Source organism: Paenibacillus naphthalenovorans, assembly GCF_900099895.1.
Lineage (GTDB): Bacteria > Bacillota > Bacilli > Paenibacillales > NBRC-103111 > Paenibacillus_G > Paenibacillus_G naphthalenovorans.
The window spans coordinates 170,311-400,996 of the sequence record NZ_FNDY01000001.1 but is presented as its reverse complement, the minus strand read 5'-3'; the positions used below and the strand labels follow the sequence as shown (position 1 = coordinate 400,996).

Genomic DNA, 230,686 nt, shown 5'->3' with positions numbered 1-230,686 from the left:
GCCATAGCATACAATACAAGGGTCGCGCCAACAAGCGATCCCAATGCGGCAAACAGCTTTACATCACCGGCAGCTACTGCACGTATCGCATATAAGGCCAGCATCGGAACAAAGCCGCATAGAAATCCAAGACCAGCGAACCACAAACCGTTCCAACCGTCGGCAGCGGCATGGCAAACCACCCCCGCCCCGGTTCCGGAAACCGTAAGCCAATTCGGAATTTTATGCTTCGTAATGTCCGTTACAAAAGCAATGGAAAGCAACAAGCCCGAAAGCCACAGCGCCATCATGATTCCCCTCCCACCCATGCACGCTCCAGCGCTTTTTTTCGCAGCATGATCGTTTTCTTGAAAAACGGAACGGCAAACGTGTATTCATACTGTGCCTCAATGGTGACATAGACCTCCTCATGGTGATCGAAATCGGGAAACGAAAGCCTCGTAACCAGCAGCTTCTCCCTCTCCAGCCGGTCCGTCGCGGCCAATGATGCAATGATAGGCGTTGCCGCTTCCGCCAGCCGACGCTCGAGCTCCTGCTTGGCTTCCGCCGCAGCAGAGCCCCCTAATGCCTCAAGCTGCTCCCTCCGCTCTTTCTCCCATTGAGCCAAGCGGACAAGCGGCTCCGGAATCCATCGCCCGTATTGCTCCACAAATTGTTCGGCATCCAACACCTTCTGTCTTGCCGCATCCGCCTGGGCCGCAGCATGGCCGAGCCATACGCTCGCACGGCTGTTTGACCACCGGGATTTCGCTTCTCTGTACAATTGTTCTACTGGATACATATTCGCAGCAACGACCTTAGCCGATTCCGAAACGGCCGACTGCAATGCCATCTCCGTAAGAGACAGCCGTATGAAAGCAGTGAGCAGCGTAACAAAGGCGATAAAGAAAGGCAGCGTCAACGCCGCTTCCAGCACAATGCTTCCCTGCTGCTCTTTCATAATACGCAAGCTCTTCCGCCCCCCTAATATGTATAATCCGCCGTCTTGGTGATTCGGCACCTGTTCCCTTCGATGACGCAGCCGGAAAACTCCGATTTCCCTATCGCTTTCATTACCCGCGGAAGAAACCAAAGCTGAAACGAGGTCGAAGCCGTGCCCGTGACATAGGTCGAAGCTTCCCGCAAATCGAGGCCCGTATTCAACTGCAAAAGTCCCTGCATACGGGATAACAGCGTCTCTTCCCGGCTGTGCAGAAGCAGAAACACACGCAAATAATCTTTATATCCCATCGTCAAAAGGTTCCCGAGTTTGCTGGAAACGGGAAGCTGTTCGCCCTGGATCAGCCTAGCCATGTCCTGCTGCGCCTGCTGCGCTCCTTCTGCAATGGCTGCGAGCAAAACCAGCAGCGGCGAGCCCGCGGTTAATACTTTGCTCTGCGGTTCGAGAAGCGATTCCAGTACGCCAACCGCCAGCCGGAACGCAAACATCTCCGCGTATGCCATGGAATAATTACCGGCGCATGACCCCGCCCCATAAAGCAAGTATTCCACCTCCTGGTTTGTGAGCGGATGCTGTTGAGGAGCCGAAAGCTCTTTGGAGGCTTTGACTTGACCGAAGGCATCTTTTTCAAGCCCTAATGTACGATAACTGAATTTGCTTACCGCAAATTCGTTGATATAAAAGTCATCCCTGATCTCCATAAGGGCCTGCTCAAGCTCAGTGACAAGCCTTAAAGCCGACAAACCGGCTTCATCGGGTGTTCGCAGATTGACGTCGGGAACCGGTGCGGCCGCGTTCGCGGCTTGATTCCATTCCAAATAGGATTGAACATACCCCGATCTTTCGCGCTCGGCCGGATTTCCTTGCAGCTCCTTGTAATATCCTTCATATGGATCCGTTCCGCTGATCAGACTGCAGCTTCCAAGGCCTCGCTGAATCTGATCCAGCACAGCTTGTGTTTTTGACCGCTGTTCCCGCTTGGCCGTCCGGTTTGCGCCGCTTATCCGTTGACGCTCCTCATGCCCCGGATTGTATCTGGAAAATACTTCATCCGCCTTCTGACGGAAACCATCCAGAGAAGACATGGTGGCGGCATATTTTTGCTGCGTGAACATCAACCCGTCCTGGATTTGGGCATGAACTCCGTAAAATTTGGAGACCGAGGCGCTAACGCCGGCTTCCTGTTCGTCCAAATCCTGCCGGTCGACAAGATGCACGTGTCCAAAGACCTTTTCGGCTTCCAATGCACCGCTGTCCTCCGCTTGAGAAGAAGCAAGCCGGGAGATTTCGGCGTTGAGCTCGTCGTTTGCCTTCTTGGCCAGACTCATCGCTTGGCCGTAAGCTTCATGCAATGAGCTTAATGCTTTCATATCTGCCGTGGATTTCAGTTTCAGCATAGCGAGTACTTCTGCATATCGGATAAGATCTTGCAGAAGCTGTTCGTACTCCATGACCTTTTGCACGGCCTCATCCAATTGCCGCTCAAGATTCACACGGGCTTGATTCAGCTGGGCTAAAGCCTCGGCAGTCACAGCTCCGGCCGAGACCATTGCAGCGATCGATGCATTCAAGCTTCGGATCTGCTCTTGAATGGTCTCCACCTGGGCTTTGGCGTTTTGGAGCGTAGACCGGACATTCTCGATCGTATGAATTCCGATACGCCCGCTGAGTTCGTTCAAATCACGCAAGTGCGTTTGATAGAACGGATGCATCTCCGTCGCCTTTTGACGGATATCGAGAAAGGCCTCCCAAGCCTCGTCCAGACGCAGGTCCCGTTCCTCCAACAGCTTCTCCACCCTAGCGGCATGCTCACCGAATCGGGAGGCTTGGCCCAATCCGGCGGCCACCCCGGTTTTCTTGAACTTGTCGGCCAGCTCCAGCCCATATATCATCGGAGCCCGGTATTTCATCTCCTCCAGTATTTGCTGTTTAAATATGCCGTGGTTGGAGAGAGCATACATGGGTGTGATCCGGGCGGAACCCGCTTCATACCGCTGATCGATAAACCGAAAGCGATCCGGCTCTGCTGCCTCGGACACATTGCCGGCAACGGTCCGTTCAAAGATCCGGTTTGCCCCATCGCCTCCGGAATGAAGCGAATAAAGCCCGTAAGTCTGCAGCGATTTGGAATATGCGGAGAGCGTAGAGCGGACTCCGGCCTTTACCGCATTCTCCGCTTCTTTATCCGCGCTTTTCCACCTCATCACATCGATCAACAGCCCGCACAATAAAAATATGGGAACAAGGACCGCAATCAAATAGATCGAGACGGCACCGCTCTGCTCCTTCCAAAGTCGGTTCCGGCTTCTCAGTTCACCCACCTCCCGATTCGTTTTATTCATGAATGACCACGACGATCCCGTTTCGCTCCAGTTCACGCAGCAAGCCAGGCGATAATTTTACCTTGTCTTGTTTGGATGGCTTAAAAAAATGCCAGACGACCCCCTTCACTTCCGTCCCTTTCTTGAGCAGCTCGGCATCTTTGACCATTTGAACCTCGCGTAAATTTTTTTCATTAAAGGTATAGTAGGCTTGATGGGCCACCCCTCCGGCATCCAACGCGTCAATCTTTCGCATGGTTCCCGGATTAACCTCTATCTCCTTTTCTGTGCCGCTGACGAGCAGACGCAAATATTGAGCTGCCTTCTTTTCATTATCGATCAGGGGCTTTTCCTTAACGGAGGTTTTAGGTTCAACCATCGCCGCGAGCGCATCTTTAGGCTTGATTCTGCCTTGAATTTCTCCAATAAACGTTCGTGTCAGATCGGTTAGGCGGATCGTCTCCGCCGGATCGACCACATAGGATTTAGAGGCTCCGCTGACGTTAGCCCTGCCCCACAGCCTTTGCGCAAAGTCCGGAAGGTGCATTGGCTTATGAAGCGCCGCCCGGACAAAACGCAGCACGCCAAAATTTTCGTACCCCAGCTCTCCCTGAGCTTCATCAGCTGCAATGGTACTCGCTGCTCTTACCAGTTTCGCTTGTGGTCCGCTATCTGCGGAAGCGTTGTTTGGAGTCAGAGGAAGTTTGACGGATGCCGACGGCATCGGCAGCAAAAAACTGAACATATGAGAAACGTTATCGTTCGTAAGCCGCCAATACAAACCGTCGTTGTCTCCCGCCTTCACCGCGCCTGTGAGCGGATCCTTTTTGCTGTTATCCCAAATATAGGCCGCACGTTCGGATGCCATGGCTGTCGTATACTGCAGCGAAGCCTGGTGATAGCTAAAGAGCGCCAGAAATAAGAGCAGCACCGTGGCCAGGAAAACGGCCGGCAGCGCAAGCGACGCCTCCAACATGATTTGACCTGCCGGGTCCCTGAGAAAGCGATGGATTCGTTTCATCATCAGAGCACCTAATTTTGTGAAGCAGGAGGATTGATTCTGACTTTATCCGATTCATAATTGTTTTGGTTATCGATAATTTCTTGGTTTGCTGATTTAAATAAACCATCGATCCATTCAATAATCCACTTCCGAAACGCAATCGCAATGATAATCAATACGGCGACAATCAACAAAATTTCCAGTGTGCCGAGACCGTCCTCCTCTTCCCACAATGGTTTCCAACCTATCGGCCAATTGTTCATCCTTCACCCTCCTCTTCTCGTCTATACACGTTTTGTTATTTATCAGTTCATCATCAGCATGGCCGGAGCCGCCACAATGACCATGACGACAAAGAAAATCAACACCATCGGAAATACCAGTTTCGACGAACCCTCCTCTCCCAGCGTACGGGCCAGCGCTTTCCGCTTATCCCATAAAGTGATGGACAGCTCTTGAAGCGACATCACAAGTTCATCGCCGCCCCTCTTGTGATTCATAAGCAGCGCAGTCGTAAACAGGGAGGTTTCCTGCATGGCGCAGCGTTTGCTGAACTCTTCCATCACCTTGGAAAAAGAACCGTTCATTTTCAAAGCTTGGACGGCCGCCGCAAGTTCCGTCAGCAGTGGACTTCCCCTGTGTTCCTTGCCTTCCACCGAACGGATTAAGGCTTGAGGCACCGTTTCACCGGCACTGACCAGCAGCAAGATACGGTTGAGCACCTCGGGCAGTTCGATCAGCATCTGCCGCTTTCGCTTCTGACATTGATTTGAAATTTGCTTGTACATTACAAATGGAATAAAAGCGGCCAACAGCAAACCGTACAGAAGCATTTCGGCTTGGCCGCCTGCGGCCCATCCCAGGAGTGTACTCAAGCACAGCGCACCATAGGAATACACGATGGCCTGAGCTGCAAACCGTTTGGTTTCGATCAATGCCTTTTTGGCTCCGTGCAATTGAATCATGATCAAATGCACTTGCCCGAGCGGCTCGGTTAACCGGTCGGCCAGTCTTGTCCGGTCCATGACCCAAAGACCTGCGGGCAAGATTCGGCTGAGCGCATCCAACGGTTTCGTCCCCCGATGCCCATGCACCCACGAACTGTACTGCGGACGGGCCATATATAACGCAGCGAAAGCAGCGGTCAGCTCCAGCACAAACAGGACAGCTATCCACACCTCAACTCACACCTTTATGTCCATTATTTTTTGCGCCAGCACATAACAGCCAAAAAGCACCGCGAGCGCACAGCTCATGATCAGCAGTCCTCCACCCTGGTAGAGCGGCTCCATGTAATCCGGAGTCGTCCAGGCCAGCGTTGCGATAATAGCTACTGGAGCAACGGAGAGTACTTTGGATTCGAATTTTTTTTGTGCCAGCATGACTTGAATATCCTGTTCGATATCCAGCTTTTCCTGAATCAATACGGATGTGCGGCGAACGACTTGAACCAAGCTTCCTCCGGTTCTTTTACAGGTGACGAACACTTCCGCAAACCTGTCGATTTCCTCAATATGAGCCCGTCCGCTAAACCCTGTTAAGCAGCTTTCAACCGTTTCCCCGTTTTCCATGCGCCTTTGCATGATCTCCAGCTCTTGGATGATCATGGCTTTGGAATCGGGATAAAGCAGCCTTAAGTCGCTTAACGCTTCCATCAATGCCGATTCCACCGACCGGCCTGCGCTTAATGCCGATGCGAGCGCCGACAGCATTTGTTTGAACTGCAGCTTTAACTGCGCTTTTCTTTTGACGATCAACTGCTTTCGGCGAATCGACGGATAGCCCAGACCGACAGCTCCGAATAATGCGGCTGCGACCGGATGCTTATAGAAAATGTAAGCAATGGCTGCCATCACCGCAGCCCCCCATAAGGCGGCGATCGTTATCTGACCTGGACTCATAACGTATTCGTCATAATCTTGAAGTGTTGAATTCGCCGGGGGCCGATGCCCCCGAACAAAAGGAATCGGCACTTGAAGCTTGGGACGCCCTGGCGTTGCCTTGAACATGGCCATCGATTCTCCTTTTCTGAAGCTCATCTTTTTTTTAACCCAAGCCTGCCATCCGAAGCTTCCATGTTCGCATCAGCGGATTTCCCGTCGGCTTGAGTTCACCCAGCACCATCCCCTCCGGCGTTTCTCCTGTTTCCTCGAACAGATACAATGGATTCAGCATCACCTCCCCATCATCCATTCCCACCACTTCACTGATTTCGGTCACCCGCCGGGAACGGTCCCGCAGCCTCTGCAAATGCACCATCACATCAATCGCCGAGGAGATTTGCTTTCGTACCACGCCCACGGGCAAGCTCGCCCCGCTAAGCACCATCGTCTCCAGCCTGCTGAGCATGTCCTTGACCGAGTTGGCGTGACCGGTAGACAAGCTCCCATCATGACCGGTGTTCATCGCCGACAGCATATCCAGCGCCTCCGCTCCCCGCACCTCTCCGACAATGATGCGATTGGGCCTCATCCGCAGCGATGTACGGATCAAATCGCGGATAGTAATCTCTCCTTTTCCGTCCGTATTGGCATTGCGCGTTTCCAGTCTGACCAAATTCGGTATACCGAGAATCTGCAGCTCCGCCGAATCCTCAATGGTGATGATCCGTTCGTCCGCCGGGATAAACTGCGCCAGCGCATTCAAAAATGTGGTCTTTCCCGACCCGGTCCCGCCGCCGATAAACAGGTTATATTTAGCCTTCACGAGCCGGATTAAGTCCTCGGCAGCTTCCTGGGATACCGCTTGTCGTGCGGTTAAATCCCGGATCGTCATCGGACGCTCCGGAAATTTGCGGATTGTCATGGCCGGGCCCTGAAGCGCAATCGGCGGAAGCACAATATTGACGCGGGAGCCGTCCCGCAGCCGGGCATCTACCATCGGGCTCGATTCGTTCACTAACCGGTTCACCCGGCCGACGATCGCCTGGATGGTATCCTCCAGCTTCTCACGGCTGTCGAAACGGATATCCGTCGCGATCACTTGCCCGTCTTTTTCAATAAAGATTTGATCATGGGAATTGACCATAATTTCCGATATGGTTCTGTCATCCACCAGCGGCTGCAGCACATCCAAGCCCCGAAAAGAGTAAAACAGCTCCGAAACGAGCTGCCGTTTCTGCCCAGCGGTCAGAAACGATTCTTTTGAATCCGCAAACACATGCTGTTCGATCGTTTCAACCAACTGCTCATCCGATAATGTGTTTCCGTAATCCATGCTCTCTTGAATTTTTTTGAGTAATTTCTGTTTCCTTTCCGCTGCGTTCATCCGGCCCGGCTTCTCCTTTCTCGCGCAATAATTCCTGGACCATAGAAGCTGTGAAGGCGGCTGAAACCATCCGCTCTACATGAGCCACCGCTTTCCACTCCGGCACATAAGGAAGCTCTCCCTGAAGGGTTATTCCGTACTTTGAAAAATCATTGAGCGCATGTCCGGTACTTTTATTGAGCCAAAAGGCGATTTTATCTATCGAGAGCATATCCTTATGATTGTCCTCCCCCTTCCAGCTTGCAAAAAGCTCCGCCGTCTTTTGCAAATGAATGCAGTCGTCAAGCACCAGCCAAAAAATATGATCCGCTTCTTGCAAGCCCTTGAGCGTGACCGGACTGGGGAAGGAATCCAAATCCAGAATGATCCAGTCGTATATACCCGATGCCGCCGCCCCTTGCAGAATGCGCTGCAGATCGGCGCTTTCCATCTCTACCATTTCTTTAGGGTGTGATGATGGCGGTACATAGTCGAACTTCAACTCCGGATGCCTGCGCTTTAACTGCTCCATTTTGGCTGCGAGGATGTCCGGATTCGTTTTGGCATAATATAGCATCTGCGAGAAAGTCTCCGACTCCCCGTCGCGATCTTCCGCAAACCAGGCTTTGGACGGAAGCCGTTCCAGCGGTAAGCACAATACCTTCTCCCCATGGAAGGCGAGTTGACGGGCCAGATGGACAGCCGTAACGGTCTTCCCGCTCCCGCCGACAGCGGAGTATACCGCTAAGGTCCTTGCGCCCCTTCTGCCGCGCAGCGGAGCGTCCTTGCGATATTCGTTATAATGAACGGCAACCCCCGACAGCAGATGATTCAGCGGCTGAAATTTAAACAGCACCGGATATTCAAGCAGCCCGCCCGCTCTCATTGAATCGCTGATCAGGACGATGCATCCCGTTTTGACGCGATAAGCCGAATCCGGCAAAGGCATCCAGGATTCATGGACCATCATAATAAACGGCTCTCTGGTTTCTTCCACAAAGCGAAAGCCCTCTTCCGCAGCGGTAAATACGCGTAGGCTGAAGCGTTCCGCATATTCCGAGGAACGAATATAGGCCGACAGCATATCGGCAAAATACGCGTCGTCATCGAGCAGCACCAGCAGCATTTTTGCCAAGCAGCATCACTCCCTTTCCTGTTTAGCGCCGAAAAAAGGCAACAAAAAAAGCACACGCCGCCAAGGTTCCCATCAACCTTGAAACAGCGGTGCTTCCGCTTGATATCATGAAATTAATCGTATTATATCCCTAATATTTGGAAAATGCAAGAGGAAATTGAGATAAAATATCGCTATTGGCCATGTTTATGAAATGGGCTCATCCTCACGTCTCCCAATTCCCTCCCCGACCGTCGGCTGCTAAGCTGAAATTCAAAAAAGCACACGCCGCCAAGGTTCCCTCGAACCTTGAAACAGCGGTGCTTCCGCTTAAATAATGAATTTGATATATCATCAATCTAATATCCCGCGAACCATCAGCGGGTTTTCACCAAAAACAAGGTAAGCTCTTCGCGGTTATGAAAAAGCTGCTTCGCTTTTTGCAGCTCCAGCTCGGGAGACAGATCTTGAATGACCTCGCGGATCGATTGAAATGCTTTTTTGTTCATCAGCTTCACGGTAATAATGGCCGTTCCGCCCGTCTTCAAAGCGTAAAGCAACCCGCGGACCAGCTTGGCCATCTGCCGGTGACTCCAGCTCATATCGCAAACCAGCAGATCGAAGGCGTCTGCCGCAAACACCACTTCATCCGCTTTTTTGGCATGATACGTAAGGTTCGGATGACTCAAAAGCCCGGCATCCAGCTTGGCCGGATCTACCGCCGTCACCTTCAGCCCCAGCTCCAGCAGCAAGGAAGTCCACCCGCCCGGCGCCGCCCCGATATCAAGCGCGGACCGGTACTGCGTAAAATCAAGGCCAAACGCCTGCTCCGCTTCCAGCAGCTTGAATTTGGCCCGGGATACCTGCCCATCTTCCCTGCGGAAGCGAACGGCTCCGCCGGACCAATCCGATAAGTTCTCTTCCGGACGCGACATGCCGTAATAAACGGTATCTTTTGTCAAAAAGAGCGACAAAATGAAGTCCGCTCCTTTGACCACGGGCTCCGCGGTATAATCAGATGAAAGCCTCTCATCCACTGCGGTCTTGACAACGGAAGAGGAAATGTCCGGTGCGGCATCCTCCGTTTTGCGGACCTGCACCGCAATCTTACTGCCGGTGTACGGAGGAGATGCAGACAGCCGTTCGACAACAAAGCCCATGAGCGAGTCCATGGAACCGTTCCATGACGTTCGTGCGTCAACAGGCTGCATATGCCTTAAAAAAACCGGTTCATTGCCCGTGATCCTGCGAATCGCTTCTTCCCTATCCGTTTCGGCTGCGAACAGAAAGACTTCCCCGGGAACGATCCATTCGGACTTTACCGATCCCAGCAGCCGACGCAGCTCTTCCTGCGCCTGCTGAGCAAATCCCCTGTTGGCAGTTCCGATAAAAACGCCTGCGTTCATCATAGTACCCGAATCCAGGGCCGGTCCCCGGACCAATCGATGCGGATCGGAACCTGAAACGCCTTATATAAATTGTCTTCCGTAAGCACCTCTCGCTTTAAGCCGGAAGCAATCAGCTGCCCTTGCTCAATCAGCGCCACATGAGTGAACATCGGAACAATTTCCTCAATATGGTGCGTCACGTAAATGACCGTCATCTGCTGCTCACCAAGCTCATTGATGTTTTCCAGCAGCCTTTCACGCTCAAAAAGATCAAGCCCGGAACAAGGCTCATCCATAATGAGGATCGATGGCCGTGTCATCAGCGATCTGGCTAGCATCACTTTTTTGCGCTCTCCCTGCGAAAGCGTACCCAGCGGTTGATCCGCAAGGTGGCGCAGCTTGACGTCACTCAGCATGTGGAGCGCCTTTTCTTTGGCCTGCACAGGTATTTCCTCATAGAACCGCAGGAATCCGAATTCTCCGGTGGCGACCACCTCCCAAACGGAATCTGCAGGGTTCAGCTTTTCATAAAGCGATTGGCTGATGTACCCGATTTGTTTCCGTACCTCGCGCACGTCGCATTGTCCATATGTATTTCCGAGAACCTGTACTTTGCCTCTGCTCGGAAATTCATATCCGTTCATCATCTCCAGCAGCGTCGTTTTTCCCGAACCGTTCCTTCCGAGAATGACCCAATGCTCTCCGGCTTGGATCTCCAGCTGAACTCCCGATAAAATATACCTGTCTTCCCGGATAAAATGAATTTGCTGTAACGATAAGACCTGTGACACCAGTGACCACAACCTATTCTTTGACGTTTTGGGCAATCTCCTCAAGCAGCGCATGCGGCATGGGGCCATTCACCACAAGGACATGCTCGGGCTTGTTCGCATATAAAGCTTGAAACATATGTTGCCTTCCCGAATCGCTGGATGTGTGTAAATAAATGCGTTTCGGGTAACGGTTTGAAGCAACGATGCCTCTGACGACATCCATCCCGTTAGGCTTGCCCCATCCAAGGTCGTAATCGAGCGAAAGCACATCCACCTCGCATTCCTGCAACAGAAGAAGGCATTCTTCCGCACTGCGTGCATGCAGGAATCCCTTCGGACAAGTCCGATAATCGTCCAAATAAACATGAATCACCCTTCGCTCAGCTCCTTGACATAACGGATTTCCCCGGCATGCGTCGTCCCTCGCATCAAAGGCGTTTCCAGGACAACCGGAAGATTCATGCTCTTGAGGCGTTGGGAACGCAGCAGCGGAAGAAAAAGCGCTTCACCCATTTGGCCTTTGCCGATCATGGCATGCCTGTCTTTGCATGCGCCGCGCGCATATACGGAATCGTTCAGATGGATGGCGCGAAGATGCGGCAAATAGCCAACGGCCTCGGCATGTCGTTCCCACTCCGGCCAACCCGCCGGGAGCGCCGGGAACAATTTGGAGGCAAAGGCATGGCACGTATCGAAGCAAAAACCGATCAGTTCGGGCCTCCGGCATAATCCCCGAATCTGTACAAGCTCTTCCAGGGTTGTCCCCATCAACGAACCTTCCCCCGCTTGATTCTCGATCAGCAGCAAGGCGCGACCCGGATATCCCGCAAGCACCTCATTAATACATTCTATAATATTTTTATAGCCTTGTAACGGGTCCTTGCCTTTGTATTTGCCAAAATGAACAACGACGCCTACCGAACCGCATGCATCCGCAATTTCGAGATCGTTGCGAAGAGAAGCGATCGTCGCCTGCCGCAGCTCGCCCTCGTCTACTGCAAGGTTGGTTGGATAGGGCGTATGAGCGATGGTGAGAATGCCATGCTCGCGGCAGTACCGCTCGCAGCTCTCCGCGTCACTGCGATTGTATGCCTTCACCATCAGGCTGCGCGGGTTTTTGGGGAAATATTGAAATGACTGCGCGCCCAACAGGACCGCCGTCCTGGCCGCTTCCAGGTAACCCTTCCGAATACTGATATGGCAGCCGAACCTCATGTCCTCTCCCCCTTACCGCTGGCAGCCCAGGCAGCAAAAGGATTTCTTCGAGGAGACATCCTGCCTCACGATAGGACGTCCGCAGCGTACGCACGGCTCCCCCTCACGGTCATATACGCGGCATCGGCTGTCGAAGCCTCCAGTTAACGTATCTCCCGTAAAAAGCGGCATTTCCATATACCCGCCATAATGCGTCGCCTCGATCAGCACTTCTCTCATGGACCGGTACAGCCGGCCAAACTCCAGAGAGGTTAAATCGAACGGACGTCTTGAAGGCAGCAGTCCGGCATGAAAGCAAATTTCATCACTGTAGCAGTTTCCGATACCCGCCAACAAGCTTTGATCCGCCAGATTGCTTTTGAGTGTGCCTCTCTTCACTCGCAGCCGTTCTTCAAACCTCTCCGCGGTAAAGCCGGGATCGAGCGGTTCCGGCCCGAGCTTTTCCATAAGGGCGGAAGCTTCCTCGGCCTCATAAAGATGCAAATATCCCAGGCGGAGTCCTATGCAAAACAAATGCCGGTCTCCAAAATCGATCCGCACCTGAACGGTTCGCTCAGGCGCTTCTTCCATCGTGCCATAAAATATCATGCCCCCCAGCATCAAATGGAGCACCAGGACTTTGCCTGAGGTCAAAGGAAACAGCAGATGCTTGGCTCTGCGATCCACCGTCCGGACCGCTTGGCCTGTCAGTTCGCGTTCAAACCGCAGCGGAGATACGTTGATCGACTTTTCGCGTCCAATCTCCGTGCCGGTAATCGTCCGTCCTGCGATTCGTCCGTTCAGCAGGATGCGGTAATTTTCCATTTCAGGCAGCTCCGGCAACGACTTCACCTTCCTCAACTTTTCGATCTTTCACTAGATTTCCAAGAGGAAGGGAAATTATACCTTAAAGAGGCATCGACAACTGCTCGAATCCGGGGGCGGGCTGCCGTTTTCTTGATGGCTTCGTCACGGAAGGAGACCAAACGGAAGTGGTGGATGAAGCCGACTTTCTTTTCAGCCGTTCAATCCTTTTTTCCAGTTCTGCCGCTTCGTTCCCCGCCTCCTTCGACCCAGCTTCCCGTCTCACGGCTCCCGTCCGGTTTCCGCTGCGCTTTAGCGCGCCTTGGCGCCATACGAGATCGAGTGCCAGCTGAGCGTACTCCAAAGCCGGCTTCCACTCCTTGGCTTTATGTTCGTAATACATAGACAGCTCTATATAAGGCTCCAAGGATGCGGTTCGGCTTCCGCCCTTGCAGGCGATATAATGCTTCCAAAGCAGGCATGCCTCAGACAGCATACGCCGCCGCTTGAAAAATTGAGCCAGAGGCAGCAGGCAAGCATCCACTTCGCCTGTTTCTCTTTGGGCAATGTCTGATAGAAGTTCCTCCGCTAACGCGCTCAAAGCCTCGTCGGCCTGCGCCCTCATCCCGATTTTATCCAGCCACAGCCCGAGCCGGAACCACTCTTCCCTGCCGAATTCACGGGCATGCATCCAATCCAGCTTTCCGCTCAGCAAGGCGGCAAAATGCACGGCCAACCCGGCCAACGATAGAACGTCCAGCTCGTTGTGAACAAATACGCCCTTTAAAATCTCAGGGTCCCGCTCTGCCAAATATTTAAAATAAAGCGCCGGCGCCAGCGATCCCGGGACATCGTTGTCCCGGTACACGCCCAGCCGCTCCTCCTCGATATGGCCTAATCGGCAGGACGGCAGCGTATGCTTCCATAAGCTTCGGGACGGATACAAAAAATCGATATGCCCTGCGGGCTCCGCCTGCAGCGGCATCCGGTTCATAATGTACCGGTTCTTGACGATGGGCCAGTCAAACGATTTGCCGTTATAAGAAATAAGCACCGGACGGCTTTTCAGCTTGTTTTGAAGGTAACCAAGCATGGCCGCTTCTTCCCCGGGATGCCGGATCAGCATTTGCTCGACCGTGAAACGGTCCCCTTCATAGAACCCGATCCCGATCATGAAAGGGACATTGCCGGCGCCATGGCCCAGACCGGTCGTTTCCGTATCCATGAAAAGAAGGCGTTCGTGCGGCATGCCCGACGTTTCGGCAGAACCGGTCCCCGGTTCTTTGGCAGCCAGCAAACGCCAAAGCTCATCCCCGCTGTTTGCCAAATCTCCCAGCCGGCTCCCGCCGTGCCGGTATTCGGCCTCATAGGTATTCCGGCGCAGCACGAAATCGCCCCATTCGCTTTGTTCCATGACCGCGCCAACCGCACTCCACTCGTCCGTAGAAGGATTTTCGCTTGGAGTGACCGGCACGGCCGTCTCCTCAGGCCGCTTATGCCGCAACAGCCTTTCCCTGAGCGAGCTCATCCCGCTCCCTCCAGTCGACGCAGCAAGCCAAGCGACAGCTGCTTCCCGGTCATCCCCACTTCCTCGATCGGACCGACACAAGCCGGGCAGCCGCTAAGGCAGCCGCATGAAGAAATAAGCCGCTGCGCTTCGGCAAGCAGCTTACCATGCACTTCGTAGAGCCGTTCACTGAGACCTACACCGCCCGGATACCGATCATAGAAGAAGATCGTCGGCTGCTTGTTATGCACGGCTTTTACCTGCGGGACGACGCGGATATCCTGCGGGTCGCACATCAAATACAGCGGAGCGATATGCACCAGGACGTTGGACAGCCCGAGAAGCGCAAACTGCATATCGTTCGCCGTCATCCCGGAAGCCGCTTCTTCATCAAATGTGAACCAGTAGGAGCTGGTGTGCAGTTCTTCCTCAGGCAGATGAATCGGTCCAGATCCAATGTTTTCATGAGTCCCCAGCTTGATTTTTTTGAAAATCGTCGCTTTTGCGTTTACCGTCACTTCTCCATACTGCCTCAGCAGTCCCCTCTCGGCCGCTTCCCGATGAACGTGCAGCACCTTCAACTGAACCGCCAGATTGGCGTCCGTAAAGTAATCGACGTTCACTTCGCGGACATACGCTTTCTTCTCTTCATAATCCAGCTTCTCCACTTGAAACTGCACGCCCTCGTGAATATAGATCGCTTCTTCATGGATCAGCGTTGGCGCGCTGAACCTGTCTACCTCGCCGAGAACACGCGCACCGTTGGTCATATCGATGATAATAAAATTTTCCTGCGCGGCGGAGCGCAAGCTGATATCGTGCGCCGGAAACGACTGCTCCATCCAATGCCAACGGTTCTTTACCCGGTGCAGTATCCGCTCCTCCGTCAAAAACTCCAAAATGTCCTTAAGCGATTCGTCCCCGAACTTCTCATTCTCCTCGAAGGGAAGCTCATATGCGGCGCACTTCACATGATCCACCAGGATGATAAGGTTGTCCGGACTGATCCGCGCCTGCTCCGGCGGGCGTTCAAAGAAATACTGGGGGTTTTGGATCATGTATTGATCCAGCGGATTGCTGCTCGCCACAAGAAACGTAATCGAGCTCTCCTGTCTGCGGCCGGCGCGGCCCGACTGCTGCCATGTGCTGGCGATCGTTCCCGGATATCCGTTTAATACGCACGCCTGAAGCTGCCCGATATCGATGCCGAGCTCGAGCGCGTTCGTGCTCACAACACCGCGGATTTCCCCGCTGCGCAGCCCCCGCTCGATCTCGCGCCTCAGCTTGGGCAAATAGCCGCCGCGGTAGCCGCGTATCGATTTGGCGCCCAACTCGTGGGCGACAAGCTCCTGCAGATATGTAAGAAGGATCTCCACCCGCACGCGGCTGCGCGCAAACACAATCGTCTGAATACCCTGCTTCAGCAGCAGGCCGGCAAGCTTTCGCGTCTCCAGCACGCTGCTCTTGCGGATGCCCAGCTGCTCGTTGACGACGGGCGGGTTATAAAACACAAAGTGCTTTTCTCCCGATGGCGCCCCATTGTCATCCACCAGCGCCACTGGTTCGCCAATCAGGCGTTCCGCATGCTCCTTCGGGTTATCGACCGTTGCGGAAGCACAGATAAACTGCGGATTGGAGCCATAAAAACGGCAGATTCGCTTCAATCTCCGGATGACATTGGCGACATGGCTGCCGAATACTCCCCGGTAGGAGTGAACTTCGTCAATCACGATAAATCGGATATTTTCAAACAGCTTCACCCATTTGGTATGGTGAGGAAGTATTGCGGAATGGAGCATATCCGGATTCGTCACTACGATATGTCCGGCGTTGCGGATCGCCTGGCGCACGGCGGGCGGCGTATCCCCATCGTACGTGTGCGTCTTAATATCCGCTCCCATAACATTCGCAAGCTCCTGCAGCTCGGCAACCTGGTCCTGGGCCAGCGCTTTGGTCGGAAACAAATAGAGCGCCCGCGCGCTCTCATCCTTCAATATTTCCTGCAGCACAGGAAGGTTGTAGCAAAGCGTCTTCCCGGATGCCGTAGGCGTCACCGTAACGACGTTCCGTCCGGCGCTCACTTCACGGAAGGAGTAGGCTTGGTGTGTATACAGCTTTTCGATTCCTCTTGTCTCAAGCGCTTCTCGCAGAAGCGGATTTAACTCGTCAGGGAACGGCTCGTACCGCCCTTCCCGAGGCGGAATCGTATGCCAGTGCGTCACCTGAGACATCAGCTCAGGCGTCGCCTTGATCAAATCTATCAATTCATTTATGGAAGCAACCTTTCCGGTCAATGGGTTCATCTTTTCGACTCCTTTTGACGGCAGCGTTACTACCATTATATAGAATACATGTTCGTATTACAATTCCTTTTTGCATTTGATCTGCCAAAAGACCTTTTAGCAATGACATATGCCGGCGGATTTCACAGCCTTAATAATATTTAACATCATAAAATATTTATATGATAAGATTTTTGAAAGGATTAGCCCAGACGTCACCCTATGGCAGTCTTTATCGTGATCCTTGCCGCACGGCCTATTTTTCCCTGAAATAAAAATATAACCCGAGCCGATGGGTTTCGGCTCAGGTCTTTTTTACTTAAACGCGAAAGATGTTGAATATTACCCTTGCCGGCACCCATGGCCGCGCAGGATTGTGTCACTTCCTGCGCTTTCCCGGGCAATTAGGAAAACCCTTAGAGCAAATCAGAGGAATCATCGTAATCGTAACGAAGCCTGTCTTGAGAAGCCGTCGTCTGTAAAGGGGGCGATACCATAGCTGCTGCCGCATTCGTTTTGAGCTTGTCCAGCACTTCATGAAATTTCCATGCCTCTGATTCTTCGCCCTGCGAACGAATTGCGATTTGCAGAGCCTGTTCTATGACGGCGATATCCTGACTTGTGAAAGCCATACCGCAATCCCTCCTCCACATTTTTACTGCAACTATTCTTGCCCAATCCCCTGTTCTTCATACTTTTTTGTGAATCTAAACCTCTTCTTCTCCCTTGGTTCCGGAACGCATTCGTCTATTTGAACCAAATATATATCGGGACGAAAAGTACGCTGGTGATAATCGCCGTTACTCCCATGGCAAACCCACTAATGCTTCCTGCCAGCTCCGAGTCCCGGATCATCCGGGCTGTACCGATGCCGTGGGCGGCGGTACCGATGGCCGTGCCGAGTGAAATATCCTCTCTTACCCCGGCCAAACGCAGCAAAGCCGGTCCGAGCAAACTTCCGATCAGTCCCGTCAACACCGTCATTGCCGCCGCGAGCTCGGGTATGCCCCCTGCTTGTCGTGCAATTTCCATAGCTACCGGGGAAGTCACGGACTTGGGCATCATCGTGATCAGCAGCTCGCGGCTGCCTCCCAAGCTCCAGACTAGCCCGGCCGACATCATCAGCGCACTTACTGAGCCTACGGTAACGCCAGTGATGATAGGCAAAAAGTTCCGTCCAATTCGCTGGGCGTTCTTGTAAAGAGGGACACCCAGCGCGACTGTAGCCGGACCGAGCAGGAAAACGATGTAGTCCCCGCCCTTTTTATAGGCTTCATAAGGGATCCGCATCAACATCAGCACCGCAATGATCAGGATAGACGAGATAAGAAGCGGATGCAGCCCTTTCCACTTTTGCTGGCACTTTAAAGCGACGGCATAAGCGATCACCGTTAACGAAATGCCGAATAACGGCTCGGCGCTAAGCTCTTGAACGGTCATAACGGCGTTCTCCTTCTTTCATCTTCCTGCCGCTCATCAGCTTCACCGTCCAACCGGTGAAAAGCAGCACGCCGAACGTACTCATGAACAGACTGATCACGATCGTCAGCGCCTGCTTCCCGATCAAGGAGAAAAACACCATCGTTCCAGCCACAATCGGCGCAAATAACAGGAGCATATGCCGAATCAGGAACTGGCTTGCCTCTTCCACCCATGACACCTTAACGATTTTCAGAAATAAGCTGAGCGTAAATAGAATCAAGCCAATAACATTGGCGGGTAAAGGCACTCCGAACCCTTCATGAAGTACCGTTCCCAGCATATAAAAAACAAGTAATATGGCAAATCCCATCATAATTTTCGTACTCCTTCCAATGATGGCCGTATACCGGACTCGCCGTATGCATAATTTGCCCTTTCGGGTGGTATCGTAAAATTGGCGCAATGCCACTAACGTATTGACACTAACCAAAACGGGAGTTGAATCATCATGGCCAAGCCGGACAATCGTGCGGACAACGTAGAACACCTGCAAAAAAACATTAATCACACCATCGAAAACATTGAAGAGACTGAAGCCTATTTGGACGAGCATGCCGAGGAAATCAGCCCGGAGGAACAGCAACAGATCGAATCCAAAAATGACCGCCGCCGTGAAAGCTTAGCCGCGTTCCGTTCCGAAATCAAAGACGAAGCAAACGAACAGAACGAAGAGTAAACCGCATAAATACCTCCTCCCCCTTCAAAGGGGAGGAGGTTATTAGCTTTGCGGCTATGCATTCGTTGATCTCCGCGATACAGGGATTTCAAAACGAAAATGATCATAGGCCAGGTACGTCTCCTCATGGACAGTACGAGCCTCCGCCGTTAATTGTTCCGCCAGCTCACCTTGATAACGCGAACTAATGTGCGTCAAAATTAACGTTTTCGCACCGGCCTCCCGGGCTGTACGTGCGGCGTCGATCGCCGTCGAATGATCATATTTTACAGCCATCTCTTTTCTCTGCTCCGCAAATGTCGCTTCATGGACAAGCACATCCGCAGCCTCTGCAAGCTTCACCGCATGAGTGCACGGCTGGGTATCGCCCAATATCGTCACCGTGCGGCCGGGAATGGATGGACCGATAAACTCCTGTGCATACAGCACCTTGCCATCCGGCAGTTCGATGTTTTCTCCGTTCTTGATTTTGCCGAACAGTGGTCCCGAGGAAAGTCCAAGCTCCTTCAAACGGGCTGCATCCAGCTTTCCTTTTTGCGGTTTTTCGGTTATGCGATAACCATAGCTGTCAATGCGGTGCACCAGAGGGGCCGCCGTAACGGTCAGCTGCTCGTCTTCAAATACAAGGAACGGCTCCGATTCTTTAAATTCTACGATGTCGATCTCATAACTCAGATGGGAATCGCTCACACGAAGCGCCGTTTCAATGAATTCTTTAATTCCCTTTGGACCGTAAATGGTAAAGGGACTCTCTCCCCCTTGGTAGGATCGGCTTGACATCAAACCGGGAATACCATAGATGTGATCTCCGTGCAGATGGGTAATAAACAGCTTTTCCAGCTTGCTGATTTTGACCGGAGCCCTGAGCACCTGATGCTGCGTTCCTTCCCCGCAATCGAACATCCAATAGACGTTTCTCTCCGCCAGCAGATTCAGCATCACGGAGGTAACATTACGTTCCTTGGAAGGCATTCCGGCACCCGTTCCCAGAAAATAAAGTTCCAATATCCATCGACTCCCGTTTCGTTAAAGTCCAATCAGTGAAAAGAGTGGAGCGTTCACGCTCCACCCTGTATAGCATACCCCAAATCGGCTTTAGGCGTTAAAATATCTGGCATCGGGATGTGCAAATACGATGGCGGATACGGAAGCCTCTGGCTCCATCATGCTGCCTTCCGTCAGATGAACGCCGATATCCTCAGGGTGCATCAATGCGAAAAGCTGCTGCTGATCATCCAGGTTCGGACATGCGGGGTAACCGAACGAAAACCGCTGCCCGCGGTATTTGGCTCCGAACCTCTCCTGCATGGTCATCTCCGCCGGATCCGGGAAGCCCCATACGTCGCGCATCATTTGATGGATGCGCTCGGCGAATGCTTCCGCCGTTTCAAGAGCGGCCGCCTGCAATGCGTGAGAACGCAGATAATCGCCTTTCTCACGCCATTCAGCCGCCAATTCGCTGATCCCATGGCCGGCTGTGACGACAAGGAAACCGACATAATCCATCTCGCCGCTTTCTACCGGCTTTAAGAAATCGGCCAGACAGAGATAAGGCTCTTTTTGCTGCCGCGGAAAACTAAATTTCTGCAGCACCTTGGTATGATCTTCCGGGTCGTAAACCAGCACATCGTCGCCATCGGCCTGAGCCGGGAAGAAGCGATACATACCGTGGGCTTTAATAATGCCTTCACGCTGCGCTTCGAATAAAATCTGATCTACCGTTTCCTTCAACTGAACAGCTTTCGGGTCCTTCTCGGCCAGCAATCGATCGACTTTACCTTTCAGCCCCAAATGGTGTCCAAGCAGCATCTGCATGTTGATATAAGGCATCAAATGACTGATCGGATAATCGCGCAGCACGCGGCGTTCCAAATCCGGCGGCTGCTGTACCGGCACCGTCCGGTCTAACGTAGATACCTTCACCCGTGTCAGCTCAGGCATTTGCTCTTCCTTACGCCCGGATTCCTTCACATCCGACTCCATGCTTTCTCTCAGCTCACGAATCAATTGCTGCTTTTGTTCCGGGTCGCTGAGCTTGTTCGCGATTTCCAAGCCATCCATCGCGTCTTTGGCATAAAGGACAAGGCCGTCATATTCCGGAGCAATCCGTGTCTTGGTAAACTTCCGTGTTAATGCGGCTCCGCCTACAAGAATAGGAACATCAATTCCCGCATTCTTCAAGTCTTGAGCGGTAACGATCATTTGCTGTGCCGATTTGACAAGCAGTCCCGACAGACCGATCGCATCCGCCTTCTCTTTGCGGTACGCTTCAATCAACTGCTCGGGCGGAACTTTGATGCCCAAGTTGATAATTTTATATCCGTTATTGGACAAAATGATTTCGACGAGGTTTTTACCAATGTCATGTACATCGCCCTTCACCGTTGCCAAGATGATTTTTCCTTTGACGGCGCTCTCCGTCTTTTCCATGAACTGCTCCAAATGCGAAACCGATGCCTTCATCACTTCAGCACTCTGCAGTACCTCGGCTACGATGAGCTCGTTGTTATTGAAAAGCCGTCCGACTTCCTCCATCCCTTTCATCAGAGGACCGTTAATGATCTCAAGCGGCGAATATTTTTGCAGCGCGTCGTTCAAATCCGGAATCAGGCCTTCTTTGGTGCCTTCTACCACATAAGAAGCCAGACGCTCCTCCAAGGTCAGATTGGAAATCTTCTCTTTCTTCTCGACCTTCTTGCTGCGGAAATGCGCAACAAACGCGGCCAGCGTATCATCATTGGTATCATAGATGAGGTTTTCCGCCAATCTCCGCTCTTCTTCAGGAATGGACGCATAACGTTCCAGCTTCTCCGTATTGACAATAGCGTAATCCAGTCCTGCCTTCGTACAGTGGTACAAAAAGACGGCGTTAAGCACTTCACGCCCAGCCTCCGGGAGACCGAACGAGACGTTGCTGAGACCGAGGATCGTTTCCGTATCCGGCATCGCTTCCTTGATCATGCGAATGCCGTCAATCGTTTCTTTCGCCGATCCGATATACTGCTGATCACCCGTACCTACAGGAAAAACGAGAGGGTCAAAAATGATATCGTTCGGGTTCATTCCATATTTGTTCACAAGCAGATCATAGGAGCGCCGGGCAACCTCCAGTTTGTCTTTCGCTGTAATAGCTTGTCCCCGTTCGTCAATAGTACCTACGACAGCAGCTGCGCCATATTTATGAATGAGCGGTACGACTTTCTCGAACTTCTCTTCGCCATCCTCCAGGTTGATCGAGTTAATGATCGCCTTGCCCTGAGAATACTTTAGGCCCAGCTCAATGACCCGGTGGTCCGTGGAGTCGAGCATCAGCGGTACCTTTACTTTCTTGACGACAAGCTCCAGAAACTTCTGCATATCCGCCATCTCGTCGCGATCCGGATCCTGCAGGCAGACGTCGATCACGTGGGCTCCGCCCTTCACTTGAGCGCGGGCAATTTCCGACGCTTCCTCATACTTGCCTTCAGCAATCAGGCGCTTAAATTTACGCGAACCTAGAACGTTTGTTCTCTCTCCAACCATGTACGGACGATTCGCGTCTTCAATATATACCGTCTCTATCCCGGAAACGGCCGGCGGGTGAGTCCCTCTATGCACCCGAGGCTTGTATGAGCTGAGCGTCTCCGCCAAGGCTCGAATATGGTCAGGCGTTGTACCGCAGCAGCCTCCGGCAATGTTCAGCCAACCCTGCTCGGCGAATCCCGCCATCTTCATCGCTAACGTCTCCGGAGATTCATGGTAATTTCCGTTCTCATCCGGCAGTCCTGCATTCGGGTAACAGCTGACGGCCGTACCGGCGATATCAGCCAGCGTCCGAATATGATCCCGCATAAATTCCGGTCCCGTCGCGCAGTTCAAACCGATCGAAATCGGCTCCAAATGCTCGAGGGAAATATAGAACGACTCGATGTTTTGACCGGCAAGCGTCGTCCCCATCGGTTCGATCGTACCGGAAATCATCAGAGGAAGCTTTCTGCCCATCTGATCGAACGCCTTGCGAATGCCGATGCTTCCGGCTTTCACGTTAAGCGTATCTTGGGAAGTCTCCAGCAGCAGCGCATCTACGCCGGCTTCGATTAACGCCAGCGCTTGTTCATAATAGCTGTCGATCAATTCATCGAATGTGACGCCGCCTGTGACCGAAAGCGTCTTGGTTGTCGGACCCATGGCGCCTGCCACATAACGCGGCCATTCCGGTGTACTGTATTTATTAGCTGCCTCGATAGCCAGCTTGGCTGCAGCCAGATTGATTTCCCGGGCACGATCCTGCAGACCATATTCCGCGAGCACCACGCTGGTAGCTCCGAAGGTATTGGTCTCAACGATATCCGCGCCTGCGGCAAAATAAGCTTCATGAATTTTACGGATAATATCCGGTCTGGTAAGAACAAGGATTTCATTACACCCGTCCAGCTCTTCCCCGCCGAAATCTTCCGCAGTGAGATTTTCCTGCTGGATCATGGTACCCATGGCACCATCCAATATCATAATTTTCTTTTGTAATTGCTCTTGCAAGGATGACTTATCCATCAATAATCCCCTTTCAAACTGCCGCCATACCTGTCGTCTCTTTTTCTCAACCAGCATCTCTTTCGTCGCTGTCGAATAAACACGAAATTCAGCAAATCGTTTATCCCTAAAGTGTACCAGAAACATGCCATGATGAAAAGGAACTTCCATCATGTTCAACAGCTCACGATGCAAAAAGATTGAAATCTTTCTCCAATACTCATCGACAGATGTGGCACCTTTCACTATAATATATATAGAAACGAACAATTCTTATAGGAGAAGAGGGATTTACCATGGCAGAAATCAGAATTCGCAATACCAACGAACGAATCACCGGCGAGCAAAATGTCAAGGCATTTTTGGATAAGCAAGAGGTGCTGTATGAACACTGGAACGCTGCGAAGCTGCCGGCTGAGCTTCAAGAAAAATTTGTACTGACCGATGATGAAAAAGCGCAAATTTTATCCACTTTCGATGCGGAAATCCGCGATCTTGCAAACCGCCGCGGGTACCGGACATGGGACGTCATCGCTCTTTCCGATGCGACGCCCAACCTGGATGAACTGCTTAAAAAATTCGAGCAGGTGCATACGCATACGGAAGATGAAGTGCGCGCCATTACAGCAGGTAAAGGCATATTCATTATTAAAGGCAGCGACGATGTAGGCTATTTTGACGTCGAACTGGAAGCAGGTGATGTCATTTCCGTACCGGAGAACAAGCCTCACTTCTTCACTTTAATGGAAAACCGCCAAATCGTGGCCGTTCGCCTCTTTATTGAAACGGAAGGCTGGATTGCACATCCGTTCGAGGATCCGACGTTCCAGAAGGCATAATTAAATAACAATGAACCCCGCCATATAAGGAGGCCACGGAAGAACTTACACTTTTCTCGGGGCAGCCAAAGCAGGACGACGAAAAAGGGACCGTCCCAAAAGTAGCTTTTAGCTACGCAGGGACGGCCCTGTTTTCTTAACTTCTCGTTTCCATACAGAAAAAAAGGTCGAGTAGAGGGCTATACTTGCTCTCTTACTCGACCTTTTTGGTTCATCGCCGCCCACTTTAATAAATTATGGGCAAGGGAAAGCCACCCGACCTCCAGGCTCACTTTGGGCAAGCCGCGAAGCAGGAAACGCCGGAAGTTCCGGTTGTTTTTCATTTGTCCGAACACACTCTCCGGTTCAATCATGCGTCGAACCGACAACGCGTAGCCTTCCTCACTTCGCAGCTTTTCCCGCCTCTGCTGCTTGTAGCGAAGGTACTGAGACTCCCCCGGATTTCCCGGTTCCCTTTGGCTTTCGTGCAGGCATCCTTCAAAGGACAGCCTGTGCACCCCCGACTCCGGAATAGTGCTCCAGCTTGACGTACTTCTCCTCGACAAGCAAACCCAAAATGGCTGTAAAAACCGTTTCGAGAACATCTTTCATCCGCTCGGAGCGGAAGCGGTTAATGGTGCGGAAATCCGGCCGCTGTCTGGCCGCAAGCCACATGAACATGATATTTTCGCGGACGGCTTTGCGATCTGACGAGAGGAATAGATTCGCTGGGTGTAGGCGTACACGATGACTTTCGTAAGCATTTTCGGTTGGCAGCTATCCCGCCCCCCACCCGGGTAAGCAGCCGCAAAGATGTTGTCGTCTAACCGATTAACCGCATCATTGACAATGCGGACCAGATGCCCCGCGGGAATATCTTCTTCTAAATCCATTTGAATGGTTGATCGTCACTTCCATTTTACCAAGGTTTGGCTTCTTTTTGTTTTACAAAATTGAAAAGGGGGTATCCCCGTCACCTCAGTGACCTCCATCCGATTCAAGATTCCGAACAATATGGTCAATAAGCGGCATCGAGTACTATTAGGGACTATAAAGACTATGAATGGCCGGAACCAGTACTTCCTAAATTCAGAGAGCATTAAAACGAAGTAACCGACTTCAATCAAGTAGGTTATTTTTTTCATATATTGAACTTTTTACTAGCCAGTTGCTCTAAGACTGAGTCAAACCGTACGGGGGACGGTTTATATCCAAAGGCTATTGGGTGGAATGACTCATTGTATGGGGTATCAGGCCAAACGATTTCTAAAGAGAAAATAGGGGAACAATTAGGTGTGATCACAAGCATTAATCTTCCCATGCCAATAAAATCAGGTGAATCGAATAGCTTAATTATACAGGAAAAAAGGTACAGCCTTCTCATTTATTTTAGGGACTGTACCTTTTTTTAATTCAAAGGGACTTTTTCAGTGGCCTCCCCTAACAGAGGGGTTTTCTTTTACCTACAATATGATGAAGTATTAGGACCAATTTACAACGAATCGATGACCGATTGAATCTCACGCAAGCTTTTGATTTCGTGCGACGGTACGATGTCATCCGTACGCTTTAGACCGTGGCGGTTGATCCACATATTGCGCATACCGACGGTATTGGAGCCGAGAATATCCGTCGTCAGCTTATCCCCGATCATCACACCTTCATCCGCTTGAATCCCTAACAAACCCATTGCGTGTTCAAAGATCGCAGCCGCCGGCTTCCCTTGACCAAAATCTCCGGAGATGACGATATGATCAAAATACGGAGCAAGCTCAGGAACGCCTGCCAGCTTTTCCTGTTGCAAATCGGGCGAACCGTTCGTCAAAAGGAGCAGCTGGTACCGGCCCTTCAGCTGGTCCAGCACCTCGAATGTTTCCTCATAGACGATGGGGCGATTTCTTCGTTCTACGGGAAACAGCTCTCCAAGTTTATAGCCAAGCTCCTTGTCTTCAATGCCTACCGCTTTCAACCCGCGTGTCCAAGACTCGGTACGGTATTGGGGAGCCAGCGCTTGAAGCTTGCGAAATTCTTCTTGTTTCCCTTGGGTAAAATGCGCCCAGAGTCCTTCAAACGGGTTAATTCCGATCATTTTTGTGAACGGGAACGTCTCGTACGATTCATATAAAGCGCGGGCTTCACGTCGTACGGCTTCCTCCAACTGATCCGGATCCACTTGATAATGTTTAGCCGCTTCAGCACAGGTTGCTTGAAAAGCTTCTTTCACACTGCGGTCATCCCACAGCAGCGTATCATCCAAATCAAAAAGTACTGCTTTGATCGCCATAAAAAGTGTTCCTCTTTCCAGATGTTAATCTTGTATTAACGTCACGTTGTATTTTTCAGCATACTCCTGAAGCTTGATTCTAGCGGAATCGATCGGAAACATATGATAGATCTTGGTGAAAACCCACCGTTTTCCTTTTGCCTTAAAGTTAATGACTATCGCGTCTTTGCTTATGGTAATATCCTTGATTTGGTCCGCGTCATAAAAACGGTCCCCTCCAAATCGGCGGGAAGATAAGGTTTTTTTATCGATTTTCAAAAAAGGGCGCCGAATCCAATAAATCAGTAACGCCAGAAATATATAGCTTGCTCCTGTAATCCAATACAGCTGTTCTTGCCCGGGTTGATTCCGAAACACGATAAAGCAAAAAACACCGGTAGCCACGAGCAGCATCGGCAAAAACCAGCTCCGGCCTTTGAATATGACCGAACCGTCGGCATTTACTCCCGATATCTCACCTTTTCCGCTCTTCCTCCGCTGCATATTAGAAATTTTCGTATTTTTACGAACCATACGTTCCCACTTACGTGACATGATGAGTGCCCCTTATATCGTCATTTACACCTTGCGCGAAAATTTATCAATAAATCGGGTTGGATATTCGTATTCCAGAGCGCTTACATCATCCAGACGCTGCCACAAGGAGTCGTCCAGCTTCCAATCCACCGCTCCCATGTTTTCCTCGAATTGTTCCAATGTCCTCGCGCCAAAAATAGGAGAAGTGATGCCCGGTTTATGAATCAACCAGTTCAATGCCACCTGAGCCGGGGTCTTGTCCGTCTCATGGGCAACCGAAATCAATTCATCCAGAATGCGGAAGTTTTTCTCCGTATTGCGAATTTCCCAACGGCTTTCTCCCGTTTTAGACGCCAAACGCCCTTCCGTCGGTTCCTGTCCACGAACATATCTTCCTGTCAAGAAGCCGCCGCCAAGAGGAGCCCAAGGGATCACACCAACGTTTTCCTCCAAACAAAGAGGCAGAACCTCACGATCCATCGTACGGCATACTAAACTGTACTGCGGTTGAATGGAGATAAAACGGGCATAACGATTAAAGTCACTGATGCTTAATGATTTCATCAGCTGATAGGCCAAAAAGTTGGAGCAGCCGATATACCGTACTTTGCCTGAAGTAACCAGATCATCCAAAGTTCTCAATGTTTCTTCTATGGGCGTAATTTGATCCCATACATGCATTTGATATAAATCGATATAATCAGTGCCTAATCGACGAAGACTGGCTTCCACACCGTCGAGAATATGTTTTCGGGATAAACCGACGTGATTGACATTATTACCTGTAGGAAAGCGTACCTTGGTCGCCAAGATCACATCGGAACGACGCTCCCGAATCGCTTTTCCCACGATCTCTTCGGAAACACCGGAGACATACACATCCGCCGTATCAATAAAGTTTCCTCCGCGATCCAAAAAACGATGAACCATTTCAATCGAGTCTTGTTCGTTTGTCGTATTTCCGAATGTCATTGTTCCTAAACAAAGCTCGGAAACGGCAATTCCGCTTTTGCCCAAAACACGATAATTCATCCCTTAACCCCCCTTCTTACTTCTTCTCTTCCTGATCAACAAACTTGATGTTATCCAGTTGACCACGCAAGGAGGTTTTAAAAGAATCGATATACTTCCTTCTTAATCCATTGCGTTCATCCAGTTCGGCATCGGTTAGCCCTTCCGATTTCGCTTTGCGGGCCAATTCGTTAATTCGCCGCACCAATGCATCATGATTCGATTCACTCATGCCGATCCTCCCGGTAATGTCATTTCAAATTATACTTTGACATTACCGAATCTGATTGTCAAGAGAAGCAATACGGCACATGCGCAGCGATTAGGGAAGCAACAATTTTTGTCCTACTTGCAAATGGGAATTCTTAAGATGGTTGATCCCTTTGATCTGATGTATATATTCCCTTATATCCTGTCCTTGGTCCGCATACTGAGAGGCAATGCTCCAAAGCGTGTCCCCCGATTCAACCTCCACGTAAGAATACATCTGAGGCTGCGAGGATGCCGCATGAACATCTTGGTCAAAAAAGAAGCTGAACATCGTAGAGATAAAGAACACTGCACAAAAAAGCAAGGCACCCAAAACGGTAGCACGAACATATGTTCCCTTATTATTATTATCATTATGCTTGGTTAGCATTACCTGGCGGGAATGATAGTTATGTATAAGCCGAGAATTTTGAATCATCATGATCGACCTCCAAACATTTGTTCTGTTTTTAATCTATCAGGAACATTTGTTTGTGTCAACCGTTTATTCGAACTTATGTTTGTACGAACTCCGGTTCTATGTTATACTTCTAAGTAATGATTACCAAAAATGGAGTGATGATCTTGAGCAAAATTTCCAATCGGCAGCAGGCGATTCTAGACTTTATCAAGAATGAGGTCAGAGAAAAAGGCTATCCCCCTTCAGTAAGAGAGATCGGAGAGGCTGTGGGACTGGCCTCCAGTTCCACAGTTCACGGGCACTTGGAACGATTGGAAAAGAAAGGAATGATTCGCAGAGACCCGACGAAGCCGAGAGCTATTGAAATATTGGACGGAAGCTCGGCGGACGGCGCATTCTCCGTATCGGTCGCCAGAGTGCCTTTGATCGGGCGCGTTACCGCCGGCGTACCTATTACCGCGACGGAGAACATCGAGGATTACTTCCCGCTGCCCAGCCATTATGTAAAAAATGATAACGTCTTTATGCTAAGCGTAATCGGAGAAAGTATGATCGAGGCCGGTATTCATAACGGGGATTATGTTATCGTACGCCAGCAGCAAACCGCCAATAACGGAGATATTGTCGTTGCCATGACCGAAGACGATGAAGCGACAGTGAAAACCTTTTATAAGGAAAAGGATCATATTCGACTGCAGCCTGAGAACCCGACGATGGAGCCGCTGAGACTCAAGAACGTCACGATCTTGGGCAAAGTCATTGGTGTATTCAGAAATATTCAATAATTTTTTCCCTTTCACCGCCGATTCCGCCGGTTGAAAGGGATTTTTTATATCAACGCATTTATGGCGAGTCTTTGGAAAGCGAAGAAGGATTTTACCGCTGAAATCCACTTTTTATGAGCCCAGTGCAACGCAGGAAATCTTGTTGAGCGTTTGCAAGCATATGATCTGCGTAAAATAAGCCTGTTCCGGCGTTATGCGGATAAGCGGCTTATTTAGGCTTGTTTATATATGATCCTCAATTAGAAAAACCAAAAATCTACGTCGTCACCATAGCTCCACCGTTGACATGGACAACCTCACCGGTCACATAGCTGGAATCATCTGATGCCAGAAACACGTAAGCCGGAGCCAGCTCGAACGGCTGCCCTGCACGCTTCATCGGAGTATCCAGGCCGAAGCGCGATACCTCATACGCCGAATAGCTGGAGACGATCAGCGGAGTCCAGATTGGCCCCGGAGCGACGGCATTGACCCGAATTCCCCGTTTCACCAAGGATAGCGCCAGCGAACGCGTGAACGAGACGACGGCTCCTTTTGTGGAAGAATAATCGATCAGCTCGGGTGCACCTCTATATGCGGTGATCGAGGCCGTATTCACAATCGCGCTTCCCGGCTTCAGATAGGGAAGCGCGGCTTTCGTCATATAGAACATCGGGTAAATGTTCGTGCTGTACGTATTGTGCAGCTGTTCGGCGGAAATGTCGGACACGCTTTCCTGCGGAAACTGAACGGCCTGATTCAAAATCAAGATATCGATTTTTCCAAAGGTGCGGAGCGTTTGATATACCGCTTCCCGGCACACCGATTCCACCCTCAGGTCGCCGGGTATGAGCAAGCATGCTCTGCCGAGCTGCTCGATGCGCTGTTTTGTTTCGTATGCGTCCCGATGCTCATATAAATACGGGATGGCTATATCAGCTCCTTCCTTGGCAAAGGCGACGGCGACCGCCCGACCGATGCCGCTGTCACCGCCGGTAACGATTGCAACCTTGCCGCGCAGCTTGCCGCTGCCGACGTAGTGCGGGTTTTCAAAAATCGGACGGGGCGTCATTTTGTACTCCAGTCCGGGCTGCACCGGCTGATGTTGAGGCGGGAATGCAACCGGCTCCTCGGTACATTTCGTTTCTTTTCCATAATAGGGATAAACGGGTATCATATTGACCTCCTGAACTTCTTATTCAGATGGCCTATTGTATTCCAGCAGGATCGTAACTGTGCAGCCTAGCTGGAACTTGCGTCCACTCCGCTAAGGGAAAAAGCGATGGCCGCGCCTATGGAGCCTCATTCTACTTACAGAGGTCAGCCAAAATAACAAATAATGCCCACAAAAAGAAAAATCCCTTAACGCTTAAAGCGCCAAGGGATTCCCCGATTAATACAGCGTCAAATATTGATCCCGCTCCCATTGATGAACCTGAGTGCGGTAAATGTCCCACTCGATCTCTTTCAGCTCTATGAAGTGTGCAAGTGCGTGATCGCCGAGCGCGTCGCAAATGACATCGTCGCGGAGCAGCTCGTCCAACGCCTGCTTCAAATCAAGCGGAAGACTTGGAATGCCTTGCTCTTCCCGCTCTTCTTCACTCATCACATAAATGTTGCGGTCCGTTGGAGGCGGCAGTTGCATTTTGTTCCGGATGCCATCGAGACCGGCCTTCAGCATGACCGCCAGAGCCAGGTAAGGATTCGCCGCCGGATCCGGATTCCGCACTTCCACGCGTGTGCTGACGCCGCGGGATGCAGGAATACGAATCATCGGGCTGCGGTTGCTTGCAGACCAAGCCACATAACAAGGCGCCTCATAACCTGGTACAAGCCGCTTGTAGGAGTTGACCGTCGGATTGGTTATTGCGGCAAAAGCGCGGGCATGCCGCAGTATGCCGGCCATGTATTGTCTGGCTGTCTCGCTTAAGCCCAGCTTATCGCTCTCATCATAGAACACATTCTCTTTGCCGTTGAACAATGATTGATGGCAATGCATTCCGGACCCGTTCACTCCGACCAAAGGCTTCGGCATAAACGTGGCGTGCAGACCGTGCTGTCTGGCAATGGTTTTGACGACCAGCTTGAAGGTCTGAATTTGATCCGCGGCTTTAATCGCGTCCGCATATTTAAAATCGATCTCATGCTGACCCGGAGCCACTTCGTGGTGAGATGCTTCGATTTCGAATCCCATTTCTTCCAGCGTAAGTACAATTTCACGACGGCAGTTCTCGCCAAGGTCGGTTGGTGCCAAGTCAAAGTAGCCGCCCTGGTCGTTTAATTCTGTCGTCGGATTGCCCTTCTCGTCGGTTTTGAACAAGAAAAACTCAGGCTCAGGCCCGACGTTCATTGCGGTGAAGCCCATTTCTTCGGCTTCTCTCAATACGGATTTCAGAATACCGCGCGGGTCGCCCGGGAACGGACGGCCATCCGGCAAATACACGTCGCATATTAAGCGGGCAACACGGTCTTCCGTTACCCAAGGGAACACGACCCAAGTATTCAGATCGGGGTATAAGTACATATCCGATTCTTCAATGCGCACATAACCTTCAATCGAGGAACCGTCGAACATCATTTTGTTATCGAGGGCTTTCTCCAGTTGACTTACAGGAATTTCCACATTTTTGATGGTTCCAAGCAAATCTGTGAACTGAAGTCGAATGAACCTTACGTTTTGTTCCTTGGCGATGCGCAGAATATCTTCTTTGGTGAAATTCTTATCTGTCACTGTGAAATCTCCTCCTTAAACTAAGTGGCAAAATTAACGGAGCATGCCCGGTACGCTTGAAAACGGTACCGGACATGCTCCGGTCAAAGCCTACTTTCTGAAAAAACGGGATAATTCTCCCTGGATCAAGGACACTTGATTAGGACGCCGGCCTCCACCCAAGAGCTGTTGTTTCAGTATCCGGTGAAGCTGCGTGTCGCTCAGCTCTCTACGCTTGACTTCCGTCTGCTCATTGAGTATGGTAGCATCCTCGGAATCCTTATCAACCGGCAGCAGCACCTGCTTGATCCCGGCGATGTTAACGCCTTTCTCGATCAAATCCTTGATCTCGAGGAGACGTTCTACATCATTAAACGAATACAACCTTTGGTTTCCTCCGGTCCGGGCCGGGATGACGAGCTCATGCTGCTCGTAGTACCGGATTTGTCTGGCGGTCAAATCGGTCAGCTTCATTACGATGCCGATCGGAAAGAGCGCCATATTTCTGCGGATTTCATCAGTCATGACCATCACTCCTAAGCTACTCTGGAACCTTACCTCTATTGTAACCTTACCGGAAAACATATGTCAAGCTGTGTTAGGTTTATGCCATATGTTATTTTTGATTACAGCGGCTAACTTCCTATAGCAATAAGTCCTGCTCCTGAGCAGCAGCCGTCAGAGCTTGTCCGCGGCTTTGGCAAGTGAAATAGCTGGCCGAGCTGCGGGAATTAAGCGAGCAGTCCCCGGTCGATCATGTTTTGAATGGCCGTCAGCACACCCATCTTGCAATGGGAGTAGGTTAATCCTCCCTGCATATAAGCGATATAGGGCTCCCTGATCGGAGCGTCGGCAGACAGCTCCAGGCTTCCGCCCTGGATAAAGGTACCTGCAGCCATAATGACGGGATGCTCGTAGCCGGGCATGTCCCATGGTTCCGGCACGACGTGAGCGTCAACCGCGGCGGCTTGCTGAATCCCTTGTACAAAAGCGATTAAATGCTCGGCGCCCGTGAATTGAATCGCTTGGATAAGATCGGTGCGAGGGTCGCTCCAATGCGGGCTTGTCGTAAATCCGAGCAGCTCGAACACCGCGGCGGCGAACACCGAGCCTTTCACGGCTTGTCCAACCAGATGAGGAGCCAGAAACAAGCCTTGATAGATGGATCTTGTCGTACCGAGCATAGCCCCGACTTCCCCGCCGATCCCCGGAGCCGTTAATCGATACGAAGCCAGCTCTACATACTTGGCTTTGCCCGCGATATATCCCCCGGTCTCCGCCAAGGCTCCTCCCGGATTTTTAATCAGCGAGCCCGCCATCAGATCGGCACCGACCTCGGTCGGCTCGGTCAGCTCTGTGAACTCACCGTAGCAGTTATCGACAAAGACGATGATATCGGGACGGATTTCCTTGACAAAACGAACCATCTCGGCAATCCGGGAAACGGTGAAAGACGGCCGCCAGGCATAGCCGCGCGACCGCTGGATTCCGATGACCTTGGTGCTCGGGCCGATCCGGCGGGCAATTTCGGCATAATCGGGCGATCCGTCCTCGAGCAATCCCACCTCGCCATACGAAATTCCCCAATCCTGCAAAGATCCGTTTCCGTCACCCGGTTTCCCAATGACCTTATGCAGCGTATCATAAGGTCTTCCGGTGATCATGAGCAGCTCGTCACCCGGCCGGAGCACGCCGAACAACGCCGTGCCGATCGTATGGGTTCCCGATACGAAATGGGGACGGACCAGGGCCGCTTCCGCCCCGAACACATCGGCATATACGAGATCCAGCACTTCACGGCCGCGGTCGTTATACCCATAGCCCGTAGAAGCGGCAAAATGATAATCGCTCACTTTGTGCTTTTGAAAAGCGCGAATGACCTTCCATTGATTCCGGTCGACCACACGGTCAATATCTTTCAGCTTCTCCTCGATTTTTTGCTCAGCTTGCTCCATCAAACGGAGCACTCGATCCGTAAACATACCCTAGACGTCTCTCCCTTGTTCTCCCTCAGCAGGCCGGACTGCATCGTAGGCAGCCAGCATATAACCGATTTTATCGAATGCCTTGTGATTTACTCTTACCTTAAACAGCATATCGCTGCCGTCAACCTCATTCTCAAGCACCTCGCCAATGCGGTAGACCAGCGAGATCATATCCCCTTTGTCCGCCGGAATCCGGAAGGAACGGCTGCCGCCCGTCATACGGGCTTCAATCCGCTCTTTGAGCCGAAGTAAATCTTCCTCCCGAAAAGCGGATATTTTCAGGAATTCCCCTTCCGTCGTCAGCATATCGGCCTGCTCCGGCGGGCAAAGATCGATTTTGTTGAATACCGTTATCCGATCTTTCCCGTGGGCGCCCAGTTCTTCAAGCACTTGGTCGACCACCTGCATCTGGGCTGCCATCATCTTGGAAGAGCTGTCCACAATATGCAAAATCAAATCGGCTTCGCAGACTTCTTCCAATGTGGCCCGAAAAGCAGCGACCAAATCATGCGGCAGGTTCTGAATGAAGCCTACCGTATCCGTAACCACGATCTCCAATCCGTTTGGCAGCTTCAGCGAACGCGACGTCGGATCAAGCGTGGCAAACAGCTGGTTCTCGACATATACATCCGCATGGGTCAGCTGCCTCAATAATGTCGATTTACCCGCGTTCGTATAGCCTACCAGCGCGGCTTGATACACACCGGACTTCTTGCGTCTTTCCCGGTGCAGACTCCGATGCCGGACAACCTCCTGCAGCTGCCGCTTCAGCTCGCTGATCCGGTTGCGGATATGACGGCGGTCTGTCTCGAGCTTCGTTTCCCCGGGACCGCGCGTTCCGATACCTCCACCGAGCCGGGACAGATTTTTGCCCTGACCGTACAGCCGCGGCAGCAGATAGGTCAGCTGGGCCAGCTCCACCTGAATAATCCCCTCCCGCGTTTTTGCGCGCTGCGCGAAAATATCCAATATGAGCTGTGTCCGGTCGATGATTTTGACATCCAGAAATTGCTCCAGATTCCGCACCTGAGCTCCCGAGAGCTCCTGATCGAAAATGGCGGTATTCGCCCCGGTTTCCTCGATCATGGCTTTGAGCTCCTCGGCCTTGCCCCTGCCGATAAACCATTTGGAATCGGCATATTCCTTATTTTGCGTAAGCGAGCCGAGCACTTGTACCTTTGCCGTCTCCGCCAGACTGGCGAGCTCGGAAAGCGAAAATTCCGGATCATAGGCTTCCCGCATTTTTTGCTCAGCGGTGACGAGACTGACCAGGATGGCCTTTTCCTGTGCGTTCGGCATCACTTCGTAAGATGTTTTTTTCATATATGTTTGTTTTTCTCCTTTTTATAATCTCCACTGCTTCGTACTGAAGCAAGAAACAGGAATAAGGAACGTTCACGTTCATTGTAAACGTCCCATCGCCGAATTACAATTCAATGATGAATTTATAATGATTCTTTCCGGACTGAAAGCGTTACAAACCCTCTTGATGACTCCTAACCGTATTTTTATAAGCCGATTTGTTTTTTTCTAAACGGATTCGTCAGCTGATCTTCATAGAGATTAAAATCCTGCGGGAGCAAATTCATTAAATCCTGTTTGTTCGGCTTCTGGGCTTTGCTTAACAACCGGACCGCCTGATACCGTATGGCTTTCTCAATCAGATTTCTGACATATCTCGCGTTGCTGAAATGCAGCTCTGTCAGCTTTTGAATATAAAGATGCTCTTTTATTTTTTTTATCGTCTCGGGCATTAACACATATTCGCGTTCGGAAGCCATTTTCTCCGATATCTTGATCAGCTGATCCACTTGATAATCAGGAAAATCAACTTGAATGGGAAATCGTGATGGCAGCCCGGGGTTCGTTTGCAGGAAATGATCGATCTCATCAGGGTACCCGGCCAGGATCAGGATAAAGTCGTTCTTGTGATCCTCCATGGCCTTGACGAGGCAGTCAATGCTTTCCTTGCCAAAATCCTTCTCTCCGCCCCGCGCCAGGCTGTAGGCCTCATCAATAAACAGAATCCCGCCCAGCGCCTTTTTGACCATTTCACGGGTTTTTAGCGCCGTATGGCCTATGTACTCTCCAACAAGGTCTGCACGCTCCACCTCGATCAGATGCCCTTTGGACAAGACGCCCATCGATTTAAACAGCTTGGCAACGATTCGGGCCACTGTCGTTTTGCCTGTCCCCGGGTTTCCTTTGAAAATCATGTGGTACACATGAGACCCCGCATGCAGGCCGGCTTCCGTTCGAAATTGCTTGATTTGAAGCACCGCATATATTTGGAAAATCAGTTCCTTAACATCTTCAAGACCAATCATGCCGTCAAGCTCTTTAAAAATGTCCGAAAATGTTTCGAGATGCGCAGGTATGGTTTTCCCGTTAATTTCGATCATCTGCGCTGCAGGCGGTTCCTGGTTGTTGAAGACAACATTAATTTGACGGTCCCTTTTGGTTATTTTACGCGTGTCCTCCTCCATCGCTCTCACCTCTTCACTCATTTTATGCATCAAGCCGCTGTGATCATGTTTTAAACTTTTGGCGCTTGTACTAAGGCTTCCTATTTTTGAATAGGGGATGAGACAATAATCGACACATCCTTCTGTTTACTCACGTGACTTTTGTATAATAAAATTGAACTGACGAACTTATGGGCGGGGACGATCACGATGGACCGAAAAGAGCTGGAGATTGAAGACATTGTTGAACAGCGGGGTATCAGTTTGGGAATGTTCAAGGAATGGAATAAGGAAAGCATCAATAACGAACCAGAAAGCTTATTTATAAACGCGAGCTGATAATCAATGAGGCGGCCCCTAGGGACCGCCCTTTTTTTCGTAAGGCATCAACCTCACTTTGAGATGATGATGGAGAACAGTTTATAATATACCAAGTTTGGCTGCAGCCTTTTGTCATATTCGGATCTGATTCAGTTTACGGTCCAGCACATAAATGTTTCCGTTCAGATCAGAGTAAAGCCTGCCGTTCAGGTCGCTCTATTTCTCGACTTTGCCGTCCGTTTCAATGCGGTATATACCGTGAGCCCCATTTTCTTGATCCCGAGAAAACCGGTTATACGTTCCGATCACCAAGCTCCCATCCTTTTCAGCACTGACCACCTGAATATCGTGAGTATTCAATTGATCATTGATGACGTGACAGTACCCTTGGCTTTGGTCAAAGTCAATTCGCCCGCAAGATCCGCGTTTCTTACAGTGACCTCTTCCGGTGCGGTATGGATCACCCAAGAGGCCCCATCCTGATTTTTTTAGCGCTTCACCGGATCGTATCCACCGGCTCATCGATACGCCATCCTTTGCCTTCGACATAGCGCAATTTAATTGTTTTTTCTTCAAATTCATCAAAGAGCGGTACTTGGAAACGGAAGGATCTCGTTCCTTTGCCGTCTTGGATTAATGTCGCCTTGGCATCTGCCCAGCCCGTCATACTTCCGCCGTCAGCCTCAGGTTGGGCCAATTTCCCTTCAATTTCCACAATAGAGCCGTTCTCCGTCTGCTTTTTCCAATAAGCCTCCGCCTGTTCAGGCGTATAGATCTCTTCGATATAGGAGATGAATTTGTCCTTCGTATCTAAATCGCTGCCCATCCAACGGTAAGGATGTTCTTTCCCCGGAACGGAAAAGGACTCGCTGATGTGTTGTCCGTCGCCGCCCAGCAGAACAGCTGCAATACTTAGAATAAACCCGGTGGCCATGAAAGCAGCGAAGACATCCAGCTTCTTCTTGTGTTTAAGCAGATGAACCAGGGTATCGATCAGTGGAATTAATGTAGCGATGGACAGAGCCGCTACTTCCGACATATGATTCTCCAGGACTTTGAAGACCCATACCGGCAACCCGACATTGATGAATAAAGAAATGAATATCCCTCGTATCACCCTTTTCCGATCCATCTATTACAACCCTCTCTCATTCGTATACAAGCCGTGTAAACCAAAAGGAATGTGATGAGGAACCTCAGCCCGTCCTACCTCCTCCAAGTTGCGGGCATTACATACTAACAAATAGGACCTTCCTTTCAAGCCGTCCAAAACTACGGAAGCAAGAGGCCGTCATCCTCCGCTGTTGCTCCGGGAGAAGGAACAAATCCCGGTTCACCCGGATAACTGCCTTCTTTATGCCAAATCCAGGATTCACCTGTATGCGTATCGATTTTGATCAATTGGTTGCTTACGTTTTCCGGACGAAGCTGACTTGTGCTGATTCCATAGGCATAACGATATTCCCGTCCGTTAAAGCGTTGATAAGGAATAGCCGGAAGCTCTATCGTTTCGGGAGACAATATCTCAATCCGCGCATTAGATGTACCAGGAAGCAGAGTGAATCGTTTGAACTTGGGATGGGACTGCGCCGATTTCTCTCCCATCATTTGATCAATAAACAAATTGTTCACTGCAGCGGCGTTTTCCGACATACAAACATCCACAATAATATCGGAACCCTTCTCATATGCATTAATCTCGTGGTAACCAAAACCCGCATCGCCTTCCACCATTTCTTGCTCCAATGTTGTTAGGCCCATGTGAAATGTTTGCATAACTTCCTCCTATTGCTCGCTTTTTTTAAGCGTACCAACCATGAAACGGAACATATCCTGCAGCTTCGCAGCCTGACGATCCGGATTTTTGTCCAGCAGCTGGTTTATGCGTAATCCATAGGACAAGGTGACAAACATGGAAGCAAAGGATTTGGCATCTACATCAGCCGGTATGGCGCCGTGCTCTTGCCCAACCTTGATCCATGCTCAGACAACAACAAAGAATTTTGATGTACTTCTTCCAAAATCGCTACCGTTTTCATATTATGTCTTTGGCTTAATAAATAAATAAATAAAAATGAGATTACTTACTTCTCTCTCAGCAAACGAGGATACAAGAGCTTGAACAGGCTTCCGGACATCCTTGTCCTTTGATTGATTAACCTTCATGGAAGCTATGATTTAATTCCTCCATATAGCCTAATAGAATTTTCCCGAACAGCTCATCCTTGCTTTACACATAATGGTATATTGCTCCTTTAGACAAGCCGGTTCTTTCCATAATGTCCTGCAGAGTCGTTTGTTGACATCCCTTTTCTTTAATCAGCTGCTCGGTCGTCGATAAAATAAATTGAAATGTATTTTGATCCATTTTTTCACTTTTTTGAAGAGCCCTCTTCATCGGATTTGCATTACGCCAGGCTAACGATTAGTTCACGCAGGGGAAGTTCTTCCATGGAACTCAAACGCTGATCATACTCCCCGAACTGAAGTTTGGCGGTAACGCTGTTCGGTACAATCACGCACCACATGCCAGCACGCTTGGCCGCAAGCGCTCCGTTAGGCGAATCCTCGAACGCTACGGCCGCCTCAGGACGTACGCCAAGCCCCTCCAACGTCTTCCTGTACAGCTCAGGGTCCGGTTTGACCTTGGTCACATCATCGGACGTACGAATGCAATCAAACCACGGAAGGAGACCGAAACGCTCCAAATAACCGGTAACCCATGCTCGCGATGAGCTTGAGGCCAGGCCGACGCGCAGACCCAGTTCTTTCGCTTCCTGCAAATAGGCGCGAACGCCCGGACGTACGTCCGCATGCCGCATTTTCTCCTCATAGGTCATCTTGTGCCTTTGACGTGCTGCCTCCCTATCCCATGCCCGGCCTATTCGCGCTTCTAAATCATCATAAGGATTAAAGGCTTCCGGTCCGGTTCCGATGCATTGCCCCCAAATGTCAAGAGTCAGTTCACAGCCGTGCTGCCGGTACATCTCTTGAAACGATTCAAACTCCGGCGTCTCCGTATCCACAATCAGCCCGTCGAAATCAAACACCACCGCTTGGATCACGTTCGTCATCTCCCTTCATTCCTTGTAAACTATCGTACTATGTCCGGAGTTCCTTGGATAGCATATTTTTTCTTCTAACAAAAAAGCGCCTGCCTTCCGGGGCAAGCGCAGCACGCAGCCATCAGGACTCCGCCGCCAGCGTCAGCTTCTTCTTATACACCCATTTGGATAACGAAATGCTGAATTCATAAAGCAGCAGCAGCGGGATAATTACCAGAATATCGGATATGAAATCCGGCGGCGTGACCGTAATGGAAACGACAACCAAAACAAAATAGGCAACTTTTCTCGCTTTCGCCAGCTTAACAGGATTAATCAGCCCGATTTTCGTCAAAAACATCACAATCGCCGGCATTTCAAACAGCAGCCCAAACGGTAAAGTAAGGTTCAGCATAAAACGGAAATATTTGTCCGCCGTATACATCATCAGTACTTGATCCTGGGCCATTTCCTTCATAAAGGAGAGCACCATCGGAAATAAAACAAAATAACCGAAAGAGATCCCTGCAGCAAACAGAACGGCAAGAGCGGGAATGAAAGCGAGCGCCGCCCTTCTCTCATCGGGCTTTAACGCCGGTTTGACAAAGCCCCATGTCTGGATGCCTGCAACAGGTATGGTCACCGCAATCGCAAACACGCCGGAGATCATCAGATACACCCACAGCAAATCGGTCGGACCCAGTACGGTAAGCCTGCCTTCCATGTCGCGAACCAGCCAGGCATATATCGGTTTGGCATATAAAAAGGCGGCGGCAAGCGCAACCAGGAAGGAGCACAAAGTCACGATCAAACGCCTTCTCATTTCTTCCAAATGAGTGATTACTTGCAATTCCTGATCTTGTTGTGCCATGAGATTTCCTCCGTAATCAAAAGATCGCTTCCGGTATGAAACAAGCGGAGGGGGTTCGCTTGTCCACCGGAAGCGCGCATATTGGCTTGCATTAAGACTGTGTTTTCTCGACAGCAATCAAGTGAGGCTTGGTTTCAGCCGGCGAAGCGTTGGCAACGGCAGCGGAGGCGGGTTTCTCCTGTGTCTTGTCGTTATCGGTCTTCTCTTCGTCTCCACCGATCAATCCCTTCGTGGCGCTTTTAAATTCACTCAAGGTACGGCCAAAAGCTCTTCCGAGCTCGGGAAGCTTGGACGGTCCGAAAATGATTAAGGCAATGATTAAGATTAAGATCAATCCGGGAATCCCGATATTACCAAACGGCATGTAAAGTCAGCTCCTTATTAAAATTGAAAACCGGTAATCGCGATCACGGCCGGACGAGGCATCGTATCTCCCGGACGGCGCGGCCAAGTGCTGGTCGGTTTGCTTGGATCTGTCGTGTTTTCACCCGGATGCTGCACGGCGAGGAACAAGGTGCTTTCATCGGGTGTAAACCAGGGGCCTGTCATCTCGGCTTCGACCGGAGCGGAAGCAAACTGCATCGCAACTCCCATATTCGGACCCGTTGTCGGGATCACAAACATGCCGTTGTTGGCAAACGAAGTGAATACTCCCTTGTTCAAGCTGCCTGAAGATATATCGGTTACTGTCCACAGATTGCCGTTGCTGTCGAAGGTAAGGTTGTCCGGCGCGCTGAAGCCGCTTTGGCGTCCGCCTGCGGCAAAAATCTCAAAGTCAAATTCCATCGCGCCAAGGTCACTGTCTTTCTCAAAGAAGCGGGTGATGTGCCCGTGAATGTTCCCGTGATTGTCATTGTTGGTGTGAGCTACGAAGAAGGTATTGTCAAAAAGACAAATTTCGATGTCCTCAGGACGATCCGTCGGCGTTGCGCCAAGAATCAAGGCCGCTTCGTGCGTATTCACACAAACATCCGCCTGCGTCTGGAATTTGGCCGCGAGCTCTTCTTTTGTCGCTTTAATCAGGCTAGGCACCTTGAATTTTTCATCCTTCAATGCTTTCTGGACGGCTTCGATAGTAAGAGCAATCCACTTGCCTTTCTTCAAATCCGCAGCGTAGAGCGTTCCTTCCGTCAGCAGAGCCGTATTGGCGCGACCCATTTCGGGTACATAATTGTTCTTGGAAACGAATTTGTACACACAGGCATCCTTCTTGTCGTCTCCCATGTATACAACGACACGGCCGTCTTTGCTAAGGCCCATCGCCGTATTCTCATGGTTAAAGCGGCCGAGCGCGGTGTGCTTGCGGATTTCAAATGTCGGATCAAACGGATCGACTTCCACAACCCACCCGTAGTGCGTAGCATCCAGCCCCGCTTGTCCGGACGTCTCTTCAAAGTTTTCCTCACAGGTCAGCAGCGTGTTCCACAGCGTCATGCCGCCGGAACAGTTCGCGAATGTTCCCTGAACATTCACCGCCCCATTCACCGCCTTCGTTCCTGCAGCAGGACCCACTAATTTCGTTGGCGTCAAACCGGTCACGCGGCGTGCGTATTTCGATTGGGTGTCGAGCTTCCAGACCCCTTTTTCGTCGCGGCGCACTTCGATGACCGACCCGCCCTGAACATACAGCATTTTCTTGATCTGCTCCGCCGTATAATTCCCGTCGGCGCCCGGCTGGCCATGGACGAACACATCGCTGGAGTATTCATGGTTTACCCACAGCAAGCCGTGCGTATTGGAGCCGTCGATCGGAAAATAGACGGTAAAATCATTGTTAAAACCAAACGTATCTCCTGCTTCGTTAATGACGTCTCCGTACGCAGCCACCACATCGTATTTAAATCCTTTTGGAAGAATCACATCGTCTACCTTACTGTGCGCAATCGGCTCAAAAAAACCGGACACTTTGTTGCTTTTGTAACCAAACAAGTGGTCAGCCGTCCTGGCGGCATAGGCTTTATCGCCGCCGGTCAGGGACCCTAGTCCGGCAGATGCGGCGGCCAGCGCAGCCGTACCTGTACCCAAATAAGCAAGAAACTTTCTTCTGTTCATCTCCATACCATTACACCGTCCGTTTCTCCGTATTGGTAATGATTGTTTTCAAAGCTATCATACGGGTCAAACGTAAAAGGAAGATTAAGGCGGTATGGATTTTTTGTAAATGAGCGTATGAAAATGCATTGTATATTCATCTATTTTATCGTATATTTATTCATGAATTGTCGGATATAACCTATAAACGAGGAGTCGAACGAGACATTGAGCACGGCCTTTTTTTCATATATCGAGTCATTGGCCCTGAGGACATGGCCCGCGGAGACGGAAGAATACCACAACGGTTGGTTTTTTCGGGCCTCCGGCGGGATCACCAGACGGGCGAACAGCATCTGGACATCCGACGGCACAGGGCCTTGGCAGCTGGATGACGCCAGGCCCAAGATGGCCGAGGCATTCTACCGGAAGCACCTTCTTCCCTTGCGATATCATATCAGCGACGCATCGCCCGCGGGCTTGGACGCTTGGCTGGAGCGGCAAGGATATGCAAAGGAAACCCCATGCTCCGTAATGATCGCCGATACGGACGAGGTTTGCGAAAGGACCGAAGCATCCCGTAACACCAAAATCAAAACGGTCGTCCAGCATCGGCATGACCCGGCGTGGGTGGAGCATTTTATACATATGGAAGGGTTTAAATCCGAGGCTGCCGGTTTTTATGACGGCTTATTCCATCGGGTGAAGCCCGACAAAGGGTTTGTGAGCCTGATTGACGGAGAGCGGTGCGTTGGGGCAGGTATGGCCGTTGCCGAGGATGGTTGGGCAGGTTTCGTCAATGTTGTGATTCATCCTCAGGAACGCGGCCGCGGACTGGGAAAGCTGCTTCTGCACGAATTGGCCCAGTGGAGCCGCGACCATGGAGCCTCCCGATTGTACTTGCAGGTCATGAACGACAATGCCCCCGCGATTCGGCTGTATAGCAGTACAGGCTACAAAAGACTCTACGGGTTTCATTATCGTACACAGACTTCATCATAACTTTATGCATAAAAAACTCCCTGTTCCGTAAGCTTTCAGCAGCATACGCAGCAGGGAGTTTCAGTAAATACACTTATGATTTTTTCTCATCCTGAGGCTTGCTGTTATCTTCTTTATCCCCGGATACGAGGCCGCGAGTGGATTCCTTAAATTCGCTCAGCGTTCTGCCGAAGGCTCTCCCCAGCTCGGGAAGCTTGGACGGTCCGAACAGCAGCAATACTACGATCACGATCAATACGAGACCGCCGATACCGATATTACCAGGCAAGTCATTCCTCTCCTTTACGTTCAAACAGGTGTAGCTTTATTATATCAGCTTGTTTATGGAAAAGAAACCGTTCCCGCATTGTGCCTCGCCAACCTGCCATTCTATTCCGCTATTCAGATTTCCGTCTGCTGTCCGAATACCATCCTGACCTTGTCCCACTGCCATTTGGTTAAGGCTAATGTCTCCCTGCCTTTATGCCAGGCCATCATGAGCACCCTGGAATCCATTGGCGAGACCGCGGGGTCTTCATATCCCAGAAACCGGGCGATATCGAGCGCCCTTACGGCGTGATAACGGTGAGTTATAATGACGGACGAGGTCCAGCCGTTACTGCGCATGATTTTTTGGCTGAACAGCATATTTTCGTAAGTGTTCGTTGCTTCATTTTCCAGGTAGATGTCGCTCTGGCGGACCCCCTTATCCACCAGATAATTGCGCATGCCTTCCGCTTCCGTAAGCTCGGCGTTCGCATGATCGTATCCGCCGGATACAATAATATGTTTAATGGTACCCGATTCATACAATTGAACCGCACGGTTCAAGCGCTCCTGTAATGCCGGACTCGGTTCCGTTTGCCACAGTGCGGCGCCTAGCACGATCCCTACCTCTTTGGGCGGGAGCTTGCCTTCCGGCAAGCTGGCCATCTTCCATTGAATGAATAGCACCCACAGGAGAGCGATGGCCGTAACCATCAGCATCACTTTGACCGGAAACCTTAAAGCTTTCGCCAACCGGGGCGCAGAATTTCCTCTTCTTACCTTCACTTTCAAACCGAACACTCCCATACCCCAATCATTTCAAAAAACGCTCCACCGCTGCAAATAATTGCGGCGCTTCCGGCTCCATGCAAATCAGATGACGGGAATGAGGAAAGTAAATCAATTCCCTTTCCCCCTTCAGCTTGCGGTAAATATACTCCGCGCTTCGGGGGTGTACAATTGGATCCCGTTTTCCTTGAGCAATCAGCGTCGGTACCGTAATCCGCGGCAGCTCACGCAGCTTCGTATAACGAGCCAGCTTCGTAAATTGAAGGGCTGCAGGAAGAGGCGTATGTTTAATACGGTACAATGGCTCCAAGTCCCTGCAGCGGAGGCGGCCGGCCAAATCGCGAATAAACAAGTACGGGCTGAAGTAAATCGCCGCGGCATTAAGCAGCACCAGCCTGCGTACTGGGAAGCGGTTGGCCAGATAAGCGGAGAGGAGTCCGCCCATGGAAAAGCCTACTACCTCAATCTCCCCAAACTGCCGCGCAAGCCGATCGGCCTCCCGCGCAGCCGCTCTCAGCCAATCCCGCCATGTGACGTCACCGAGTCCCTTCAAGCCTTGATCATGACCAGGCAGCGTAGGCACATGACAATGAAAGCCTTGCTCGCGCAAATGCTCGGCCAGGGGCATGACCTCGTAAGGTCCGCCGGTAAATCCGTGCAGCAGCAAACAGCAGCGGCCATCTAATGACGGCGTGCCGGGAGCGGATGCCGAAGCATCCGGTTCAGGGCAGCCGCTAATATGAAGCGTCATAAGTACTTCTCCCCTTTAATGACGATGGAAGTTGTCGTTTCGTTCCGTTCTCCATAAAAATATTTAACCACAGCCGGATACATACGACTCTTTCTCCCCGGGTTTGATGTCAAAAAAGCAGCGTGGCGAACCACGCTGCTTTCTATTTTTCAGTTATCTCTATCGATTGGATCGTGACTTTCTCCGTCGGTACGCTCGGCGTCGGCTCATTCCCTTGCTTCACCGGTGTAGCGGCGATGTTCAGCACAACATCCATGCCCTCCACGACTTTGCCGAAAATGGTATATTTCTTGGGCAGGCCTTTGCTGTCCTCGCCCGTACAAATGAAAAACTGGCTGCCGTTCGTGTTTTTGCCCGAGTTCGCCATAGCGACAATGCCCGGCTCATATTGATGAGGCGAATTCAGTTCATCCTCGAACTTATAGCCGGGACCTCCCGTTCCATTGCCGAGCGGGTCGCCGGTTTGGATCATAAACGACTGGATGATCCGGTGGAACGTGATGTCGTTATAGAAGCCTTCTCTCGATAGGAAGACAAAATTGTTAACCGTCTTCGGAGCGTCTTTGGCGAACAGCTCGATCGTGAATGTGCCTTTGGAAGTCGTCACCTTCGCATGATACGTTTTGTTCGGATCAATCTTCATCTCTGGAGGAGATGACCAGGATTTCTTCCCGGCCGGCTCTTGGGCCGATGCATTTTGCCCGGCAGGCTGGCCGCCGCTTTGAGGAGCGTTCCCCGTATTCGAAGGCGCTGTTTTCGTACCGCAGCCCGTCATCATCAGGGCCAGGAGCGCCGCAGTGCAGAACCAAATGGCTATTTTTCGTAATCGCAAAGCTTTCATCCTTAGCAATTCACTCCAATGCTGTTATGTCGAAATGCGGTTAGTATCCGGTGTTCATTATACTACGGATGTACGCAAAATTAAAAAACCAAACGAAGTGCCTCATTACTGCCTTTGAGCGTTCGAAGCTCAGCGTACCCATCCTGGTATCGGCTCCTCAGGTATGACGGCCCCAGGCTCGGAGGCCGGCGGGAACTGGATACCGGGTCCGCCGGAGCCGTCTGCCGGAGGAGCCGGCCCTGTGCCGCCGGTACCATTATCGGAGTCTGTGCGGGGTTCATCGGTGCCGGCGCCGCTACCGTTTTGGCCGCTATCCGGTGTACGTTTGCCGCCATTCTGACGGCCTGGCCCCGTCTGCCCTCCCGGACCATACCCGTTCCCCGGTCGATCGGTTCCCGGCAGGCCTGTTCCCGGTCTCTCTCCCGGCCTTGTTCCAGACTCTCCAGTGTCTGGGTATTCCGTTCCAGGATCATTCGGATCCGCTTGCTCTTCATTCGGATCCGTACCCGGCAGCTCCGGATGCAAAGGATTCGAATCGTCGCCTTGCTCCGGAACCGTGACGGATACTACGTTGGAACGCGGGCCTGCCGTATTGTTTTCCCCATTCAGCGGCACAACAACATATTGATAAGTATCCGGCTGTATGGCGGAAATATCGTTTACTTCCGTTGCTGTCGTGGTGATGAGAGGTTCTGCCGGGAAATCCTGCATGTTGCTGTCCTTGCGGAATAATTGATACGATACCCCGGAGCCCACGCCGCTCCAACGGAGATGGACCGATCGTTTATCCTGTTGATATTCCGCCGTCAAGTCACCGATTGCTTTTGGAGGCGCAGCAGGCTCCTCCACGCCGGCCGGCCTCTTAAATGACCTGACCGGACGATTCATCAGCGATTTCTGCATCACTTCTTTGAAGATCGCCGCGGCGCTGCCGCTGCTCATCGATACATAATGCTTCGAATCGGTCTTGTCGAATCCCATCCAGACCGCAGCTGTCCATTCCGGGGTATAGCCGACAAACCACAAGTCCCGCATGTATCGTTCCAACCCTTTGATATCCAGCTGCGTCGAGCCGGTTTTACCTGCAACCGGACGTTCGAATTTTGCCGCCGTACCGGTTCCCCCGGGTTCAACCACCGTTCGAAGCATCTGGGTCATATACCAAGCCGTTTTGGCGCTCATCACAGGCGACTTCCGCTCTTCTTTAAACGAAGCCACCTCACCCTTGTCATTCGTAATTTTGATAATCGCATGAGGTTTGTTCATATACCCATTGTTGGCAAATGCGCTGTAAGCTCCGGCCATTTGAAGCGTGGTTACACCTTTGTGCAATCCCCCCAGCGCAATGGCCAGGTTGTTATCCTCGGGCGTCAGCTCAATTCCCAATTTGCGGACGAAATCCCTGCCGGTCCTGACCCCGATCTCATTCAACAGATCGACGGCAGGCATGTTGATCGATCTTCTGATCGCTTCCTGCATGGTGACCTCGCCGCGATAAACGCCATCGTAGTTTCTGGGCGAATACCCGTTGTACGATCTCTGTTCGTCTCTAAGCCGCGAGTATGGCGTATACCCTTTTTCTTCAATTGCAGGCGCGAAGACCACAAGCGGTTTAAACGCCGAACCCGGCTGTCTAGGTTGAGACACGGCACGGTTCAACCCGCGCGTCACATAGTCCCTTCCTCCGATCATGGCGACGATGCCGCCATCCTCATTATTCAGAATGACCATGCTGCTTTGCATTTTTTGCTGCGGACCGTCTTTTTGGAAAAATTTATTATTCGCATACGTTTGTTCCATGATTCTCTGAGCTACAGGGTCTAAGGTCGTGTAAATCTTATACCCTCCCCGCAGCAAATCATCTTCCTCAAAGCCGTACATATCCTGCGCTTCCTTGAGCACATAGTCGATATACGTTTGGTAATTGCTTTCCGCCACACCCTTCGGAGGCGTATACTCTACGGCGGCCGCTTCCGCCCGCTGCGCTTCGGTAATATAGCCTTGCTCCTGCATCAGTTTAAGCACAACCGCCCGGCGCTCCATAGATTTTTCAGGATCGTTCAACGGATTATATGCATTCGGCGCCTTGGGCATAGCGGCGAGCGTTGCCATTTGCCATAATTTCAGTTGATTTAAATCCGACACGCCGAAGTATACTTTGGACGCCGCTTTCACACCGTAAGCTCGCTTGCCAAAATAAATACGATTTAAATAATAGCTTAAAATTTCATCTTTCGTATATCTTTGCTCGAGCGCTACCGCAATAGACATCTCCGTCGCTTTGCGGAAAAACGTTTTGTCCGAGCTCAAGAACACGTTTTTGGCCAACTGCTGCGTGATCGTACTGCCGCCCTCCACCATGCTGCGAGCGACGATATCCTTGACCAAAGCGCGGCCGATGCCCAAAAAGTCAACGCCTGCGTGTTCCTCGAACCGTTTGTCCTCCGTGGCAACAAAAGCTTTTTTCAGCAGGTCCGGAATTTCGGACGAATCTACATTCTCCCGGTTTTCCACTTTCAACGAACCCGCTTCCTGCCCATGCACATCATAAATGTGGGACGCTTCGCTAAACTCTAATTTATCCAAATTTTCGGTCAAGATCCGGTTGCCGTTGACGATAATAAAGATATACACTCCCATGGCACAGATCGCCGCCACTGCTCCTGCAACGAAGGTCCACCAAAACACTTTTCCTATCGAAACTTTCTTTGCCTTCTTTTTGACCTTGCCCGACGCCGGTTTTTTCTCCATGGATGCTTTTCTCGGTGTCTTGCTGTTTCTTTCCGTCATGCCCCGACTCCCTTTCTTTATCTGTCTCTTGCGTTTTACAGGATCTGAACCTGCAGCACTGCCTCTTAAAGAAAGAACAACCCAAGGAATCAGGGTTGCTCAGGGAAATGTATTCTAATAGACGTACCGGATGACCAAAATGTTGCTTCCAAAAATTTGTGCTCTTGGCGCAGTCAAACGTGATTACTCGCCGCTTTCCGGCTGCTGCATCAAAGAAACCGCACGCTGCGGGGTAAAGGTCGAGATGGCATGTTTGTATACCATTTGCTGACGGCCTTCACTATCAATGATAATGGTAAAATTATCGAATGCGCGAATCACGCCGCGAATTTGAAACCCATTGGTCAGATAGACGGTGACTGGAATGTTCTCCTTGCGTAGTTGGTTTAAAAACGTGTCTTGAATGTTGATCGTCTTATTCATCCATGGGCCCCCTCCAAAATAATTAACGGTCAAGCTTAAGCTTTTGTGCTATTATAGCATGAATCTGTTCCAGGTGTGTAGGAAATTCTGCCAATTCACTCACATCAACCCATTCGATATCCTTCATGCGGCGAAACCATGACAACTGCCGCTTGGCAAAATGACGGGTGTCCCGCTTAAGCAGCACAACCGCTTCCTCAAGCGAATAATGGCCCAAGAGATAACCTGCAATCTGTTTGTAGCCAAGCCCCTGCATCGCAACCGACGACGGACTGCAGCCTTGTGCCAGCAAGCCTCTTACCTCCTCCACCAAGCCTTGCTGCATCATGGAATCGATTCGCTCTTCAATACGTTTATATAGTAAAGCTCTATCCATTGTCAACCCGACGATACACAATTCGTACGGCGACTGTTTTTTTTGACGTTTCAACTGATCCGACAACCGCTCTCCGGAGACATGAAAAATTTCGAGCGCCCGGATAATCCGCCGCTGATCGTTGGGATGCAAACGCTCCGCGCTTTCCGGGTCTACCTGCTTAAGCCGTTCATGAAGAGCTTCCGCGCCTTGCGCTTGGGCAAAAGCCTTCTGTTCTTCGCGGAAAGCGTCGTCCGAGCCGGCATCGCTGAATTGAAAGTTATAGCACACCGACTCGATATACAATCCAGTGCCCCCGACGATAAAAGGCAGCTTGCCGCGTCCATGGATCTCACGGATCAGTTCTGTGCATCTTTCTTGAAATTCCGCTACGGAAAACGGCTCATCCGGATCGCGGATATCGATCATATGATGCCTGATTCTGGCCCGTTCTTCGGGAGTAGCTTTGGCTGTGCCGATGTCCATCCCGCGATATACCTGCATCGAGTCTCCGGAAATGATTTCCGCGTTGTATTGTTCAGCCAGCGTAAGGCTCAGCTTCGTCTTGCCGACGGCGGTAGGGCCGACCAGCACAAGGAGCCTTGGCCGCTGCCGGTCCGTTTCTGTCAGCATCTGATCACTCCATAAGCAATTTTGTTCCCGGAGAGGTGCACTTCGGCAAAACCGAGGCGGGCAAATTGATCGCTGTCGCGGTGCTCCTTCATGACGACGGCCCTGCGGGAAGCCCGTATCGCTTCCTGCACGCTCTCTTCCGACAGCGGCCGGTCGTCGGCTAATCCGCGAATCGCCCCTATGGAAGCCGACTCTGTGATCGGCTTGCGGAACATCGGATCGAAATAAACGACATCGACGCTGCTGTCCGGCAGGTCGCGCAAATAGTCCAAATGGTCCATTTGGATCACCTCAATACGGCGCATGGCGTCATTCAAACCGGCCACATCGGAATGATAGGTCTTCAGACCTTGCTGCAGTAAAAAACAAGGAATGCCCGCATTCTCAATCGCCGTCACCTTGCCGTCCGCCCCTACAGCAAAGGAGAAAACGAGCGCATCGGAGCCGAGTCCGGCCGTACAATCGACAATCCGGTCACCGGGTCTGACGCCTGCGATCTCCAGGAGGGGATCGCTTTCGCCTTTGAGCAGCCGCTTGATGCGAATAACCGCCGTACTGGGATGAAAAAACAAGGGTGCCCGCCGGACATGATGATACTCGAGCCTTTCCTTGGACACCAGAAGGATCTCCTCGTCCCCGTATCGCCGCCTCAACTGCGACAAAGACATCTGCCGGCGTTCAATATAGCGGCCGTTCAGCAGATGCGCGAGCCGCCGGGCTTCTTCCAGCTGCGCGGGACAGGGATCATAGGAGGTAGTAACGAACAACGATGATCACCCTTTACGGTTATGCTTCAATATTCACTACCATTATAATGCAATTGCGCGGGAACGCAAATTCCGCGTCCCGCTTTTATTGTACCCGTTTGAACATTTTTTCCAGCTCATAGGTGGAGAAGCTGACGACGATCGGCCTTCCGTGCGGGCACGTGTACGGATTGCGGCAGGCCGCAAGCCGGTCGAGCAGCGTTTCGATCTCCAGCGTTCCGATGCTTTGATTCGCTTTGATCGATGCTTTGCAGGAGCACATGATCGCCGCTTTTTCCCGCAGCTTGCCGATATCCACCTGCTTCTTCTCGCTTAACAGCCATTCGATCATTTCTTCTACAATCGCCTGCTCATCGCCTTTCGGCAGCCAATGCGGATAGGCGCGGACAAGAAAGGACGTTCCTCCGAACGGCTCCAAATACACCCCTGCCTGCTCGAGCTGCGGAAGCTTGTCCGCCAGTCTTTCGGCCTCTACTGCCGTAAACTCCAGGGTAATGGGAACGAGCAGCTCCTGGCTTGCCTCTTCAGGCCTGCCGAACATGTCAAAGAAACGCTCGTAATTGATCCTCTCATGCGCCGCGTGCTGGTCGATCAGGAACAAGCCTTCCTCGTTCTGGGCTACGATATAAGTGCCGTGAAGCTGCCCGATGGGCTGAAGCTTCGGGAAACCCGGCAGCGCCGGCGGGGTCTCCGGCTCCGGTGCCAGCGTGCGCAGCAGCGCGCCGGAAGCGGCGGCCGCTTCGCGCGGCTGCAGCCGCTCGCGCGGGGCCTCCGCCCGCACAGGTGCCGGCGGCTCACCGCGCGGCGCCGGCTCCGCCGCGAATGCGGGGCGCTCCGGACGCGGCGCATCGCCTGCAGGCGGCTGTGCCCACGGTGCCCGGGGCGCCTGGCCGACCGTGCCCGTCAGGCGCTCCGCGGCTGCGGGGGCCTGCGGCCGATACAGCTCGAGCTGCTCCTGCACGAGCGGCTCGCGCAGCCGCTTTCCCGCACCTCCCGGCTGTCCGGCCGAGGGGATCAACCGCTGCCGGCCGAGCGTTTCGCGCGTTTCGCTCTCGATCAGCTGCATCAGCTCGGGCTCCTTGCTGAAGCGCACCTCCAGCTTGGCCGGGTGGACGTTCACGTCGATCAGTGTCGGATCCATCTGCACGTGCAACACCGCCACCGGGAAGCGGCCGATCGGCAGCAGTGTGTGATAACCCTGCAATAGAGCCTGTACCATCGGATAATTGCGGATATAGCGCCCGTTGATCACGGTCGTCATGCCGCCGCGGTTGGCCCGCGTAACCTCCGGCTTCGCGATAAAGCCTTCCAGCCGGTAATCCAGCGTTTCGCCGTAAACCGGAAGCATACTCTTGGCCACAGCGGTACCATAGATCGACGCAATGGTCTGAAGCAGATCCCCTCCCCCGGGCGTCTGCGCCAGCACATGCCCGTTATGCTTCAGCGTGATGGCAATGTTCGGATGCGCTAGCGCCAGACGGTAAATATAATCCGTCACGTGCCCGAGCTCCGTTTGGATCGTCTTCATATATTTCAGCCTGGCCGGGGTGTTGTAAAACAGCTCCCGTACCGTAATATCCGTTCCTTGGGGTGCCGTGGCATCGGAACGCTCCAGCACGCTGCCGCCTTCCAGCACAAGGCGCGTCCCGAGACCGCTTGAATCCGGGGAAGTCAGCAGCTCCACCTTCGATACCGCCGCAATACTGGGCAAAGCTTCCCCGCGAAAGCCGAGCGTACGGATTTGGAACAAATCGTGAGAGCTTGCGATTTTGCTTGTGGCATGGCGGTAAAATGCCGTTTCGCAATCCTCGCGATCCATCCCCGACCCGTTGTCGGTCACCCGAATGAGCTGCAGACCGCCTTCTTCAATGGTGACATCGATCCGGGAGCTTCCGGCATCGATGGCATTTTCCACAAGCTCCTTCACGACCGAGGAAGGCCGTTCGACCACTTCGCCCGCGGCGATCTGGTTGGCGATATGTTCATCTAAAATGGTGATTTTTCCCATATGCCCGGACTCCTTTACGCGGTTGGTTTCTTCACTTGCTCAAACCCGATCGTGATATTCCTGCCGTCATCGCTCCATTTCAGGGCACTCCATACGGAAGCCGCCTGACGAAGGCTCACAAAGCCTGTACCGTCTTTCAGCAGAAGCTCTCCGCCGGCAGAACCAAATTCGAATTGGCCGTCTGCGGAACCGATCCGTACCGTCCGGTTCGCCTCGTTCCACTCCACGGTACCGCCGATCAGAGCCGCCAGCACACGAGAGGGAACATAGGTTTGACCTTGTTCACGAATAACCCGGAAGGTGTTGTTCACGGCTAAACCGTTCACGGTCAAGTTCAGCCGCATCAGCGACAGGTCGATGCGGTTCGCACCGGCCAACCGGAGAGCCGTCAGCAGCTGCGGAACGTCTCCGCCCTCTACTTTAATGTCCGGCTCGATCCCCACTCCGTTCACTTTTCTGAACTTGGGAGTCAAATACTCTTGGATGGTAAGCTTCAAGGCACCGCCCGATTTCAGCGGAACCACCTGCTGCACACTGCCCTTTCCGTACGTTTTCGTTCCGATGACCTTAATCGCGCCATAATCCTGCAAAGCCCCTGTCAGCACTTCCGACGCGCTTGCGCTGTTTTCGTTGACCAGGAAATAAACCGGAAAAGGCTGCGTTGTCCCGTTCGTTATTTTCACCGGGTCGTCCACGTTATCGCGGTCCTTGGTATGCATCAGCGTACCCTCTTTCACGAAAAGCCTTGCCATTTGCTGAGCCGTCTCCAGAATGCCGCCGGGATTATCACGCAGATCCACGATCAGGCTTTGGATTCCTTGCTCCTTGAGCGCCGCCAGCTCTTGACTCATCTTCTCATCTGCGTCGCTGGAAAATCCGATCACCTTCAAATACCCGATGCCCGGCTGAAAACGCCCGGCCGTTACACTGGGAACCTGCACTTTTTGACGCTCGATCGTCAGGTCCTTCGGTTCGCCGTCTCGCGTGATTTGGAGGTTCACCTTCGTTCCGGGCAAACCGATAATCCTGGAGGTAACTTCCTCCAACGTCTTCCCGATTGCGGATTCTCCCTCCACCCTGACAATCAGGTCGCCTGCCTTCAGTCCCGCTTGGCTGGCCGGAGAACTGCCAAACACTTCGGTGATGTAGAGCCCGTCCTCTTCCATGGTTACCCTGACGCCGATTCCGACGTATTGATTCTCGACCGAGGCTTCAAAAGACTTCAATTCTTCCGGCGTAAAGTATACCGTATACGGATCGTTCAACGCATCGATCATCGCTTGAATGGCCGCATCGGACAATTTGCTTCCGTTCGGGGAGCTCACATGGTTTTGCTCCAGCAGCTCCAGCACTTCCGTCACGCTCCCCGCGCCCGCAGCCCAAGCCGGGGCTGCGGCCGGAAACAGAAGCGACAGCGATAGTACGGCAGGAATCGCCTTGCGTAAGAGCAAGTTTTTCATTGTTCGTTTCATGATTAGTCCCTTCTCCCCACAGCCTCTTCGCCTTGCGAATCTTGATTTAGGAGGACAGTTGTTTTTTTAATTCATATAAAAAGTTCATGGCCGCCATCGGCGTCATATTCACCAAATCGGCCGAACGCAGCTGTTCAAGCACCTTGTCCGCTTTGGCCTCCTTTCGGGAAGGCTTGTCCGCCTTCTCCTCGGGTATAGGGAAGAGGCTCAGCTGCACGACCTCTTGCTGCCCGGACTGAACCGGCTCGGACTCCTTTACCTGCGGAGGCGGCATAGGTTCATTGCGTTCTCCGCTTTCGCCGGCAGATGCCTGAAGCTGTCCCTGCAGCAGCTCTCCCCGCGCTTCAAACGCATGAAGCAGCTCGTAAGAGCGGTCGATGATCCTGGACGGCAGACCGGCGATTTGCGCGCAATAAATGCCGTAGCTAGTGCTTGCCGCCCCGCGGATCAGCTTCCGCAGGAACGTGACCTGCTGTCCGCTTTCTTTCACCGCCATGCAGTAATTGCGGAGTTCCCGCAGGCTTTCTTCCAGGTGCGCCAACTCGTGAAAATGAGTCGAAACCAGCGTTTTGCACCCGATCTGGTCGTGCAGATATTCGATCACCGCCTGTGCGATCGCCATGCCCTCGCCCGTGGACGTCCCCCGTCCCAGCTCGTCAATGATGACAAGACTTTTGGCGGTCGCCTTCTCGGTCATCACTTGAATATCCATCATCTCGACCATGAAGGTGCTCTGCCCGCCGATCAGATCGTCGGCCGCGCCGATGCGCGTGAAAATACGGTCAACGATCGGTATCCTTGCGCTCTTCGCCGGAACAAAACAGCCGATTTGCGCCATCAGGACAATCATCGCCACCTGGCGCATATAGGTGCTTTTACCCGCCATATTCGGACCGGTAATCAGCAGGATGCTGCCATCCTCTTTAGACAGCCTGGTTTCGTTGGCAATGAACACGCCGTTTTCCAGCACCGCTTCCACGACGGGATGACGCCCTTGCTCAATGAGCAGCTCATATTCGTCACTGATTTCAGGCTTTGTAAAGCGATTCGCGCTGCTCACGTGTGCCAGCGACTGGTACACATCCACCGTCGCAATCAGCTCGGCCAGCTGCTGCAGCCTTGGGATGTGTGCAGCGAGCTTGTCCCTCAGCTGGATAAACAGCTCGTATTCGAGATCGACCATGCCTTCCTGGGCTTCAAGAATGAGGGCTTCCTTTTCTTTTAGCTCGGGCGTAACGAACCGCTCGGCGCCGGCCAGCGTCTGCTTCCGTTCATAACGGCCTTCCTCCAGAGAGGCCAGATTCGACTTCGTCACCTCGATGTAGTAGCCGAACACTTTGTTAAATCCGATTTTGAGCGATTTGATCCCTGTTCTCTCCCGCTCATGCTTCTCCAGCTCGGCGATCCACTGCTTGCCGTTCGTGCTCGCCTCGCGAAGCTGATCCAGACGGGCGTTCAGCCCCGCCCGGATCATCCCCCCGTCCCGAATGGAGACGGGAGGGTCATCCACGATGGCCTCTTCGATGGAGGCCATCAGATCCTGGCACGGATCGATCCGTGCCGCAAGCGCCGCCAGCGTGGCGGAGCCGCTGGTTTCACAAAGCTGCCGGAGCTTGGGCACCTGCGCGAGCGATGCCTTGAGCGCGACCAGATCGCGCGCGTTGGCGCTGCCGTAGGCAATGCGGGCCGTCAGCCGCTCCAGATCGTAAACCTCCTTCAGCGACTGCTTGAGCTCGTCGCGGACGATCAGTTGGCGGTACAGAAGATCCACCGCTTCCAGCCTTTCCTCGATATGCGTCCGGTTCATGAGCGGCTTCTCGATCCAACGGCGCAACAGCCGCCCGCCCATCGCCGTCACCGTCTTGTCGAGCAGCCACAAAAGCGTCCCTTTCTTCGACCGGTCGCGCACCGTCTCGACGAGCTCCAGATTACGGCGTGTGAACGGGTCCATCACCATATACTGGCTGGGCTCATAGACCCGGATATGCTTGATGTGCGTCAACGAACGCTTCTGCGTCTCCTGCAGATATTCCATCAAGAGCGCCAGCGTATCGCGGCCGCCCTCCGGAAGCGAGCGAAGCTGCGCCTCCGAGAAATGGCCTTCCGGAGACAAGCCTCCTCCTGCCGACGACCCGTCGCGCTCCCGCGGTGTCATCACCGCCGATTTCATCCAAGCCGCCGCCCCGCTGCGGATTCGCTCCAGCAGCGCGGCACTGCCCAGCACCTCGGACGGGCTGTACACATTCAGCTCGTCAAGCAGCAGCTCAAATGAGCCCTCCAGACGCGTCACGTAAAGCTCTCCGGTAGAAATGTCGCAAGCGGCAAAGCCGTAGCCTTCTCCGGAACGGACGACGGCAACGATATAGTTATTACTCGTCTCGCCGAGCAAACGCGCGTCCATCACCGTGCCCGGCGTCACAATGCGGACGATTTCCCTCCGGACAGGCCCCTTCGCCTCAGCCGGATTCTCCACCTGTTCGCAGATGGCGACCTTATATCCTTTTTCTACCAAGCGGGCAATATAGCTTTCCGCCGAATGATACGGAACGCCGCACATCGGTATGCGCTCTTCCGCGCCGCCGTCCCTGCCGGTCAGCGTGATTTCAAGCTCGCGGGAAGCCAGCACCGCGTCATCAAAAAACATTTCATAGAAATCGCCTAAACGGAAAAACAAAAAAGCGTCCTGCACCTCCGCCTTGATGGCGAGGTACTGTTCGATCATGGGTGTATATTTGGCCATGCTTCATCCTCCAGATGCCTGCTGCGAAATCGCCCGCAAACATGCGTTTAACGATCCGTCGTGTTCTTATGTACAGCCGCGTTCTGCGGGCAGCAAGAGTTTCCGAAAGTCCGCCAAGCTTTGCAAACCTTCGTTACTCTATCTTTTAATTCTATCATGCCAATCATTATATCACGAAAAGATAGAGAACACTCGCGTTCTCTTCTATGCAAAGGGAGAGATTTTCCATTTGGGGCGGATGTCCTCCCGTTCATTCCAGGACCTCATCTGCAGCATCATGCGGCGAAGCGGAAGGAGATAGGATTCATGGCGCGCGTAACCGGGCAGCTTCTCTACATCACGCCAAAGCGCCGAAAGCAGCGGCCGGATGCGTGCTTTGTCCCCTTGATAATAGGCTCTCGTTACCTCGGGCTCCGCAAGCGGCCGCTGTTTCAGTTCAAGGTAATGTTCGGCCACCAGCTTCGCGAGGGCCAGCACCCCCTTGGCTACCGTCGGAGAAACCATCCAGCTCGGCAGGACGCGGTATTCGAATCCACCGTGCCTGGCCTTGCGAAAATCGCCCAGAAATCCGTATTGCGGCTTGCGCCAGCCGGTCGTCGTGTCCTCAAGCAGGGTCAGCGGGAGTGCAATATAGTTATCCAGCGCCCGCAGCAGCCTGCCGTCCAGCGGAGTCCCGCTGAAGTGAATATGTCCTCCCAGCGGAAGCCCGCGAACGGGCATTCCGCCCGCCACCCAGAGCAGATCCGAATCCGTGATCCGCTTTGCGGCAAGCTGCATCGTCCTGTGAAGATGAATGAGGAGCTCCCGCACCTCGGTGCTCGGCTTCGGCCGCAGCTCGGCCAGGGGGAATATTTTCCTTCGGCTCCGGAGCACGATGGCATCGCAGCCGAAGGGACCATCCTTATCGACATAACGGGAGGCGAATTTGACTTTCCCCCCCGGGGTAAGCAGCAGAAATTCAGGGTCCGCGCCCAGCATCACTTCTTTGTGCCGGCTGAAAACGCCGGAAGCCAACTGCTCGTCAAAGCGGTTCATCGCTTCGGCGAACAGCTCGGCCAGCCGGGGCGTCAATTGGGGAATCGCCTCCAGGCGAAGCACGGCCATCGTGCCGTCCGGCCTGACACCAACGCGGACAACGCCGTAGTCGAGTCCAAGCGCATAGATCGTTTTCACGGCTTCGCGCATCGCATGCGCGGCGTAATATGTAGGCCGGTCGGTGCCGAGCTCCGTCCATTCGGCCGCCGCCCCATCACGAATCCGCACCCCCGAAGGCGCGCCCGAACTGTAGTATACGCCAAAAGATTGATGAAACAAGGATAGCGCCTGCAGATGAAAAACGGGCACCGCATAGATATGGGTCCAGCGCCTCCCTTTCCCGGGAGCGGCGGCTGCGGCGGTCAGGTTCGTCCGCGCAGCTGACGACGGGTTCCCCTTTGCGGACGGGTTCTCTTCCAAAGCACAGTCTATTCCATGCATTTTCAACAGCTCTGCCACTCTTGCAGGCTGTAAAGAAAGAAGCAGGCTTTTGACCGGTTGAAGCGCCTCGGCATGGCCTCTTTCCGGATGGTAAGCGCCCCAGTGGATGATAAACCATGCTTCTTGTTCAGAAGGCAATCGGCTCCCGTGAGCAATGGTCAGCTTGTCTAACAACAGTTCCAGCGCAGGTTCGTTGGAATGCAGCAAAAATGCGCGCATAAGGAGGTCCTCCTTCTTCAAGTTTGCGGTAATGCCCAGGCGATGGCCAAGCCGGCAGGACTTCTGACAAGCAGTCTTGGCACATACCCGCCCTGCCCAACCAGCCCATTTTTAAGCGGACAACCGCCGGGAACAAAAAAGAGGGCTGACGCCCTCTGCCGAAATGCCTTGTTCCGGCATATGATGTTAAGGAAAGATCGGATCAGTCCAGTTCCTCGTCTAACAGATCGGGATCCAGGTCCTCATAATCGCCGTCCTCGGTGCTGTCGAAATCCACATGCTTGTCGTCGAAATCATCGCAGCCGTTAGGGCATACCACCACGCATACCTTCGTCTCTGCGATCATTTCCACCTTAAATTCCCGTTCCACGCGAATAAGCACAGTATCTCCATGAGAGGAGATGCTTGCTTCCACGCAGTTCGGTTCCTGGGTAGCGATAGCCGACACTTCCGCTGTAGACGGCTTATGCTTTTTATCAAGATAGTGAAGCGACACCAACTCCGAATAAGATACGGTTTCTTTCGCAACATCGGTTTTGGTATTCCGGTCGTAGGAATACCATATGTTGACGTCGTAAGTACCTACCACTTCCACATGTTCACCCGACTTTACCGCATCGTATTGGTTGTTGATGATCCAAGCACCCAAAATACTTGTCGGAGCATGAGGCGGAGTGATCGAATTGGTTACTTGTGAGAATTTGCGTCCTTTGCCACAGACAGCCTTCGTATAGATCTCTCTGCACTGCAAATCTTTATCTATTGACATCCTTCTAACCTCCTCCATACAATCATTCATTACATTTGTATGCAGGACATTCGTCTAGTGTGCCATTTTCTTTGTCATTTTTAATGAATTTCAAAAGTTTCTCAGAAACGTGCCGTTGATAAGCGTCCTGCCCCACAGGACGTTTTTCCCGTTTGGCTACGCTAAAATAGACCTTCCTCTCTTCCGTGATCTGCAGCAGCTCGGCGCGAATCTCGAACTCTTCTCGCGTTGACGGCAGCGGCATGGATTTGAACTGCTTTTCCAGCTCCGCCAGCCGGTTCTCCGCTCTTCCCGTACAGCGCGGCATCTTCACGTCCTCTGCGAGTTCCTCAAACACGCCGGCCGGCAGTTCTCCGTGCGGCAGCATTTGATAGACCCTGGCGACAAGCTGTACCCTCCGCCGAATCGCTTCCAATTGCCGCTCGCGCATATAGAAATAGGCGGGCCGCGGCGCCCGGATCGCCTGCTCCAGCATATCTTCAGCCTCCAGCAGTCCACCGCCTCCGCTCCAGATATGCTCTGTATCTCTCAAATGGCGCGCTAGCTCGTTAAAAATCTGCGAGAACAGCAGCACCACCCTCACTTTGTATTCGAGCAGATTCAAGCTCGACACCATGTACCCCGCATATTGCCTTTTTCAGATGTTATCCTCAATGAGCCTTGAGCACAAAAAAAGGAACCGCCCGCTGAGCCGATTCCCGTATACTCTTTACCGCCTTCTCCCTACCAGCTTGCCTTCGAGGTAAGCTACGCCTTGATACATCACCGTCGCCGCGATAGCAATGATAAACAAGCTGCCGATCACCAGCGTGAAGTTGAAGACCTGAAAGCCATAGATGATCAAGTAACCCAGCCCTTGTTTGGATACGAGGTATTCGCCCACGATAACCCCGACCCAAGACAATCCAACATTCACCTTAAGCGTAGAAACGATGGTGGGATAGGAGGCGGGTAAAATGACTTTACGGAAAACCGTACGCCGGCTCCCGCCGAAGATCTGCACGACCTTGATCAAATTCGGGTCCACCTCACGGAAGCTGTTATAGATGACCAATATCGTGATAATCACGGTGATGGAAAGCGTGGTGGCGATGATCGACATCATTCCGGGCCCGAGCGCCACGATAAAAAGCGGCCCGAGCGCTACTTTGGGCAAACTGTTCAAGACGACAATGTACGGATCCAGCACCCGTGAAAGAAACGGGGAGAACCAGATGAGTGCTGCAATGGAGGCGCCCATGACCGTGCCCAGCAGGAAGCCGACCACCGTCTCCCATACCGTTACCCAAGTGTGAACCAGCATAGTTCCGTCAGCCGTCTTCTCCAGCAGCAGCCCTGCGACCCGGCTGGGCGAGCTGAACAGCAGCCCGTCAATCCATTGAAGCCGGCTGGCCGCTTCCCATAACCCGATAAACAAAATCAGCATGGTCCACTGTGTCAAACGAACATAGAAGGCAAGCTTTCGCTCCCTGCTGCGATACTGCTCGAAGACTCGCTCGGCCAACGGATCCATGGAGACTCCGGTCTCATTCCGAAGTCCGATTCGTTCACTCCGCTCCACTTTTGTTCCCTCCCCTCTTGTCCATCTGCTCAAAAAGCCCCCACAAATAATGAAACAATTCATGAAATCCGTGCTCCTCCCGTGCTTTGAGCGGCAGCGCCCTGCGGATCGCTTCGGGCACTTCCACCTCCGCCAGCACGCGCCCCGGATTCGGACGCAGCACGATAATACGGTCGCTCATGGCAATCGCTTCAGAAATATCATGCGTCACGAGCACCGCGGTTTTTTTCCGCGCCTTCAGCGTTTGGGCTACCAGGTCCTCAAGCTGCAGCTTGGTTTGGTAATCGAGTGCGGAGAACGGCTCATCCAGCAGTAAAATATCCGGTTCGGGAGCAAGTGTCCGCACAAGCGCCACCCTTTGCCGCATTCCTCCGGAAAGCTGGTGGGGATAACGGTCAACTTGATCGCTCAGGCCCATTTCATCCAGCAGCGCCAGTACGGACGAACGGGTATGCTCATTCAGCCGGCCGAGCAGTTCCAAACCGATCGACGCGTTCTCATCAATGGTGCGCCACGGGAATAAGTAGTCCTGCTGCAGCATATACCCCACCTTGGCCGTCGGCTTCCGAATCTCCTCCCCCAGAATGCGAATGGTCCCGGAAGTCGGGGGTAGCAGTCCGCTGATCAGTGAAAGCAAGGTCGTCTTGCCGCAGCCGCTTGGACCGATCAGGGTCACGAATTCACCCGGACGGATGGTAAGATCAATATCTTTAAGCGCTGTGAAAGTGCCTTTCCTATTGACATACACCTGCGACACGCCGTTCAATTCCACGGCGGATATCATGCTCATCCCTCCCTTGCCTTGTCTTGATGAAGATAGCGAAGAGGCGCCCGGCTTTGATTTCCATGACCGCCCCTATCGCTGCTTGATCCTCCGTCTTTCCTCATTCTTTTACGGTTTGCTTAGCCTGTTCGGCAAAGCGGGTATCGACAAGCGTTTGGTGATCCACCCGCTGCTTCAGCTCTCCGGCTGCCTGCATGATGTCCTGAAGATGGTTCCACTCCTGCTCATCGACAATCCCGTCGGTTGCGAAGGAGCCCTGACTTTTATAGCGCTCTACGACGCTTTTTATAATTTCCTTATCCGTATCCTGGAAAAACGGCGCTATCGCCTCCGTTATTTCGTCGGAACCGTTTTTCTGCACCCAATTCTGGGCCTGCTGCACCGCATTCGCAAACTTTTGAATCGTTTCATGATTTTGGTCGATGTAGCTTTTTTTGGCCATAAAGACCGTGTAAGGCAGCTTCCCGCTTTCTGCCCCGAACGAGGCGATCACATACCCTTTTCCTTCCTTCTCGAACATCGTCGCCTGCGGTTCGAACAGCTGCACATAATCACCTGTTCCGGAGGCGAACGCCGTAGGAATGTTGGCAAAATCGACGTTCTGGAGAAGGTTCAAATCCTTATGCGGATCGATACCGTGTTTTTTCAGCGTATACTCTCCGGCCATCTGCGGCATTCCGCCTTTTCTTTGACCAAGGAAGGTGCTCCCCTTCAGTGTATTCCAATCGAAGTCGCCCGCCGGTTTGCTGCGGGAAACCAGAAACGTACCGTCTGTTTGCGTCAATTGAGCGAAGTTAATCACCGGATCGGCACTGCCCTGCTGATGCACATAAATGGAAGTTTCCGATCCGACCAGCGCGACATCGATGCCTCCTGACAGCAGTGTCGTCATCGTTTTATCGCCTCCGAACGTTGTCGTCAGCTCGATATCCAATCCCTGATCCTTAAAAAATCCCTTGCTGATCGCCACATACTCCGGGGCATAGAAGATCGAGCGCGTGACCTCGCCCACCCGCACCTTCTGAATGTCTCCCGCCTTTTCCGGGCTGCAGCCTGCAAGCACCGCACCCACAGTCAGTATGAGCGCAAGCACAAAAGCATACCCTTTTACCCGCCGCATCGTTTTCATAGGCCAGTCCCTCCCTGTCTGCTTCTACAATTCTTGATGCCATCATATGCACCCGCCCAAGGAAAGGTTCAGGATGGACCGCCGGAAAAAGTCGTCAACATGGAATAAGGCATTCCCCGGATGCCCAAGGAATGCCTTGTTAATGAATGAATGTTTAGAGCCTGTAAATATCCGAATATTTCTCGCGCAAGTAATCCACCAAATAGTCGGGATTCAACTCCTCTCCGGTGACCTGCGTAATGATTTCCGTTGGCGTCAGGCTTTTGCCGTGACGGTAAATTTTGTCCGTTAGCCAGTCCTTGATCGGATGCAGATTTCCTTCCCGAATCAGGGCGTCCAGGTCCAAATCCTGCCGAAGCGTACGCATGATCTGCGCCGCGTACATATTGCCGAGCGCATAAGAAGGGAAATAACCGAAAGCGCCTCCGGACCAGTGCACGTCCTGAAGCACCCCTTCCCCATTGTGGGCCGGTACGACTCCAAGGTAGTCGCGGTATTTTTCGTTCCAGATCTCCGGCAGGTCAGCCACCTTCACGCTGCCGCTGAACAATGCCTTTTCAATTTCATAGCGAACCATAATATGCAGATTATATGTAAGCTCATCGGCCTCGATGCGGATCAGCGAAGGCTTCACTTCATTGGTAGCCCGGTAAAAGTCCTCCATAGCGACATGATCGAACTGTCCGGGGTAATTGTTCTGCAGCTTCCCGTAGTATTGGGTCCAGAAAGGACGGCTCCGGCCGATCATATTTTCCCAGAAGCGGGACTGCGACTCATGTATGCCCATCGATGTGCCGGTGCACAGAGGCGTGCCGATCAGATCCGGCGAAATGTTCTGTTCGTACAGTGCATGCCCGCCCTCATGGATCGTACCGAACAATGCACTGTTCACATCGTCGGGCAAATACCGGGTCGTAATCCGCACATCGCCCGGATTCAGACCGGTAGCAAACGGATGGACGGTTTCGTCCAGTCTTCCGGCCTCAAAATCATAGCCCATTTGCTCAAGGATATACAGGCTGAACCGCTTTTGCTTTTCCTTATCAAACTCCTGTTTTAAAAAGGACGTATCCGGTTTATGCGGCGAAGACTGAATGGCGGTAAGCAGCGGCACAACCTTCTCACGGAGCGCGCCGAATACCTGATCGAGCTTCTCCACCGTCATGCCCGGCTCATACATATCCAGCAGCGTGTTATACTTATGTCCCTTGTAACCCCATAAATCGATAAACTCCAGATTCATATCCACAATTTTTTCCAGATAAGGCTGGAAGCCCGCAAAGTCCGCCTGTTCTTTAGCTGCTTCCCATGCCGCTTCCGACTGGGAAGTGAGCACAACGTATTCCTGATAGCGTTTGGGAGGAATTTTTTTACTGCGGTCGTACTCCTTCCGGCATTCGCTGACGATCTTCCTATATAAGGGATCCAGCCGGTCGTTCACCTCAGGGGAAGCAAAATAGTCCAGAAACGCTCCCATTTCATCCGACACCGACATTTTGAACAGCTCGCCGGAAAGCTCGCCTACCACCTCGGAGCGCGTCGCAATCCCTTTTCTCGGCGCTCCCGTGCGCATATCCCAATAGATGAGTCCTACGGCTTCCTCGTAGCTTTTCATCTTTTTTAAATAGTGCTTGAAGTCGTTCAACTTTGTTTCAAAGCTTGATGTCGTCACTCGGCATGCCCCTTTCCTTTATCGGTATATCTTGATCATACTTCCTCTTGAAAACAGAAGCAAATTTCTCCAAAATGGGGTATGATAGATAGAGGAGGAGAGTGAACACCATGCATATTACTTTTACCGAAGAGGCCGCTAGGGAGATTGATTCAAAGTTGAGCGCCGCTGCCGGCGGCAAGCTGAAGCTGGTCTATGACGCGGAAGGCTGCGGCTGCGCGGTCAGCGGCGTGCCGACGTTATGGATTACGGACAAGCCCGACAGCAACGATTTCACGGTTCAGGACGAGCCTTACCCTCTGCTGATGGATCGCAAGCATGAAGTCTTTTTCGAGGAGCGCATGACCATAGATTACAAAAAGAGCGGTCATTGCTTCGTATTGACAAGCGGCGGCCAAATTTACAATGCCCACATGCGGCTTTTGGACAAAAGATAATATAAAGAGCAAAGAAAACTGGATCATAGATTTGACCTATTGGGGAGGACTAGAGATGTCTATATTATCCGATATTATCGAACACAATCAGGCATTCGTGGAGGCCAAAGCGTACGAGCAGTTTAAAACCACCAAATTTCCCGATAAAAAAATGGTCATCCTGACCTGTATGGATACACGTCTTACCGAGCTGCTGCCCAAAGCGATGAACCTGCGCAACGGAGATGCCAAAATTATCAAGAATGCCGGGGCGATCGTCTCCCATCCGTTCGGAAGTATTATGCGGAGCATCATTGTGGCGGTTTATGAGCTCAATGCCAAGGAGGTCTTTGTTGTCGGCCACTACGAGTGCGGCATGACCGGACTGAATGCGAAAGATGTACTGAACAAAGCCCGCAGCCGCGGCGTAACGAGCGAGCTGATCGATACGCTGCAGAATGCGGGTATCAATCTTGACGGTTTTCTGACCGGCTTCGATTACGTGCACGACGGTGTCGTCAACAGCGTAAAGCTGATCAGAAACCATCCGCTGCTGCCCAAAGATTTGCCCGTGCACGGCTTAATCATCCATCCGGAAACGGGCCGCCTGGACATCATCTCCAACGGATATGAGGCCATCGGCTGAACGTATCCATGGACTAAACGAAATCATCGCGGAGCTGCCGATATGCGTTATCGGCCTTCACTGCGATGATTTTTTTATTTCAGCTTCTCCATCATCCGTCTCCCGCTTCAACCGCTGCTTCCGCTTGAGCTGTTTCTGAAGCTCCCGCTCCGCCACGACCGTGCTGCGGTCACGCAAGGTATGCTTATGAATCAGAAACGCATCGTTCATATCCGTTGGCTGTCCCCATACTTTGCCGGTGCGGGCGCAAGCCTGACCGCATAAGGTTATCAGTGTCTCGTCCTTCAAGGGGATGTCCGGATCCGAGTAGATGAAGCTCTCCGGATCCATGCATTCCTGCAAACGAGCCTGAAGGCGCTCCCTGAACTTCTCTCCATCGATGCCAAGTCGTTCCAGCCGTTCCTTGTCTAGCCGCTGGATGGCGCTGGTTAGCATTTTGACCGCTCCGGACAGATTGCCCCGTCTTTGATGGTAAAGCGAAACAGCCACCTGAATCAGGCCGACATACGCTTCGCTGTTCGGGTCTTCCGGATGCTCCTTCCAATATTCTTCCAGCACTTCGTGACATTCGAAAAAATCCCGCTCGGCATGAAAATGAAACAAATAGTCGATATAAGCTTTCGGGTATAAGTTCATCGGCATTCATCCTTTGGACGTTCATCAGATTTTAATTTTATTTTAACCTTTTCGTTTAAAATGTGAAACCATCGTCAACATTGATCGTAGTACATCTTGAAAATACTATATATACTGGAGGATGCTCATGATGTGGAAGAAAAAATTGTCTATGATTCTGTTGGCTAGCGTGGTCGCTTTATCGTTTACAACGGTCACCCTGCCTGATCAGGCGGACGCCAAAAGATCATACAGCTCTTCGAAGAAAAGCTTCAGCCCAAGCTCGGGATCGACAACTCAAACGCCAAACAATAATATCAATCGAAACCAATCGACGACGTCCAACCAACAGGCTGGTACTGCGGCAACGCAAAAACCCGGATTTTTCGGCGGCGGTTTGATGAAAGGCTTGATGATCGGCGGTCTGGCAGGCATGCTGTTCGGCGGCTTGTTCGGCGGTATGGGCTTCCTTGGCGAAATGCTCGGCATGATGGTCAACCTGCTTGCGATCGCGGCACTGGTTCTCATCGTGTTCCGTCTTATCGCATTCTTTAAGGACCGCAAAAAAGAAAAACTCAACGAAGAACCGAAGCGTTTGTAATGTACAAAACTCTGTTCAAAAGAGGTTAGCGCGCTAATGAGACTTTCGGAACAAGATATCATCAATGCCATTTGCCTGAATATTGCTGAACGCAAGCAAATTCAGCCCACGCAGGTTGAAGTGGAGCTCATGTGGGATGAGGATTTGGGCTTCTCGGCGGAAGTGCATGCGGAAGGACGCAGCCAAATTCTGATTGCCGCCAATATGCTGGAAGCGATCGAACGGTATCTGCTGAAGGAGTACAACATGCGGGTGTTCCGCGATCAAATCCAGCTTAACCTGGAAGACGAAATCGTTGCAGACATCGTACAATAACGGCAGCAGCCCCAGCCCCCTGTCAAGAAAATCTTGGCAGGGGGCTTTCGTTTATTTCACAATCTATTTTATCTATGAAAATACCCTATTCATTTCCAACGCAACTTATCACCCTCTTTTTACGTTTAATAGAGTAGACTTACTAGAAAGAGGTTGATCTATGTTGAAGCGCAAGGCATTGTTGTCCTTGTCGGTCTTGACCCTGTTCTTTTCTTCCACTGGCTCCGTAATGGCCGCAGACAAAACGACCAAGTATCGTGTCTATCAGGATAACCGCATCATACTGGAGACATCGGATTATAAATCTGCTGAAAATTACGCCAAAAACTATCATCGGAGCCATGTCGAGGACATCGCCACACGTCAATGGCTTTGGGATAGTTATCCCCGCTACAAGGTTTACCAGCACGGCTACAGCTCAACCGCCTGGGAATTTGCCACGCGGGATGCGGCGATAAGGGAAGCCGCCAAATGGGGATTCTCCAGTGTGCGCGATTTGCAATCGGGCGGTTGGATTTGGAATAACTATCCGAAGTACCGTGTGTACCAAGGCGAAATCACGCTGGACCATTGGAAGTTTCAAACCTTGGCCGAAGCCATGGCCGAAGCCAAGAAATGGGCCAATTCCTACATCGTCGATTTGGATACAAACCGCTGGGTATGGGATAACGTAACGGAAAGCAGAAAATCGGAGCTTCGCCGTTCCGGAAAGAAGATATATCAGGTCTACCAAGGTACATACACCACAGATAGCTGGAAGTTTGCATACCTTGGCGATGCGGTGAACGAATCGCTGAAATGGTCTAATTCTATCATTCGCAATGCGGAAAACGGTAAAGTCGTCTATTCCAACGTGAAACCTTACAAAGTATATCAGTACGATAACTTTCTTCAATCGTTTCTCAGCTTGAATGATGCGATCAATTATGCCAAGCTTTACGATCACACCAAAATCATGAACGACAATGCGCCGGCCGTGGGCGGCAAATCCGGTCCTATTTGGAATAATTATCCTTATTATCAAGTGTACCAAAACGATAAATGGATTGCCGATTTCTCTACGATACCTGCCGCTTTACGGTATGCCAAAGGCTATGCCAATGCTTCGATCCGCACTTACAGCGACGGAATAAGCATTTGGGATAACCTGCGCAAGCTGCAGTTCTGGGGTTGGAACGGCACCTCCAGCGATGCGACGATTCGCGCTCATGTCAACAACACTTCAGGGCTTGATGTCGTTTCGCCGACCTATTTCCAACTCGCGGACCCTACGGGGAACATCACGGATTCCTCGAACAAAGAAACCGTAGCTTGGCTCAAACGGCAGGGATATACCGTATATCCCCTTGTCGCAAACCAGTTCGATTCGGCGCTGACGACTCAGTTTTTGGCTAAGCCGGAGGCCCGCACCAAATTTATCAACGACCTGGTCAGCAAAGCGGTTGCTCTTGGCGCAGACGGGCTTAATATCGACTTTGAGAATCTGGCTGGTTCCGACAGAGACCGCTTCACCGCGTTTATGCAGGAACTGACGCAAAAAGCACGTGCACAGAAGCTCATCATCTCGGTCGACCTGCCGCGCGGCAGCCTCAGCTGGAATGATAAAACGGCTTTCGATCACGAGAAGCTCGCAGGCATCGTTGATTACATCATTACGATGACCTACGATCATCATTGGAAGGGCAGCACCGAGCCAGGTTCGGTCGCAGGTCTTTCTTGGGTGGAGGAAGGCGTGAAGGAGTTTTTGTCCTACGGAATTCCAAGGGACAAGCTGATTATGGGGATTCCCTTCTACGTTCGGGAATGGCAGGTGGATTCCTCGGGCAAGCTGGTCAGCAACCGGGCCTTGTTCATGAAGGACCTGTCCAAGCTGATTGCCGAGAAGAAGGCGTCGATGACTTGGGACAGCCGGTTTAACCAATACAAGGTGGAGTACAAGCAGGACGGCTTCACCAACGTATTTTGGCTTGAAAATGAAGAATCGGTCAAAGCCCGTCTTGCCATTGCCAAGAAGTATGATCTGGGCGGTGTAGCTGCATGGCGATTAGGCTACGAGCCTCGTGAACTCTGGAATGCCATGATACAAGAAAAATAAAATGATAAAAACGGACAACGTTTCCTCGTAAGGAACGGTTGTCCGTTTTTTCGATGTGCCGAAATCCGGTGACCGCCTGCTCAACTAATTCCGGTAGGAGCTTATGTAACGATAGCCGGAGATTGCGGTGCGCTTATCTCTGATGATCAGAAAAGCCGTCGAGATGCAGAAAAGCCCCGCCAAATATCCCGCGGCAATATCGGTTATGTAATGAACGCCAAAATAGACCCGGCTGTATCCGACTCCGAGAATCATCAGTGCTCCGGCACTAAGCCATATCGAAGGCCCGGACGAAGCATCGGCCGCCATATTCGCTTGGCCCCAAGCGTTCCAATCGGTTTACATCGTCTCGTAGTACCGACATCATGATCAAGGCAAATCCCATTGCGCTAACCAATGCAACCGCCACTGCCCATCTTTTTTTCTAATCAAGCCTATGACCTCTCCTTTGGTTTAGATTGCCATTTCTCTTAGAAATCGTACCGGAATCTATCAGGTTCGGTCAACCCCTGGTTACAGGATTTCCCGCATTCAGGGGCCTGAACATAAATAAGGCCGAGGAAATTTGATCCCTCGGCCTTGCAAGAACTCTTTATAAATTTAGCAGCTCCCGCAGCTCTTCAAGATCGCTTACCGGAGACCGGCATGCGTAATTTTCACACACATAGACCGTTGCCCGTCCACCTAGCGGCAGTTTATCCTGCACGAGCGGGATCAAACGTCCGGTCTCTTCAGCAACGGCCGGATCGGACGTTCGAAGAATTGTCAGCGCGTTCGGGAGGAATGACTGCCGCACCTCCCGGATCATCGCTTGGGTATCGTCCTTTACCGGATCTCCGGCGATCACGATTTCCGTCGGCGCTCCATACGCAAAGTCTACTGCCATCAGAAACAACGCATGACCTGAAGGATAGCGCTCCACCGATCCGGCGAAGGCTTTCAACTGCTGCTCTGCTTTTTGCGCCAATGCCGCATTGTAGGTGTAGCGCGACAGCTTCTGCAGGTTTAGCGCGGCAGCCGAATTTCCCGACGGCATAGCGCCGTCGTAGATTTCCTTCGGTCGCGTGAAGAGCTGTTCCCCGTCTTCTCCGTAAAAGAACAAGCCGCCCTTGGCTTCATCCCAGAACAACCGCAGCATCTCGTCATTCAGCTCTACCGCCTGACGGAGATAGTCTGGCTCAAACGTAGCCTCATAAAGCTCAATCAATCCCCATACCAGGAAGGCGTAATCGTCGGCATAGCCGAGATAAGCCGATTCTCCGTCACGGTAACGAGCTAAGAGCCTTCCATCCTCCCTGCGCAGCTTCGTCGATATGAAAGCGGCCGCTTTCTTTGCCGCATCGGCATACTCCGGGTTATCCAGCGCCTTGGCCGCTTTGGCCAAAGCCATGATCATCAGACCGTTCCAGGAGGTCAGAATCTTGTCGTCTTTATGCGGATGGATGCGCTGCTCACGGTGGGCAAAAAGCTTTTGACGGGAAGCCTCCAGCCGCTCTTTCAGCTCTGATTCGTCCAATTGCTTCAGGCGGGCCATGGTTTCTACCGTAGCGTGAATCAGGTTCGGGATGCTGTGCCCCTCGAAATTGCCGTCTTCCGTAATATCATAGACTTCGCAGTACAGCTCTCCCTCTTCCTCTCCGAGCACCTGCTTCACTTCTTGAGGAGACCAGACATAAAATTTCCCTTCCTCCCCTTCCGAATCCGCATCCTCCGCCGAGTAGAACCCGCCTTGGGGATCGGTCATATCCCTTAGCACATAAGCAATAATCTGCTCCGCCACGTCAGCGTACCACCGCTTTCCCGTCGCCTGATACGCTTCCACATACGTCATCGTCAGCAAAGCGTTATCGTACAGCATCTTTTCAAAATGCGGCACCAGCCACTTCTCGTCCGTAGAATACCGTGCAAAGCCATATCCGATATGATCGTACATGCCTCCGCGGAACATCGCATCAAGCGATTTCTCCACCATATGCAGCGCTTTCTCATTGCCCGTCCGTTTCCAATATCTTAGCAAAAATGATAAATTATGGCTCGTAGGGAACTTCGGCGCATCCCCAAACCCGCCGTAGCTTGCATCAAACATACGTTCATACATCTCGAACGCGCGATCCAGCAGCTTCTCCGATAAATCCCCCTCCAGATTGGCGATCAGCCGCTTCTGCGTCTCCTCCACAACCTGCTCGCCGATCTCGATCACCTTGTCCTGATTCTCCTTCCACTTCCCGGCGATTTGCGGTAAAATATCCATCAACCCATGACGCCCATATCTGCGGGCCTTGGGGAAATACGTTCCGGCAAAAAACGGCTTCTTCTCCGGAGTCATGATGATCGTCAGCGGCCATCCCCCCTGTCCGGTCATCGCTTGACAAACGGACATGTACAGATGATCGACATCCGGACGCTCTTCCCGGTCCACCTTGATCGAAACATAGTCGCGGTTCAGCAGCTCCGCCACTTCTTCATCCTCGAACGATTCTCTTTCCATAACGTGACACCAATGACAGGTGGAATAGCCGATGCTCAGAAACACCGGCTTGTTTTCTTTTTTCGCCCGGTCGAAAGCTTCTTTTCCCCACGGATACCAGTCTACGGGGTTGTAAGCGTGCTGCAGCAAATAGGGAGATTTTTCGTTGGCCAGTCGGTTGGGTTTATGCTTTGTTGTCAAGAAGCATCGCCTCCTTGTTCCATTGGTTATTTTTGTTATTTGAAGCTTAGCATATTCTGCAGTAAAAAGAAAAACCCATGTTTAAAAAGCAAACAATCGCACAAAACGGAGCATTGTCGCATAATAAGGACGTGAATAATAGTCTTCTGCCGACTGGAATGATTCCAGCATGAGATGAGGCACAATGAAAACCGTTGTGCTTCCACCAATGAAAATAGCCGCTCTTCCTTCGAGCAAACGTGCGGCAACCACATCAGGCCTTTCGGTATTGGAGATTGTCGGGAAAATGGAGAACGGAGCATCCTCAATAAATTCTTCGATATATCCGGTTTCCAATATGCCATCGGTATGAATGCGCTGCAATCGTTGCTTGACTTCCCGTACAAGTCCCGGCGAGGCAATCCCGTCAATATAAGTAAGCGATAGCTACTTCCGTTTGCGACATTTCTCCCAAGGTCATTTGCTGAATGTGCAGCTTGGGGTGATGGATTTTACGACGCAGCATCGACGTATTTGTACGGAGTGTTTCCACAAATCCTTCTCTGGGGCCTCGCACGGTGGTTTCGGTAACCGGTTCATCAATGCTCCGCATTTCCCATGCCCGGGCACCCGGAACATAAACGTAGTCTAAACCGTCAACAAACAAAATAGGATCCCCCTGCATCAGCAAGGCGATACCTTTTTTCATCGATCTCTCTTTTTTTATACTGCTCATGTTAAGGACGTTTTTTTCAACATAAGTCAGCAGTTCTGTTCCTTTGATTTCTTGAAAATCAAGATTCATCAAGGGTTTAAGAACATTTTCGTTTACCGTGGTTTTTTCGTATAAGCCGTCAATAGCGACTAAAATAGCTTGGATCTTCTTGCTTCTTGCCGATCGAAAAAGAACGAAACACGATGTCCGAGCTTTCTTGAAATAATTCTTGCATCTAGGAAACAAGTGAAAATGATTGCTCGGGGAATGAAGCCCAATGAATAGGATACACAAAGGGGGCAGGCGGATTGTTCATCCGCCTCTTTCATCAAAATAGACTTAAAACGTCCATTAAGGCCATTATTCCGAATTTTACCCTTCGTGCTTTGTTATTCTCCTATTCGTTACCGTTAATTTATATATTTTACTGATCACAGGCAAGCAAAGAATAAGAATGGTCAAGATCATAAAAGTTAAAGATAACGGTCTTGTAAAGAAAATCGTCATATCGTTTTTGGAGATTAAAAGAGATTGCCTTAAGTTTGTTTCGATCATCTTGCCAAGGACAACAGCCAGAACGAAAGGCGTTAGCGGAAAGTCAAACTTTTTCATGAAATAGCCCAAGAGCCCGAATATCATCATTAAACCTATATCAAAAAAGCTGTTTGACAACGTATAAACACCGATAAAGCAAAGAGCGGCGATCAAAGGAATCAGGTACGGCTGCGCTTTCTTTATAAGAATAGCAAAAGCAGGTACGAAAGCTGTGTTTAAAATGAATAACAATACGTTCGCAAACACTAAACCCGCAATGACTGCCCAAACAAGATCTCCTGATTTTTGAAGCATTAACGGTCCCGGTTGTAAACCGAACATGACCAATGCGCCTAACAAAACAGCGGTTGTACCCGAACCCGGAATTCCCAAGCTGAACAGCGGGATTAGCGCCCCCCCAACGGAAGCATTATTTGCGGATTCCGGAGCACTTACGCCTTGTTCGGCACCTTTTCCAAATTCTTCAGGAGTTTTGGACAATTTCTTTTCTAAATTATAGCTTAAAAACGTCGCAATCGTAGCGCCGGCGCCAGGTAAAATCCCAACCAAAAAACCGATGATAGAGCCTCTCGCGATACTCCATTTGTTCCTTAATATTTGCTTCACGGTCGGAAACAGTTCTCTAAAAGGAATCTTCCCTTTGTATTCTTCCGATTTTTTCGCCTTCTCCTCGATTAAAATCAACACCTCTGAGAGACCAAAAATACCGATCGCCACAACAACAAAGTCGATACCGTCCATAAGCTCGAAAAATCCGAATGTCAAACGGTTAATACCTTGAATGGAATCGGAGCCGATCATGGAAATTAATAATCCTAATCCCATGGCGATCAGACCTTTGATTAATTTTTTGTCGCCCAGACCGCTTGTGGCAATTAATGCAAATAACATGAGCGCGAAATATTCAGGGGAGCCAAAAACATATGCCCATTTGGCCACATACGGCGTTAAAAATATCAATCCGATAAAACCGATCATCCCGCCGATAAATGATCCAATCGCACTTAATGCCAGCGCAATGCCGGGCTTGCCTTTTTTGGTCAATTGGTAACCGTCCAAAGTCGTTACTGCCGACGAGGCATCGCCCGGTACATTAATTAAAATGGAAGTAAGGCTTCCTCCATACATCGATCCCTGGTAAATGCTCATGAGGAGCGTTAGTGCGTTGAGCTCGCCGATGGTGAAGCTTAGAGGCAGAAGCAGGGCTACTCCAGCCGTTGGACCAAGCCCGGGGAGCGCGCCAACCAATGTTCCGATAATTACCCCGAGAACGCACCAAAAAATAACCTGTGGGTCCAATATATTCATAAAACCTTGCAGTAATAGTTGTAATTCCATTCACTTCACCTTCTACCCCAATATCCCTTTCGGCAGATTTAGTCCGAGCCAAACATCAAAAATGAAATAAATACATACCGTAGCTGCCGCACTGAAAATGGCCGCTCTTACCCATGACAGTTTTTCGACCATAACCAAAGTCACAAGCAGAAATAAACCTATGGTTAACTCCATTCCTAAATAATCACCGGCCCACAAAGAGACGGCCATCATTACCATTAAAAAACACTGCTGCCAAACGGTCGATTTTAAGACCGGCTCCTTTTGGGGATATCGTCTTCTTTTCAAAATCAACTTTACTAAATAATAAATAATCAAAGCGATCAAAATGATGATCAGGATTCTCGGAAAAAAACCGGCACCCATTAATCCGTTTTTTATTAAGAACGGGAGTTTCATAGATTGCACAAAAAAAACCAACATAAGTATTAACAGCGAAGCGCCAAATATAATTTCAACTAACATTTGTCCTCCCTTTTTCTTTTACGTCATGATGAATCAAGTGTAAACCCTATTACGCAGGTGTTAAATTCATGCAGAAATACAAAAAACGAAGTCACCCTCCTTCAGGATCACATCTCCGGTTGTCCGGTTGAATTATTTCAGATTATTCACATGTATTTAGTATGGATTAATGTTTGTTATGATAGCATCGCCAAAATCTTCTGTCAATACCGATGTTACCCTTTTCATCGACCTCCGGCGATTCCTCTCCTCACTTTATTACCTCTATTATAACAGGTGTCGTAATTAACATTATTAACATAAAGAAAGCTTTCGAGACTTTCTCGACAGCCTGACCTGTTCCGAAGAACAGGCCGGATTTGTTCATCAAATCCCTTTTTGGAGGATTCGATCTGTTGTAATTTTTCTTTTCCATCACGAACTTATTTGGGCATTCGTTCATATAAAAAGTCAACGATGTGCACGGCTTGTATTTTGTCCGTAAGATCGGCCCTTTCAATGCCAAGTTTCAATTGCAGCAAACAGCCGGGATTGCTGGTAAGCAGATATTGGGCGTCTGTTTTCCTCACATTTTCCATTTTATGGTCGAGAATTTGCGCTGCCATATCCGGATGAACCAGGTTGTATATTCCTGCTGAACCGCAGCATTGGTCAGACTGGGGCAACTCTACGAACTGAACGTTTTTGATGCGTTTCATGAGTTGGCGCGGCGCAGCGGATGACCGCATCACGTTGCGCAAATGGCAGGAATCCTGGTAAGTAATTTTTTCCCCAGGCCATGCCGCAAATTCAGGTACTCGTCCTTTTTCCAGCAAAATCAGGCTGACGTCCTTGACACGGGAGGCAAACCATTCGGATACTTCTGCCCATTGCGGATCGTCGTGCAGCAGGTGATCATATTCGCTCAATAGCGCGCCGCAGCCTCCGGCATTGGAAACGATGTAATCAACATTGGCTTCACGAAATGCGGCAATGTTGTTCACTGCCAGAATTCTGGCATGATCCATTTCGCCGCTGTGGGCATGCAGCGCGCCGCAGCAATTTTGTCCGGGCGGGATGACGACCTCGAATCCGGCTTCGGATAGCAGCCGGACAGTGTTCAGGTTCGTCTTGGTAAACAAAACGTCCATGACGCACCCTCGAAACATGCCGACGCGGGCAACCTTTTCCCCCTTTGCCGGAATAACGGTAGTGCCCAATTGTTCTATCACGCCTTTATAGGAAGCATCCGGTATAATCCGCTCCATCTGGCTCAAATTTTTGCCGAATAGCCGGGTGACCCGAAGTTTTTGCGCGAGCCGCCTGAACCCCGACTTTTGATAGATTTGCAAAGCCAAGCCGAGCATGCTCATCTTGTTCTGGCGGGGGAATAGATAATGGAACATCCACGTGTTATGACCAATTTGAATACTTGATTATTACTAAGGGTAAGGACTTTAAAGAAGTTGAAGATTCGTTGGTAATTGCTTATTCATTTCTGATATTTGGATTTATATATCGTTTATAAAGTAATTCGCAAGCGATAAATTCACAGAGCCAAAGAAAAAGAAAAGGCCGCACAAAGTGCAGCCTTTAGTCGTATAATGGTCTCCTTCTGGAAAATCCGTTTTGCAGCATTTCACACGGACCATAGAGAAAAATGTGAAAAAAAATTGACATCAAAAATTTTGCATAATATAATGTATCTGTAACAACTGTTGTTATAGCAACAAGGAGGTGGTTGTTTGAAGTTGTTAGATGAATATATCAGCATTTTTATTCACCAGACCGACTTAACCTTGACCAGTTACATTAAAAAGCAATTGGCTCCATACAACCTGGCGCCTGAACAAAATCTGGTTATGATGCTTCTTTGGGAGAAGGATGGCCTTACCCAAAATGAAATTGCGGAACTGCTGGTTAAGGATAAAACCAATGTTGCACGGATGTTGTTTAATCTTGAACAAAAAGGATTTATCCGAAGAGCATGTCCGAAAAACGACCGTCGATCATTGATCGTTTATTTGACGGAAGAAGGAAAACAACTGGGCAATCACATTATTCCTCTCACTGAGAAATTTAATGAGTTGGTAAAAAATGGGATTACAAATGAAGAATTAAAGGAACTAAAAAGAATCCTTACAAAGATAAGCCATAATGTCACATAAAATCCTGCATATCGCTGCCATCATGCAGCTCTTGTATATTCATATAGAGACTTTGCGAGCACTAAAGTTGCTATAACAACCATATACTCATTAGAGGGAGTGTCGAACGATGTACGATATTGCTGTTATCGGTGCAGGCCCTGCCGGAGCAACCGCTGCGCTCTTTGCCGCTAAAGCCGGAAAAAAAACGTTATTGATTGATAATGACAAAACCATGACGAAAAGAGCTTGGGTTGAAAACCATTATGGCGTACTCGAAATCTCAGGACCCGAGCTTGTAGAAACAGGAAAAAAACAGGCAAGCAAATTGGGGGCGGAACTGGTTACAGCTACAGTGGATAATATTACGGAAACAGAAACAGGTTTTAAAATTCATTTGGACAATCAAACCGTTGAATCGAATCAAGTGATTTTGGCTACGGGCGTCCTAACTGATCTGGCCGAAAAAATGGGCTTGGCCACAAAAGAAGGCACAGAACCGCGCATAAAGAAAGTGATCTCTGTCGACAGCCATGGTAAAACAAACAAAAAAGGCATTTGGGCGGCAGGAACTGCAGCAGGGGTAAGCGTTCATACCATTATCACAGCCGGCGATGGCGCGAAAGTGGCGATTAATGTCATAAGTGAGTTAAATGGCGAACGTTATGTTGACCATGATGTACTTAAGTCTTAATTTAATTTAGAAAGAGGGTTATTTTTATGGTGAATCAACCGGTTGCTGTTCATGCGATCATCAATGGCGAAAAAGTCGAAACAGATAAACAGTATTCCCGCGAGAATCCGACGAACCCCAACGAAATTGTCGGCTACGGCCCTGTGAACACACGCGAGGAGGCCATTGAAGCCATTGAATCTGCGGCAGCGGCTTTCCCCGATTGGAGCAAGACACCCATCGAGGAACGTATTGCACGGATGCAGCGCGCCATTGCAAAGCTAAAAGATGCTAGCCCGGAAATTTCGAAGCTTCTGTCCCGTGAGCATGGCAAACCTCTGTACGATGCAGAAGGTGAGCTTGCGATTTCCCTGATGTGGATGGAATATGCCTGCAACACGGCTAAGGAAGTGCTTAAAGATCAGGTACAGGAGCATGAGAACGGAAAAACCATTATTTCCAAAGATGCGATAGGTGTCGTTTCCGCCATAACACCATGGAATTATCCGCTCTCCCTTTCGACCATTAAAATCGCTCCGGCGCTGTTGGCGGGCAATACCATGGTGCTCAAGCCGAGCCCCCTTGCCCCGTTGGCTGTAAGCAAAGTCATTGAGATGATTGCAGCCGAGTTTCCGGCAGGCGTGCTTAACATGGTCCACGGCGAATCGGATGTGGGAGTGGAACTGACCTCTCATCCCAAGGTTTCCAAAATCGCATTCACCGGCGGAACCAAGACGGCAAAAGCCATCATGAAAGCCGCGGCAGATACTATTAAGGATATGACATTGGAATTAGGCGGAAATGATGCGGCGATTATTCTTTCTGATTTCGACGTGAACGATGAACGTGCGATGCGCCGCCTCGTGATCTCAAACTTCCTTACTGCCGGACAAATTTGTATGATTGCGAAAAGAATCTATGTCCATCGCTCAATTTATGACAAATTCGTGGAGAAATATATTGAGGCGGCGAACAAGTGGATTCGGGTGGGCGATCCCTTTAACCCGGACGTTACCGTTGGCCCGGTGAATAACGCCGGTCAGGTTAAGTTTGTACGGAGCTTAATCGACGATGCACAAAACCGGGGTGCCCAAGTGATCAAGTTGGGACGTATTCTTGATCCGGAACTGTTTGAAAAAGGTTACTTCCTGCAACCGACTGTCGTATTGGGAGCCGGATACCATGACCCTATCGTCGTGGAAGAACAGTTTGGTCCCACCGTCCCGATCCTGCCCTTCGATGATGATGACCAAGCCATCTCCTTAGTCAATGACAGTATTTATGGTCTGACGAGCTCCGTATGGGGCGAGGAAGAGCATGCCCTTAGGGTAGCACGGCGAATCGAAGCAGGTACAACCATGATTAACACCGCTGCCGTACAGGGGCTTGACGTTCGTTTTCCATTCGGCGGGGTTAAGCAGTCCGGCATAGGGCGTGAATATGGTCCGGAAGGCATTCTCTCCTATGTCGAAACTCACGTCATTAACATACCAAAGGTCGGCGAATTGCCTTATATTCCCGAATAACTATTTCCTTTTTATAAGCATGTCGTGGCTTCCTGCCTCGACATGCTTTTCTGTTTATGTTTCTCTCGGAAATGAAGGAATCGTGATTGCTTTCCGGATCGGCTGCCAGGTTTAGCCGGATTTAAAATGATTGGATTTACCAGCAAGATTTGGTACAATAATCTGAAGGTCTCCCTTATGGAGACCTATATTTACATGGGAGGGATTTCGATGGTAAGTGGCTTTAACTTCAGAGTATATGGTTTGCTTCGTAAAGGAGGGGAAATCTACTATGAACCATAGTCTTATGTATCAAGGTTCCCGGCTGCAACTGGTGAATCAGCTGGTTTATTTTGACGATGAAAAGCTGAATTTCCTCAACCAGTATTTCCCTGAGCCTAACCAAAAACGCCGCAATGTGGAGAAGACAATATCAGTATATTGTTCGACGCTTGAAAGGATTATCAAGGATCTAACCGAAGAAAATCTGAATTCCATGGCGCTCATAGGAAGCCAAGTAGATTTGCGATATCTGGACGATGGATCAACGGAATCTCTTACGATTGTATTCCCGCATCGGACGGATCCCAATAAAAACCTGATATCTTTCTTATCTCCTATAGGCTTTCAACTGCTGATGGCACAAACCAATGAAAACTATCAGCTTGTGATACCTTCCGGCGAAACCTTGGTAAGAGTGGAAAATATTAAGTTTGTTAATCACGGCGATGTACATTAACGGTTATGAGATTTAGAAGAGCAGACCTGGCAATTGGGCACGCTGCTTTTCATAAAAAAAGTCAGCTAGTGCAAAAACTGGCTGGCTTTTTGTGCATATTTTATTTATTGCGATTTCTATAAAGCAGATAGATAAAGAAGGGTGCACCCACACCCGCAGTAAACACGCCCGCGGGAATATCGAGTGGGAGAAAAGCCGTTCTGCCAAACGTGTCGGCAATCAGAAGCATCAGGCTGCCAATAAGAGCCGCTACCGGAATTAAGCCGCCAAACGAAGCGCCTACGAGCTTTCTGGCGATATGCGGAGCAATTAAGCCGATAAATCCAATCGCTCCGGCTACGGCCACGGCTGAACCCGCTAACGCCACGCTGATGAACAGCAGCATTAATCGGTGATGCTGAACAGGAGCCCCTAAAACCATCGCAATATCGTCCCCCAGCTCTTGAACATTGATGTGTCTGGAATAAATCAGGGCCAGCGGAATAAAAATAATCAACCAAGGCAGCAAAGCATACACATTATCCCACGATGCACCGTAAATACTTCCGGTTAACCAAATATAGGCCTGACCGGCTGCTTTAATAGGGCTGAGAACGATCATTAGCATGGTTAAAGAGCTTGTCGCCGCTGAAATCCCAATCCCAATCAGCACCAGCCTTGTTGGAGTAACTCCTTTATTCCATGCCAGCAAATAAATAACGATCGAGACCAAGCCGGCCCCCAAAAAAGCTGCTACCGGGAGCCACTGGATGCTTACCGTCCCCGCAAAATAGGTAATAAACGCCACTGCCGCAAATGTGGCCCCTCCTGTAATCCCGACAATATCCGGCGAGGCCAGCGGATTGCGGATAATGCCCTGAAGGATCGATCCGGAAACCCCCAGAGCCGCTCCGACCAATACAGCCAGAATAATACGGGGAAGCCTTAACGTCCCAATAATCAGCAAATTCACGGCCGTCCCTTGCCCAAGGATCGTTTTGTACACGTCCGCCAGAGAAGTACCCTTGTTGCCCAGCCCGATACTCATCATCAATACAAATAATAACAATAACGTTAACACGGAGAGCACAATCATCGTTTTCTTCTGTACAAGAAAAGAAAAGTGCCCCGTTTTGCTTCGAAAAACAACCAGCCGCTTCATTGCGAAACCCCTTTCGAGCGAAACCCCTTCCTGGCAATGTAGATAAAAAATGGCACTCCGATTAATGCCGTCATTACTCCGATCGGCAGCTCTCCAGGCATAATCACAAAACGAGCGACGATATCTGCAAGCAGCAACAAGATAGCCCCCAGTACTGCGCTGTAAGGAATAATCCAGCGATAATCAACACCCACCAGAAAGCGGGCAATGTGCGGAATAACGAGACCTACAAAGCCGATGGAACCGGCAACCGCAACAGAGCTGCCCGCCAATAAAATGACCGTAACAGCAATCGATATTTTTACAAGGCCTGTTCTTTGCCCCAATCCTTTGGCAATATCCTCTCCCGAAGAAAGAATGTTGACAGGCTGTGCCAGTACCAACGCGGCGATCCCGGCGAATATCATGTACGGCAAGACCGGAATTAACCCCTCGGCCGATTTGCCTGCGACAGAACCGGCTAACCAAAACAACACATTTTGCAAGCCCGTTTCATTGACGACCAGCATCCCTTGAGTAAAAGAAGTAAACAAGGCTGTCATCGCCGCGCCGGCTAGTACGATTTTAATCGGAGTCATGCCGTCCCGACCCAGAGAACCGAGGTAATAAACGGTCAGAGCGGCAATACCCGCTCCAAAAAAGGCGACCCATACCAATTGATCCAGGGAAGAGACCGGGAGAAAGGCTAACGCCATTACCACAAAAAAAACGGCACCCGAATTAATGCCGAAAATACTTGGAGAAGCCAAAGGATTCCGGGTCAACGCCTGCATCAGAGCGCCCGCAACGGCTAAATTCCCCCCTATCATAGCGGCAAATAAAGCGCGGGGTAACCGTGTCGTTTGGATAATCACATGTTCGTCCGATGACATATCATAATGGATAAACGACTCGATAGCCGTGAGAAAGCTGATTTTCGTTGTTCCCAGCACGATACTCAGTATAAAAGAAATCACAAGGATTAAAATACCAAACACCAAACCCGAAGCTTTTAAAGATGTCTGGTGTAATAATGGACTCACAAAGACCCTCCTCTTTGAGGTTTCATTCTCTCCACAGCCTTCATGAAACGAAGCGGAATGAAGGAAGAAACTTCTTAGAGGCTGTTGATCCCGTCGTTGTTCAACAGCCTCCTCATCAAAATATGCTATTTTAAACCATAGAATTCATAGAGATCATTTACCATCTCCATAGCCGCTAACGGGCCGGAACCGTTATTCCATACCGCCGTATCCACCTCGAATACTCTGTTGTTTTGAACGGCTTTTAATTTTTTCCACAGCGGATGCTCGCTCCATGCTTTTCTCAAATCCAGTCGGCCGTCATCTCTTGTCGTACTCGTCTGATCAAATATAATGTCTGCATCCATTTGCGGAATACTTTCCTTTGATGTGAGCTGGACTCCCCATTCCGTTCCCCTCTGGCTGGCTGGCCGGGCGATTCCCAACTCGTCCAAAACGAGAGCTGAAAATCCGGTATAAACAATTCGGGCATGATCTACCCGGAAGTCAACGATGCCGGCTTCCAATTTTAATTTATCGCCCATTTTCTCCTTAAAATCGGCTACCTTCCGATTCCACTCTTCCAGAAATTTTTTCTCTTCATCCTTTTTGTTTAAAGCTTCTGATGTCAGAGTCAACGTATCCTTCCACAAATGAACCTCTTCTGTCATGACTGTTGGCGCGATGGCCGATAATTGCTTATAAATCTTCTCATGGCGTGTCTTGGAAGCGATAATCAAGTCCGGCTGAATTGAAGCCAATTTTTCCAAGTCCGGCTGGTTTTCCGAACCCAGGTTAGTTACCCCTTCCATCTGGGCTCTGATGTAATTGTACCAGGGTTGTTCGATCCAGGATTCAACGGCTCCCACAGGCTTAACTTTCAGCGCCAAGGCAGCGTCCGTAGCCCCTTGAAACAGGGTGACCACGTTTTTAGGCGTGCCTTTAATTTCAGTCGTGCCCATGGCATGTTGAACGACTCTGGCGTCCTGATTTTCGGTTTCTGGTACTTGTGGCGGCTGAGAAGCCTCTCCCCCCTGCTGATTCCCCCCGCAGCCGGCGATCACGAGCATCAATACGAACATCGCCGCCAGCATCAATACTAATTTTTGGCGTCTAACCATTTGTGTACCTCTCCTTTTTCTCTTGGTGTACCTATTAATGATATTGATTCTTATTCTCATTATAAGGATGTACCACATAATGAACATGGAGATTTTTGATCACTTTTTGGACAATACAGATCTTTCTGCAGCGGCATCTGCCATCAGCAGCTGGTGCATTTTGTCCAGAAATAAATCATGTGACAGAGGATTATAGCTTGTATAAAGATGCTGGCTGTCATACATAAAATAAACTTTTTTGTTCCTGACCGCTTTTAGCGCATGCCATTGTTTGTTGGCATATAACGCGCATACTTCATTCCGGATGGCCTGATCCATATGTGCAGTACCATCGTGCCTGTAGCTGGTTAACAGGATACGATCCGCTTCAAACTCCAACAAATCCTCCAGCAATATCTCCTTATAGTGAGCAATCCCCGATACACCTTTGGGAGCGGCCAACCCTAAATCGCCATAAAGAACCGACCCCATGTTTCGCAGACCATACACGCACATTTTCCCTTCGCCAATGCCAACAATTAAGAAGGTTTCATCTCCTATTTTGCTTTTGATTTGTTTTCGGATCGTGTCCGCTTTCCAATCGTAACGCTCCAGCCAATCGTTTGCTTCCTTTTCTTTGCCGACGATCTTTGCTATCGTCTGAAAATGAACTCTCCAGTCTTTGGAAAAATGAAGCGTTATCGTCGGTGCGATTTGATTAAATATTCTCTCCTTCGGTGATTTTTCCACTTGGCGGGAACCGCTCGCCACAATTAAGTCCGGCTTGGCGGTCATCAGTCTTTCCAAATCGGGATTGAAGTGGCCGACGGCTATGGTATTGCGCAACCGGGTAGTGATGGGGTAAGCGTTATTGATGATAGCGGCATAAGGCTCGATGTCCAGCGCAATCAAATGACCTGTAGTTTGATGATTAAGCGAAGCAATTTTACCGGAATATTTAATTTTTTTCACATAATTCATCGGCGAGCAGCCTGTTTCTGCCTTAAACTTGCGGCTGAAATAAAATTCATCGCTAAAGCCAACGCTTTGGGCAATCGAACGAAACGATTCGCCGGACTGGACCAGCAATTGCTTGGCTTGATTAATCCGGATTTCAGTCAAAACTTTCATCGGACTTTTTTTAACCTGTTTTTTGAAGGCCCGCGAGAAATAATCCGCACTCAAACCTGTCATTTCAGCAAGCTTTTCCCGGGTTATGTTTAAAGGATAGTACTGTTCCATATAATCTAATGTAAGACGAATCGCTTGCTGCAAATCCGACTTCTCTTCCTGAATGGTATCCTTGAATAGCGTGATGATCATTTCTTGAAACATAATATTCGCTTTCATGGCATCCCAGCTATTGTCACCACGATGTTTTGTCTCCATCTTTTGAACCATGTCGATCAGAAACTGAAAATGCGAAGCAAACAGTTCATCCGGACATTTCAATTCCGCAAGAACGAAATGCCCCCGGCCCGCAGGCCGCAGCGCATAAAACCGTATGTAATAATAATCCGCCTGCTCATTTTGAATGAACAGTTTGACATAGGTGCCGGGAGATACGATAAAAATCTTCTGCCGCTGCAAGGAATAGCTCCGTCCGTCGATGACAATGCTTCCTTCGGCTTCCTTAAAAAGCAGCATGCCGTACAACGAATGATCATGTTGAAATATGGACTCATTCGAGTTTACGTGTTGAATATCTTCCAGTCTAAACTGGCAAGCAGCGAGCTGCATTGAAAGATGTGAGCCGTTGTCCATTTGTACTCGTCCTTTTTCGTGAATAATAATCATTCTCATTATATATGATTTCGACAAATCTTTCCCGATTTCCTTGTTCGGATCCGTTTTTTATTATTCCTTCAGAACGGCTGCATCGGCAACGATTTTTCTTGCAACCGTCTGGTTGATCAGCAAGAAAACGGCGGAAAAAATAAAAATCATCGGCAAACCAAAATAAGACGCGACCACTCCCATCCCCATGGACCCTACCATACCTCCCAGAAACAAGGCACAATGGGAATAGCTGAATGTACAGCTTTCCATGCCATTCGGCGCATAGCGACGAATCAGGACATGGATGGAAGGGGTCATGCCGCCAAGGAACACACCCGTACAGAATCGCAGCACAATGAGCTGCCATAATTCCTGAACAATGCTTGGCACGGATGAGCATTAATTTACGTCCATACCAGTCTCCAAGCTTTCCCCATACCAATGAAAAAAAAGTGGTCAGCAGGTTTGCCCCGAAAATAAGGCCCGACCATATACGGACTTCTTCAGTGTCAGTGAGTCCTAATTGCTACAAATGCTTCACCTTTGGACAGTTTGAACAGTAGCCTTCGTCAGGAGAAACTTTATAGTAGAAACAGCATGTCTTTCGCATACGAACCGGTTGAACTGCAGAAGAAATCGTACATGCAGGATAGTAATACCTTGCCATTGGATTATCCGTTTCCCCGAATAAGATCCCGGGCGCTGTACTAATCAGATATTTGAAATCCTCCTGTATGCGCTTGTTTTCCTGTAAGTCGGACCCTTCCCCCATTCGTTTCTCATAGAGCGAATATAAACGAACAGCCGTATTTTCCCATAAAATAGCCATTGGAATATCGGCGGCCTCCGAAATGGAACGCCACAGTTTTGCCAAATGCCCCGCGAACAGATTTCTTATCGTTTCATCGCGCCATTCATCCCGCTTCCCTGCCGCGGGTTCGTTCACCTGCAAATCTGGCGCGCATAGACGGGCAGACCACGATTTTTTGAGCGTTGCGGACGATTCAAGAAGGCTGCTTTCAATAGATAAATCCAATCCTTTATTATACATCGTCATAGCGTATAACCCGGGAGCAAGGGTTAAAAAAGCATACCTCTTGGCGAATTGCGAGGCGGTAATCATTCTTGACGGAGACTGGAGAACCATAGTTAATTCATCCAAGTAGGACGCACATTTTTCACCGTCAAGCAAATCGACGATTCGGATCGAACTCGTGGAATGGGGCGACTGCTCTATGGAAAAATAAAAATTTTTTATTACGTATTCCAATTCCCCCACTTCAAGCCGGGACTGCGTTTTCACCTGATTTCCTCCCTATGTCACGCTGCTTCGCATGGAGCGGATTCACAGCCGTGCCGTTGGTCATGATACTGATTATTATTATTAATGCAAAAAAAATGATTGAACATGGACATTTGCGCCCGATTTTTGGAATAATAGGACATTAGTACCCCGGCAGTTTCTTGATGGTTTCAGTTAAAGCATGCAAAAGCACCGGACGCGCCCTATAAAGGGCCGTCCGGTGCTTCAGTTCCCGGGTATTGAATGGGTGAATACTATGCAAAGCCCGCAAGGTTACGGAAGCAATTTCAGCTCCGCCCAGTGCGGATGTGCTTCAAGACGCCGTTCCATGTCACGGAATGCCTGGAGCGAGCGGCTCAGCTTCAAGTAGGCGTCGCCCCCTTCGCTCCAGCCCTGAAAGCCGATCATCCCATCATAACCAATCCTTTTCAGCTGTCCAAGCAGTGCGAAATTGTCCAGCTCGCCTTCATCCAACGGCTCGATCGTCGCAACGTTGCCAAAACCGTGCGGATTCCGGCGGCTGCCGGACAGGTTCACTTGCTTCAGATACGGCGCCACCTCATCCAGTATGCCCGCCAGGTTGCTCCCGTCGACGGCGTACCAGTGGTAGCCGCAGAACACGATACCCAAACGGGGATGGCTCAACCGTTTGCACAGCCGCACCGCATCTTCGTGGCGTTCGACCCAGAAGGAAAGGTGCGTATACAGCAGGATATCGATGTTTCTCCGCTCGCAAATCTCGAGCGCTTTTTCCAGCCACTTCACCACGGCGTCGTCACCCGCCGGATCCGAAGGGCGCAGATGGCTTCCTGCGGACTGGATCGCCAGCTCGACCGTCGAACATCCTTCAAGCGTCTCCAGCATCTTCAGAATGCCTTCGTTTCTCGGATGGCTCTCGCCTAAAGAGAGATCCAAGACGACGTACACACCGGCCACGTCCAGCCCGTATTTCCCTTTGACGCTGCCGAGCTTCGCCGCATCCCGCCACCGCTCTCCGTGCCAGATGGACAAATGCATCGCATCGTACCCGATCTCTTTGAGCATCTCGCATCGGGTTTCAAAGCTGTAAATTCCCATGGAGTTGTAAAAAGAAAAATCCATTGCATAAACACGGTAAGCCATTCGTTGCCTGCTCCTCCTTTTCGGTAAATCAATCCTGGGGATTGAATACGTCAGCCTTTTTGCTATTGCGTGACCGAATCGCTGTAGGTTTGCCCTAACTCATACGCGCGTTGTAACAAACTCTCGTAATGCTTGTTGATTTCATCCTCGCTTTCCATCTCTTCAGCCAGCGTGTTATAGAAAAACGCCACTTCCGACTGAGAGATGCCCGTATATCCTGCCAGACCGACATTCAAATATTGGGATATCATCGTATCGAAGCTTCGTTTTTTTAAGCTTGCTTCGGTCTCCCCGACAAGCGGAATCCACAATACTTTTTTGTGTGGCAGGCGTGCTCCTCCATAAGCAAAACCATAGTTCCATGTACGGTCTATATAGCCTTTCGTAATCGCCGGCAAGGAATACCACCAAACCGGAAAGATGAACGCGAGTCCTTCGTTTCTTTTCAGCCTTTCCATTTCAGCTTGCACACGAGCGGAATAGCTCTTTCGTGGGTTATCCCAATCAGGTTCATCTTTTTCAAAGACGAGCGGATGAAATTCTTCCCCGTACAGATCCGCCATCTCCACTTCATGTCCGGCATCGGTGAGTCCTTGAACAAAACGTTCGGCAACGGAAAATGTAAGAGATTCCCTTCTGGGATGCGAAACGATCGTCAGCACTTTCATATCAGTCACTCCCCGACAGATTTTGGTGAAACGGACCGGTCGCGCGGCTAACGGGACCGGGGCTTTCCTGTTCACGAATTTTCCTGCTGCTTACCGGTTATTGCGGGAAAATGCGGAAGGACTTCTTCTCCCAATTCTTCAATGACTTCTTCAACCGGCCGGTGCCCATATTTCAAGTTGATAATCACATGATTGACACCGACGCTTTTAAGAAACTGAATAAATTCAATCAGCGGATTGCGTCCGATACGGAATCCTAGATGGATGGGGACCGGTCTATGATTCGGATCCTCCATCAAATCGATATATAAGGACTGGCTGAACGGTTTAAACTGATCGGTGTAGGAACGCCAATTTTTGATCAGTTCCGCTTGGAACTGCACGTTTCGCGGATAATACATCCAGCCGTCGCCATTTTGGGCAATCCATTCGACGGACTGTGAGCTGTGGCCGGTTACCAGCACCGGGATATCCGAAAGACGCGGTTTGGGCAAAAGGTCTCCGAGCGACATTTCGACGCGCTGCGTCCGGATCGCCGGGAAGTTCTCCCCCCACACTTTTCTCATGACGGAAAGGGCTTCTTGAAACAACGGGCCCCGCTCTTCGAAATCAACGGAGAAGGCCGGGAATTCTATAGGACGATCCCCGGTCGCCACCCCGAGAACCAGGCGTTCGCCGGATATGTGATCAACGGAAGCGGCTGCTTTAGCCACATGCAAGGGGTGACGCAAGGTGAGAATAACGCTTGCGGTGCCCAAAGCGATGTTTTGGGTATGGGCGGCGATATACCCTAAATAAACCCAGGGATCATACATTTGGCCCACATCCCCAAAATGAGGGTCATACATCGGAACATCCCTGACGAACAGCGCGGCAAAATTGAGCTCCTCCGCTCTTTTGGCCAGTTTCATTTGCTTTTCTATGTTCATCTCCGGAATACTGCCTGCGTATGATTCCAAAGGAAAGAACAATCCGAGAGTCAAATGGTTTTCTTTAAACATGCGTGAAAATCCTTTATGATTTTCAAACTTGTTCATATTCGTACCTCCTAATCATTAATTATAGATATCTATAAATATCGATATAATAATAAAATAAAAATCCATATCCTGCAACCATAAAGAAAGTGGAAAACAAAAAATTTGATTACAATTCTTTGTTTATCCCTTCCAACACTTTTTTGATATTTTCCTCATCCCTTTTATAATAAGTAAATTGCCCAATACGCTTTGCTTTTATCAATCCGGCGTTCTGCAGCATGGACAAGTAAAGGGACACCGTGGATTGCGACAACCCCACTTTTTTGTGGATGTCGCTCACGCAAACCCCGTCTTCATGAATATCCCCGCTTTGCGGTTTGGGAAAATGAATCTCCGGATCTTTTAACCACTGCAAGATCAGCATTCTCGTTTCATTAGACAAGGCTTTAAATACTTCCAAAAGTTCCATGGCTTCCTCCAGATACATAAAATTTAAACGTATTATTCATATGACTCCAGTTTTCCACTGCATTTTAAGCGAAATCCTGCTGCGTTGACTGAGTTTTTGAATGCTAAAAAACCGGATGGACTCCGATGGATTGGAGAAATCCCGTTATACTCATTCTAACACTACATCCTGACCGAGTGGAATACCATGATTGAAGATTCTATCTTTAAAAAACAAAAAATCCTTGATAATTCAAGGATTTTTTGTTTTATTTATGAAGGTGCCTGAAGGATACGTAATATGATTCAAGGCTTCAAGACGAATTTAATGCTTTCGTCCATATGGTTGTAAAACGTGTTGTACGCGTTGTGCGCTTGATCCAGCGGCACTTTATGCGTGACGATCTCCGACGGATCGAACTCACCGGCTGTAATTTTTTGAAACAGCATCGGCATGTAATGAATCACGGGGGCCTGTCCCATGGTAAGCTTCACGTTTCGTTCCCAAAGGTTTCCGAACATGAACTGGTTATATTTAGAACCGTATACTCCCGTAATCTGAATCGTGCCGAATTTTCTCACCGCGTTCATTGCGATGTTGAGCGGGCTGAGCGTTCCGCCGACCAGCTTGGCCTTCTGCTCTTCCTCCTCCAATGGCGTCTTCTTGCCGTCCATGCCTACGCAATCGATGACGACATCCGCCCCACCGCTCGTGATTTCTTTGATATGCAGCCCCGTGTCATTAAACTGTTCGAAGTTAAAAATCTCGACGTTGTTTATTTTTTTGGCATAGTTCAGCCGGTATGGAAGATTGTCGACCGCGATGACCCGTTTGGCCCCTTTCATCCAGGCAAATTTTTGCGCCATCAAGCCGACGGGGCCGCAGCCGAGCACCACGACCGTATCCCCCTGCTTCACGCCGCCGTTGTCCACGCTCCAATAGGCTGTCGGCAGCACGTCGGATAGGAACAGCAGCTTCTCATCCTCCAATTCGCATGATTCCGGAATGACGAACGGCATGAAATTGCCATAGGGCACGTAAAGCAATTCGGCTTGTCCGCCCCAATAATTCCCGTAACGTTCGGTGAATCCGAAATAAGCTCCCGTATCCACTTGAGGATTGGGGTTGGAATTGTCGCATTGGCTCTCCATTTCATGCTGGCAGTAAAAACAGCTGCCGCACGAGATATTGAACGGCAGCACGACCCGGTCGCCTTTCTTGACCCTTGTCACATCAGGGCCTACTTCTTCGACGACGCCCATCGGTTCATGTCCGACCACGTATCCGGGTTGGGCCTGAATCGCCCCCTGGTAAATATGGAGATCGGAACCGCATATGGCAGTCGAGGTGATCCGGACGATGATCCCGTCTTTTTTCTGAATTGTCGGATCGGCAACCTGTTTCACCTGCATATTCTTTACGCCTTCATAAGTTACAGCCTTCATCGTCGCCCTCCTGTTTATGGCATCCTTTGTTTTTGCACACTGCACATATCTTGCACCCGGAGAAGACGGATTATACGCTGCAGGGTAACGGAACGCAATGACAACAAAGGATAACTGTCGACACGGTATTTGCATTTGATATAATAAAATATAAGTAATGGTGAGATGGTCAGAACATACAATCCATCATTCTCTGTTTATACCGGGAGACCGGCCAGTGCTCCCGCTCCCACTCATTCTTATTATTTAACGGCTAACGTTATGGAGGTATGGACTTGAATGAAAAAAATCCGCGCTTGATCCAATCGGTTAAGCGAGCCCTTGATATTATTAATTGTTTCGATTCTTTAAACGTTCAATTATCCCTGAGCGAAATCAGTGAAAAGCTTCATTTGAATATCAGCACGGTTTATGGCATCATTAACACCCTTTGCGCCTATTCCTACATTGATAAAAATCCCAACAACGGCAAATATAAATTGGGGCTGGAATTTCTGCTCAAGGCGAATCTGGTTTCGGAAAGCCTTGATCTTAAAGAAATCGGATATCCCTACTTGACCGAATTGACCAAAAAATATCATGAAACGACCCACTTGTATGTTTATCAGAATAAGCAAATTTTCTGTGTGGGCAAGGTAGAATCGCCAAGCAATTACTTTATTATCAGCTCAAGAGCCGGCAGCAAGCTTCCGATGCATGCTTCGGCGTCGGGTAAAGTCTTTCTCGCGAACATGTCCAGTGAGGAACTGGAGGAGTTTTTGGATAAATACAAGTTCACCAAGCTGACTGACAATACAATTACGAATAAGAAGCAGCTAATGAAATGCTTGCAGGAAATCAGGAATCAAGGGTACAGTATTGAAAACGAGGAAATTGAGGAAGGCGCATACAGTATAGCCGCCCCCATCAAAAATTCGACGGGACAGGTTGTCGGCACGATCAGTATTGTCGGTTCCTTAACCCGTATGAAGGAGAACGAAGAAAATATCCGAACTGATCTGCTGAAGGCGGCTTGCTCCATCTCCAGCCAGTTCGGATACCATCAGAAACTTGAATCTTAATTATTCTGCTCTACAGCCAGTTGAAGAAGCGTGTGGTACAGCACCTCCGCACCCGCACGGCAGTCCTCCGGGGAGCTCCATTCCTGCGGGGAATGGCTGATGCCGTCCCGGGAACGTACGAATATCATGCCGATGGGACATAATCCGCCGAATTGCATGCCGTCGTGACCGGCTCCGCTGACAAGTGTCAGCACAGGCAGCCCGGCCCGCTTGCACCCCTCTTCAATGATGGCCCTGATACCGGGAGAGCACGGCGAAGGCGCAACCCTTTGCAGCGTGCTGATCCGAAGCTCGATCCCGGACGCCTGGCAGACCTCATGGGCAAAGGTATGGATAGCTTGTTCGAGCCGGTCCCGCACGGCAAGCTCGATATCTCTCAAATCCAGCGTAAACTCCACCTGCTGGGGAATGACATTAATGCCGCCGGGAATAACGCGCGCTTTTCCGACCGTAGCTACGGCATTTGTGTATTTCTTTGTTTCCTGATAAATATATCCCATTATTTCGGCGGCCGCCTGCATCGGGTCCCTTCTTGCATTCATTGGCGTTGCCCCGGCATGGCCGGCTTCGCCGGTCAAAGTAAACTGCTGCCACAGCGGCCCGGCAATCCCCGATACGACGCCGACGGGTAAGCCTCTGCTTTCCAGAATCTTACCCTGTTCAATATGAAGCTCAACATAAGCCTTGACCTGCTCGGGGCTCCTCGCAGCTTCGGCAATTCGGGCGGGGTCCAGGCCCGCCTCCTGCATCGCTTGCCGAATGGTAATCTGCCGCTCATCGGCATGCTCTAAATGCTCTGCCTGAAGCGTTCCGGCCAAGGCCCGGCTCCCGATCATGCCGAAGCCGAATCTGGCGCCCTCTTCATCGGTAAAGGCAATGACCTCTATCGGATGGGTGGTCGTGATTCCCCGCTCGTTCATTTGCTGCAAGACTTCAATCGACGCCAGGACGCCAAGCGCTCCGTCAAACTTTCCTCCATCGGGAACCGTATCGATATGCGAACCGGTCAAAACAACGGGAGCCAGCGGATCGCGTCCTTCCTTGCGCCCGATGACATTGCCGGCGGCATCCTCACGTACGTCCAGGCCGGCTTCCTTCATATAAGCGATCACCTGATTTTTGGCCTGTCTTTCCGCCTCGGTAAACGAAAACCTTGTCACCCCTCCGCTGTGAGTCTGTCCGCCAATCGCGCTTAGTTCCATCAGCCTTGCCCACAATCGATCGCGAGTCATCCCATGTCATCCTTTCTTCGTATGGTTATGCTCCTCTTCTTTCTGCTTGCCGTCAACCTGATTGTCTTTCATTTGAAAACGGAAATGACAATGCCCTTCCTTTAGAAGATATTTATCGTGTTCCACTTCAAAGTTCGGGTTATACCCTTTGGCTATGGCCGGATCAATCATTTGACAATAAAGGATGCCGTATTCCTCCATGCCGTCCGCCTTCCATTGGTCGCCAAAAGCGCATCTCGTAAAGTTCTGTTCAATCTCCAACGGATGATAGTGTGTCTCATACTCGAATAAATCGCTGCGTCCCATGTCATAATGAGGCAGATAATTATGAATGTCATTCGGCTTTCCGTTCGCAGCCGCCCGGCGGGCGATATCCCGGCCGCGCTCTTCTCCGAAAGCGCGCACCCCTTCACGAACAGCCTCCTTGCCTTCTTCGCCAAAACGGTCGACCACCGCCTTCGAGACATGGGCGAACAGCTTGGCCATTATTGTATATGGGGATACAGGTTCAAGACTTTCATCCTGTTTGCGTTGATCCTTTTCTTTACTCATCGTTGCAGCACCTCATTTAAATTATTATAGAAATTGGGTATAAAAGATAGGGATCAGAGAACGAGATTTGTTCAAATTATCGCTCATTCATTCCTAGATAAACGGATTTAATCATATGATGATCCTTCAATTGATCCGAACTGCCTTCCAAGACGATGTTTCCCGTTTCCATTACATATCCTCTGTCGGCCAGCGCCAGCGCCATTTTGGTATTCTGCTCAACGAGCAGCACCGATACACCGTTCCGGTTAATCCTACGGATGGCCCGGAATATTTCCCGAACCAGCAAGGGAGCCAGGCCCATGGAAGGCTCGTCAAGCAGCAGCAGCCGCGGTCTGGCCATCAGCGCACGGGCAATCGAAAGCATCTGCTGTTCTCCGCCGCTCATCGTGCCGGCAAGCTGCTTCTTTCGTTCCGCAAGCCGTGGAAACAGCTGAAAAACCTCCGCCATATCCGCTTTAATTTCTTTGCTTCCTCTTCTGATATATGCCCCGATGCTCAAATTTTCCATTACCGTAAGATCGGCAAAAATCCCTCTTCCCTCAGGAACATGAGATATTCCCGCCTTCACGATAAGGTGCGGCTCCAGACGGGTAATGTCGGTGCCTGCAAACAAAATCCGTCCGCTTCCCGCTCGGACGATGCCCGAGATGCAGCGCAGAACGGATGTTTTCCCCGCTCCGTTAGCCCCGATCAGAGCGACAATTTCCCCTTCACGGACTTCCAGATCCAATTGTTTTACAGCTTGAACATGACCGTGGTTGACCGTTAGCTGCTGAATTTTCAATAATGCGTTATTCCCCGTCAAAGTCATCATCCTCCCCGCCCAAATAGGCGCTGATTACCTTGGGATTTTGTTGTATTTCCTCCGGGGGGCCCTCGGCGATTTTATGCCCGTGATCGAGCACGACGATTTTATCCGCAATATTCATAATAAGACCCATATCATGCTCGATCAGCACCATATCCAGGTTGAAATTTCGGGAGAGGTAGCCGATCTTGTCCGCCAGCTGCTTTTTCTCCGGCCCATTCATACCGGCGGCAGGCTCGTCAAGCAGCAGCACCTTGCAGCCTGTAGCCATGGCACGCGCAATTTCCAATAGTCTCTGCTCCCCGTAGGGCAAATTGCCGGCCCATTCGTCCAGCTTGCGATGAAGCCCCACCACCTCAAGCAGATCGATACACTCCCGGGCTATGGCGTCGCGCCGGCGTCTTCCCTTGCCGAACAGAAACAGGGAGCCCAGAATGCTTTCCGAATTGCAATCCGGATGAGCCACCAGCACATTTTCCAGCACGGTCATGTTTTTGATCAGCCGGGTGTTCTGAAAGGTGCGTGCGATTCCCAATCGAGCCCGGTCAAACGGCTCCAGCTTCGTAATATTTTGACCCATGTAATGTATCGTACCTGACGTAGGCTTATAAACTCCCGTCAGCAGATTGAAAAGTGTCGTTTTCCCCGCCCCGTTCGGACCGATCAGCGCAACAATCTCACCGCTGTTCACACTAAGGTCGATTTCGTTGAGTGCTACCAAACCGCCGAACTTAACGGATACTTTTTCGAGACTTAGCAATTTGGCCATGTGGCTGATCACCTTTCTGCGAACTGTAGAAATTGATTGTACGGTGCTTCTCGCCCCAGAAACCCGAAGGCTTGAAAATCATCATGAGAACAATGGCCAGGCCAAGCAGCATCATCCTGTAGTCATCGACATAACGAAGCAGCTCCGGCGCCAGCACCAGAATGACCGCACCCAGAATCGATCCGGGAATGCTTGCAGCGCCGCCCAGAATAACCATAGCCAAAATATTCACCGAATCCAGGTAACGGAATGTATCCGGGCTGATAAAGGTAATATACGAGGCCCAGAACGCGCCGGCCGCGCCGGCAAAAAATCCGCCCAGCGTAAAGGCAAGCAGCTTGTATTTCACGGGTCTGATCCCGATGGATTTCGCCAAAGTCTCATCTTCGCGAATCGTCAGAAGATTGAGTCCGATTCCCGAATGAACCACTCGATGAATCACATAGATTGTGATCATGAGCATGACTAAAATAAGATAATAATAATCGGTTTTATCGGTGAACGAGTAACCGAACAAACGGGGGGCGGGAATTCCTGGAATCCCCATCGGTCCCCTGGTCACTTCGACCCAGTTTACAAATATCAGACGGACAATTTCGCCGAATCCAAGGGTTACAATCGCGAGATAGTCTCCTCTGAGACGGATGACCGGCAATCCGAGCAGAAAGCCGAACAGTCCGGCTATGATCGCTGCGGCAGGAAGCGCCAGCCAGAACGAAAGCTGAAAGTGAATCATTAACAGCGCCGCTGAATAAGCGCCGATCCCATAGAATGCGGCATGTCCAAGCGCGAATTGCCCGGCATAACCGATAATCACGTTGAGACTGAGTGAAAGTATGCTAAAAATACCGATCGCGATCGCAATATGAACGAAATAACTGTTTATCTGTTCCAGCAATAAAGGCAGAATAATAAGAAGCGCGGTGACGATGATTTTCCGGTAATTTAATTTGCTCAAGCCATTCACCTACACCTTATTAATTTCTTTCTTTCCAAGGATTCCCGTAGGTCTGATCAGAAGTACAATGATCAGGATGGAAAATGAAATGACGCTCTGGTACGGGGTCGAAATATAAGCGCCGCCCAAATTTTCAATCACCCCAAACAGAATGCCCCCCAGCATCGCCCCGGGAATGCTGCCGATTCCTCCAAGCACCGCAGCGGTGAATGCATTGATTCCTGCCATATATCCCATCGTTGGATAGACCGCATTATAATAAATGCCCACCATGATTCCCGCACATGCAGCAAGCGCGGAACCGATGGCAAAGGCCAGTGTAATCATCCGATTCGTATTGATTCCCATCAGAGAAGCATGTGGAATGCTCATGGACGTGGCCCGCATGGCCGTTCCGGTCTTCGTCTTGGTGACGAACAGGTGCAGGCCTATCATCAAAATCAAAGATAATACAAGAATTAAAATCTGAATTTGAGAAAAGATAATATGGCCTACCGTATACGTTTTGCTGCCGAATGTCGTGGGAAAAGGATGGGTTCCCGTACCCCAGAGCTTCTGCGCCAGACTGATCAGGAAGGTGGAAACCCCGAGTGCGCTGATCAGCGGCACAATGCGATCCGACAAGCGGAGCGGACGATAGGCAACCCGCTCGATGATCATGCCCATTACCGCCGTCGATGCCGCGGAAATCACAAAACTGGGAAATAACGGCATGTTCAGCTGCTCTATCAAAAAAAGCCCCAAAAAGCTGCCGAACATGTAGATATCGCCATGAGCGAAATTCACGATTTTCAGTATGCCATAAACCATCGTATATCCAAGCGCAATCAGCGCATAAATCATTCCAATCGTCAGCCCGTTTACCAGTTGCTGAAGGAGCATGCTAACATCCCTTCCATGCGTTGGAGCAGGAAATATGTCTCAATTCCTGCTCCAAACGTGTTTATATCTTATTGATAAAGCACGAAATGTCCATTTTTAATCGTCAATTTCTCAGGAATGGTCTGGACATCGCCGTTTTCGTCAAACGTCAGTACTCCCGTCGTACCCGGGAAGTCTTTCAGCGTATCCAGATACGTTTTAATGCTCTCCCTGTCAGGGCCGCCTTGCTTAATGGCTTCAATGACTACGGAAGTGGCGTCAAAGGCATATGCGGCATACGTATCCGGCCGTTTGCCGTAAGCGTCCTGATAAGCTTTGTCGAACTTCGTTGCCTGTTCATTATTGCCGCCCGGATAGAAAAATCCGATGAGCTTGAAATTCTCTACTGCCGCCCCACCCAAGTCGAGCAGCGCCTGGGAGTACAAGCTGTCTACACCGATATAGTCTACGGACAGGTTGAGTTTTTGCGCCTGCGAGGCAATCAGGGCCGCTTCGTTATAAAAACCGCCGATAAAAATAGCGTCCGGCTTTTTCTCCTTGATTTTGGTAAGAATCGTGCTGAACTCTTTGGCCCCCGGAAGATAGGACTCGGCCGCAACGATTTCAATACCGTTCTCCCGTGCCGATTTCTGATAAACATCCAGCAGCCCCAAGCCAAAGTCGGACTGCTCATAGATGAGCGCTACCTTTTGGTATCCCAGTTCCTTCGACCATTTTGCCAAAAAGGATGCCTGGAAAGCGTCAGTCGTGATCACACGGAATGTGTAATCTCCCGCATTCGTTACGCCGGGAGCGCTCGAAGACGGCGAAATTTCCACGATTTTGTTCTGGTTGTAAACCGGCGCTGCAGCTAGCGTCGCCGAACTGTTAAAATGCCCTACGACTGCCAAAATGTCTTTATTTGATGAAAATTTGTTGGCCACGTTTACTGCTTCACTAGGATCGCCCTTGTCATCCTCGATCACAATCTTCACTTGCTTTCCGTCGATTCCGCCGGCCTCGTTAATTTGCTTGGCAGCCAGCTCGGCCCCGTTCTTAAACGCCTCCCCGTACTGCGCTTGCGTGCCGGAAATCGGAGCCGAGAGGCCGATTTGAATCGTTCCGCCCGCATTGGCACCCCCATCCTTGGCTGCGCAGCCCGCCGTAAAAACCATCATTGTTGCTAAAGCAGCGGTAATGAAAAAACGTCTCTTCATCCCAATGTCCTCCCAAACATGAATTATTCCTATAAGGTTAGTAGTATTTTCATTATAATTCGTTTTGCTGAAAAATCAACACATTTTTTTAATATTATCAAAATCATTTTGATATTGTCAAAGTAAGTTCAAAAATACGCAAAACATAAGAAGCGCCGGTGATGGTTATCTTCATCTCCTGACTTCCGCTTGTCTTGTGGAAGCGGTAGTATGCGAACGGAACAGTTTCCTTCGTTGGCACTTGCCAGGAGATCTCCGTTTTCCGGGGTTCCGTCTTAAAGCAAGTACGCGAGGCCCTCTTAATTCCGGTCGGTACCATACAAAAAAACTCAGAACTGGTTTTACTCAGCTCTGAGTTTATTGTCAGGCAAAATAGCTTTGTTCATGCGTGCTCCGCCCGCTGCCGGATGGACTTCCGTTTTTTTCAAAAGACGATAAGCGCTTGCACACATCCTTTATCTCCACATGTTCGTACATCGGCCGCACTCCACACAGGCATACAAGTCAAGCAGCTGCCCCTTGGTAAAGTGTTCAATCTTGCCCACCCCGAATTCCTCTGCGGTTTCATCGGAAAAATCCAGCTTACACGGCCTGCCGGGAGGGCCCGTGCCCGATAATACGATATCGAAGGGCACGAACAGCAAATGGGCGTGCTTCGACTGCGGCACATAGAGCAGAAAAGCAAGCAGAATCAGGAGATGCAGCCACCAGCAAACGTAAACCAGCCAATAGGCCGCTTGCCGGCCTGTCCCCGCCGACAAAAGCGACAGCAGCGAGGAAATCGGACTGAACCCCCGATGGCGGCTTTCCCCCTGCTTCAACCGGGGCAGCTTTTCGCCAAACCGTCTGTACGCCGCATACCCAACCGATAGTATGATCATCTATCGCCTGCATCCTGCGCCGCATAACGCATCAGCCTCCCGGATTACGGGATTTCTCAACGCTTCAAAGCCGTCGATCCGGCATTCCGCCACATCCCCTTCCCGGATCGCGACCGAGCCGGGAGTGCCGGTCATGATGACATCGCCCGGCAGCAGCGTCATCATCTTGGAGAAATAAGATACGATAAACCATGGAGAATAGATCATATTCGCAATGGTATTGCGGTGCACGACCTGTCCATTAAGCCCGGTTTCCACCGCCAGCTTCTCCAGCCCGGGCAGCTCATCGGGCGTGATCAGGAAAGGTCCGAAGCTGAAAAACGTATCGAAGTATTTTGACCTGCCGAGAAAACGGGGATTCCGGGCATGAATATCCTGGGCTGTCATATCGAGTGTTGTCGTAAACCCTGCCGTAACGAAAGGCGCTTCGGCCTCCCCGATGTTTTTGCACGTTTTCCCGATGACGATGCCAAGCTCCGCTTCAGCGGTGACCCGCTCCGACTGGCCGGGAAGCACGATCGCTTCGCCGGCTCCGATCAAGCTCGTATCCGGCTTGATAAAGCAAATCGGCTCTTGCTCCGGAGGCGTGGCGTTCAATTCCTCCGCTTTCGCGATATAATTCATTCCGATCCCGCAGATTTTACGCGGAAACCGGTAAAGCGGAGCATACTCGTCATACCTGCAGGACCGGGGCTCCCACCGGCTTAACAGCTCGCGGCCCTCCCGATCGTACCAGCGCTTCAGATCGCTAAACTGACCGCGCCGCAGCAGTTCATGCAATTCCGTACTCCATTCCGTGGACAGCGCGCGATTGATTGTGCGAAGCAGGACCGGTCCGGAATCGGCTACGATTGCCGCTTCTTCGACGGCACCTGTTTTTAACGAAACGAGCTTCACCGCTTCACCGCTTTCTCTGAGCTTTTCTTGACCTCGGATATTTCGAACGCGCATAATTCCGCCAGCGCCTGGGCTAATATATCGGTGATCCTCTCCTGAATAATCCGGCCTTTCTCCGCCGTTGCCTTCGTAGCGTCGCCGCAAATGCCGCTTGCGGAAATATCGGCCATTTTCCAGGCAAATCGAATTTTCCCTTCCAGCGTCAGGAACTCCAGGCAGGACAAATCGGGAAATTCCCTGACAGCAAACTGGTCCTGAACCCAGTTCGGTTTGATCGCCTTCACGATGGATGTTTCGTAATCGCCGCCATGAATGCCGTATTCCAGCTCTTCGGGTGAAATCAAACCCTCCGCGCCTCCCAGACTCCCGGGCGACAAATAAAATACGGTCATGCCGAACTTAATCCTGATTTCCCGGATGGCGACATTCAGCAAATCCACATTTCCGCCGTGCGTATTGAACAAAAGCAGCTTGCGGAACCCGCTGGCATTCAGGCTTTCGGCAATATCCATAATAACGCCCTGAAGCGTTGAGGCCGACAAGGAAATCGTGCCGGGAAGGCCGAAATGTTCGTTGCTTTTCCCGTAGGATACCGGGGGAAGCAGCCAAACCGCCGTTTCCTCGTTCAATTTCTCCAACGCCCGGGTCAATGTCGCTTCCCCGATCAGCGTATCCGTCATGACCGGCAAATGGGGTCCGTGCTGCTCCACAGCCCCGACCGGCAAAATGACCAGCGCCTGCTCTTTCGGCAGCTCCTTCACCTGCTTGCTCGTCAACCGCGGCAAAAACCGTTCTTCCCACGCCGCACCTTCATATCTCGTAAACATAAGGCATTCTTCCTTCATAATGGATTTTGTCAAAGGATCGCAGCCGTTTCCGGAAAAGCCTTCAATAACTTCTCATGAATCCATCTCAGCAGTTTCCGGTCCTGCCGGTACCCGGCAATGACAGACAATCCTATCGGCATACCTTCAGCTCCTGCAATCGGAATCGTCACCTGAGGCATGCCGGTCAATCCCGCCACACAGGACAGCTGCATGACGCGCGAACGCGTTCGTTCGATTTCTGTTCCCGCCAATCCCCGTTTGGGAGCTGGGCCGGGAGCTGTCGGTATGACCAGCAGCCCGTCGCTGCCCAGCAGCGTATCCATATATTCGCAAATTCGCTGCCGCACCGTCTTCTTGTTTTCAAATTCGGCTTTTCCGAGCGAGCTTGCCCAAGCAAAACGCTCGGCAATGTCCGGGCCAAACACCGGCTTTTCCCTCTGAATCCATTCGCCATGTGCGCTCCAGATTTCGTAGCCTTGAATGGTCCGGAACGTGTTCACCCACTCGTCAAGCCCTTGCGGCGCAATATCGATCCATGCGCTTTTGCCGGTCAACTGCTGAAAATAAGGCAACCATTTCATTAGAATCATCCGGCAATCTTCCTGAACAATATCCCATGCTTCCGTGCCGAAATGAACCTGCCGAAATTCACCCGATTCCGCTTCTGCGCTTTCGATTAACGCGCTTCCGACATCCCATAGCGTTTTGGAATCTCTGGCCATCCAACCGACCGTATCAAAGCTTTGGGCCAAAGGAATAACCCCTTCGACCGGAACCAGACCGTGTGTGGGCCGGATTCCATAAATGCCGCAGTAAGCGGAAGGAATGCGGACCGAACCGCCCGTATCGGTTCCCAGCGCAAAATCGGCCAGTCCGGCGGATACGGCTACTGCCGAGCCGCTCGACGAGCCGCCGGGAATCCGATCGGGATCTTTGGGATTCACCGGTGTGCCGTAATGGAAATTTTCCCCATTCAGACTGAACATCAGCTCATCCGTCTGGGTCGTTCCCCTCAGCCTGGCCCCTTGTTTCAACAAAAGCTCGATGGCGGCCGCATGTTTCAAAGCCGGCTTATGCGTCCGAAACCAATCCGGATTACCAGCCGTATTCGTGTTTCCTTTCACTTCAAAGACATCTTTCACAGAAAATGTCAAACCCTGCAATCGTCCTTCCCCAACCGGTTCGATCGTCAAATCTTCCCGAACGTAAGCGTTCCATTCGCGGTGCATCGGCTTTCCTCCATTCGTCCACATTTGACCGTACTTCCGACGATCCGCTTCTTTCTTAAAAAGGCAGATAAATTTTTGTCAACGGCTGCGCACCGCTTACGGTTTTTTCAAAAATTCGGTCGTAAATGCTTTCGAAACATCCTGTTTCTCCTTCAGGCCCTTAATCTCCAGCAGTTGATCCTGCACGGCGTTCCAGCGCTCCATCGTCATATAGCCGATGCCGTTCGCCTTCGTTTCCTCGTTCAAAATAAACTCTTTCTGCTGCTCAGCTTCATAATTCATCGCTTCGACCGTCATATCCTTGTTGTAGGTTTGGATAAACGGGTTCACGCTCTTGTAATTTTCCAAATAATGGCTCCAGCCCTTTTGGGTGGCTTGAACGACGGCTTTTACAATATCCGGGTGCCGCTTCAAATAATCCTCCGTCGTAAAGAGAACGTCGCAATAGTTGGCATAGCCGGAATCGGCTATTTTCAGGTATTTTACCTTTACCCCCTGCTGGGACAGCGCGTACGGCTCATTGGTGATGTATCCCTGATTCAGGGAGCCTTTGGTTTGGATAAAATTGACCAATTGCCCGGTGTAGGCCATCTCGTTCACGTTCTTCAAATTGTACTTGCTCTTGATGTATTCCCAGTACAGCACGCCGGGCTGCATAAACACCGTCCGGCCTTCCAGGTCCTCAAAGCCGTTCAGGTTGTCGTCTTCGTGATAAATCAGCACCTGGGGAGTATGCTGAAAGGAGGCCAACAATCCGACAACAGGGATTCCCTCTTCCCGCGCCCGCAAAATGTCATCGGCGTACGAAATGCCGAAATCGGCTTTTCCCGAAGCGACCAGCTGCATCCCGGATATTTGCGGACCGCCGGGCTGAATCGTCAGATCGACGCCCAACTCTTTGTAATATCCCTGCTGAAGAGCGGAAAAGTACCCTCCGTCCTCCCCTTTGGCATACCAACCCTCGATCAGCCGCGCCTTTTGAAGAACCGGTTCATTGCCTGCATCCGTCTGTTGGTTCGTCCCGTCCGGGGATGGGACGTTACCAGTGCTTGCCGGCGGACCGGAAGAACAACCGGAAATCAAAACGGTCACGGCTATAAGCGCCAGCAGCACCATCTTCGGCCTTATCATCATAAGCATCCTCCTGCTCCTGATCTATCTGCGATCGGCGCTGTTGATTATATTCCGCTTCCCTCGATGACGCGCAGATCCTCTTCGTCCAGACTGGCGGCCGGACCGGATTTGATCAAATTGGAAAATTGTTCGTCCGGAATCATCGTCGTTAATACATACAGCCGGCCTTTTCCCGTATTGTGGACTTCGTGATTGTTTCCGGGCGGAACGATGAAAAAAGACCCCGTCCGGACAGGTATTTTCGTATCGCCGACCACCGCTGTCCCTTCCCCGGCAAGCACGTAAAAATATTCGTGCGCCGCAGCATGTTCATTCGGCGGCGTCTTCCCGCCCTCATCGAATATTTCCAGAACCGACACGAACGGCGCCTGCTCCCCGTCGCACAGAAGCACAAATTTATTGGAATCTTTCTCCGAGATTTTGTGAACCGGGCATTCCGTATAGTTTCCGGCAACCCATCCTTTTAATGACATCGTACAAGTCCCTCCCAGACCGAATCATATTTTTGCAATCAAACGCATACTTCCCTCCAATGCGTTTTGGCACTTCCCTACCGCTGCAAAGCTTCCAAAACCGCAGCCGAGGTTGTCACAAACCCGTAGCACTGCTTGATGTTGTAAAGGGTCGCTTCGACGCAAAACGCAGGTGAATTGGTGGCGCAGCAATCTTCGAGCAGGATGCTGTCATAACCGGAGTTGACCGCATCCTGCAAGGTCGCCATCACGCATTGATCTAGATTTACACCGGCAAACAACACGGTGCGGATTTGCAGGTTGCGCAAAATGCTGTCCAACGGCGTATCCCAAAACCCGCTCATTCTGTATTTGTCCACGTAAATATCCGACGGTTCCGTCTGCAGCCCGGAAACGATCGCCGCTCCCCAGCTTCCCTTCTCCAGAACGCGGGATTGATTATTCGGCAGCGGCTCCCCGATGCCGATTCCTTCGCCGGTCATGTTATACACGTGCAGAATAGACGGGCTTAGATTGGCTTTGTCCGGCCTGTTTCCCCAATTCAGCCAAATGACGGGCACTCCCGCTTGGCGAAGTGCGGGCAGCGCGCGGTTTAAAGGTCCGATGGGCTGCTGCAGCGCCTTGTAATCCGATCCGATATAGTCCAGCCAACCATTTTCCGAACAAAAATCGTTCTGCATATCGACGACAATGATCGCCGTATGCTGCAAATCAAAGGTAATCCGCTGCGGCTGGGCCGGAATGGAAAGCGCAACCGGCTGCCTTTCTTCTCTTCGCAAATCCGCATGAGCGGTTGAAACCGACCAATGATTTCGTTGATTTCCAATGCAGTACATCAAATCACCCGGCTTTTTCATAAATTCGGAAGCGCGATAAATGAAGCCATTCCCGACTGGCTGCCAACAGCAACCGTAGCGATGCGCAGCGATTCCGCGCCTGCACGGTGCAGATCTGCATCAGCATGATTGGGATGTCTTGCAAATAAGGGAAATCCGCTGCCGGTCAGCTCCAGGCGGATCGAGCTGCCCCGGTCCAGGTGCAGCGCGCACGGCCGCAGCGAAATTTCCGCCTTCCCCCAGCCTTCTACCTGTTCGCGGGATAGTTCGGTGCGGCCTACCGCCAGGAAGCGCGCGGTTCCGTCCGGCAAAACGACGGAAAGCGTGGCGACCAGGTCGGTCGGGCCCCCCAATGTCTGGAAATATATTGTTGCTTTCGGCGATCCCAAAATATGCATCGGGCTTTCCAACGGCTCGCTGGTATATACGAGGATTTCATACCGGTCCTGCGCCGGACTGCGATCCAGGGGCAGGTAGGATTCCAGGCTCATCGGCAGGCGGGCGTCGTAAACGAAAACATCGGGAACGGACGGCGCGCCCCCGGGTTCCTCCGGCGACAAGCTGCCGCCGCCAAGAGCGCCGTTAGCCGGTTTCTCCCCTCCCTGCAGATACCAAAGGGAGCTTTCGGCGGCCGGCTGCATCAGCGAAGTCCGATCCGAATGGCGCCAAACGTTGCTTCCCCGTTCAAAATAGCGAATCGCAGGCTCATGAAACAGCTCGGCATCCCGCTTGTCTTTCAGCCAGTAATCAAACCATCTCACCTGCTCCAGGTGAATGTCCCCATCCGCCTGATCCCCATGGTCCACACCACCGGCTTTTCTTCCCCATGGAATATGCGTCCACGGGCCGACGATCAGACGATGAAAGAGCTCCGGACTTCCCGGTTCCTGCTGCAGCGCTTCGTAGCTTTGCATCGTGCCCATGAGGAAAACGTCGTACCATCCGCCGATTTGCAGAGAGGGAACGGGACGTTCCTTCACCTTCGGCAGCCAGTCGCGTTCAGCCCAGTACGCGTCGTACCCGGAATGCTCGCACCATTCGAAATAAGCGGGGAAATATTTGCGCAACACCGGATGATGTTCCCCGAGGACGGGAAGCTGCCAGATGAGCGCATCCGGGCTGCGCATCATTTGGGTACAATACCGCTCGGCTTCAGAATCGCCCAGTCTCCTGGCGGTATCCCGCGCAAGCTGGTAGGCCCAGGGAAGGTGCTCCCGAATCGCGAACCGCCCATGCGGATAAAACATCCCGTGGTACAAATCGGCAGCGCACATCGCGGGAGCGATCGCCTTCAGATGCGGAGGATGCGCGGACGCCGCCGCCCACTGCGTAGAGCCCTGATAGGAGAAGCCGTACATGCCTACCCGGCCGGTTGAGCCCGGCAGCTTCGCCGCCCACTCCACCGCATCGTAACCGTCCTGCGCTTCATGGATAAAAGGAATGAATTCTCCTTGCGAATCTCCCCTTCCGCGGACATCCTGAATTACAACGATGTATCCGTGCTGCGCGTACCAGAGCGGGTGCGCGTGGCTGACCGTGGAAGCGATCGCCCTTCCGTACGGCTGGCGCATCAGCAGTACGGGATATTCTTTCTCCGGCTCATCCGGCCGGTAAATATCGGCATATAAAACCGTGCCGTCCCGCATCGTGCAAGGCTGCTTTCGTTCAACGACGACCCCGCCAAAATAAACTGAAGATCGGCTCATTCTCAACACCCCTGAAATGAAAATTACAATGCTAGATCGTATGGTATCGTCCTGAAGCAAATAAGAAACCCTTAAGACGGAACCGCCAGCTTCTTCAGGTTTAACAGGCTTAAAGGATCGTTCGAGATCCCACAACCTATCATGCGAATATGACCTTCCTCCTTCTTGCATGTCCCAGATATGCGGATTGGCTACGCCGATTCCGATTTCCTCGCATCTTGCCATCAGCCGGTTTAACCGCTCTTCGTTCTTAAAAAGGATCACCGGGATGCCAAATACCAGCAAGTCGCCGTTGGCCGCTTCTTCCCAGCTTGGAAACGAAACGATCCATTGCGACCAAGGCACTTTCGGTACGAGGGAGATTTGAATGTCCGACACGATGCCGACGGTGCCGTACGTATGCAGATAAAGATGAATGTCCTCTCCGCTTACCGTAAACGTGCGGGGATTGACTTCCATCGTTTTTACCGTCATCGACTGAACCCGGAGAAAAATGGCGATAGTCCTTGGAGTATTTTTCCAGGGAAGGCGCATCCCACAGCAAAATTTGTTCGTTTACCCGCTGTCTCAAACTTTCCTGCCATCCGTTCATCATCGTTTGTCCCCCTTATCTCATTTCCGATTCGTGCCAGGAGCTCAACAGCCATTTGGAAAAAGCATTGATCAGCAAAAAGAACGCGATGCCCAACACGGAAGCGGATAACCCGCAAGCAAATAAATAAGGTGTCTGCAGCCGCGTTGCCGCTACCGTAATCGCATAGCCCAGCCCTCCTTTCCCTCCTCCGATTCCTGCAATATATTCGCCAACGATGGCTCCTACAACCGACAGCGAGCAGGATATTTTCAAACCCGCCATAATGTAAGGAAGAGCCGCCGGAAAACGCAGCCGCCAGATCGTTTGCATCTTCGTCGCGTTATACAGGTAAAACAAATTTTTCATGTTTTGTTCCGTCGAGTTCAATCCGATTAGCGTATTGGACAGAATGGGGAAGAAACTGATCAGGAACGCAATCACTACGATCGCATTCATGCCCGCTCCGAACCAGATGACGATGATCGGCGCCACGGCCACAATCGGAATCGTCTGAAGAATGATCGCATAAGGATATACGCTTCGTTCCACCATCTTGGATAAGGCCAGCAGGACGGCAATAGAGATGCCCAGGATCACGCTGACCACAAATCCGGCCACCGCTTCGGCAAGCGTGGTGCTTACCGACTCCGCCAGATTGAGCCCATTTTCTTTGGCCGCCAAAACAATATCGGTCGGTTTTGGCAAAATATAAGGCGGTATGCCGATCAGTCGGACAATCGCTTCCCAACCTCCCACAAACAAAATAAAGACGGCAAGCGGCGGCAAAACCTTCATGAACCGGCTCATCATCGGGCTTTCCTGAATCACGGTCGTCCGTTTGTCGCCCGGGGGACGGGAACCGGCACGTTTCTTAGCAGCCGGCTGTCCGGATTCTTTCAACATGCCTGCAACCATGTCTTTCATCCTATCGTTCTCCTTTCGTAAGTTGCAACGTCATCTGTTTAATGCTTCAGAACGCCGGAAATCTGGCGCACATAGCTTGCGAATTCCGCCATCGTGCGAAAATCCTCATTGCGCGGGAACGAATAAGGAATATCGATCACATCCGCGATTTTCCCCGGCCGCGGTGTCATCACGATCACCCGTGTGGACAAGAACACCGCTTCAAACACGTTGTGCGTAATAAACAAAACGGTCATTTTTTGATCCTGCCGCCAAATGCTCAGCAGCTCGTCCTGAAGCGTCTGGCGGGTGATTTCGTCGAGCGCGCCGAACGGTTCGTCCATCAACAGCAATTTGGGCCTGGAAATCAGCGCCCGCGCGATCGATACCCGCATTTTCATGCCGCCAGACAACTGGCGAGGCAGCACTTTCATGTAATCCTTCAATCCGACCAGTTCCAAAACCCGCTCGCCTTCTTCCTTGCACTGCTTTTTGGGAATTCCCCGAAGGGTTAGCGGCAGCGTGACATTATCAATCAATTTCGCCCATGGCAAAAGCGTATGTTCCTGAAAGACAAAAGCAATTTCATTCTGCTTGCGGGCTTCCTTGGGTGTGGTCTGAAGAACCGACAGCCTCCCGGAAGTAGGATTGGTCAATCCGGCGATCATGTTGAAAATCGTTGACTTGCCGCAGCCCGAAGGTCCGACGAAGCAAAGAAACTCTCCTTCAACTGCCTTAAGATCGGCATTTTGCACAGCGATCGTGCCGTTCGGATAAACTTTGCCGACATCTTCCAGATGAACTAGGAGCTCACTTTTTCCGGCTTCCCCCTTTGACGGAACGATTGATTTTGTCGTGACCAAAGCCATTCTTCCATCCCCTCCTCCATCAACTCGAATTAGATCATGCCGCCTGTCATGCTTCAAACTTTTTATGTTATATTTTATAACACATTCCAAAGAAGCGAACAATGAAAAACGGGATATGTTGTGTAACTTTACAATAAAACGGACTATATTCGTATTTTTTTACGATCTATTCCGATGTTATGTCTTGTTTAATTACATGAAGAAACCGGACGGCAGCAGCTTCTGTCGACGAAAATAGCCGCCCTTCCTTCCAGCAGGGGGGCGGCTATGGCCTTTCTTTCGGTATTGGAGACGAGCGGAATGATGGGAAATGAAATAGCCCGATCCATCCGGTTTTCATGTCGCTATCGGCACTCGTTGTTCAAAGCGGTTGTGGAGGTTGAATGAGCAGGTCCAACACAAATGCTTTTAAATCCACGATGCGCAAGTACTGCGGCTTTTGATCCGTTCCACATATGATCAAGGGAATGAGCGATTCCGTTTGATGAAGAGAGCCATGGCCTCCGCCGCCCTTATGCTTCGGCGAGCTTCTGTCCGCCAATTCATAACCGGGTTTTGCGGTAACCACCAAAAATTCGCCGGGATGTGAGTTCAAAGCTCCGGATAATCGCTGCAATGCATCAGGGTATTGGCCATACGCCAATGTACCCTCCGAAGCATTGATCTTTACGTCCAGCACCTCGGCATCCTGCTCGACGGTCCATTTTTGCCGATATGGATCGGTCAGCCGCCCGTTCGCTTTAAATGCCAGCTCCTTGAACGAACCGCCCTGAACCGCACGAATCCATTCGTTTTCTTTCCATGCGATAAAATCAATACGCGGATCGGATTTTAATGCGTTGGCCATGTCTCTTAGTGACCGATCTGCTTTAAGCTTATAAACATAAGCCATGGTTTCATTGACAGCAAGGACGATGTCTGTTTCTTGCGATAGGTTTTCTCCAGGACGCAATACATGATCTCCCCGGAAAAAGGCAGGCAGGTCGATAACGGGATCACTTTGGGCAGGCAGGATTTGAGTGGCTCCACTGTCGCCAGCGATGACAAAAATCGCTTTTCGCAAGGCTTCTTCCGGTGTACCGAATGTTTGCAGCAATGTAAGAAGCTGCCCGTCGATTTCCTGAATTCCATTACGTTCCGATGGACCTTTCTTATGAATTTTTTGATCTAAATCCGGCAAGTAAACATATAAAAAATCGGGCAATTGATTGGCTTTAATCAAATATTTGGCTGTATCAATGGAATATGGATTGTTTAATCCCATTCGCCGGGTTATCCCGTCCGGGAGTTTTTTAATGCCTTCCAGTGGATTGGACAAAGAGCCTAAGGCTAAAAAATCCGGCCCTTTCACTTGAATTTCCTTTGGCAAAGAGGCTGGTACTTGAATCCAGAGGGGAACGGACAACGTATGGTCGGTGGTTCCGCGATAAATTAAACCGTTAACGGAACCGGACTTGAGCCCATGTCTAGCCAAGTCCTCATAAAGGGTGGGCTGTTGCCGGTTTAAATGACTGCCATTCAAGTGAATTAGTGCATCGGCCAATACCGGATCTATGCCATGCTTGAATACCTCCATAGGCCCGGTACCGTAATTGATCACTTTCTTTTGATCAGACGAATACCAGGTAAGTCCCGGCACATGATGATCATCAGGATAAGTTCCGGTAAGAAGAGAACTATCGATCGTTACAGACATCGTGGGAAAAGAGCTCACCAGGTTTTGATAATATTGCCCATGTTCAATCAGGAATTGAAACGTAGGGAGTTCCTGTTGTTCAATCCCTTTATTTATCGCTTGTGACATTAAAGAATCGATCATCAAAAAGATGATTTTCTTCGCATGTTCTCCTCTGGCCGATTTGACTTGCATGAGATCCTTTTCTTTTGGAATGGAATCCTGCCGCTGGCATCCGAGCATCAGGCTAATGATCAGCAGCAGGAAACACCAGCTTATCTTTTTATACATGACTAACCTTCACCAGCCTTGATCGTAGAATGCTCAAGCTGCTTCCTTCCACCATCCTTGCACCTGCTTTCCAAACCCTATAACCAATATTCACTAAAATAACTTTAACCGTTTCATCCGTTTTTTATCCATCATTTAGAAAGATAAGCATAAAATAACCTCTATCCTAAGCAGCTCCTGCCTGCTTGGATAGAGGCTTTGCGCTATAGGCAATGCCGGCGGCTTCCTCAGATCTTCGATCTTCTCGCGTTCCTTCGCGCAGTCTCTATATCGGACCACAATTGTTCCACATGCGGGGAAATCGGCTTGAGATAACCCGCGATGATCATAATCCCGAAAGCGAGAATAATGCCGTACATCCCGGCAGTCCAGCCCAGCTCGTCAATAAAATAAGGGTTAAAGATGATTAAATAGACGGATGTCGCCGTACCGATGATCATACAGGCAATGGCACCTTCTTTATTTGCCCTTTTCCAATAAAGGCCTAAAAAAACGACCGGAAAAAACATGATGATGCCTTGATAGGTCAGAATGGCTATAAACACCAGTTTACCAAAATCAACGGCGGCCATCGCCAAGGATAACAGGCATATGATGATCACGGAGATCCGGGTCACTTTCAGAGCCTTTTCGTTCGATATTTGAATATCGATCTGTTTGGCAATATCGTTGGAGATTGCGGTGGCCATGGCTTGAATGATCCCCGAAACGGTAGATATGCTGGTCGCCATAATGAGCACACTCATCAATGCCAGTGGAATAGGGCCCGCCATGCTGGCAATCCACATATAGGCTTCCTCCGGATGATTGCGGGGGTATTCCATGGAATGGATCATGATCCCCAAAAAGACCATAGACGTCCAGAAAATAAAGCCTAACATCGAGGCGATGACCGCCGACTGTTTAATGGCTCTCACATTTTTGGCTGCAAACATTTTATTATAGATCCAGGGCCACATGAATGCACCCAGTCCGCTTACAATGATGATCGAAGTCCAATAGGGCGTGGGAGGAGACCATCCGGGCCCGGGGTAGGTTAACACATCGGGATAGTCCCGTGCAAGCATCTCCATCCCGCTGCGGATGCCGCCGAAAAATTTGTAAATCAACCATAAAGACAGCCCTGTTCCCGCCGCAAACATAAAGAGGCCCTGAACGGCATTGGCTCTAATCACAGATCGCATGCCACCCATGGAAACGTAGATCATCACGGTAAGCACACCGATCAGCATCCCCCAAAAAGGGCTTATTTGCCCCCCGGTAGCGTAGCTGAATATATATCCCTGCGTCACCCATTCCAAAAGCAGCCAAGGCCCGGTAAACAGGACCCCCAAAAACGACATCATGATCCGCAGCATCCCGCTCTGATAACGAAAGCCCATCAGCTCGGCTTGTGTGATTAAATTGTACTTTTTTCCCCAGATATACGTTTTCTCTGACACCAAATACATAATAAATATAGATATCGTTCCGTATATTGCGGTATAAATGCCTATAAATCCGAATCCTACGTTAAATTCGGCCCATGCTGTAAATACGGAGCCGACATACCACGATGAAAATACGGACAATCCAATGGCAAAAGGTCCAAAACTCCTGCTGCCTGTTGTATAGTCGCTGTAATCGTTAATCCCCTGATTTCCCCGATTTATCATAATCATGAGCAATAAAAAGATCAAAATAAAGGCTAGTCCCATCATTCCCTCTTTTATCGTTCCTCGTTATTTTCTTTTGGCATACGCTCAATCTCAACATCCAGATCCCCGCTCCACGCATCGGCGATACACCAAATCAATAATAACAAACACATGCCGGAGATCAACATTAATTGCCAAAACATGGAGAATGGAATGTTAAACACCCAAGGCTGAATACGGTTGGACCAGTCGAACAGAACAGGAAAGCAGCTTAACGAGATAAGAACGAAGAAAGAGAAAGCTATTAAGCCCCTGCTGAATGTATAGGACATCGTTACCTCCCCGTTTCTAAAGTATAACTCTCTTCTATCTATCCGGCGGACATGTCGCTTACGCCACTCATCATGGCACCCGTGTCAACAACGGGAAGCATAATATAGACGGTTGTGCCTTGGTTCACTTCACTCTCTATAAAAATATCCCCATGATGCGCTTCAATCATTTTTTTGGAAATGCTTAACCCGAGCCCGCTTCCCTGGATCTCTTTTTCAACCGACCGCGTTTCTCGATAGTAGGGGACGAACACCTTATCGATATTTTCTTTCTGGATTCCCATTCCGTTGTCTTGCATTTTGATGACGATATCTTTGTTGTTTAAATAAACGGTGATCTTGATATGGATTTTCGGTTGATTGGAGGCATATTTGATCGAGTTATTTAAAATATTGATAAAAACCCGGTAGATCTTCTTGGGATCCACAAACACTAAAGGCAAATGGTCTTCATAGTACGTATTCAGGGTAATATTGGCATGCTCCCCGTCAGAAAACACGGTCTTGAGTGCATGATCCATAATAAATTCAATATTTATCCATTCCTTTTGGAATGTCAGTTCTTCTGCGTCCAATGACGAGAGGTCAAACAACCCTTCAATCAATTGAATGATTTGATTCGTTTGGACGAGAAGTTGATCGATCAGTTCTTTTTTCTGCTCCTGGGGCAAAGCGTATTTGTTCAGAATCTCCAGGAACCCTTTCATCGAAGTCAATGGGGTTTTTAAATCATGGGATACCTGAACGATTAACTCGGAACGTGATTTTTCCGATCTTTTTAGCTTTGAATAGGTTTGCTGAAGCAAGTCGTTGGCTTCCTGCAAATCTCTGGTTCGTTTTTGCACGTTTTCTTCCAATTGATTGGATCGGCTGTGCAGTTCCGTTATCAATTTTTGAATGGTGCTGTCCATATAGTTAAAGGTATGAATGAGCTCTCCTATCTCGTCTGATCTTTTCGTATGCAGAGGATCGATTTCAAATCCTTTGGCTCTTTGGATTAAAGCGGATGTTAATTGTCTGATCGGGGTGGTAAAAAACTCGGAAAAAAAATAGGAAAAAAATAAGATTAACAACATTCCGATAAATAAAAAAAAGCTCATACGTTGGACAAGCTTATATACTTGAGTATCGGCATAATCTTCGGCCTGACCGGCGGCGATGCTCATTAAACGGGATTCAGGGATGAGATAAGCGATAAACCACCCCGCTTTGTCCAGGCTCATATACAGCAGGTGAACCTTCTCGCCAGGCGCATTGACCGTAACATGTCCGCTTTTATGATCGAGTATGGTTGAATGATGTGCCTCAAGAAGGTCAATGTGCACCTCCGGCTCCAAGTCGTTGCGGGCCTTGGCGATCACCGCCCCGTTCGTATCCAGGATATATGCCATGGGCTTATATCCGTAAACCGCAATATCCAAAAGCTCTCCGGCCAGAAGTTCACGCGATGCCTTATCCGTCTTCCCGCCCCATTGTTCATTCAAACGCCGCGTTCTTTCTTCCAGGGAAACGGACGCTTGAAGAATATTATTGGATGAGGTTTCATGAATCATCTTTTTTGTAAGCGCTTTAACCTCAATCAAGAAATAGATGCTGAACAGCACATACGGGATTAAGGATAACAGAGCCGTATACATGAGAATTTTGACAAAAAGGGATCTTCTGATCCATCTTTTGATCCAATTAGTAACGAACAAATTTATACCCCGCTCCTCTTACGGTAACGATATACCTTGGATTCAGGGGATCTTCCTCCACTTTTTTTCGCAAACTGGAAATATGAACGACCACCGTTCTGTGATCACTCAGCGTATCGTTTCCCCAGATTTTATTTAAAAGCTCCTCCATCGTAAACACGCGATTACGGTTTCTGTACAGAAACGTCAGCAAATCGAATTCCTTCATGGTCATATGTATTTTTTTCCCGTCCCGATAAACTTCCCTGGCTTGCGTATCAATCAGTAGATTATCGATGTGAATCCGGAAGTCCTGTTCGAGCGCTTGCTGTCTTTCTTTTTGCAAGATCCGGTTTCTGCGCAAATGCGCCCTCAGCCTGGCTAATAGAACATTGATGTTAAACGGCTTTTCGATATAATCATCCGCTCCCATACTGAGACCCAGGATTTTGTCATTGTCCTCACTCTTGCAGCTCATAAACAAGATGGGACTGGTTGTCAGCATGCGAATTTGTTTGCACACCTCGATGCCGTCCATATCCGGGAGCATGATATCCAGAAGAATAAGAGAGGGATTATTGCTCTTTACTTTTTCAATCGTTTCTATGCCTGAAGAGGTCATGGAATATGAAAGTCCTTCATGATCCAAGCAAATCGAAAGAAGCTTTTGTATCTTCACATCGTCTTCCACGATCAGGATTTCTTCCATTCCCCCACCTCAATTTCCCTTATTTTATTATTTGTAATGATAATACAAAATTTAGAATATTTCAATTTTTCCGTTTTTCTGATGGACGCTTCGGAAGCCTGAATTCCTAAAATAAACTTTACCTTCATTTGATCCGGGTATGATGCGGATTTGATTGCCGGTTTATCTTTGGCTTATATAATGGACTTGCACCGGAGTATGAGCTGGATATCCGCAATGAAATGTGACGGAGGTGACGGTACATTTTTGTTCTATTCTTTATTCGCTGACAACGATCTTAAAACAAATGATGGAGGGATCGGCCATATGTCCAAGAAAGCCAGAGATAAAGAGGTCTATTTGGATATCGATTTGAGGAATTTTGAAACGAGAATCAAACCGCTGATTACCAAGGAACTGATAGAGGAGCACCGGTTGAATCCGATCGGAAAGCATAGCGAGCAATTGGATGTGGTATTGAATTTTTTCAGAAGACATCATGAACAATTGGAAGGCAAATATGTCATCGTGTGCACTAAGCCCCATGAAGAATGGTGTATCGGCGAGCATCCCGCCGTCCGCGGGGAACGCCCGCAACTGTTCGAGGATGAAAAGTTTGATTCCAGGGAAGCTGCGGAACATGGGCTTTTTCTGAAAAGACTCCGGCACTTTGGTGTAGTCATTTAAATCTGAAACCAAGGGGAGATGACTAGTGGCGATCAATGGATATACAGATAAGCTCAGCGTAGAACCGGGAAGCACCATTCAATTTATGGTGAACTGTGAAGGGCATGAAACCTACCAGGCCTCCATCGTTCAATTAATTCATGGGGACACGAATCCTCAAGGACCCGGACTGAAGACGAAACCCGTCAACACCGGCATAAATCAGGAATATAAAGGAAGGGAACAGAAAATTTACAGCGGATCCTATATTATGGTTCCGGATCAACCCTTATTCAGAAAACTTCAGAGCTTCTCCCTGCAAGCTATGATTTGGCCGACTACACCGGATAAAGGTGTTCAAGGACTGCTCACGAAATGGTCGGAAGCCGGAAAAGCCGGTTATGGTTTGTTTATTGACGAGAATGGCTGTCTGGCTTTATGGATAGGCGACGGGAAAGGCAAGGTCTACAAGATCAGCACAGAGAAAAAGCTGGAAGAAAAAATCTGGTTTTTTGCAGGCGCTTCTTATGACGCATCGAGCGGGGCGGTTGAAGTATTCCAAAAGCCTCTCATCGGCAGAACCAACGGAAGATATGCTCTTCCTTACTCCTTGGAAAGAATGGCCGCACATGTAAAGACGACCGTAAACGCAAAGCCTGATACGGATCATGATACTCCTTTCCTTATGGCCGGTTATTTACAGCACGCGAGCGCAGGCAAGCACATCGCGGGCGGTTTATATAACGGTAAAATCGACAGGCCTCGCATGGCAGACCGCGCTCTTACCCTGCAGGAGATGGAGCAGTGTATTGAAGAGCCTTTTGAGGATTTGCTGGCCGTATGGGATTTTGCGAAAAATATCGGTCCGAACGGTATTGAAACGCCCAGCAGGATATGGGATGCTTCCAGGAACGAGCTGCACGGAGAGGCCGTTAACCTTCCCGCCCGGGCGATGACCGGTTACAATTGGACATCGCATGAACAAAATTTCATCCATGCGCCCGAGCAGTACGGAGCCATTCATTTTCATGACGACGATCTTTCCGATGCCCGATGGGAAGCGGATTTTGAATGGACCGTCCCGGACGGTCTGAAAAGCGGTGTGTATGCGGCCCATGTCAAAGCAGGAGAGGATGAAGACTACATCACCTTTTTTGTAAGGCCTGCCAAAGGAGCAACCGCCAATAAAATCGCTTTATTGATTCCAACGGCGAGTTATTTGGCTTATGCAAACACAAGATTTCAGGACATTCCTCTCGCTCAATTGATGTTTGGACGCGCCCCTGTGATTCAGCAAGAAGACTTGTACCTGATGGAACATAAAGAATTTGGTCTTTCCACGTACGATGTGCATTCCGACGGCAGCGGAGTATGTTATTCCTCTTCCCTTCGCCCTGTCCTCAATATGAGGCCGAAGTACAGACATAACCTTTCTCCGTCCTTGTGGCAGTTTAATGCGGACCTCCATTTGGTGGACTGGATGACCGAAAAGGGTTACTCCTTTGATGTGATTACCGATCATGACCTTCATGCCGAGGGCGTGGAGCTGTTAAATCCGTACAATGTAGTCCTTACGGGATCCCACCCCGAATATTATTCCGGCAGCATGCTGGATGCGATCGAAGATTACCAGCAGCTTGGCGGAAGACTGATGTATATGGGTGCCAACGGCTTCTATTGGATCATCCAGTTCAACCCGGAGAATCCGAATATGATTGAAGTCCGCAAGCAATTCGGCTCCAACGCCTGGAAGGCACAGCCTGGCGAATTGCATCTCAGCTTCAGCGGCGAACAGGGTGGACTTTGGAGAAACAGAGGAAGGGCTCCGCAAAAAATTGCCGGCACCGGATTCATAGCCGAAGGCTTCGACGTCTCTTCCTATTACCGCCGGAATCCGGACAGCTTCGATCCCAGAGTCTCCTGGATTTTCGAGGGAATCGGGGACGACGAGCTCATCGGCAACTTCGGATTAGTCGGCGGCGGGGCGGCAGGGCTTGAACTCGACATCTACGATCTTGAGCTTGGAACCCCGCCGGAAACGCTGATTCTTGCTTCTTCGGAAGGACATACGGATGTGTACATGCAGGTTGTAGAGGAGCTGTTTTTTAACGTCCCCGGGATGGGCGGCTATGAGAATCCCAGGGTCAGAGCCGATATGGTTTATTACCCCACTCCCAATGGGGGAGCTGTTTTTTCAGTTAGCTCCATTGCTTACTGCGGAAGCCTGTCCCACAACCGGTACGATAACAATATTTCACGGCTCACGGAAAACGTACTCAATAAATTTATGTCGGACGAACCTCTGCCGTGGCAATTGCCATAATTCTGCAGACGTCGTTCCCGTTGTTAATCCAGAATAGCCTTCGACGTTAGGAAGCGCAGACCATACCGGTCTGCAAGTTCATCAAAGGCGGCGCTAGTCGCCTCTTCAAAACCGGCAATCGGGCTCATGCAGTCCGTAAGGATGCTGAACCGGGGCTTGACGGTCTCTTGTTCGAACAAAACCATGACCTGCTTGACCGAAGTCAGCACACAGTGTGATGCCGCTTCGCCGGCGAAAATGACTTCATCATACTTCCTGAATTCATTGATCATCCGATCATCGTAACGGTTCATCGGGTTATACTCCGGATGAACGATGCCGTACATATCGCTAATCGGATCAAGCCCTTTTTCAATTACCAAAGGATTGAGCCCTTTCCTGCGGGAATGCCGGATGATCGCGTGGTAAATATTTGGCTCTACGGCTGCGCCCGGCGTTCCTTGAAGACAGTGATCCGCCCAAATCATGATGGACCTCAGCTGACTCAGGCACTGCAAGCTTTCATCCGGATGAAAGCACGGACTCCACCGGCCGGCCATAACATCGTCATAAGTAATCGTCGTGTAGGACTTTGGGGATTGCCCGTCTTGATCAGCCCACCATACGGAAAAGAAAATCGATATCGGCTGGTGGGTATCCAGCGAATAGCCTATGCGTGCAATGGCGCGTTCATTCGCAGTAATGAACGCCTCCAGCCGCGCCATATCTTTTTTGGCTCCTGCGACGGGCAGTGCCCCGTCATCCATAAAATCATTCTGCGGGTCAATCACAAACAGCATGATGTTATCCGATTTCATTATGAACCACCCCTATTCATGATTTGGCAGCGCTTGTCCTTTCTCTCCAGTATAACTCAAAAAGAGCCATCCGCGACAGCAGTCGTGAATGGCTCTGAATTTTTACGCTTTGGCTGTGCTGGCCGCGCGGATGAGCTCCAATGCTTGGGCAAGGTACTTTCGGAACACTTCGTGATTTTCACTCATCGGGAAGTGGCCGATGCCGGCCATTTCGATAAATTCGGCATTTTTGATTTGGCTTGCGGTTCGCCTACCGTCTTCAGGCGTAGTGAGATAGTCGTATTCTCCCGTGAGCATGACAACCTTGACTTTGTCCCCCTGAATTTGATCCAGCTTGCCGCGAAGATCATGATCGACGGAGTAGAAATACAAATCCCCCTTAAACGCTTCCGAGCCCTGGGAGTAATAAAACCACGTTGCCCAGCGATCCTGATCCGGCGATTGCGGAGCCATAAGATCCCATACTCCGCTGGCGCATACTTGAGCTGCATTCGCATGCGGATGATGCCACCAGTCCAGATAAAAGCCCGGAGAGTAATCCGCCGCTTCAACCGGAATGACCGCAGCAAAACGGTCCGGATAGCGAAGAGCAAGCTGAAGAGCTACGTTTCCTCCAAACGACGAACCTATGAAAATCGGATTTTCCAGCTCGAGCGCATCGCACAGGGTAACGATAAATTTAGTATAAAAATCGGCAGACAGCTTATACTCTTCCTTCCACCATTCACGATTCAGCGGAGGATCGGATTTTCCATGCCTCGGCAGATCATAAGCGATAATGCGATAATTGTTCGTGAATTCTTCATCCTCGAGAAGCCCCCGCCATTGATGGTTGTGACAACCTGCCGTGTGCTGGCAGACAATGGGCTGTCCCGTTCCGTTCTCCAAATAAAATACTTTATATTCATCCCCATCCACTTCAATCGTGACATAACGGCCCGTTACGGGTGAAAATGTAGCTTTAGGCATCGCTTGTTTCCTCCTTTTTATCGTTTATCCGTTTTTATACCGGTACACCTACAACCCGGAGCAATTCCAACTGGGTGGTAAGGCAGCGAAGATTTTGCATTAATACAAGCAAGTCGCCCTCCAGTTTCATATCGCGCTGGAAGCTTGCCGCCCAAATGCCGTGATACATCGGCGGCGGGGTAGGCTGGGAAAACTTGCGCCACGTATCTGCGCTGGCACGAATGGCAAATTGATAATGCTCGAGAGGGCCCGGGTCCATGGTGACGTTTACAATTTTTCCCGCGTGCGTTTGAATCAGGACCTTCGTCGTCTCCATATCCAATAGATACGAGCAGGTAAAAAACTTCCCGTGGGCGTTCAGCTCTTCATTGCTGTCATTGATCTCTTTAAACTCCGTGGTCCATTGCTTTGCTGCAACTGTCATTTCCAATTGCCTCCTTCAGATCGGTTTGGAGTAGAGACTGGTGAATTTCCCTACTTGCCTTATAAATTAGCAAAAACCACGCCAATAGAGTTTATGCTTTAACATTGTTTTAACCTCAGTAAGCATCTGCCGTTTCACCCCTCATCATTTCATCGCAAGCCCGCCTCCCCTGTTTCATGGCACATCCGGTGTCCGGACAACGAACACCGGGACTCCAGAAAAAAAGACAACTCAAGGAGTTGAGTTGTCCGAGAAGGAGGAGTCGATTCAACAGTTTATGCCATGCTTTTCCATTTTCCGATATAAAGCGCTTCGCGAGATATTCAGCGATCTGGCCGCTTGAACCCGGTTTCCGTTGGCCGTTTTTAAGGCCCATTCAATCTGCTCCCGTTCGCTCATGCGGATGGGGCTCTTGTTTCCCATATCCAAATATTCTAGTACATGACGGGCTTCCAACTGATCCTGTTCATGAAGATACGCTATTCTGTCCATTACATTTCGAAGCTCGCGTAAATTGCCTGGCCAGGTGTAGTGCCGAAAGAGCTCCATCGCTTCCGGCGTACAAATCATCTGATTGCGCTTTGCTTTGTCACAAGCTGCGGAAAGCATCTGATTCAGCAAATGCTCCAAATCTTCCGGCCGTTCCCGTAACGGAGGAATATGAACCGTAAACACATTGAGCCGGTATAACAGGTCTTCGCGGAACTCCCCTTTTTCCACCAGCAGCCGTAAATCCTTATGAGTGGCTGCAATAAAACGCACATCCACAGGAATAGGGGTTGTGCTTCCGACTCTTGTAATTTGCTTCTCCTCCAGTGCACGGAGTAATACCGCCTGGAGCTCGAGAGGCATGTCGGCAATCTCATCCAAGAACAAGGTGCCCCCGTTCGCCGCTTCTATTTTTCCAGGGTTTCCCTGCTGCCTGGCTCCGGTAAAGGCGCCTGCCGCATAACCGAAAAGCTCGGAGGCAATCAGCTCCTTCGGCAAAGAGGCGCAGTTTAACGCAATAAAAGGTTTGCCGTTTCTGCTGCTTTCGCGATGTATCGCTCTGGACATGTAATCCTTGCCCGTGCCGCTTTCCCCACGGAGTAGTATCCCCGCATCGCTTTTGGCCGCTTTCGCCGCCATGTGAAGCGTTTTCAAAAACGTCGGATTTTTTGTTTTAAAAGCAGCATGAACTGCAGACGGTTCCTTTCCCTCAGGCTTTGCCGCCGACGGGGCCTTTTTTTTCTGCGCTTCCGTCTTGACCAACACAACCATGGCCAGGTTTTCGTTCTGCTTTGTCAATTTTTTCGATTCAAGCAGGTATCTTTGTCCCTCAAGGAAAATCTCGGCCGTTTCATCCGATTGAATGTTCAATTGGTTGATGATGGGATGCTCGTTGGTCTGTGCAGAAGGATGCAATCTTTGGTTCTCCTGCTGAAGCAGATGGATAAATTCAGATGCCCGTTTATTCTTATGAATGATCTTCCCCCACTTGTCGAAGGAAAAAATACCCGTGGACTGCAAATTGATATCCCAGGAACGCAGGAGAATTTCCGACAGGATTTCTTCTTTTACTCTGTTTCGGTCATAACGCAATCTCTCGGCAACAGACCGTGCTCCGGAGACCGCCAACGTGTACAGCTCGCGGATGTCATTGCCCGGACCTACCCGGCAGATGTCGAACACCCCCATATATTCTCCGTCGACAAATATGGGACAAGCCGAGCAATCCCATACCCGGAAAGCGGTGCAATAGTGTTCATTGGCGGATGTGGCTATAGCCATACGTGTCCTTAGCGCAATGGAAAGTCCAGTAGAACCTACGTTATCCTCCATCCATCTGGCACCGGGTGTAATTCCTCCCCGATCGCACACATGCTGCGCTTTCGCATCGGCCATCATTTCGATCAAATATCCATCTGCATCGGCAAGAAGGAGCAGGTAACCTCCACCCTTTAAATAACTGTACATTTCTTCCATCACCGGGATAGCGGCTGCCAGTAGCTCTTCGTTTTTTTTGCGCTTATCGATAAACTCATCTCTGCCAATATGAGAAGCAACCTGATCCAATTCATAAGAAATACCGATCTGCCTGCACCTATACCATGAATCCAGGACTTCCTTGCGAATATTCGCGTCCGCTTCCCCTTTCAGCACGAATTGCTGCCATGATTGCGTGACATTCAACGGTATTTCCCCCTTGGCTAAAATAGATATGTCGCATTATTCAAACAATGTATAACCATTCTATTAAACCGGGTCGTTTTCCTGCAAGTCCTATTTTCAAAACCTGATGTTCCGAGGTTAGGACAGCCATCCGATCCGAAAATATTGTACGAATCGGTGAATACCCAGAGCATCAATCCAATCAATTGCTGTTCATTCAGGAGAACTGCGCCGATCATATGACAAGAAGCGGAAGCTCGATTATTCTTTTACCCATAGCCGCTAACTTTTTCGAAGAACTTGGTTACGATACTGATTGAAGACAATATCCTCATTCAGCCTAATCCCAACCGGTTGGCCGTATATTTGGCGGTACTTCGGTACCCGCTGCAGGGCAAATTCAGGTCATCAATAATAAGCTTAGCTATGCCCTGCCTTGGGGCGCTCCGACGGATACGGTCAGTATGATCGCCCCGGTCGGCTTCAGCAATCCTTCTCCCGCCGGTGTAAATTTGGCAGGGTTCGCTCTTATCGAAAACATCCTTTTCTAAATATTGACCAAACAAAACAAGCTGTCATTTAGGCATATTAGGCGACAGCTTGTTCTGATGGCGGTTTAACCCCATTGAATCTCTTTTAATTTGTTCTTCAAATAGTCGATCGATGCGGCCGCATACCAATCGGGATCGGCTTTGCGGGTATGGAAGCCGACCTCCATCGTCAAATAGCCTTGGTAGTCGATCTCTTTCAGAGCTTTCAACACAGCGTCGAAATTGCAGTTTCCTTGTCCCGGCGGAAGACGGTCGGCATCGGATATATGGATATGGTGAAGCTTATCTTTCATGCGGTACACGTAGTCACTGGATACCTCGCTCCGATAGAGCGCATGGAAGGTATCAAACATCACTTTGACGTTATCTTCACCGGTTTGCTCCGCCAGCAAGAGGGCGTCGTCTGCGGTCTCGACCAAATTGCTGTCTGTAGGCGTCGGCTCCACTACCAGCGTGACGCCAAGCTCCTTTGCATATCGGGCACACTCCACCAGCCCTTGAAGACTGTAATTCCATGCCTCCTGCTGCGGAGTCCCATAGACGGCCCATCCCGCAATCCAAATCACGGTAGGACATTCCCATTCATGCGCAAGGAGAATAATATCCTTGTAATGCTGAACTGTGAACTCCCGTTCTTCTCTAATCGGAGAGCTTGGGTTGTTCCCCGGCCCCCCGCCCGGAGCGGGCAGCATCGACGATACGTTCAGTTGATGCGTTCTGAGCAGCTGTTTGATTTCCTTTCTCCGCCCGTGCGATAAATGATCCGGCCAGGCATGGGGACTGGCGCAGCCGATCTCGATCCCGTCATAGCCCATAGAGGACAATCTTTTAATGACTTCATCCAATGGATATGACGGAAGCCAGCTTGGAAAACAACTATACACCCATGTATTAAACGAGATTCCTTTCATATGTTCATGCTCCCTTCTATGGATACGAAATTGGTGTCAACCTACCAAACGAATACGGCTTTTTCGGTCTTTCTTTCATCGAACAACCGGAACGCTTTCTCTGCTTCTTCCAACTGGAAGGTGTGTGTAACCAGTTTTTCAACCGGGACGTTTTTGCGTACAATGAATTCCGTAATCTCTTCATATTCCTGGATCGGGAAATACCACGAGCCGATTAAGGTTAATTGTTTACGAATGAGCTGCTCGCTTGGTTTGATCGTGGATTCCCTGCACTCCCCGACAAACGCCACTCTGCCGTGGGTTCTCACACTGTCCAACGCCTGATTTTCCGCAATCGGACTGCCCGAGCAATCGATAGCCGCATCCGCGCCTTTGCCATTCGTGATCTCGCGAATTCGGCTGACGACGTCTTCTGTATTGCCGTTGATCGTGTAGTCGGCTCCGAGTTCCGTTCTGGCAAGCTCCAGCCGCTCTTCGATCATATCGACAGCGATGACGGTTGCGCCCAAAGCTTTGGCGACCAAAATGCCGGCTCCGCCCATCGGTCCCAGGCCAAAAATGACCAAGGTATCCTTCCCGGAAATGTTCAGTCTTTTTTGAGCATGGTACAGCGTTCCCACCGCATCTGTGGATACGGCAGCGGCCACATAGCTTAACGAATCCGGAAGCTTCATGCAATTTTTCTCGGGAACCACAAGATAATCGGCATCTCCGCCATGCACGTCAAAGCCGACACATTTCCAGGAGGTGCAGAACATCATATACCCGCTTTTGCAATTTGAGCACTCTCCGCACCCGACAGCCAAATATACGGCTACCCGGTCTCCTGCTTTAATCGATTCGACGCCTTCTCCGGTTTGGACCACCAATCCTGCCGGCTCATGACCCGGAATGATAGCTCCCGATTTGGTCGCCTCGCCGCCAACCACCGGGTTTCCATAATAAAGGCTCATATCGCTGCGGCAAATCGCCGATGCCTTCATCTCGATCAAAACCTCGTTGGGACCCGGAGCGGGAACCGGAAACTCTTTGACTAGCACTTGCTTATTCCCTGGAAATACTACGCCCTTCATTGTTTTCATCCATATACCCTCCATACCCTTTGGATTGTTTATTTTACGGAACCCATCGTTAAGCCTTTAATCATGTGGTTCCTTACGAGAATGGCAAAGAACAGAACCGGAACCGTCATTAAGGTCGAGGCCGCAGTCAACTCGCCCCATTTTACCCCATACATCGTAATGAATTGGTTGGCGATCACAGGAGCCGTGACGGCATCATTTCTGGAAAGCACCAACGCAAACATAAATTCGTTCCAGCTGAACATGAGACATATAATCGCGGTTGCAGCCAAACCGGGAGCGATCAACGGCAGAATGATTTTATAAAAAGCGGTCATCCGGGAGCAGCCGTCCATCATCGCCGCTTCTTCCAGATCGATCGGAATGTCATCGAAAAATCCCTTCAGCATCCACACCACAAACGAAAGATTGAATGCCGTATAAGGAATAATCAAAGCGGTATACGTATCGATCAAATCAAACCAGCTCATCATCATAAATACGGGTACCAGCGTAGCGGCCGGCGGAAACATCCGGGTGGACAATATCCAAATCGCCAGATCCTTTCCTCTTTTCAAGTTAAATCTCGACAAGGAGTAGGAAGCCAATGCTCCGAATACAATGGACAAAAAGGTGGATACAAGCGAGACAACCACACTGTTCCACAGCAGGCTGCTGAATTGATTTGACGATCCTTTACTTGAAAATAAAGACCCGTAGTTCTCAAAGGTCGGAAGAAAGAACCACACCGGCGGTAAGGCTTGCGCATCCCAGGATGTTTTTAACGACGTTAACACCATCCACGCCACCGGGAAGATCGCGACAAACAGAATAATGTAAGTCAATAGATCCAGGAACCGGTTAACCGCGGTTTTCTTTGTTTTATACGGTAAAATTCCCATCATATCATCCCCAATACTATGTAGATCGGATCGATTGAATTATTTTGGCGTTTCCCTGTAAAGAAACCGGATAAACTGAGAGGTAATCAAAATGACCATAATTAAGAACAGCCAGGAAATCGCCGAAGCATACCCTGTCTCCCAGAACTTGAACGCTACACGATAAACGCGCAGGCTCAATAATTCCGTACTGATCCCGGGTCCTCCATTCGTTAAGGTCCAGACCACATCAAAGGACTTGAAGGCATCGATCATCCGGATTAACAGCACGACCAGAATCACGGGCTTTAACTGCGGAAGGGTGACATGCCAAAACAATTGCCATGGCGAGGCCCCGTCCATCCAGGCGGCTTCCACCGGATCGTCAGGCAAAGATTGCAGTCCCGCGAGCAAAGAAAGCACCATAAAAGGAGTCCACTGCCAGACATCGACCAGAATAACGACAGGCATGGACAGCGTATGGTCTCCAAGCCAATTCGGACCTGTGATGCCGAACCACGAGTTCAAATAATGATTAATAATGCCGAAATCGGTATTAAACAGCCATCGCCACATGAGACCAACCGCTACCGGTGTGGCCATCATCGGCAGAAGCAGCAGCATCCGGATCACGGTGATTCCTTTCATTTGGCGGTTTAATAACAGCGCAATCAGAATGCCGAGCACAAACTCCAAAAAAACGGCGCAGCCCACATAAATCAGCGTGTTGATGAATGAAGCCTGGACATCGGGGTCGGTTAAAGCGCGGGTGAAATTATCCAGCCCGACAAAGCTCCACTTCTCTGGTTCCGTAGCTTTATAATTAGTCATACTGGTCAGCAAAGAAAAGATGAACGGGACAATGGTCATGGAAATCAGAACAACCATGGCCGGAACAAACAAAAGGTATTTCAGCTTACTCTTATCTTGATTTCTCATGAGGGAATTTCAACTCCGTTTAAAGCGGACGCTTGTCGCCGAATGTTCATGCTCATGCGTCCGCTGGGATTCAACTTAATAACCTGCTTGCTTCATCAGGGTTTCGACTTGTTTGGCGCCATCGTTCAGCGCCGTCTTCGCATCCTTTTTACCGGACAAATAATCGCTGACTGCAATTTGGACAGCTTCGGAAACCTGATCATAATTCGTAATTCTCGGACGGCCCACGCCCACTTTTAGAGATTCGCCGAGAACCTGGTAGTACTCTTTAAGAGATGCCTCGGGCAAAGACTTCGCAGCTTCATATGCGGATTTTCTCGTCACGTGCTGGTTAAATTTCAAGTAGCCTTTTTGAGCCTCCGGGCTTGTCAAATATTCCGCCAGCTCGTAAGCGCCTTGTTTGTTTTTGGAATATTTGCTGATGCCAATCCCCCAAGATCCGAAGTGCGGCCCTCTCACAAGCTTATCGCCGTCTTTTACACCGGGGAATACAAAGTATCCGGCTTCGCCTTTTACTTTGGGATCCAGCTTCATATCGTGATAATTCATCCCCATGGCCACTTGTCCGGAGCCGAAGACGGTCGCCACTTCATCCCAGGTGTATGTCAGTACGCCAGGAGGCGTCACTTTATGCTGGCCGATCCAGCTGCCGTAGGTTTCCAGCGCTTTTACTCCCTTTTCATCATTGAACACCGGCTTCAGATCATCGTCAAAGACTTTCCCGCCAAAATCACTTAAGAACGACTTGAAGTCAACAAAATTGGCTTCATGCTTCTTCCCCATCAAAGTCGTACCGTACAGATCGATTTTGCCGTCGTTGTTGGTATCGCGGGTGAAAAATTTAGCGATATCCAGATACTCATCCATCGTTTGGGGAACGGTTAATTCACGGTTGTACTGCTTTTTAAATTCTTCCTTGTTGTTCGGATGGTTAAAAAGATCCTTTCTGTAGCTCACGGTCAACACATTGGATTGAACCGGAAGGCTCCAGATATCGAATCCCTGTGAAACAATGTTATCCAGATGAATCTCATCCATTTGTGGTGGATTGGCTTGCGGCGCATCTTTTTTGAATACAGAAGTATCCAGAAACGCTTTGGCGATAAAATCATCCAGCTTCAACGAATCCGGCGATTTCGTAGACTTTATATAAGAAGTCATGGGTTCAATGTGCTGGATAATTTTGGGCATCCATGGCGTATCGATCGCAATCAAATCATAGTGGTCGCTCTTTTGGGCCAGTTCCGAAAATACTTTCTCTTGAAGGTTGTTATATGGGAATGTATTCACTTCAATCCGAATGCCCGTTTGCTCTTCGTATTTTTGCGCGGCGTCGATGATAGCCTCCGAGCCTGCCTCGACCGTAGCATATAACACTTTCAACACTTGGGGTTTCCCGCTATCGGCCGCATTTCCGTTTTGCTCATGGGCAGGCGGTGCAGCTTCAGAACACGCTGACAAGACCATCATCATTGAAAGCACAAGTATTGAAGCCGTTTTCATTTTTCTCATTTTGCATTACCCCTTTTTATTTGTATTGTCCACATCAACCCATTGGCCTGTGGCATGACTTTCCAGAATGGCATCGATAATACACCTTCATTCGGTTTCTCTCGATGCCCGATCCACAGCTTCTCGGGTTCCTCCTGATTCCAAAACGCGGAGCTTTTGCTTCCATTGATCTCAAAGCTTAACCTATTTTTGCGTCCGGCGCTGACTTGGGAAACCGTAAAAACACCTCTGGTTCCATCTTCAAAGCGCAGCAGCACGCTCGCATAATCTTCCGTATGGATCAGGGGATGACCATCAATTGTAATCCGTCTCGTACAAAAGCCAGTCCTGCAAATAGCTTCCATGCACGACTCTACCTTTCCGAAATAATCCTAACATGAAACAGTTAACCGTTTACAATATGAGTATAGAAAATCCGCGCATGCGAAAACAGCGGAATAATTTAGCCGAAGGGGAGAATTTTTTAACCTGCAGGGTTTACTCCGTTTCATCGCCTGTATTGACGAATCCATTGCCTCTGCGATACTCTGAAGGCGTTAAGCCGAATTCTTTTTTAAACAAGGTTCGGAAATAGCGGTAATCCATATAACCGATTGCTTCAGAGATTTCATTGATTTTTTTGTCCGTTTGGAGCAGCAAAGTCTGCGCATGCCGCAATCTGCTGCGGATCATATATTTGACAAAATTCATACCAGTTTGCTGTTTGAAGATGCGGCTTAATGTGACGGGGTGAACGCCTACGGCGTCGGCCACCATTTCGAGACTGAGATTCGGATCGCGGGAAGTATCGACCAATTGAAGCGCTTGTCTAAACCAGCTCAAGCTCGATTGATTCTCCAGCTGCGTCAAGGCGCGGACACCATCCAAAACAAACTTCCAAATCTTTTGCTTCAATTCGCTCCACGTCTTGTGCTTGCTAACCCACTGAGTCCAATAATGGATTTTTTCTTCTTCCAATACAATTAGTTCGTTTTTACTGGTGAGTCCTTCGTCAAGCAAGGCCATCAGGTTCACACACTCTTTCTTGAGTTGGTGAAACTCAAGCTCCTCCAAGCTGTTCAACCAATGGTCAAGCGCTGCTTCCAGATGCGGAATGTCTCCGATTTTGGCATACGATAAGATGTGCTGCCGCAAGGATACAGCTTTCCTGGCCGCCTCTTTGCCGTTCTTTTCCAAGGCTGCCTCCCCCCGTTCCCGCTGCCCCTCAAAAAAACGCTCACTTTCCCATTGCTCAATTCCGGCTGTGATACTGGACAAAAAATCGTGCTTCTCTCGGAAACTCGTCCTGTTTTGGCCCGAGGGCGTGTGAACCACCACACCGCCATAGTCAAAATTGACGGAGAAAGATAATAAGATGCGGTCGGGATGGCTTTCCCATGTCTTGCATAGTTCTGCAGGATCGCCAAAAAGAATTTCCTTCCACTCCCGCTCATCGAACCATAGGCCGGTATTATAACACTTTAGATTATGAACAAATACATATTGGTTGGATAATTTGACAAGCACCGATTCCATTTCCTTCAGCAGCAAAACGTCCATCTCCAGCTTTACTTTCTCAACGACTTCCCGCAGCTGCTCGCGGTCCGCCGGCTTTAACAAGTAGTCGACAGCACCATACTGCAGCGCTTTACGCGCGTATTCAAAATCGTCATAGCCCGATAAAATAACAACCTGCATGGTCGGGTAAGTTCTTTGGATCGAACGAAGAATCTCCAGACCGTCCATTTCCGGCATCCGTATATCCATAAAGACAAGGTCCGGTTTCACCAGCGAAATTTGTTCCAGGGCCATTTTGCCAAACCCGACATCAAAGATCTTGGCAGAGGGAAAAAGCATTGTTAATTTATATATAATGCTTTCGCGCACTTCTTTCTCGTCATCGGCAACACATATTTTCATAGTTCATCTTCAGCTCCTTACAAGGATTTTGTTAGAATTTGTCGAATAAGAACAACCACCAGTACAAAGAGGGGAAATGATTCCATGCTGCCATTATTGCAGTCTGTTCAACGGTGGATAGGCTATTTATCGCTTAAATATAAACTGTTCATCCTTCTGGTTTCAATTTCTATTTTTCCCATCTCCCTGGTTAGCTACAGCTCCCAGCATTTTATGTTTCGTTCCAGTACGGAGCATTCGGCATCCATTTCTTCACAGTACGTTCAATTTGTCTCCCATGATATCACAAGTTATTTGCAGGATTTGAGCCAATCCTTCGATTCGTTGCTGACCAATCCCGACTTCCAGAAATTTTTGGAGACACCCGACGATGATTTGGTTCAGCAAGCCAATTATATTATTAATTTTCGTCCGGTTCTAAAAAATTCCCTTCAATTCTGGAACGAGGTGCTCGGTGTTCTTTATCTTGACCAAATGGGAAAATCGTATTTTGAATCGTATCAGAAGCGCCTTAACTATGAATACTCTTTTCAAGAGAATCATATCTACAGGTCGTTTTATCAAATAAACAAACAAGAATTAATCGCTCCTCATCCGATGGATTATATCCAAAACCCAAGAGAAAACGTTTTCTCTCTTGTCCGGCCCATCGTTAATTTGCGTACAGGACAGATCAATTCCTGGTTCGTGATCGAGATTCGGGAGGACAAACTGAAAAGTATGCTAAGCGGAAGCAATTATGGGCAGGACGGGTATCTTTTACTATATCAACCTTCCAGCGGTACGGTCGTTTCCAATTTCAGCATGCATTCCACCCTGCTGCAGGATTTTCAGACTTCACTGGCTTTAGATCCTGATCAAAACAGGGAATTTATTTTCAACTCCGATAACGTGAAGTATCAAGCTGTCTATGCAGATATCCCTTACGGCCATTGGAAGCTGGTATGGATGGCTCCGCTCAGCAGCATTACGAAAGGCGTTCAGCAATCCACTCAATTGACCATGCTCATTGCCGTGGTCAGCTTGATCATCGCTTTGATTATTGCATTCCCTGTCATGAATAGCGTCCTCCGGCCGCTGTTTAAACTTAAGGGAGGGATTGTAAGTCTGGGCAGAGGGGCGTACGTTCCGATTCAGATCAAATACAGCAACGATGAAATCGGATTTTTGATACAAAGCTATAATCAGATGCTCGGTGAGCTGCAAAGAATGGAGCAGGAAGTGTTTGAATCCAGGGTAAAAGAAAAAGAGAGGGAGCTGCTGCAGCTGCAAGCTCAGATTAATCCTCACTTCCTGTTCAATACACTCGAAACGATTGAGTCTTATGCTGTCAAAAACAATGGAGAAGCGGTTGGCGAAATGGTGCAATCCGTGTCCCGGATGATGAGATATAATGTGAGAAACGATGGAGGATGGGCTCCGGTAAAAGAAGAAATGGCCTATATCCGAAATTTCCTTAATATCCATCACTATCGAAACGGCAAGGATGTGATGGCGAAATTCGACGTAGATTCGGCTGCAGCAGATATTCCAATTATGAAGCTGAGCATACAACCCTTTGTAGAAAATGCGATTAAATATGGATGGAGCCCGAGCATGGGCGCTGAGGAATTCCTGTTGACCGTTACAGTGGAGTTGACAGAGGGGACGCTTCATATCGATGTTCGTGATACAGGAACCGGCATACCGGCACATATTCTGGACAAGATTACTCGATTGATTCATTCGAAGGGAGAAATCGTCGATCCTTATTTTCAGAAGCACACAGGCATTTACAACGTATACCGCCGGTTTCTGCTGGCCTACGGAGACTCGGCAGACTTTAGGATCACTTCCCATCCGCATCAGGGAACCAGGGCGGCAATCCGCGTACCCTATCGGAGGTCACAGCACAGCATGTCTGAATCCTCCAAAAAAAAATAAGGTGGAAAAGTCGCCAGCTTCAGGCTATCTAACGGCTTCTCCATGGACGGTTTAATCCGCTCTTTCATCCATCTCCCTTATGATCTGTTTCAGCGGGCTGGAGAACGGGTTACGGAATGTAGCCTCAGCATACCGTTCCCCGGAATTATACGTAATAATTACTAATTGATAGCAGCAGTATCCGCTCCATCCGTCAATAACGAAATCCATTGCGCTGTCTAAAATGAAACAACCTTGGTTCAATGGAATACTTGAACCAAGGTTGCCCTCTTCGTTCATACCATGCTCCGCCGCTTTGGCAAGATCCGACCAATCGTCCTGTGCATCGTTATACCGATCTACTGAATGAATCCTTTCTCCATGGCGGTCGCCTTTTCCCTCAGCACATAATATTTCAACTTCGCTGCCTCCAGCGAGGCTTCGCTTTGGCGCACTTTGAGCTCGAACTTCCGGAGATCGTGGCGGGATATGACGCCGACCTCATAACGGAACTTCATCCTGCTCAGGTCCGCCTTCGCTTCCTCGGCATTGCGCTCTTCTGTCAAATAGGACTGATAAGCATTTTTCGCTTCCGTGTAGGTGGCTTGAATTTTTTTGGACAGCTCCAATTGCATCTGCTTGTTTTTCGTTCCCGCAATCGCATAATTCACGGCCAAACCGCCTTCTCCATACACGTTTTGAGTGACGGAATTATCGCTCTGCCACGCTGCTTCATCTATGTTGTTGGCACTCATTTTCATTTGGAACGAATGCCTTAATAACGTCTCCGTATCCACTTCGACAATCGGCGCTGTAGACAGGTCCTCAATCTCTTTCAACTCCAGATTCGGATCATACGCAATTCCGATATCGAAGGAAAGCTGCAGCAAGGCGAGCCGGTAGTTTTGGTTTAATATCGTCAGCTCATCTTTATGCTTTGCCAGCGCTCTTTCCGCTGCCAGCACATCCTCGGAAGAAGCGAGGCCCTCCTCCTTAAACAGCGTCGCTTTCCTGAGTTCCTGTTCCAGCAAAGTCTGATATTCCTGCATGAAGGCAATTTGCTTCTTCATCCCGAGCAGCTGCACGTACTGAGCGATCGTCTGAAGACGTATTCCTTCCCGTGCCTCTTCCTGCTGCAGCCGGGTGTTGCGCTGGTCCGTTTGCAGCTGATGGGCTGCCGATTTCATTTGTTCCCTTTGCTGATGAATCATTTGGTTAATCCCCGTGCTCATGGCGCCCATCCCTTGAATCAACTGATTGACGGCTTTATTCGTCACGGTCGTCATCGGACCGATCCACAAGTTCTCCTCCGGCTTCAGCTGCACGCCTTGGGCATTCATAGCCGCGATCATTTCTTCCGGGGTATCGGGAAGATGTGCGCCTGTAACCAGAGAACCGTGCAGCGAATCGCTTTGCTGCTTCAAATCGTTTTCCTTGGCGTTCAACGCCGCATATTTCAACTGCAGCAGCATCAAGTTGTCGGAGTCTTCCAAAGCCCGTTTCAGTACGGCGGGCAAATCGATGGACGATACGAAATCCAAATCGTTCGCAGAAACATAAACCTGCCGATCGAGCTCTTCATTTGCTCCGTCGGCCAATGCCGCTGTTTGCACACCGGACAACATTAACAGAGCTGCGCATAAACCGGCCATCGTCTTTTTCATCTCTCATATCTCCTCTATCTATTTTTAAATCGTCAAGCTTGTTGAATCGGAGGAACGGGGCGCATTCAAGCCTGGCTCTGCCTGCAGCTCCTCCTTCTTCCGGAACACCAGAAACCGGGTCAGCAGCAGTGCAATAAAATATGCGACCATTCCCATCATCGCCATGGCCAAACAATCACGCCATATGACGGAGAATTCGTTGGCCTTTACAAGGACGTTCCGGATGGCATCCAAAAAATACGTCAGCGGCAGCATATGCCCTACCGCCTGCAGCGCTTTGGGCATCGCCTCAAACGGCCAGGTGAAGCCGGAAAGCAGAAACGACGGGACGGCGATCAGCATCGCCGTTTGTGTAGCTCCCAGCTGATTGGCGGAGATTAGACTGATCAGATACCCGATGCCGCTGACGGCGAACGTGAAGCAGAGCACGGTAAGGAAAACCAGGGCAGCGCTGCCTGCGAACGGAGCTTGATAAACATACAATGCAATGCACAACGCAACGGTCGTATTGAACAGATTGATCAGAAAGTAAGGAGCCGTTTTCGCATATGCCAATCGCCATGGCTCCCGCCGCCAATAGGCAAACCGCTGCCAGGTCCCTTGATCCTTTTCCCTCGTTATCGCCAAAGCGATACCCAGGAACAGGACCTGCTGCAGAATCGCTCCGATTAAGCCGTATATCATAAAATCGCTATAATTTACCGTGGGATTATATAAAATGCGGTATCTGTAAGGAATCGGAGACAGCGTATGGAGAACCTGCTCGTCCTGCAATCCCTGCTGCAGCTGCAGCTTTTTGGCGGAAAGACCCATGCTGAACGTCGTGATGACTTCATTGGCTCCTTTTGTCGCCGTGTTCGAATAAATCATATTACTCCCGTCCACCCAAGTCAGCAGCGGAAGCGTTTGGCCCTGCTTTAAACTCGCTTCGAAGCGGTCGGGGATGAATAAACCGACCTGCGCTTCTCCCGAAGCCAGCGCTTGTTTCACCTCCTCTTCCGAATGTACCCTTTGGGTAATGCGAAACGTTTCGCTTTCATCGAAGGCCTGGATGATCTGACGGCTAAGCGGACTTTGATCGTCATCCATCACGACGGTGCTCAATTCCGTTACCTTGTGATGCGTATAAATCGCCCCGAACAGCAAGGTATACATCACCGGTACAATAAACAAGATAGCGAATAAACGCCGGTCCTTCACAATGCTTTTCCATTCATCGGCGATGACGACGCCTACCTTCAAGTCCATGACTGGATCACCCTTCCGTTGCCCCGATCCACTGCAGCGTCATTCCGACTGCAGCGCCCTCCGGCATTTGCCGAAATCCAACTTTAACGGCAAACGATCGAACGTCGGTTTGTCCCGCGGTTTGCGTCGCTTTTTTGACCGCAAAATCAGGTGCCGCGGATATGGATTGAATCGTACCTTCCACCTCTTGTCCTGTGGCGATCAGCTTCATCCGAATGTTGTCCCCGGCTTTGAATCCGGCTACGCTGGTTTCCGTCATATAAAACTTGGCCCACGGCGTATCTGTCGTTTGAATCGTAAAAATCGGGAATCCGGAGCCGACAAGCTCGCCCGGCTGCGCAGTTTGCGATATAATGACCCCGTCGCTGGGCGCGGTCAGTTCCGTATAGCCGACATAAACTTGCGCCTCTGCTTTGGCGGCCTTCGCCTGCTTTTCGCTCGAAGCGGCCGACTGCAGCGCACCCTGCGCTTGCTTAATGGCGGCTTCGGCCGCGGCTACGTCCCCTTGCCGAATAGCGACCTGCTCACGGCCCGCCTCAGCAAGCTGAAGCGCCGCTTTTGCCTGTTCCAGCATCGCTTCGGCGGCGCGGATTTCTTCTTCCCGAGGCCCCTGGTTTACCATTTGGAGCTGCTGCTCAGCCAGTTCTACCTTGGTCTTTGCCTCCTGATAGCTGACCTGGACTTTATCCACCTCCGCTTTGGAAACAAGTCCTTCCTCCAGCATCGCATTCATCCGGTTCAAGTTTTGTTCTGCAATCTCGTACACTTCTTTTGCCGCCTGGTATTGAATCTCCGCCTGCTTCTTTTCCTCCGGGCGGGCACCTTGACGTAATCCGTCCACTTTGGCCTGAGCCGCATCAACCGCCGCTTTCGCTTGCGCGATTTGCTGCTCCACCGTCTCCGACGTCACCGTTACCCCGGCTGCCGCCTGCTGCTTCTTCGCCTGCGCCGCCGCCTTTGCGCCTTGCGCTTCTGCGATCTTGCCCTGAGCCAGCGCAACTGTAGCATCGGCCTGAGCAAGCTTGGCTTCCAGCTCCGAGCTCTGCAGCCTTGCCAGAACCTGGCCTTTTTGGACGGTATCTCCTTCGTGAACAAGGATTTCAGTAATCCTTCCCCCCAACTTGAAGCTCGCGCTGACCGCATTCGTTTCAATGTAAGCCGTAGGAAGGGCCGATGATTCGGCCTGTGCATTACCCGCCGTGGGATGCGTACTGAGCAGATAACCGCCCGTACCGATAGCCAGTGCCATTACAATAAATATCATGGGTCGAATAAAGCGCATGAATATCCCTCCAGCTTAATGTTGTTGCCACTGCCACTGCATTTAAGCAGAAAAACAGATACTTATACAATCATAAGAATTAAAATATTACGAATTGACCGTATTGTTCATTTGGTCATTATGCTCCAAAAAATAATCCTCCTTTACAGAGGATCCTAATTCGGCTTGGCCAACAAGCCTTCGGACAATAATAACTGCATATATTGCTTGATCTGCTCTTTATTCAGCGGCTCATGGGTCTGACTCCATTCCGTTGTAAGGGCGATATAAAATTTCAGGAGCATAAAGGAGATGACCCGGGAATCACAAGGCTTGATTTCCCCTTTTTCAATCGCCGCCTCGATTTCCTGCCGCATATATTCGAGGACCAGATTCTCCAGCCTTTTGATGCCCTCCAGCGCCTGAACGGTTCCGATATCGCGAACTTCCTGGGCCAACTTGACGAACAGCTCGTGATCGGCCCTGAACTCCAGCAGCGCATCCAGTACCCGGATCAGGTTCTGATCGAATGTGTCCTCCCGCTTGATCGCCCTCTCGCAAACTTCCTTCATTTCCTGAAGGGCCTTGCGCAGGATTTCGTCAAACAGTTCTTCTTTCGTTCTGAAAAAGGTATAGGTTGTTCCTTTCCCGACATTCGCAATTTTCGCCACCAGCTCCATCGTCGTCGCTTTATAACCGAACTGGGCGAACGATTGCGTAGCGGCAGCCAGTATCATTTTACGACGATCGATCGTTGACATCAGAATAACTTCCTTCCCTTTTCCCGTTTGAATTTGACCGTTATTCATTTTTGGTCATTTGGTCATTATTTACTTTACCATGATCTTCCCTTGATTGCAATAAGTCTGCAGGAGGAACGATGCTGCAAATGATTTTTTAACACATGTGAAACCTTTTCCTCTTTTTGTAAGTCTAATGCATAGAAACTATTCTTCGAAAGGAGCTCGTTTGTCCTGTGAAAAAATATGCGGCCATCGTTCTCTTATCTATGCTGAGTCTAAGTATTTGCGGCGCCGCCGCCGCTGAATCCGGGAAACTCTCCAATACCAACGAAAGGAATATGGATCTTCCTGCAGCCGGAGATTTCGAAGCATTCAAACCGGAGAAGGATCTGCTGGTTACGGAATACAAGTTTGAGTGGTCCAAAGAGCAGCTGTACAACTTGCATCGCACGCTTCCCCACGCTTATATACCGTCATTCGTGCTTCAAGACAGCGAATTTGACGGCCTTCAGCCCGTAGGGGTGATGACCAGCTTGCCCGGTGTTAAGGTAGAGAAATTGGACAGTAATGAGGACGGGGTGGACGATCAGCTTCGTCTGTACGTCACCGATCCATCAAGCCTGATTCCGGGAAAACAATATGAAATGACTACCATATGGCGCTATCAGGGAACAGACAATCTGAGTATCCGCATGAGTTCTTTCTTAAGTCACCCGCAGCCGTCGAACGGCATGATAAATAACTTGTGGGGAACAATGGACAGCTTATTCCGCTTCACATGGGATCAAGTGAAAGAACGCCAATGGACGCATCCCGTTCAAAAACAACATCAGGCTGCCGATCATACTCCCATGTACTATGCCAAGCTGAACTGGACCAACTACGCAGCAAAAGATAGCGGAAGGCTGAATGCTAGCTTTCTGCACATTCATTCGCCTGAGCAACTGGAGCAATATAGAGCCGGGCAGAACAAACGATTACATGAGCTTTCCGATGAAGACGGATTTCAGCGATTTGCCGTAACCTACGCCAAGCCGCAATTTCTCACTTACGAACAGCTGTACGATAACTATGATTATCTCGTGACTCAGGTTTATCAAATCGGCAAAAATGAGGACGGGGAGGAGGTCACGATCGTTTCGTTTGATCAGGATCATCGTATGCCCATAGAGCTGCTGCGCGAGAAAAAGATATCCAGTTTTGCCGTAACCGAGTGGGAAGGCATCGCTTATTCGTCGAAGATTAAAGAGCTGGCGGGAACCGCCTACTCCGTGGATACGCCATATCAGAACCATCGGCCTACCGGTATGTTCTGGATAAAAAACAAGTTCGGCAAAGAAGCGTCGAAATAATCCGTATGTAAAGCCGCAGGGCAAGCCGCGGCGGCTTGTCAACCAAGCTCTTGGCAGCATCAGGCGGCGAGCAATCTCGTTAATTGCTTTTCGCCGCCTCCGTCACCTCAAGAAAATGGTTCAGGATTCTCGCGGTTAATCCCCAGATCACACGATCTTTATAATAGTAAAAAAACTCGGGAACGGTTCCTTTTCCCCATTTGTAATTCCGGCCGTTAGGGATTCGATCGTATGGAAAATCTTCACGCGGAGCCACGCTCAGATCCACGTAATGAAGCTCTGGAGCATGGCTCCGCAGGTATTCCATCGGTACGCAAAACACGCTAGCCACTTCATCAGGGTTGGGCCGGATCTGATCATAGTTGGATATCCGCGCCGCAAACGGATAAACGATATGAAATGACGTAATCAAATAGTCCAATGGCCCAATCACTTCAACTTCATGTTGAGCCAGCCCCAATTCTTCACAAGTTTCACGTACGGCTGCAGCCCTTTCATCCTTGTCGCCCGCATCGATCTTTCCTCCGGGAAAGCAAATTTCCCCCGGCTGCCTCTTGAGATGATGCGCCCTTTCTTCAAACAAGATGTTCAGTTCGCCGTTTATTTCAACCAGCGGAACCATCACCGCATATTTTAAAAAGTTTTTATGCCCCATCAGTTCTGATTTTCTATTTTGTAAAGCTTGGTAGACTTGTCTCAAGATGTTCCACACTCCCGGTAAAAATCAAGATCTTACCACCTTATTGTTCATATTATATCGTGTTTGCACTACAAATAACGTTATCTTTGTGAACAAATGGTTTACAAAAAAACGCAAGAGCCGTTCGGGCAAGACAGGCTCTTGCGATGGATCACTTTGTATTGCGGGCCCCAATGCTATTTACAGCTGAAGCTGTCCCTCATCCCCGAATTGAATGCGGACAGGACCCTCCACGAGTTCGATTTTCGGATCGTCCTGAATTTCACGCCATAGGGCTTCGGAAACCCACATCTCGTCAAGATGCAGCGTATTATGAATGATCGCAAGCTTCAAGCTGGAAGGCTCGGCCAGTCTTAAAATGGACAAAGCATTCTTCATCAGTTCTTCATCGGTTTCAAAGGTCATAGGAACCGCCGCGCGCACAACCAGTCCCGAAGTCATGCAGTTCAAATAAGTAGCTTGTCTGTCAATCTTCGAAACCAAGCGCTTCGTCGTATAATCCGCCAGACCGATTCCCGTTGCGTTTCCGTGCGAAGGCTCGGAGAGGTCCAGCACACCCAAATACTGAATGAAAGGCTCCTCTGGCTCGGGGATCCCTTGAATTCGCAGCCGGCCGATAATATTCGTATCCATCCCGGTGCCGCTGTAGTTTTTACCCATTTCTTTCACGATGCAAAGATCCATATGCTTCACCGGAAGCTTCGGCATATAGGATTTGGAGAGAATCAGCAGCTCCTTTTCTCTCTCCCAAAGCTCCGCCTTCGGAATCCCTTCGATCAGCGCCGTTTCCTCGTATTCATTCTCCACAATGGCAATGCCTCCGACGACCGGAACCCGCTCCAGGATCACGCCGGCAATAGCCGGAATAGCGTCAGCGATACGACCGACGCCCAGGCTGTGCACCATCGAAGCTCCCTTGGCCCTGCCCATACCCACAGCCATCATCTTCATCATCCCGCTCTCATACGTCCCGCTAAAGGAAGTATGCGCTTTAATGCGGTTTACCACAATCACTCCGTCTGACGACAGTGCTTCCTCGGCACAATATACAGGCAGTCCCTGAATTCCCTTGGTTGTATGTCCAAGCAGCCGGACTTCACCGGAGCAGGACACAGGAGCTCCTATGTTTTCCGGTGTAATTCCCAAGCTCTCCAGGATTTCTTTCTGTCCTTCAGGCTCTCCGCGGCCATGGCTTCCCATGCAGGCAAAAAGAAACGGCTGCAGTTCCCTGCTTTTGAGCTGAGCAACGATGGAGGTCAGGATCGGCACAATGTTGGTAATTCCCCGGCTGCCTACCGTTATTCCAATGGTTGAACCGGGAGCCGGAGACTGTTGGCCTGGCGGAAACAGCCGGTCTACGGCTTGCTCCACCGCCGCCTCCAAATCGCCAAGCTGCGATCGGGCAAACTTCTGCTTAATCCGATAAACTGAAGGATAATCACTCATAATATGGCAGGGCCCCCTATATAGTCAACTATACAACCATTATATTCCATAGGGGGAAGAAGTAAAATACCCGGATTGCTTCTGTTTTTGATGCCGACCGACCGTACGGACTAATCTGCCTTCTCGCTGGTTCATGCCATAGGACTCAACAGGTTCATCTTGGATTTTTCAAGCGAAAATACAACGACACCGTCACGGCCCAATTCGCAGGTGACCAAGCCTTCTTCTCTTAAATAGATCAAGTGGGCAAGGGTTTCCTGAAGCGCAAAGAGCAGCTGCAAAGGATCCGCATTGCCGGAAAGATGGGCAAACAGCTTGCCGCTTACCTCTTGAGCCGTGCAGGGCCGTTCCAGCATCGGCAATATTTCCCGTAGCCGGTCTTCGTGATGGCGGATCAATTCCTTGGCTCTTTGGTTCCCGTTATTAAAAATATACCGGTGTCCAGGGAGCACCGTATCCATCGGATAGGATTGAATCTTATGCAAGGAGTGGATAAACGCCTTCAATGGATTCGCGTTAAATCCGGGGAAATAGCCCACATTAGGCGTGATTTTAGGCAAAAGCAAATCCCCCGCCAATACCGTTTTGCTCCGGGCGGAATAAAAAATCATATGGCCGTCCGCATGTCCCGGCGTGTGTATCGCTGTATATTCCTCATTGCACCACTGAAACGTGGCCCCTTCTTCAAAGGTCGTAAACTCAGGAAAAGGACTTACATATTTAGTGAATTGTTCTAAATAATCATAAATCTTTTTCCGCTCTTCCGTTCGCATGCCGTGTCTCAGGGCATAGTCAGTAAAGCGTTCCGATTCCTGCTTTTGAATCCATAAATGCTGGACCATCCTTTGGCCTTCCACCGAGATTTTGACGGGCGCTCCCGTATATTCCTGCAGCCAACCCGCCAATCCCATATGATCCGGATGAAAATGCGTCAGTACAATCTCAACGATATCCCGCGGGGCAATATGGAGTTGACGAAGCGCGGTTTTCCAAGCCGATTTGGCTTCTTCCGTATGAAAGCCCGTATCGATCAGATGCCAGCCCAGCGGGGACTCCGCGAGGTAACAATTCACTGTTTTAAGGGGAACCGGAATCGGTATTTCAACCAGATAAAAACCATTGTATAGGTTCATTTCATCACCATGCTCCTTATTTTTAAAAAACCACATGTCGCCGGGAAGCAGAAATTCCGCCCCCTGATCATTGATTTTATTCGATATTTTTTTAATTGTGGGAATTTTTCTATTATAATAAAAATTTCTATAAAATAACAGCCAAAAGAGCCGGCATAAATGACCGGCTCCTGCACTTGATATATCTTTATTCGATTCGTTCGCCTTTATCGTTGTAGCTGTAGAAGCCCCGACCCGTCTTCCGGCCCAAGGTTCCCGCTTCAACCATCTTGACAAGCAGCGGGCTGGGACGGTATTTCGAGTCGTTAAATCCCTCATAAAGCCCTTGCATTGTTGCCAGAAGCGTATCCAGGCCTACAAAATCAGCTAACGTAATCGGGCCCATCGGATAGTTGGCCCCCAGTTTCATGGCGGTATCAATGTCGTCGGGCTTGACGCCCTCCATCACCAAAAAGATCGCCTCATTCATCATCGGCACCAGTACCCGGTTGACAATAAATCCGGGGTAATCCTTGCATTCTACCGGGGTCTTCCCGATATCTTTGGCAAACGCCATCACCGTCTTCAGCACTTGGCCTGAAGTCAGCAGTCCTGGAGTGACTTCCAGCAGCCCCATGACCGGCGCCGGATAAAAAAAGTGGGCCCCGATCACCTGCTCGGGTCTGCGAGTAGCCGCCCCCAATGCAGAAACCGAGAGACCTGAGGTGTTCGAGGCCAGGATCGCTTCCTGGCGCGTGACTTCTTCCAGCTGCTTGAAAATCTTTTTCTTTAGCTCCAAATGCTCGGGAACGGCTTCAATCACAAGATCGGCATCAGCCAGAGCCCTCATGTCCGTTTCGGTTTTCAGCCTGTTTAGCGCAGCCTCTGCCTTTTCCGGCGTCATCTTTCCTTTTTCCGCCTTGCGATCCAGCATGCGCTTGATATTAGCCAAGCCTTTGTGCAGCTGTTCGCCGGAAATGTCCACCCAGACGACGTCATAGCCCGCCTCTGCAACCACCTGCGCTATGCCCGAGCCCATCAGTCCTGCACCAACCACGCCTACATTGCCTATCTTCACTGCATCTCTCTCCTCTTTCCATGTTTCATCTGAACGCAGCACCTTAAATGCCGATCGACATAAATTTCGTTTCGAGGAAGCTTTCGATGCCTTCTTTACCGCCCTCGCGTCCGAGCCCGCTTTCCTTAAACCCGCCGAACGGCGCCTGCGCCGTGGAAGGGGCCCCGTCGTTAATGCCGACAATGCCGAATTCCAGCTTCTCCCCGACTCTAATGGCACGTGAAAGGGATTCGGTAAATACATAAGCGGCTAATCCGTAAACGGAATCGTTCGCCATGCGAATGCCCTCTTCTTCCGTTTTGAAGGTGACGACCGGCGCCACAGGCCCAAACGTTTCCTCCTGCATGATGCGCATGTCCGCCGTTACTCCGGATAAGACGGTAGGCTGATAGAAATAGCCCGCATCCTCCTCATCCGACTGATGAAAACCTTCTCCGCCGCAGACAAGATGAGCTCCTTTGGCCAAGGCATCCTGCACATGCAAGCTTACCTTTTCATACCCCGCTTTATCGATCAGCGGTCCGATCACCGTTCCTTCCTCTAAGCCGTTGCCCACCTTCAAAGCGCTTGCTTCCTTTTTGAACAATGCGATAAAACGGTCGGCAGCCCCCTCTTGGACGAGGATCCGGTTAGCGCAAATGCAGGTCTGCCCTGCATTGCGGAATTTGGATGCGATCACGCCCTTCACGGCGCTTTCCACATCGGCATCGTCAAATACAAGGAACGGCGCATGTCCGCCAAGCTCCAAAGAAATATTTTTCATCGTATCCGCAGCCTGCTTCATAAGCAGCTTGCCGACTTCCGTCGAACCCGTAAACGTGATTTTTCTTACGCGCGAATCCTCCATAAAGGCTTTGCCGATCTGAACCGCATCCCCTGTAACCAGATTGGCCACACCTTTGGGAAGCCCGGCCTGTTCAAGCAGCTGATATAATTTAATGGACGTTAAAGGCGTTTGTTCGGCAGGCTTTAAAATAACGGTACAGCCTGCGGCCAGCGCAGGGGCTATTTTTCTGGTCACCATCGCGGCCGGGAAGTTCCAGGGAGTAATCGCCGCTACGACGCCCACCGGCTGCCGCAAAACGACGACCCGCTTGTTTCTGGCAGAAGCCGGAATCGTACTGCCGTAGACCCTTTTCGCTTCTTCGGCATACCACTCGATAAACTTGGCTCCGTAACCGATCTCTCCTTTGGCTTCGGCAAGCGGCTTGCCTTGCTCCATGGTCAACGTAGCCGCCAGATCATCCAAATTTTGCAAGATCAAGCGGTGCCATGTCATCAAATATTCCGCCCGTTCCTCCGCGGTATGTGCGGACCAATCGGCAAATGCCAGGTGCGCCGCGTCAATGGCGCGAACGGCTTCGGCATAGCCCCCGTTCGGCACGCTTCCCGCGAGTTCTCCCGTCGCGGGATTCAGAACCGGGAAGTATTCCCCGCTGTCCGGTTCCACCCAAGCCCCATCAATAAACATCAATGAATTTTCCATGAATTCCTCACCTTTCATCCCGTTCTGGCCGAACCTGTTCAATAAATTTGACGGTACAAAGCGGTGACATCCTCCAGCCTGGTCAAGCGGGGATTAACCTTGATGTTCCCGCTCTTCATCGCGTCTTGAGCCATCTCGGGAATGGCTTTTTCATACGCTTCCTTATCGATTCCCAGCTCTGAGATCGATGAGGGGATGCCGATGTCTTTTGCCAGCTGACGAACGATCTCGATAGATTTGTAAGATTTTTCCAGTATATTTCCCGATACGGAGGAATCCATGGCTTCCGCAATCCGGGCAAATTTTTCAGGGCAGGCAAGGACATTGAATTCCATAATGACGGGAAGCAAAATCCCGTTGGCTACTCCGTGAGCGATCCCGAAAAAGGCGCTCAGCGGATGACTGATGGCATGCGCGTTGCCCAGCCGGGTATTATTAAACGCAAGCCCCGCATGCAGGCTGGCCAGCAGCATGTTCTCTCTGGCCCGCAGATTCTCCCCATGATATACCGCTTGGCGCAGGTTCGCGCTAATCAGCTGCATCGCATCCAAAGCGAGAACCTCCGAATAATGGAAGGATGCCAAAGACGTATACGACTCGATCGCATGAACCAGCGCATCAATGCCTGTCGCTGCCGTAATTTTTGCAGGAACCGTGACCGTCAGCTGCGGATCGACCACCGCCCATTTTGCTGCTACAAGCACGCCGCCGACCGTCAGCTTATAGTTTCGCTCCGTATCCGTAATCACGGTGAAGGAGGTCACCTCGCTTCCCGTGCCGGAAGTCGTTGGAATGGCCAACAGCGGAGTAATCGGTTTAGAAAAAGTATCGATCCCTTCATACTGGACGATGGATCCGCCATTGGCATGAAGGACGCCGACCGCCTTGGCCACATCGATCGGGCTGCCTCCGCCTACGCCGATCAGCATATCCGCATTCAACCGGCGGCATATCTCTACGGCTTTATCCACCGTCCGTACAGACGGATTAGGCTCTACTTCATCAAACACCTCATAGGTCACCTGAGACAATTGATGGGTTACCGCACGAATCACCCCGGAATTGACGATGCCTTTATCCGTAATAACCAGGACATTCCTGGCCTTGTTTTTGGCTACAAGCTCGGAAACCTTCTCGACGGCTCCGATTCCCCAAACAATTTCGGTTACATTCTTAATGACAGATAGCATTGCAAGCCAACTCCCTCCGCTTATTTGCGTACCGTCAAAGCAGATGTTTGAAAAAATTCATCGGCAATACCCATCGGCTCATCCTTGAAAATCCGTGAATCCATCGTCTTCAGTGTGCCGGAAATGATCGGTTTAAAGTCCATCAGGCCTAAAATATCCCGGTCCATATCTACCCCCGGTGCAATTTCCGTCAGGACCAGACCTTCCTTTTTCAGCTCAAAGACGGCTCTTTCGGTCACAAAGATGACAGGCTGGCCCCGATCCCGGGCATAACGACCACTGAATGTAATCTGGTTTACCCGCTGAAGAAACTTTTTGGCCTTCCCCTCCTTCACAATGCTCAGCTTGCCCTGTTCAATCGCCACTTCAAGCCCTCCGGCCGTGAAGGTTGCGCAGTACACCACTTTTTTGGCCGGTTGAGTAATATCGATGAACCCTCCGCAGCCTACGGTTTTGGTACCGAACCTGCTCACATTGACATTGCCTTCGCGATCGGCTTCGGCAAGCCCCATAAAGGTCACATCGACTCCGCTGCCGTTATAGAAATCAAACTGGTAGCCATGCTCAATGATCGCCTCTGCATTTTTGGTAATTCCGAAATCTATACCTCCCTCGGGGATGCCTCCGATGACCCCGGATTCAATCGTCAGGGTAATCGCCTGATGGATTCCTTCTTCATTGGTAATAGGCCCCACCACATCACCCGGAATCCCCGTGCCTAAATTCACAACGGCATTCGGGAACAACTCCATGACGGCCCGGCGGCCGATAACCTTTCGAACGTTTAACGGCAAGGACCTGCCAGCCGATTCCGGCACCCGCACATCCCCTGAGTACACAGGATCGAAGAAAAACGATGAGGACTGCCGATGCTCTTCCATCGGATTCTCCGCAATGATGATCCCGTCCACATAGATACCCGGAATGACAATTTGCTTCGGGTGCAGATTGCCGCTTTTGGCCAAATATTTTACCTGCACGAACACTTTACCGCCATTAGCCTTGGCAGCTTGAGCTACGGATATCGCCTCCAGCTTGATGGCTTCCTCCTCCATCGTCACATTCCCTTTTTCATCGGCTGTCGTTCCCCGGATGACCGCCACATCAATCGGGTGACTTTTATAATATAGATATTCCTCGTTATGGAGCTGAATGACTTCTACAATATCCTCGCTTTGTTTGGAGCGGTCGTTAATCTTTCCACCCTCCACCCGCGGATCTATAAAAGTGCCCAGCCCCACTTTCGAGAAATTGCCGGGTTTGCCGGATGCCATGGCGCGAAACAGATGTACCAGCTGCCCTTGCGGCAGACAATACGCTTCGACCTCGTTGTTGTGAATCAGCTCCCCCCATTTGGGAGCAAGCCCCCAGTGAGATCCGATGATCCGCTTGACGAGTCCCGGATGAGCCAGACGCTGTATCCCGTTGACCCTGTCGCTTTGACCCGCACCGTGCAGCAAGGTCAAATGTTTCGGATGTCCCGTCTCCAGAAAGCTGCGCTCGATCTCGTTCAGAATGGTCCCGCAGGCCCCCATTAACGTGAATCCGACCGTGGCGAGCGTCGAACCGTCTTTCAAATAAGTCAGTACGTCGTTGGCTTTTACCACTTTATTCATGCGATCACCCCTTCGCTTGCGTTTCTTCTTACCATCACCGTTTGGATGCCTTCCTGTGTGACCGTACCGTCCTGATTGACCAGCTTCACAAAAAAATGAATAATCCCCCGGTCCGGTTTGCTCTTGCTTTCGATTTTTTCCTGCACCGTAACGATCCCGTGAATCGTATCCCCGAAAAAAATAGGCGCTGTAAATTTCCACTGATCAATGTTAAGCAGGGCAATGCCGGTGCCGTCGAATAAGCCCAGGCGAAACATCAGACCATGGGAGATCGACAATCCCAGCAGGCCTTGAGCCAACCGCTTGCCGAACGGGCTCCCTTTGGCAAATTCTTCACTCGTATGCAGCTCGTTCATATCCCCCGACATGGCGGAAAAATAAACGACATCCGTTTCCGTGATGGTGCGTGTGGGCGTACGAAAGGTTTGCCCTATTTGATATTCCTCGAAATAGATGCCAGGCATGATGCGACACTCCTTCCATACCTGTCAATGAAAGCCAAGATAGGCGGCCTTCACTTCGGGATCGACCATCAGCTCATTGCTGGTCCCCGACAGGTTGATCGATCCGTTCTCCAGTACATATCCCCGGTCCGCAATGGATAACGCGATCGGCACATTTTGTTCGACAACAAGCATGGCCATGTCGGAAGAACGGTGGATTTCACCCAGTTTCTCGTACATTTGTTCCACGATGATAGGCGCCAGGCCCGACGATGGCTCATCCAATATAAGCAGCTTTGGCCTTAGCATTAACCCCCGGGCTACGGCGAGCATTTGCTGCTCCCCTCCGGACATCGTTCCCGCCAACTGATCCTTCCTTTCCGCCAGGCGGGGAAAAAGACTGAAAACATAATCCAGGCTTTCCTTACGGCGGGCTTTCGCTTCCTTCACATAGGAACCCAGAATCAGATTATCCAATACCGACATCTCGGCAAACACTCTGCGGCCTTCCGGGACGTGGGCAACCGCCATATTCGCAATATCGTAGGCGTGTTTGCCGATCAGATTGACTCCTTCCAGCTCAACACGTCCCTGAAGCGGAGCCAAGAGACCGCAAATCGTTTTGAGGAGCGTCGTTTTACCCGCACCATTGCTTCCAACAATCGCCACGCACTCCCCTCGCTGTACATTCAAGGATATGCCTTGGAGAGCTTTAATCGCACCGTAGGATACATGCAGATTTTCCACATTAAGCATGCTGTGCAAACCCCTTCCCCAAATAGGCCTCGATGACGGCCGAATTGTTCATGACCTCTTTCGGAACGCCTTCCGCAAGCTTGGCGCCGAAGTTTAAGACGACAACCCGATTCGAGATGGTATTAATGACTTTCATCACATGTTCTATCACCACAAGCGTAACGCCGGCGTCTTTGACCTTCCAGATCAATTCGATCGCTTCCTCCACTTCCATGGCGTTTAATCCGGCCAAAGCTTCATCCAAAAGCAATAATGCAGGTTCGGTAGCTAAGCTTCTGGCAAATTCCAGTCTGCGTTGATCAATGATCGAAAGCGTGCGGGCTACAGCGTGTTTTTTATCACCCAGTCCTACAAATTCGACCATCTCCAGAGCCTGCTGCTCGGCACGCCGGGGATTCGGCGTGTTCAGGAAAGCGCCCACCATCACATTCTGCAGCACAGTCATATCCCCGAAAGGGCGGGTCACTTGAAACGTACGGCTGAGCCCTTTTTTGCAGATTTCATTGGGAGATAACCCGGTAATGTTCTGGCCGTTCAGCTTCACCTCTCCTGTATCCGGGGAATATACTCCTGTGATGAGGTTAAAGGTTGTGGATTTCCCTGCACCGTTAGGCCCGATCACCCCCAGGATTTCGCCTTTATTGACATGAAAGCTCAAATCATTAACAGCCAGCAGCCCCCGAAACCGTTTCGACAAGTGGTTTACCTCCAGAATCGGTTGACTCATCTTTGACTGCCTCCCTTCGCTGCTTTTCCGCCCGGAAGAATATCAAGAAGCTTCGTGTACAATTTGGCCAGGGGTCTGATTAAACCGTTGGGCAGTACGATAACCACGATAACCAAGATAATACCGTACAAAAAGTAATTGAGTCCTTGAACCGAGCTGAAGCCCAGCCAGTCGGTGATCGTAATTGCAATCTCAATGAAAGGCTTCATGACGATAGCGCCGATGACCGGCCCCATGACCGTACCTAAGCCGCCAATAATCGATACCATGGCAAACTCAACGGACAAAGGAATGTCAAACACCGATTTGGGCTCGATGAAATACATATACTGCGCGTACAATGTGCCGACCATGGACATCGTAAACGCACTGATCGCCAATGCGATATGCTTCACACGCGGAATATTCACGCCTACCGCTTTCGCCGCCTGATCGTCCTGCCCCATGGCCACCATATAATAGCCCAGACGGGAGCGTTCGATTTTTTTCACAAGGAAGAGCATCCCCACAAGAAACGCGAGAAAAATATAGAAATAAGGCAATTTGGTGGAAAACTGGAGCATCAGAAAGGATTCCATGTAAGGAACGGACAGACCCTCTGCTCCCCCGGTAAAGCCACGGAATTTGGTTACCAGCAGCAAAGCGACCTGGGAGAACACGATTGTTGCAATCGCAAAGTAATGGCCTCTTAGCTTCATTAGGCTCATTCCCATCACAAAACCGACAATAACCGAAAAGATTCCGCCGACCAGCATCCCGATCCATGGACTCACATTCAGCTTGACCAGCAATAACGTGGACGTATAAGCGCCAATCCCGAAGAAAAGCGCATGTCCGATCGAAACCTGCCTGGCATATCCGCCGAATATATTCCAGGAAACACCCGCTATGGAGAAAATCAAAATCATATTCAGTATATTTTGATAGTATTCGTTCACCGCCAAGGGGACCAAAGCGAACAGAATAAGTGCGATAACGGGTACGTACACCCTGGGCTCCGTAAGAGAAAACCGTTTCAAACCGGCCGTATCGGCCAGGTTGATTGACGCGTTTGATTTCATCGCCACGGCATCATTGAATTGCTCTTTTTGAAGGCTCATCTTATGTCGCTCCCTTTGAAGAGAATAGTCCATTGGGTTTGATCATCAATACAACAAGGAAAAGGATAAAGGCTGCAAGAAGACCGGAGTTTGCGCTAATATACTGAATGCCCATCGATTCGGCGATCCCCAGAATGAGTCCGCCTACAAAGGCTCCTTTTAAATTCCCCAGCGCGCCAAGAATGACAACAATGTAGGCCATGAGCCCAAAATGCGCTCCGGCAAGCGGCTGTACATACTGAAAAGTACCGATGGCCGTGCCGGCCGCACCTGTGAGAGCCGCCGATATGCCTGCTGCGATTAAGAAAATACGGTTCGTATTGATCCCCATCAGCATGGCGGTTTCACGATCCAATCTTGCCGCCTTCATCGCCTTGCCCAAATCGGTTTTGGAGAGGAAGAGGAACAGCAGCGCAGCCATGACGATCGAAAGCACGAAAGCGACCAGCATATTGACGGGAACAACGAACTCACCGAACCGGATTACGCTCTCTCTCCAGCCGAAATTAATGGCGCGGGTCGTTGACCCGAACATCATCAGGGCACCATTCTGTAAAGCCAGCTGCAGTCCTACGGTCAAAAAGATTTGCGTTAGCGGGGGCGCCTTCATGATGTGCGTAAACAAATATTTCTGAATGACGACCCCGACGATAAACATGGCCGGAACCGAAATAAATAAGGTGACCAGCGGATCCATTCCGCTAAAGACCCAAACCCAGTAAGACGTGTACATCCCTAGCATAACGAATTCGCCATGAGCGAAGTTTACAATATCTACGACTCCAAACAGCAGCGTTAATCCGATACTGATCAGGGCATAGATTCCGCCGATTAATAGTCCATTGATCAGCACCTGCACGAATAATTCCATGATCTCACCGCCTGTACAGTTTCAGTTTCGTTTCATCTGGCCGGTCATCTTCCTTGCCTGACGGGGAGAGGAAAGTCCCCCTCCCCCGGTTTCCTTACTTAAATTGGGCCTTTGCATCGGATTCAGGATAAATCGTTTTGGGAATTCCTTCCTGCCATTGAATCAACACCGGATACACATTCTTATTCCATCCGGTCTGGTCAAATTCGATATTGCCGCCCGGCATGATGTTCCCTTTATCATCTTCTTTTAATTGCAGAGAAGCTAAGGCTTCACGGATTTTTTGCGGGTCTGTGGACGCCGCTTTTTCAATCGCATGTGCGATGACCCACGTAGCCGAATAAGCTTCACCGGAATGTTCTGTGATAAACTCGCCGTTCTTTTCGGTGTAGCGCTTGTTGATATCCTCAATACCCGGTTTGTTCAGGTCCAGGTTCCAGGAGGCTACGGAAACAACGCCTTCTGCATCTTTGCCTAATTCCTTGTAGAATTCAGGCATCAGATAGCCGGCCCCTCCGCCAACGGTCGTAATGTTCAGGCCCAATTGTTTAACCGTTTTTTGGATCAGAATCGCATCCTGCAGATAAGAGACCGGGAACAATATTTCCGCTCCGGAAGCTTTGATTTTGTTTACCAGAGGAGCAGCGTCGGCGAAATTGGCATGATACGGCTCGGAAAGCACGACCTCAAGCCCTAATTCCTTGGCGGTTTTGCTTAGTCCCTCTGCAGTCGATGTGCCATAGCTGGTTTCTTCGAATACAATGGCAACTTTGGGTTGCTTGCCAAGCTTTTCTACGAGATACTCCTTCGCAAACTTCACCTGGGTGTTTCCGAACATGGAGCCTTTCGGTGAAATCTGGAACAAGTATTTCATTCCACGGGATGTTAAATTATCCGATACGGAAGCGGTTACAAAAGGGATTTTTGCTCTCTCCGCCACTTCGGATGTGACCAGGGATAACGAACTGGAGTAATCTCCTGTCAGCGCCGATACCTTTTTGTTTTGAATCAGACGCTCCGTTGCCGATTTTGCCGTTTCCGGTTTGTCACCCGGATCTACGATTTCCAATTTAATTTTGGCGCCGCCAAGCGATTTAATTCCTCCGGCCGCATTAATATCTTCGGCAGCCAGTTCAACCGCCTTCAAGGCTGCGCCGCCTAAACGGGCCAAGCTTCCCGATGTGGGATAAAGCACCCCAATCAACACTTCATCCGCTTTCGCGCCTTCATTCGACGCCCCTCCGGCAGCATTCGGAGCGGAAGAACCCGAGCTCCCGGCACCGCATGCCGCCAAGCTTGCTGCCAACAGACCGGCAAGCGATACTGCCGTTGCTTTCTTAAACCACATTTTCATTCAGAACCCTCCCCAATTTTTGGTCTGCTTGATCTTTATCTTTATTACATTGGGCTGCGAGATGCATAAGACCCAAAGAATAAATTCGTTCATCCATTAATCTAAGATTGGGAGAAACCTGAGGAGCGAATTCCATTTGATCCAATACATTTTTTTTCAAATCGATCCCCGGAGCAATCTCGATGAGCTCCATTCCCTGATCCGTCAGCTGAAACACCGCTCTTTCCGTTACAAAGAGAACCGGTTGTCGATGAGCCGTTGCAAACTTCCCGTTGAAGGTAATCTGCCGGACCATGTGAACGAACTTTTTCACTCTTCCTTCGCGCTTGATCCGGACCAGGCCGTTCTCCACTTCTATGACAAGCCCGCCTGTGGTAAAGGTGGAACAAAATACGACCTTTTTAGCGGTTTGGGTGATATCGATAAACCCCCCGCACCCCGGAGAACGATGTCCAAACTTGCTTACATTCACATTCCCCTCACGGTCGATTTCACCCGCCCCCATAAAGGTGATATCTACGCCACAACCGTTGTAATAATCGAACTGGTATGAATTATCAATGATCGCTTCGGCATTTTTAGCTACGCCGAAATCGCCTCCGCCAATGCTTATCCCGCCAATGCTTCCCACTTCAATGGACAAAGAGAGCTGGCTGTCCAGCTTCTCCTCTCCAATGATGGCGCCAATCGAATCTCCGGGAATACCCACGCCCAGGTTCACGGTATCCCCGGCGTTCATCTCCAGCACGGCTCTTCGACCGATCAGCTTTTTCATATCGAGGTCCGTTACAGGATGAGAACTGCTGTAAGGCTCTTGTATTGTTCCTAACAAGTACGGATTATAATAGTCGGATGAAGTCATCCGGTGATTCTCCAACGGATTTTGGCAAACGACGACTTCATCAACCAGAATACCAGGGATAACCACTTCCTTCGGTGGCAGCGAATGGCCTTTAACGAGCCGCTTTACTTGAAAAATGACCCTGCCGCCGGATGCTTTTACGGCTTGAACAGCCGGCATCACTTCCAGTTTGACGCATTCGTCTTCCATTGTGATATTGCCGAACTCATCTGCCGTGGTCCCCCTGCCAATGTACAAGTCAAAGGTCAGGCTTGGATAAAAGAGATACTCTTTTCCATGCAGCGTATAATTCTGAACGACTTCAAAACCGCTATCCCGGGCCTTCCGGTTCATCTTCCCTCCCTCAAACCGGGGATCGACGAAGGTTGCAAGTCCAATCCTGGACAGTACCCCCGGTTTTCCTGAAGCGGCCGCCTTGTACATGGAGAGGATCTGGCCCATAGGAAGGCAGAAGGCCTCCACCTGGTTTTGATGGATGAGATGTTCTAATTTTGGGGATAGCCCCCAATGAGAACCGATAATTCTCTTGAGCAGCGGGACGTGCGCCAAATGCTCCATGCCTCGCTTTGTATCGCTTTGGCCGGCCGAATGAACGAAGGTCAAATCCCTTGGAGAGCCTGTGTCCAGAAAGCGCTCCTCGATTTTTTGATAAATTTCCTCCGCCACTCCGATTAAACTGAAACCGGTGCTAAGGATCGTGCTGTTGTCTTTCAAGCTCGCCGCCACTTCCGCAGCGGTTGAAACTTTCACCTTCCGGGTCAAAGCACCATGCCACCTCCGATATTGATCACTTCACCGGTAATATAGGAAGCCGTGTCCGATGCCAAGAAGGCAATAAGGTTGGCTACATCTTCAGGAGCGCCCGCACGGCCCATTGGAATTTTGGAGATCATCAAGTCCCAAACCTTATCCGGTACGCCCCGGGTCATATCGGTATCGATGAATCCGGGGCAGATGGCATTCACGGTTACGTTATATTTGGCCAGTTCCCGGGATGCCGTCTTCGTCAAACCGATTACCCCTGCTTTGGAGGCGGCATAGTTCGCCTGCCCGATATTGCCCATCCAGCTGGACGAGGAAATATTGATGATGCGACCGCTTTTTTGTTCTCTCATCTGAATGCTCGCAGGCTGCATCGTGTTGTAGGTTCCTGTCAGATTTACGGCAATCACCTCATCCCACTGCTTGCGCTCCATTTTGTGAAGCATGGCATCCCGGTTAATGCCGGCATTATTGACGAGAATATCCAGCTTTCCGCGCTTTTCTGCGGTTTTCTCAATCAAGGCGCGTGCCGCATCCGCATCCGCGACGTCTAGCACGAAATAGTCGGCTTCCAATCCTCTTTGGCGAAGCTCGGACACCGTCGCGGACGCGATCTCTTCGCTAATATCGCAAATGGTTACCGCTGCACCCAGCTCGGCAAGCTTCACCGCGATCGCTCTTCCGATGCCTCTGCCCGAACCGGTTACAATTGCTGATTTTCCTGTTAAATCAATCATGCCTATCTCTCCTCTATCGATTTTTTATTTAGTATTGTAAACGGTTGAGGCCGGCCTCCTTGAAATCATGCCCTCTCGAATAGCGTAGCTACCGCCTGGCCTCCGCCGATACACATGGTTACCACTCCGTATTTGGAGGCGCGCCGTTCCATTTCGGCCAGAATTTTCACTGTCAGGATACAACCGGTTGCTCCAATCGGATGTCCAAGAGCAATGGCTCCGCCGTTCACATTCACTTTGAACGGATCGATCTCCAAATCCTTGATCACGGCCACCGCTTGTGATGCAAAGGCCTCATTCAGCTCCAGCAAGTCGATATCCTGCAAGCTTAATCCCGATTTTTGAAGCAGCTTCTTCACAGCGGGAGCCGGTGCAAAGCCCATGATTTCGGGCTCAACGCCAGCCATTGCCTGCTCGCGTATGTAAGCCAGCGGTCGCAGCCCTAACTTTTTTGCCTTATCGGCGCTCATCACGACGACGGCTGCTGCGGCATCATTGATGCCGGACGAATTGCCTGCGGTGACGGTTCCGCCCTCCTGAAAGGCCGGTCTTAACGCAGCCAGCTTTTCCAGCGTCGTCCCTCTTCTCGGATGCTCATCGGTATCAAAGACAATCGCTTCGCCTTTGCGCTGCGGAATTTGAACCGGTACGATTTCCCCCTTGAATTTCCCCTGGTCGATGGCTGCTGCGGCCTTCATCTGGCTTTCAAACGCAAACTGATCCTGCTCCTCACGGGAAATATTAAAGCGCTTGCTGACAATCTCTGCCGTCATGCCCATGGGGTAATTCCCGAAAGGATCGGTTAAAGCGGTTAATAATCCGTCCTCCAATTGAGAGTGGCCGAAGGTGTAGCCATATCTCGCTTTTCTTACATAATATGGCAATTGATCCATGTTCTCCGTACCGGCGGCGACAATAATTTCCGCTTCTCCCGCACGGATCGCTTGAGCGGCACTGTTGATCGCCTGCAGGCCCGACCCGCATAAGCGGTTTACGGTATAGGCATTGCTATGGGTCGGCAGCCCGGCCCGAAGTGCGGCCATCCTTGCTATAAAAGCGCTTTCAGCAACCTGACCGACACATCCGACGATCACATCTTCAACCCATTCAGGCGACACCTGGGCACGCTTTAATGCTTCCTTGATTACGATAGCTCCCAGGTCCGCGGCGTGAACATCTTTCAGCGAGCCCCCAAAGGTTCCTATCGCCGTACGCGCTGCACCTACGATAACAACATCCTTCATTTTTTTCCCTCCAGAAAGTTTATTATGAAGCGACAGCCAGCTTTAAGCTGAGCTGCCGCAGCTTTCGCGTACAATCAATGACGGAGTTAATATAATTTGCCGGTGATGAATTTCATTCTGATTCTCGATCATCTGCAGCAGGAACTCCATCGCATTTTTCCCCATCTCATAGGTAGGGTGAGCAATGGTGGACAAGGGAACAATAAAGTTTTCAGAGAACGGGTTATTGTCGTTTCCCATCACCGCTATATCATCGGGAACCCGGATACCGGCCTCCCTCAAAGCCTTTACCGCACCGAAGGCCACGAGATCGCTTGCGGCACAGATGGCGTCCGGAAGCTCTTTCACTTCGCCAAGCATTTTCTTTACATTGGCATAGCCGGATTCCTGGGTATAATCCCCATGAAAAATAAGGGTATCGTCGATCGGGAGCCCGTTCTGGTTCATTCCGCTGACAAAGCCTTCCCATCGTTCCCTTGCTGTTGAAACCTGTAAATCACCGGATAAATAAGCGATCCTTTTATGCCCCTGCTTAGCTAAATGTTTTACGGAAAGCTCGGTGGCCAGCGGATTGTTGATTCCCACATAATTTTTATCATAAGCAGGCGGCTTCCGGTTAAGCAGTACATATTTTAACCCCGTGCTCTCCACTTTTTGCAAGTCCTCTTGACTCGAGATATTGGCCAGAAGCAAACCGTCCACCCGCTTTTCCACCATCAGGTCCAGATAGGTGAGGAACCTTCCTTGCTCGTTGGAGGTGTTGCAAAGAATCAGACTATAGTTATTTTGGATGGCGGCATCATCCATCCCTTTGATGATTGTCGGATAGTAAGGGTTTAAAATATCCGACATGATCACGCCTACCGTGTTGGTGCTTTTCAATTTCAAGCTTCGCGCCACTGCATTCGGCCTGTAATTTAATTCCTCGATTGCTTTATTGACTCTATCCGTAAGCTCGGGGCTGACATATGCGGATTTATTGATTACTGCCGATACGGTCGCAATGGAAACCCCGGCCATTTTTGAGATATCTTTCATCGTCGCCATCGCCTAACCCTCCGATCAACCAGCTAAACGTTTAGTTAAACGTTTAGCTAATAAATTAAAAAATCAAACAAAATAGCGTCTTTTCACCCTATAACTTTCCATGCCCTATGGCAAATTAAGCGTAATCAATCCCATATTTATCGATCGTATAAAACCTGAATATAAACCTGTAAAAAACCTAATAAAATTGTTAACCAGCCCGGAAACGCTGCCCGAATAAAACCGCTGATAGATTTGAGCTCTTCTCAGCGAAACGTTTAGCTGATTTCTACTGCCATTATAATCAATCCCTTTATAAAATACAACATGTTTTTTCCATATTTTTTTTGCAATTGAACGTTTCAACCGAACGCAAAAAGAAGGATTCCTCCGAACCCCCCGGTTTGACTGGTTTTCGTTTAGCTTCATGCCTGCAGGTTTCCTCCGTCATTCGCTCCACTCCTTGCTGCAAGGATTTTACTATCGCTCCCTCTTCCCATGCAAAGTAAATACCGATGTGCTGTCATCATCTCCGCAGCGCACGCATATATTTATTCGTGTTCAACAGACGGGGTTACCGTAGAATGCAAAAGGAAAGGGATGGGTGATATTTCATGTGGGAAAGCGTGCTGAAGAAGGATCAGCTGGAATTACAAATGAACTCGAATGACAAATCGATCCGGTTTCGAGTATCCGAACAGAAAGAGACGGCAGAACGCATCGAGCTGGAGCTCAACCAATCGGAAATGTTTGAACTTCTTCATGCCTTTTTAACCATTAACCGCTCCTTCAACAAGGAGACGATGTATTATGACGAGGCCGTTCAGGCCTGATTTCCTATGCCGCCGCAAAGGCAGTCCGGGACGGGAGAGCCATTCCGGGCTGCCCGTTTTTTAGATTTACACCGTTCAGGAAGCCGGCCCGCAATGGGGATATCATCATCAGCTTATCCGGCTTTCAAATGCCCGTCAGGCTTCAGGATGCTTTTTCCGGCCGATAAACCCCTCATGCCAGCCGTGGTAATGTGTAATGCGCTCTTCCCCCTGCTTCCAGCAGATCAGCACTTCCTTCCCGTCCACTACCGCTGGAAAGTCAAGCAAACCGGGATTGATCATCTTCAGAAGAACGCCTTGCCGGGTGAAGTTCTCTATGAAAAGATCCACTTCGATCCGCATAAATTCAAGCTGACTTTCATCCTCGAAAAACGGGTCCTTCTCATCCTCCGTATGTATGAAATGTTTGTGCAGCGCCTTTTTCTTCTGCAGCTCCTGAAACTTGTCCTCAAACTGTCTTGTTAATGCCTGCAGCCGCAGCAGATCCTCGACCAATCGCGGCAGCATCGCGTTCGCCTCGCTCAAGGTAAATCGTTTATTGATCATAGCGTCTTCACTCCCCATCCCTTATCGTGTAATCGTATATTGCCGGTCGTTCGTTCCTTCCGTCGAATAGACCCGCTCCTTGACATAAATTTCTTTATCCGTCATCAATAAAACGGTGGAGCTCCTGGTTCCATAATGTTCACTTTGAATAAAAATAGGAGAAAGTAGGCGTTCCCATTCCAGGGAAATTCCTGTATCGGGAAGCAGGTCATCCGAAACGGGATCATCCTGCCGGAGCAAAGCCAAGATCCGTTCTGCCATATCCCCCCGGCCTCCGTTTATGATTTCAGCCAACCCTTCTTTCCCGCGCCGAACCTTGGGCCAATCGGTATTTAACAAGTGATTGCTGAGACCATAAATACCCGGACCCACCTTTTTTACCTTATTCTCGATATTGGAATAGTAATACAGCTCATCCGCATCCCCAGCCAGCAAATTGTAGCCCGGATAACGATCGCGCTTTTTCGCTGCTTCAAGCATGTAAGACTCAGGGGCCTGATGATCCTTCAAAAAATCGGCAACCAGCTCCCCACGCGAGCGTTTCCCCTCCAGCACTTCCTTCGGGTCGCGATAATTCGTTAAAGCCGCAAAACGTCCGGCGGTGGTCACCCCCATCCACGTCCCCATTTTGGACAAATCCCGGCCGGCAAGGATATGAGGATGGTCCTCCCAATAATGAACGGGACTTGTCGGCCGATCGTAAAATTCATCACGATTGGCGGCAACGATCAGCTTGTAGGTTTCGTGTGCATGATAAGCAAACAAAATTAAACACAATGTCAAATCCCAGCTTTCATCTTTGTTGTTTCTTCTGTATCTTCAGTTTAATAAAGATAGGGTTATTTTACAATGAACCTTCCCTATTCCATCCTCCTGCCCTGCATATGCAAAAAAGAGACCTTTGAAGGTCCCTTTTTCCCGCAGCCGGTAACGCTTAATTCACCAGGCTTTGGTATAAGCCGGCGTACTGCTGAGCCGATTTGCGCCAGCTGAAATCTTTCTTCTTGATATTGCTTATCAAATTCGCCCAAACGTTAGGGTCGCGGTACAGCTTGACTGCACGCTCCACCGTATACAGCATGTCATGCGCATTATAATGGGTGAAGCTGAAGCCTGTACCCTCTCCCGTCTTATCGTTGTAAGGGATAACCGTGTCGCGCAGTCCGCCGGTTTCACGAACGATCGGAACGCTGCGGTAGCGCATGGCGATCAGTTGGCCGATGCCGCAAGGCTCGAACAGCGACGGCATCAGGAAGAGATCCGAACCCGCATAAATTTGCCTCGCAAGTCCTTCATCGAATAAGATTTGCGCGGACAGCTTGTCTTCAAAAGCATTGGCGGCCCAGCGGAACAATTGTTCAAAACGAGGCTCTCCCGTACCTAGAATGACCCACTGGGCATCCAGCGACATCAGCTCGCCGATGACCCGGTCGATCAAGGCAAGCCCCTTTTGATCCACCAGCCTCGTCACAAGCGCAATCAGAGGAATCTCTTTGTTTACAGGAAGTCCGAGCCGTTCCTGCAGCTTTACTTTATTTTGCTGTTTCTTCGCTAACGAATCGCGGTAGTTGATCTCCACATGAGGGTCCGTCATCGGATCGAATTCCTCATAATCGAGCCCGTTCAAAATCCCCGTCAGCCGGTGCGACTGGCTGCGCAGCAGACTGTCCAGATGTTCGCCGTAATACGGCGTTTGGATTTCTTCGGCGTAAGTCGGGCTGACCGTGGTAATGAAGTCGGAGTACAGCAATCCGCCTTTGAGAAAGCTTGCCCCTCCGTGCTGCTCCAGCGCATATCCATGGAAATGCTCGTCCCCCAAAGAAAAGTAATCCTTACATTGTTCTTTGCCGAACACGCCTTGATATTTCAAATTGTGAACCGTTGCAACGGTCTTCAGATGGGCATACGGCGGCTGGTAGCTGAAGTGGGCCCGGTACAGCACGGGGATCATCCCGGCTTGCCAATCGTGGCAGTGGATAATGTCCGGCATAAAATCGATGTGCTGCAAGGCATCCATCACCGCCCGGCAATAAAAGGCAAAACGCTCGGCATCGTCACCGTAGCCATAACAGCCATAACGCTTGAAATAATATTCGTTATCGACAAAGTAAAAAATAATGCCCTCGTGCTCCAGCTTCAAGATACCGCAAAACAACGATCTCCAGCCCATCTGCAGATCAAAGACGGCGACGGACTCCATCTTTTGCACGAAATGCTGCGGGATACCCTCATATTTGGGCAGGATGACACGAACATCAAGACCTTGCTTTGCAAGTGCCTTGGGCAGCGAGCCGATGACATCGGCCAGTCCTCCCGTCTTGATAAAAGGTACGGCTTCAGATGCGGCAAATAACACTTTCATGGCTTCCTCCCACTCCTTTAATTTTAGGCGGTCCGGAAAATAGGGCGAATCGGAGGTGACGCCTTATCCGGCAGCAGCCGCTGTAAAGTACGCTCCTGTCGAGCAACCGGCATCACGCCCATCAACCGGACACGCCGCAATATCCTATATCACCTTGGTTTTGGAAGCAATAAACGGTGCTTGTTTGTCACCCGTTAGCACACGGCCTCTGCTGATAAACACATCTTTGTCGAGAATGGCATTCTCAATGATGACATTCTCTTCAATCTCGCAGTTTTGCAGAATGATGCTGTTCTTGACGTATGCGCCCTTGCGGATTTTGACTCCGCGGAACAAAATGCTGTTCTCCACTTTGCCCTCGATCACGCAGCCGTTGGCAATAAGCGAATTCCGGGCATGAGCGTTCTCTGCGTATCGGGCAGGCGGTTCGTCTTTGACCTTCGTGTAGATCAGATTTTTCTGGAAAAACAGCTCCCGCCAGACCTTCGGATTCAGCAGCATCATGCTGTGTTTATAATAGCTTTGAATGGTGTTTACGATGCCGGTATACCCCTCGTGCAAATAGCCGTAAACCCGCAGCTTGCCGATATTTTTCATAATGCCGTCCCGCACAAGATGGTCATACCCCTGGGCAAGGCAGGATTCGACCATGTCGAGCAGCAGCTCTTTGCTCATCACATACGTTTCCATCGAGATGTTGTCGGTCCGAAGACGTCCCGAATAATCCTCGATCACCGTCACCTGCCCGTCATCCTTGACGGCCAAACGGCGGTGTTTGGCATACTCATCGCTCGCCGTTTTTGTATAGATAACCGTGACGTCAGCGTCCTTCTCCAGGTGAAAATCCAACACGGTATTATAATCGATATTGCATACGATATGGCTGCGGGAAATCACCACATATTCCTCACGGCCGCGGTAAAAGTAATCGCGATGACTGTAAAACTGGAACAAATCCCCCCGGGACATTCCAGTGGTCTCATGAAGTATGGCCGGTAAAATAAACAAACCGCCGCGCTTCCGATCCAGGTCCCATTCTTTGCCCGAACCCAGATGGTCCATCAAAGAACGGTATTTGTGCTGTGTGAATACAGCTGCATTCTCAATCCCCGAGTTCACCATGTTCGATAAGGTAAAATCAATCAACCGGTATCTCGAACCGAACGGCACCGAGGCAACGCAGCGGGAATAGGTCAGTTCCTCCAAATCATCCGGTTCGTTGACCAGATTAATCACGCCCATCATTCGCTTCATGCAAAATCACCTCTCACCGAAGAAGTAGTCATCCTGATGCGTTCGTTACTGCCGATCAGAATGATGTCCTGATCGCCTTCCTCCTGAGGTTGCCCGATGACGCAGCCGTCCTCCACCAGCGTTCCTTCACCAATAATGGATTTATAAATCTTTACGTTATTCCCGATCTTGACGTTCGGCATAATGACCGAATCCTTAATCAAACTGCCTTCCCCTATCTCCACTCCATAGAAAAGCACAGAATGATCCACTTCACCGAATACACAGCAGCCTTCGTTCACCAGCGACCGTCTGATCTGCGCCGTCGGCGCTACATACTGCCCGGGCTGAAGCGGATTGACCGAGTAGATGCGCCACTCCCTGTCGTTGAGATTGAATTTGGGTTCATTCTCAAGCAGATCCATATTGGCTTCCCACAAACTTTGAACGGTACCGACATCTTTCCAATACCCCGCAAAAGGGTAAGCCATCATCCTCAAATTGTCGCGCAGCATAGCGGGGATGACATCCTTGCCGAAATCTTTGCTGGATCCGGTATCCGCCTCGTCCTTGATTAAGTATTCCTTTAACACCTGCCAATTGAATATGTAAATGCCCATAGAAGCGAGATTGCTCTTCGGCTCCTCCGGCTTTTCAACGAATTCGATAATGCATTGATCCTCATCCGCGCTCATAATGCCGAAGCGGCTGGCCTCCTCCCATTTGACTTCAATCACGGCAATGGTCACGTCCGCGCCCCTGCGCTTATGGAAATCCAGCATCACATCGTAATCCATCTTGTAGATGTGGTCTCCTGAAATGACCAGGACATACTCGGGAGCGTACTGCTCGACAAACGAAATGTTGCGGTAAATCGCGTTCGCGGTACCTTTGTACCAATCTCCTCCGCTTTGCTCCATATAGGGAGGGAGCACGGTAACCCCGCCGTTCTTGCGGTCGAGATCCCACGGCGTTCCGATACCGATATAGGTATTCAGCACAAGCGGCTGGTACTGCGTCAGCACGCCGACGGTATCGATGCCCGAATTCGTGCAGTTGCTCAATGTGAAGTCGATAATCCGGTATTTTCCCCCGAAATGCACCGCCGGCTTGGCCAGCTTGTTCGTCAACAATCCTAGACGCCTTCCTTCGCCGCCTGCCAGCAGCATGGCTACACACTCTTTTTTACGCATCGGCTCTGCTCCTTCCTCGATTGGCTTTCGAACGCTTCCGCTTGATTTTGATCGGTTTGAAAATCACCGTAGCCAGCGGCGGCAAACCTATATGCAGACTGTCCGGGCGGTCATGCCAAGCAATTTCCTCGGTTTTCAGCTTGCCGGAGTTGAGCTTGCCGGAGCCTCCGTATTCGCCCGCATCGCTGTTGAACAATTCCACATATTCACCGGCATAAGGAACGCCGATTCGATAGTGTTCATGGTAAACCGGGGTAAAATTGCTCACGATGACAAGCACATCCTCAGGATCACTGGACTTCCGCATAAACGTGGCGACACTTTGCTTCTGATCGTGCGGATCGATCCAGGCGAATCCTTCAGGCTGATGATCTAGCTCCCATAAGGCCGCTTCCCGCAAATACAGGTGATTGAGGTCACGAACATAGCGGTGCATGCTGAGATGGCTGTCATAGCCGAGCATCTCCCAATCGAGATCTTCTAAATCCTTCCATTCGTCAAATTGACCGAACTCACCTCCCATGAAAAGTAATTTTTTGCCCGGATGAGACATCATATAGCCGTATAACACCCGCAAGTTGGCAAACTTCTGCCAGTAATCGCCCGGCATTTTGTTAAGCAGCGATTTTTTGCCGTGCACCACTTCGTCATGAGACAGCGGCAGCACATAATTTTCGGAGAAAGCGTACATAAAGCTGAATGTCAGCAATGAATGGCTGCCGCCCCGGAAGTACGGATCCATTTCCATGTACTTCAGCATATCGTTCATCCAGCCCATGTTCCATTTATAGTTAAAACCCAGGCCGCCGTCATGAACGGGAGCTGTAACGAGCGGCCAGGCGGTGGAATCCTCAGCCATCATCAGCGCATGCGGATCATAACCAAAGACGGTACGATTCAATTTTTTTATAAATTCGATCGCTTCGGGGTTCTCGTCCCCTCCGTGGGTATTCTTCACCCACATTTCGCGCGGTTTACCGAAATTGAGGTACAGGAGGCTGGCCACGGCATCCACCCGCAAGCCGTCTATATGATAGATATCCATCCAGAACAAGGCGTTCGAGATCAGAAAGCTGACCACTTCCGGCTTGGAGAAATCGAAGGAGAGCGTTCCCCACTCCGGTTTGTCGGCGCGTGCAGGGTCATTGTATTCGAAAAGCGGTTCTCCATCGAAGCGGCGAAGGCCATGGTCATCCTTCACGAAGTGCCCCGGCACCCAATCCATAATTACCCCGAGCCCCGCTTGGTGGCAGCGGTCTATAAAATACATGAAATCCTTCGGCGTTCCGAACCGGCTCGTCACCGAGTAGTAACCTGTCGCCTGGTAGCCCCAGGAACGATCATAGGGATGCTCGGCCAGAGGCAGCAGCTCGATGTGGGTATATCCCATATCTTTTACGTATTCGACCAGATCCTCGGCCAGTTCGCGATAGGTATAGTAGCCTCCGTCCGGCTTTTTCTTCCATGTGCCCAGGTGAACCTCATAGATGTTCATAGGGCCACGAAAGGCCGATGTGGTCTTTCTTTTCTCCCTCCACGCCTGATCCGCCCATTCGTAACCTTCGAGAGATGCGATGCGTGATGCGGTTCCCGGCTTCACTTCAGACCAGAAGGCATAAGGGTCTGCTTTGTGCAGCGTCGCGCCTCCCGAAGTCGCAATTTCGTACTTGTAATAATCCCCCTCTTTGACAGCGGGCACAAACAAGGACCAGACGCCCCAGAGGCTGATTTTTTGCATAACGTGTTTGGAGCCGTCCCAACGATTAAAATCGCCAACCACCCTCACTTCCCGGGCATGCGGCGCCCAAACGGAGAAACGTACCCCCGAAACGCCTGCCTCTATCGTCAAATGGGCGCCGAGCATGCGGTAGCTCTGGAATAAATTGCCCTCATGAAATAAATACAAATCCTCCGGACCGGGGATCAAGCTCATTACCATTCATTCATCCCCTTTTCGTTTCATTTCTGTGTTCGATAACACCCCTACTGCATCTTTGAAAAATCACTTTCCTGATTTCGATTATTCTGCATAAAGATTGATAAAATGTAAGGAAATGTTTACGTAAGGAGCTGCACCTGCTGATGAATCCGCGGCATGGGCTTGCCGATTCAAACGATAAGTGAGAGGAACTCAGATTGAAGTATATTGCAACAAGCTCAAAGATATGTTTGAAGATGCGCTGAACGAAACCATGATAAAAAAGGAGAGGGATTCATGAGATACAGATATTTTCCCGGAAACGCTTCTTTTTTTACGCTCCGATGGATTCGGCCGTCCGAATCGTGTAGAATGTGAAAATGGATAACGGCTCAGGCCGGTTAAGCATAAGAACATAAACAAAGGATGGTCGCAATTTATGTATGCAGCACAAGATTGGAAAGATTACGAGCTTATCGATACCGGCGGAGGCGAGAAGCTGGAACGGTGGGGCAGCATTATTCTGAGACGTCCCGACCCGCAAATCATATGGCCTTTGGCCAAGGAAACCGGCGTTTGGCGCAATGCCGACGCACACTATCACCGCAGCTCCAGCGGCGGCGGCCGTTGGGAATACAAAAACGACATTCCGGAACGCTGGACCATATCTTATCACGGACTTTCCTTTCACATTAAACCTACAAGCTTCAAGCATACCGGTCTGTTTCCTGAGCAGGCGGTGAACTGGACCTGGATGATGGATAAGATACGCAGCGCCGGAAGACCGATCCGCGTGTTGAATTTATTCGCCTATACCGGAGGGGCATCGGTAGCGTGCGCTTCAGCGGGGGCTGAGGTATGTCATGTGGATGCATCCAAAGGCGTCGTGCAATGGGCCAAAGAAAATTTGCAGCTTTCAGGCCTCGGCCATCGTCCGGTTCGCTTCATCACCGATGACGTGTTCAAATTCGTGCAGCGGGAGCAGCGGCGCGGAAGCAAGTACGATGCCATCATCATGGATCCTCCTTCCTACGGCCGCGGCCCGAACGGCGAGACGTGGAAGCTCGAAACGAACCTGTACCCGTTTGTTGAATCGTGCATGAACATATTGACGGACAAGCCGCTTTTTTTCCTGATCAACTCTTATACGACAGGCCTCTCGGCTACCGTGCTCCATAACATTTTGTCGTTGTCGCTCGGACGTTCTTACGGGGGAACGATATCGTGCGGCGAAATCGGTCTGCCGATTACCGCCACCAAGCTTACGCTCCCCTGCGGAATTCTTGGCCGATGGGAGGCGTAACGAATGTCCGGCGCTTCTCATCCCTTACAGGTGCTGTATGAGGATAATCATGTGATTGTCGTCATCAAGCCGCCAAACGTGCCTACGCAGGAGGATGACTCCGGGGATCCCGATATGCTGACGCTGATCAAAGCCGATCTGAAGCAGCGTTATCAAAAGCCGGGCAATGTTTACCTCGGGCTGGTCCACCGGCTTGACCGCCCGGTCGGAGGCGTCATGGTATTCGCCAAAACCTCCAAGGCGGCATCGCGCCTCTCCGATGCCGTTCGCACCCGCTCGATTCGCAAGGTGTATACAGCGGTGGTTCACGGGCGTCCGCTGCCGCCGCAAGGTACGCTGAGACACCATCTGTTGAAGGACACGAAGACGAATACGGTATCCGTCGTTCCGCAGACCAAACCCGGTGCCAAAGATGCGATTCTTGACTATCGGGTTCTGGATCATCAGGACGGTCTTTCGCTTGTACAGGTTGAGCTGCAAACCGGCCGTCCGCACCAAATTCGCGTACAGTTTGCGGAGATCGGCTGCCCCTTGGCGGGAGATCAGCGGTACGGGGGACGCTTCGCGCGACCGGGACAGCAGATCGCGCTGTGGTCCACGATGCTCAGCTTCGAGCATCCGGTGACCAAAGAATCCCTGAGTTTTTCCTCCCGCCCTCCCGGTACGTATCCCTGGAGCTTATGGGATTATTGAGGCCAAGGTTATACGTTCGTCCTTCTCAACGCCTGCTTCATAGTACAATAGGTCGAACAAAATAGCCGAACGTCTTTTCAAAGCAGTCCAAAATGTGTTAATATAATCTTACATAACACCCTAACTGATAAATCTAAGAAGGACCGAAGATGTTCGCAGCATCCACGGTCCGGGGTACAATAGATTGCCCCAAGGGCGATCGGCACAAGGTCAAACCAAGAATGCTGGACCTCCTGGCTACCAAGGCTCAAGGGAGGTCTACTTCTTTTTCAAGTAGGAAAGCAAGGCGAGGATGAACATGCCGAACATGAACATCATGGTTACCGCATCCTTTACTTCCATGGCATCACCTCCTTCCAAGCCCGCTTTACGCGAGCCGGTAAGCTGCGAGGATCTGCCAACCGCCCTTGAGTGCCTATTCTATTGTCACCACATTATACCATATGGCGCTATAAATGAGAACATATTTTCGTATTTTACGAATGTAAACACTTTATGCATTTGCAACTTTTCCGAGCAAATAGACGAGAAGCTGCTGGTTATGCGACGAAATGCGGCTGAGATAAGCCTGAAGAAAGCGCTCCCGAATCTGTATGCCGCGTTCGCATTCCTCCCGCCCTTTATCCGTCACCAGAACCCATACGATTCGTCGGTCTTTCTCATCTCTTTCCCTGGAAATCAACCCGGATTTTTCCATGCGGTCAAGAAGCGTCGTCACCGCGGCCGGCGTTGTCGCCAAAACGTCGGTAAAATCCGATGGTTTCATTCGCTGCTGTCCGGAGAACATCAAAAGCTCCAGAACCGTAAGCTGCCCTTCCGTCAAGGTGGGGGCCAACTCCGTTTCCATATGCGTTCTCAGATCTTTTGACAATTTCCACCAGAGCTTTGCAAACTCTTGGGTTACCACATTCATCACTCCCGCAGAGCCATTTCTTACCTAAAATTATAACACTTCCGCTTGTGATTTTAAAGGTTAATATCATAAATATTTTAGGACATAAAACGATAAAAACAGGTACCATTTGACCTAGTTCAACATATAATGCACTAGGGACGTTCACCTATCGGCGGAGCTTGTCAAACCGTGTAAAAAAGGAGTGAGCTTCATTGGAAGATTGGAAGAAGAAAATCGGGGAAACCGCCTTGCAGAAGGGCATAATCAACGACCCACAATGGCTCGAAAAGCTGGACGATTCGATACCGGTGTGGGCCGTATTACAAATGATGCTGGAGCTGCTCGAAAAAGTGGAGCCGAACTACACCAGCTATGATTAAGTAAATTTGAGCAAAACGTTGACCGTATCGTTCTTGCCTAATGGAATGATCTGCTTCCCTGTGGACTTGCGCTCCTCAATCGGAGCTTGTTCTGTCGAGAATTCGGCTCTATCGCCGCTGCTTAAAACCGCGGTAATGTCGAACGGTTCTTTGACTACAAAAGCGCCGCGGATTCCTGTGCCGTTCGGCTTCACCCGCTTGCCTTCCTTGAATTCAAATGTAAAGACGCCTTTCCCCCCGCGGCCCTGCACGGGATAGTCGACAACGAGCGAGCGCTTGGCGTATCCCAAATCGGATACAACCAATACTTCTCCTTCGTCTCCATCCAGCCACTCGGCGGAGACCACTTCATCGTCTTCCTTCAATTGAATGCCGCGAACGCCTGCCGCGGCGCGCCCCATCGGGTTAACCTCGTCTTCATTGAAGCGGATCGCCATTCCGAGCCTGGTGACAAGCAGCAGCTCCTTGGAGCCGGTGCTCAGCTTGACATCCAACAGTGCATCCTGCTCCCCAATCTTGCAGGCAACAATTCCGGTGGAACGGTTCGTTGCATACTCTTTGAGCTCCGTCCGCTTGACTTGTCCTCTTCGCGTAATGAACAGGAGCGATTTGCCCGCTTCTTCAAAATCCTTCACGGGAAGCACATGAACAATCCGGTCATCTTTGGGAATCGGGATGATATTGACAATCGCCGTACCGTTCTCTTTCCACTTGAACTCCGGAATTTGATGTACCGGAAGCAGGAAGTATTGGCCCTTTTGCGTAAAAATCAGAAGGTTTTCCAGCGTATTGACATCCAGCAGGCTGCGGAGGTAATCGCCCTCTTTCAGTCCCGTTTTGTCAATTTCCCCGCCCGAACGAATAAAAGAGAGCTTACCGGTGCGCTTGATGTATCCCTCGTTCGAAAGCGTAACGAATACGTCCTCGGCGGTCACCATGACTTCCAGGTTGACCTTCAGTTCTTCTACTTCATCCTGAATTTTGGAACGCCTGTCGATTCCGTATTTATCCCGGATTTGCGAGATCTCCTTTTTAATCACGCCAAGCAGCTTTTTCTCGCTCCCGAGAATGCCCTGCAGATATTCAATCGTTTTTTGCACATCCGCGAGCTCTTTCTCCAGCGAATGAATTTCCAAATTGGTCAAACGGTACAATTGAAGCGTCAGAATAGCGTCGGCCTGGCGTTCTGTGAAGCCGAACTTCTCCACCAGATTGTTTTGCGCGTCTTGACGGTTCTTCGACGCCTTGATCGCAGCGATGACCTCGTCGAGAATATTCAGCGCCTTAACCAATCCTTCGAGTACATGCGCGCGGTCCGACGCTTTCTCCAACTCAAATTGAGACCGGTGTGTCACGACTTCTTTCTGGTGCTCGATGTAAGCCTCCAGCATTTCCTTCAAGCCGAGCTGCTTTGGCGTCTTGTTTACAATCGCGACCATGTTGAAGTTATAAGTGACCTGCAAATCCGTTTTTTTCAGCAAATAAGCCAAAATCCCCTGCGCATCCGCATCCTTCTTCAGATCGACAACAATCCTCAGACCCTCACGGCCGCTCTCGTCACGCACCTCGGCAATGCCTTCGATTTTTTTCTCCAGACGGATGTTTTCCATCGCTGTGACAAGCCGGGATTTGACCACTTGATAAGGAATTTCCGTAATGACGATTTGCTGGCGCCCGCCGCGCACTTCTTCGATTGATGTAAGCGCCCTGACATAAATGCGGCCCTTGCCGGTCCGATACGCTTCACGGATGCCCTCCGAGCCCATGATGATGCCTCCGGTAGGAAAATCGGGCCCTTTGACGATACCCATCAGCTCGTCCAGCGTAAGGTCCGGCCGGTCGATCAGCGCAATGCAGGCATCGATCACTTCGCGCAGATTGTGCGTCGGAATCTCGGTTGCAAAACCGGATGAGATCCCGCTTACCCCGTTTACCAGCAGGTTGGGATATCGGGAAGGCAGCACTACCGGTTCCTTTGTCGTATTATCGAAGTTATCCTTGAATTGCACCGTACGCTTCTCAATATCTCGCAGCAGTTCCATCGCAATTTCGGACAAGCGGGCTTCCGTATAACGCATCGCCGCAGCCGGATCGTCATCCAGCGAGCCCCAGTTGCCGTGGCCGTCGACCAGCACATGACCCATTTTCCAGGGCTGCGCCATACGCACCATGCCCTCGTAAATCGACGAATCCCCGTGCGGATGGTAGTTGCCCATGACGTCGCCAACGGTCTTGGCCGACTTGCGGTATGGTTTATCCGGCGTATTGCCTGCATCGTACATCGCATAAAGTATGCGCCGCTGCACCGGCTTCAGCCCGTCGCGCACATCCGGAATCGCCCGGTCTTGAATAATATATTTAGAATACCTGCCGAACCGATCACCTACAACCTCTTCCAAAAAGGCCGGCAAAAAGTTTTCGAGTATGCTCACTTAAGGCCCCCCGTATACGCTTATATTATTTTCTCAGGATGGCCGTCAGCCGCGTTTCATAAACGGGATGGCATCCTTATTCTTCAAATTCCGTAAAATCCACATTCTCGATAATCCAGCGCTTACGCGGATCCACCTTATCCCCCATCAGCGTGGATACACGGCGTTCGGCTTTGGCCGCATCCTCAATCCGAACCTGCAGGAGCGTCCGCGTAGCCGGATCCATTGTTGTCTCCCACAGCTGATCGGGATTCATTTCTCCCAGACCTTTGTAACGCTGTAGCTCAATGTTCTTGCCAAGCTCCTTGGTCAACGCCTGAAGCTGCTCATCGGTCCAGGCGTATTTTATCGTGCTCGACTTGCCCGATTTCTTGGTCACCTTATACAGCGGAGGCTGGGCTATGTAAACTCTGCCGGCGTCGATTAACGGCTTCATGTAGCGATAAAAGAAGGTCAGCAGCAGGACCTGGATATGCGCGCCGTCGGTATCCGCATCGGTCATAATGATGATTTTGGCGTAATTGCTTTCCGATACATCGAATTCTGGTCCGACGCCTGCCCCGATCGCGGCGATAATCGCCTTGTATTCCTCATTTTTCATAATGTCGAGAAGCTTGGCTTTTTCCGGATTCATCGGCTTGCCCTTGAGCGGCAGGATGGCCTGGTGGCGCGAATCGCGTCCCTGTTTGGCCGAACCGCCCGCCGAATCCCCCTCGACGATGAACAGCTCGTTGCGGGTAAAATCCTTCGACTGCGCCGGTGTCAGCTTGCCTCCAAGATTGGAGCTCTCGCTTTTCCCCTTCTTGCCGCTGCGGATTTCTTCACGGGCTTTACGCGCCGCTTCGCGGGCTTTCGCCGATTGAATCGCCTTTTTCATGATCAATTGCGCAACATGCGGATTTTCCTCCAGGAAAACGGCCATTTTCTCGGATACGACCGAATCGACCGCACTGCGCGCCGAAGCGCTCCCGAGCTGGTCTTTCGTTTGGCCTACGAATTCGACCTCGCCCATCTTGATGTTGATGACCGCCATCATGCCTTCGCGCAGATCTTGTCCGTCAAGATTTTTTTCTTTTTCCTTCAGCATCCCGTTTTTGCGGGCATAGTCGTTCATCACCCGTGTGTATGCGGTCTTGAAGCCGGTCTCGTGCGTTCCGCCGCCGCGCGTCGGGATGGAATTGACGAACGAAACCAGGGTCTCGGTATAGCCGTCGTTGTACTGAAGGGCAACCTCGACCTCAATCTCGTCTTTCTCCTGATAAAAATGAATCACGTCGTGCAGCACCGCTTTGTCCTCATTCAAAAATTGGACGAACTGGCTGGCGCCGCCTTCGTATTGAAACGTCTCCTGCTTGCCCGCACGCTCGTCGGTCAATGTGACCTTGAGACCCGAGTTCAGGAACGCGATTTCCTGTAAGCGTTCATATAGCGTATCGTAATTGATCGCAGTGCCGCCATGAAAAACGCGTTTGTCCGGCTTAAACGTCACCTTCGTCCCGCTTTTGCGGGTCGTGCCGATGACTTCAAGTCCTGTAACCGGCTCTCCGACGTGCTCTTTGCCCTGTTCGTCAACCCAGTATTCAAACCGCTGACGGTGAATTTTGCCTTCGCGGTAAATTTCCACTTCGAGCCATTCGGACAGCGCATTGGTGACGGAAGCGCCGACGCCGTGCAAGCCGCCGGATTTTTTGTACCCTCCGCCTCCGAACTTGCCGCCCGCATGAAGAATCGTAAACACCACCTGCGGTGTGGGAATGCCTGTCTTGTGCATACCGGTAGGTATACCGCGGCCGTTATCCTGTACCGTCACCGATTGGTCCTTATGAATGATGACGTCGATCTCTGAGCAATACTTGGCCAGATGCTCGTCCACCGCATTGTCCACGATCTCCCAGATCAAATGATGCAATCCCGATGAACTGGTACTGCCGATATACATCCCCGGCCGTTTGCGGACCGCTACAAGTCCCTCCAGCACCTGAATATCGTCAGCACCGTAATCCGTCGGCGCTGCATTTCCAAACAAATCCAGTTGTTCCGCCATTAAAGCCTCCTACACACCTTTTGTCTCCATTCAGCTAACATGCATTATAACATTTGAAAGGATTAGTTCAATACATCTTTTTTCGTAAACACTACAAAAGACACAAGTACGGATACCAGCCCCCATACCGTCAAAACGGCTAAGGAAAACGGCAAATCCATGCCTTTAATGGGCGGAAGCGAGCCCGCCAAATAATCGGTAAGCTCCAGATTGACCATGAAAAAATATTTTGCCGTTTCCCATGAGGACACCATATTGCTCAAAATCGTACCTGAGATCAGCACCGCCAGCATGATCCCCATCCCCGCCGCCGTGCTGCGAAATAATACGGATACCATCAGCGTCATCAAGGCCACAATCAGCGCGGAATACCATACCAGCCCGAACTGCATGAACAGATAAAGCCACTGCTCGACCGGACGGACCAGGGAGAAATCGATCTCCGTTCCCGAGAGCTGAAAACCGAAAAAGACGGGCATGTCCCAGCCCCCGTAACCGAAGACAGCGCCGGAAATCAGATAGGCGAGCAAGCCTGTGGCAATGACGATGATGGAAGTAAACAGAATCAGCGCAATCAGCTTGCTCAGCAGGATTTTCCACCGCTGAACGGGCCTGGTCAACAGCAGCTTGATCGTTCCGGACGTGTGCTCTCCAGACACCAGATCCGCCGCAATCACCATCACCATGAGCGGGATGAACAGGCCGACCGCATTTTTCACAAACTCTCTTGTAAAGGTTACCCCGTTCGGGGAGGCCGGATTCACATCTTTATCCAAATAATATTGCGCGAGGCTGACCTCGACCCTGCGCCACTGCTTCCACTCCTCGGGCATCCGGTTGCTGCCGAGGCTGCGGGTATAATCAACGATTTTCTGACGCTGCTCCGCCCGCCAGTCATTGGTCCCGAACTGCTTGAGGTGGTTTTGGGTCACTTTCAACTGGGCATAGGTAAACATAGGAATAATCGCAGCAAGGATGAGCAGCACGACCAGAAGTCTCTTTTTCTTGACAATCTTGATGCACTCATTTTTGACAAGCGGATACAAACTAACCAATGCGCTCTCCCTCCGTCAGCTTCAAGAATAGATCCTCCAGCGTCGGATTTTTGATCTCAATACCGTACAGCCGCACCCCGGCTTCCACCATGCGCCGCGATACATCCGGTATGGCGTCCAGATTCATTTGTGTAACGATCTGCGGCTGAATGGCTCCAGTCCCGGTTTCGCCTGCAGACGAAGCCTGGTTACCGCCGGGGAAAATCACGACCTCCGGCTCGGCCTTCAAGATGTATAGCGCCCGGTCTATCGGTTGAACGCTCCAAACGACGGTACTGGCCGACTCATCCACCAGCGCGGACACCTCGCCGACCTTGATGACCTCTCCCTGACTGATAATGGCGACACGATCGCACATCTGCTGGATTTCGCTAAGCAAATGGCTCGATATGAAAAGGCTGAGACCCGAATCCGCCAGCTTGCGGATAAATTCGCGCAGCTCCTTGATGCCCTGCGGATCGAGACCATTGGTAGGCTCGTCGAGAATCAGCAGCTTCGGGTCGTTCAACAGCGCCTGAGCAATGCCAAGCCGCTGCCTCATCCCCAATGAATAGGTCTTCACTTTGTCGTGAATACGCTGGTCCATCCCGACAATGTCAACGACCTCCCGAATACGTTGGTCGGTAATGCCGGGCAGCATCCGGGCAAAATGCTCCAGATTCTCCCAGCCGCTCAAATACCCGTAAAGCTCAGGGTTTTCCACGATACAGCCGACATACTGAAGCGCCTCGTTATGCTCCTTTTGCACGTCATAGCCGCAGATTCGGATCGATCCTTCCGTAGGGCGGATCAAATCGACCAGCATGCGGATCGTCGTCGTCTTCCCTGAACCGTTCGGACCGAGAAACCCGAAGATTTCACCGGCATACACGTCAAACGAAATGCCTTTGATGATCAAACGATTGCCGATTTTCTTCTTCACGTCGTTTACGGACAAAACCAGCTGCGCCTCTCTCCCCTTGGCGTGCGCTTTATCCTGGGCATTCACCGTTATCATATCTGCAGCCCCTCCTGCTCCTAATTCAAAATATCGACGATCCGCTGCGCAATCCGCTCATAGCCTTGCTGATTCGGATGGAAATGATCGATATATAAGTACTTGTTCACATTCAACTGAAACAAATCGTAGGTCGGTACGACCGTAATGTTCGGATAACGGCTGGCCAAGTCGAAAGCGCCCGTGTTCCAGCTTTGAATAACCGGGGCTCCCGCACGGTTCGAATCCAGATCCAGAAACGGGTGATACAAGCCTACGTACATGATTCTTGCGCCGGGGTTCGCCTTGCTCACCCGGTCGAACACCTGCTCCAGACGCTTCAGCGCCTCCGGAATCCGCTGTGCCGCTGCCGCCGGATTGAACCCTTCCTCCGAATCCGAAGTTCCTTGCGACGTCTGCGGGCTTGTCCCTTGCGACCCCCGGGAGGGATCCGCGGCGCCTTGTGTGTCCTGTCCGCCCTGCGGGTCGAAAATATCCGCCCCGCCCTCAAATAAATCGTTGCCCCCGATCGTCAAAAGCACAAGATCCGCATCTCCGAGCGCTTTCTCCACATCGACTTTTTTGGCGTCCCAATCCTTCAACAGATCATATGTTCGAAAACCGGGAATAGCAAAATTATTATAAACGAATACCGGTTTGCCCAGCTGCTCCTCCAGCTTGTCCCGGACTTGTCCGACGTACCCCTTGCCGGTCAGATCTCCGGTTCCAGCCGTCAGCGAATCCCCCAGGGCCACGATGCGTATCTGCTCTTTAGCTTCCCAGGCATCCTGCCGGGGCTTAGTCTCTACAGAAGGAGCAACCTCCCCCGGACTCTCCGGTACGGAGGGTTTTGGAAACATAATCTGATTTACGGCATACGCAAAGCCGCCAACGCACAGGATCGTGGACAATAGCGCCGACAGCCCGACAGTGCGCCATAACCACCGTGATGATTTCACTGCTCTCCCCCATTTCTTTCGTTGAATCAAGCTGCATCTTTTTTTAGAGTAGCGGTTTGAGCAGCGATTTGCAAACTTGAAGCCCGGTTCCAATCGGCTGTACGGCATAGCAAATGGGTTTGCACGCAAAGGTTTAAGCAGCATCACTCCTTGAACGGCTGTAAAATTCATGTGTATCGTATCATGCTTGTATATGGTTTAGTCGGAGGGTTGCAGAGGAAAATGGAGGAATAGCAGGGGATAACCAATACCGTCGAAGGTCCGTCAAGCCGGGTCAAAAATAACGGACCGGTTGCGGGGCGAACCATTATAGACTGAAATATTTCATCGGATTTTGCTGGCGGCCGTTTTTGATGATTTCAAAATGCAGATGAACGCCTGTAGAGTTGCCCGTGCTGCCCATGACGCCGATTTTTTCTCCCTTTTTTACGGTCTCGTCCTGGCGGACCCCCAGCTTGCTCAAGTGTCCGTACAGCGTTTCATACCCGTTGCCGTGATCAATAATAATGCAGTTGCCGTAGCCGGATTTCCAGCCGGCAAAAATGACCTTGCCGTTATCCGATGCCAGAATCCCGCGCTCATCGGACACGAAATCCGTGCCTTTATGATTTTTACCCCATCGAAGGCCAAATTCGCTGGTCACTTTGGCACGCAGCACCGGCAGGGTGAACTTCCCTGTTCCCGTTCCGGGAATCACCTTTGTTCCTTGACGGACGATGCTTTGCACAGGGGCCTCCACGAGCTGCTCGCCAATCTTCTTCTCTTCCTTCAACTCGCCGTTGACGCGAACGATTTGATAAGACACCTGCTTTAAGCCGGGCTTGCCATTAGATACAATCTGGATCACGCCGGATTTCAATCCGCTGTCCTTTTCATATTTTACTCCGCTCGGCACCTTCACTTGCTCCGTGCGCGTTTCTCTCGTCACTACAGAGAGCCATGGCTGCTGTACGCTCAAATTCAGCTTTTGTCCGATACGGATCAAATCATTTTTAATACCGGGATTATTCGCCCGAATCAGATCGGAAGGGATACGATATCTTTGTGCGATGAGGGAGATGCAATCTCCGGGCTGCACCGTATATTCCATAGGCTGAACGTCTCCGGTCACAATCCGGTTCAGCACCGTCTCATAAGCCTCCACTTTGCCGGGAGTCACGGCCGTCTCCAGCAGTTCCACCCTTTGTACAAATTCGGCGGTTGTCCTTCCTTCGGGCGTATTCCCTTCTTGTCCGGCAGACAACACCGAAGCCTCCTTATGCTTTTGGGAAGCCATATAAGGAGCCTTCACCTGTTCCAATATTGCGGCGGCCGTCTCGGGATCCTTGACAATCCCCGCCGTTCTCCCCTCAATCCGGATCTCTACGGCATAGTAAGTAAACATGATTTTCTCCTTCAAAGCGGCCAGGACCGCATCAAGGTCGATCACGTCGCGGCGCGTAGTGCTCTCTTCAAAGCGAAGCCGATCCAAATTGGACGTGAACCGGTAAAAGGAGTACCGCTGCCCTGCTTCTTCATAACGATCCGCCTTCCACCGCCGGATCTTGTCGGTATCGGATACGGTGCCAACCCATTGGTCGTCCAGGAACACATCGTACAAGACGATGCTATGGGCCTTCACAAACCATCTGCCCGAAATGACGACAGCTATAATCACAGCAAAGGCTGTAAACCATTGAATGAAAGCCAGCGTTTTTCCCATTGCGCTCGTGCGGTTCTTCAATGTCTTTTACCCCCTTCAGACGGTGATACGAGAAAATGTAAATAAATGCCATATCGTTTGGCACCCTCACCATATATATGTCGTTCATGCCGAGATAAGACAAGAAAACAAAAAACCTCCCTAAATTCCGCTTTTGAAAGGGAATTCGGGAGGTTTGGCCGGACTGTCTGAAGTTTACTTTCACTATCTGCCGCTTGCTTCGGCGCATCGTATTTTGCTCTCCAAAGCCTGGAACCCTTTTTCGTTGTATGCCTTGACCCTGGCGCAAAAAAGAAGAAAGCTGTCCACGCATGGACAGCCCGCAATAATTCACGCTCATGACCCGATGCGGTTCAGCAACCGCTCATGCTTGGCCTGCAGCTCGTGCAGATCCAGCTTCATCTCAAGCGCTTCGATCAAGCCGGAGACATGCTCCTCCAGCGCTTGACGCAGACGGTCCGCAAGCTCAACCGTCGCGCTGCGCAGCTGGGCCTCATATGCTGCTGCCAGCAAAGCGGTCTGTGCTTCTACAAACCGGTCCATCGGGCCGTTTAATCTCGATTCCAGCTCCCGGCGGAGCTGGGCTTTCCCGTCACCCTCGAAAAAATGCTTGGGATTCTTATAGTAGCCCGCCAGCCATTTGATTTGAATATCCTCCGCCTCCAGTGAAAGCGACAGCTCCGGAGTCCGCAGCTTCATCGGTTCAAAGTCCGGGGCGTCAAAGGAGGGGATCCCCCTTTCCTGAATGGCGGCCACCCACGTTACCGCCGATTGCCGGACGAGCTTGTTGATTTTGTTCTCAATCCGCAGCGTGGTGGCGAGCACCTCCTGCGTCAAGTCAAACGAAATCATACGGCGCAAATCTTCCCAGGCCGATTGGAGCACCGTTTTTATATCTCTCCCGTCCTCGCGGAACACAGATGGATTGAACGCAAGGTTGAACAACTCGCCGAAGCGGTACTGCGTCCGCTGCTTGACGTAATAGAGCAGCTCCTGAATTTCCTTTGCCAGCTCCCGTGCGTCCGCATCTCCGTCCTGCCTCTCCAGAAGAGAAGCCCCGGCAGCCCATGAGGTACGAAGCGCTTCCGCCTGCCGGCTTCGTTCCGCCGCATCCTCCCTTGCGCTGTCCATCCACCGCTGCAGCGTCTCTGCCGCGCGGCGAATATCTGCATCCCCTGCCTGAATCGCCATTTCCGTCAGCTCTTCGAATGTGAAACGGACAAACTCCTGCTCGAAGCGGAGGATGCCGGATTGGCTGACCGTTTCCTCATCCTTACGCAGCTTGCCTTCCAGTGCATAGTAGCTGGACAGCGGGTAAATCCGCGGCTGCCGAATCCCGTGCTGCAGGAGGTTGTTTTCAACATGGTTCACGACCCCCTCCAGTTCTTCGGCCGAAGACGCCAGATCGGCGGCATTGACGATGAAGAACATTTTGTCCATCTCAAAGCTGTCCTTCACCCGTCCGAGCTGAAGCAGAAATTCTTTGTCCGCATGGGAAAACGCATGATTATAATAAGTCACGAAAAGAATCGCATCGGCATTTTTGATATATTCAAAAGCTACCCCGGTATGGCGGGCGTTGATGGAATCCGCTCCAGGGGTATCCACCAGTACGACGCCCTGCTCCGTCAGCGGATTCGCATAATAAAGCTCGATCAGCTCGACGAAGCACGACCGCGCTTCGTCAGCGGCATAATCGCCGAACTGGTCGGCGGTTACGCGAAGATCCTGCCCAAGGCTCGGGCTCATCTCGTCCCAGCCTTTCTCCACCGCCTTCAGGAAAGCGTAGTGCGGCTTTCCTTTGCCCGGCACCTGATCGGCCTTCAGACGGCGGATGATCTCCAGCGCGTCAGCCAGCGAACCAGCCGGAACTCCAAGTACTTTAAGCGAGTAAAGCAAGTCCGACGTCAGCCTGTCGCGGCTTTTCATCCGGACCCTGGCCGTTCCGTGCGGCCAGCCGGCCTCCGGATCGGGCGGCATGATCTTGTTGATCGCCGCTGTCGTCGGGTTCGGCGATACGGGCAGCACCCGCTCGCCGATCAAGGCGTTGGCGAAGCTCGATTTGCCTGCACTGAAGGCGCCGAACAGCGCGACAGTGAAGCGGTTGTTCGCCAGCCGCTCCGCCTTCTCCTGCAAGGAGCGGCGTATGCTCTGCAGCGCCGCCAAGCCGTCGAGCTCCTGCGCGGCGGCGTTCAGCCGCGCGGCCGCTTCGCGCAGCCGGCCGCGATGGCCGCCCGCGGCGAGCGCAGCGCCGCCGGCCGGGCCGCGGCCCGCCTGCTGCGCGAGCCAGGCGAGGGACTCGCTTGGCTCGCGCACGGCGGGCGCAGCGGCCTGCGGCGCAGCCGCTGCCGCAGGCGCGGGCAGCGCAGGCGCCGCCGCGGCGGGGAGCTGCGCCAGCAGCGCCTCGCCGTAGGCGGCCTCCGCCTGCGCGAGCCGCTCGAGCTCGCGCGAGGCGGCAAGCCGCGCGTCGAGCTCGGCGACCTGCCCGCGCAGCGCCGTGAGGCGCGGCTGAAGCGCCGCCGCGAGGGCGTCGGCCAGCTCGTCGGCCACAGCGAACGCCTGCTTGCGGTAGAGCGCCTTGGCCTCCGCCGCAATCTGCTTCGAATACGTCATCGTGTATTCTCCGCCAAAGACAGCCGCCTCGTTCACTTGAGCGGCCAGCCATTCGGGCGTGATCTCCGCATGAATCCGATCCGCCGCCTCGGCCGCTAAACCTGCCGGCAGACCGTGGCCTTCAAAGGCCGCTTTGACCGACTGCTGAACATGCCGCTCCACCTGCGTCTCCACCTGCGATACAAAATCGCGATGCAGCGCGGCCAGACGCTGCTGCCGCTCCGCCGCCGTCTTCGCCGCCGAGCCCAGCCAGCCTACCTTAAAGCCCGGCCGCCGGCTGTCCAAATAGACATGCGCAAGGTCCCGCGTCACAGCAGGAATGACGTTCGCGGCTTCGAGCACCGCCGTTACGTCTTTACGCAGCGCCGCCACCAGCTCCTGCGGCAGAGCGGTCAGCCGCGCAAGCTCGGCGCTCGCTTCGCGCATTTGCTCCTGCGCGGCCTCATACCCTTCGTCCGCGGCGATCTTGGCGCGCAGCGCCTCCTTGGCCGGCTCGTTCGCCTCGGCCATCTTCGCGGCATGCGCCGCCGCCAAAGCGCGCGCCGACTTCTCAAGGCTGAGCCGCACCAGCGGCTCCCGAAGCTCGATCAGCCGGCCGAGCAGGCTCTCCAGCTCGCTCCACTCGCTGGCCGGATGATCCGGCATCTTCACCGAAGTATAGACGATCCCGGCAGGGGTCACCCCCCAGTTCGCGAACGCCTCGCGCACTCCGGCCTGATAAACATCCAGAGGCACTTCATGCTCACGGTGTTTATCCATCATGTTGACAATCAGATAGAGCGGCTTGCCCCACTCCGTCAACTTTTTCGTAAACGCCAGATTGATTTCCGACTGAACATGGTTGTAATCCATCACATAAAAGACCACATCGGCCAAGTGCAGCGCCGATTCCGTAGCCAACTGATGCGCATCGTCCGTAGAGTCGATCCCCGGCGTATCCAAAAGCGCCGCATGCCCCTTCAGAAACGGAATCGGATAACGGATTTCCACCGTTTCGATCGCTTCACCGTTGCGGCAGTGCTCCGCCAGATCATCCAATGGCACCTGCTCCACTTTCGCGGCGCCGTCCCCGTCAAGGGATTCATGCCGATAAATGACCTGGGCGCCGGCTTCCCCATCCACGATACTGACGATATTGGCGCTTGTCGGAATCGGACTGGAAGGCAGCAGCGTATGCCCGCACAGCTTGTTAATCAAACTTGACTTCCCCGCCGAAAAATGTCCGCAGAATGCCAGATGAAGCCGGCCGCTCTCCGCTTTAGCCAGCAGCTGCTTGAATTTTCGGCCGTTCTCCTGATCGCCAGCCTGTTCGACTTGTGTCAGAAGATGACGGACGGCCTCCTCCATCGTTGCGTCCGGATTCATATTCCCCGCTTGCTCTTGAACCGATATGGCTTCCCCTGAAGTCATTACGCTTTTCATCCGTTTCTCTACCCCTAATCCTCTGTTTGAAAGAAAAAAAAAAACCGAATTGCTTCGGTTCTAGTGTACCATATTTTCGGTCTCAGGGATAAAAATTTCGAACACATCGCGGTGCTGCAAAATGGTAATGTCTTTATCCTTCACCTTCATGACCACAACCTCAGGACGCTGCTTCATTCGGTTCAGATAATTTTCCGGCACGCTGCCGGACTCCGAAACGGTAACGCCGTCCACCTGCTTTTCTTCATTTTCCTGAAGCGGAGTTTGGAGCACCTTCTCATAAATATCTGAAAACACTTCAAAATTACTGGTATATACCGATATGCATTTCACTATTATCCGATCCTTTCTCATTCACACTTTTACAGTTTTTCCCTTTGACATGGATTTCCTGCTCGGGTTCGTTTTCGTTTTCAACCGTTTTTTTCCTTCTCGGCAATATTCCAGCAATGGGCACAGCTCACATTTCGGGTTTTGCGCCTTACAGTGGTAACGCCCGAAAAAAATGAGCCGATGGTGCGTCTGCGTCCATTCCTCACGCGGCACCTTTTTCATTAATTTCTTTTCCACTTCCAGCACGGAATCCTTTTCTCCAGCCAGCCCTAACCTTTTGGATACCCGCTCCACATGAGTATCGACGGCGATCGCGGGCACACCAAATGCATTGGAGACTACGACATTCGCCGTTTTTCTCCCGACACCGGGAAGCTCGACAAGCTTCTCATGCTCACGGGGAACTTCTCCATCATACTTGTCCAACAGGAGCGCGCAAAGCGCTTGAATGTTCTTCGCTTTGTTCCGGTAAAGCCCGATGCGCCGGATATCCTGCTCTAATTCCTCCAGCGGCACGGCCAAATAATCCTCAGGTCTCTTATACTTCTGAAACAACGTGGCGGTCACTTTGTTCACGGTTTCGTCCGTACATTGAGCGGACAATAGAACAGCGATCGTCAGCTCGAATGGATTCGAATGGTGAAGCTCGCAATGGGCATCGGGATACATTTTGGCGATTTGATCAAGAATGATTCTGGTCTTCGTTGGTTTCATCGTCTCGCCCCTCTTTCCGCCCATTTCTTACAGTTTACCGAATTGAGCAGGACGAATCAATGACCCGGGCCGACAAAATGCGAACTTTTTACGAAAAAACCGCCTGTGAGTAAGGTTTCCTTACCACACAGACGGCAGATAAGCGAAAAAAGTTTCATCATGGCTTAAAAAAGATTAGGGCTTTTCGATCTCGATAATTTTATCGTCCAGCACATAAATGGTCACTTCTTCATTCTCCATGAAAGCATTCGCGGCCACGGTTTGATTGCCTTTATGCAAATAAGCTTTGGCAAAGAAGCTGTATGACGTTTTGTCATTGTTGCCTGTTGGCTTCAGAATCAACTGGTTTACCGTATACATGTACGATGAAACGACGCGCTTGGAGGCAGTGGCAACATGAATCGTTATTTTATCGTTCACGTCGCGGATCACCTCCACCCGGTCATCCGGCTTCAAAGAGGTAATCGCCGCCGATGTGGTCCCATTCAGCTTGATTGTAAATTGAGACCCGAGCGGCTGCACCTGAACGTTTCCTTGGAAGTCCTGCACCGTTATGGTTCCCAGCGCGGCGTCTACAGCCGTCACCTTGCCGCGCAGTGTATTCAGAATAGTGACATTCGCCAAAGTCACACCGTTAAAGCTGGCTTTTACATACTCGTCCACCTGGATATCTTCGAAAGCGTTCGTCGATTTACCCGGATTGCTGATCTTATCGTTGCTGTCCACCACAAACGTCAGAAGCGTTCCGTTCTCGTCCTTCACACTCACCTGACGGGTAGACGGCGTGGTGTAAAGCACCTTATACACTCCAACCTTTTTCATCACGATATCTGAAATCATCGTCTGATCCCCAAGGTTGATATTAGCGCGGATCGAGTCTCCTACCTTCAGATCAGCCAGCGTGCCGTTCGTTTTGTTCTGCAGCTCCACCTTGGTGCTCGCATACGCTTTGAACGTCAGATTTTGGCCGCCTACCGTCCGGATCGTCATCTCATTGGTTGTACTGTTGATCTGTGCGACGGTACCCTCGATATACTGCGTCATTTCGACCTGAACGATTTTATCCTTGGATACCTTCAGGTCGATTTTTCTCTTATTGTTTCCATTCGAGATGAACATCGATTGGAAGTTGGACACCGGAAGCGTGGCATCTCCAATGCGAACGGCCGTGGAGTCGGTCAGCCGGAACACGCCGAATTCGCCGTTGTCGGCTTCAATCGTTAGCAGTTTCCTATCGGGGTCATAACCGACAATAGAAGCAAAAACATACTGTTTTACCGAACGGCTCGTCACAGTGACCTTGACCACTTTATCGTTGACAAGGTCCAGCTTCAGCGTATCGCCGGTTTCAATATCGTACAGGCTGGCGTTCGGCAATCCGTCGATCGATATGAGTGCATTGTCGGCAATAAAGTAAGCTCCGAGCGCGCTGCCGCCGGCTTTTTTGATCGTCATAATTTTCTTGTCGTTGCTGAGGCTTTCCAGCGTGCCTTCTACCGATTGGGTAACGTCCGCCTGCTTGCGGATCGTGATGGACACCGCCTCGTTAGACTTGATGGTGTAAGCCACCGTATCGCCGACGCGCAGCTTCGACAGGTCGGAAATCGTTCCGTCAGGCAGCGTTACCGTAGCGAGAACCGGGAAGGAATAGGTTTCCTTTTGTCCCGAGGTTTGTTCAAGGAACGTCACCTGCTTTTGTTCCAGATTAATGCTTAGTACCGTACCTTCCGCCGTTTTGTTCAGCGGAACCTGCTTCACGATGATATGGGAGATTTCATTTTCTTTCAGCAGCATGTTCCGCTTTAACTGCAGGATGCTTCCCGGTTCAATAGAGCTCAGGCTGAGCCCCCGGCCCGATGCATCCGTTATCGTTACATTGGAAGCAAGCTTATACAAAGTGCTTTGCGTCCCTTGTTGAATCGATACCATCATTTGATCCAGGAAGGTTTGGCCAAGCGTACCTTCGTACGTTTCCATCTGCTCCTGATCGTCTGTCAGCTCGACATACAAAGCTTCGCCTTGATTATGTACAACATAAACTTCATTGGTAAGCTTAATGGACGATAAAGGAATCCGGGTGTCGTCCTTCGCGTTATAGATGACCGTATTCGTTGAGATGGTGTAGCTGTCCGTCGTTCCCTGACTATTCAGCACGCTGATTTTGCGGTCGGTCAGCTCCATCACGTAACCGATGGACACCCGGTCGGAACGGGTGGTCAATTCTTTGTCCGCACGGCTGAGGAACGTGGCCATTTGAGCCCTCGTCACTTTGCCTTGCGGATGGAATCCGTTGTCTTCAAAGCCTTGAACAATCTTGAGCACAGCAGCGGCATTAATGTACCCGTTGGCCCAGTCGGACATGTCCTCGGCATCCGCGAACATAGACGACGAAGCCGCCTCCTGCCTTGCAAGATCTTCTTTTCCGATCGCCCGAATAATCAGCTTCGCCACCCATTCGCGAGTAGCGTCGCGGGATCCCCAGGCTGTCTTGGAGGACGTATCGCCGGCCTCCTCCTGCGTCAGGATCAATCCTCTGTCAAAGGCATAGGCAACATAAGGCTTGGCATAATCGCTTACCTGAACAGGCAACACCGTCTCTGCTTTATTTTCGAGCGCCTGCTTTTCCAGCCCCATCATCCGGATCGCCATCACAATGACATCCTGCTGGGACACGGAGTTTTCGGGACGGTATTCCGCTCTTTCGTAGCCTTGAATAATGCCGATGGCTGCAAGCTTCGTAATATGCTTGATCGCCCAATGCTGCGGACTCACGTCAGAGAACCGTTGAACGTTCCCTGCCGTCGAGGCCGCCGATGTTCCCGTCGTGCCGGAGCCCGTCCCCGTTTGCTCGGCAAAAGCCGAGCCGCTTACCGTAAGAGAGAGCGCCAGTACGGCAGCGGCCAGCCTGCGTGCTTGCTTTTGTTTCTTGCTCTTCATGTATCCAATAGCTCCCCTCAGTTATCTGGTAATCCACATTTCAGCATTAATTACGTTTGATCGGGTGCGGCAGATCCATATGGCCCATCAAGCTTTCCACTTGTTTGCCGTCCACCAGCACTTGAATCGATTGAACCTCCGTGAACTGAAACAGCGTGTTTTGCAGCGCAGTCAGGAGCATTTCCTCTCCTCCTGAACCCAAATGAGACTCAGGAGACATGGACAAATCGATCGTCAGCTGACCGTTTGACAATTCCACTTTATGGAACGTAAAGCCTTTAAACAATGGAAGCGTTTGGTTGTCCGGACTCGTTTCCAGCTTTTCCAGCGCCGCTTTGTACTTGTCCTGATCCTGTTTAAAGCTGATCGTCACTTCTTTTTCGACCAACTTCTCAAAATTGGCATCCGTATAATAGGCCTTTACCTTCAATTCCTTATTCTGTTCCTGATTCGGTTGAGGCGTCGCGGTCTGGGGAGGCTCATTCGTCCCCTGCTGAGAGCCCTGCTCCGTAGTTGCAGGGGGTGCTGCTGCCCCCGGGTTCTGCGCGGGCGGTTTACTCTGTCCACAGCCCGAAAGCAGCAAAGTGAAGACGGCTGCGGCTGCCAATCCTTTATGCCATTTTTGATTCATGGTCACCAACTCCTTAGTCAAGATTCAACTGCTTCTTAATGGCAGCAACGATGGATTCGGCAACCCGATTTTGGAATGCATCCTGATACATCAGAGCTTCTTCCGCAGGATTGGACAAAAAGCCGATTTCCAGGAGTACTGACGGCATCGTGGTGTTACGAATCACATAGAACCGCTCCTGTTTGACCTTCCGGTCGGTAAAACCCGTTGCTTCAACAATAGATTTGTGCATCAGATTCGCAAAATCCATGCTTTGCGGCGTCCAGTAGAACGTTTCCGTTCCTCCGACGGATTCCTTGTTAATCGTATTGGCGTGAATCGATATAAATAAATCGGCCTCGGACTCTTCCGCTTTGGCTACCCGATCCGCCAGTTCAATGAACGTATCGTCGGACCTTGTCATCACTGCTTCGATGCCAGGCTCCTTCTGAAGAAGATCGGCTACCTTATGGCCAAGAGATAGCACCAAATCTTTTTCAAATCGGTTCGTCACCGAAACCGCACCGGAATCCTTCCCGCCGTGTCCCGGATCAATGACCACCCGGTAGCGGTCTTTACCTTTGGCGAGCTTGGCGGAGATCAGACCGCCAGGCAGCACATCCGATAAGATCAATTCGGATTTTTTTTGCAAATCAATTACTATTCTAACGGTAGACGGTTCTTTTGAAAATAGAGAATAGCGAATTTTTGCCACGATATCATGCGGTTCAGTTAAAGGAACCGTACCTTCCTTGGCTTCATTGACAACCGTCGCCAAGGTCGCATCAAGCTCCGCTCCCGGGATATCCAGTACGATCCGGTCCGGTTCGGCCAGTTTGAACATCGTAGGCTTCACTTCACCGCCGGTCGTCTGAATGCACAGCATCTCGCCATCAAATGTGATCGATTGCACCTTAACCGGCGCTTTTCCATTTTTAACAGCGGGAGCGTTGGCATCGGCCGCCCCAGGCGCCAATGACCTGGTGGCGCTTTGCGGTACGGCGCATCCGGGCGAGGGAGCGTTCGCACCCGGATTAACAGGCTGCTCGCCGGCTTTTACCGGATTGCCCGAGCCGCCTGAAGAAGCTTCCTTATCCCCTGTTTTATCTTTGCTTTCTTGCGGATTTTTGCCGCCGGCAGAGTTATTATTGCCCGCAGAATTATTGCCGGCCGCTGCCGCATCATTTCCCGGCTTGCCTTGTTCTTCCTTGACTTTTCCGTCTTCTGAACCGGTCTGATCAGGTTCAGGGCTTTCTTTTTGTTTATGATACAGGAATACAGAGCGGGTTGGCTCGTCCCATGTGACTTCCACACCCAGATTCTCGCTTACAAAACGAATCGGAAGCATGGTGTTCCCTTCAATAATGGTCGGAGCTGTTTCAAGAGTATAGGATTTGCCGTCGACCGTCGCCTGCTTTTTGTCAATAAACAATTGGATGCTGGTGCCTTCTTTGGCCACCGACACCTTGCGCAATTTAGGGTCCCATGACACCTTGGAGCCGAGCGATTCCGCGATAATCCGGATCGGCACGATCGTATTATCGTTGACGATACGGGGGGCAACCTCGGGGACCAGCTGCTTGCCGTTCATGAACAATTGGATCGGCTGAGCCGCGGCCAAACCTATAACGGGCAGCAACAGGAATGACAGGAGCAACATCGTGAACCAGGCAGTGAAAACCTTCATCATGCACCTCAATTTATATTATTGGTTCTATGTAGAATGCCGAAAGATTGTGTTGCTTTCGGACGGCAATAGGAAGACGGTGGTGAAATCTACCATTATATTAGACTATGAAAAAACAAAAAAGTTGCACTTTTGGCGAAACAAGCAGAAAAACATAAAAAAACGCAAAAAACCGGAGGCCAAACGCCTCCGGTCCATCGATTGCTTCTATATTCTCTATGCAATTTGCTGGTTTATCGACCTCTGCAGCAGTTCCCTGAACTGATTGCCGGACAGCACTTCCTCCGCAATCAAGATGTCGAGCGATTCTTCAAACACTTTGCGGTGCTGCTCCAGCATGTTGCGTGTAGCTGTCATCAACTGATTCAGGATCGCCGCATTTTCCTTCATCAGCTCTTCCTTGGTTACCATGTCTCTGTCAATAATGCCAAGCCTTGTGAGTCCTGAATCCATCATGGTCCGAACCATGTTCAACGCCTGCTCGAAATCGTTGCGCGACCCCGTGCTGCGGCCGCCGTAGAACATCTCTTCTGCGACCGCACCTCCCAGCGCAATCATGATTTGATGCTCGATTTGTTCTTTGGTATACAAATACTGATCCTGCTGAGGGTTATGCCTTACAAACCCGAGCGCCTTGCCCCGCGGACTTAGCGATACTTGCGATACCGATCCCGGACGTACCAGCTCTGCTGCAATAGCATGCCCAAGCTCGTGCATGGCTACCCGCTCCCGCTCCTCTTTTGTCGACTCGCGGTCCGTTTTCTCGCCGAGCATCACTTTGTCGACCGCCAGAGACAGATGCTCCTGGCTGATCTTATCCGCGTTATCGCGCATCGCATAAATGGCCGCTTCGTTCATGACGCTCTCCAACTGGGCTCCGGAGAAGTGAAAGGTCTCTCTCGCGATCAGCTCCATATCAATATTGTCCGACAGCGGTTTATTTTTGGCATGGATGTTTAAGATATGGAGACGGCCCTTTTTATCCGGCAGATCGACTTCAATGTGCCGGTCGAAGCGTCCGGGACGAAGCAGAGCCGGATCCAGCATTTCTTTGCGGTTGGTTGCGGCCATGATGAGCACGCGCGGCGTTTCATCGGTATGAATCCCGTCCATCTCGGTCAACAGCTGGTTTAACGTCTGGTCATATTCCCGATGCTGACCGCCGTCCCGCTTGCCTCCGATCACATCGATTTCATCGATAAAGACAATGGCGCTGTTTTTGTTTTCTTTTACCGCCCGGGTTCTGGCTTCTTTAAACAGGTCCCGAATCCGGCTTGCGCCGACGCCCACATACATCTCTACAAATTCACTGCCCGACGCCGCCATAAATACCGAATTCGTATAATGCGCCGAGGCCTTGGCCATTAACGTTTTGCCCGTTCCCGGAGGTCCCGTCAACAATATGCCTTTAAGCGGACGGATGCCGAGCCGCTGAATATCCTCCGCGCGAATCAGAAAGTCGAGCGCTTCCTTCAGCTCCTCCTTTGCCCGTTCTTGACCTCCGATATCATCAAAGGTCATGTAAGCAGGCGTTCTGCTCCTTGCTTTTCGCTCGGAACCGACATTCATGCCGTTGCGCACTCGGGTCATATACACAAAGGCTCCCAGAAAGGCCGCCATAAATACGATCGGAATGATATTCACACCAAGAAATAACAAAAATGCTATAAGAACAGGTACAACGCCAATCACGATTTCTTTACCGTACTTACTCATTAGGCCACACTCCCAATTTGGCAGGCGTCCGTGGAAGCATCACATACTTGCTGTCCTTACCGTCCGTAATCGTAATGTATACGAATTTATCGTCCATTTCTGTCGTTGCTTGAATCCCTTCGCTTTTCGCCGTACGATCTTCAAGCGTTTTTGGAATTTGCGCATACTGCTTTGTTTCCATCGCCTGAGCGATCTCGAACAACGCCGACGACCACCACTGCTCCAGCCGTTCGGACGGTGGATTGACCACTTTGAGTTTCAACTCTTTGCTGCCGAGCGTCGAACGCCCTTCGTTCTGAACCCGGTGGTACACTTCCCGGAGACTTGTCCCCGGTGCGACCGAAAGCTCCAATTGTGCTTCGTTACCCGATAATTTTATAGATTCAAGTTCAACGCCGGGAATAGCCGACACGACTTTTTCAAGAGGGCTTTCCATAGCGTAACTTTGATATGCAAAATATCCGCCGAATAATAAGGAGGCTGAAACCAGAACACTCAATACAACAGGTAAAAGACGAAGTTTCATGAATCAACGTCCTCCTTTCGTAAATAGTATATCATAATAGCCATACTCGAAGTATATCATATGATATATACTGATGGCGATGCAATGTGTGGAAAATACGTAAATGCTCTGTAAGAAAGCCAAAACACAAGGCCGCGAAAGGCATTGCTTCTTCAGCTTGCTCTCCCGCGGCCTGTATAACATCGCCTGCCGTTACTGTATGGATAACCTCCATGTATCCCGATGCAGTCCGTCTTTAAATGTATAAAAATCGTAAAAATATTGATCCCGCGAAGCGTTTTCCGGTTTCAGCTTGTAGAAAACTTCCCATACCGGCTGCCCGTCTTGAACGCCGAGCATCACTCTGAGCACATCCGCCTGAGGATGCTTGGTCTTCACCAACGCTTCGGCCTGTTCCGCACTCAAACCGGCCGATCCCATTTCGGTTCGAATTTCATCTTCAGCCACACACACATAAACCGGCTGTCCGATTTTATCTTCCCCATAGATGACGGTATATGTTTTGTCGCCAACAAATCGTTCCACTTTGTTTGCCTTTGCCAATATGGTCTTCTCATATGCTGTTTGAACCGCCATTCGCTGAATGCCCCATTCACGTTCCGTCACCGCGCGAAAGGCTATGATCATTCCAATGCATAGGACTGCCGCCGCAAACACCGCAATTGCGGCGATCTTCCAGCTTTTGCTCACCGACGACTCTCCTCCTCTTTATTCCGTCCCCGTCAACCGGCAGTTAGCCGCTCAAAACATTGCTGCGCTTCAAATTTTATTTTTTCTTCATCCAATGTCAAGCACTCATTATTTCTGATAATCCATCGGCCGTCGATGCACACGTCGGTAACATCCCGGGAACTCGCCGCATAAACGACATGAGAAATCACATTCGTCCGAGGATAATAGTGAGGCTGCTGCATATCCAGCGCAATGAAATCCGCCTTCATTCCGGCCTTAAGCGCCCCTACATCCCCAAGCCATATCGATTGGGCGCCGTACAGCGTCCCGAGCTTTAATGCGTCCCAAGCCGGAACAGCTACGGGATCCCCTGACACACCCTTATGAATCAAGGCGGCTAAGCGAATTTCCTCCAGCATATCCAGGTTGTTATTGCTTGCCGCTCCGTCCGTCCCCAGCGAAACAATAACACCGGCCTTCAGCAGCTCAGGCACACGGGCTACTCCGCTCGCCAGCTTCAAATTGCTCCCCGGATTATGAGATACGCGCACGTCATGGTTTTTCAGGACGGCGATTTCCTCGTCTGTCAGGTGTACCGCATGCGCGACAAGCGTCGGCCTGGAGAATACCCCCAGCTTCTCCAAATGAGCCACGGGTCTTGCCCCGTACTGATTTATATTTTCTTCCACTTCTCTTGCCGTTTCCGACATATGGATATGGATCGGAAGATTCAAGTCGTGCGCGGCCTGTACAATTCTTTCAATATAATCTGGAGGGCATGTATAAGGAGCATGCGGCGACATCATGGTCGTAATCCGACCGCCGGCTTGTCCGTGCCACGATTTGGCGAATTGGATCGCTTCCTCCAGCTTGGCATCCTGCTCCTCACGGGAGCACAAACCGATTACGCCGCGGGTCAGACAAGCACGTATACCGCTTTCCTCCGCAACCTCCGCCACTTCGTTCATGTGGTCGTACATGTCAACGAATGTTGTCGTTCCGCCCTTCAGCATTTCCAAAACCGAAAGCTTGGTCCCTGTCCGTACATCGTGCGCGGTAAATTTTCCTTCCATAGGCCACATTTTCTCCTGCAGCCATACCTGCAAGGCCAAATCGTCCCCATAGCCGCGCAAGAGCGACATGGCGGCGTGACCATGCGTATTGACCAATCCGGGCATATACAGCTTCCCGTTTCCATCGATCCGCTCATCGAATGTCGCCTCTGGCGAGGGAGCCTGCTCTCCTATATATGTAATCCGATTACCTTCCATTGTCATATATCCGTTAATGACAGGTGTTTTCTCATTCATCGTAATAAAAGTGCCGTTCTCAATGATTGTTTTTTTCATTAGACCCTTCCTTTCCCCTGCAAATTACAAGTCCGTTTCCAATGTACAACTTCAGCGCGGCAAAATCAAGGAGTCTAGTACTTATAACCACTTTTACCATTACATATCAGAAACAAATTTTTCATATCCTAACTCAAGAAATCTTCATTGCTTTCCATCAGCCGATTGTGTTATTTTTAATTTTGTGAAAAAATTGACGGCACGTTTCTACATATTTTTTATCTTCGCGATGTGATCTTCATTAATTTTTAACAATTTCGGGAGGCCAAAGCTATGCTTTTCACTAAAAAAAATGATACGGATTTTCTTCTCCTGCTGATTAACGCATCGGAGAACACGCTGCAAGCGGCACAAATGTTTCGCAATGCCGTCATGGGAGATCAGCCTCCGGCTGCCTTCTACCCGCAGTTGAAAGAACTGGAGAACAAAGGCGACCAAATCACGCATCAAATTTTCAAAGGGCTTAACAAAGTGTTTATCACACCTATAGATCGCGAAGATATCATGGAACTGGCCGCCAAGGTTGATGACGTCCTGGACGGGATCGAAGCTACCATTGCACGATTCGATTATTTGAACATCACCGTCTCCGACAAATATATGAGAGAATTCTCGGCGGTCATCGTCGCCAGCTGCCAGCACATCCTGGATGCGTTCAAGCTGCTTTCCAAAAAGAAATATATGCAGCTCACGGAGCATACGGTTCAAATCAACAGCCTGGAAAATGAAGCCGACCGTCTGATGCGCGAAGGCATCCGTGAAATTTTCACCAATCCAACGGACCCGTACCACGATTTCAAGCTAAAAGAGCTGTACGAGCGTTTGGAACAAACGACCGACGCATGCGAAGACGTAGCCAACATTCTGGAAAGCGTTGTGCTGAGATATTCCTGAACAGCCGTTGTGCCGGCCGCTAAGGAACCCCAGCATGCTTAGGAGGACATTATGTTAACTATACTTATCATCATCGTCGCCTTGGCGTTGATCTTTGACTTTATTAACGGCTTTCACGATACGGCCAACGCTATCGCAACCTCCATATCTACAAGGGCATTGTCGCCGCGTTTTGCCGTATTTTACGCAGCGGTGCTGAACTTTATAGGTGCATTGTTTTCTTCAGAAGTTGCCAAAACCGTGGGCGGAAGCGTAGCGAATCCTGCTGCGATCGAGAACGGCATGTATGTTGTTATCGCCGCCTTACTATCAGCCATTATCTGGAACCTGCTTACGTGGTATTACGGGATTCCCTCATCGTCATCTCATACGCTTATCGGATCGCTGGCCGGAGCGGTCATCGCCGGAGGCGGGCTTAGCAGCGTCAACTGGTCGGGATTCCAACAAATCGTACTGATTCTCATTTTATCGCCTATCGTTGCATTTGGCACCGGCTTTATCATTATGTGGATTATCCGTCAACTGATATTGGCGAGCGGCAATCAATCACGCTCCAAGCTTAACCGTACTTTCCGCGGCTTTCAGATTTTATCGGCCGGGCTGCTGTCCTTTTCTCACGGGGGGAACGACGCTCAAAAGGCCATGGGGATTATCGTATTCGGATTGGTTGCTCTCGGCTACCAATCGGATTTGGAAGTTCCGCTTTGGGTGAAACTTTCCGCGGCCACCGCTATGGGGCTCGGAACTTCGATCGGCGGCTGGAAAATCATTAAAACCGTGAGCAAAAAGCTGCTGAAGATTGAACCGATCAACGGCTTTGCCTCCGACCTGAACTCATCCATCGTGATTCAAACGTCCACCCATCTCGGGATGCCGCTTTCGACGACCCATGTCATTTCGTCATCGATTATCGGTACCGGTTCAGTCCTGAGATTTCATGATGTCAAATGGGGCACAGTCACCCGGATGGTCATGACCTGGGTCATCACGATCCCGATCAGCATGGTGCTGGCCTTTCTGATTTACAAAATTATTTTCCCCTTTATATCGTAAAAAAAGACAAGCCCGGTGCAACTGGATCATTGCACCGGGCTTCCTTTTATTCCTCCAAATAATAGGCCAGACTTTGCAGATCCGTCGTGAAATCCGCATGGTGTACGCGAACCCCGCTGGGCACCTTGATAATCATCGGAGCAAAGTTGAGAATGGCTTCCACCCCTGCCTCGACAAACTGGTTGGCCACATGCTGCGCCTCCATGGCAGGAACAGTTATGATCCCGATCCGCACCTTTAGCGCTTGAATCGTATCGCAAAGCTCCTCCATCGGTTTTACCTTCAAATTGTTGATCGATTCTCCGATTTTTGTTTTTTGGGAGTCGAACACGGCCACAATTTTCATGTTATCCTTAAGATAAGCGTTATAATTGCATAACGCCCGGCCCAGATTCCCTGCACCGACCAATGCAACCGGGATCACCTTGTCGATCTTTAATATTTGCCGGATTTTTTCAATCAGATAGTTCACATCGTATCCAATGCCCTTTTTCCCGAATTCTCCGAAATAGGCCAAATCCTTGCGGATTTGAGCAGGGTTTAAATCCAGCTTTTGCCCCAGGTCCTGAGAGGATACCGTTTGTACGTTTTTCTTGCTGAGTTCATTCAGAAATCGGAGATAGATCGGAAGCCGACGAACAACCGCTTCGGATATTTTCGGAGTTTTCATTCTGCATTTTCACCCATCCACTGCTTTATTCTTGGTACCAACTGATTCGAATTCATGTGCTCGATCTTCGGGCCTGGCAGCGAATATAAGAAATACTTGCCATAGTTCGTATCGATAACGCGAGTGTCGTATATAATCACAATTCCTTTATCCGAAGCCGTTCGCACCAGACGTCCGAAGCCTTGCTTGAAGCGAATGACCGCCTGGGGTACGGACAGCTTCATAAAAGGATTCTGGTTCTTTTGCTTCAGCTTTTCCGTCTTCGCTTCAACAAGCGGATGATTCGGAGGCTGAAACGGAAGCCTCACAATCGCCAGACAGCTGAGCGCATCGCCGGGAATGTCCACACCTTCCCAAAAGCTGCTCGTCCCAAGCAGCACACTGGCTGGGTTGCTTTGAAATAACCGGGTCAGCTTGCTTCGGTTGCTGCTGTCTACGCCTTGACCAAGTACGGTCACTCCGAATGAAGAGAGCATGTCCTTCAATCCCGCATGAGCGGCCTTGAGCATCCGGTTGGATGTAAACAATACCAGCATCCGGCCGCGCGTTTCGAGCGCCACTTCCGCCAGCGACGGCACCAGCTTGTCCAGAAATTCCTTCTCGCCGCTGGCTCCCCGCAGCGTCGGAAAATCCCGGGGTATGGCGACCAGCGCCTGCTTGCGGTAATTGAAGGGCGATGGCAGCTGAACGGTTTTGAGCTTACCGTCCGGATCCCCGTAAGCCAGCCCCAGCTGCTCGCAGGTGTAATCAAACGATTTGCCGACCGAAAGCGTAGCTGAAGTCATAATCACGCTGTCCTTCACTCCGAAAAAGGTTTGACGCAGCATTTCGCTGACATCTACCGGCACACAGAAGAGCTGAAGCGAACGGTTCTTATTGTACATGCCGCCTTCGAGCCAGTAGACATAATTGTCATCGGGCATCGTCATAAAAAAATGCAGCGCATCCCGATGCCTGTACAGCTCCTTCACGGTTCCGGTCAAATCGGTGATCGAGCTTTGCACATCGTATTCGTCCTGAACCTCTTTGATTTCCATGATCATCCGGTCAAGCCGGTGCAATGCTTCATTGAAATGAAGCTGCATGTTCTCCTCTAAGATCAGCAGCTTGTCCCAGCCGGCGGGCAGCTTGTCCTTCTTCACCCGGTACACGAACGAGCTGCCCTCCGTTTGGCTGCCATCCCCCCCGGAAACAAGCAGTTGATAGAGCAGTTCGGTCAGCTGATCCCATTCCTCTTTTAGCTGCACAAGCTTCTCCACGGCCTGATCGATCATTGCGCACCAGCCTTGCGACCGTTCTTCCTCAAATTTCTGCAGCCGCAAGCGCAAGGAGGACAACTGGCCGGACCGGGAATCTTTATATAACCAATGCAGCGTATTCATCAAGCCATAGTAGTGCAGGTCAATGCCCAAATGCTTGCCGGCCACTTCTTCAAAATGATGCGCCTCATCGATCACCAAATGTTTATATGCGGGCAGCAGCCGGTTTTCCGCTTTCGTATCCGTGAACAGCATCGAATGGTTTGTAATGATGACATCCGCCGTATTGGCGTCATGCCGGGCACGATGGTAAAAGCATTTTTTAAACCAGGGACATGCACGGTTCAAGCATGAATCCGCATCGCTTGCCACCGTATGCCAGAACTGTTGGCCTTTGTTTCCAAAATGAAGCTCCTCTTCATCTCCGCGCGCTGTCTCCCCAAGCCAAACCAGCATTTGACCTGCGGTGATCCGGTCGTCCCATCCGTGTTCAAAATCAAGCGAGTTCAGTTTTTGTTCGAATTTGCGCAAGCACAAATAATGGCTTCGGCCTTTGAAAACGGCCGCTTTGAAATGAACCGGAAATAAGCTTTCGAGCAACGGCAGATCCCGTTCCCGCAGCTGCTCTTGAAGGTTGATCGTGTGGGTGCTTATCAGTATTTTTTTGTCCTGCTTTAAACCGTAATATAGCGAAGGAATCAAATAGCCGAGCGATTTTCCGGTTCCCGTTCCCGCTTCAATAATAAGATGCTTGCCCTGCTCGAAAGCCGATTCCACTTCTCTCAGCATCGTAACTTGAGCTTCCCGGTCCTCATAGGCGTCAAAACGCTGCTTTAGGACCTGCTTCAGCTGATGGTAGAACGAATCAAAGTCTTCCGGCAGTTCGCCCGCCATTTTCTCATCATTTTCTGGCTCCTCCGCCCCCCAATCATTCACATTCAAGGCAAACTGGCGGAAATAGCGGTCCGAGTCCGTATCCAGCGGATTATGCAGTTCCTTATGCTGTCTCATTTCCCGAATAAACCAGCCAAAATCGTTAGCGGAGTCCTCGTAGAGCAATTCTAATCTCTGAAGTGTAAGCAGAGGAAGCGATTGAAAGCGTTCCATGCACTGAAGCCAGATGAGCGCCGTAGCTTCGGCATCGCTGTCGGCTTGATGCGGCCTGTCGTGCTTGATCCCGAAGGCATGACTGACCATGGATAGCTGCAGACTGGACAGGCCGGGATAAAGAATTCGAAGAGCATCTATCGTATCCAGCACTCTGCCGTCGAATGCAAAATATCCGCTTTCATCCAAAGCCCGCTGCAGAAACGCCAGGTCAAAAGGCGTATTGTGTCCCACCAGCACAGCATCCTGCAGCAGCGGCACCATCTCCGCGATCACACTTTCAATGTCCGGTGAATTCTTCACCATCTCGTCATCAATACCCGTTAGCGAGGTAATAGAAGAAGGTATACTCATGCCCGGGTTGACGAGTGAAGTATACCTGTCCGTAATTTCATAATCGTTTATAATAAAGAGCCCGACTTGGATAATTCGATCCGAAGCCGTGCTCCCGGTCGTTTCAAAATCCAAAACCGCAAATTTCATTGGTAGCTAGTCAATCCCTTCGTTCCCACTATTTCTATAGGATAACAAGATTACGGGCAAAAGGGAATAGCAAACTTAACCTGCCGTTTAAGAAGGTACCCGCGAGTTGGAAAAAGCAAATTCCAGCCCGCCCTTTTTCTCGCAACACACGCCCGAATCCAGCAGCGGTTGAACGCTGGCGGGATAAGTACGATAAGCCATATTGAAAAATTCGCAGGCCTTCTCCATATTGCGCTGCTCGGCTTGGATGCACCCCAATACATTATAAGAGATGGCCTTTATCTGTATATTTTCCGTGAGCTGTGTCAAAAAATGAAAGTGCGCATAGCTTTCATTCGTTTCTCCTTTGCGAAGATAAGACATCGCAAGATAGATACGCGCCAGGGTAAAGTCCGGTTGGTGTTTGACCAGCTTATCGAATTCTTGAATCGCATCATCAAACATGTGGAGCTTATAATAGCCCTGGCCGCGAATAAACCAATCCGTTCGTTTACCGGAAAGTTCCGGATCAAGCGGGTCAGCCGTTCCAAAAGAAACCCCCGGAACACTCATGAGCTTGCCCAGCTTTTCTTCGAAAAGCATCCATTCCTCAATGCAATTGTCGCTCATCGCCTTTAGCGCCCGCAGCTTTTCCTGCAATTGTTTACGTTTGTTGCCTGTAGAGGACGGGTATTCCGATATCACGTCATCGAGCATTTCGTTCATGGAAGCAAAAAGATGTTTAAACATTTCTCTAAGCACCCACCTTTACGCTTCTCGCTGACCATAGTCAGGGCTTATTGATCCCTGCCTCGGCCCTCGACTTATTGTATCTTCATTGTTTGTCTCCCCGCCCTGTTTCATTCTCTCTACAGTACTGTGGAATGAATTTCTTCTTTCAGCACACTGATGACTTTATTCTGATCGCCCATGATCGCAATACGGGGAGTATGCGATCTCGCTTCCTCGTCGGACAGCATTACGTAAGATAAAATGATGACCGTATCTCCCGGATGGACCAGTCTGGCCGCCGCTCCGTTCAAACAGATGACGCCGGAGCCGCGGGGTCCCGGAATGATATACGTTTCGAAGCGCGCACCGTTATTGTTGTTGACGATTTGCACTTTTTCGTTCGGCAGCATATCGACGATATCGAGCAAATCCTGATCGATCGTAATGCTGCCGACATAGTTCAGGTTTGCTTCCGTTACGGTTGCACGGTGAATTTTGGATTTCAGCATGGTGCGAAACACGGCTTCCGCCTCCTGTACATATATGTTCTTACGCCCTCAGGTGAAACAAACGGTTATCGATCAGACGGGTGCTCCCGAATTTTACGGCCAAGGCCACAATGATTCGATCGGCCTCCGACAAAGCGCGGATCGGTTCCAATGCCGGATAGCTCAACACTTCCGCATAATCTATCTCGGCGAGCGGAGCCGTGCGAATGGTTGCGGTCACGGCTTCACGCAGCTCGTCAGCCGAGAGTCCGTCGCGCTTGTCCCGGATCATCCGCTCCGCGGTATCGAGCGCCTGAGACAAGACGACAGCCTGACGCCGCTGCTCCGCAGTTAAGTATACGTTGCGCGAGCTCATGGCCAGTCCATCGCTTTCCCGAACCGTAGGACAGGGTACGATCGTGACAGGGATATTCAGGTCATAAACCATCTGTTCAATGACAGCCACCTGCTGTGCGTCCTTCATTCCGAAATAAGCGTAATCCGGCTGCACGATATTCAACAGCTTGGTCACGACCGTCGCAACCCCGTCAAAGTGCCCGGGACGTGAAGCTCCGCACAGCCGCTGCGTTATTCCGGAGACAGAAACGATCGTTTTGGTGGGAGCAGGATACATCTCCTCTACTTGCGGGAAAAAGACAATATCGGTTCCGGCGGCACGCGCGATAGCCATATCCCGTTCTTCATCCCTCGGATACCGGCTGAAATCCTCATTCGGTCCGAACTGAATGGGATTAACGAAAATGCTGAGCACAACGACATCGCACTCCCGCCGCGCGGTGTCAAGCAGCGATTGATGGCCTTGATGAAGATATCCCATCGTGGGTACAAATCCGATTCGAGCCTCCGGCCGATTCCATCGGGTCTGACGGATGAATTGCCTAAGCTCCTGTATATGCTTTACGGTATGCATAAGTCCCTTTTCTCCGATCTTTTAACTTCTGGGGGAAGCAGCGCTTCCGTACAAGCTTGCCGCAAATTCTTCTTCCATACGGAACGTATGCTCTTGAGCCGGGAAGCGGCGTCCTTTCACTTCATCGACATATTGGCGGATGCCGCTGCGGATCAATTCGCCTATCGACGCGTACTGCTTGACAAAACGTTTCGGATGCAGCTCTCCTCCATACCCGAGCAAATCGTGAAATACTAGGACTTGGCCATCACAGGAAGCGCCTGCCCCAATGCCTATCGTAGGGATGGAAAGCTGTTCGGTGACATGTGCCGCAAGCTGATCGGTGACCAGCTCCAGCACAATCGCAAAGGCTCCGGCCTCCTCCAATGCCTTCGCATCATCCATTAACTTTTGTGCAGCCGCGGGGGTTTTCCCCTGGATCTTATAGCCTCCGATTTGATGGATGGATTGGGGAGTCAGACCGATGTGTCCCATAACGGGAATCCCCGCTTGCACCAAGGCTTTCACGGCTGGCACGATTTCCGTGCCGCCTTCCATTTTTACCGCTTTGCTGTGCCCCTCCTGCATTAGCCTGGCCGCGTTCTTCAACGTTTCATCGATACTTCCGTGATAGGTCATAAAAGGCAAATCCGTTACGACAAAGGTCGTCTTCACCGCTCGCGTCACCGCTTTGGAATGATAAATCATGTCATTCAGCGTAACCGGAATGGTCGAATCATAACCAAGCACCACATTGCCCAGCGAATCTCCCACCAGTATCATATCGATGCCTGCCTGCTCCGCCAGCATGGCGGATGGATAATCGTAGGCCGTCATCATGCTGATCGGAACCCGGTCCTGCTTCATTTTTTGCAGTTTCGCCGTCGTTATCGGTTTACGTGTTTCCATAAAGCACCTCCGTCCACCTTTTTGTTCATAGTATTTCAAAGAACGGCCGGATTGTTGCAAAAGCAAAAAACCTTTTAGCCGGGAAAGCAGAGGCTAAAAGGTCACATGTTCTGTGTCATATGATCCTTCTGTCTCGGTCCGGTTAGGCTCAGAGCAGAATCCGACATATAGCATAAAGCAGCTTTTCAGTTGGGAAAACACAAAACGCAGGAGTGCAATTCCGGCCGGATACTGCCTCCGTGTGTTGATTATACCAATCATTACATGAAAAGTCACCTGAATTCGACATCGCCTGAATACATTTTCCTGATCGTCCCGTCCTGCAGTCTGATCGCAAGTGCCCCCAGCTCGTCAATCCCCTCAGCGTACCCGTCGACAAGGCCTTGTGCGGTTTGGCAGCGAATCGGCTTATGAAGCGATACTGACAGTGCCTCCCAAAGAAGCTTTATAGGGGCAAATCCCTGCTCATGGTACAGGGCATACAACTGCTCCCATTCCAGCAAAAAGCGGCAAAGCAGCTCCACTCTGTCAATCCGGTATCCGGCCTCGATAAAGAGCGATGTAGCCACATTACGCAGCTCGGGGGGATAATCGTCCGGTTCCAGGTTGACCCCGATGCCTACACCGGCAATAATATGCTGAAGCGTCTCATTCTCCGCGCTGGATTCGAGCAAAATCCCGGCCGCTTTTCGTCCGCCGATCAGCAAGTCATTGGGCCATTTGATGCCGGCCTCCACAGGGACTATAGCGCGGATGGCACGGCATAAGGCAACGGAAACCAGAAGCGTGAGCTGAGGAGTGAACGATAAGGGGATATGCTTCGGCCTCAGGATCATGCTCATCCAAAGACCTTTGCCCTTCGGAGAGTGCCACTGTCTGCCCATCCGGCCCCGGCCCGCCGTTTGGCGCTCAGCCAGAACAAGCGTTCCTTCAGGGGCCCCTTCCGCTACCAGCGATAAAGCAACCGTTTGGGTGGAATCCACTTCATCGTAATATTTGACATGCTTTCCGAAGCGCTCCGTTTGCAGCTTGCCGATAAAAGCAGGCAGATCGAATATGTCGGGCTTCGCAAGCAAACGGTACCCCTTGCGCGGTGCAGCCTCAAAGCGATACCCCTGCTGCCTCAGTCTTTCGATTTGTTTCCATACGGCGGTCCGGCTGATTTGCAATCGTTCGCTAAGCTCTTCCCCCGACAGAAAAGCTCCATTCGACTGCTCGAACAGCTCCAGTAGTCGATCGGTCATAGGGTCCCCTTCTTCTGCATCGTGACATATTCCCGCTCCGCCGTCTGAAGCAGCGCCTCCGTTTCATTCGGAAGCTCTCCAAGGGCGACTAGCTCCAGCAAACGGTTCAGCAGCTTGCCGGTCCATGGTCCGGATTTCGCCTTCAGGCGCTCAAGTACAGCTTGTCCCGTAACGGATAATTCCGATAACTCTCCTGCAGGCATCGTCTGAAGCCAACCGTGTCCGTGATCGCACCACCGCGTAACCGCCCCGGCGGCCAGCGGACTGCTGCACCTCGCTGCAAACCATAATGCATCAGCAGCCATCAATTCCCGGATGCCTCGAAGCGTTTCACGGCCATACTGTAAAGCGGTACGCAGCCACAGCCGTCTGTACTCTTCCTCTTCAGCAGAAGAGCGGTCCAGCCGCTCAAGCCCGTGTGCCAGCATATCCGCAGCCGCCGCGGTCCGCTTGATCTCCTCCATCATTTGCTTGGAAAAGGTCAAGGTTTTCATATCTTCTGCAGCTTCAGCAGGAGAGACGCCTGCACGGAGATAAAGGTAGGCCCACCGGAGCTCATCACGGGCAATCCGTTTTAAATCGGTGATGCTGTCGGGCCTTATGGCTGCCGCAAGCTTTAGCTCCCGTTTTACATGCTCCAGGGCCCGTGACCGAGAGAGCAGCTCGAGCGCCCGATTCGGATCGTTTCCTGCCAGCATCCGCTCCAGCTCCAAACGCACGCGCTCCATGGCAATGTGCCGCAGAAGAGGCATGCAGGCGATCAGCGCCTCCCAGGTCGGTCCGTCCACCTGCAGGTTATACTCCGCGGCAAAACGAATGCACCGCAGCATGCGAAGCGCATCCTCCCGAAATCTTTCTTCCGCTTCTCCGACACAGCGAAGCACGCCTCGCTGCAAATCGGCTCTGCCGCCAAAAGGATCGATCAGCCGGCCTTCGCGGTCGATAGCCATGGCATTCATGGTGAAATCCCGCCTTTTTAAATCCTCCAGCAAGCTGTCGATGTATTCCACTTCGCTGGGGCGACGGAACGCTTCATAGTCAGCCTCCTTGCGGAAGGTCGTGACTTCAAAAGGCCTTTTGCCGATTATGACGGTGACGGTCCCGTGCTGCAATCCTGTCGGTACGGTCCGCTCGAACAGCGCTATAACCTGCTCGGGTCTGGCCGATGTAGCAATATCATAATCTTTGACAGGACGGCCAAGCTGTTCGTCTCTGACACAGCCGCCTACCAGGCAGGCTTCAAATCCCTTGTCCGTCAGCCGGTGAACAATGGTCATCGCTTTTTCTCTTAACGATTCGGTCATCATTTCCGTTTTCCTTTTCAACATTGCAGAGGTTTTGCGCTCAAAGCCTCAGGTACAGGGCGTTCGAGCACCCGATAATAAAGTTCTTCGTACTGGCGTGTAATCAAGTCGTTACAGAAGGTATATCTCGCACGATACAAACAAGCCTCTCTCATGCGCTGATACATTTCGTTGTTCGTCAGCAGCATACGTGCATAAGAAGCCATCTGCTCCACATCGCCAATGTCCGCCAAATATCCGGTTTCCTCGTGTGTGATGAGCTCGGGGATGCCGCCGGCATTCGATGCGATGGTCGGCACTCCACAGGCCATGGCCTCCAGCGCCACCAGGCCGAAGCTTTCCTTTTCCGAGGGAAGCAGCATAAGATCGGCAAGCGACAGAAGCTGCGCCACATCATCCTGTTTGCCGCAAAATGTGACGCGTTCCTGGAGACCGAACTCCTTCACCTTGCACAGTACTTTGGAAAGCTCAGGCCCTTCGCCGACAAACAGCAATCTGGCCGGTATGTCCCGGTGAACCCGTTCGAATATGTCCACCACATCCATCACCCGTTTTACCGGTCGGAAGTTGGAGATATGGATCAATATTTTTTCATCCGGGTGGGCGAATTCCTTGCGAAGCGCCGTAACCTCCCGCGGATAATACACCCGTTTGTCTACGAAGTTGTAGGCCAGATCAATCGGCTTCTCAATCCCGAGCAGCTGGCGCGTTTCCCGGATTAAATCCTGGGAAACCGCCGTCACCGCATCGCTTTGGTTGATCGCATACCGGATCAAATCACTGAGAGACTCGTCCTCGGCGAGCACGGTAATATCGGTCCCATGCAGCGTCGTGACCACCTTGAGGTGAGAACCCACCATCTGCTTTGCGAGCAGCGCACAGACGGCATGAGGGATCGCATAATGCACATGGAGCAAATCCAGCTCCTCCTGCTTTGCCACCTGCGCCAATTTGCTCGCGAGCGAAAGATCGTAAGGCGGATATTTGAATACATAATAGTCGTTGACTTCCACTTCATGATAAAAAATATTTTTATGGAATTTTCCCAGCCTGAACGGCATGCTGTGGGTTATAAAATGAACCTGGTGCCCTTTCTCCGCAAGCAGCTTTCCGAGTTCTGTGGCTACGACTCCTGAACCGCCCAACGTAGGATAGCACGTAATTCCGATTTTCAACCGTTCCATCCTGCGCGCCTCCCTCGATCACAATCGATATACGTCTTAAAACAAATTCGTCAAGTAAGGCAGTTTGCTGATGAAGCCTTCGGCATAAGGCACCGAACGCTGCTGGCCAAGCAGCTGATCCCTGGCCTCTACCCGCTCCAGGTAGCCCTGATTTAGCGGGGTATGGACGTAATCATTCCCGGCGCCTGCCGCCTCGAATTGCGAGCGGTAGGCTTTCAGTGAAGAGCGCTTCTTCTCATAGACAGCGGTTACGTCTACCATGACATCCGGCGGAATGACATCGTTAATAAAATAAAAGTAGCTCTCCTGAACCGTATGCGCCGGAACATGCGGTATATACCTCCTAAGCTTCGCATTGAACAAAGCTTCCTGCACCAGCTTGCTGCACGCGATGTGATCGGGATGCCGATCCTCCCAATAAGGAGCGAATACGACGCGAGGCTTCCATTTGCGAATTTCCAGCACAATGCGCTCCACATATTCCGGCAGCAGATAAAGACCGCGGTCCGGGAGCTCCAGATTGCTCCTCATCGCAAGCCCAAGCCGCTCCGCCGCTTCCGCCGCTTCTTTACGTCGGGTTTCCACGTTTCCGTTGGAAGACATTTCAGCTGAAGTTAAATCACAAACACCGACACGGAGCCCTTGCTCCGTATGCTTAGCGATGGTGCCGCCCATTCCGATTTCAGCATCGTCCGGATGAGCGCCGAATATGAGCAAGTCCAACGATTCTTTCATCCGTCTACACCCGGCTTATATTTATGTACGAGCTCTCTCCAGGCAAAATCTCCCCGATCCAGTGCCTTGACCAGTATTTCAGCAGTTGCAATATTCGTCGCACACGGGATTCCCTGCACGTCGCAAAGCCGGAGCAGCGCGATAATATCCGGCTCATGAGGCTGAGCCATCAACGGATCGCGCAGAAAAATAATCAGATCCATCTCATTGGTGGCTACCATGGCTCCGATCTGTTGGTCGCCTCCAAGCGGCCCCGACATAAAACGGTGCACGTTCAGCTTGGTTTTCTCCATAATGCGTGTTCCCGTCGTTCCCGTGGCATAAAGACGATGTTGCTCAAAGACAGATTCATAAGCCGTTACAAAATTAACGATTTCATCCTTCTTGCGATCATGTGCAATCAGTGCAATATTCATAGGCATGTCATCCAGCTCCTCTTCTGCTCTGCCGCTTCCCTACAAACAAGGACACTCGAACGGACCTTGCGGCCTGATCCATGTCCTCCTCATTATTCATTAATCGATAAAATGCTCAAATCCGTACACCATGCCCGCATACTCCATCACTTTTTTGACGGCAACGTTCACCCCGGGCATGTAGCCCGCGCGGTCGTATGAATCATGGCGGATTTTCAGCGTTTGACCGAAGGCGCCAAAAATGACTTCCTGCTGGGCAAAAATGCCCGGAAGCCGAACGCTGTGAATTCGGAAGCCTTGGTAATAACCGCCGCGCGCGCCTTCAATCGTCTCTTCCTCTTTCGGATTCCCTTGGCGGAGCTCCTCGCGCACTTCGGAGATCAATTCAGCGGTTTTTACCGAGGTACCCGACGGAGCATCCAGCTTCTGATCCCCATGGTACTCGATAATTTCTACATGAGGCATATATTTCGCTGCTTGAGCGGCAAATTTCATCATCAAAATGGCACCGATCGAGAAATTAGGCGCGATGAGCCCGCCAATGCCTTCCGCTTTGCACTGCTTGTCCAGCTCCTCTATATCTTCAGGAGTAAAGCCCGTCGTTCCCATTACAGGGCGAACTTTGTGCTTGATGGCCAGCCTTGTGTTCACAACAGCCGATTGGGGAGTCGTGAAATCGACCAGCACATCCGGCTTTGATTCGACGAGCGCCAGCTCCAAATCATTCGTAACCTGAACGCCGCATGGCTCCAGACCAACAAGTCTTCCTGCATCCATATTTGTCGTAGAGCGTGCAACCGCCGCCACTAATTCCAGTTCGGGATCGCCAAGCACCATCTTTACGACTTCACGTCCCATACGGCCGCTTGCACCGGCCACAGCCACTTTAATTCGAGTCATTTCGTTGTTTCGTTCCTTTCTTCCTGCGATTTGGAGTTCATCCTTTGTTCATATATTGTTTCCATTTTAAATCATAATCTTTAAGCAGTCTTTTGCCTATAGCGTGCTGAGGGTCCAGCTTCAAAAGTTCTTTGACCGCTTTCACCGCCGAACTGTATTCCTCAAGGCGATAATACGCAATACCCAGCAGAAGGAATGCCTCAATGGCCAGGGGATCAAGCTCCACAGCCTGTTGAAGCAGCGCGACGGCCAACCACAAGCGTTCATCCTGCTCCTCGAACAGCCTTTCAGCATGCAATATCAATTTCCTGGCCTGAAGATGCTGCAGGTGAAACGAATAATGCTCATCCTCCGGCTCAAGCCGAACGGCCTGCGCCGCATGACCAATCGCTTTATCGAGCTTATTGCTGCGGGCAAATGTGATGGACAGCTTATAATGATACGCCGCACAATGCGGGTCCAGGGCAATCGCGCGTTCAAACCATGCAATCGCCCTTTCGAAGTCGTGCTGTAATATCGATTCATATGCTTTTTTTATGGCGTTCTCCCCGTCCATAATGACCATCTCCTCTCCAAACCGTCCGAAGCATGTTCCCTCCTGGACGAGGTCTGCAGCATATAAGGTGATGGTACACTATATGACAAAGATGAAGTTAAGTGTCCACTCGAGTCCACCGATCGGCGTCACGCGTGCGAAACTTATGCATGATTTTGTCATGTGCCTCGGCAAGGTCAATCCCCAGGGAGTTGGCAAAGCAAATCGTGATAAACAAAATGTCGCCCAGTTCGAGCTCGATGGAGTTCTCTTCTTCCGTAGCTTTTTTCGGCTTCTCCCCGAATCGGTGATTCACTTCCCGGGCCAGCTCCCCAACCTCTTCCGACATTCGGGCCATCATGGCCAAGGGACTGAAATACCCTTCTTTAAATTGGGATATGTATTCATGCACCTCCTGCTGGAGGTCCTTTAACGATTTATCGGACATGATCCTAACGTTCACCTGCCTTCATTAAATCATTCTCTATCCATAAGAGCGCATTATCATCATGTTAACGCAAAACACGCCGTCATGACAAATTTTTTTTGAAAAAGAAGGGAACCGTTATATTATACCGAATTTCATGTTCATCTGAAACGAATGGAGTTGAATCATGCGGTTTTCTGAAGCTTCCACCCATGCCAAAAACATCATCCCGATTTGGATCGGGACGGCCGTATATGCTTTCGGGCTTCATTATTTTGTCATTCCGAATGAACTGATGGAGGGAGGGCTGACCGGCTTTGCGCTGCTCTTGAACTACATTTTCAGTTTTCCGCCATCCCTGACCACGCTCTGCATGAATGTTCCGCTGTTTTATTTGGGCTGGCGTATATTAGGAAAATCCTCCATGGCATACACCATCATAGGTACACTTTCTTTGTCGTTTTTTCTCTGGATCATGGAACGGCTGATCGGCAGCGGTTGGCTTGTGCCCTTTCGGACGGAGCACGATTACTTTCTGGTCACCGCTTATGCCGGATTTACACTGGGATTGGGCCTGGGCATCGTCTTCCGTTTTGGAGGAACAACCGGGGGGACCGATATTTTGGCCCGGGTCATCCATAAACTGAAAGGTTGGCGTATAGGGCAGATTATCCTGACGATGGACGTTATCGTGATTGGTTCCTCTCTCTTTTTCCTGCCGAAAGAGAAAATCCTGTATACGATTGTTGTTGTTTTCATCGCTTCCAAGATGATCGACATTCTGATTGAAGGAGCATATGCCGCCAGGGCTTTCACCATTATTACCCACCAGTCGGAAGCTGTCGCCGCCGCCATTACGGAATCACTCGATCGGGGAGCCACATTATTACCGGCTGTGGGCGCTTATTCCAAACAGCAGAAGCATATTGTTTACTGTGTAGTGGCCCGCAGTGAAATGAAAAGGCTTAAAGACCTTGTCCGTTCCATCGATCCTCTCGCATTCATTATCATAACGGAGGTACACGATGTCGTTGGAGAAGGCTTCAAGCCTAAATAAGTCCATATTGAACTAACGCGTATCGTCATTGCTGCGGCGAACCGGCACAAGACCGTCGTTCTTTTTGGAGAGCCGCCACCCGGCAAAAGCAAGTGAACTCAAAATGATCAACCCGAACGTCAGCGTCCACAGAATCGGATTCTGCGGCTCCGGATAAGGCAGATAGGCTGTTGTTGCCTGTCTCATAAACAGTTTGTCCAGCATTTGCCGCATGGCAGGGACGGCATTGAGCACGTCATCGAACGGTTCGCCCTGAAGCAGGGACTGTGACCGGACGAACGCGACAAGCGAATCCATTTTCTCCACATCGGAGGGCATCCGTCCAATAACCAGGCTGGGCTGCACAATGCTGTAATTATGCTCTAACCGGGAGGAAGCCGATTGCAAATCCGACTGTCTTTGGCTTTTAGCCGCTTGTTCCACACCGGTAACGTCATCCTGAAGACGGTCGTAATATTGAAGCCATAACGGCTGGGTGGGGTGTGTTAGCGCATCGGCCGCCAGCCGAACCTTTGCCGCGGCGATTTGCCGATCTTCAGGCTGAACCTTGGCCAAACCAAAAATGCGCTGTGCATCGGTAACGGTTTGGGTCAGAGCGGTCATTCCTTCAGCCGAAGTCAATCCCTCATAACGAATTTGAGATATTTGGTCTGTCAGCTGCTGCAATACGATTCGGCTATCCTCTACCTCTCCCTGCAGCAGTTTTTGATACATATCATCGGCAGTACGGTTCAACAGATCGGCCTTCTGAAGCTGCTCCTGGGAAGGCTTTGGCGCCTCCGCCTCATTTTTGTCCTTGTCATTCCCGCTGCAGCCGCCGAGCAAAGCAGCAACGAGCAGCGCCGTTATGATCAGACCGAGCCGCTTCACGTTGTAAGCTCCGAACATTGGTACATCCCCTCCTAAAAACATCGTATGGGAGGATGTCCACATTTAGACCGATTTTGTACCGGTCTCCTTCCGTTCCTTCCGTACCCTCCATCTCCAGAGAAGCAAAGCCACGGCAATGCTGGCCCAGCTTAACAACATCGTAAAAGAGGCGATCGGAGTCAGATCATCCTCCAGCACCTCCGGGAGCCATGGATAAATACCGACGGCGTAATCCATGATGTCGTTCAGAAGCACCCAGCAGGCTGCGAAAAGAACCGCCATCCATCGGAAACGGTAAAAACGGTAGTACAGCAATACTTCCATCGCCATCCCCAGATGTGAAAACGTCAGCATCCAATCCTGCCAAACCAGCCGGTCCCCTTGGTACGCTCCTGCCATGATCATGGCTACTGCCCATATCCCGTATTTAAATGAAGTAATAACGGCAAAAGCCTCTACAAAACTTCGTAATCCGCCAGACGGCTTCCGTCCGGTATCTTTATCGTTCGCTCTTCTCAGCAGCAAAATCAGCAGAAACCAAGTGAAAAACAAACTGGCCGTAGGGCTGTCCGGGACAAAGGGAAGATAAAGCGGAGACATGTTTTCTGCGGTGAACTTTAATTGATTGCCATACCATATGTATCCGTAAATCGTACCAAGGAAGTTCACCCAAAACAAGGTCCACAGCATCTGCCGGCTGCCCAGAAACTCGCGTGAGAAAAAGTAAGTCCAGCCCCTGATTGACAACAATGACTCCTCCTCTTCTTTCTAAAAAAACCTGACCGCATTAGCGGTCAGGTTTTATCTTGTTATTGTTTTTTCTGTCTGGAGAGCCAATCCGCAAGCTGTTCGATTTCGGCCGGTGTCAGACCTTTGCCAATGTTGGCATCATATTGTCCAGGCATCTGACCAATACCGTTATGGATAATTCCCAAAATCTCATCCTTGGAGTGAAGGTCTCCCACTCCGCGAAGCGCCGGGATTTTGGCCGAAGGCATTCCCTTCAAGTCCCCGCCATGACAGGAAAGGCAAGTCGACTTCGCATAAATTTGCGCTGCCGGATCATCAGGAGCTACAATTGCAGCGGCTTGCTGTGCGGGCGGCTTCGCTCCGCCCCCGCCTGCGCCGCCTGATGTGCCTTTGTTGGCGTGCATTTCTTCTTCACGTTTGATATGCTCCGGAATAATATTTTTCTCCTTGAGCTCTGCCTGATAGTGGCTCCAGGACACGACCGTCAAATAGGTGCAAGCGATCAAGCTCAAAAACATTAAAGCGGATGCGATCGGCCGCTTGTAAAAGCGTCTTTCCTTGCCCGTATCCAGAAACGGAGCCAACAGCAAAGCACCGAACGCGATACCCGGAACACCAACGGTACCCAGCACCACGAAATTTTCCGAAGTATACGGGTATTTGAGAAGCTGATACATGAACAGGAAGTACCAGTCCGGCATCGGAATGAACTGTGTATTCGTCGGATCAGCAGGATAGCCGAGCGGAGCCGCATGAGACACGGTCAGAGCCAAAATACCGACCAGCACGACAACGCCGACCATCCATTCTTTCAAAAGGAAGTTCGGAACAAATACTTCCGATTTTCCAGGGTAAGCAGAAAAATCTTGCGGAGTCAATTTCGTCGATTTTACTCGAACGCGTGAATCCCCAACGTAAACGATTTTCTCGTCCGATTTATGACCATGAGCCACAGAACGCTCCTCCTTCTCGTTTTCTTGGTAGAAAACCGTAAGCTGCAAATTTTACGGAAATCTTATAGCGGCCCGGAAATACCTTGCTTGCGAATCATGAAGAAGTGTCCTGCAAGCAGAGCCAATAATGCGCCCGGAAGGAAGAACACGTGCAATGCAAAGAATCTCGTTAACGTTTGCGCCCCTACGATTTCCCCGCCTTGCAGGAGGGTTTTTAAATATGGACCGATATACGGTGCGGATTCAACAATTTTAAGCGTAACGCTTGTTGCGAAGTAAGCTTTATTGTCCCAAGGCAGCAAATATCCCGTCAAACCAAGACCCAGCATGACAAAGAATATCAGCATCCCGACAACCCAGTTCATTTCCCGGGGAGCCTTATAGGATCCAGTAAAGAACACGCGAAGCGTATGTAGGAACATCATGACAATAACGAGACTGGCGCCCCAATGGTGCATCCCGCGTACTATCACGCCAAAAGCCACCTTATGCTGCAGATAGTCTACGCTTGCATAAGCGTTGATGATATCCGGCACATAATACATGGTCAGGAACATGCCCGACAGAATTTGTATAACTGTGATAAAGAACGTCAAGCCGCCGAAACAGTATACAAAAGCGGAGAAGTGATGAGCCGGGTTAACGTGCTCCGGCACCTCGTGGTCCGCTACGTCTCTCCACATCGGCGTGATATCCAGGCGTTCATCGATCCAGTTATAAACCGCTTTAAACATCTGATGCTACGCCTCCTTATTACACCCGTTTATTAGGTCCGAGCTGACCAACATACACAAAACCGTTCTCGATCTTCACTTCATATTCGTCGAGCGGCAGTGGCGCTACGGCTAATGCTTTTCCGTCAATTGTGTAATGCGCACCGTGACAAGGACAATAATACTGGTTCTGGAATTGCGGACTGCCATTCCAGTTTACCGTACAGCCCAAGTGCTTGCATGTCGGGTTCAGGGCAAAGATTTTGCCGTCCGGACCTTTTGCAATCCATGCTTCGAGTTCAGGACTGCTTTCGTACCAGCCGTCCACTTGATGCACTTGGAACTTGAAGGATTTCGGCTCGTTCGTAACTTTGGACTCTTCCACAACCTTTACCCATTCAGCTTGCGACTTAGGCTGAAGAACCGGATCCACTGCAAAGCGAACCATCGGAACCAGCATCCCTGCGCCCATGAATGCTCCTGCTCCACCGAGGGTGTAAGAAAGAAACTGGCGTCTGGACATTTCACGACGTTTGACTGGTTTATCGCCGTGATGCTGCGTCTCTTGATTCGTGTGATCGTTCATTCTCGTTCTACCCCCTTTTTGCAACATATATCAGTCGTTCGACATAACTTTACACCATACACTAGGACATTACTAATAATAGCCTACACCTCAATGGGCGTCAAGAATGGAGTCTGCTTATTCCTAGGTGTAATCTGAAGTGTCGAAGCTACATGTAACGAAATTGTCACAACTGGCGATGTTGGGTAATGTGCCAGGCTGTTACATAGAATTCTCAACATTTCCATGAATCATACATGCGTCATTAGGTCAGACTTCCATTCCACAGGTTTGCCATCAATTCCGCCGCTTGGCGCTTCAATTCGCTGCCGGAAACTCTGAGTTCCTCCGGCGTAAAACGCAGAACCAAATCGGCATGTTTCGTTTCAAGGAACCCTTCCCCAAACTCGGGTTCAGACTTGGCCGTTACGATAACAACGAACCGAAAGCCGGTTTTCTTGAGGCCTTCACAGACCTGGTCCAGCAGCAAGCTGCCAGACTCCTGCCTTGTGGCGCTTGCAAAATGCATGGCGGGATACGTTACGATACGGCCTTTGAACGGAATCTCAATCAAGTCGAGCGCATCGCGTAAATATTCCAGTTCCCTGGTGGCCTCCCAAGGCGTCTCCCCTCCGTTTAATCCCGTAACCGGCAGTACCGCCGTATCCAGATACGGACGGAGCTCGTCCCATGTCTGCTCCTCAATGTCGCTAAATTTCAATGATTTCACCTTCTTTCCCTGTATCACTTTAGCACAGAAAAAAAGACATATGAACTATCTTCACATGTCTTTCAAAGAAATGTCATCATTGGCGCTAGCTCTATTTATTCCGGATTCATTCACCCAAGTCTCTCAGTGTATTCAGTTCGGTCGTTAGGGCAATAAAGGATTGTTCGTCACCATTAGCCAATGCCTGATCTATTTCTTCGTATAATATTTCCTCTTTGTATTTACGCAGCGCTTCGTCAAGCAACATTTCTGCAAACAAACTCAGCATCATGTCGTTTGTCACGTTCATTTTGCCCATAAGAACCTACCTCCAAACCGGGTCATAATCATCCATTTACACCACTTACTGCTTAAGGCTGCCCCTCAGATACTCAGAACCTCTGACGCAATAGCTCTCCATCGTCCGCTTCATCCGCTCCAGATCCTTCTCTTGCAGCTCCCGAACCACTTTTGACGGCGATCCGAGAGAAAGCGTGTACGAGGGGATTATTTTGTTCTCGGTCACAAGCGTTCCTGCCCCTATTAAAGCATATTCACCGACGGAAGCGCCGTTAAGTACAATCGCCCCCATCCCGATTAATGTGCCTTTGCCTACATGGCATCCGTGAATGATGGCACCGTGTCCTACGGACACTTCATCTTCGATGATCAAGGGCTGATTGGTATTCACATGGCCGATGCAGCCGTCTTGAATGTTGCTTCGCTTTCCGATCCGAATGGGGGCCAAATCTCCCCGAAGCACGGTGTTGTACCAGATGCTCGCCCCTTCTTCGATAATAACATCACCGATAATTTGTACACCGGGCGCCAGAAACACCGTTGGATGAATCTGGGGCAGAATACCGTTATAACTGTGCAGCATGAACCGTTACACTCCTTGGATAGGGCGCTGTGAAGGCCGGATACTCCGCCGCGATACAGCAGCCTCGATTTTTGGAGTGATTGTAGCAAGACCTTCAAAGATTGTCAATTGTCAAACATCAATGGTAATCTTTTCTTCGTCGGGCACATACGTTCCTTCAATAATGTGACTGCCCAGCTTAGTGACCTGAACGACGCGTCCCCACCTTTCGTCCTCGCCTATCCTCAAAAGTCCAAGATGCATCATCATCTGGATAATCCGCTGGTCCAGGATCGAATCGGCCGTATCGTAGTAGTAAGGCCGAATCAATGGAGTCAACACCTCTCTTAGCGAATGATAGGTAACCCATGATTTGCCTAAACGGCTTAACCAATGGACCAACGATTGAAGGTTGGGAATAGGGCCTTTATACAGCCTTAACCAGAAACGGTAAACTTGGAACGGGTCGTCTTTTTGGCCTTCGTCCACCTTCGCTTCGCCTTTGCTTGTGAGTGCCAGCACCTGGTTGTGTTCCGTAATCAAATCGTTGTAGTAGCAGTAATCGTAAATAAAAGAAAACCGATTGGGGTACTCACGGAACATTCTGCCGTAGCCGAATCTCCACGCGGTTTTGCCCACAGGGTCTTCCCTGACCGCCAAGCGTTCCAGAATCTGCTGGAGATTGCGTTTGTACATGACATTCTCAGCAGTAAGAATGACTTCCTGACTCCGGAGAAAATGAAGAAAGCTCCAGATGTCCTCCGCCAGAAATCTTTGCTCGTCCCGGTAGACGGGCGGCTCTTCGGTCGTTTGAAGCTTTTGCTGAAATTGCCTGGCCAGTACGAGAATGAATCTGCTTTTTAAATCGGCGGGCAATTGAAACAAGTATCGCGTTTGATGGGAATATCCGCTGAACAACCATCCCCTTTGCTTGAAGCGTGAAATCATTTCGCGCGGATTCCAAGCCGTGTTCTCGTCATCCTTCGTAAATCGGCTTTGCTGCACCCGGGCAATCAGCTCCTCCAAGCTGAATGACCCGCGCTGGTCAAACAAGAGCGAGTTGAGAAAACGGATGTCTTCGATCGATAAGGCTTCAACCTGAGTATCGAAAACCTCCCGCCGTCCTACCGCACACAAGATCGACTGGATGAGCTCATTTTTCGAATGGCCGTTGCACTCGCAATGATACGTAACGGCGATGCGGCTCAGCTCATGGATATCCGCATAGCTTAACATGTCGGCTAGATTCATGCGTCTGTCCCTCCAGAACTTCTTAATACCCATTATAGGAAAATGTTCCGGTTTTAAACGCGATATGAAAAAAATTGCAAAAAAAAGCGGATTCCCATGCAGCATCTTGCTTTGCATAAGAACCCGTTGGTTTCAAATACTTTGACCTTGCTCCTGCTCCAGCTTCACCAAGTGAGAGGTACAGTTTAAGAGCCGGCAATGCCAGCTTTCTTCTACACGTTCGATGACGGTCAGAGACGTATTTTTTAAATGCTCCTCTATGGGCTGACCCAAGAAAGAAGCAAGAACAGGTGCGATATATCCCCCGTGGCTGACGATCAGAATCCGTTTCCCCCGATGATCCCGCTCCATATCCAAAAGAAATGACCGCCAACGCGCCAGAAGCGCTTCATCACTTTCAAGGCCCAAATCCAGCTCGCGCCAATTCTCCCCCCATCTTAAAAGGCGTTCCTCCGTCGTCGTCCCTTCCAGTTGGCCGAAAGCTCTCTCGCGCAATCTCGAATCTACCCCTATAAAAGGCGAGCCTGTAATGTCCGCTATCAGCTGCGCCGTCTCCCGTGCCCTGATCAAATCGCTCGAGATAATCGCGTCCCAGTCTTCTCCCTGCAGCCTTTCGGCCAACAAGCGCGCCTGTATCCGACCGACCTCGGCCAAAGGCGTATCCATTTGACCCTGCATACGACCCGACAGATTCCACTCTGTCGTTCCATGCCTTACGAATCCAAGTACAGTCATCCTGTCTTCAACATCCCTTCTAAAAGCTCAGTCAAAAAAAGAAACGGCCCTCGGGGGACGGTAGTGCCAGTCCGAAGTCCGCTAGATTTTGGTGCGTGTCAACCAGTTCATAATCAGTAAAGTACAGGTCAAACCGAACAACGAGACGAACAACATATAATCATTCACCGTCTGAATCGGTCCGACACGATACATGAACGGCTCGTTAAATCCTTTCAGACTGGCTACCGCCGTTGGCATGGCGTGGACATTCAACGATTCCCCCCCGCCGCTAGCCGCCACCACAACCGGGTCCCCCAACCGGCCGAATACGCTGGACTCTTGAGCAAGAGGAGGAGCAGCATCTATGCTCATCTCATGAGATAGAGAAAAGACAAAAGTGAAGACGAACAGCGCAATACAAAAGGAGATGACCGCCGTAAGGTTGCGGCGGAATTTGTATGAGAATGGATGCAGCCGGTCGTGGGCCGGAATTCGCCAAGACTCATCCTCGTATATCCGCTTCATCACACTGGAGGAAACCGACTTTTCCAATGACACGACAGGCTCATCATTGGCGGTAGAACGAATCAGTTGCGTGCTTTCCTGCCAGATCTCGAACTCTTCCTCACAAGCCTTGCAATGCTTGATATGTTCATCCACCGCCTGCCTTATTAAATCGTGCTCCGGCAAATCCCAATAGACGCCGAACCATTCATGTATGTCTTCGCATTTCATCTTCGATTCATCCCCTCATACTCCTCAAATATCGGTTCAAGAAAGTATGGTTCCAACTGAAGCTTTACGCTAGCCCTTGCCCTGAATAACAAAGATTTGACCGAGCTTACCGTCTGCCCGAGAATATTGGCAATCTCCTGGTAGTCAAGCTGGTCGTATTCACGCAATATTAGTGCGGATCGCTGCTTCTCAGGCAGATTATTTATGGCATCCCTTACCATAGAAACTCTCTCGTTCCGCAGAACGGTTTGTTCCGGGAGCGTGTCCAAAGAAGTTTGAGGCGTATATCCGCTTTGCTCCAAGGAAACCTTTATATTTTTATGTTTGCGCAGCTCGCTTAACACCGTATTGCGCGCGATGGTATACAGCCAAGTGGAGAAGGTCGCCTCGACCTCACGAAACGAATGAAGGCTTTTATAAGCCTTATAGAACGTTTCGTTGCAAAGGTCTTCCGCCAGAGATTCCATCTGCGAGCTTTTCAGCATGTGAAAGATGAATGCCAAAATCTTACGTTCGTAGCGGCGCATTAATTCATCATATAGCTGGACGTTGCCGTCCTTGATTTCTCTGATCAACTGGGAATCGGTCATGCAATTCGACCCTCCTTGTGATTCCTGCTTACTCCCAGCGATACTACTTGTTTGTACTGTAGGGGGAGTATAAAAGTTGCGGTAGTTTCGAAAAAAAAATGAAAATGATACTTTGCTGCTCTTAGATGCTATACTATTCGTGGTATAAGGCCAAAATTCCTTCTTTATCGACAACTTCATAGGGTCTCCCCGATAAAGATGTACAATATATACTACGATTAGTTTATCAAAATAAGATATGCTGGAGAAGCTTACAACATGAACATGTCCGCCAACTCGTGAAAATTACAAAAAAAGACCGCCTGAATCATCAGGCGGTTGCACATTGTGCCATTATTCGGATAGGAGTGGAGAGAAACCATACTGTACTTTTATTATATGTATCCGTTTACAAAAAGTCAACGTTTTTTTGAAAACGTTTCCTGCCAGTTTTTAAAAAAAGATTACACGTGAACCGTGTAATCTTTTTTCAGCAGCTCCAGCGCTTTATCCATATCGTATTCCTCCCGGAACGATAATCTCAAAACGCCTGGAACGTCTTCCCTGCTTTCGATAATCTGAATGTTGCTCAAGTTCACACGATGGCTGCCGAGCAGCATAGTAATTTGACCGATGACGCCCGGGTGATCCGGAACATCGACATAAATATCGTAAAAGGAGTGGATGACTCCCTTGCGGCGTTCCGGCAAACCTCCGCGGAATTGGTTTGCCTTATGAAACTCCTGCTCGATCCCTTCGCCGTTGCCGGTCTCCAGCAGCTTGATGAATCTTCCGACTTCTTCATTCCAATCCTTGAGCAAATTCAGCATCACGGTTTTGTTGCTGATCAGAATATCCCGCCATATGATCGGATCACTGGAAGCAATCCGGGTAATGTCGCGGAAACCGCCCGCGGCCAAATTCTGATAAAGCTCGTTCGATTCATTGTAGCGCGCCACCTGATTCACGAGAGCAACGGCAATAATATGCGGCAGATGACTGATAGCGCCTACGATTTCATCGTGAAGCCTGGCATCCACCTTCACAATGTGCGCCCGGGTCCATTGGAGCAGGTCGGTCAAGCGGGCGTATGCCTCTTCGGGGGTATCCTTGTCCGGTGTCAAAACGTAGAACGCATTCTCGAACAACCGAGAGGTTGCCGCTTCGACCCCGGACTTTTCCTTGCCGGCCATAGGGTGGCCTCCGATAAAGGATACGCCTTGCAGGTTCAGCCTTGACGCATATTCCGCCACAGACGCTTTCGTGCTGCCCACATCGGTGATGACACAGCCCGGCTTTAGAGGAAGCTTGGACAGCCTGGTCAAGTACTCTTCCAAATTCCCTACAGGAACGCACAGAAAAATAAAATCCGCGCCTTCTGCGGCTTCCTCGAAGGAAGTGGTAGCATAATCGACCACTTCACGTTTCAAATACTTTTCTACGGAACTCGGATTGCCGGAATGACCGACGACCGTCAACCCCGGTTTTCCTTTGAAGCACAGGGCGAGCGATCCACCGATCAGCCCTACGCCGTATATTGCAATTTTGGTCATGAAACCGCCACTTCGCTCAATACTTGCTCCAGCGCCTCAAGGAATTTACGGTTTTGCTCCTCGCTGCCTACCGTTACGCGGATCTTGGTCGGATAGCCCCAGCCCGGGTCATGACGAACAATGATGCCTCTCTGAAGCAAGCCCTGAAATACCGCTTGACCCGGACGCTTCACATCGATCATGATAAAATTCCCATGAGCCTCAAAATACGGCAGGCCCAGCTTATCCAATTCCGCTGTCACTTGCCGGATACCGGCGGCGTTTGCCTCACGGCACGTGCGGATAAACTCGTGATCCTGCAATGCGGCAAGCCCCGCCTTCTGTGCAAAGCTCGTGGTATTGAAAGGCTCACGCACCTGGTTAATCGAACGAACCACATCCGGATGTCCAATGCCAAAGCCGATGCGCAGGGAGGCCAATCCGTATATTTTGGAGAACGTGCGCAGCACCACAATATTTTTGTATTTATTCAGCAGCGAAATGCTGTCCGGATACTCTTCGTTGACGGTGTACTCGGCATAGGCTTCGTCGAGAACGACCATGACATGATTTGGAACGGATTCAATGAAGGATACGATTTCCCGTTCGCTTAACATGGTGCCCGTCGGATTGTTCGGGTTGCAGATCCAAACGATCTTGGTACGTTCGTTTACTTTGGCGAGCATGGCCTTCAGATCGTGCTTTCCGTTTTCATCCACGGGAACTTCGATAAAGGTAGCCCCTTCGATTTCCGCGTTATGCTTGTACTGGGGGAACGTCGGAAACGCGGATATCGTTTCATCATTCGGCGTTAAAAAAGCGCGCGCGATCATCAGAATCACCTCGTCCGAGCCGGCGCCGAATATGATTTGATTCGGCTTTACGCCGTAGTGCTCAGCTACTGCATGCGTCAGGTCTACGGCTCCGCCGTCCGGATATATGCTGACTTGATCGAGCAATGAAACAATGGCTTCTTTCGCTTTCGGAGAGCATCCGAACGGGTTCTCGTTGGAGGCCAGCTTGATGACATCAGTAAGCCCCAGCTCCCGCTTGACTTCGCTGATCGGTTTTCCCGGTTGATACACCGGAAGATGTAAAATATTTTGTTTAGGCTGCACTTCGGTAGTCACCTCGTTATAAGATTGATGAGCAGAAATATGAAATCAGTTACCCATCAATTTTCGCACAAATTCATTAATTTGCAAGAGGCCTTGTGATTTTGTTACATCTTGTGTCAGCAGCGGCAGCGCTTCTTCCACTTTTTTCACCAAGGCGCTGCCCACGACAATGCCGTCACAGGTCTTGGCAAATCGGGCATACTGCTCTGGGGTGGAAATACCGAAGCCGATCGCAATGGGAAGATTCGTCGAGGCTTTTACCGTTTGCAGGAACTCATCCACGCCGCTGTGAAACTCCGTCCGCGTCCCCGTCACGCCAAGCGAAGATACACAGTACACAAAACCGCTTGCCCGCGAGGCGATTTTCTGCACCCGCTCCCTGGAGGTCGGAGCTACTAGCGGAATCAAATGAATCCCGTGCTTCTTGGCTAACGCCCGGACCTCTTCATCCTCCTCCATAGGCAAATCCGGAATGATCAGACCGCTGATGTCGCTTTCCTGAAGAAGTGAAAAAATCCGGTCAAGCCCCGTTTGAAGTACAGGATTGAAATAAGTGAACAATATAAACGGCAATTCGCACCCCTCGCTGCGCGCTTGTTTGGCAGCGTAGATGCAATCCAGGATGGTGATGCGGTTCGCTTTCAAGGCCCTCATGGAAGAACGTTGAATGACGGGACCGTCGGCAAGAGGATCCGAGTAAGGTACGCCTAATTCCACCATAGCCGCTCCCGCTTTTTCAAGCTCCTTGATCACATCAATCGAGGTCCGCACGTCCGGATCCCCGATCGTCAGGAAAGGAATAAAGGCCGGTTTTTGTTGCTCCCGCAGTTCGGCAAACTTCCGGTCAATGCGATTCATCGGCATTTCCTCCTAAATAACTCATGATGGCTTCGACGTCTTTATCTCCGCGCCCGGAGAGACTGACAACAATAATTTGATCTTTGCCCATGGCCGGAGCCCGCTTAATCGTCTCGGCTATCGCATGGGCGCTCTCCAGCGCCGGTATGATGCCTTCCTTGCGGCTGAGCAGCTGCAGCGCATCGAGCGCTTCCCGGTCGGTAATCGGGATATATTCGGCACGCCCGGTATCCTTCAGATACGAATGCTCCGGTCCGATCCCCGGATAATCAAGGCCGGCGGAGATGGAATGAGCCTCCTGCACTTGTCCGTACTCATCCTGCAGAAGATAGCTGTAGGAGCCCTGGAATACGCCCTTGCTTCCTTTGGTCATCGTGGCGGCGTGTTTATCGGTCTCCACACCGCGCCCTGCCGCTTCAACGCCGATTAACCGAACGCTCTCGTCATTCAGGAAAGGATAAAACATGCCGATCGCATTGCTCCCGCCGCCTACGGCAGCAATGACCGTATCCGGCAGCCGGCCTTCCCGCTCAAGAATCTGCTTGCGCGTTTCATCGCCGATAATGCGCTGGAAGTCGCGGACCATCATCGGGTATGGGTGCGGTCCTGTTGCCGAACCAAGGATATAGAAGGTATCGTCTACATGGCTGACCCAATAGCGAAGGGTCTCATTGCACGCATCCTTCAATGTTCTCGTGCCCGAGGTGACCGGCACGACTTCCGTGCCAAGCAGATTCATCCGGAATACGTTCAGCTGCTGGCGCTTCATATCTTCTTCACCCATAAACACCTTGCACTCAAATCCCATCAGGGCGGCAACCGTAGCTGTCGCCACGCCATGCTGGCCAGCGCCGGTTTCGGCGATAATTTTGGTTTTGCCCATCCATTTGGCCAAAAGCCCCTGACCGAGCGCATTATTGATTTTGTGCGCCCCGGTGTGGTTTAAATCCTCCCGCTTCAGGTAGATCTTCGCGCCGCCCAAATGCTCCGTCAGACGCCCGGCATAATAAAGCGAGGTCGGCCGTCCGGAATAACGATGAAGCCAATAATTCAGCTCTTCCTGAAATTTCTCGTCTTTGGCATACTTCTTAAAAGCTTCCTCCAGCTCGATCAATGCGTTCATCAGCGTTTCCGGCACATACCGCCCGCCGAATTTGCCGAATCGGCCATACTCATCCGGTCCGTTAAACAATCGATTTCACCCTTTCGACAAAAGTCGTAATTTTTCCGATATCTTTTACTCCGTCGACCTCTACGCCGCTGGACACATCCACACCGTCAGGAGCGTAGCGATCGATCAGCCCCCGTACATTGTCATGCTGAAGTCCGCCGGCCACCAGAAGAGGAATACCCGCTTCACGGCACCATTGCTGATAGGGAGGAATCGTTTCCCAGGCAAAGGTCTTGCCGGATCCGCCGCCGTACATCGGGTCGAATGTATCCAGCAGCATGCCGTCTACCAAACCGCGATAAGGCTCCAGGCTGCCGCGGACGGACGCTGTTGCATTCTCCGATGACATGGCCGCGGAAATCGCCATCACTTTAAACACTTTGACGCCCGGAAACCATTTTTTCACGGATCGGCAAAACTCCGGGCTCTCCTGGCCGTGAAGCTGAACAACGTCAAGCGCCGCCTCGCGGAGCACGGCTTCCAGCTCATCCAGGCCCGGATTGACAAAGACACCCACGGCCTGCGGCCGGTGCTCCGCCGTCCGGATCGCGCGGAGCATCGCTGCGGCTTGGCCCGGAGTGACCTGACGTTTGCTTCTTGCGAATACAAAGCCGATATAATCAACGGGCAGACCGGCAACCTGCTTTGCCATTTCCTCTGTTTGCAGCCCGCATATTTTAACGCTGACCATCGGATACTTCACTCCTTGACCGCTTCTGCATCGGCGTAAGCTCCCAGCAATCCGTGAACCGCAGCAGATACATCCGGCTGGCGCATAAAATGCTCGCCCACCAGCACCGCATGGGCACCGGCCGAAAGCAGCCAATCGATTTCCTCCGGCTTGGATATACCGCTCTCGCTAACGACGGTAACCCCTTTAGGAATATGCTTTACCAGCTCCTCCGTCGTTGCCAGATCGGTGACGAAGGTTTTGAGATTGCGGTTGTTGATCCCGATCATCGTCGGGTTGAGCTCCAGCACACGCTCCAGCTCTTCCCGGTCATGAACCTCGATCAGAACATCCATCCCGAGATCTTTGGCAATCGTATGGAATTCTTTCATTTGCTTCGTCGTCAGTATAGCGGCGATCAGCAGAATCGCATCGGCGCCGATGCAGCGCGCTTCATAGATTTGATGAGGGTCGATCGTAAAATCTTTACGCAATAAAGGCACCTGCACGGCTTCACGTACCCTGGTTAAGTAATCGTTAGCGCCCTGAAAGTACTGAACGTCGGTCAAAACCGAGATGCAATCCGTCCCGGCCTGCTCGTAAGCCTTCGCCAGCCGGACAGGCTCGAAATCATCGCGAATCAATCCTTTGGACGGGGATGCTTTTTTTACCTCCGCAATCAGCCCCATGGAACGTTTGCGTCCGGAGCTCAGCGCCCGCTCAAATCCGAGGCAATCGGGAAGCCCGGCAATGCGCTTCTCCATTGCGGCTATGTTGATGCTCTCTTTCAGCTGTTCAACTTCCCGTTTTTTGGTCATGACAATACGATCAAGAAACATGGCTCACTTCTCCCGTATATTGGACTAACTGCTCCAGCTTTTCCTTCGCTTTGCCGGAATCGATGACTTGAGCCGCCAGCTTCACGCCTTCCGGCAGCGTTTCGCTGAAGCCGGTCACATAGAAGCATGCGCCGGCGTTGGCCAGCACAACATCCCTGCAGGCACCCGGCGCGCCGGAAAAGACGCCGCGGATGATCTCCGCATTCACCGCTGCGTCCCCGCCCACGACGTCCTTGAGGCTGTATACCTTCAGCCCCAGTTCTTCCGGAGTGATTTCAAACGTACGGATGCCGCCGTCCTTCAGCTCCGTCACCTGGGTCGCATCCGAAATGCTGATCTCGTCAAGCCCGTCCAGGCTGGCGACCACCAAGGAGCGTTTCACGCCCAGGGCCAGCATCACATGAGCGATCGTTTCTGTCTTGCCGCGATCAAACACACCCAGTACCTGCCGGTCAGCACCCGCCGGATTCGTGAGCGGTCCAAGCAGGTTGAACACCGTGCGGAAGCCAAGCTCTCTTCTGGATGCAGCCACATGCTTCATCGATTGATGATACAGCTGCGCGAACATGAAGCAAATGCCGACCTCCTCAAGGCAGCGAGCCGCCTGGGTCTCGTTTAACTGGATGTTGACTCCGAGTGCTTCGAGCACATCCGCACTGCCGCTTTTGCTCGACATCGCCCGGTTTCCATGCTTCGCCACCCGGACGCCCCCCGCCGCGGCTACAATCGCCGCCGTCGTAGAGATATTAAAGGTGTCGGCTCCGTCTCCTCCGGTTCCGCACGTATCCAATAAATTCTCCCGTCTCGTTTGTACACGATTGGCTTTGGCGCGCATGGTCTCGGCGAACCCGGTGATTTCCTCAATCGTCTCGCCTTTCATGCGAAGTCCGGTAAGCATGGCTCCGATCTGCGTCGGTGTGGCCCCTCCTTCCATGATGTGAGACATGACATCCCGCGCCTCCGCCCGTGTCAAGTTCGATTGTCCGACAATTTTATGAATCGCTTGCTGTACAGTCAATTGCTGTTGGTCCAACGTACTCGCCTCCCCATGATGGGTCATCCCCATTATGCTTATTGATAATAATCGTGGTTGATCGGCACATATTCGCTCGACTTGGTTGCGAATGCCGCCTCGGCTGTCCGGATCGACTTCAGCAGCGGTTTGGCTTTATTCACCGTTTCCTCGTACTCGTTCTCCGGAATCGAATCCCATACGATGCCCGCTCCCGCTTGTGCATAAGCTTTGCCGTTTTTGAAGATGATCGTCCGAATCGTGATGCACGTATCAAGATTGCCGGAGAAGCCAAGATATCCGATCGCTCCCGCATATGCACCGCGCGCTTCGTTTTCCAGTTCCGCGATGATCTCCATCGCTCTCAGTTTCGGAGCCCCCGACACGGTGCCCGCCGGCAGGCAGGAAATGAACGCATCGTAGAAATCCTTGTCGGCGGCCAACTGGCCGGAAACGTTGGAAACGATGTGCATGACATGAGAATACCGTTCGATTTCCATGAACGTGTCGCATTTGACTGTCCCGAATTCCGCTACGCGGCCGATATCGTTGCGTCCCAGGTCGACGAGCATCAAATGCTCCGCCCGCTCCTTTTCATCGGCCAGCAACTCCTTCTCCAGCAGTAGATCCTCTTCCGGCGTCCGCCCGCGGGGACGGGTTCCCGCAATAGGACGGGTCTCCACTCTCTCATCCTCGACCCGGACAAGAAGCTCCGGAGAAGTGCCGACAATGACTTCGTCGTCCATTTTGAGACAATACATATACGGAGACGGATTCATTGTCCGCAGGATGCGGTAAACATGAAGCGGAGATACGTCCGTTTCAATCTCAAACCGTTGGGAAAGCACCACTTGAAAAATATCTCCGGCACGAATATATTCCTTCGCCCGATTCACATTTGAAATAAACTGCTCCTTCGTCAGGTTGGACTTCACTTCGCCCAAATCGACTTCGTCCGGTATCGCCCGATTCGTCATGGACATGGCGGGCAAAGGACGCTTCAAACGTTCGATCGTGGCATCAATTTTGGCGCAAGCCGCTTCGTAAGCTTGAATAATCTCGCTATCCGTGCCGTGCGGGGGGACATGAACATTGGCGATGATTTTAAGCTGCTGTTTAAAATGATCAAAGACGATGACCTGATCGCAGAACATAAACTGGATGTCGTTCATTTGCAGGTCGTCCTCCCGGTGCTTCGGCAGCTTCTCATAATACTGCAGCAGGTCGTATCCGAAAAATCCGACCGCTCCTCCCGTGAAGCGCGGCAGATCCGGCAGCGACGGACTCTTGTAATCACGGAGATAAGCCTTCAATACGTCCACCGGCTTCTCCATCGACGTGCTCAGGCCCTCCGGGCCCTCAATCTGTGTCACGCCGTTCTTGGCCCGGATCATCATAAAAGGGTCCGTGCCGATGAAGGAGTATCGCGCCCATTTGACGCCACCCTCAACACTCTCTAGCAAAAACGCCCGATTCTCCTCATAAAAATGCTGAAACACGCGAATCGGCGTATCCGTGTCCGCAATCAAATGGCGAACGACCGGTATCAGGTTATAATCCTTCGCCAGCCGGATGACTTCCTTCACTTCCGGTGTGTACATATCCATCTCTCCTCTTCTCACCTGAGACTTGCATCTGCTCTAAAAAACAAAAAAGCCTCTACATGGAGTAGAGGCGGTCATTCAGCCGATGATCGGTCAAGCCCAAAGTAAACAGCTTTTCAGCAGCACTAAAAAACACGAAGAAACCATGGCTCCCCCTTTAAAACCGTGCCGCAAAAACGCATATTCTCTCTTCGAGCGAAACGCTCACTCATCTCATCTCAACTGAACTCAACTGATCTCTACTCTGCTCTCAAACCAATACTTACACCTTTTACGTTAATACCAACTATACTACCTCTGTTATGCGTTTGTCAATTTGGACAAATCGGGACGGAGCCTTTTGGCCTCCCTCTGAAATACATGCTTGATCTCCGCCTGGCTCTTCTCCGTATTGACCGTCACCATCAGCCGGACGCATTTGGGTAGGCTGCCTTCCACCGGAATTTCCAGCGAGCACATGAGCGGGACTAACTCCCAGCCTTCCATCTGCCTGATGGCCTTTGCCGGAAACGTCGCCGTTAAATCTTGAGTTACCGTGACAAACACGTGAGCAATCTCTTCAGGAATGATTCCGTTTTCCGCAATAATCTCGTTCAAAAGCTCCGTTGTAGCCGATAAAATTTCGTTCTCATCATTATTTTCTACTGTTGTTGCCCCGCGTATTCCCCGTACAAACATAAGTCAGTCCTCCTGTTTCAACTGATCCACGATGTCTCTGACCCATTCCGCGGATACATTTTTATTGATCTCCACCTTGCCGATGTCCGTAGGAACGATGAAGACCATCTTGCCTTCCTTGAACTTCTTGTCATACATCATGGCCTTCATGATTTCATCCGTATCCATATGCGCAGGCACGGCAACCGGCAGACCGAATTTCTTGAAAATCCGCTTCGTCGTCGTATAAATATGCTCCGGGTTGCCCAATCGGACGGACAGCTTCGCCGCGCCCACCATGCCAATCGAGATCGCCTCGCCGTGCAGAAGCTCGTTATAACCTGCAACCGCCTCCAACGCGTGTCCGATCGTGTGTCCCAGATTGAGGATCGCTCTCAGATCATTCTCGCGCTCATCCTGCGATACGACGGCCGCCTTCACGCTGCAGCCCTTGTACAAACCATATTGCAGCGCCTCCGGGTCCAAACCGATCAGCTTTTCCGCATTGTCCTCGCACCAGGACGTAAACTCCGCATCCCAGATTAGACCGTGCTTGATCATTTCGGATAAGCCCGCACGCACATCCCTATCCGGCAGTGTACGCAGTGTAGCCGTATCGTACAAAACCATTTCCGGCTGATGGAATGCGCCGATGATGTTTTTCGCCAAAGGATGATTGACCGCCACTTTTCCGCCTACGCTGCTGTCATGCGCCAAAATCGTCGTCGGAATTTGGATGAAGCGGATTCCCCGCATATAGCTCGCCGCCGCAAAACCGGCCAAATCGCCGACCACGCCGCCGCCCAGCGCAATCACCGATGAATTCCGGTCAAGCCCTGCTTTGAGACAGGAGGTAATCACCTCCTCCAGTACCGCTAGCGACTTCGATTTCTCCCCGGAAGCTACAATGTGCGAAGCCGTCTTGAACCCGGCCCGTTCCAGCTTCCGGATGACGGGCTCCAGATGCTTCTTCGCCACATGCTCATCCGTTACGATCAGCAGCGCGGAGCGTTTGCTTATTCCATGCTTTTCGAAATACGAGTCAATATTCTCCAAAATCCCTTCACCGATATAGATCGGGTAGGATCGTGCTCCCAAATCAACCGTAAGCTCTTTTATCATATCCGGTTCTCCCGATTAATAGCTTTTCGTTTGTTCCAAATAGCTTTCATAGTTCCTGCGGATTTCTTCGATGGAATCGCCGCCGAACTTCTCCATAAACGCTCTGGCGACTTCCCAAGCGATCACATTCTCCATGATGACGCTCGCCGCAGGCACGGCGCAGGTGTCGGAGCGTTCTACCTGTGCGGTAAACGATTCTTTCGTATCGATATCGACGCTTTGCAGCGCCTTGTACAGCGTCGAGATCGGTTTCATCACTCCGCGCACGACAATCGGCTCCCCTGTCGTCATCCCGCCTTCAAAACCGCCGGCACGGTTACTGGCCCGGCAGAAGCCGCGCGCTTCGCTGTACATGATTTCATCATGAACCAGGGAGCCTCTGCGCTTCGCCGCTTCGAAGCCGATCCCGAATTCGACGCCTTTGAACGCTTGAATCGACAGCACCGCCTGCGCGATCCGTCCGTCCAGCTTGCGGTCCCATTGGACATGGCTGCCGAGACCGACCGGAACGCCTTCGATAATGCATTCTACAATACCGCCAAGCGTATCCCCGTCTTCTTTTGCCGCATCGATGGCCGCAATCATCCGGGCTTCCGCTTCTTTATCCGTCACACGCACCGGAGATTCCTCGGTGATCCGGATCAGGTCGTCAATCGGCATGTCTTGGCGCTGCACCTCGACATCGCCGATACGGATCACTTGACCGGCCACTTTGATGCCGAATTCCTTCAACAGCTCTCTGGCTATGCCGCCGATAGCCACGCGCATCGTCGTCTCTCTGGCGCTGGAGCGCTCCAAAATATTGCGCAGATCGCGCTGATTGTATTTCAAACCGCCATTCAGATCGGCATGTCCGGGACGCGGACGGTTGACCCGCCGTTTGGTTTCATCCGAGCCTTCGATCGGCTCGATGTTCATGACAGATGTCCAGTGCTTCCAATCGTTGTTCTCTACGACCAGCGCAATCGGAGCTCCGGTCGTTTTGCCATGGCGAACGCCCCCGACAATAGATGCGGTGTCTTTTTCGATTTGCATTCTGCGCCCGCGGCCGTAGCCTTTTTGCCGTCGGGCAAGCTGATGATTGACCGCCTCGAAATCAATGGACACATTGCTTGGGAAACCTTCGATAATCGCCGTCAGCTGCGGCCCGTGCGTCTCTCCTGCTGTTAAATATCTCACTTATTAGTCCCCTTTCATCCTATCCCATGAAAGCATAAGCCTCAGCGCGCTTAGTCGCTTTAGCGCTTTTATGTACTCCATTCCTGTGCTAATTATAGTATAGGTGTCTGCCTTTGACAAGAAACGCCCCCACAAAAAAAGAAACGCCGTCCTTTGGCATGATGCCAGTCAGACAGCGCCTCTTTCTTGATTCGGCTGGTTTAGCGCCAGCCGTTTGCGGGTTGTTTATTAAGTACGGAAGAGCCGTCCTTATGCTCGGGCTCGCCGACCAATCCCAGAATTTGAACCGAATCGATTCCCAGGATTTGCGCGCATTCCTGCATCGTAATAAATCCACGGCGGTACGCAGTAATGACCTTTCGTTTATCCATGTGTGTCCTCCAGCATGCTTTGCAAGCAAGCACAGCTTTCAAAAGCAATTTATTCTTAGTATGGAACAACATGGAAGCGATTATTCACTTACGCCATCTTCCGGTAAAAAAACGTATCCGCCGTTTCCAATCCATACTGGCCCGGACTGAAAATTTGCTCGGTGCTGCCTACAAACAGAAGACCGCCAGGCTTCAAAGCATGGGCAAACTTCTGATAAAGCATATGTTTCGCCTCTTCCGTAAAATAAATCATCACGTTGCGGCAAACAATCAAATCAAACTGTGTATCGAACGTATCGACAAGCAAATTTTGCTTTTGAAAACGGACCGCCTTTTTCAGCGATTCGTCAATATGATAAGTCATTTGGTCCTGACGATAATATTTGCGCAAATATTTTTTCGGCACATCCTTCACCGAGCGGTCGGAGTAGATCCCCTTCTTCGCCTTATCCAGCGCGCCTTCGTCGATATCGGTGGCCAACAACTGACTGTTCGAAAGCGCCCCCAGCTCCGAGAGAATCATCGCCAGCGTGTAAGGCTCCTCGCCGGTGGAACAAGCGGCGCTCCAGCATTTAAGCCTATCGGTTTTGCGAAGCATCTCCGGCAAAAAGCGCTGTTCGAGCACCTCCCACCGGTTCGCGTTGCGCCAAAACTCGGATACATTGATCGTCATCCGGTCCAAAAATTCATGGAATAAAGCCTTGTCTTTGCTCATTGCATCAAAGAATGCCGCGAAGGTGGAATACCCTTTTTTCATCCGCAGCGTGGTAAGACGCCGCTTCATCTGAGCTTCTTTATACTGCGCCAGGTCTATGGACGTATAGTCCTTCACCTTCTTGATAAACAGCAGAAAATCCGTATCCTCCATGACGCCATCCCGTCCTGTCAAATCTTCTTTTGTATTGATTGATTATAGCTAAGCAATGCTTCCGCCCTGTAAAAATGGGCAATCTCCCGCTCGCCGCTCTCCGGCTTAACCATGGCAAACGATTTTTCCATTTTCCTGTCCCCTCATGCTCTAAT

At 50.8% G+C, this 230,686-nt stretch carries 220 protein-coding genes and 2 pseudogenes (2 of these 222 running past the window's edge); 26 read left to right on the top strand and 196 right to left on the bottom strand.

The genetic code is table 11. The features are described 5' to 3' along the window. From BLT35_RS02045 to BLT35_RS01955, 19 genes are all read right to left on the bottom strand, one after another. On the bottom strand, positions 1-290 hold the 5' portion of the coding sequence (locus BLT35_RS02045; protein WP_235594297.1) for an A24 family peptidase. Its footprint begins 220 nt before the window's first position; only the first 290 of its 510 coding nucleotides appear in the window; it begins with the start codon at positions 288-290; its stop codon lies beyond the left edge, outside the window. Beyond that, on the bottom strand, positions 287-940 hold the full coding sequence (locus BLT35_RS02040; RefSeq protein ID WP_074726948.1) for a TadE/TadG family type IV pilus assembly protein: 654 nt from the start codon (positions 938-940) through the stop codon (positions 287-289). Before BLT35_RS02040 ends, BLT35_RS02045 begins: the two co-directional genes overlap by 4 nt. Positions 941-963: 23 nt before the next feature. Beyond that, the gene (locus tag BLT35_RS02035) at positions 964-3,282 is read right to left on the bottom strand and encodes a hypothetical protein (RefSeq protein ID WP_254777498.1); all 2,319 of its coding nucleotides are present in this window, start codon (positions 3,280-3,282) and stop codon (positions 964-966) included. Continuing rightward, positions 3,275-4,285, bottom strand: coding sequence for a TadE/TadG family type IV pilus assembly protein (locus BLT35_RS02030; RefSeq protein WP_074726885.1), 1,011 nt, complete (start codon positions 4,283-4,285; stop codon positions 3,275-3,277). Before BLT35_RS02030 ends, BLT35_RS02035 begins: the two co-directional genes overlap by 8 nt. 8 nt (positions 4,286-4,293) lie before the next feature. After that, positions 4,294-4,527 (bottom strand): Flp1 family type IVb pilin, encoded by a 234-nt coding sequence (locus BLT35_RS02025; RefSeq protein ID WP_054818232.1) that lies wholly within the window; start codon positions 4,525-4,527, stop codon positions 4,294-4,296. Between the two features lie 42 nt (positions 4,528-4,569). Next, positions 4,570-5,442 (bottom strand): type II secretion system F family protein, encoded by an 873-nt coding sequence (locus tag BLT35_RS02020; protein ID WP_254777497.1) that lies wholly within the window; start codon positions 5,440-5,442, stop codon positions 4,570-4,572. Between the two features lie 6 nt (positions 5,443-5,448). Further along, the gene (locus tag BLT35_RS02015) at positions 5,449-6,303 is read right to left on the bottom strand and encodes a type II secretion system F family protein (RefSeq protein ID WP_074726884.1); all 855 of its coding nucleotides are present in this window, start codon (positions 6,301-6,303) and stop codon (positions 5,449-5,451) included. 7 nt (positions 6,304-6,310) lie between these two features. Beyond that, positions 6,311-7,531, bottom strand: a complete 1,221-nt coding sequence (locus tag BLT35_RS02010) for a TadA family conjugal transfer-associated ATPase (RefSeq protein ID WP_074726883.1) — start codon at positions 7,529-7,531, stop codon at positions 6,311-6,313. Next, a complete protein-coding gene (locus BLT35_RS02005; protein WP_062408723.1) occupies positions 7,452-8,645 on the bottom strand; it encodes a P-loop NTPase family protein in 1,194 nt (397 codons plus the stop codon). The genes BLT35_RS02010 and BLT35_RS02005 overlap by 80 nt, the downstream gene beginning before the upstream one ends. A 356-nt stretch (positions 8,646-9,001) precedes the next feature. Beyond that, on the bottom strand, positions 9,002-10,033 hold the full coding sequence (locus tag BLT35_RS02000) for an SAM-dependent methyltransferase (protein ID WP_074726882.1): 1,032 nt from the start codon (positions 10,031-10,033) through the stop codon (positions 9,002-9,004). Continuing rightward, positions 10,030-10,803: an ABC transporter ATP-binding protein gene (locus BLT35_RS01995; RefSeq protein WP_074726946.1), complete on the bottom strand. Its 774-nt coding sequence runs from the start codon at positions 10,801-10,803 to the stop codon at positions 10,030-10,032. The genes BLT35_RS02000 and BLT35_RS01995 overlap by 4 nt, the downstream gene beginning before the upstream one ends. Positions 10,804-10,816: 13 nt before the next feature. Next, positions 10,817-11,158, bottom strand: coding sequence for a cyclic-phosphate processing receiver domain-containing protein (locus tag BLT35_RS01990; RefSeq protein WP_074726881.1), 342 nt, complete (start codon positions 11,156-11,158; stop codon positions 10,817-10,819). Then, positions 11,155-12,000 carry a deoxyribonuclease IV gene (locus BLT35_RS01985; RefSeq protein WP_054818226.1) on the bottom strand — a complete coding sequence of 282 codons (846 nt, stop codon included), beginning with the start codon at positions 11,998-12,000 and terminating at the stop codon, positions 11,155-11,157. Before BLT35_RS01985 ends, BLT35_RS01990 begins: the two co-directional genes overlap by 4 nt. 12 nt (positions 12,001-12,012) lie before the next feature. Beyond that, a complete protein-coding gene (locus BLT35_RS01980; protein ID WP_062408726.1) occupies positions 12,013-12,822 on the bottom strand; it encodes an Fpg/Nei family DNA glycosylase in 810 nt (269 codons plus the stop codon). Between the two features lie 64 nt (positions 12,823-12,886). After that, entirely contained in the window at positions 12,887-14,311 is a 1,425-nt protein-coding gene (locus BLT35_RS01975; protein ID WP_074726880.1) for a ribonuclease H-like domain-containing protein, read from the bottom strand. Further along, positions 14,308-16,593: a DEAD/DEAH box helicase gene (locus BLT35_RS01970; RefSeq protein WP_074726879.1), complete on the bottom strand. Its 2,286-nt coding sequence runs from the start codon at positions 16,591-16,593 to the stop codon at positions 14,308-14,310. Before BLT35_RS01970 ends, BLT35_RS01975 begins: the two co-directional genes overlap by 4 nt. A gap of 395 nt (positions 16,594-16,988) precedes the next feature. After that, positions 16,989-17,204: a hypothetical protein gene (locus BLT35_RS01965; protein ID WP_054818223.1), complete on the bottom strand. Its 216-nt coding sequence runs from the start codon at positions 17,202-17,204 to the stop codon at positions 16,989-16,991. Positions 17,205-17,319: 115 nt separating this feature from the next. Beyond that, on the bottom strand, positions 17,320-18,012 hold the full coding sequence (locus BLT35_RS01960; protein WP_074726878.1) for an LrgB family protein: 693 nt from the start codon (positions 18,010-18,012) through the stop codon (positions 17,320-17,322). After that, entirely contained in the window at positions 17,993-18,334 is a 342-nt protein-coding gene (locus BLT35_RS01955) for a CidA/LrgA family protein (protein WP_254777496.1), read from the bottom strand. Before BLT35_RS01955 ends, BLT35_RS01960 begins: the two co-directional genes overlap by 20 nt. A 168-nt stretch (positions 18,335-18,502) precedes the next feature. Between BLT35_RS01955 and tlp the strand changes: the two genes are divergently transcribed. Beyond that, the gene (tlp, locus tag BLT35_RS01950; protein ID WP_074726876.1) at positions 18,503-18,730 is read left to right on the top strand and encodes a small acid-soluble spore protein Tlp; all 228 of its coding nucleotides are present in this window, start codon (positions 18,503-18,505) and stop codon (positions 18,728-18,730) included. Between the two features lie 54 nt (positions 18,731-18,784). Here the strand turns inward: tlp and rnz are convergent, their stop codons facing one another. Continuing rightward, complete coding sequence (gene rnz, locus BLT35_RS01945; RefSeq protein ID WP_054818221.1) at positions 18,785-19,735, bottom strand: ribonuclease Z; 951 nt, start codon at positions 19,733-19,735, stop codon at positions 18,785-18,787. 90 nt (positions 19,736-19,825) lie between these two features. Continuing rightward, entirely contained in the window at positions 19,826-23,260 is a 3,435-nt protein-coding gene (gene metH, locus BLT35_RS01940; RefSeq protein WP_062410939.1) for a methionine synthase, read from the bottom strand. 275 nt (positions 23,261-23,535) lie between these two features. On the opposite strand from metH, the gene BLT35_RS01935 reads away from it, so the two are divergent. After that, the gene (locus BLT35_RS01935) at positions 23,536-24,078 is read left to right on the top strand and encodes a 1,2-dihydroxy-3-keto-5-methylthiopentene dioxygenase (protein ID WP_054818220.1); all 543 of its coding nucleotides are present in this window, start codon (positions 23,536-23,538) and stop codon (positions 24,076-24,078) included. Between the two features lie 179 nt (positions 24,079-24,257). Here BLT35_RS01935 and BLT35_RS28020 read toward each other — a convergent pair. The 6 genes and pseudogenes from BLT35_RS28020 to yneA all read right to left on the bottom strand — a co-directional run bounded on the left by BLT35_RS28020 (position 24,258) and on the right by yneA (position 28,559). Then, positions 24,258-24,950, bottom strand: a pseudogene (locus BLT35_RS28020) (transposase). A 599-nt stretch (positions 24,951-25,549) separates the two neighbouring features. Beyond that, a complete protein-coding gene (locus BLT35_RS01920; RefSeq protein ID WP_074726874.1) occupies positions 25,550-26,341 on the bottom strand; it encodes an HAD family hydrolase in 792 nt (263 codons plus the stop codon). 24 nt (positions 26,342-26,365) lie between these two features. Then, positions 26,366-26,875 (bottom strand): hypothetical protein, encoded by a 510-nt coding sequence (locus BLT35_RS01915; RefSeq protein ID WP_171005805.1) that lies wholly within the window; start codon positions 26,873-26,875, stop codon positions 26,366-26,368. A gap of 24 nt (positions 26,876-26,899) precedes the next feature. Then, positions 26,900-27,889 (bottom strand): aldo/keto reductase, encoded by a 990-nt coding sequence (locus tag BLT35_RS01910; protein ID WP_062408735.1) that lies wholly within the window; start codon positions 27,887-27,889, stop codon positions 26,900-26,902. 16 nt (positions 27,890-27,905) lie between these two features. Beyond that, positions 27,906-28,100: a DUF896 domain-containing protein gene (locus BLT35_RS01905; RefSeq protein ID WP_054818217.1), complete on the bottom strand. Its 195-nt coding sequence runs from the start codon at positions 28,098-28,100 to the stop codon at positions 27,906-27,908. A gap of 90 nt (positions 28,101-28,190) precedes the next feature. Continuing rightward, positions 28,191-28,559, bottom strand: coding sequence for a cell division suppressor protein YneA (gene yneA, locus BLT35_RS27430; RefSeq protein ID WP_254777494.1), 369 nt, complete (start codon positions 28,557-28,559; stop codon positions 28,191-28,193). Positions 28,560-28,702: 143 nt separating this feature from the next. Here yneA and lexA point away from each other — a divergent pair, with 143 nt between their 5' ends. Beyond that, complete coding sequence (gene lexA, locus BLT35_RS01895) at positions 28,703-29,323, top strand: transcriptional repressor LexA (RefSeq protein ID WP_062408736.1); 621 nt, start codon at positions 28,703-28,705, stop codon at positions 29,321-29,323. Positions 29,324-29,579: 256 nt separating this feature from the next. Here lexA and BLT35_RS01890 read toward each other — a convergent pair whose 3' ends face one another. The 6 genes from BLT35_RS01890 to BLT35_RS01865 form a co-directional block, all read right to left on the bottom strand. Then, positions 29,580-30,479, bottom strand: a complete 900-nt coding sequence (locus BLT35_RS01890) for an SDR family oxidoreductase (protein ID WP_074726873.1) — start codon at positions 30,477-30,479, stop codon at positions 29,580-29,582. A gap of 216 nt (positions 30,480-30,695) precedes the next feature. Then, positions 30,696-32,033: a type I glutamate--ammonia ligase gene (glnA, locus tag BLT35_RS01885; protein WP_062408738.1), complete on the bottom strand. Its 1,338-nt coding sequence runs from the start codon at positions 32,031-32,033 to the stop codon at positions 30,696-30,698. Positions 32,034-32,123: 90 nt separating this feature from the next. Then, on the bottom strand, positions 32,124-32,537 hold the full coding sequence (locus tag BLT35_RS01880) for a MerR family transcriptional regulator (RefSeq protein ID WP_054818215.1): 414 nt from the start codon (positions 32,535-32,537) through the stop codon (positions 32,124-32,126). Positions 32,538-32,743: 206 nt separating this feature from the next. Continuing rightward, positions 32,744-33,994: a methionine gamma-lyase family protein gene (locus BLT35_RS01875; protein WP_074726872.1), complete on the bottom strand. Its 1,251-nt coding sequence runs from the start codon at positions 33,992-33,994 to the stop codon at positions 32,744-32,746. A 3-nt stretch (positions 33,995-33,997) separates the two neighbouring features. Next, positions 33,998-35,320: a GTPase HflX gene (gene hflX / locus BLT35_RS01870; protein ID WP_074726871.1), complete on the bottom strand. Its 1,323-nt coding sequence runs from the start codon at positions 35,318-35,320 to the stop codon at positions 33,998-34,000. A gap of 185 nt (positions 35,321-35,505) precedes the next feature. Then, the gene (locus BLT35_RS01865; protein ID WP_437438523.1) at positions 35,506-36,513 is read right to left on the bottom strand and encodes an AAA family ATPase; all 1,008 of its coding nucleotides are present in this window, start codon (positions 36,511-36,513) and stop codon (positions 35,506-35,508) included. Positions 36,514-36,624: 111 nt separating this feature from the next. Between BLT35_RS01865 and BLT35_RS26715 the strand changes: the two genes are divergently transcribed. Next, positions 36,625-36,801, top strand: coding sequence for a hypothetical protein (locus BLT35_RS26715; RefSeq protein WP_175471905.1), 177 nt, complete (start codon positions 36,625-36,627; stop codon positions 36,799-36,801). A gap of 198 nt (positions 36,802-36,999) precedes the next feature. Here the strand turns inward: BLT35_RS26715 and BLT35_RS01860 are convergent, their stop codons facing one another. The 8 genes and pseudogenes from BLT35_RS01860 to BLT35_RS01820 form a co-directional block, all read right to left on the bottom strand. After that, positions 37,000-37,251, bottom strand: coding sequence for a hypothetical protein (locus BLT35_RS01860; RefSeq protein ID WP_054818213.1), 252 nt, complete (start codon positions 37,249-37,251; stop codon positions 37,000-37,002). 28 nt (positions 37,252-37,279) lie between these two features. Continuing rightward, positions 37,280-37,915, bottom strand: a complete 636-nt coding sequence (locus BLT35_RS01855; RefSeq protein WP_062408741.1) for a DL-endopeptidase inhibitor IseA family protein — start codon at positions 37,913-37,915, stop codon at positions 37,280-37,282. 3 nt (positions 37,916-37,918) lie between these two features. Further along, positions 37,919-38,517, bottom strand: a pseudogene (locus tag BLT35_RS01845) (carotenoid oxygenase family protein). Between the two features lie 496 nt (positions 38,518-39,013). Continuing rightward, positions 39,014-39,151, bottom strand: a complete 138-nt coding sequence (locus BLT35_RS01840; RefSeq protein WP_175471903.1) for a helix-turn-helix domain-containing protein — start codon at positions 39,149-39,151, stop codon at positions 39,014-39,016. Positions 39,152-39,191: 40 nt separating this feature from the next. Further along, complete coding sequence (locus BLT35_RS01835) at positions 39,192-39,848, bottom strand: HAD family hydrolase (RefSeq protein ID WP_054818257.1); 657 nt, start codon at positions 39,846-39,848, stop codon at positions 39,192-39,194. 121 nt (positions 39,849-39,969) lie between these two features. Beyond that, on the bottom strand, positions 39,970-40,698 hold the full coding sequence (gene tatC, locus BLT35_RS01830) for a twin-arginine translocase subunit TatC (protein ID WP_054818256.1): 729 nt from the start codon (positions 40,696-40,698) through the stop codon (positions 39,970-39,972). 91 nt (positions 40,699-40,789) lie between these two features. Beyond that, complete coding sequence (gene tatA / locus BLT35_RS01825; protein ID WP_062408742.1) at positions 40,790-41,062, bottom strand: twin-arginine translocase TatA/TatE family subunit; 273 nt, start codon at positions 41,060-41,062, stop codon at positions 40,790-40,792. Positions 41,063-41,079: 17 nt separating this feature from the next. Further along, positions 41,080-42,756 (bottom strand): PhoX family protein, encoded by a 1,677-nt coding sequence (locus tag BLT35_RS01820; protein ID WP_074726870.1) that lies wholly within the window; start codon positions 42,754-42,756, stop codon positions 41,080-41,082. A 234-nt stretch (positions 42,757-42,990) separates the two neighbouring features. Here BLT35_RS01820 and BLT35_RS01815 point away from each other — a divergent pair, with 234 nt between their 5' ends. Further along, a complete protein-coding gene (locus tag BLT35_RS01815; protein ID WP_175471902.1) occupies positions 42,991-43,731 on the top strand; it encodes a GNAT family N-acetyltransferase in 741 nt (246 codons plus the stop codon). 73 nt (positions 43,732-43,804) lie between these two features. Here the strand turns inward: BLT35_RS01815 and tatA (BLT35_RS01810) are convergent, their stop codons facing one another. From tatA (BLT35_RS01810) to BLT35_RS01725, 18 genes are all read right to left on the bottom strand, one after another. Continuing rightward, positions 43,805-43,999: a twin-arginine translocase TatA/TatE family subunit gene (tatA, locus tag BLT35_RS01810; protein WP_062408745.1), complete on the bottom strand. Its 195-nt coding sequence runs from the start codon at positions 43,997-43,999 to the stop codon at positions 43,805-43,807. A 113-nt stretch (positions 44,000-44,112) separates the two neighbouring features. Continuing rightward, a complete protein-coding gene (locus BLT35_RS01805; protein WP_254777493.1) occupies positions 44,113-44,784 on the bottom strand; it encodes a SanA/YdcF family protein in 672 nt (223 codons plus the stop codon). A 7-nt stretch (positions 44,785-44,791) separates the two neighbouring features. Further along, positions 44,792-45,517, bottom strand: coding sequence for an alpha/beta hydrolase (locus BLT35_RS01800; RefSeq protein WP_083351145.1), 726 nt, complete (start codon positions 45,515-45,517; stop codon positions 44,792-44,794). Between the two features lie 142 nt (positions 45,518-45,659). Further along, positions 45,660-46,358: a peptidylprolyl isomerase gene (locus BLT35_RS01795; RefSeq protein ID WP_074726868.1), complete on the bottom strand. Its 699-nt coding sequence runs from the start codon at positions 46,356-46,358 to the stop codon at positions 45,660-45,662. 129 nt (positions 46,359-46,487) lie between these two features. Then, entirely contained in the window at positions 46,488-49,148 is a 2,661-nt protein-coding gene (locus BLT35_RS01790) for a PBP1A family penicillin-binding protein (RefSeq protein ID WP_083351144.1), read from the bottom strand. A 183-nt stretch (positions 49,149-49,331) separates the two neighbouring features. Beyond that, on the bottom strand, positions 49,332-49,571 hold the full coding sequence (gene hfq / locus BLT35_RS01785) for an RNA chaperone Hfq (RefSeq protein WP_054818203.1): 240 nt from the start codon (positions 49,569-49,571) through the stop codon (positions 49,332-49,334). A 22-nt stretch (positions 49,572-49,593) separates the two neighbouring features. Next, positions 49,594-50,559 carry a tRNA (adenosine(37)-N6)-dimethylallyltransferase MiaA gene (miaA, locus tag BLT35_RS01780; protein WP_054818202.1) on the bottom strand — a complete coding sequence of 322 codons (966 nt, stop codon included), beginning with the start codon at positions 50,557-50,559 and terminating at the stop codon, positions 49,594-49,596. Next, on the bottom strand, positions 50,553-51,326 hold the full coding sequence (locus BLT35_RS01775; RefSeq protein ID WP_074726867.1) for a class I SAM-dependent methyltransferase: 774 nt from the start codon (positions 51,324-51,326) through the stop codon (positions 50,553-50,555). Before BLT35_RS01775 ends, miaA begins: the two co-directional genes overlap by 7 nt. 85 nt (positions 51,327-51,411) lie before the next feature. Next, positions 51,412-53,334: a DNA mismatch repair endonuclease MutL gene (gene mutL, locus BLT35_RS01770; protein ID WP_074726866.1), complete on the bottom strand. Its 1,923-nt coding sequence runs from the start codon at positions 53,332-53,334 to the stop codon at positions 51,412-51,414. A gap of 14 nt (positions 53,335-53,348) precedes the next feature. Beyond that, on the bottom strand, positions 53,349-54,806 hold the full coding sequence (locus tag BLT35_RS01765; RefSeq protein ID WP_062408749.1) for a S41 family peptidase: 1,458 nt from the start codon (positions 54,804-54,806) through the stop codon (positions 53,349-53,351). A gap of 46 nt (positions 54,807-54,852) precedes the next feature. Then, the gene (gene mutS, locus BLT35_RS01760) at positions 54,853-57,546 is read right to left on the bottom strand and encodes a DNA mismatch repair protein MutS (RefSeq protein ID WP_074726865.1); all 2,694 of its coding nucleotides are present in this window, start codon (positions 57,544-57,546) and stop codon (positions 54,853-54,855) included. A gap of 204 nt (positions 57,547-57,750) precedes the next feature. Continuing rightward, positions 57,751-59,241 (bottom strand): putative amidoligase domain-containing protein, encoded by a 1,491-nt coding sequence (locus tag BLT35_RS01755; RefSeq protein WP_074726864.1) that lies wholly within the window; start codon positions 59,239-59,241, stop codon positions 57,751-57,753. Between the two features lie 202 nt (positions 59,242-59,443). Beyond that, a complete protein-coding gene (locus tag BLT35_RS01750; RefSeq protein WP_062408752.1) occupies positions 59,444-60,010 on the bottom strand; it encodes an outer spore coat protein CotE in 567 nt (188 codons plus the stop codon). A 22-nt stretch (positions 60,011-60,032) separates the two neighbouring features. Next, positions 60,033-60,626, bottom strand: coding sequence for a hypothetical protein (locus tag BLT35_RS01745; protein ID WP_062408753.1), 594 nt, complete (start codon positions 60,624-60,626; stop codon positions 60,033-60,035). A 93-nt stretch (positions 60,627-60,719) separates the two neighbouring features. Then, positions 60,720-61,523, bottom strand: a complete 804-nt coding sequence (locus tag BLT35_RS01740) for an ABC transporter permease (protein ID WP_062410942.1) — start codon at positions 61,521-61,523, stop codon at positions 60,720-60,722. 34 nt (positions 61,524-61,557) lie between these two features. After that, positions 61,558-62,355, bottom strand: coding sequence for an ABC transporter ATP-binding protein (locus BLT35_RS01735; protein ID WP_062408754.1), 798 nt, complete (start codon positions 62,353-62,355; stop codon positions 61,558-61,560). A 100-nt stretch (positions 62,356-62,455) separates the two neighbouring features. Then, on the bottom strand, positions 62,456-63,475 hold the full coding sequence (locus BLT35_RS01730) for an ABC transporter substrate-binding protein (protein ID WP_082660992.1): 1,020 nt from the start codon (positions 63,473-63,475) through the stop codon (positions 62,456-62,458). 163 nt (positions 63,476-63,638) lie between these two features. Then, positions 63,639-65,156, bottom strand: a complete 1,518-nt coding sequence (locus tag BLT35_RS01725; protein WP_062408756.1) for a carboxypeptidase M32 — start codon at positions 65,154-65,156, stop codon at positions 63,639-63,641. 110 nt (positions 65,157-65,266) lie between these two features. Here BLT35_RS01725 and BLT35_RS01720 point away from each other — a divergent pair, with 110 nt between their 5' ends. Both BLT35_RS01720 and BLT35_RS01715 read left to right on the top strand, forming a co-directional pair. Further along, a complete protein-coding gene (locus BLT35_RS01720) occupies positions 65,267-65,593 on the top strand; it encodes an iron-sulfur cluster biosynthesis family protein (protein WP_062408757.1) in 327 nt (108 codons plus the stop codon). A 55-nt stretch (positions 65,594-65,648) separates the two neighbouring features. Beyond that, positions 65,649-66,218 carry a beta-class carbonic anhydrase gene (locus BLT35_RS01715; RefSeq protein WP_054819917.1) on the top strand — a complete coding sequence of 190 codons (570 nt, stop codon included), beginning with the start codon at positions 65,649-65,651 and terminating at the stop codon, positions 66,216-66,218. A 57-nt stretch (positions 66,219-66,275) separates the two neighbouring features. Here the strand turns inward: BLT35_RS01715 and BLT35_RS01710 are convergent, their stop codons facing one another. Continuing rightward, a complete protein-coding gene (locus BLT35_RS01710; RefSeq protein ID WP_062408758.1) occupies positions 66,276-66,854 on the bottom strand; it encodes a DUF309 domain-containing protein in 579 nt (192 codons plus the stop codon). A 127-nt stretch (positions 66,855-66,981) separates the two neighbouring features. On the opposite strand from BLT35_RS01710, the gene BLT35_RS01705 reads away from it, so the two are divergent. From BLT35_RS01705 to BLT35_RS01695, 3 genes are all read left to right on the top strand, one after another. Continuing rightward, on the top strand, positions 66,982-67,434 hold the full coding sequence (locus BLT35_RS01705; protein ID WP_307722558.1) for a hypothetical protein: 453 nt from the start codon (positions 66,982-66,984) through the stop codon (positions 67,432-67,434). A gap of 36 nt (positions 67,435-67,470) precedes the next feature. Beyond that, a complete protein-coding gene (locus BLT35_RS01700; protein ID WP_054819911.1) occupies positions 67,471-67,749 on the top strand; it encodes a YxcD family protein in 279 nt (92 codons plus the stop codon). Between the two features lie 160 nt (positions 67,750-67,909). Further along, positions 67,910-69,844, top strand: coding sequence for a glycosyl hydrolase family 18 protein (locus BLT35_RS01695; protein ID WP_249929449.1), 1,935 nt, complete (start codon positions 67,910-67,912; stop codon positions 69,842-69,844). 84 nt (positions 69,845-69,928) lie between these two features. Here the strand turns inward: BLT35_RS01695 and BLT35_RS26150 are convergent, their stop codons facing one another. The 7 genes from BLT35_RS26150 to BLT35_RS01660 all read right to left on the bottom strand — a co-directional run bounded on the left by BLT35_RS26150 (position 69,929) and on the right by BLT35_RS01660 (position 76,949). Beyond that, positions 69,929-70,153, bottom strand: coding sequence for a phosphatase PAP2 family protein (locus tag BLT35_RS26150; protein ID WP_062408760.1), 225 nt, complete (start codon positions 70,151-70,153; stop codon positions 69,929-69,931). Positions 70,154-70,436: 283 nt separating this feature from the next. Next, positions 70,437-72,512, bottom strand: a complete 2,076-nt coding sequence (locus BLT35_RS01685) for a thioredoxin domain-containing protein (protein ID WP_074726863.1) — start codon at positions 72,510-72,512, stop codon at positions 70,437-70,439. Between the two features lie 81 nt (positions 72,513-72,593). Further along, on the bottom strand, positions 72,594-72,875 hold the full coding sequence (locus BLT35_RS01680; protein ID WP_074726862.1) for a spore germination protein: 282 nt from the start codon (positions 72,873-72,875) through the stop codon (positions 72,594-72,596). Positions 72,876-72,918: 43 nt separating this feature from the next. Beyond that, positions 72,919-73,452 carry a spore germination protein gene (locus tag BLT35_RS01675; protein WP_175471901.1) on the bottom strand — a complete coding sequence of 178 codons (534 nt, stop codon included), beginning with the start codon at positions 73,450-73,452 and terminating at the stop codon, positions 72,919-72,921. A gap of 126 nt (positions 73,453-73,578) precedes the next feature. Next, positions 73,579-75,099: a tripartite tricarboxylate transporter permease gene (locus BLT35_RS01670; protein WP_074726860.1), complete on the bottom strand. Its 1,521-nt coding sequence runs from the start codon at positions 75,097-75,099 to the stop codon at positions 73,579-73,581. A gap of 12 nt (positions 75,100-75,111) precedes the next feature. Further along, on the bottom strand, positions 75,112-75,564 hold the full coding sequence (locus tag BLT35_RS01665; RefSeq protein ID WP_062408765.1) for a tripartite tricarboxylate transporter TctB family protein: 453 nt from the start codon (positions 75,562-75,564) through the stop codon (positions 75,112-75,114). A gap of 422 nt (positions 75,565-75,986) precedes the next feature. Beyond that, positions 75,987-76,949, bottom strand: coding sequence for a (Fe-S)-binding protein (locus BLT35_RS01660; RefSeq protein ID WP_083351141.1), 963 nt, complete (start codon positions 76,947-76,949; stop codon positions 75,987-75,989). A 339-nt stretch (positions 76,950-77,288) separates the two neighbouring features. Between BLT35_RS01660 and BLT35_RS01655 the strand changes: the two genes are divergently transcribed. From BLT35_RS01655 to BLT35_RS01640, 4 genes are all read left to right on the top strand, one after another. Further along, positions 77,289-77,711 (top strand): MarR family winged helix-turn-helix transcriptional regulator, encoded by a 423-nt coding sequence (locus BLT35_RS01655; RefSeq protein ID WP_062408767.1) that lies wholly within the window; start codon positions 77,289-77,291, stop codon positions 77,709-77,711. Positions 77,712-77,820: 109 nt separating this feature from the next. Continuing rightward, positions 77,821-78,384, top strand: a complete 564-nt coding sequence (locus BLT35_RS01650) for an FAD-dependent oxidoreductase (RefSeq protein WP_074726858.1) — start codon at positions 77,821-77,823, stop codon at positions 78,382-78,384. 26 nt (positions 78,385-78,410) lie between these two features. Then, positions 78,411-79,889, top strand: a complete 1,479-nt coding sequence (locus tag BLT35_RS01645; RefSeq protein WP_062408769.1) for an aldehyde dehydrogenase family protein — start codon at positions 78,411-78,413, stop codon at positions 79,887-79,889. Between the two features lie 271 nt (positions 79,890-80,160). Continuing rightward, positions 80,161-80,607, top strand: a complete 447-nt coding sequence (locus BLT35_RS01640) for a GreA/GreB family elongation factor (RefSeq protein ID WP_062408770.1) — start codon at positions 80,161-80,163, stop codon at positions 80,605-80,607. 100 nt (positions 80,608-80,707) lie between these two features. On the opposite strand, the gene BLT35_RS01635 is transcribed toward BLT35_RS01640, so the two are convergent. The 11 genes from BLT35_RS01635 to BLT35_RS01585 all read right to left on the bottom strand — a co-directional run bounded on the left by BLT35_RS01635 (position 80,708) and on the right by BLT35_RS01585 (position 91,594). After that, positions 80,708-81,748 (bottom strand): FecCD family ABC transporter permease, encoded by a 1,041-nt coding sequence (locus tag BLT35_RS01635; RefSeq protein ID WP_062408771.1) that lies wholly within the window; start codon positions 81,746-81,748, stop codon positions 80,708-80,710. Beyond that, on the bottom strand, positions 81,745-82,770 hold the full coding sequence (locus BLT35_RS01630; RefSeq protein WP_062408772.1) for a FecCD family ABC transporter permease: 1,026 nt from the start codon (positions 82,768-82,770) through the stop codon (positions 81,745-81,747). Before BLT35_RS01630 ends, BLT35_RS01635 begins: the two co-directional genes overlap by 4 nt. Positions 82,771-82,895: 125 nt before the next feature. Continuing rightward, positions 82,896-83,870, bottom strand: coding sequence for an ABC transporter substrate-binding protein (locus tag BLT35_RS01625; protein WP_062408773.1), 975 nt, complete (start codon positions 83,868-83,870; stop codon positions 82,896-82,898). 99 nt (positions 83,871-83,969) lie between these two features. Beyond that, the gene (locus BLT35_RS01620) at positions 83,970-85,646 is read right to left on the bottom strand and encodes a helix-turn-helix domain-containing protein (protein ID WP_254777491.1); all 1,677 of its coding nucleotides are present in this window, start codon (positions 85,644-85,646) and stop codon (positions 83,970-83,972) included. Between the two features lie 60 nt (positions 85,647-85,706). Next, positions 85,707-86,018 carry an MFS transporter gene (locus BLT35_RS01615; protein WP_062408774.1) on the bottom strand — a complete coding sequence of 104 codons (312 nt, stop codon included), beginning with the start codon at positions 86,016-86,018 and terminating at the stop codon, positions 85,707-85,709. A 136-nt stretch (positions 86,019-86,154) separates the two neighbouring features. Beyond that, positions 86,155-86,931, bottom strand: a complete 777-nt coding sequence (locus BLT35_RS01610; RefSeq protein ID WP_074726857.1) for an IucA/IucC family C-terminal-domain containing protein — start codon at positions 86,929-86,931, stop codon at positions 86,155-86,157. Positions 86,932-87,204: 273 nt separating this feature from the next. Next, positions 87,205-88,053: a sugar phosphate isomerase/epimerase family protein gene (locus BLT35_RS01605; RefSeq protein WP_054817851.1), complete on the bottom strand. Its 849-nt coding sequence runs from the start codon at positions 88,051-88,053 to the stop codon at positions 87,205-87,207. Between the two features lie 62 nt (positions 88,054-88,115). Next, a complete protein-coding gene (locus tag BLT35_RS01600) occupies positions 88,116-88,721 on the bottom strand; it encodes an NAD(P)H oxidoreductase (RefSeq protein ID WP_062408776.1) in 606 nt (201 codons plus the stop codon). Between the two features lie 71 nt (positions 88,722-88,792). Next, positions 88,793-89,758 (bottom strand): LLM class oxidoreductase, encoded by a 966-nt coding sequence (locus tag BLT35_RS01595; RefSeq protein WP_054817850.1) that lies wholly within the window; start codon positions 89,756-89,758, stop codon positions 88,793-88,795. A 109-nt stretch (positions 89,759-89,867) separates the two neighbouring features. Further along, positions 89,868-90,170, bottom strand: a complete 303-nt coding sequence (locus BLT35_RS01590; RefSeq protein ID WP_062410945.1) for an ArsR/SmtB family transcription factor — start codon at positions 90,168-90,170, stop codon at positions 89,868-89,870. A gap of 284 nt (positions 90,171-90,454) precedes the next feature. Next, positions 90,455-91,594: a zinc-dependent alcohol dehydrogenase gene (locus BLT35_RS01585; RefSeq protein ID WP_062408777.1), complete on the bottom strand. Its 1,140-nt coding sequence runs from the start codon at positions 91,592-91,594 to the stop codon at positions 90,455-90,457. A 269-nt stretch (positions 91,595-91,863) separates the two neighbouring features. Here BLT35_RS01585 and BLT35_RS01580 point away from each other — a divergent pair, with 269 nt between their 5' ends. Next, positions 91,864-92,655, top strand: a complete 792-nt coding sequence (locus BLT35_RS01580) for an IclR family transcriptional regulator (protein ID WP_083351140.1) — start codon at positions 91,864-91,866, stop codon at positions 92,653-92,655. Here BLT35_RS01580 and BLT35_RS01575 read toward each other — a convergent pair. The 22 genes from BLT35_RS01575 to BLT35_RS01470 form a co-directional block, all read right to left on the bottom strand. Next, a complete protein-coding gene (locus tag BLT35_RS01575) occupies positions 92,652-93,887 on the bottom strand; it encodes a Zn-dependent hydrolase (protein WP_074726855.1) in 1,236 nt (411 codons plus the stop codon). The two genes, BLT35_RS01580 and BLT35_RS01575, sit on opposite strands and share 4 nt — an antisense overlap. Before the next feature lie 6 nt (positions 93,888-93,893). After that, positions 93,894-94,439, bottom strand: a complete 546-nt coding sequence (locus tag BLT35_RS01570) for an L-2-amino-thiazoline-4-carboxylic acid hydrolase (protein WP_054817849.1) — start codon at positions 94,437-94,439, stop codon at positions 93,894-93,896. Positions 94,440-94,515: 76 nt separating this feature from the next. Beyond that, positions 94,516-95,247, bottom strand: coding sequence for an ABC transporter ATP-binding protein (locus BLT35_RS01565; protein WP_373864957.1), 732 nt, complete (start codon positions 95,245-95,247; stop codon positions 94,516-94,518). Beyond that, a complete protein-coding gene (locus tag BLT35_RS01560) occupies positions 95,234-96,019 on the bottom strand; it encodes an ABC transporter ATP-binding protein (protein WP_062408780.1) in 786 nt (261 codons plus the stop codon). The genes BLT35_RS01565 and BLT35_RS01560 overlap by 14 nt, the downstream gene beginning before the upstream one ends. Next, positions 95,982-96,977: a branched-chain amino acid ABC transporter permease gene (locus tag BLT35_RS01555; protein WP_074726854.1), complete on the bottom strand. Its 996-nt coding sequence runs from the start codon at positions 96,975-96,977 to the stop codon at positions 95,982-95,984. The genes BLT35_RS01560 and BLT35_RS01555 overlap by 38 nt, the downstream gene beginning before the upstream one ends. Before the next feature lie 9 nt (positions 96,978-96,986). Continuing rightward, complete coding sequence (locus BLT35_RS01550) at positions 96,987-97,859, bottom strand: branched-chain amino acid ABC transporter permease (protein ID WP_074726853.1); 873 nt, start codon at positions 97,857-97,859, stop codon at positions 96,987-96,989. A 68-nt stretch (positions 97,860-97,927) separates the two neighbouring features. Further along, positions 97,928-99,055 carry an ABC transporter substrate-binding protein gene (locus BLT35_RS01545; RefSeq protein ID WP_074726852.1) on the bottom strand — a complete coding sequence of 376 codons (1,128 nt, stop codon included), beginning with the start codon at positions 99,053-99,055 and terminating at the stop codon, positions 97,928-97,930. A 455-nt stretch (positions 99,056-99,510) separates the two neighbouring features. Further along, a complete protein-coding gene (locus BLT35_RS01540; RefSeq protein ID WP_074726851.1) occupies positions 99,511-99,936 on the bottom strand; it encodes a hypothetical protein in 426 nt (141 codons plus the stop codon). Further along, positions 99,937-100,887: a fumarylacetoacetate hydrolase family protein gene (locus tag BLT35_RS01535; protein WP_254777490.1), complete on the bottom strand. Its 951-nt coding sequence runs from the start codon at positions 100,885-100,887 to the stop codon at positions 99,937-99,939. It abuts the gene before it with no gap. Further along, complete coding sequence (locus BLT35_RS01530; protein WP_074726849.1) at positions 100,830-101,660, bottom strand: creatininase family protein; 831 nt, start codon at positions 101,658-101,660, stop codon at positions 100,830-100,832. The genes BLT35_RS01535 and BLT35_RS01530 overlap by 58 nt, the downstream gene beginning before the upstream one ends. 29 nt (positions 101,661-101,689) lie before the next feature. Further along, a complete protein-coding gene (locus BLT35_RS01525) occupies positions 101,690-102,889 on the bottom strand; it encodes an amidase (protein ID WP_074726848.1) in 1,200 nt (399 codons plus the stop codon). Positions 102,890-102,985: 96 nt separating this feature from the next. Continuing rightward, complete coding sequence (locus BLT35_RS01520) at positions 102,986-104,023, bottom strand: ABC transporter substrate-binding protein (RefSeq protein ID WP_254777489.1); 1,038 nt, start codon at positions 104,021-104,023, stop codon at positions 102,986-102,988. Between the two features lie 44 nt (positions 104,024-104,067). Further along, positions 104,068-104,496, bottom strand: a complete 429-nt coding sequence (locus BLT35_RS01515; RefSeq protein ID WP_054817841.1) for a cupin domain-containing protein — start codon at positions 104,494-104,496, stop codon at positions 104,068-104,070. Between the two features lie 77 nt (positions 104,497-104,573). Next, positions 104,574-105,353 (bottom strand): cysteine hydrolase family protein, encoded by a 780-nt coding sequence (locus BLT35_RS01510; RefSeq protein WP_254777488.1) that lies wholly within the window; start codon positions 105,351-105,353, stop codon positions 104,574-104,576. Continuing rightward, positions 105,350-107,512, bottom strand: a complete 2,163-nt coding sequence (locus tag BLT35_RS01505; protein ID WP_254777487.1) for a CocE/NonD family hydrolase — start codon at positions 107,510-107,512, stop codon at positions 105,350-105,352. Before BLT35_RS01505 ends, BLT35_RS01510 begins: the two co-directional genes overlap by 4 nt. Positions 107,513-107,645: 133 nt before the next feature. Then, positions 107,646-108,422 carry an ABC transporter permease gene (locus BLT35_RS01500; RefSeq protein ID WP_054817864.1) on the bottom strand — a complete coding sequence of 259 codons (777 nt, stop codon included), beginning with the start codon at positions 108,420-108,422 and terminating at the stop codon, positions 107,646-107,648. Positions 108,423-108,574: 152 nt separating this feature from the next. After that, the gene (locus tag BLT35_RS01495) at positions 108,575-109,384 is read right to left on the bottom strand and encodes an ABC transporter ATP-binding protein (RefSeq protein WP_062408789.1); all 810 of its coding nucleotides are present in this window, start codon (positions 109,382-109,384) and stop codon (positions 108,575-108,577) included. Positions 109,385-109,745: 361 nt separating this feature from the next. Then, complete coding sequence (locus BLT35_RS01490) at positions 109,746-111,350, bottom strand: alkaline phosphatase family protein (protein WP_074726846.1); 1,605 nt, start codon at positions 111,348-111,350, stop codon at positions 109,746-109,748. Positions 111,351-111,577: 227 nt separating this feature from the next. Beyond that, positions 111,578-113,011 (bottom strand): sodium:solute symporter family protein, encoded by a 1,434-nt coding sequence (locus tag BLT35_RS01485; RefSeq protein ID WP_175471899.1) that lies wholly within the window; start codon positions 113,009-113,011, stop codon positions 111,578-111,580. Between the two features lie 47 nt (positions 113,012-113,058). Beyond that, positions 113,059-113,319 carry a hypothetical protein gene (locus tag BLT35_RS01480; RefSeq protein WP_054817838.1) on the bottom strand — a complete coding sequence of 87 codons (261 nt, stop codon included), beginning with the start codon at positions 113,317-113,319 and terminating at the stop codon, positions 113,059-113,061. Positions 113,320-113,357: 38 nt separating this feature from the next. Beyond that, positions 113,358-114,956 (bottom strand): HAMP domain-containing sensor histidine kinase, encoded by a 1,599-nt coding sequence (locus BLT35_RS01475; RefSeq protein WP_175471898.1) that lies wholly within the window; start codon positions 114,954-114,956, stop codon positions 113,358-113,360. Between the two features lie 46 nt (positions 114,957-115,002). Then, complete coding sequence (locus tag BLT35_RS01470) at positions 115,003-115,704, bottom strand: winged helix-turn-helix domain-containing protein (RefSeq protein ID WP_054817833.1); 702 nt, start codon at positions 115,702-115,704, stop codon at positions 115,003-115,005. A gap of 306 nt (positions 115,705-116,010) precedes the next feature. Here BLT35_RS01470 and BLT35_RS01465 point away from each other — a divergent pair, with 306 nt between their 5' ends. Both BLT35_RS01465 and BLT35_RS01460 read left to right on the top strand, forming a co-directional pair. Further along, a complete protein-coding gene (locus BLT35_RS01465) occupies positions 116,011-116,370 on the top strand; it encodes a N,N-dimethylformamidase alpha subunit family protein (RefSeq protein ID WP_062408794.1) in 360 nt (119 codons plus the stop codon). A 25-nt stretch (positions 116,371-116,395) separates the two neighbouring features. Continuing rightward, positions 116,396-118,672: a N,N-dimethylformamidase beta subunit family domain-containing protein gene (locus BLT35_RS01460; RefSeq protein WP_074726844.1), complete on the top strand. Its 2,277-nt coding sequence runs from the start codon at positions 116,396-116,398 to the stop codon at positions 118,670-118,672. A gap of 23 nt (positions 118,673-118,695) precedes the next feature. Here the strand turns inward: BLT35_RS01460 and BLT35_RS01455 are convergent, their stop codons facing one another. The 11 genes from BLT35_RS01455 to BLT35_RS01405 form a co-directional block, all read right to left on the bottom strand. Continuing rightward, positions 118,696-119,469 (bottom strand): cysteine hydrolase family protein, encoded by a 774-nt coding sequence (locus BLT35_RS01455; RefSeq protein WP_074726843.1) that lies wholly within the window; start codon positions 119,467-119,469, stop codon positions 118,696-118,698. A gap of 102 nt (positions 119,470-119,571) precedes the next feature. Further along, entirely contained in the window at positions 119,572-120,438 is an 867-nt protein-coding gene (locus tag BLT35_RS01450; protein WP_054817829.1) for an alpha/beta fold hydrolase, read from the bottom strand. A 34-nt stretch (positions 120,439-120,472) separates the two neighbouring features. Continuing rightward, positions 120,473-120,862, bottom strand: coding sequence for a hypothetical protein (locus tag BLT35_RS01445; RefSeq protein ID WP_062408797.1), 390 nt, complete (start codon positions 120,860-120,862; stop codon positions 120,473-120,475). A gap of 267 nt (positions 120,863-121,129) precedes the next feature. Continuing rightward, a complete protein-coding gene (locus BLT35_RS01440) occupies positions 121,130-123,034 on the bottom strand; it encodes a sigma-54-dependent Fis family transcriptional regulator (protein ID WP_074726842.1) in 1,905 nt (634 codons plus the stop codon). Between the two features lie 595 nt (positions 123,035-123,629). Continuing rightward, positions 123,630-124,475, bottom strand: a complete 846-nt coding sequence (locus BLT35_RS01435) for a sugar phosphate isomerase/epimerase family protein (RefSeq protein WP_074726841.1) — start codon at positions 124,473-124,475, stop codon at positions 123,630-123,632. 41 nt (positions 124,476-124,516) lie between these two features. Then, positions 124,517-125,557, bottom strand: coding sequence for a zinc-dependent alcohol dehydrogenase family protein (locus BLT35_RS01430; RefSeq protein WP_083351137.1), 1,041 nt, complete (start codon positions 125,555-125,557; stop codon positions 124,517-124,519). A 29-nt stretch (positions 125,558-125,586) separates the two neighbouring features. After that, a complete protein-coding gene (locus BLT35_RS01425) occupies positions 125,587-126,441 on the bottom strand; it encodes a carbohydrate ABC transporter permease (protein ID WP_083351136.1) in 855 nt (284 codons plus the stop codon). Positions 126,442-126,477: 36 nt separating this feature from the next. Continuing rightward, positions 126,478-127,356 carry a carbohydrate ABC transporter permease gene (locus tag BLT35_RS01420; RefSeq protein WP_074726839.1) on the bottom strand — a complete coding sequence of 293 codons (879 nt, stop codon included), beginning with the start codon at positions 127,354-127,356 and terminating at the stop codon, positions 126,478-126,480. A 75-nt stretch (positions 127,357-127,431) separates the two neighbouring features. Continuing rightward, positions 127,432-128,868 carry an ABC transporter substrate-binding protein gene (locus BLT35_RS01415; RefSeq protein ID WP_074726838.1) on the bottom strand — a complete coding sequence of 479 codons (1,437 nt, stop codon included), beginning with the start codon at positions 128,866-128,868 and terminating at the stop codon, positions 127,432-127,434. Further along, on the bottom strand, positions 128,865-129,212 hold the full coding sequence (locus BLT35_RS01410; RefSeq protein ID WP_054817819.1) for a Gfo/Idh/MocA family protein: 348 nt from the start codon (positions 129,210-129,212) through the stop codon (positions 128,865-128,867). The genes BLT35_RS01415 and BLT35_RS01410 overlap by 4 nt, the downstream gene beginning before the upstream one ends. 133 nt (positions 129,213-129,345) lie before the next feature. Then, positions 129,346-130,767, bottom strand: coding sequence for a response regulator (locus BLT35_RS01405; protein ID WP_074726837.1), 1,422 nt, complete (start codon positions 130,765-130,767; stop codon positions 129,346-129,348). Between the two features lie 84 nt (positions 130,768-130,851). On the opposite strand from BLT35_RS01405, the gene BLT35_RS01400 reads away from it, so the two are divergent. Next, positions 130,852-132,690 (top strand): histidine kinase, encoded by a 1,839-nt coding sequence (locus tag BLT35_RS01400; RefSeq protein WP_074726836.1) that lies wholly within the window; start codon positions 130,852-130,854, stop codon positions 132,688-132,690. Between the two features lie 338 nt (positions 132,691-133,028). Here the strand turns inward: BLT35_RS01400 and BLT35_RS01390 are convergent, their stop codons facing one another. The 4 genes from BLT35_RS01390 to BLT35_RS01375 all read right to left on the bottom strand — a co-directional run bounded on the left by BLT35_RS01390 (position 133,029) and on the right by BLT35_RS01375 (position 137,603). After that, positions 133,029-134,333, bottom strand: coding sequence for a TolC family protein (locus tag BLT35_RS01390; RefSeq protein ID WP_062408801.1), 1,305 nt, complete (start codon positions 134,331-134,333; stop codon positions 133,029-133,031). Between the two features lie 24 nt (positions 134,334-134,357). Then, positions 134,358-135,581, bottom strand: coding sequence for an ABC transporter permease (locus BLT35_RS01385; RefSeq protein WP_062408802.1), 1,224 nt, complete (start codon positions 135,579-135,581; stop codon positions 134,358-134,360). 7 nt (positions 135,582-135,588) lie between these two features. Further along, on the bottom strand, positions 135,589-136,863 hold the full coding sequence (locus tag BLT35_RS01380) for an HlyD family secretion protein (protein WP_074726835.1): 1,275 nt from the start codon (positions 136,861-136,863) through the stop codon (positions 135,589-135,591). 155 nt (positions 136,864-137,018) lie between these two features. Further along, positions 137,019-137,603, bottom strand: coding sequence for a TetR/AcrR family transcriptional regulator (locus tag BLT35_RS01375; protein ID WP_054817863.1), 585 nt, complete (start codon positions 137,601-137,603; stop codon positions 137,019-137,021). A gap of 215 nt (positions 137,604-137,818) precedes the next feature. Between BLT35_RS01375 and BLT35_RS01370 the strand changes: the two genes are divergently transcribed. Next, positions 137,819-138,937, top strand: a complete 1,119-nt coding sequence (locus tag BLT35_RS01370) for a hypothetical protein (protein WP_074726834.1) — start codon at positions 137,819-137,821, stop codon at positions 138,935-138,937. A gap of 79 nt (positions 138,938-139,016) precedes the next feature. Here the strand turns inward: BLT35_RS01370 and BLT35_RS01365 are convergent, their stop codons facing one another. The 17 genes from BLT35_RS01365 to BLT35_RS01285 all read right to left on the bottom strand — a co-directional run bounded on the left by BLT35_RS01365 (position 139,017) and on the right by BLT35_RS01285 (position 157,468). Beyond that, positions 139,017-139,637, bottom strand: coding sequence for an NUDIX hydrolase (locus BLT35_RS01365; protein ID WP_235594307.1), 621 nt, complete (start codon positions 139,635-139,637; stop codon positions 139,017-139,019). Positions 139,638-139,817: 180 nt separating this feature from the next. Continuing rightward, the gene (locus BLT35_RS01360; RefSeq protein ID WP_074726833.1) at positions 139,818-141,083 is read right to left on the bottom strand and encodes a nickel pincer cofactor-dependent isomerase, group 22; all 1,266 of its coding nucleotides are present in this window, start codon (positions 141,081-141,083) and stop codon (positions 139,818-139,820) included. A 131-nt stretch (positions 141,084-141,214) separates the two neighbouring features. Then, complete coding sequence (locus BLT35_RS01355) at positions 141,215-142,216, bottom strand: MBL fold metallo-hydrolase (protein WP_175471895.1); 1,002 nt, start codon at positions 142,214-142,216, stop codon at positions 141,215-141,217. 187 nt (positions 142,217-142,403) lie between these two features. After that, entirely contained in the window at positions 142,404-143,273 is an 870-nt protein-coding gene (locus BLT35_RS01350) for a 3-hydroxyacyl-CoA dehydrogenase family protein (RefSeq protein WP_074726831.1), read from the bottom strand. Between the two features lie 43 nt (positions 143,274-143,316). Further along, positions 143,317-144,759 carry an NAD-dependent succinate-semialdehyde dehydrogenase gene (locus BLT35_RS01345; RefSeq protein ID WP_074726938.1) on the bottom strand — a complete coding sequence of 481 codons (1,443 nt, stop codon included), beginning with the start codon at positions 144,757-144,759 and terminating at the stop codon, positions 143,317-143,319. 38 nt (positions 144,760-144,797) lie between these two features. Beyond that, positions 144,798-145,949: an iron-containing alcohol dehydrogenase gene (locus tag BLT35_RS01340; RefSeq protein ID WP_074726830.1), complete on the bottom strand. Its 1,152-nt coding sequence runs from the start codon at positions 145,947-145,949 to the stop codon at positions 144,798-144,800. 20 nt (positions 145,950-145,969) lie between these two features. After that, a complete protein-coding gene (locus BLT35_RS01335; RefSeq protein WP_137669744.1) occupies positions 145,970-147,565 on the bottom strand; it encodes an acyl CoA:acetate/3-ketoacid CoA transferase in 1,596 nt (531 codons plus the stop codon). After that, positions 147,562-148,029 (bottom strand): MaoC/PaaZ C-terminal domain-containing protein, encoded by a 468-nt coding sequence (locus BLT35_RS01330; protein ID WP_054817808.1) that lies wholly within the window; start codon positions 148,027-148,029, stop codon positions 147,562-147,564. Before BLT35_RS01330 ends, BLT35_RS01335 begins: the two co-directional genes overlap by 4 nt. Positions 148,030-148,053: 24 nt before the next feature. Beyond that, entirely contained in the window at positions 148,054-148,764 is a 711-nt protein-coding gene (locus tag BLT35_RS01325; RefSeq protein ID WP_054817807.1) for an ABC transporter ATP-binding protein, read from the bottom strand. Next, complete coding sequence (locus BLT35_RS01320; RefSeq protein ID WP_062408810.1) at positions 148,757-149,491, bottom strand: ABC transporter ATP-binding protein; 735 nt, start codon at positions 149,489-149,491, stop codon at positions 148,757-148,759. The genes BLT35_RS01325 and BLT35_RS01320 overlap by 8 nt, the downstream gene beginning before the upstream one ends. Continuing rightward, entirely contained in the window at positions 149,488-150,591 is a 1,104-nt protein-coding gene (locus BLT35_RS01315; protein ID WP_175471894.1) for a branched-chain amino acid ABC transporter permease, read from the bottom strand. The genes BLT35_RS01320 and BLT35_RS01315 overlap by 4 nt, the downstream gene beginning before the upstream one ends. 1 nt (position 150,592) lies before the next feature. Continuing rightward, positions 150,593-151,462: a branched-chain amino acid ABC transporter permease gene (locus tag BLT35_RS01310; protein WP_062408812.1), complete on the bottom strand. Its 870-nt coding sequence runs from the start codon at positions 151,460-151,462 to the stop codon at positions 150,593-150,595. Positions 151,463-151,556: 94 nt separating this feature from the next. Continuing rightward, on the bottom strand, positions 151,557-152,816 hold the full coding sequence (locus BLT35_RS01305) for an ABC transporter substrate-binding protein (protein WP_062408813.1): 1,260 nt from the start codon (positions 152,814-152,816) through the stop codon (positions 151,557-151,559). Beyond that, a complete protein-coding gene (locus tag BLT35_RS01300) occupies positions 152,800-154,440 on the bottom strand; it encodes an acyl CoA:acetate/3-ketoacid CoA transferase (RefSeq protein ID WP_083351134.1) in 1,641 nt (546 codons plus the stop codon). Before BLT35_RS01300 ends, BLT35_RS01305 begins: the two co-directional genes overlap by 17 nt. After that, the gene (gene fabG, locus BLT35_RS01295; RefSeq protein ID WP_062408814.1) at positions 154,437-155,177 is read right to left on the bottom strand and encodes a 3-oxoacyl-ACP reductase FabG; all 741 of its coding nucleotides are present in this window, start codon (positions 155,175-155,177) and stop codon (positions 154,437-154,439) included. The genes BLT35_RS01300 and fabG overlap by 4 nt, the downstream gene beginning before the upstream one ends. A gap of 65 nt (positions 155,178-155,242) precedes the next feature. Next, positions 155,243-156,421 (bottom strand): thiolase family protein, encoded by a 1,179-nt coding sequence (locus BLT35_RS01290; RefSeq protein WP_074726829.1) that lies wholly within the window; start codon positions 156,419-156,421, stop codon positions 155,243-155,245. 42 nt (positions 156,422-156,463) lie between these two features. Further along, a complete protein-coding gene (locus BLT35_RS01285; protein WP_054817801.1) occupies positions 156,464-157,468 on the bottom strand; it encodes a LacI family DNA-binding transcriptional regulator in 1,005 nt (334 codons plus the stop codon). A gap of 593 nt (positions 157,469-158,061) precedes the next feature. On the opposite strand from BLT35_RS01285, the gene BLT35_RS01280 reads away from it, so the two are divergent. Then, positions 158,062-158,280, top strand: a complete 219-nt coding sequence (locus tag BLT35_RS01280) for a hypothetical protein (RefSeq protein WP_054817799.1) — start codon at positions 158,062-158,064, stop codon at positions 158,278-158,280. A 135-nt stretch (positions 158,281-158,415) separates the two neighbouring features. Here the strand turns inward: BLT35_RS01280 and BLT35_RS01275 are convergent, their stop codons facing one another. The 6 genes from BLT35_RS01275 to glgB all read right to left on the bottom strand — a co-directional run bounded on the left by BLT35_RS01275 (position 158,416) and on the right by glgB (position 165,547). Further along, positions 158,416-158,826 (bottom strand): DUF2203 domain-containing protein, encoded by a 411-nt coding sequence (locus tag BLT35_RS01275; RefSeq protein WP_074726828.1) that lies wholly within the window; start codon positions 158,824-158,826, stop codon positions 158,416-158,418. A gap of 21 nt (positions 158,827-158,847) precedes the next feature. After that, a complete protein-coding gene (locus tag BLT35_RS01270; protein ID WP_309225052.1) occupies positions 158,848-159,609 on the bottom strand; it encodes an NRDE family protein in 762 nt (253 codons plus the stop codon). A 151-nt stretch (positions 159,610-159,760) separates the two neighbouring features. Next, positions 159,761-161,188, bottom strand: coding sequence for a glycogen synthase GlgA (gene glgA / locus BLT35_RS01265; RefSeq protein ID WP_074726827.1), 1,428 nt, complete (start codon positions 161,186-161,188; stop codon positions 159,761-159,763). Positions 161,189-161,332: 144 nt separating this feature from the next. Continuing rightward, positions 161,333-162,442 (bottom strand): glucose-1-phosphate adenylyltransferase subunit GlgD, encoded by a 1,110-nt coding sequence (glgD, locus tag BLT35_RS01260; RefSeq protein WP_074726826.1) that lies wholly within the window; start codon positions 162,440-162,442, stop codon positions 161,333-161,335. Beyond that, positions 162,439-163,614, bottom strand: coding sequence for a glucose-1-phosphate adenylyltransferase (locus tag BLT35_RS01255; protein ID WP_074726825.1), 1,176 nt, complete (start codon positions 163,612-163,614; stop codon positions 162,439-162,441). The genes glgD and BLT35_RS01255 overlap by 4 nt, the downstream gene beginning before the upstream one ends. Further along, positions 163,607-165,547, bottom strand: a complete 1,941-nt coding sequence (glgB, locus tag BLT35_RS01250; protein WP_217437319.1) for a 1,4-alpha-glucan branching protein GlgB — start codon at positions 165,545-165,547, stop codon at positions 163,607-163,609. The genes BLT35_RS01255 and glgB overlap by 8 nt, the downstream gene beginning before the upstream one ends. Before the next feature lie 424 nt (positions 165,548-165,971). On the opposite strand from glgB, the gene BLT35_RS01245 reads away from it, so the two are divergent. Both BLT35_RS01245 and BLT35_RS01240 read left to right on the top strand, forming a co-directional pair. Then, a complete protein-coding gene (locus BLT35_RS01245; RefSeq protein WP_054817796.1) occupies positions 165,972-166,835 on the top strand; it encodes a class I SAM-dependent methyltransferase in 864 nt (287 codons plus the stop codon). Between the two features lie 3 nt (positions 166,836-166,838). Beyond that, positions 166,839-167,528 (top strand): RluA family pseudouridine synthase, encoded by a 690-nt coding sequence (locus BLT35_RS01240; RefSeq protein ID WP_062408820.1) that lies wholly within the window; start codon positions 166,839-166,841, stop codon positions 167,526-167,528. Positions 167,529-167,786: 258 nt separating this feature from the next. Here the strand turns inward: BLT35_RS01240 and BLT35_RS27425 are convergent, their stop codons facing one another. Next, positions 167,787-167,888: a putative holin-like toxin gene (locus BLT35_RS27425; RefSeq protein ID WP_254777486.1), complete on the bottom strand. Its 102-nt coding sequence runs from the start codon at positions 167,886-167,888 to the stop codon at positions 167,787-167,789. Between the two features lie 133 nt (positions 167,889-168,021). Further along, complete coding sequence (locus BLT35_RS01235) at positions 168,022-168,435, bottom strand: MarR family winged helix-turn-helix transcriptional regulator (protein ID WP_054817795.1); 414 nt, start codon at positions 168,433-168,435, stop codon at positions 168,022-168,024. Positions 168,436-168,635: 200 nt separating this feature from the next. Between BLT35_RS01235 and BLT35_RS26705 the strand changes: the two genes are divergently transcribed. Next, positions 168,636-168,803 (top strand): hypothetical protein, encoded by a 168-nt coding sequence (locus BLT35_RS26705; RefSeq protein WP_171005809.1) that lies wholly within the window; start codon positions 168,636-168,638, stop codon positions 168,801-168,803. On the opposite strand, the gene gyrA is transcribed toward BLT35_RS26705, so the two are convergent. The 16 genes from gyrA to BLT35_RS01155 form a co-directional block, all read right to left on the bottom strand. Continuing rightward, entirely contained in the window at positions 168,800-171,235 is a 2,436-nt protein-coding gene (gene gyrA / locus BLT35_RS01230) for a DNA gyrase subunit A (protein WP_062408821.1), read from the bottom strand. The genes BLT35_RS26705 and gyrA overlap by 4 nt on opposite strands. Before the next feature lie 76 nt (positions 171,236-171,311). After that, positions 171,312-173,279 (bottom strand): DNA topoisomerase IV subunit B, encoded by a 1,968-nt coding sequence (parE, locus tag BLT35_RS01225; RefSeq protein ID WP_062408822.1) that lies wholly within the window; start codon positions 173,277-173,279, stop codon positions 171,312-171,314. A gap of 62 nt (positions 173,280-173,341) precedes the next feature. Then, on the bottom strand, positions 173,342-174,334 hold the full coding sequence (locus BLT35_RS01220) for an ABC transporter permease (protein ID WP_062408823.1): 993 nt from the start codon (positions 174,332-174,334) through the stop codon (positions 173,342-173,344). Beyond that, a complete protein-coding gene (locus BLT35_RS01215; RefSeq protein ID WP_062408824.1) occupies positions 174,327-175,331 on the bottom strand; it encodes an ABC transporter ATP-binding protein in 1,005 nt (334 codons plus the stop codon). Before BLT35_RS01215 ends, BLT35_RS01220 begins: the two co-directional genes overlap by 8 nt. A 20-nt stretch (positions 175,332-175,351) precedes the next feature. Beyond that, entirely contained in the window at positions 175,352-176,269 is a 918-nt protein-coding gene (locus BLT35_RS01210) for a GDSL-type esterase/lipase family protein (protein ID WP_074726823.1), read from the bottom strand. A 307-nt stretch (positions 176,270-176,576) separates the two neighbouring features. Further along, positions 176,577-177,992, bottom strand: coding sequence for a M23 family metallopeptidase (locus BLT35_RS01205; RefSeq protein WP_254777485.1), 1,416 nt, complete (start codon positions 177,990-177,992; stop codon positions 176,577-176,579). A 315-nt stretch (positions 177,993-178,307) separates the two neighbouring features. After that, complete coding sequence (locus tag BLT35_RS01200; RefSeq protein ID WP_139170753.1) at positions 178,308-182,006, bottom strand: dynamin family protein; 3,699 nt, start codon at positions 182,004-182,006, stop codon at positions 178,308-178,310. Between the two features lie 60 nt (positions 182,007-182,066). Continuing rightward, positions 182,067-182,339, bottom strand: a complete 273-nt coding sequence (locus tag BLT35_RS01195; RefSeq protein ID WP_054818310.1) for a hypothetical protein — start codon at positions 182,337-182,339, stop codon at positions 182,067-182,069. 21 nt (positions 182,340-182,360) lie between these two features. After that, positions 182,361-183,053, bottom strand: coding sequence for an endonuclease III (nth, locus tag BLT35_RS01190; RefSeq protein ID WP_062408827.1), 693 nt, complete (start codon positions 183,051-183,053; stop codon positions 182,361-182,363). 174 nt (positions 183,054-183,227) lie between these two features. After that, positions 183,228-185,990, bottom strand: coding sequence for an S-layer homology domain-containing protein (locus tag BLT35_RS01185; protein WP_074726822.1), 2,763 nt, complete (start codon positions 185,988-185,990; stop codon positions 183,228-183,230). Positions 185,991-186,036: 46 nt separating this feature from the next. Continuing rightward, positions 186,037-186,621, bottom strand: a complete 585-nt coding sequence (locus tag BLT35_RS01180) for a GerMN domain-containing protein (protein ID WP_054818309.1) — start codon at positions 186,619-186,621, stop codon at positions 186,037-186,039. 13 nt (positions 186,622-186,634) lie between these two features. Continuing rightward, a complete protein-coding gene (locus tag BLT35_RS01175; protein ID WP_254777484.1) occupies positions 186,635-188,260 on the bottom strand; it encodes an N-acetylmuramoyl-L-alanine amidase family protein in 1,626 nt (541 codons plus the stop codon). Between the two features lie 243 nt (positions 188,261-188,503). Then, positions 188,504-190,003 carry an AAA family ATPase gene (locus BLT35_RS01170; RefSeq protein ID WP_062408830.1) on the bottom strand — a complete coding sequence of 500 codons (1,500 nt, stop codon included), beginning with the start codon at positions 190,001-190,003 and terminating at the stop codon, positions 188,504-188,506. Further along, positions 189,996-190,529, bottom strand: coding sequence for a hypothetical protein (locus BLT35_RS01165; RefSeq protein WP_062408831.1), 534 nt, complete (start codon positions 190,527-190,529; stop codon positions 189,996-189,998). The genes BLT35_RS01170 and BLT35_RS01165 overlap by 8 nt, the downstream gene beginning before the upstream one ends. Positions 190,530-190,721: 192 nt before the next feature. After that, positions 190,722-191,219 (bottom strand): cell wall elongation regulator TseB-like domain-containing protein, encoded by a 498-nt coding sequence (locus tag BLT35_RS01160; protein ID WP_074726820.1) that lies wholly within the window; start codon positions 191,217-191,219, stop codon positions 190,722-190,724. Positions 191,220-191,251: 32 nt separating this feature from the next. Then, the gene (locus BLT35_RS01155) at positions 191,252-192,550 is read right to left on the bottom strand and encodes an amidohydrolase (RefSeq protein ID WP_062408833.1); all 1,299 of its coding nucleotides are present in this window, start codon (positions 192,548-192,550) and stop codon (positions 191,252-191,254) included. 273 nt (positions 192,551-192,823) lie between these two features. On the opposite strand from BLT35_RS01155, the gene BLT35_RS01150 reads away from it, so the two are divergent. Both BLT35_RS01150 and BLT35_RS01145 read left to right on the top strand, forming a co-directional pair. Continuing rightward, complete coding sequence (locus BLT35_RS01150; protein WP_054818307.1) at positions 192,824-193,444, top strand: DUF47 domain-containing protein; 621 nt, start codon at positions 192,824-192,826, stop codon at positions 193,442-193,444. 51 nt (positions 193,445-193,495) lie between these two features. After that, positions 193,496-194,497 (top strand): inorganic phosphate transporter, encoded by a 1,002-nt coding sequence (locus tag BLT35_RS01145; RefSeq protein WP_054818306.1) that lies wholly within the window; start codon positions 193,496-193,498, stop codon positions 194,495-194,497. A 46-nt stretch (positions 194,498-194,543) separates the two neighbouring features. Here BLT35_RS01145 and BLT35_RS01140 read toward each other — a convergent pair whose 3' ends face one another. The 14 genes from BLT35_RS01140 to BLT35_RS01075 form a co-directional block, all read right to left on the bottom strand. Beyond that, on the bottom strand, positions 194,544-195,167 hold the full coding sequence (locus tag BLT35_RS01140) for a redox-sensing transcriptional repressor Rex (RefSeq protein ID WP_062408834.1): 624 nt from the start codon (positions 195,165-195,167) through the stop codon (positions 194,544-194,546). Beyond that, the gene (gene dinG, locus BLT35_RS01135; protein ID WP_074726819.1) at positions 195,164-198,016 is read right to left on the bottom strand and encodes an ATP-dependent DNA helicase DinG; all 2,853 of its coding nucleotides are present in this window, start codon (positions 198,014-198,016) and stop codon (positions 195,164-195,166) included. Before dinG ends, BLT35_RS01140 begins: the two co-directional genes overlap by 4 nt. 87 nt (positions 198,017-198,103) lie before the next feature. After that, the gene (locus BLT35_RS01130) at positions 198,104-198,745 is read right to left on the bottom strand and encodes a tetratricopeptide repeat protein (RefSeq protein WP_054818305.1); all 642 of its coding nucleotides are present in this window, start codon (positions 198,743-198,745) and stop codon (positions 198,104-198,106) included. A 119-nt stretch (positions 198,746-198,864) separates the two neighbouring features. After that, positions 198,865-199,248, bottom strand: coding sequence for an aspartate 1-decarboxylase (panD, locus tag BLT35_RS01125; protein WP_054818304.1), 384 nt, complete (start codon positions 199,246-199,248; stop codon positions 198,865-198,867). Positions 199,249-199,276: 28 nt separating this feature from the next. Continuing rightward, positions 199,277-200,146 carry a pantoate--beta-alanine ligase gene (gene panC / locus BLT35_RS01120; RefSeq protein WP_062408836.1) on the bottom strand — a complete coding sequence of 290 codons (870 nt, stop codon included), beginning with the start codon at positions 200,144-200,146 and terminating at the stop codon, positions 199,277-199,279. A 21-nt stretch (positions 200,147-200,167) separates the two neighbouring features. Next, on the bottom strand, positions 200,168-201,034 hold the full coding sequence (panB, locus tag BLT35_RS01115; RefSeq protein WP_074726818.1) for a 3-methyl-2-oxobutanoate hydroxymethyltransferase: 867 nt from the start codon (positions 201,032-201,034) through the stop codon (positions 200,168-200,170). 272 nt (positions 201,035-201,306) lie between these two features. Then, a complete protein-coding gene (locus tag BLT35_RS01110) occupies positions 201,307-202,278 on the bottom strand; it encodes a biotin--[acetyl-CoA-carboxylase] ligase (protein WP_062408838.1) in 972 nt (323 codons plus the stop codon). Further along, complete coding sequence (locus tag BLT35_RS01105) at positions 202,275-203,606, bottom strand: CCA tRNA nucleotidyltransferase (RefSeq protein ID WP_254777483.1); 1,332 nt, start codon at positions 203,604-203,606, stop codon at positions 202,275-202,277. Before BLT35_RS01105 ends, BLT35_RS01110 begins: the two co-directional genes overlap by 4 nt. Beyond that, complete coding sequence (gene bshA / locus BLT35_RS01100; RefSeq protein WP_062408839.1) at positions 203,600-204,766, bottom strand: N-acetyl-alpha-D-glucosaminyl L-malate synthase BshA; 1,167 nt, start codon at positions 204,764-204,766, stop codon at positions 203,600-203,602. The genes BLT35_RS01105 and bshA overlap by 7 nt, the downstream gene beginning before the upstream one ends. A 36-nt stretch (positions 204,767-204,802) precedes the next feature. Further along, positions 204,803-205,501, bottom strand: coding sequence for a bacillithiol biosynthesis deacetylase BshB1 (bshB1, locus tag BLT35_RS01095; protein WP_054818303.1), 699 nt, complete (start codon positions 205,499-205,501; stop codon positions 204,803-204,805). Then, the gene (locus tag BLT35_RS01090) at positions 205,498-205,917 is read right to left on the bottom strand and encodes a methylglyoxal synthase (RefSeq protein WP_171005824.1); all 420 of its coding nucleotides are present in this window, start codon (positions 205,915-205,917) and stop codon (positions 205,498-205,500) included. Before BLT35_RS01090 ends, bshB1 begins: the two co-directional genes overlap by 4 nt. Positions 205,918-206,016: 99 nt before the next feature. After that, entirely contained in the window at positions 206,017-206,817 is an 801-nt protein-coding gene (gene dapB / locus BLT35_RS01085) for a 4-hydroxy-tetrahydrodipicolinate reductase (RefSeq protein ID WP_054818302.1), read from the bottom strand. A gap of 37 nt (positions 206,818-206,854) precedes the next feature. After that, positions 206,855-207,373: a tetratricopeptide repeat protein gene (locus BLT35_RS01080; RefSeq protein ID WP_062408841.1), complete on the bottom strand. Its 519-nt coding sequence runs from the start codon at positions 207,371-207,373 to the stop codon at positions 206,855-206,857. A 97-nt stretch (positions 207,374-207,470) separates the two neighbouring features. Continuing rightward, positions 207,471-207,800, bottom strand: a complete 330-nt coding sequence (locus BLT35_RS01075) for a nucleotide pyrophosphohydrolase (protein ID WP_054818300.1) — start codon at positions 207,798-207,800, stop codon at positions 207,471-207,473. A gap of 166 nt (positions 207,801-207,966) precedes the next feature. Here BLT35_RS01075 and BLT35_RS01070 point away from each other — a divergent pair, with 166 nt between their 5' ends. Then, positions 207,967-208,836, top strand: coding sequence for a YitT family protein (locus BLT35_RS01070; protein WP_062408842.1), 870 nt, complete (start codon positions 207,967-207,969; stop codon positions 208,834-208,836). Between the two features lie 12 nt (positions 208,837-208,848). Here BLT35_RS01070 and BLT35_RS01065 read toward each other — a convergent pair whose 3' ends face one another. The 26 genes from BLT35_RS01065 to hepT form a co-directional block, all read right to left on the bottom strand. After that, on the bottom strand, positions 208,849-209,724 hold the full coding sequence (locus BLT35_RS01065; RefSeq protein WP_074726817.1) for a sporulation protein YpjB: 876 nt from the start codon (positions 209,722-209,724) through the stop codon (positions 208,849-208,851). A 45-nt stretch (positions 209,725-209,769) separates the two neighbouring features. After that, entirely contained in the window at positions 209,770-210,453 is a 684-nt protein-coding gene (locus BLT35_RS01060; protein ID WP_074726816.1) for a DUF1405 domain-containing protein, read from the bottom strand. A 62-nt stretch (positions 210,454-210,515) separates the two neighbouring features. Beyond that, positions 210,516-211,409, bottom strand: a complete 894-nt coding sequence (locus tag BLT35_RS01055; RefSeq protein WP_062408844.1) for a c-type cytochrome — start codon at positions 211,407-211,409, stop codon at positions 210,516-210,518. 62 nt (positions 211,410-211,471) lie between these two features. Beyond that, on the bottom strand, positions 211,472-212,143 hold the full coding sequence (gene qcrB / locus BLT35_RS01050; RefSeq protein ID WP_054818297.1) for a menaquinol-cytochrome c reductase cytochrome b subunit: 672 nt from the start codon (positions 212,141-212,143) through the stop codon (positions 211,472-211,474). A 19-nt stretch (positions 212,144-212,162) separates the two neighbouring features. Then, a complete protein-coding gene (locus BLT35_RS01045) occupies positions 212,163-212,708 on the bottom strand; it encodes a Rieske (2Fe-2S) protein (protein WP_054818296.1) in 546 nt (181 codons plus the stop codon). Between the two features lie 244 nt (positions 212,709-212,952). Then, positions 212,953-213,408, bottom strand: a complete 456-nt coding sequence (locus BLT35_RS01040; RefSeq protein WP_054818295.1) for a DUF2487 family protein — start codon at positions 213,406-213,408, stop codon at positions 212,953-212,955. A 115-nt stretch (positions 213,409-213,523) separates the two neighbouring features. Next, positions 213,524-213,715, bottom strand: coding sequence for an IDEAL domain-containing protein (locus BLT35_RS01035; protein ID WP_054818294.1), 192 nt, complete (start codon positions 213,713-213,715; stop codon positions 213,524-213,526). Between the two features lie 45 nt (positions 213,716-213,760). After that, a complete protein-coding gene (locus tag BLT35_RS01030; protein WP_054818293.1) occupies positions 213,761-214,279 on the bottom strand; it encodes a gamma carbonic anhydrase family protein in 519 nt (172 codons plus the stop codon). Between the two features lie 111 nt (positions 214,280-214,390). Next, positions 214,391-215,509, bottom strand: a complete 1,119-nt coding sequence (locus tag BLT35_RS01025) for a hypothetical protein (RefSeq protein ID WP_062408845.1) — start codon at positions 215,507-215,509, stop codon at positions 214,391-214,393. 132 nt (positions 215,510-215,641) lie between these two features. Then, positions 215,642-216,244, bottom strand: coding sequence for a histidine phosphatase family protein (locus BLT35_RS01020; protein ID WP_074726815.1), 603 nt, complete (start codon positions 216,242-216,244; stop codon positions 215,642-215,644). Positions 216,245-216,325: 81 nt separating this feature from the next. Continuing rightward, the gene (locus tag BLT35_RS01015) at positions 216,326-216,961 is read right to left on the bottom strand and encodes a zf-HC2 domain-containing protein (protein WP_062408847.1); all 636 of its coding nucleotides are present in this window, start codon (positions 216,959-216,961) and stop codon (positions 216,326-216,328) included. After that, the gene (locus BLT35_RS01010) at positions 216,958-217,551 is read right to left on the bottom strand and encodes an RNA polymerase sigma factor (protein WP_062408848.1); all 594 of its coding nucleotides are present in this window, start codon (positions 217,549-217,551) and stop codon (positions 216,958-216,960) included. The genes BLT35_RS01015 and BLT35_RS01010 overlap by 4 nt, the downstream gene beginning before the upstream one ends. A 443-nt stretch (positions 217,552-217,994) precedes the next feature. Continuing rightward, positions 217,995-219,083, bottom strand: a complete 1,089-nt coding sequence (locus BLT35_RS01005; protein ID WP_074726814.1) for a prephenate dehydrogenase — start codon at positions 219,081-219,083, stop codon at positions 217,995-217,997. Continuing rightward, positions 219,080-220,180 carry a histidinol-phosphate transaminase gene (hisC, locus tag BLT35_RS01000; RefSeq protein ID WP_054818291.1) on the bottom strand — a complete coding sequence of 367 codons (1,101 nt, stop codon included), beginning with the start codon at positions 220,178-220,180 and terminating at the stop codon, positions 219,080-219,082. Before hisC ends, BLT35_RS01005 begins: the two co-directional genes overlap by 4 nt. Positions 220,181-220,225: 45 nt before the next feature. Further along, the gene (trpA, locus tag BLT35_RS00995) at positions 220,226-221,038 is read right to left on the bottom strand and encodes a tryptophan synthase subunit alpha (RefSeq protein WP_074726813.1); all 813 of its coding nucleotides are present in this window, start codon (positions 221,036-221,038) and stop codon (positions 220,226-220,228) included. Continuing rightward, a complete protein-coding gene (gene trpB, locus BLT35_RS00990) occupies positions 221,025-222,230 on the bottom strand; it encodes a tryptophan synthase subunit beta (protein WP_062408851.1) in 1,206 nt (401 codons plus the stop codon). The genes trpA and trpB overlap by 14 nt, the downstream gene beginning before the upstream one ends. Further along, a complete protein-coding gene (locus BLT35_RS00985; protein ID WP_074726812.1) occupies positions 222,223-222,900 on the bottom strand; it encodes a phosphoribosylanthranilate isomerase in 678 nt (225 codons plus the stop codon). The genes trpB and BLT35_RS00985 overlap by 8 nt, the downstream gene beginning before the upstream one ends. 8 nt (positions 222,901-222,908) lie before the next feature. Further along, positions 222,909-223,718 carry an indole-3-glycerol phosphate synthase TrpC gene (gene trpC, locus BLT35_RS00980; RefSeq protein WP_054818290.1) on the bottom strand — a complete coding sequence of 270 codons (810 nt, stop codon included), beginning with the start codon at positions 223,716-223,718 and terminating at the stop codon, positions 222,909-222,911. Beyond that, on the bottom strand, positions 223,708-224,778 hold the full coding sequence (gene trpD, locus BLT35_RS00975; protein WP_375162513.1) for an anthranilate phosphoribosyltransferase: 1,071 nt from the start codon (positions 224,776-224,778) through the stop codon (positions 223,708-223,710). Before trpD ends, trpC begins: the two co-directional genes overlap by 11 nt. Positions 224,779-224,789: 11 nt before the next feature. Further along, complete coding sequence (gene trpE / locus BLT35_RS00970; protein WP_054818288.1) at positions 224,790-226,331, bottom strand: anthranilate synthase component I; 1,542 nt, start codon at positions 226,329-226,331, stop codon at positions 224,790-224,792. A gap of 303 nt (positions 226,332-226,634) precedes the next feature. Beyond that, a complete protein-coding gene (gene aroH, locus BLT35_RS00965; RefSeq protein WP_062408854.1) occupies positions 226,635-227,012 on the bottom strand; it encodes a chorismate mutase in 378 nt (125 codons plus the stop codon). Between the two features lie 3 nt (positions 227,013-227,015). Beyond that, a complete protein-coding gene (aroB, locus tag BLT35_RS00960) occupies positions 227,016-228,113 on the bottom strand; it encodes a 3-dehydroquinate synthase (protein ID WP_054818287.1) in 1,098 nt (365 codons plus the stop codon). Positions 228,114-228,128: 15 nt separating this feature from the next. Continuing rightward, complete coding sequence (gene aroC / locus BLT35_RS00955; RefSeq protein ID WP_054818286.1) at positions 228,129-229,292, bottom strand: chorismate synthase; 1,164 nt, start codon at positions 229,290-229,292, stop codon at positions 228,129-228,131. 200 nt (positions 229,293-229,492) lie between these two features. Next, entirely contained in the window at positions 229,493-229,663 is a 171-nt protein-coding gene (locus BLT35_RS26700) for a hypothetical protein (protein ID WP_171005810.1), read from the bottom strand. Positions 229,664-229,751: 88 nt separating this feature from the next. Beyond that, a complete protein-coding gene (locus tag BLT35_RS00950) occupies positions 229,752-230,531 on the bottom strand; it encodes a CheR family methyltransferase (RefSeq protein WP_062408856.1) in 780 nt (259 codons plus the stop codon). Positions 230,532-230,681: 150 nt separating this feature from the next. Next, a protein-coding gene (hepT, locus tag BLT35_RS00945) for a heptaprenyl diphosphate synthase component II (protein WP_074726811.1) crosses the window boundary here: on the bottom strand, positions 230,682-230,686 show its 3' end. It continues 970 nt past the right edge of the window; only the last 5 of its 975 coding nucleotides appear in the window; its start codon lies beyond the right edge, outside the window; the stop codon is at positions 230,682-230,684.

Coding starts and splice junctions, on each gene's coding strand:
- BLT35_RS01280 (WP_054817799.1), top strand. CDS start 158,062: ATGTGGGAAAGCGTGCTGAAGAAGGATCAGCTGGAATTACAAATGAAC.
- nth (WP_062408827.1), bottom strand. CDS start 183,053: ATGAAACCAACGAAGACCAGAATCATTCTTGATCAAATCGCCAAAATG.
- BLT35_RS01560 (WP_062408780.1), bottom strand. CDS start 96,019: ATGGCCAAATTGCTAAGTCTCGAAAAAGTATCCGTTAAGTTCGGCGGT.
- BLT35_RS01840 (WP_175471903.1), bottom strand. CDS start 39,151: ATGGATCAAAATACATTTCAATTTATTTTATCGACGACCGAGCAGCTG.
- BLT35_RS01140 (WP_062408834.1), bottom strand. CDS start 195,167: ATGAAAACTCCGAAAATATCCGAAGCGGTTGTTCGTCGGCTTCCGATC.
- BLT35_RS01415 (WP_074726838.1), bottom strand. CDS start 128,868: ATGAGAAAAATGAAAACGGCTTCAATACTTGTGCTTTCAATGATGATG.
- BLT35_RS01305 (WP_062408813.1), bottom strand. CDS start 152,816: ATGAAAATGTGGTTTAAGAAAGCAACGGCAGTATCGCTTGCCGGTCTG.
- BLT35_RS01820 (WP_074726870.1), bottom strand. CDS start 42,756: ATGGAGATGAACAGAAGAAAGTTTCTTGCTTATTTGGGTACAGGTACG.
- BLT35_RS01420 (WP_074726839.1), bottom strand. CDS start 127,356: ATGAGAAATCAAGATAAGAGTAAGCTGAAATACCTTTTGTTTGTTCCG.
- BLT35_RS01545 (WP_074726852.1), bottom strand. CDS start 99,055: ATGAAGAGACGTTTTTTCATTACCGCTGCTTTAGCAACAATGATGGTT.
- BLT35_RS01765 (WP_062408749.1), bottom strand. CDS start 54,806: ATGAAACGAACAATGAAAAACTTGCTCTTACGCAAGGCGATTCCTGCC.
- BLT35_RS01330 (WP_054817808.1), bottom strand. CDS start 148,029: ATGCCTGGCATCTATTTCGAGGAATATCAAATAGGGCAAACCTTTCGT.
- BLT35_RS01805 (WP_254777493.1), bottom strand. CDS start 44,784: ATGGGAGTGTTCGGTTTGAAAGTGAAGGTAAGAAGAGGAAATTCTGCG.
- BLT35_RS01570 (WP_054817849.1), bottom strand. CDS start 94,439: ATGAGTAAAGAAAAGGATCAACGCAAACAGGATGAAAGTCTTGAACCT.
- BLT35_RS01375 (WP_054817863.1), bottom strand. CDS start 137,603: ATGTCAACGATCGATCGTCGTAAAATGATACTGGCTGCCGCTACGCAA.
- BLT35_RS01960 (WP_074726878.1), bottom strand. CDS start 18,012: ATGACCGTTCAAGAGCTTAGCGCCGAGCCGTTATTCGGCATTTCGTTA.
- BLT35_RS01245 (WP_054817796.1), top strand. CDS start 165,972: ATGTATGCAGCACAAGATTGGAAAGATTACGAGCTTATCGATACCGGC.
- BLT35_RS01310 (WP_062408812.1), bottom strand. CDS start 151,462: ATGGAATTATTCGTGCAGGTGCTGATCAATGGACTATTAATCGGCGGA.
- glgA (WP_074726827.1), bottom strand. CDS start 161,188: ATGAAAGTGTTATTTGCCGCATCTGAAGCCGTACCTTTTATCAAGACG.
- BLT35_RS01455 (WP_074726843.1), bottom strand. CDS start 119,469: ATGAAATCGGATAACATCATGCTGTTTGTGATTGACCCGCAGAATGAT.
- BLT35_RS01020 (WP_074726815.1), bottom strand. CDS start 216,244: ATGACTGTACTTGGATTCGTAAGGCATGGAACGACAGAGTGGAATCTG.
- BLT35_RS01045 (WP_054818296.1), bottom strand. CDS start 212,708: ATGAACGATCACACGAATCAAGAGACGCAGCATCACGGCGATAAACCA.
- BLT35_RS01485 (WP_175471899.1), bottom strand. CDS start 113,011: ATGATTATGATAAATCGGGGAAATCAGGGGATTAACGATTACAGCGAC.
- BLT35_RS01255 (WP_074726825.1), bottom strand. CDS start 163,614: ATGCGTAAAAAAGAGTGTGTAGCCATGCTGCTGGCAGGCGGCGAAGGA.
- BLT35_RS01975 (WP_074726880.1), bottom strand. CDS start 14,311: ATGAGCTCGCTCAGGGAAAGGCTGTTGCGGCATAAGCGGCCTGAGGAG.
- BLT35_RS01590 (WP_062410945.1), bottom strand. CDS start 90,170: ATGGAACTTTTGGAAGTATTTAAAGCCTTGTCTAATGAAACGAGAATG.
- BLT35_RS01345 (WP_074726938.1), bottom strand. CDS start 144,759: ATGGAAAATTCATTGATGTTTATTGATGGGGCTTGGGTGGAACCGGAC.
- trpA (WP_074726813.1), bottom strand. CDS start 221,038: ATGAATCGCATTGACCGGAAGTTTGCCGAACTGCGGGAGCAACAAAAA.
- BLT35_RS02040 (WP_074726948.1), bottom strand. CDS start 940: ATGAAAGAGCAGCAGGGAAGCATTGTGCTGGAAGCGGCGTTGACGCTG.
- glgD (WP_074726826.1), bottom strand. CDS start 162,442: ATGAAGCGAATGATGGGCGTGATTAATCTGGTCAACGAACCGGATGAT.
- hflX (WP_074726871.1), bottom strand. CDS start 35,320: ATGAAAAAAACATCTTACGAAGTGATGCCGAACGCACAGGAAAAGGCC.
- BLT35_RS01665 (WP_062408765.1), bottom strand. CDS start 75,564: ATGTTAGTTGAAATTATATTTGGCGCTTCGCTGTTAATACTTATGTTG.
- BLT35_RS01920 (WP_074726874.1), bottom strand. CDS start 26,341: ATGGCGATCAAAGCAGTACTTTTTGATTTGGATGATACGCTGCTGTGG.
- BLT35_RS00950 (WP_062408856.1), bottom strand. CDS start 230,531: ATGGAGGATACGGATTTTCTGCTGTTTATCAAGAAGGTGAAGGACTAT.
- BLT35_RS01065 (WP_074726817.1), bottom strand. CDS start 209,724: ATGTTCGGAGCTTACAACGTGAAGCGGCTCGGTCTGATCATAACGGCG.
- BLT35_RS01710 (WP_062408758.1), bottom strand. CDS start 66,854: ATGAACTTATACCCGAAAGCTTATATCGACTATTTGTTTCATTTTCAT.
- BLT35_RS01275 (WP_074726828.1), bottom strand. CDS start 158,826: ATGATCAATAAACGATTTACCTTGAGCGAGGCGAACGCGATGCTGCCG.
- trpE (WP_054818288.1), bottom strand. CDS start 226,331: ATGTACACACCGGAAGTGAAGGAAGTCATCCGGCTGGCGAAGGATTAT.
- BLT35_RS01620 (WP_254777491.1), bottom strand. CDS start 85,646: ATGATTATTATTCACGAAAAAGGACGAGTACAAATGGACAACGGCTCA.
- BLT35_RS01795 (WP_074726868.1), bottom strand. CDS start 46,358: ATGAAAGCTTTGCGATTACGAAAAATAGCCATTTGGTTCTGCACTGCG.
- BLT35_RS01010 (WP_062408848.1), bottom strand. CDS start 217,551: ATGACCGATTCCCAGTTGATCAGAGAAATCAAGGACGGCAACGTCCAG.
- BLT35_RS01340 (WP_074726830.1), bottom strand. CDS start 145,949: ATGCTATCTGTCATTAAGAATGTAACCGAAATTGTTTGGGGAATCGGA.
- BLT35_RS01875 (WP_074726872.1), bottom strand. CDS start 33,994: ATGTTTACGGATCGAGTGCTCCGTTTGATGGAGCAAGCTGAGCAAAAA.
- BLT35_RS01715 (WP_054819917.1), top strand. CDS start 65,649: ATGTCTATATTATCCGATATTATCGAACACAATCAGGCATTCGTGGAG.
- BLT35_RS01240 (WP_062408820.1), top strand. CDS start 166,839: ATGTCCGGCGCTTCTCATCCCTTACAGGTGCTGTATGAGGATAATCAT.
- BLT35_RS01390 (WP_062408801.1), bottom strand. CDS start 134,333: ATGAAAAAGACGATGGCCGGTTTATGCGCAGCTCTGTTAATGTTGTCC.
- BLT35_RS01730 (WP_082660992.1), bottom strand. CDS start 63,475: ATGCGGCGGGTAAAAGGGTATGCTTTTGTGCTTGCGCTCATACTGACT.
- BLT35_RS01495 (WP_062408789.1), bottom strand. CDS start 109,384: ATGGCTTTGGTCACGACAAAATCAATCGTTCCGTCAAAGGGGGAAGCC.
- BLT35_RS01425 (WP_083351136.1), bottom strand. CDS start 126,441: ATGATGGGAATTTTACCGTATAAAACAAAGAAAACCGCGGTTAACCGG.
- BLT35_RS01515 (WP_054817841.1), bottom strand. CDS start 104,496: ATGTCATTAAAAGGATGGGTTGCCGGAAACTATACGGAATGCCCGGTT.
- mutL (WP_074726866.1), bottom strand. CDS start 53,334: ATGGGAAAAATCACCATTTTAGATGAACATATCGCCAACCAGATCGCC.
- glgB (WP_217437319.1), bottom strand. CDS start 165,547: ATGAGCTTGATCCCCGGTCCGGAGGATTTGTATTTATTTCATGAGGGC.
- BLT35_RS01175 (WP_254777484.1), bottom strand. CDS start 188,260: ATGTTGCTCCTGTCATTCCTGTTGCTGCCCGTTATAGGTTTGGCCGCG.
- BLT35_RS01910 (WP_062408735.1), bottom strand. CDS start 27,889: ATGAATTATCGTGTTTTGGGCAAAAGCGGAATTGCCGTTTCCGAGCTT.
- BLT35_RS01605 (WP_054817851.1), bottom strand. CDS start 88,053: ATGGCTTACCGTGTTTATGCAATGGATTTTTCTTTTTACAACTCCATG.
- BLT35_RS01185 (WP_074726822.1), bottom strand. CDS start 185,990: ATGAAGAGCAAGAAACAAAAGCAAGCACGCAGGCTGGCCGCTGCCGTA.
- BLT35_RS01145 (WP_054818306.1), top strand. CDS start 193,496: ATGTTAACTATACTTATCATCATCGTCGCCTTGGCGTTGATCTTTGAC.
- tatC (WP_054818256.1), bottom strand. CDS start 40,698: ATGGCACAACAAGATCAGGAATTGCAAGTAATCACTCATTTGGAAGAA.
- BLT35_RS01470 (WP_054817833.1), bottom strand. CDS start 115,704: ATGGAAGAAATCCTGATCGTGGAAGACGATGTGAAGATACAAAAGCTT.
- BLT35_RS01595 (WP_054817850.1), bottom strand. CDS start 89,758: ATGAACAAGTTTGAAAATCATAAAGGATTTTCACGCATGTTTAAAGAA.
- trpD (WP_375162513.1), bottom strand. CDS start 224,778: ATGACCCATCATGGGGAGGCGAGTACGTTGGACCAACAGCAATTGACT.
- BLT35_RS01735 (WP_062408754.1), bottom strand. CDS start 62,355: ATGATATCCGCCGTGGAATTGAACGGCGTGTCGCAGGTGTATGTCAAT.
- BLT35_RS01290 (WP_074726829.1), bottom strand. CDS start 156,421: ATGAAGGATGTTGTTATCGTAGGTGCAGCGCGTACGGCGATAGGAACC.
- BLT35_RS01645 (WP_062408769.1), top strand. CDS start 78,411: ATGGTGAATCAACCGGTTGCTGTTCATGCGATCATCAATGGCGAAAAA.
- BLT35_RS01505 (WP_254777487.1), bottom strand. CDS start 107,512: ATGACGGTAAAAACGATGGAAGTCAATCCCCGCACGTTTACGGTAAGC.
- BLT35_RS01740 (WP_062410942.1), bottom strand. CDS start 61,523: ATGGATCCGTTGGCCGAGCGAGTCTTCGAGCAGTATCGCAGCAGGGAG.
- panC (WP_062408836.1), bottom strand. CDS start 200,146: ATGCATACCGTAAAGCATATACAGGAGCTTAGGCAATTCATCCGTCAG.
- BLT35_RS01450 (WP_054817829.1), bottom strand. CDS start 120,438: ATGCCTAAAGCTACATTTTCACCCGTAACGGGCCGTTATGTCACGATT.
- BLT35_RS01905 (WP_054818217.1), bottom strand. CDS start 28,100: ATGAGTGAATCGAATCATGATGCATTGGTGCGGCGAATTAACGAATTG.
- BLT35_RS02010 (WP_074726883.1), bottom strand. CDS start 7,531: ATGAACGCAGCGGAAAGGAAACAGAAATTACTCAAAAAAATTCAAGAG.
- BLT35_RS01475 (WP_175471898.1), bottom strand. CDS start 114,956: ATGTATACGGCTCTGTTATCCTTAATCCCGTATGTGCTGTTCAGCATC.
- BLT35_RS26700 (WP_171005810.1), bottom strand. CDS start 229,663: ATGGATAAACGAAAGGTCATTACTGCGTACCGCCGTGGATTTATTACG.
- BLT35_RS01335 (WP_137669744.1), bottom strand. CDS start 147,565: ATGAATAAAGTGGTAAAAGCCAACGACGTACTGACTTATTTGAAAGAC.
- miaA (WP_054818202.1), bottom strand. CDS start 50,559: ATGCTGACAGAAACGGACCGGCAGCGGCCAAGGCTCCTTGTGCTGGTC.
- BLT35_RS01525 (WP_074726848.1), bottom strand. CDS start 102,889: ATGCACCGCGAATGGAACGCTTACGTTCGGGAAGATTTGACGATCGAA.
- BLT35_RS02000 (WP_074726882.1), bottom strand. CDS start 10,033: ATGATGAACGCAGGCGTTTTTATCGGAACTGCCAACAGGGGATTTGCT.
- BLT35_RS01035 (WP_054818294.1), bottom strand. CDS start 213,715: ATGGGCAAAATGAACGTGACAAACGACATGATGCTGAGTTTGTTTGCA.
- BLT35_RS01410 (WP_054817819.1), bottom strand. CDS start 129,212: ATGGAAGCTATTTGCAGGACTGGCTTTTGTACGAGACGGATTACAATT.
- BLT35_RS01005 (WP_074726814.1), bottom strand. CDS start 219,083: ATGACCAAAATTGCAATATACGGCGTAGGGCTGATCGGTGGATCGCTC.
- BLT35_RS01170 (WP_062408830.1), bottom strand. CDS start 190,003: ATGAGTAAGTACGGTAAAGAAATCGTGATTGGCGTTGTACCTGTTCTT.
- BLT35_RS01670 (WP_074726860.1), bottom strand. CDS start 75,099: ATGGAATTACAACTATTACTGCAAGGTTTTATGAATATATTGGACCCA.
- BLT35_RS01985 (WP_054818226.1), bottom strand. CDS start 12,000: ATGAGGTTCGGCTGCCATATCAGTATTCGGAAGGGTTACCTGGAAGCG.
- BLT35_RS02030 (WP_074726885.1), bottom strand. CDS start 4,285: ATGATGAAACGAATCCATCGCTTTCTCAGGGACCCGGCAGGTCAAATC.
- BLT35_RS01580 (WP_083351140.1), top strand. CDS start 91,864: ATGGACTTGAATGAAAAAAATCCGCGCTTGATCCAATCGGTTAAGCGA.
- BLT35_RS01400 (WP_074726836.1), top strand. CDS start 130,852: ATGCTGCCATTATTGCAGTCTGTTCAACGGTGGATAGGCTATTTATCG.
- BLT35_RS01755 (WP_074726864.1), bottom strand. CDS start 59,241: ATGCGCGCATTTTTGCTGCATTCCAACGAACCTGCGCTGGAACTGTTG.
- dinG (WP_074726819.1), bottom strand. CDS start 198,016: ATGAAATTTGCGGTTTTGGATTTTGAAACGACCGGGAGCACGGCTTCG.
- BLT35_RS01550 (WP_074726853.1), bottom strand. CDS start 97,859: ATGCTCCTTCAGCAACTGGTAAACGGGCTGACGATTGGAATGATTTAT.
- BLT35_RS01965 (WP_054818223.1), bottom strand. CDS start 17,204: ATGGCTTTCACAAGTCAGGATATCGCCGTCATAGAACAGGCTCTGCAA.
- BLT35_RS01385 (WP_062408802.1), bottom strand. CDS start 135,581: ATGGACTTGAAGGTAGGCGTCGTCATCGCCGATGAATGGAAAAGCATT.
- hfq (WP_054818203.1), bottom strand. CDS start 49,571: ATGAATAAGACGATCAACATTCAAGACACGTTTTTAAACCAACTACGC.
- BLT35_RS01720 (WP_062408757.1), top strand. CDS start 65,267: ATGCATATTACTTTTACCGAAGAGGCCGCTAGGGAGATTGATTCAAAG.
- BLT35_RS01695 (WP_249929449.1), top strand. CDS start 67,910: ATGTTGAAGCGCAAGGCATTGTTGTCCTTGTCGGTCTTGACCCTGTTC.
- dapB (WP_054818302.1), bottom strand. CDS start 206,817: ATGACTCGAATTAAAGTGGCTGTGGCCGGTGCAAGCGGCCGTATGGGA.
- BLT35_RS01510 (WP_254777488.1), bottom strand. CDS start 105,353: ATGAAAAAGCCGGGTGATTTGATGTACTGCATTGGAAATCAACGAAAT.
- BLT35_RS01355 (WP_175471895.1), bottom strand. CDS start 142,216: ATGAACCTATACAATGGTTTTTATCTGGTTGAAATACCGATTCCGGTT.
- tatA (WP_062408742.1), bottom strand. CDS start 41,062: ATGCCGTTTGGTAATATCGGGATTCCCGGATTGATCTTAATCTTAATC.
- bshA (WP_062408839.1), bottom strand. CDS start 204,766: ATGGAACGGTTGAAAATCGGAATTACGTGCTATCCTACGTTGGGCGGT.
- BLT35_RS01030 (WP_054818293.1), bottom strand. CDS start 214,279: ATGCTGCACAGTTATAACGGTATTCTGCCCCAGATTCATCCAACGGTG.
- yneA (WP_254777494.1), bottom strand. CDS start 28,559: ATGATGATTCAAAATTCTCGGCTTATACATAACTATCATTCCCGCCAG.
- BLT35_RS01640 (WP_062408770.1), top strand. CDS start 80,161: ATGAACCATAGTCTTATGTATCAAGGTTCCCGGCTGCAACTGGTGAAT.
- BLT35_RS01650 (WP_074726858.1), top strand. CDS start 77,821: ATGTACGATATTGCTGTTATCGGTGCAGGCCCTGCCGGAGCAACCGCT.
- BLT35_RS01315 (WP_175471894.1), bottom strand. CDS start 150,591: ATGAGCCTTCAAAAAGAGCAATTCAATGATGCCGTGGCGATGAAATCA.
- BLT35_RS01530 (WP_074726849.1), bottom strand. CDS start 101,660: ATGTTTACGAGATATGAAGGTGCGGCGTGGGAAGAACGGTTTTTGCCG.
- BLT35_RS01865 (WP_437438523.1), bottom strand. CDS start 36,513: ATGCATAAAATGAGTGAAGAGGTGAGAGCGATGGAGGAGGACACGCGT.
- BLT35_RS01465 (WP_062408794.1), top strand. CDS start 116,011: ATGTCCAAGAAAGCCAGAGATAAAGAGGTCTATTTGGATATCGATTTG.
- BLT35_RS01490 (WP_074726846.1), bottom strand. CDS start 111,350: ATGTATAAAAAGATAAGCTGGTGTTTCCTGCTGCTGATCATTAGCCTG.
- BLT35_RS01880 (WP_054818215.1), bottom strand. CDS start 32,537: ATGACTGATGAAATCCGCAGAAATATGGCGCTCTTTCCGATCGGCATC.
- metH (WP_062410939.1), bottom strand. CDS start 23,260: ATGGATAAGTCATCCTTGCAAGAGCAATTACAAAAGAAAATTATGATA.
- BLT35_RS01150 (WP_054818307.1), top strand. CDS start 192,824: ATGCTTTTCACTAAAAAAAATGATACGGATTTTCTTCTCCTGCTGATT.
- BLT35_RS01090 (WP_171005824.1), bottom strand. CDS start 205,917: ATGAATATTGCACTGATTGCACATGATCGCAAGAAGGATGAAATCGTT.
- BLT35_RS01380 (WP_074726835.1), bottom strand. CDS start 136,863: ATGCGCTTTATTCGACCCATGATATTTATTGTAATGGCACTGGCTATC.
- BLT35_RS01955 (WP_254777496.1), bottom strand. CDS start 18,334: ATGCTGGGAACGGTACTTCATGAAGGGTTCGGAGTGCCTTTACCCGCC.
- panB (WP_074726818.1), bottom strand. CDS start 201,034: ATGGAAACACGTAAACCGATAACGACGGCGAAACTGCAAAAAATGAAG.
- BLT35_RS01520 (WP_254777489.1), bottom strand. CDS start 104,023: ATGATGATAAGGCCGAAGATGGTGCTGCTGGCGCTTATAGCCGTGACC.
- BLT35_RS01585 (WP_062408777.1), bottom strand. CDS start 91,594: ATGAAGGCTGTAACTTATGAAGGCGTAAAGAATATGCAGGTGAAACAG.
- BLT35_RS01105 (WP_254777483.1), bottom strand. CDS start 203,606: ATGTTGAAAAGGAAAACGGAAATGATGACCGAATCGTTAAGAGAAAAA.
- BLT35_RS01500 (WP_054817864.1), bottom strand. CDS start 108,422: ATGATGAGCCGGTTCATGAAGGTTTTGCCGCCGCTTGCCGTCTTTATT.
- parE (WP_062408822.1), bottom strand. CDS start 173,279: ATGGCGGAACAACTGGATTTGTTTGGAAATGCAGCGCCGACGGATTAC.
- BLT35_RS01915 (WP_171005805.1), bottom strand. CDS start 26,875: ATGTCACGTAAGTGGGAACGTATGGTTCGTAAAAATACGAAAATTTCT.
- BLT35_RS26150 (WP_062408760.1), bottom strand. CDS start 70,153: ATGGCGGCCGATGCTTCGTCCGGGCCTTCGATATGGCTTAGTGCCGGA.
- BLT35_RS01070 (WP_062408842.1), top strand. CDS start 207,967: ATGCGGTTTTCTGAAGCTTCCACCCATGCCAAAAACATCATCCCGATT.
- tlp (WP_074726876.1), top strand. CDS start 18,503: ATGGCCAAGCCGGACAATCGTGCGGACAACGTAGAACACCTGCAAAAA.
- BLT35_RS01430 (WP_083351137.1), bottom strand. CDS start 125,557: ATGAAAACAATGAAGGGCGTAGTATTTCCAGGGAATAAGCAAGTGCTA.
- BLT35_RS01110 (WP_062408838.1), bottom strand. CDS start 202,278: ATGACCGATCGACTACTGGAGCTGTTCGAGCAGTCGAATGGAGCTTTT.
- BLT35_RS01320 (WP_062408810.1), bottom strand. CDS start 149,491: ATGAGTCAACCGATTCTGGAGGTAAACCACTTGTCGAAACGGTTTCGG.
- BLT35_RS01480 (WP_054817838.1), bottom strand. CDS start 113,319: ATGTCCTATACATTCAGCAGGGGCTTAATAGCTTTCTCTTTCTTCGTT.
- BLT35_RS01540 (WP_074726851.1), bottom strand. CDS start 99,936: ATGATCATACTATCGGTTGGGTATGCGGCGTACAGACGGTTTGGCGAA.
- aroH (WP_062408854.1), bottom strand. CDS start 227,012: ATGTTTGTACGGGGAATACGCGGGGCAACAACAGTAGAAAATAATGAT.
- BLT35_RS01180 (WP_054818309.1), bottom strand. CDS start 186,621: ATGAATCAAAAATGGCATAAAGGATTGGCAGCCGCAGCCGTCTTCACT.
- BLT35_RS01130 (WP_054818305.1), bottom strand. CDS start 198,745: ATGTTTAAACATCTTTTTGCTTCCATGAACGAAATGCTCGATGACGTG.
- BLT35_RS01575 (WP_074726855.1), bottom strand. CDS start 93,887: ATGACTCGCGATCGATTGTGGGCAAGGCTGATGGAACTAAGCGCGATT.
- BLT35_RS01625 (WP_062408773.1), bottom strand. CDS start 83,870: ATGGTTAGACGCCAAAAATTAGTATTGATGCTGGCGGCGATGTTCGTA.
- BLT35_RS01285 (WP_054817801.1), bottom strand. CDS start 157,468: ATGGCGACGATGAAAGATATCTCAAAAATGGCCGGGGTTTCCATTGCG.
- BLT35_RS01155 (WP_062408833.1), bottom strand. CDS start 192,550: ATGAAAAAAACAATCATTGAGAACGGCACTTTTATTACGATGAATGAG.
- BLT35_RS01635 (WP_062408771.1), bottom strand. CDS start 81,748: ATGAAGCGGCTGGTTGTTTTTCGAAGCAAAACGGGGCACTTTTCTTTT.
- BLT35_RS01025 (WP_062408845.1), bottom strand. CDS start 215,509: ATGAATCTAGCCGACATGTTAAGCTATGCGGATATCCATGAGCTGAGC.
- BLT35_RS00985 (WP_074726812.1), bottom strand. CDS start 222,900: ATGGTCAGCGTTAAAATATGCGGGCTGCAAACAGAGGAAATGGCAAAG.
- BLT35_RS01165 (WP_062408831.1), bottom strand. CDS start 190,529: ATGAAACTTCGTCTTTTACCTGTTGTATTGAGTGTTCTGGTTTCAGCC.
- BLT35_RS01890 (WP_074726873.1), bottom strand. CDS start 30,479: ATGATACCCGTTTATCCCTATTATGGAAAAGAAACGAAATGTACCGAG.
- BLT35_RS01705 (WP_307722558.1), top strand. CDS start 66,982: ATGATGTGGAAGAAAAAATTGTCTATGATTCTGTTGGCTAGCGTGGTC.
- BLT35_RS01200 (WP_139170753.1), bottom strand. CDS start 182,006: ATGAAAAGCGTAATGACTTCAGGGGAAGCCATATCGGTTCAAGAGCAA.
- BLT35_RS01435 (WP_074726841.1), bottom strand. CDS start 124,475: ATGAAAGGAATCTCGTTTAATACATGGGTGTATAGTTGTTTTCCAAGC.
- qcrB (WP_054818297.1), bottom strand. CDS start 212,143: ATGTTTAAAGCGGTTTATAACTGGATCGATGAACGCCTGGATATCACG.
- BLT35_RS01360 (WP_074726833.1), bottom strand. CDS start 141,083: ATGAGTGATTATCCTTCAGTTTATCGGATTAAGCAGAAGTTTGCCCGA.
- fabG (WP_062408814.1), bottom strand. CDS start 155,177: ATGATTGATTTAACAGGAAAATCAGCAATTGTAACCGGTTCGGGCAGA.
- BLT35_RS01535 (WP_254777490.1), bottom strand. CDS start 100,887: ATGCGCGTTCGAAATATCCGAGGTCAAGAAAAGCTCAGAGAAAGCGGT.
- BLT35_RS01970 (WP_074726879.1), bottom strand. CDS start 16,593: ATGAACCCATTGACCGGAAAGGTTGCTTCCATAAATGAATTGATAGAT.
- BLT35_RS01215 (WP_062408824.1), bottom strand. CDS start 175,331: ATGATAACGGTGAATGCCCAGGATAAAGCGCACGCCAAGGGGAGAGAG.
- trpC (WP_054818290.1), bottom strand. CDS start 223,718: ATGTTTCTTGATCGTATTGTCATGACCAAAAAACGGGAAGTTGAACAG.
- BLT35_RS01445 (WP_062408797.1), bottom strand. CDS start 120,862: ATGACAGTTGCAGCAAAGCAATGGACCACGGAGTTTAAAGAGATCAAT.
- BLT35_RS01855 (WP_062408741.1), bottom strand. CDS start 37,915: ATGGATCGGAAAAGGGTGATACGAGGGATATTCATTTCTTTATTCATC.
- BLT35_RS01075 (WP_054818300.1), bottom strand. CDS start 207,800: ATGTCCGATAAATCGTTAAAGGACCTCCAGCAGGAGGTGCATGAATAC.
- BLT35_RS01790 (WP_083351144.1), bottom strand. CDS start 49,148: ATGACGGAAAGAAACAGCAAGACACCGAGAAAAGCATCCATGGAGAAA.
- BLT35_RS01800 (WP_083351145.1), bottom strand. CDS start 45,517: ATGACGCTTCATATTAGCGGCTGCCCTGAACCGGATGCTTCGGCATCC.
- BLT35_RS01600 (WP_062408776.1), bottom strand. CDS start 88,721: ATGAAAGTGCTGACGATCGTTTCGCATCCCAGAAGGGAATCTCTTACA.
- BLT35_RS01750 (WP_062408752.1), bottom strand. CDS start 60,010: ATGTCAATAGATAAAGATTTGCAGTGCAGAGAGATCTATACGAAGGCT.
- BLT35_RS01935 (WP_054818220.1), top strand. CDS start 23,536: ATGGCAGAAATCAGAATTCGCAATACCAACGAACGAATCACCGGCGAG.
- BLT35_RS01660 (WP_083351141.1), bottom strand. CDS start 76,949: ATGTTCCATTATCTATTCCCCCGCCAGAACAAGATGAGCATGCTCGGC.
- BLT35_RS02035 (WP_254777498.1), bottom strand. CDS start 3,282: ATGAATAAAACGAATCGGGAGGTGGGTGAACTGAGAAGCCGGAACCGA.
- BLT35_RS02025 (WP_054818232.1), bottom strand. CDS start 4,527: ATGAACAATTGGCCGATAGGTTGGAAACCATTGTGGGAAGAGGAGGAC.
- aroB (WP_054818287.1), bottom strand. CDS start 228,113: ATGATAAAAGAGCTTACGGTTGATTTGGGAGCACGATCCTACCCGATC.
- BLT35_RS01080 (WP_062408841.1), bottom strand. CDS start 207,373: ATGGACGGGGAGAACGCCATAAAAAAAGCATATGAATCGATATTACAG.
- BLT35_RS01405 (WP_074726837.1), bottom strand. CDS start 130,767: ATGAAAATATGTGTTGCCGATGACGAGAAAGAAGTGCGCGAAAGCATT.
- mutS (WP_074726865.1), bottom strand. CDS start 57,546: ATGGCCAAATATACACCCATGATCGAACAGTACCTCGCCATCAAGGCG.
- BLT35_RS01700 (WP_054819911.1), top strand. CDS start 67,471: ATGAGACTTTCGGAACAAGATATCATCAATGCCATTTGCCTGAATATT.
- BLT35_RS01015 (WP_062408847.1), bottom strand. CDS start 216,961: ATGAAATGCGAAGACATACATGAATGGTTCGGCGTCTATTGGGATTTG.
- BLT35_RS02015 (WP_074726884.1), bottom strand. CDS start 6,303: ATGAGCTTCAGAAAAGGAGAATCGATGGCCATGTTCAAGGCAACGCCA.
- bshB1 (WP_054818303.1), bottom strand. CDS start 205,501: ATGAAAGAATCGTTGGACTTGCTCATATTCGGCGCTCATCCGGACGAT.
- BLT35_RS01325 (WP_054817807.1), bottom strand. CDS start 148,764: ATGCTTAATGTGGAAAATCTGCATGTATCCTACGGTGCGATTAAAGCT.
- BLT35_RS01745 (WP_062408753.1), bottom strand. CDS start 60,626: ATGGTGTCGAGCTTGAATCTGCTCGAATACAAAGTGAGGGTGGTGCTG.